Source organism: Rhodococcus sp. T9N (genome assembly GCF_024436645.1).
GTDB classification, from domain to species: domain Bacteria; phylum Actinomycetota; class Actinomycetes; order Mycobacteriales; family Mycobacteriaceae; genus Rhodococcus_F; species Rhodococcus_F qingshengii.
Map to the genome: position 1 here is coordinate 461,374 of NZ_JAMSKS010000001.1, position 230,686 is coordinate 692,059.

General features: G+C 62.3%; 202 protein-coding genes and 2 pseudogenes (2 of these 204 running past the window's edge). 107 read left to right on the forward strand and 97 right to left on the reverse strand.

What is annotated here, in order from left to right; translation table 11 throughout:
* Positions 1-1,458, forward strand: the 3' portion of a protein-coding gene (locus tag M1L53_RS02225; protein ID WP_054188332.1) for an acyl-CoA dehydrogenase. It extends 378 nt beyond the left edge of the window; 1,458 of the gene's 1,836 nt are visible here — the last part of the coding sequence; the start codon falls outside the window, past its left edge; its stop codon occupies positions 1,456-1,458.
* A gap of 55 nt (positions 1,459-1,513) precedes the next feature.
* Here the strand turns inward: M1L53_RS02225 and M1L53_RS02230 are convergent, their stop codons facing one another.
* From M1L53_RS02230 to M1L53_RS02240, 3 genes are read right to left on the reverse strand one after another with little or no spacing between them, the layout of a single operon-like run.
* Positions 1,514-2,209 carry a hypothetical protein gene (locus M1L53_RS02230; RefSeq protein WP_054188333.1) on the reverse strand — a complete coding sequence of 232 codons (696 nt, stop codon included), beginning with the start codon at positions 2,207-2,209 and terminating at the stop codon, positions 1,514-1,516.
* Positions 2,206-3,234, reverse strand: a complete 1,029-nt coding sequence (locus M1L53_RS02235; RefSeq protein WP_054188334.1) for a nitronate monooxygenase family protein — start codon at positions 3,232-3,234, stop codon at positions 2,206-2,208. Before M1L53_RS02235 ends, M1L53_RS02230 begins: the two co-directional genes overlap by 4 nt.
* 45 nt (positions 3,235-3,279) lie before the next feature.
* A complete protein-coding gene (locus M1L53_RS02240; protein WP_042448243.1) occupies positions 3,280-4,482 on the reverse strand; it encodes a YbfB/YjiJ family MFS transporter in 1,203 nt (400 codons plus the stop codon).
* Positions 4,483-4,577: 95 nt separating this feature from the next.
* On the opposite strand from M1L53_RS02240, the gene M1L53_RS02245 reads away from it, so the two are divergent.
* The 3 genes from M1L53_RS02245 to M1L53_RS02255 all read left to right on the forward strand — a co-directional run bounded on the left by M1L53_RS02245 (position 4,578) and on the right by M1L53_RS02255 (position 6,715).
* On the forward strand, positions 4,578-5,498 hold the full coding sequence (locus M1L53_RS02245) for a LysR family transcriptional regulator (RefSeq protein WP_054188335.1): 921 nt from the start codon (positions 4,578-4,580) through the stop codon (positions 5,496-5,498).
* The gene (locus M1L53_RS02250) at positions 5,495-6,181 is read left to right on the forward strand and encodes a hypothetical protein (RefSeq protein WP_054188336.1); all 687 of its coding nucleotides are present in this window, start codon (positions 5,495-5,497) and stop codon (positions 6,179-6,181) included. Before M1L53_RS02245 ends, M1L53_RS02250 begins: the two co-directional genes overlap by 4 nt.
* A 96-nt stretch (positions 6,182-6,277) precedes the next feature.
* On the forward strand, positions 6,278-6,715 hold the full coding sequence (locus tag M1L53_RS02255) for an SRPBCC family protein (RefSeq protein ID WP_054188337.1): 438 nt from the start codon (positions 6,278-6,280) through the stop codon (positions 6,713-6,715).
* Positions 6,716-6,733: 18 nt separating this feature from the next.
* Here M1L53_RS02255 and M1L53_RS02260 read toward each other — a convergent pair whose 3' ends face one another.
* Positions 6,734-7,201 (reverse strand): hypothetical protein, encoded by a 468-nt coding sequence (locus tag M1L53_RS02260; RefSeq protein ID WP_031331426.1) that lies wholly within the window; start codon positions 7,199-7,201, stop codon positions 6,734-6,736.
* A 128-nt stretch (positions 7,202-7,329) separates the two neighbouring features.
* The gene (locus M1L53_RS02265; RefSeq protein ID WP_185744476.1) at positions 7,330-7,956 is read right to left on the reverse strand and encodes a class I SAM-dependent methyltransferase; all 627 of its coding nucleotides are present in this window, start codon (positions 7,954-7,956) and stop codon (positions 7,330-7,332) included.
* A 105-nt stretch (positions 7,957-8,061) separates the two neighbouring features.
* On the opposite strand from M1L53_RS02265, the gene M1L53_RS02270 reads away from it, so the two are divergent.
* Positions 8,062-8,310 carry a DUF3253 domain-containing protein gene (locus M1L53_RS02270; RefSeq protein WP_030537164.1) on the forward strand — a complete coding sequence of 83 codons (249 nt, stop codon included), beginning with the start codon at positions 8,062-8,064 and terminating at the stop codon, positions 8,308-8,310.
* 42 nt (positions 8,311-8,352) lie between these two features.
* Here M1L53_RS02270 and M1L53_RS02275 read toward each other — a convergent pair whose 3' ends face one another.
* The 8 genes from M1L53_RS02275 to M1L53_RS02310 form a co-directional block, all read right to left on the reverse strand.
* Positions 8,353-9,264 carry an NmrA family NAD(P)-binding protein gene (locus tag M1L53_RS02275; RefSeq protein WP_230587623.1) on the reverse strand — a complete coding sequence of 304 codons (912 nt, stop codon included), beginning with the start codon at positions 9,262-9,264 and terminating at the stop codon, positions 8,353-8,355.
* 10 nt (positions 9,265-9,274) lie between these two features.
* Positions 9,275-9,775 (reverse strand): hypothetical protein, encoded by a 501-nt coding sequence (locus tag M1L53_RS02280; RefSeq protein ID WP_054188338.1) that lies wholly within the window; start codon positions 9,773-9,775, stop codon positions 9,275-9,277.
* A gap of 121 nt (positions 9,776-9,896) precedes the next feature.
* The gene (locus M1L53_RS02285) at positions 9,897-10,415 is read right to left on the reverse strand and encodes a MarR family winged helix-turn-helix transcriptional regulator (protein ID WP_003943230.1); all 519 of its coding nucleotides are present in this window, start codon (positions 10,413-10,415) and stop codon (positions 9,897-9,899) included.
* 198 nt (positions 10,416-10,613) lie between these two features.
* On the reverse strand, positions 10,614-12,539 hold the full coding sequence (locus tag M1L53_RS02290) for a hypothetical protein (RefSeq protein ID WP_054188339.1): 1,926 nt from the start codon (positions 12,537-12,539) through the stop codon (positions 10,614-10,616).
* Positions 12,536-13,753 (reverse strand): VWA domain-containing protein, encoded by a 1,218-nt coding sequence (locus M1L53_RS02295; protein ID WP_003943008.1) that lies wholly within the window; start codon positions 13,751-13,753, stop codon positions 12,536-12,538. Before M1L53_RS02295 ends, M1L53_RS02290 begins: the two co-directional genes overlap by 4 nt.
* Positions 13,750-16,002, reverse strand: a complete 2,253-nt coding sequence (locus M1L53_RS02300; RefSeq protein WP_142006267.1) for a DUF5682 family protein — start codon at positions 16,000-16,002, stop codon at positions 13,750-13,752. The genes M1L53_RS02295 and M1L53_RS02300 overlap by 4 nt, the downstream gene beginning before the upstream one ends.
* Positions 15,957-17,045, reverse strand: coding sequence for an AAA family ATPase (locus M1L53_RS02305; RefSeq protein WP_003943024.1), 1,089 nt, complete (start codon positions 17,043-17,045; stop codon positions 15,957-15,959). Before M1L53_RS02305 ends, M1L53_RS02300 begins: the two co-directional genes overlap by 46 nt.
* Positions 17,042-20,380 (reverse strand): DUF4132 domain-containing protein, encoded by a 3,339-nt coding sequence (locus M1L53_RS02310; protein WP_185744477.1) that lies wholly within the window; start codon positions 20,378-20,380, stop codon positions 17,042-17,044. Before M1L53_RS02310 ends, M1L53_RS02305 begins: the two co-directional genes overlap by 4 nt.
* 323 nt (positions 20,381-20,703) lie before the next feature.
* On the opposite strand from M1L53_RS02310, the gene M1L53_RS02315 reads away from it, so the two are divergent.
* Positions 20,704-21,120 (forward strand): VOC family protein, encoded by a 417-nt coding sequence (locus M1L53_RS02315; protein WP_003943122.1) that lies wholly within the window; start codon positions 20,704-20,706, stop codon positions 21,118-21,120.
* Between the two features lies 1 nt (position 21,121).
* Here the strand turns inward: M1L53_RS02315 and M1L53_RS02320 are convergent, their stop codons facing one another.
* Complete coding sequence (locus M1L53_RS02320; RefSeq protein WP_054188342.1) at positions 21,122-22,585, reverse strand: amidase; 1,464 nt, start codon at positions 22,583-22,585, stop codon at positions 21,122-21,124.
* Between the two features lie 38 nt (positions 22,586-22,623).
* Positions 22,624-23,850: an MFS transporter gene (locus tag M1L53_RS02325; protein ID WP_054188343.1), complete on the reverse strand. Its 1,227-nt coding sequence runs from the start codon at positions 23,848-23,850 to the stop codon at positions 22,624-22,626.
* Positions 23,851-23,969: 119 nt separating this feature from the next.
* On the opposite strand from M1L53_RS02325, the gene M1L53_RS02330 reads away from it, so the two are divergent.
* Entirely contained in the window at positions 23,970-24,869 is a 900-nt protein-coding gene (locus M1L53_RS02330; protein WP_054188344.1) for a LysR family transcriptional regulator, read from the forward strand.
* A gap of 67 nt (positions 24,870-24,936) precedes the next feature.
* The gene (locus M1L53_RS02335; protein ID WP_030537159.1) at positions 24,937-25,425 is read left to right on the forward strand and encodes a hypothetical protein; all 489 of its coding nucleotides are present in this window, start codon (positions 24,937-24,939) and stop codon (positions 25,423-25,425) included.
* A gap of 60 nt (positions 25,426-25,485) precedes the next feature.
* Here M1L53_RS02335 and M1L53_RS02340 read toward each other — a convergent pair whose 3' ends face one another.
* The 3 genes from M1L53_RS02340 to M1L53_RS02350 form a co-directional block, all read right to left on the reverse strand.
* Entirely contained in the window at positions 25,486-26,346 is an 861-nt protein-coding gene (locus M1L53_RS02340; RefSeq protein WP_042448096.1) for a chlorophyllase/cutinase-like alpha/beta fold protein, read from the reverse strand.
* Positions 26,347-26,532: 186 nt separating this feature from the next.
* Positions 26,533-27,459: a LysR family transcriptional regulator gene (locus M1L53_RS02345; RefSeq protein WP_054188345.1), complete on the reverse strand. Its 927-nt coding sequence runs from the start codon at positions 27,457-27,459 to the stop codon at positions 26,533-26,535.
* Positions 27,456-28,346, reverse strand: coding sequence for a LysR family transcriptional regulator (locus M1L53_RS02350; protein ID WP_007735587.1), 891 nt, complete (start codon positions 28,344-28,346; stop codon positions 27,456-27,458). Before M1L53_RS02350 ends, M1L53_RS02345 begins: the two co-directional genes overlap by 4 nt.
* 234 nt (positions 28,347-28,580) lie before the next feature.
* Here M1L53_RS02350 and M1L53_RS02355 point away from each other — a divergent pair, with 234 nt between their 5' ends.
* From M1L53_RS02355 to M1L53_RS02390, 8 genes are all read left to right on the forward strand, one after another.
* Positions 28,581-29,453: an ABC transporter permease gene (locus tag M1L53_RS02355; RefSeq protein WP_054188346.1), complete on the forward strand. Its 873-nt coding sequence runs from the start codon at positions 28,581-28,583 to the stop codon at positions 29,451-29,453.
* An 11-nt stretch (positions 29,454-29,464) separates the two neighbouring features.
* Positions 29,465-30,238 carry an ABC transporter ATP-binding protein gene (locus M1L53_RS02360; RefSeq protein ID WP_037126877.1) on the forward strand — a complete coding sequence of 258 codons (774 nt, stop codon included), beginning with the start codon at positions 29,465-29,467 and terminating at the stop codon, positions 30,236-30,238.
* A 90-nt stretch (positions 30,239-30,328) separates the two neighbouring features.
* Positions 30,329-31,285 (forward strand): ABC transporter substrate-binding protein, encoded by a 957-nt coding sequence (locus M1L53_RS02365; RefSeq protein ID WP_054188347.1) that lies wholly within the window; start codon positions 30,329-30,331, stop codon positions 31,283-31,285.
* Positions 31,286-31,336: 51 nt separating this feature from the next.
* Positions 31,337-32,434 carry a hypothetical protein gene (locus tag M1L53_RS02370; protein WP_054188348.1) on the forward strand — a complete coding sequence of 366 codons (1,098 nt, stop codon included), beginning with the start codon at positions 31,337-31,339 and terminating at the stop codon, positions 32,432-32,434.
* Entirely contained in the window at positions 32,431-33,567 is a 1,137-nt protein-coding gene (locus tag M1L53_RS02375; RefSeq protein ID WP_007735579.1) for a CaiB/BaiF CoA-transferase family protein, read from the forward strand. Before M1L53_RS02370 ends, M1L53_RS02375 begins: the two co-directional genes overlap by 4 nt.
* Positions 33,568-33,647: 80 nt before the next feature.
* Complete coding sequence (locus M1L53_RS02380) at positions 33,648-34,631, forward strand: nitronate monooxygenase family protein (protein WP_054188349.1); 984 nt, start codon at positions 33,648-33,650, stop codon at positions 34,629-34,631.
* Between the two features lie 597 nt (positions 34,632-35,228).
* Entirely contained in the window at positions 35,229-36,245 is a 1,017-nt protein-coding gene (locus tag M1L53_RS02385) for a hypothetical protein (RefSeq protein ID WP_042922072.1), read from the forward strand.
* A gap of 997 nt (positions 36,246-37,242) precedes the next feature.
* Positions 37,243-38,412 carry an iron-containing alcohol dehydrogenase gene (locus tag M1L53_RS02390; protein ID WP_024487884.1) on the forward strand — a complete coding sequence of 390 codons (1,170 nt, stop codon included), beginning with the start codon at positions 37,243-37,245 and terminating at the stop codon, positions 38,410-38,412.
* Between the two features lie 79 nt (positions 38,413-38,491).
* Here M1L53_RS02390 and M1L53_RS02395 read toward each other — a convergent pair whose 3' ends face one another.
* Both M1L53_RS02395 and M1L53_RS02400 read right to left on the reverse strand, forming a co-directional pair.
* Positions 38,492-39,172, reverse strand: a complete 681-nt coding sequence (locus M1L53_RS02395) for a TetR/AcrR family transcriptional regulator (RefSeq protein ID WP_007735574.1) — start codon at positions 39,170-39,172, stop codon at positions 38,492-38,494.
* Positions 39,159-40,805, reverse strand: a complete 1,647-nt coding sequence (locus tag M1L53_RS02400; protein WP_231782708.1) for a class I adenylate-forming enzyme family protein — start codon at positions 40,803-40,805, stop codon at positions 39,159-39,161. The genes M1L53_RS02395 and M1L53_RS02400 overlap by 14 nt, the downstream gene beginning before the upstream one ends.
* A 153-nt stretch (positions 40,806-40,958) precedes the next feature.
* Between M1L53_RS02400 and M1L53_RS02405 the strand changes: the two genes are divergently transcribed.
* From M1L53_RS02405 to M1L53_RS02445, 9 genes are all read left to right on the forward strand, one after another.
* A complete protein-coding gene (locus M1L53_RS02405) occupies positions 40,959-42,908 on the forward strand; it encodes an NAD(P)/FAD-dependent oxidoreductase (RefSeq protein ID WP_051649580.1) in 1,950 nt (649 codons plus the stop codon).
* A gap of 2 nt (positions 42,909-42,910) precedes the next feature.
* Positions 42,911-44,101, forward strand: coding sequence for a CaiB/BaiF CoA-transferase family protein (locus M1L53_RS02410; RefSeq protein ID WP_037133871.1), 1,191 nt, complete (start codon positions 42,911-42,913; stop codon positions 44,099-44,101).
* A 40-nt stretch (positions 44,102-44,141) separates the two neighbouring features.
* Complete coding sequence (locus M1L53_RS02415) at positions 44,142-44,795, forward strand: TetR/AcrR family transcriptional regulator (RefSeq protein WP_020971347.1); 654 nt, start codon at positions 44,142-44,144, stop codon at positions 44,793-44,795.
* A gap of 78 nt (positions 44,796-44,873) precedes the next feature.
* Positions 44,874-45,779 (forward strand): metal-dependent hydrolase, encoded by a 906-nt coding sequence (locus M1L53_RS02420; protein ID WP_030537143.1) that lies wholly within the window; start codon positions 44,874-44,876, stop codon positions 45,777-45,779.
* The gene (locus M1L53_RS02425) at positions 45,776-46,912 is read left to right on the forward strand and encodes a PDR/VanB family oxidoreductase (protein WP_054188350.1); all 1,137 of its coding nucleotides are present in this window, start codon (positions 45,776-45,778) and stop codon (positions 46,910-46,912) included. The genes M1L53_RS02420 and M1L53_RS02425 overlap by 4 nt, the downstream gene beginning before the upstream one ends.
* 44 nt (positions 46,913-46,956) lie before the next feature.
* Positions 46,957-47,355: a limonene-1,2-epoxide hydrolase family protein gene (locus M1L53_RS02430; protein WP_251014328.1), complete on the forward strand. Its 399-nt coding sequence runs from the start codon at positions 46,957-46,959 to the stop codon at positions 47,353-47,355.
* Positions 47,356-47,546: 191 nt separating this feature from the next.
* Positions 47,547-47,726 carry a hypothetical protein gene (locus tag M1L53_RS02435; RefSeq protein WP_054188352.1) on the forward strand — a complete coding sequence of 60 codons (180 nt, stop codon included), beginning with the start codon at positions 47,547-47,549 and terminating at the stop codon, positions 47,724-47,726.
* A gap of 380 nt (positions 47,727-48,106) precedes the next feature.
* The gene (locus tag M1L53_RS02440) at positions 48,107-48,634 is read left to right on the forward strand and encodes an AAA family ATPase (protein ID WP_007735561.1); all 528 of its coding nucleotides are present in this window, start codon (positions 48,107-48,109) and stop codon (positions 48,632-48,634) included.
* A gap of 1,333 nt (positions 48,635-49,967) precedes the next feature.
* Positions 49,968-50,240 (forward strand): hypothetical protein, encoded by a 273-nt coding sequence (locus M1L53_RS02445; RefSeq protein ID WP_020971353.1) that lies wholly within the window; start codon positions 49,968-49,970, stop codon positions 50,238-50,240.
* A 328-nt stretch (positions 50,241-50,568) separates the two neighbouring features.
* Here M1L53_RS02445 and M1L53_RS02450 read toward each other — a convergent pair whose 3' ends face one another.
* Entirely contained in the window at positions 50,569-50,865 is a 297-nt protein-coding gene (locus tag M1L53_RS02450) for a putative quinol monooxygenase (protein WP_020971354.1), read from the reverse strand.
* A 350-nt stretch (positions 50,866-51,215) separates the two neighbouring features.
* Between M1L53_RS02450 and M1L53_RS02455 the strand changes: the two genes are divergently transcribed.
* From M1L53_RS02455 to M1L53_RS02520, 14 genes and pseudogenes are all read left to right on the forward strand, one after another.
* Positions 51,216-52,355: a glutathione-independent formaldehyde dehydrogenase gene (locus M1L53_RS02455; RefSeq protein ID WP_024487877.1), complete on the forward strand. Its 1,140-nt coding sequence runs from the start codon at positions 51,216-51,218 to the stop codon at positions 52,353-52,355.
* Between the two features lie 85 nt (positions 52,356-52,440).
* Positions 52,441-52,572: pseudogene (locus tag M1L53_RS02460) on the forward strand (DJ-1/PfpI family protein); the annotation flags it as partial.
* Complete coding sequence (locus tag M1L53_RS02465; RefSeq protein ID WP_054188355.1) at positions 52,569-52,982, forward strand: heme-binding protein; 414 nt, start codon at positions 52,569-52,571, stop codon at positions 52,980-52,982. The pseudogene M1L53_RS02460 and the gene M1L53_RS02465, both read left to right, overlap by 4 nt.
* Before the next feature lie 1,072 nt (positions 52,983-54,054).
* Positions 54,055-55,929: a molecular chaperone DnaK gene (gene dnaK / locus M1L53_RS02470; RefSeq protein ID WP_007735554.1), complete on the forward strand. Its 1,875-nt coding sequence runs from the start codon at positions 54,055-54,057 to the stop codon at positions 55,927-55,929.
* A gap of 8 nt (positions 55,930-55,937) precedes the next feature.
* Positions 55,938-56,462, forward strand: a complete 525-nt coding sequence (locus M1L53_RS02475) for a nucleotide exchange factor GrpE (RefSeq protein WP_007735553.1) — start codon at positions 55,938-55,940, stop codon at positions 56,460-56,462.
* A 6-nt stretch (positions 56,463-56,468) separates the two neighbouring features.
* Positions 56,469-57,374: a DnaJ C-terminal domain-containing protein gene (locus M1L53_RS02480; protein ID WP_007735552.1), complete on the forward strand. Its 906-nt coding sequence runs from the start codon at positions 56,469-56,471 to the stop codon at positions 57,372-57,374.
* Entirely contained in the window at positions 57,371-57,700 is a 330-nt protein-coding gene (locus M1L53_RS02485) for a chaperone modulator CbpM (protein ID WP_054188356.1), read from the forward strand. The genes M1L53_RS02480 and M1L53_RS02485 overlap by 4 nt, the downstream gene beginning before the upstream one ends.
* Positions 57,682-60,315, forward strand: coding sequence for an ATP-dependent chaperone ClpB (gene clpB / locus M1L53_RS02490; RefSeq protein WP_054188357.1), 2,634 nt, complete (start codon positions 57,682-57,684; stop codon positions 60,313-60,315). The genes M1L53_RS02485 and clpB overlap by 19 nt, the downstream gene beginning before the upstream one ends.
* A gap of 16 nt (positions 60,316-60,331) precedes the next feature.
* Positions 60,332-60,784 carry a thioredoxin gene (gene trxA, locus M1L53_RS02495; RefSeq protein ID WP_054188358.1) on the forward strand — a complete coding sequence of 151 codons (453 nt, stop codon included), beginning with the start codon at positions 60,332-60,334 and terminating at the stop codon, positions 60,782-60,784.
* A complete protein-coding gene (locus M1L53_RS02500) occupies positions 60,781-61,047 on the forward strand; it encodes a UBP-type zinc finger domain-containing protein (protein ID WP_007735548.1) in 267 nt (88 codons plus the stop codon). Before trxA ends, M1L53_RS02500 begins: the two co-directional genes overlap by 4 nt.
* The gene (locus M1L53_RS02505) at positions 61,025-62,752 is read left to right on the forward strand and encodes an FAD-dependent oxidoreductase (RefSeq protein ID WP_054188359.1); all 1,728 of its coding nucleotides are present in this window, start codon (positions 61,025-61,027) and stop codon (positions 62,750-62,752) included. Before M1L53_RS02500 ends, M1L53_RS02505 begins: the two co-directional genes overlap by 23 nt.
* Before the next feature lie 13 nt (positions 62,753-62,765).
* Positions 62,766-63,206, forward strand: coding sequence for a DUF1931 family protein (locus tag M1L53_RS02510; RefSeq protein ID WP_024487875.1), 441 nt, complete (start codon positions 62,766-62,768; stop codon positions 63,204-63,206).
* Positions 63,207-64,460: 1,254 nt separating this feature from the next.
* Positions 64,461-64,922 carry an Hsp20/alpha crystallin family protein gene (locus M1L53_RS02515; RefSeq protein ID WP_054188360.1) on the forward strand — a complete coding sequence of 154 codons (462 nt, stop codon included), beginning with the start codon at positions 64,461-64,463 and terminating at the stop codon, positions 64,920-64,922.
* Between the two features lie 163 nt (positions 64,923-65,085).
* Positions 65,086-65,436: a hypothetical protein gene (locus tag M1L53_RS02520; protein ID WP_039973505.1), complete on the forward strand. Its 351-nt coding sequence runs from the start codon at positions 65,086-65,088 to the stop codon at positions 65,434-65,436.
* A gap of 98 nt (positions 65,437-65,534) precedes the next feature.
* Here the strand turns inward: M1L53_RS02520 and dnaB are convergent, their stop codons facing one another.
* The 5 genes from dnaB to rpsF form a co-directional block, all read right to left on the reverse strand.
* A complete protein-coding gene (dnaB, locus tag M1L53_RS02525) occupies positions 65,535-68,192 on the reverse strand; it encodes a replicative DNA helicase (RefSeq protein WP_054188361.1) in 2,658 nt (885 codons plus the stop codon).
* A 508-nt stretch (positions 68,193-68,700) separates the two neighbouring features.
* Positions 68,701-69,156, reverse strand: a complete 456-nt coding sequence (rplI, locus tag M1L53_RS02530; protein WP_007735531.1) for a 50S ribosomal protein L9 — start codon at positions 69,154-69,156, stop codon at positions 68,701-68,703.
* A gap of 18 nt (positions 69,157-69,174) precedes the next feature.
* Complete coding sequence (gene rpsR / locus M1L53_RS02535; protein ID WP_003941245.1) at positions 69,175-69,417, reverse strand: 30S ribosomal protein S18; 243 nt, start codon at positions 69,415-69,417, stop codon at positions 69,175-69,177.
* A 39-nt stretch (positions 69,418-69,456) separates the two neighbouring features.
* Positions 69,457-69,981 carry a single-stranded DNA-binding protein gene (locus M1L53_RS02540; RefSeq protein ID WP_003941248.1) on the reverse strand — a complete coding sequence of 175 codons (525 nt, stop codon included), beginning with the start codon at positions 69,979-69,981 and terminating at the stop codon, positions 69,457-69,459.
* A gap of 64 nt (positions 69,982-70,045) precedes the next feature.
* The gene (gene rpsF, locus M1L53_RS02545) at positions 70,046-70,333 is read right to left on the reverse strand and encodes a 30S ribosomal protein S6 (RefSeq protein ID WP_003941237.1); all 288 of its coding nucleotides are present in this window, start codon (positions 70,331-70,333) and stop codon (positions 70,046-70,048) included.
* A 210-nt stretch (positions 70,334-70,543) separates the two neighbouring features.
* Between rpsF and M1L53_RS02550 the strand changes: the two genes are divergently transcribed.
* The 3 genes from M1L53_RS02550 to M1L53_RS02560 are packed head-to-tail and all read left to right on the forward strand — an operon-like array spanning position 70,544 to position 73,308.
* Positions 70,544-71,899: a glycosyltransferase family 87 protein gene (locus M1L53_RS02550; RefSeq protein ID WP_007735530.1), complete on the forward strand. Its 1,356-nt coding sequence runs from the start codon at positions 70,544-70,546 to the stop codon at positions 71,897-71,899.
* Positions 71,899-72,483 carry a GNAT family N-acetyltransferase gene (locus M1L53_RS02555; RefSeq protein WP_054188362.1) on the forward strand — a complete coding sequence of 195 codons (585 nt, stop codon included), beginning with the start codon at positions 71,899-71,901 and terminating at the stop codon, positions 72,481-72,483. Before M1L53_RS02550 ends, M1L53_RS02555 begins: the two co-directional genes overlap by 1 nt.
* A gap of 45 nt (positions 72,484-72,528) precedes the next feature.
* Positions 72,529-73,308 (forward strand): DUF4190 domain-containing protein, encoded by a 780-nt coding sequence (locus tag M1L53_RS02560; RefSeq protein WP_003941240.1) that lies wholly within the window; start codon positions 72,529-72,531, stop codon positions 73,306-73,308.
* 6 nt (positions 73,309-73,314) lie between these two features.
* Here M1L53_RS02560 and M1L53_RS02565 read toward each other — a convergent pair whose 3' ends face one another.
* Positions 73,315-77,157 carry a helix-turn-helix domain-containing protein gene (locus tag M1L53_RS02565; protein WP_054188363.1) on the reverse strand — a complete coding sequence of 1,281 codons (3,843 nt, stop codon included), beginning with the start codon at positions 77,155-77,157 and terminating at the stop codon, positions 73,315-73,317.
* 186 nt (positions 77,158-77,343) lie between these two features.
* On the opposite strand from M1L53_RS02565, the gene M1L53_RS02570 reads away from it, so the two are divergent.
* On the forward strand, positions 77,344-77,643 hold the full coding sequence (locus tag M1L53_RS02570; protein WP_003941253.1) for a LuxR C-terminal-related transcriptional regulator: 300 nt from the start codon (positions 77,344-77,346) through the stop codon (positions 77,641-77,643).
* Between the two features lie 2 nt (positions 77,644-77,645).
* Here M1L53_RS02570 and M1L53_RS02575 read toward each other — a convergent pair whose 3' ends face one another.
* The 3 genes from M1L53_RS02575 to M1L53_RS02585 form a co-directional block, all read right to left on the reverse strand.
* Complete coding sequence (locus tag M1L53_RS02575) at positions 77,646-79,223, reverse strand: glycosyltransferase family 87 protein (RefSeq protein ID WP_007735525.1); 1,578 nt, start codon at positions 79,221-79,223, stop codon at positions 77,646-77,648.
* Positions 79,224-79,262: 39 nt separating this feature from the next.
* Positions 79,263-81,410 carry a transglycosylase domain-containing protein gene (locus tag M1L53_RS02580; RefSeq protein ID WP_054188364.1) on the reverse strand — a complete coding sequence of 716 codons (2,148 nt, stop codon included), beginning with the start codon at positions 81,408-81,410 and terminating at the stop codon, positions 79,263-79,265.
* Positions 81,411-81,972: 562 nt separating this feature from the next.
* Positions 81,973-82,392, reverse strand: a complete 420-nt coding sequence (locus tag M1L53_RS02585; RefSeq protein ID WP_042448217.1) for a DUF5318 family protein — start codon at positions 82,390-82,392, stop codon at positions 81,973-81,975.
* A gap of 128 nt (positions 82,393-82,520) precedes the next feature.
* Here M1L53_RS02585 and M1L53_RS02590 point away from each other — a divergent pair, with 128 nt between their 5' ends.
* The 6 genes from M1L53_RS02590 (at position 82,521) to M1L53_RS02615 (ending at position 87,949) form a co-directional block, all read left to right on the forward strand.
* On the forward strand, positions 82,521-83,360 hold the full coding sequence (locus tag M1L53_RS02590) for a DUF1707 domain-containing protein (RefSeq protein WP_007735521.1): 840 nt from the start codon (positions 82,521-82,523) through the stop codon (positions 83,358-83,360).
* Positions 83,361-83,369: 9 nt separating this feature from the next.
* Positions 83,370-84,191 (forward strand): DUF1707 domain-containing protein, encoded by an 822-nt coding sequence (locus M1L53_RS02595; RefSeq protein WP_050656990.1) that lies wholly within the window; start codon positions 83,370-83,372, stop codon positions 84,189-84,191.
* Positions 84,192-84,200: 9 nt separating this feature from the next.
* Positions 84,201-84,971 carry a DUF1707 domain-containing protein gene (locus tag M1L53_RS02600; protein WP_054188366.1) on the forward strand — a complete coding sequence of 257 codons (771 nt, stop codon included), beginning with the start codon at positions 84,201-84,203 and terminating at the stop codon, positions 84,969-84,971.
* A 116-nt stretch (positions 84,972-85,087) separates the two neighbouring features.
* A complete protein-coding gene (locus tag M1L53_RS02605; RefSeq protein WP_003946014.1) occupies positions 85,088-85,651 on the forward strand; it encodes a PadR family transcriptional regulator in 564 nt (187 codons plus the stop codon).
* Positions 85,644-86,747 (forward strand): inositol-3-phosphate synthase, encoded by a 1,104-nt coding sequence (locus M1L53_RS02610; RefSeq protein WP_003945979.1) that lies wholly within the window; start codon positions 85,644-85,646, stop codon positions 86,745-86,747. The genes M1L53_RS02605 and M1L53_RS02610 overlap by 8 nt, the downstream gene beginning before the upstream one ends.
* 143 nt (positions 86,748-86,890) lie before the next feature.
* Positions 86,891-87,949 (forward strand): isopenicillin N synthase family oxygenase, encoded by a 1,059-nt coding sequence (locus M1L53_RS02615; protein ID WP_232319087.1) that lies wholly within the window; start codon positions 86,891-86,893, stop codon positions 87,947-87,949.
* Positions 87,950-87,956: 7 nt separating this feature from the next.
* On the opposite strand, the gene M1L53_RS02620 is transcribed toward M1L53_RS02615, so the two are convergent.
* Together M1L53_RS02620 and M1L53_RS02625 are read right to left on the reverse strand one after the other, a co-directional pair.
* The gene (locus tag M1L53_RS02620; RefSeq protein ID WP_030537119.1) at positions 87,957-90,074 is read right to left on the reverse strand and encodes an FAD-dependent oxidoreductase; all 2,118 of its coding nucleotides are present in this window, start codon (positions 90,072-90,074) and stop codon (positions 87,957-87,959) included.
* Positions 90,075-90,133: 59 nt separating this feature from the next.
* Positions 90,134-91,519: a PLP-dependent aminotransferase family protein gene (locus tag M1L53_RS02625; protein WP_050656988.1), complete on the reverse strand. Its 1,386-nt coding sequence runs from the start codon at positions 91,517-91,519 to the stop codon at positions 90,134-90,136.
* Between the two features lie 97 nt (positions 91,520-91,616).
* Here M1L53_RS02625 and M1L53_RS02630 point away from each other — a divergent pair, with 97 nt between their 5' ends.
* Positions 91,617-92,324, forward strand: coding sequence for a pyridoxamine 5'-phosphate oxidase family protein (locus M1L53_RS02630; protein WP_054188367.1), 708 nt, complete (start codon positions 91,617-91,619; stop codon positions 92,322-92,324).
* 65 nt (positions 92,325-92,389) lie between these two features.
* Here M1L53_RS02630 and M1L53_RS02635 read toward each other — a convergent pair whose 3' ends face one another.
* From M1L53_RS02635 to M1L53_RS02650, 4 genes are all read right to left on the reverse strand, one after another.
* Entirely contained in the window at positions 92,390-93,628 is a 1,239-nt protein-coding gene (locus M1L53_RS02635; RefSeq protein ID WP_142006269.1) for an HNH endonuclease signature motif containing protein, read from the reverse strand.
* A 58-nt stretch (positions 93,629-93,686) separates the two neighbouring features.
* A complete protein-coding gene (locus M1L53_RS02640; RefSeq protein ID WP_050656912.1) occupies positions 93,687-94,502 on the reverse strand; it encodes a slipin family protein in 816 nt (271 codons plus the stop codon).
* Positions 94,499-94,969 carry an NfeD family protein gene (locus tag M1L53_RS02645; RefSeq protein WP_007735511.1) on the reverse strand — a complete coding sequence of 157 codons (471 nt, stop codon included), beginning with the start codon at positions 94,967-94,969 and terminating at the stop codon, positions 94,499-94,501. The genes M1L53_RS02640 and M1L53_RS02645 overlap by 4 nt, the downstream gene beginning before the upstream one ends.
* A 118-nt stretch (positions 94,970-95,087) precedes the next feature.
* Positions 95,088-95,837 (reverse strand): IclR family transcriptional regulator, encoded by a 750-nt coding sequence (locus tag M1L53_RS02650; protein ID WP_030537941.1) that lies wholly within the window; start codon positions 95,835-95,837, stop codon positions 95,088-95,090.
* Positions 95,838-96,084: 247 nt separating this feature from the next.
* Here M1L53_RS02650 and M1L53_RS02655 point away from each other — a divergent pair, with 247 nt between their 5' ends.
* The 9 genes from M1L53_RS02655 to M1L53_RS02695 all read left to right on the forward strand — a co-directional run bounded on the left by M1L53_RS02655 (position 96,085) and on the right by M1L53_RS02695 (position 105,297).
* Positions 96,085-97,137, forward strand: coding sequence for an NrtA/SsuA/CpmA family ABC transporter substrate-binding protein (locus tag M1L53_RS02655; protein WP_054187223.1), 1,053 nt, complete (start codon positions 96,085-96,087; stop codon positions 97,135-97,137).
* A gap of 4 nt (positions 97,138-97,141) precedes the next feature.
* Positions 97,142-97,999, forward strand: a complete 858-nt coding sequence (locus M1L53_RS02660; protein WP_003946011.1) for an ABC transporter permease — start codon at positions 97,142-97,144, stop codon at positions 97,997-97,999.
* A complete protein-coding gene (locus M1L53_RS02665) occupies positions 97,996-98,838 on the forward strand; it encodes an ABC transporter ATP-binding protein (RefSeq protein ID WP_007735504.1) in 843 nt (280 codons plus the stop codon). The genes M1L53_RS02660 and M1L53_RS02665 overlap by 4 nt, the downstream gene beginning before the upstream one ends.
* Positions 98,822-99,862: an ABC transporter substrate-binding protein gene (locus M1L53_RS02670; protein WP_007735503.1), complete on the forward strand. Its 1,041-nt coding sequence runs from the start codon at positions 98,822-98,824 to the stop codon at positions 99,860-99,862. The genes M1L53_RS02665 and M1L53_RS02670 overlap by 17 nt, the downstream gene beginning before the upstream one ends.
* Positions 99,859-100,968 (forward strand): LLM class flavin-dependent oxidoreductase, encoded by a 1,110-nt coding sequence (locus M1L53_RS02675; RefSeq protein ID WP_054187224.1) that lies wholly within the window; start codon positions 99,859-99,861, stop codon positions 100,966-100,968. Before M1L53_RS02670 ends, M1L53_RS02675 begins: the two co-directional genes overlap by 4 nt.
* The gene (locus M1L53_RS02680) at positions 100,965-102,119 is read left to right on the forward strand and encodes an LLM class flavin-dependent oxidoreductase (RefSeq protein ID WP_050656906.1); all 1,155 of its coding nucleotides are present in this window, start codon (positions 100,965-100,967) and stop codon (positions 102,117-102,119) included. The genes M1L53_RS02675 and M1L53_RS02680 overlap by 4 nt, the downstream gene beginning before the upstream one ends.
* Positions 102,116-102,823: a class II aldolase/adducin family protein gene (locus M1L53_RS02685; RefSeq protein ID WP_054187225.1), complete on the forward strand. Its 708-nt coding sequence runs from the start codon at positions 102,116-102,118 to the stop codon at positions 102,821-102,823. The genes M1L53_RS02680 and M1L53_RS02685 overlap by 4 nt, the downstream gene beginning before the upstream one ends.
* Positions 102,824-102,864: 41 nt before the next feature.
* Entirely contained in the window at positions 102,865-103,806 is a 942-nt protein-coding gene (locus M1L53_RS02690) for an ABC transporter substrate-binding protein (protein ID WP_054187226.1), read from the forward strand.
* Between the two features lie 240 nt (positions 103,807-104,046).
* Positions 104,047-105,297 (forward strand): reverse transcriptase family protein, encoded by a 1,251-nt coding sequence (locus tag M1L53_RS02695; protein WP_081377614.1) that lies wholly within the window; start codon positions 104,047-104,049, stop codon positions 105,295-105,297.
* A 13-nt stretch (positions 105,298-105,310) separates the two neighbouring features.
* Here M1L53_RS02695 and M1L53_RS02700 read toward each other — a convergent pair whose 3' ends face one another.
* From M1L53_RS02700 to M1L53_RS02710, 3 genes are read right to left on the reverse strand one after another with little or no spacing between them, the layout of a single operon-like run.
* Positions 105,311-105,697, reverse strand: coding sequence for a RidA family protein (locus M1L53_RS02700; RefSeq protein WP_003946047.1), 387 nt, complete (start codon positions 105,695-105,697; stop codon positions 105,311-105,313).
* A gap of 42 nt (positions 105,698-105,739) precedes the next feature.
* The gene (locus M1L53_RS02705; protein WP_007735499.1) at positions 105,740-106,552 is read right to left on the reverse strand and encodes an alpha/beta fold hydrolase; all 813 of its coding nucleotides are present in this window, start codon (positions 106,550-106,552) and stop codon (positions 105,740-105,742) included.
* A 2-nt stretch (positions 106,553-106,554) separates the two neighbouring features.
* Positions 106,555-107,331, reverse strand: a complete 777-nt coding sequence (locus tag M1L53_RS02710) for an IclR family transcriptional regulator (RefSeq protein ID WP_007735498.1) — start codon at positions 107,329-107,331, stop codon at positions 106,555-106,557.
* A 195-nt stretch (positions 107,332-107,526) separates the two neighbouring features.
* On the opposite strand from M1L53_RS02710, the gene M1L53_RS02715 reads away from it, so the two are divergent.
* From M1L53_RS02715 to M1L53_RS02735, 5 genes are read left to right on the forward strand one after another with little or no spacing between them, the layout of a single operon-like run.
* Positions 107,527-108,531 (forward strand): ABC transporter substrate-binding protein, encoded by a 1,005-nt coding sequence (locus tag M1L53_RS02715; protein ID WP_054187227.1) that lies wholly within the window; start codon positions 107,527-107,529, stop codon positions 108,529-108,531.
* Between the two features lie 10 nt (positions 108,532-108,541).
* On the forward strand, positions 108,542-109,324 hold the full coding sequence (locus M1L53_RS02720; protein ID WP_180279665.1) for an ABC transporter permease: 783 nt from the start codon (positions 108,542-108,544) through the stop codon (positions 109,322-109,324).
* 2 nt (positions 109,325-109,326) lie between these two features.
* A complete protein-coding gene (locus M1L53_RS02725; RefSeq protein ID WP_232319008.1) occupies positions 109,327-110,109 on the forward strand; it encodes an ABC transporter permease in 783 nt (260 codons plus the stop codon).
* A complete protein-coding gene (locus M1L53_RS02730) occupies positions 110,109-110,918 on the forward strand; it encodes an ABC transporter ATP-binding protein (protein WP_054187230.1) in 810 nt (269 codons plus the stop codon). The genes M1L53_RS02725 and M1L53_RS02730 overlap by 1 nt, the downstream gene beginning before the upstream one ends.
* 22 nt (positions 110,919-110,940) lie before the next feature.
* The gene (locus M1L53_RS02735) at positions 110,941-111,951 is read left to right on the forward strand and encodes a YdcF family protein (protein ID WP_054187231.1); all 1,011 of its coding nucleotides are present in this window, start codon (positions 110,941-110,943) and stop codon (positions 111,949-111,951) included.
* 6 nt (positions 111,952-111,957) lie between these two features.
* On the opposite strand, the gene M1L53_RS02740 is transcribed toward M1L53_RS02735, so the two are convergent.
* From M1L53_RS02740 to M1L53_RS02785, 10 genes are all read right to left on the reverse strand, one after another.
* Positions 111,958-112,791 (reverse strand): NmrA family NAD(P)-binding protein, encoded by an 834-nt coding sequence (locus M1L53_RS02740; RefSeq protein WP_054187232.1) that lies wholly within the window; start codon positions 112,789-112,791, stop codon positions 111,958-111,960.
* A gap of 14 nt (positions 112,792-112,805) precedes the next feature.
* Positions 112,806-114,749: a hydantoinase B/oxoprolinase family protein gene (locus M1L53_RS02745; RefSeq protein ID WP_007735492.1), complete on the reverse strand. Its 1,944-nt coding sequence runs from the start codon at positions 114,747-114,749 to the stop codon at positions 112,806-112,808.
* Entirely contained in the window at positions 114,749-116,848 is a 2,100-nt protein-coding gene (locus tag M1L53_RS02750) for a hydantoinase/oxoprolinase family protein (RefSeq protein ID WP_007735491.1), read from the reverse strand. Before M1L53_RS02750 ends, M1L53_RS02745 begins: the two co-directional genes overlap by 1 nt.
* A 281-nt stretch (positions 116,849-117,129) precedes the next feature.
* Positions 117,130-117,801: a carbon monoxide dehydrogenase subunit G gene (locus tag M1L53_RS02755; protein ID WP_054187233.1), complete on the reverse strand. Its 672-nt coding sequence runs from the start codon at positions 117,799-117,801 to the stop codon at positions 117,130-117,132.
* On the reverse strand, positions 117,798-120,320 hold the full coding sequence (cutA, locus tag M1L53_RS02760) for an aerobic carbon-monoxide dehydrogenase large subunit (RefSeq protein WP_261949199.1): 2,523 nt from the start codon (positions 120,318-120,320) through the stop codon (positions 117,798-117,800). Before cutA ends, M1L53_RS02755 begins: the two co-directional genes overlap by 4 nt.
* A complete protein-coding gene (locus M1L53_RS02765; protein ID WP_003946048.1) occupies positions 120,317-120,961 on the reverse strand; it encodes a (2Fe-2S)-binding protein in 645 nt (214 codons plus the stop codon). The genes cutA and M1L53_RS02765 overlap by 4 nt, the downstream gene beginning before the upstream one ends.
* 2 nt (positions 120,962-120,963) lie before the next feature.
* Positions 120,964-121,866: a xanthine dehydrogenase family protein subunit M gene (locus M1L53_RS02770; RefSeq protein ID WP_054187235.1), complete on the reverse strand. Its 903-nt coding sequence runs from the start codon at positions 121,864-121,866 to the stop codon at positions 120,964-120,966.
* Positions 121,867-121,955: 89 nt separating this feature from the next.
* Complete coding sequence (locus M1L53_RS02775) at positions 121,956-123,395, reverse strand: uracil-xanthine permease family protein (protein ID WP_003945984.1); 1,440 nt, start codon at positions 123,393-123,395, stop codon at positions 121,956-121,958.
* Positions 123,396-123,687: 292 nt separating this feature from the next.
* A complete protein-coding gene (locus tag M1L53_RS02780; protein WP_054187236.1) occupies positions 123,688-124,911 on the reverse strand; it encodes an aspartate aminotransferase family protein in 1,224 nt (407 codons plus the stop codon).
* A gap of 40 nt (positions 124,912-124,951) precedes the next feature.
* A complete protein-coding gene (locus M1L53_RS02785) occupies positions 124,952-126,430 on the reverse strand; it encodes an amidase (RefSeq protein ID WP_007735205.1) in 1,479 nt (492 codons plus the stop codon).
* On the opposite strand from M1L53_RS02785, the gene M1L53_RS02790 reads away from it, so the two are divergent.
* Entirely contained in the window at positions 126,422-126,562 is a 141-nt protein-coding gene (locus M1L53_RS02790) for a hypothetical protein (RefSeq protein ID WP_155277953.1), read from the forward strand. The two genes, M1L53_RS02785 and M1L53_RS02790, sit on opposite strands and share 9 nt — an antisense overlap.
* On the opposite strand, the gene M1L53_RS02795 is transcribed toward M1L53_RS02790, so the two are convergent.
* A complete protein-coding gene (locus M1L53_RS02795) occupies positions 126,556-127,665 on the reverse strand; it encodes a ring-opening amidohydrolase (protein ID WP_054187237.1) in 1,110 nt (369 codons plus the stop codon). The genes M1L53_RS02790 and M1L53_RS02795 overlap by 7 nt on opposite strands.
* A gap of 223 nt (positions 127,666-127,888) precedes the next feature.
* On the opposite strand from M1L53_RS02795, the gene upp reads away from it, so the two are divergent.
* The 4 genes from upp (at position 127,889) to M1L53_RS02815 (ending at position 133,326) form a co-directional block, all read left to right on the forward strand.
* The gene (upp, locus tag M1L53_RS02800; protein ID WP_007735207.1) at positions 127,889-128,512 is read left to right on the forward strand and encodes a uracil phosphoribosyltransferase; all 624 of its coding nucleotides are present in this window, start codon (positions 127,889-127,891) and stop codon (positions 128,510-128,512) included.
* Between the two features lie 92 nt (positions 128,513-128,604).
* Positions 128,605-130,302 carry a PucR family transcriptional regulator gene (locus tag M1L53_RS02805; RefSeq protein ID WP_039973473.1) on the forward strand — a complete coding sequence of 566 codons (1,698 nt, stop codon included), beginning with the start codon at positions 128,605-128,607 and terminating at the stop codon, positions 130,300-130,302.
* A 289-nt stretch (positions 130,303-130,591) separates the two neighbouring features.
* Entirely contained in the window at positions 130,592-131,818 is a 1,227-nt protein-coding gene (locus M1L53_RS02810) for a CaiB/BaiF CoA-transferase family protein (protein WP_054187238.1), read from the forward strand.
* On the forward strand, positions 131,815-133,326 hold the full coding sequence (locus M1L53_RS02815; protein ID WP_007735211.1) for a carboxyl transferase domain-containing protein: 1,512 nt from the start codon (positions 131,815-131,817) through the stop codon (positions 133,324-133,326). Before M1L53_RS02810 ends, M1L53_RS02815 begins: the two co-directional genes overlap by 4 nt.
* 87 nt (positions 133,327-133,413) lie before the next feature.
* Here the strand turns inward: M1L53_RS02815 and M1L53_RS02820 are convergent, their stop codons facing one another.
* From M1L53_RS02820 to M1L53_RS02830, 3 genes are all read right to left on the reverse strand, one after another.
* Entirely contained in the window at positions 133,414-134,847 is a 1,434-nt protein-coding gene (locus M1L53_RS02820; protein ID WP_054187239.1) for a uracil-xanthine permease family protein, read from the reverse strand.
* Between the two features lie 148 nt (positions 134,848-134,995).
* Positions 134,996-136,639 (reverse strand): PucR family transcriptional regulator, encoded by a 1,644-nt coding sequence (locus M1L53_RS02825; protein ID WP_054187240.1) that lies wholly within the window; start codon positions 136,637-136,639, stop codon positions 134,996-134,998.
* A gap of 102 nt (positions 136,640-136,741) precedes the next feature.
* Complete coding sequence (locus M1L53_RS02830) at positions 136,742-137,857, reverse strand: XdhC family protein (RefSeq protein ID WP_054187262.1); 1,116 nt, start codon at positions 137,855-137,857, stop codon at positions 136,742-136,744.
* Positions 137,858-138,139: 282 nt separating this feature from the next.
* Between M1L53_RS02830 and M1L53_RS02835 the strand changes: the two genes are divergently transcribed.
* The 3 genes from M1L53_RS02835 to M1L53_RS02845 are packed head-to-tail and all read left to right on the forward strand — an operon-like array spanning position 138,140 to position 140,686.
* Positions 138,140-139,327: a CaiB/BaiF CoA-transferase family protein gene (locus M1L53_RS02835; RefSeq protein WP_054187241.1), complete on the forward strand. Its 1,188-nt coding sequence runs from the start codon at positions 138,140-138,142 to the stop codon at positions 139,325-139,327.
* Positions 139,328-139,370: 43 nt separating this feature from the next.
* On the forward strand, positions 139,371-140,030 hold the full coding sequence (locus M1L53_RS02840; RefSeq protein WP_003946066.1) for a TetR/AcrR family transcriptional regulator: 660 nt from the start codon (positions 139,371-139,373) through the stop codon (positions 140,028-140,030).
* Complete coding sequence (locus tag M1L53_RS02845; RefSeq protein WP_050655949.1) at positions 140,027-140,686, forward strand: enoyl-CoA hydratase-related protein; 660 nt, start codon at positions 140,027-140,029, stop codon at positions 140,684-140,686. Before M1L53_RS02840 ends, M1L53_RS02845 begins: the two co-directional genes overlap by 4 nt.
* Here the strand turns inward: M1L53_RS02845 and M1L53_RS02850 are convergent.
* Positions 140,654-141,349 (reverse strand): hypothetical protein, encoded by a 696-nt coding sequence (locus M1L53_RS02850; RefSeq protein ID WP_261949200.1) that lies wholly within the window; start codon positions 141,347-141,349, stop codon positions 140,654-140,656. The two genes, M1L53_RS02845 and M1L53_RS02850, sit on opposite strands and share 33 nt — an antisense overlap.
* Between M1L53_RS02850 and M1L53_RS02855 the strand changes: the two genes are divergently transcribed.
* Positions 141,315-142,046 (forward strand): MBL fold metallo-hydrolase, encoded by a 732-nt coding sequence (locus tag M1L53_RS02855; protein WP_003946042.1) that lies wholly within the window; start codon positions 141,315-141,317, stop codon positions 142,044-142,046. The genes M1L53_RS02850 and M1L53_RS02855 overlap by 35 nt on opposite strands.
* On the opposite strand, the gene M1L53_RS02860 is transcribed toward M1L53_RS02855, so the two are convergent.
* Positions 142,038-143,429: an amidase gene (locus M1L53_RS02860; RefSeq protein WP_054187242.1), complete on the reverse strand. Its 1,392-nt coding sequence runs from the start codon at positions 143,427-143,429 to the stop codon at positions 142,038-142,040. The genes M1L53_RS02855 and M1L53_RS02860 overlap by 9 nt on opposite strands.
* Positions 143,430-143,579: 150 nt before the next feature.
* Positions 143,580-143,891: a helix-turn-helix transcriptional regulator gene (locus M1L53_RS02865; protein ID WP_007735219.1), complete on the reverse strand. Its 312-nt coding sequence runs from the start codon at positions 143,889-143,891 to the stop codon at positions 143,580-143,582.
* 90 nt (positions 143,892-143,981) lie between these two features.
* Here M1L53_RS02865 and M1L53_RS02870 point away from each other — a divergent pair, with 90 nt between their 5' ends.
* Together M1L53_RS02870 and M1L53_RS02875 are read left to right on the forward strand one after the other, a co-directional pair.
* A complete protein-coding gene (locus M1L53_RS02870) occupies positions 143,982-145,040 on the forward strand; it encodes an SDR family oxidoreductase (RefSeq protein WP_042926153.1) in 1,059 nt (352 codons plus the stop codon).
* Between the two features lie 140 nt (positions 145,041-145,180).
* Complete coding sequence (locus M1L53_RS02875) at positions 145,181-146,479, forward strand: T3SS (YopN, CesT) and YbjN peptide-binding chaperone 1 (RefSeq protein ID WP_054187243.1); 1,299 nt, start codon at positions 145,181-145,183, stop codon at positions 146,477-146,479.
* A gap of 24 nt (positions 146,480-146,503) precedes the next feature.
* Here the strand turns inward: M1L53_RS02875 and M1L53_RS02880 are convergent, their stop codons facing one another.
* The 6 genes from M1L53_RS02880 to M1L53_RS02905 all read right to left on the reverse strand — a co-directional run bounded on the left by M1L53_RS02880 (position 146,504) and on the right by M1L53_RS02905 (position 153,600).
* Positions 146,504-148,693 (reverse strand): transglycosylase domain-containing protein, encoded by a 2,190-nt coding sequence (locus tag M1L53_RS02880; RefSeq protein WP_054187244.1) that lies wholly within the window; start codon positions 148,691-148,693, stop codon positions 146,504-146,506.
* Between the two features lie 112 nt (positions 148,694-148,805).
* The gene (locus M1L53_RS02885) at positions 148,806-149,015 is read right to left on the reverse strand and encodes a hypothetical protein (protein WP_019746112.1); all 210 of its coding nucleotides are present in this window, start codon (positions 149,013-149,015) and stop codon (positions 148,806-148,808) included.
* A gap of 22 nt (positions 149,016-149,037) precedes the next feature.
* On the reverse strand, positions 149,038-149,874 hold the full coding sequence (locus M1L53_RS02890) for a carbohydrate ABC transporter permease (protein WP_003946046.1): 837 nt from the start codon (positions 149,872-149,874) through the stop codon (positions 149,038-149,040).
* Positions 149,871-151,046: a carbohydrate ABC transporter permease gene (locus tag M1L53_RS02895; RefSeq protein WP_007735224.1), complete on the reverse strand. Its 1,176-nt coding sequence runs from the start codon at positions 151,044-151,046 to the stop codon at positions 149,871-149,873. Before M1L53_RS02895 ends, M1L53_RS02890 begins: the two co-directional genes overlap by 4 nt.
* Positions 151,047-151,066: 20 nt before the next feature.
* Complete coding sequence (locus M1L53_RS02900; RefSeq protein WP_054187245.1) at positions 151,067-152,356, reverse strand: ABC transporter substrate-binding protein; 1,290 nt, start codon at positions 152,354-152,356, stop codon at positions 151,067-151,069.
* A gap of 170 nt (positions 152,357-152,526) precedes the next feature.
* Complete coding sequence (locus M1L53_RS02905; protein ID WP_003946073.1) at positions 152,527-153,600, reverse strand: ABC transporter ATP-binding protein; 1,074 nt, start codon at positions 153,598-153,600, stop codon at positions 152,527-152,529.
* Positions 153,601-153,714: 114 nt separating this feature from the next.
* On the opposite strand from M1L53_RS02905, the gene M1L53_RS02910 reads away from it, so the two are divergent.
* Both M1L53_RS02910 and M1L53_RS02915 read left to right on the forward strand, forming a co-directional pair.
* Entirely contained in the window at positions 153,715-154,539 is an 825-nt protein-coding gene (locus M1L53_RS02910) for a DUF2786 domain-containing protein (RefSeq protein WP_030537724.1), read from the forward strand.
* A pseudogene (locus tag M1L53_RS02915) lies at positions 154,536-154,682 on the forward strand (TIGR04338 family metallohydrolase); the annotation flags it as partial. The gene M1L53_RS02910 and the pseudogene M1L53_RS02915, both read left to right, overlap by 4 nt.
* A 37-nt stretch (positions 154,683-154,719) precedes the next feature.
* Here the strand turns inward: M1L53_RS02915 and M1L53_RS02920 are convergent.
* Together M1L53_RS02920 and M1L53_RS02925 are read right to left on the reverse strand one after the other, a co-directional pair.
* Positions 154,720-158,238: a DEAD/DEAH box helicase gene (locus M1L53_RS02920; RefSeq protein WP_054187246.1), complete on the reverse strand. Its 3,519-nt coding sequence runs from the start codon at positions 158,236-158,238 to the stop codon at positions 154,720-154,722.
* Complete coding sequence (locus M1L53_RS02925) at positions 158,223-158,912, reverse strand: hypothetical protein (RefSeq protein WP_054187247.1); 690 nt, start codon at positions 158,910-158,912, stop codon at positions 158,223-158,225. Before M1L53_RS02925 ends, M1L53_RS02920 begins: the two co-directional genes overlap by 16 nt.
* Before the next feature lie 834 nt (positions 158,913-159,746).
* On the opposite strand from M1L53_RS02925, the gene M1L53_RS02930 reads away from it, so the two are divergent.
* From M1L53_RS02930 to M1L53_RS02950, 5 genes are all read left to right on the forward strand, one after another.
* Positions 159,747-159,965: a hypothetical protein gene (locus M1L53_RS02930; RefSeq protein WP_142006271.1), complete on the forward strand. Its 219-nt coding sequence runs from the start codon at positions 159,747-159,749 to the stop codon at positions 159,963-159,965.
* The gene (locus M1L53_RS02935) at positions 159,962-161,500 is read left to right on the forward strand and encodes a hypothetical protein (RefSeq protein WP_083471156.1); all 1,539 of its coding nucleotides are present in this window, start codon (positions 159,962-159,964) and stop codon (positions 161,498-161,500) included. The genes M1L53_RS02930 and M1L53_RS02935 overlap by 4 nt, the downstream gene beginning before the upstream one ends.
* On the forward strand, positions 161,497-164,145 hold the full coding sequence (locus tag M1L53_RS02940; protein ID WP_054187249.1) for a hypothetical protein: 2,649 nt from the start codon (positions 161,497-161,499) through the stop codon (positions 164,143-164,145). Before M1L53_RS02935 ends, M1L53_RS02940 begins: the two co-directional genes overlap by 4 nt.
* Entirely contained in the window at positions 164,142-164,639 is a 498-nt protein-coding gene (locus tag M1L53_RS02945) for a TIGR04338 family metallohydrolase (RefSeq protein WP_095971622.1), read from the forward strand. Before M1L53_RS02940 ends, M1L53_RS02945 begins: the two co-directional genes overlap by 4 nt.
* 61 nt (positions 164,640-164,700) lie before the next feature.
* Positions 164,701-165,069 carry a helix-turn-helix domain-containing protein gene (locus M1L53_RS02950; protein WP_054187250.1) on the forward strand — a complete coding sequence of 123 codons (369 nt, stop codon included), beginning with the start codon at positions 164,701-164,703 and terminating at the stop codon, positions 165,067-165,069.
* Here M1L53_RS02950 and M1L53_RS02955 read toward each other — a convergent pair whose 3' ends face one another.
* Both M1L53_RS02955 and M1L53_RS02960 read right to left on the reverse strand, forming a co-directional pair.
* Positions 165,070-165,657, reverse strand: a complete 588-nt coding sequence (locus M1L53_RS02955) for an ATP-dependent Clp protease proteolytic subunit (RefSeq protein ID WP_003945993.1) — start codon at positions 165,655-165,657, stop codon at positions 165,070-165,072.
* 4 nt (positions 165,658-165,661) lie between these two features.
* Positions 165,662-166,270 carry a ClpP family protease gene (locus tag M1L53_RS02960; protein WP_054187251.1) on the reverse strand — a complete coding sequence of 203 codons (609 nt, stop codon included), beginning with the start codon at positions 166,268-166,270 and terminating at the stop codon, positions 165,662-165,664.
* Between the two features lie 277 nt (positions 166,271-166,547).
* Between M1L53_RS02960 and M1L53_RS02965 the strand changes: the two genes are divergently transcribed.
* Complete coding sequence (locus M1L53_RS02965; RefSeq protein WP_054187264.1) at positions 166,548-167,342, forward strand: LLM class F420-dependent oxidoreductase; 795 nt, start codon at positions 166,548-166,550, stop codon at positions 167,340-167,342.
* Here M1L53_RS02965 and M1L53_RS02970 read toward each other — a convergent pair.
* From M1L53_RS02970 to M1L53_RS02980, 3 genes are read right to left on the reverse strand one after another with little or no spacing between them, the layout of a single operon-like run.
* A complete protein-coding gene (locus tag M1L53_RS02970) occupies positions 167,264-168,493 on the reverse strand; it encodes a CaiB/BaiF CoA-transferase family protein (protein WP_054187252.1) in 1,230 nt (409 codons plus the stop codon). The two genes, M1L53_RS02965 and M1L53_RS02970, sit on opposite strands and share 79 nt — an antisense overlap.
* Positions 168,490-170,205, reverse strand: a complete 1,716-nt coding sequence (locus tag M1L53_RS02975; protein WP_054187253.1) for an acyl-CoA dehydrogenase family protein — start codon at positions 170,203-170,205, stop codon at positions 168,490-168,492. The genes M1L53_RS02970 and M1L53_RS02975 overlap by 4 nt, the downstream gene beginning before the upstream one ends.
* Positions 170,205-171,575: an MFS transporter gene (locus tag M1L53_RS02980; RefSeq protein WP_054187254.1), complete on the reverse strand. Its 1,371-nt coding sequence runs from the start codon at positions 171,573-171,575 to the stop codon at positions 170,205-170,207. The genes M1L53_RS02975 and M1L53_RS02980 overlap by 1 nt, the downstream gene beginning before the upstream one ends.
* A gap of 146 nt (positions 171,576-171,721) precedes the next feature.
* Between M1L53_RS02980 and M1L53_RS02985 the strand changes: the two genes are divergently transcribed.
* Complete coding sequence (locus M1L53_RS02985; RefSeq protein WP_030537644.1) at positions 171,722-172,600, forward strand: LysR family transcriptional regulator; 879 nt, start codon at positions 171,722-171,724, stop codon at positions 172,598-172,600.
* Here M1L53_RS02985 and M1L53_RS02990 read toward each other — a convergent pair.
* From M1L53_RS02990 to M1L53_RS03000, 3 genes are read right to left on the reverse strand one after another with little or no spacing between them, the layout of a single operon-like run.
* Entirely contained in the window at positions 172,597-174,288 is a 1,692-nt protein-coding gene (locus tag M1L53_RS02990; protein WP_050655941.1) for an acyl-CoA dehydrogenase family protein, read from the reverse strand. The two genes, M1L53_RS02985 and M1L53_RS02990, sit on opposite strands and share 4 nt — an antisense overlap.
* 10 nt (positions 174,289-174,298) lie before the next feature.
* Positions 174,299-175,804, reverse strand: a complete 1,506-nt coding sequence (locus M1L53_RS02995; protein WP_030537646.1) for a class I adenylate-forming enzyme family protein — start codon at positions 175,802-175,804, stop codon at positions 174,299-174,301.
* Positions 175,805-175,840: 36 nt separating this feature from the next.
* Positions 175,841-176,476, reverse strand: a complete 636-nt coding sequence (locus M1L53_RS03000; protein WP_030537647.1) for a TetR/AcrR family transcriptional regulator C-terminal domain-containing protein — start codon at positions 176,474-176,476, stop codon at positions 175,841-175,843.
* A gap of 176 nt (positions 176,477-176,652) precedes the next feature.
* Between M1L53_RS03000 and M1L53_RS03005 the strand changes: the two genes are divergently transcribed.
* The 11 genes from M1L53_RS03005 to M1L53_RS03055 all read left to right on the forward strand — a co-directional run bounded on the left by M1L53_RS03005 (position 176,653) and on the right by M1L53_RS03055 (position 188,780).
* Entirely contained in the window at positions 176,653-177,633 is a 981-nt protein-coding gene (locus tag M1L53_RS03005; RefSeq protein WP_047270147.1) for a helix-turn-helix domain-containing protein, read from the forward strand.
* Between the two features lie 204 nt (positions 177,634-177,837).
* Complete coding sequence (locus M1L53_RS03010) at positions 177,838-178,899, forward strand: phenylacetaldoxime dehydratase family protein (protein WP_007735242.1); 1,062 nt, start codon at positions 177,838-177,840, stop codon at positions 178,897-178,899.
* A gap of 115 nt (positions 178,900-179,014) precedes the next feature.
* Positions 179,015-179,383 (forward strand): helix-turn-helix transcriptional regulator, encoded by a 369-nt coding sequence (locus tag M1L53_RS03015; protein WP_007735244.1) that lies wholly within the window; start codon positions 179,015-179,017, stop codon positions 179,381-179,383.
* A gap of 44 nt (positions 179,384-179,427) precedes the next feature.
* Positions 179,428-180,834 carry a substrate-binding protein gene (locus M1L53_RS03020; protein ID WP_054187255.1) on the forward strand — a complete coding sequence of 469 codons (1,407 nt, stop codon included), beginning with the start codon at positions 179,428-179,430 and terminating at the stop codon, positions 180,832-180,834.
* Between the two features lie 114 nt (positions 180,835-180,948).
* The gene (locus M1L53_RS03025) at positions 180,949-182,514 is read left to right on the forward strand and encodes an amidase (protein WP_054187256.1); all 1,566 of its coding nucleotides are present in this window, start codon (positions 180,949-180,951) and stop codon (positions 182,512-182,514) included.
* A gap of 73 nt (positions 182,515-182,587) precedes the next feature.
* Positions 182,588-183,211, forward strand: coding sequence for a nitrile hydratase subunit alpha (gene nthA, locus M1L53_RS03030; RefSeq protein WP_042450854.1), 624 nt, complete (start codon positions 182,588-182,590; stop codon positions 183,209-183,211).
* 26 nt (positions 183,212-183,237) lie between these two features.
* The gene (gene nthB / locus M1L53_RS03035; RefSeq protein WP_030537652.1) at positions 183,238-183,876 is read left to right on the forward strand and encodes a nitrile hydratase subunit beta; all 639 of its coding nucleotides are present in this window, start codon (positions 183,238-183,240) and stop codon (positions 183,874-183,876) included.
* A gap of 38 nt (positions 183,877-183,914) precedes the next feature.
* On the forward strand, positions 183,915-185,114 hold the full coding sequence (locus tag M1L53_RS03040; RefSeq protein WP_054187257.1) for a GTP-binding protein: 1,200 nt from the start codon (positions 183,915-183,917) through the stop codon (positions 185,112-185,114).
* 31 nt (positions 185,115-185,145) lie between these two features.
* Complete coding sequence (locus M1L53_RS03045; protein ID WP_054187258.1) at positions 185,146-186,060, forward strand: SMP-30/gluconolactonase/LRE family protein; 915 nt, start codon at positions 185,146-185,148, stop codon at positions 186,058-186,060.
* 151 nt (positions 186,061-186,211) lie between these two features.
* Positions 186,212-188,029: an ABC transporter substrate-binding protein/permease gene (locus M1L53_RS03050; protein WP_003946057.1), complete on the forward strand. Its 1,818-nt coding sequence runs from the start codon at positions 186,212-186,214 to the stop codon at positions 188,027-188,029.
* 4 nt (positions 188,030-188,033) lie between these two features.
* A complete protein-coding gene (locus M1L53_RS03055) occupies positions 188,034-188,780 on the forward strand; it encodes an amino acid ABC transporter ATP-binding protein (RefSeq protein ID WP_003946070.1) in 747 nt (248 codons plus the stop codon).
* On the opposite strand, the gene M1L53_RS03060 is transcribed toward M1L53_RS03055, so the two are convergent.
* From M1L53_RS03060 to M1L53_RS03090, 7 genes are all read right to left on the reverse strand, one after another.
* Entirely contained in the window at positions 188,766-189,950 is a 1,185-nt protein-coding gene (locus M1L53_RS03060; RefSeq protein ID WP_054187259.1) for an RNA polymerase sigma factor, read from the reverse strand. The genes M1L53_RS03055 and M1L53_RS03060 overlap by 15 nt on opposite strands.
* Positions 189,951-189,958: 8 nt before the next feature.
* Positions 189,959-190,366, reverse strand: a complete 408-nt coding sequence (locus M1L53_RS03065) for a YciI family protein (RefSeq protein ID WP_003945999.1) — start codon at positions 190,364-190,366, stop codon at positions 189,959-189,961.
* Between the two features lie 152 nt (positions 190,367-190,518).
* Positions 190,519-191,133 carry a response regulator transcription factor gene (locus tag M1L53_RS03070; protein WP_003946002.1) on the reverse strand — a complete coding sequence of 205 codons (615 nt, stop codon included), beginning with the start codon at positions 191,131-191,133 and terminating at the stop codon, positions 190,519-190,521.
* The gene (locus M1L53_RS03075; protein WP_007735262.1) at positions 191,130-192,272 is read right to left on the reverse strand and encodes a sensor histidine kinase; all 1,143 of its coding nucleotides are present in this window, start codon (positions 192,270-192,272) and stop codon (positions 191,130-191,132) included. The genes M1L53_RS03070 and M1L53_RS03075 overlap by 4 nt, the downstream gene beginning before the upstream one ends.
* A 21-nt stretch (positions 192,273-192,293) precedes the next feature.
* Positions 192,294-193,085 (reverse strand): ABC transporter permease, encoded by a 792-nt coding sequence (locus M1L53_RS03080; RefSeq protein WP_003946064.1) that lies wholly within the window; start codon positions 193,083-193,085, stop codon positions 192,294-192,296.
* Positions 193,082-194,020 carry an ABC transporter ATP-binding protein gene (locus tag M1L53_RS03085; RefSeq protein WP_054187260.1) on the reverse strand — a complete coding sequence of 313 codons (939 nt, stop codon included), beginning with the start codon at positions 194,018-194,020 and terminating at the stop codon, positions 193,082-193,084. The genes M1L53_RS03080 and M1L53_RS03085 overlap by 4 nt, the downstream gene beginning before the upstream one ends.
* Positions 194,017-194,253, reverse strand: a complete 237-nt coding sequence (locus M1L53_RS03090) for a hypothetical protein (RefSeq protein WP_223304396.1) — start codon at positions 194,251-194,253, stop codon at positions 194,017-194,019. Before M1L53_RS03090 ends, M1L53_RS03085 begins: the two co-directional genes overlap by 4 nt.
* Before the next feature lie 234 nt (positions 194,254-194,487).
* Here M1L53_RS03090 and M1L53_RS03095 point away from each other — a divergent pair, with 234 nt between their 5' ends.
* A complete protein-coding gene (locus M1L53_RS03095; RefSeq protein ID WP_050655933.1) occupies positions 194,488-196,569 on the forward strand; it encodes a PhoX family phosphatase in 2,082 nt (693 codons plus the stop codon).
* 79 nt (positions 196,570-196,648) lie between these two features.
* Here M1L53_RS03095 and M1L53_RS03100 read toward each other — a convergent pair whose 3' ends face one another.
* From M1L53_RS03100 to M1L53_RS03110, 3 genes are all read right to left on the reverse strand, one after another.
* Positions 196,649-203,098 carry an isopeptide-forming domain-containing fimbrial protein gene (locus tag M1L53_RS03100; RefSeq protein ID WP_142006274.1) on the reverse strand — a complete coding sequence of 2,150 codons (6,450 nt, stop codon included), beginning with the start codon at positions 203,096-203,098 and terminating at the stop codon, positions 196,649-196,651.
* A 979-nt stretch (positions 203,099-204,077) separates the two neighbouring features.
* Positions 204,078-204,773 carry a glycoside hydrolase family 25 protein gene (locus M1L53_RS03105; protein WP_370334015.1) on the reverse strand — a complete coding sequence of 232 codons (696 nt, stop codon included), beginning with the start codon at positions 204,771-204,773 and terminating at the stop codon, positions 204,078-204,080.
* Between the two features lie 107 nt (positions 204,774-204,880).
* Positions 204,881-206,218, reverse strand: coding sequence for an amylo-alpha-1,6-glucosidase (locus tag M1L53_RS03110; protein WP_042449890.1), 1,338 nt, complete (start codon positions 206,216-206,218; stop codon positions 204,881-204,883).
* Between the two features lie 110 nt (positions 206,219-206,328).
* On the opposite strand from M1L53_RS03110, the gene M1L53_RS03115 reads away from it, so the two are divergent.
* The 3 genes from M1L53_RS03115 to M1L53_RS03125 all read left to right on the forward strand — a co-directional run bounded on the left by M1L53_RS03115 (position 206,329) and on the right by M1L53_RS03125 (position 209,492).
* The gene (locus M1L53_RS03115; protein ID WP_007735269.1) at positions 206,329-207,027 is read left to right on the forward strand and encodes a haloacid dehalogenase type II; all 699 of its coding nucleotides are present in this window, start codon (positions 206,329-206,331) and stop codon (positions 207,025-207,027) included.
* A gap of 72 nt (positions 207,028-207,099) precedes the next feature.
* Positions 207,100-208,011 carry a cation transporter gene (locus M1L53_RS03120; RefSeq protein ID WP_054186474.1) on the forward strand — a complete coding sequence of 304 codons (912 nt, stop codon included), beginning with the start codon at positions 207,100-207,102 and terminating at the stop codon, positions 208,009-208,011.
* Between the two features lie 119 nt (positions 208,012-208,130).
* Complete coding sequence (locus tag M1L53_RS03125; RefSeq protein ID WP_142006275.1) at positions 208,131-209,492, forward strand: HNH endonuclease signature motif containing protein; 1,362 nt, start codon at positions 208,131-208,133, stop codon at positions 209,490-209,492.
* A gap of 9 nt (positions 209,493-209,501) precedes the next feature.
* Here the strand turns inward: M1L53_RS03125 and M1L53_RS03130 are convergent, their stop codons facing one another.
* Together M1L53_RS03130 and M1L53_RS03135 are read right to left on the reverse strand one after the other, a co-directional pair.
* The gene (locus M1L53_RS03130; RefSeq protein ID WP_232318970.1) at positions 209,502-210,350 is read right to left on the reverse strand and encodes a hypothetical protein; all 849 of its coding nucleotides are present in this window, start codon (positions 210,348-210,350) and stop codon (positions 209,502-209,504) included.
* A 116-nt stretch (positions 210,351-210,466) separates the two neighbouring features.
* Complete coding sequence (locus M1L53_RS03135; protein WP_047272636.1) at positions 210,467-211,468, reverse strand: PHP domain-containing protein; 1,002 nt, start codon at positions 211,466-211,468, stop codon at positions 210,467-210,469.
* Positions 211,469-211,528: 60 nt separating this feature from the next.
* Between M1L53_RS03135 and M1L53_RS03140 the strand changes: the two genes are divergently transcribed.
* Together M1L53_RS03140 and M1L53_RS03145 are read left to right on the forward strand one after the other, a co-directional pair.
* The gene (locus M1L53_RS03140) at positions 211,529-211,939 is read left to right on the forward strand and encodes a TIGR03668 family PPOX class F420-dependent oxidoreductase (protein ID WP_030537452.1); all 411 of its coding nucleotides are present in this window, start codon (positions 211,529-211,531) and stop codon (positions 211,937-211,939) included.
* Positions 211,940-212,083: 144 nt separating this feature from the next.
* The gene (locus M1L53_RS03145; RefSeq protein WP_172403480.1) at positions 212,084-212,836 is read left to right on the forward strand and encodes a cyclase family protein; all 753 of its coding nucleotides are present in this window, start codon (positions 212,084-212,086) and stop codon (positions 212,834-212,836) included.
* Here M1L53_RS03145 and M1L53_RS03150 read toward each other — a convergent pair.
* From M1L53_RS03150 to M1L53_RS03165, 4 genes are all read right to left on the reverse strand, one after another.
* Positions 212,825-214,366, reverse strand: coding sequence for a GGDEF domain-containing protein (locus tag M1L53_RS03150; protein WP_050655896.1), 1,542 nt, complete (start codon positions 214,364-214,366; stop codon positions 212,825-212,827). The two genes, M1L53_RS03145 and M1L53_RS03150, sit on opposite strands and share 12 nt — an antisense overlap.
* Positions 214,367-214,501: 135 nt before the next feature.
* The gene (locus M1L53_RS03155; RefSeq protein WP_054186863.1) at positions 214,502-215,392 is read right to left on the reverse strand and encodes a metal ABC transporter permease; all 891 of its coding nucleotides are present in this window, start codon (positions 215,390-215,392) and stop codon (positions 214,502-214,504) included.
* A gap of 3 nt (positions 215,393-215,395) precedes the next feature.
* Positions 215,396-216,127 carry a metal ABC transporter ATP-binding protein gene (locus M1L53_RS03160; protein WP_054186862.1) on the reverse strand — a complete coding sequence of 244 codons (732 nt, stop codon included), beginning with the start codon at positions 216,125-216,127 and terminating at the stop codon, positions 215,396-215,398.
* Entirely contained in the window at positions 216,124-217,050 is a 927-nt protein-coding gene (locus tag M1L53_RS03165; RefSeq protein ID WP_054186861.1) for a metal ABC transporter substrate-binding protein, read from the reverse strand. Before M1L53_RS03165 ends, M1L53_RS03160 begins: the two co-directional genes overlap by 4 nt.
* Before the next feature lie 77 nt (positions 217,051-217,127).
* Between M1L53_RS03165 and M1L53_RS03170 the strand changes: the two genes are divergently transcribed.
* From M1L53_RS03170 to M1L53_RS03180, 3 genes are all read left to right on the forward strand, one after another.
* Positions 217,128-217,805 carry an SDR family oxidoreductase gene (locus M1L53_RS03170; protein WP_007729052.1) on the forward strand — a complete coding sequence of 226 codons (678 nt, stop codon included), beginning with the start codon at positions 217,128-217,130 and terminating at the stop codon, positions 217,803-217,805.
* 138 nt (positions 217,806-217,943) lie between these two features.
* A complete protein-coding gene (locus M1L53_RS03175) occupies positions 217,944-218,852 on the forward strand; it encodes a TIGR04222 domain-containing membrane protein (protein ID WP_054186860.1) in 909 nt (302 codons plus the stop codon).
* Positions 218,849-219,754, forward strand: coding sequence for a TIGR04222 domain-containing membrane protein (locus M1L53_RS03180; RefSeq protein ID WP_054186859.1), 906 nt, complete (start codon positions 218,849-218,851; stop codon positions 219,752-219,754). Before M1L53_RS03175 ends, M1L53_RS03180 begins: the two co-directional genes overlap by 4 nt.
* On the opposite strand, the gene M1L53_RS03185 is transcribed toward M1L53_RS03180, so the two are convergent.
* The 5 genes from M1L53_RS03185 to pdhA are packed head-to-tail and all read right to left on the reverse strand — an operon-like array spanning position 219,686 to position 225,562.
* Positions 219,686-220,789 carry a Glu/Leu/Phe/Val dehydrogenase dimerization domain-containing protein gene (locus M1L53_RS03185; RefSeq protein WP_054186858.1) on the reverse strand — a complete coding sequence of 368 codons (1,104 nt, stop codon included), beginning with the start codon at positions 220,787-220,789 and terminating at the stop codon, positions 219,686-219,688. The genes M1L53_RS03180 and M1L53_RS03185 overlap by 69 nt on opposite strands.
* A 24-nt stretch (positions 220,790-220,813) precedes the next feature.
* Positions 220,814-222,208 carry a dihydrolipoyl dehydrogenase gene (gene lpdA / locus M1L53_RS03190; RefSeq protein ID WP_232318969.1) on the reverse strand — a complete coding sequence of 465 codons (1,395 nt, stop codon included), beginning with the start codon at positions 222,206-222,208 and terminating at the stop codon, positions 220,814-220,816.
* Positions 222,208-223,431, reverse strand: coding sequence for a dihydrolipoamide acetyltransferase family protein (locus tag M1L53_RS03195; RefSeq protein ID WP_054186857.1), 1,224 nt, complete (start codon positions 223,429-223,431; stop codon positions 222,208-222,210). Before M1L53_RS03195 ends, lpdA begins: the two co-directional genes overlap by 1 nt.
* Entirely contained in the window at positions 223,428-224,432 is a 1,005-nt protein-coding gene (locus M1L53_RS03200; RefSeq protein WP_054186856.1) for an alpha-ketoacid dehydrogenase subunit beta, read from the reverse strand. The genes M1L53_RS03195 and M1L53_RS03200 overlap by 4 nt, the downstream gene beginning before the upstream one ends.
* 2 nt (positions 224,433-224,434) lie before the next feature.
* A complete protein-coding gene (gene pdhA / locus M1L53_RS03205; protein ID WP_007729066.1) occupies positions 224,435-225,562 on the reverse strand; it encodes a pyruvate dehydrogenase (acetyl-transferring) E1 component subunit alpha in 1,128 nt (375 codons plus the stop codon).
* 154 nt (positions 225,563-225,716) lie between these two features.
* Here pdhA and M1L53_RS03210 point away from each other — a divergent pair, with 154 nt between their 5' ends.
* From M1L53_RS03210 to M1L53_RS03220, 3 genes are read left to right on the forward strand one after another with little or no spacing between them, the layout of a single operon-like run.
* Positions 225,717-226,187: an Lrp/AsnC family transcriptional regulator gene (locus M1L53_RS03210; protein WP_042447206.1), complete on the forward strand. Its 471-nt coding sequence runs from the start codon at positions 225,717-225,719 to the stop codon at positions 226,185-226,187.
* Positions 226,188-226,233: 46 nt separating this feature from the next.
* Entirely contained in the window at positions 226,234-227,058 is an 825-nt protein-coding gene (locus tag M1L53_RS03215) for a DUF692 domain-containing protein (RefSeq protein WP_042447209.1), read from the forward strand.
* Positions 227,055-227,381: a hypothetical protein gene (locus M1L53_RS03220; protein ID WP_042447211.1), complete on the forward strand. Its 327-nt coding sequence runs from the start codon at positions 227,055-227,057 to the stop codon at positions 227,379-227,381. The genes M1L53_RS03215 and M1L53_RS03220 overlap by 4 nt, the downstream gene beginning before the upstream one ends.
* On the opposite strand, the gene M1L53_RS03225 is transcribed toward M1L53_RS03220, so the two are convergent.
* From M1L53_RS03225 to M1L53_RS03240, 4 genes are all read right to left on the reverse strand, one after another.
* The gene (locus M1L53_RS03225; protein WP_003942478.1) at positions 227,370-228,164 is read right to left on the reverse strand and encodes a family 1 encapsulin nanocompartment shell protein; all 795 of its coding nucleotides are present in this window, start codon (positions 228,162-228,164) and stop codon (positions 227,370-227,372) included. The genes M1L53_RS03220 and M1L53_RS03225 overlap by 12 nt on opposite strands.
* Positions 228,161-229,219: a Dyp-type peroxidase gene (locus tag M1L53_RS03230; RefSeq protein WP_042447536.1), complete on the reverse strand. Its 1,059-nt coding sequence runs from the start codon at positions 229,217-229,219 to the stop codon at positions 228,161-228,163. The genes M1L53_RS03225 and M1L53_RS03230 overlap by 4 nt, the downstream gene beginning before the upstream one ends.
* 68 nt (positions 229,220-229,287) lie before the next feature.
* Positions 229,288-230,244, reverse strand: coding sequence for an SMP-30/gluconolactonase/LRE family protein (locus tag M1L53_RS03235; RefSeq protein ID WP_007729077.1), 957 nt, complete (start codon positions 230,242-230,244; stop codon positions 229,288-229,290).
* A gap of 33 nt (positions 230,245-230,277) precedes the next feature.
* Positions 230,278-230,686 carry the final stretch of an alpha/beta fold hydrolase gene (locus M1L53_RS03240; RefSeq protein WP_054186855.1) on the reverse strand. It continues 548 nt past the right edge of the window, so 409 of the gene's 957 nt are visible here — the last part of the coding sequence; its start codon lies beyond the right edge, outside the window; the stop codon is at positions 230,278-230,280.

The following is a 230,686-nucleotide window of genomic DNA, read 5'->3' on the forward strand; positions in this document are numbered from 1 at the left end:
TTTTTCAACATGGGTCCACTGATGGCGAGCGTGCTCTACACCATCGGAAACGAACAGCAAAAACACTGGGCCAAAGAAGGATTCGAACGCGGATGGGCCGGAACGATGGTGCTCACCGAACCAGACGCCGGATCCGATGTAGGCGCAGGCCGAACAAAGGCAATCGCGCAGGACGACGGCACCTGGCACATCGAGGGCGTCAAGCGGTTCATCTCCGGCGGCGACGTCGGAGACACGGCCGAGAACCTCTTCCACTTGGTGCTTGCCCGGCCCGAGGGCGCCGGTCCAGGAACCAAAGGTTTGAGCCTGTTCTACGTTCCGAAGTCCCACTTCAACTCGGACACACTTGAACTGGGAGAGCGCAACGGTGTCTACGTCACCGGCGTCGAGCACAAGATGGGCCTCAAGTCTTCCCCAACTTGCGAGCTCACCTTCGGAGCGACGGACGTTCCTGCCGTCGGCTGGCTCGTGGGTGATGTCCACAACGGTATCGCCCAGATGTTCCAGGTCATCGAGAATGCTCGAATGATGGTGGGCACCAAGGCTACCGGAACACTGTCCACCGGCTATCTCAACGCCCTCGAGTACGCAAAAGAACGAATTCAAGGTGCAGACCTTACCGAGCTGACAAACAAAACCGCGCCCCGCGTGGCCATTACGCACCACCCCGACGTCCGACGCAGCCTGGCGATGCAGAAGGCCTACGCCGAAGGCCTCCGAGCGGTCTACCTCTACACCGCTGCACACCAGAATGCCGATGTCGCCGAGTTGGTTTCGGGGGCGGATGCCGAACTGGCGGCGCGGGTCAACGATCTGCTGCTGCCGATCGTCAAGGGCGTCGGCTCCGAGAAGGCCTACGAACTGCTCACCGAGAGCCTGCAGACCCTGGGCGGCTCCGGTTATCTTCAGGACTACCCCATCGAGCAGTACATCCGCGATGCCAAGATCGACACCCTGTACGAGGGCACCACGGCAATCCAGGCGCAGGACTTCTTCTTTCGAAAGATCGCACGCGACCGCGGCGTTGCGCTCGCTCACGTAGCCGGTCGCATACGAGAGTTCATCGACAGTGAGGCCGGGAACGGTCGACTCAAGGCCGAGCGAGTCATACTCGAGATCGCCTTGACCGACGTGCAGGAGATGGCCGGGACGCTCACCGGGTATCTGATGGCTTCCCAGGACCAACCCTCCGAGTTGTACAAGATTGGCCTCGGCTCGGTGCGCTTTCTGTACGCGGTAGGCGACCTGCTCATCGGATGGCGCCTCTTGGTGCAAGCGGAAGTCGCGTTGGCAGCCTTGGACCGTGACGCGTCGGCAAAGGACCGGTCGTTCTATCGGGGCAAGGTGGTGATCGCGTCGTACTTCGCCAAGAACATCCTGCCTATCCTCGCGTCGACCAAAGAAATCCTGGGTTCCCTCGACAACGAGATCATGGAACTCGAGGAAGACGCATTCTGACAACGTGCCACGCGCGGTATGGGTGGTGCGCAACTCGGAATGCTTGCTGCGTGATTCAAACGTGGTCGTGAACCGGCGACGGAATCTTGTTGGAACGGTAAGAGTCTGCGCTCCGGTTCGGCCGCCAGAGACGCCAGTGTTTCGCGGACAACCGGAACGGGAGATGGTCTTGTAGGTGACGAGCACCGGACGACAACCGTTCGTCTGCAGGCAGGTTGAGCCACAGGGACAGTGAGGATGCCGCGTTGCCAAGGGTTGCGCGTATGCCTGACTCGCCGAGAATCCGGCCGTATCCGTCGACGGCAAAGCGGCCGAACGCGTCGGGCGTGATGTCGGGATACGGCGCGTGGTTGTCCGGGTCGATCAAGCGTACGTGCGCACTGTAGGTCAGTGCCGCCAAAGAACGTCCGTGGGTTGTGACCGCATCGGAACCAACGAGGGTATCGAGCGCTTCGTTGACAGAACCCGGTGGGACGTTCCATTCGGTATGGGTTTGCGCTTTGTAGCTGGGCCCACCGAGGATCCCGGTGGCAAGCTCTGTCAATTGCGCGGTCGGCGCGGGTTGCCCGCCCTGGCGGATCTCTAATGTCCACGACGGCAACGACACTGGTTCGATGCAGGCTTCCAGAAATGTCTGCAGGCGTTGAAATGCCACGTCGGGGCGCTTGACTCGAAGCGAGTGTGCACCACTGGGCAGCCCGTCGTATGTCACTACCTCGGGCAATGTGATGTCCGGTGTCCGCGCCGTCACAGGTTAGCCAATCGCGAAAGCACTACCCCGGCTGGTTCCTCCGTCGCGTGGCGATAGCCAGTACCGGCCCACAGGTGCATTCGCTCGGGATCTGCCTGCGCAACAGCGGCTTTGCGCATCGGGTTGGTCAGGTGATGGATGGCCGGATACCCGATGGGCGCTTGTGCGTCGTAGCGATCGATGAACTCGTTCCGAAGCGCCCGTGCAGGACGTCCCGTGAAAGCTCTTGTGACGACCGTGTTCCCGCGGGACGTGTCGGCCAGAGCTGCCTTGTGCGGAGCCGAGGCACCACTCTCCTCGGTGCGCAGCAGCACAGTACCGACCACTGCCGCGTCCGCTCCGGCACGTAAGGCAGCAGCGACGTCGGCGGAGGTCGCCAGTCCACCGGCCGCCAATAGCGGAACCGACGTGCGGTGACGGATCTGAGCGATCAATTCGGTGATCGGTGTTTCTGCCGGAACCTGCAGGGGGGTGAGCGTTCCGGAGTGGCCGCCGGCAGCCGACGATTGCACGACAAGCAGATCGGCACCGGCGTCGACGGCAAGGAGCGCCTCTGCCTCCGAAGTCACTGTGAGGACGACAAGTGAACCGGCAGCGCGCAGCGCCTTGATGACGCCGGGTGCGGGAAAGCCGAAGGTGAAGCTGACCACCGGAACCGGGCTGGCCAGGAGCAGATCGATCTTGTCCTCGAAGTAGTCGTCGTCTTCGACCGGCTCACCGTCAGCCAGTGTGATGCCGTAGCGATCCGCCTCGACCTGGATCGCCCTGGCATAGGCACGGTAGGCATCGACATCGACAGGCACCGGGTTGGGCGCAAAGACGTTGACACCGAAGGACACTCCCTCGGCGCGCACGGCGTCGATCTGGTCGGACAGAGCCTGAGGCGTCTTGTACCCGGCGGCGAGGAAGCCGAGACCGCCTGCGCGAGAGGCAGCAGCAACAAGTGCCGGTGTGGAAGCGCCGCCGGCCATGGGGGCTGCGATGACAGGGACCTTCAGGTCGAGATCGGTTGTGAGTGCGCTCATTCGAACATCTCCAGTCCTACGTCGGGTAGTGCTCCGGCGGTTTCGTCATCTGACATCAAAAACTACCTCCTCAGTCGAGGTGGCCGTCCGAGGGTCCGCATCGAGATCGGAAGGGAATCGGAACCGCAAAACCGCGGCGGCCACTGCTGCGCCCAGAACGACGGCCGCACCCAACAGCAGAGCGTCGCGATACCCGTCTCGCAGCAACGGAGTGACAACGAGTGGGCCGAGAATCTGACCGACGCTGTATCCAGCGGTCAGCAACGCCACGGCGCGTGGGAACTGCAGGTGCGCGCCGATTGCCAACACAATTGACCCGATACCAAGGAAGGTGACACCGAACAGAAAAGCTGAAATCAGTGCGGGGCCGACGCCTCCGATCACAGCAGGAAGCGCTATGCCCACCGCCTGAATCAACAGGGCAACGAGAAGCAGAGTCGGCCTCGACCAACGCAGGCTGAGCCAAGCCCACAGGGCGCACGAGGGAAATGCGGCCAGACCGACCACTATCCAAGCGCCGCTGCCCACCCATTCTGGAGCGGCGAGATCGATTGCGGCAACAAGGAACGTGCCCGCGATGATGTAGCCGATGCCTTCCAGGAAATAACTGATGAACAAGGCAGTGAACCCGCGTTGGGGAGTGGGAGTTCCCGGCGCGTCCGGTGTGATGGCCGGACGCGGTTCCGGCGTCAATCCCCAGGCTGCGACCGCACACACCACTGCAAGGGCCGCAGATGCCAGCCAGGCTGTACTCCAGGTACCGATGAAGCGGACGACCAACACGAGGACCCCGGACAGGGCGATACCCAACCCAACTCCGCCGAATCCCCATCCGGCCAGAAATTGGGACTGCCCCCGAAGGTGCGCGTGCAAAGCGCTGACGGCGATCATGAAGACGAGGGCACTGGCAATGCCTGCGACGAGCCGCAGGGCGAACCAGATGGATCCGTCGTGGGTAGTGGGCATGAGCGCCAAAGTCGCGATGAGGACCACCAACGACGTACGCATCACCGCTGCCGAGCGCACCACGCCGGGAATGAGGATTCCCGCGAGCGCGCCGATCAGGTACCCGACGTAGTTGGCCGTCGCCAGGGTGGCGCCGAGCGAGGCGGACAGACCGGACTGCGTGTGCATCAACGGCAGAATCGGTGTGTAGACGAATCGACCGATTCCCATGCTCGCCGCCAGCGCAGCGGCAGCTTGGACAGCGTGCGCTCGCGGGGAGACGCCGTTGTGGATTGTGGTCATGGTCTTATCGTGTGCCCCGGCCGCGCCGAACCGCCACGACCGCTTTGCTCCTGACTGATAGGCACAACCTCCCACCGCACGTAGCATGAAGGATCGTGGAGCTGCGTCAGCTGAGATATTTCGAGGTCGTCGCCGAGGAATTGCACTTCGGCCGAGCCGCGGCGCGGCTACTGATAGCCGGGCCGTCATTGTCGCAGCAGATCATGGCACTCGAGCGCGACCTCGGCGTCAAGCTGTTCGTCCGCGACCGCCGTTCCGTCGCTCTGACGCCAGCCGGCGCGGCCTTGCTCCCTGATGTCCGTGCGCTACTCGAGAGTGCCGAGAATCTGCGACGCCGCGCGGAGCGTCTGTCCGGAGCGGAGCCCGTCCGGATCGGCTACGTCAATTGGCTCCCCACGGATCTGATCGCGCGCACTTCAGGGGTCGCGCAACTGCACGTCGACGCCTGGGTGGTGCCATCACACGCACAGGCCGCGCGGGTGGCAGACGGCAGCCTCGATCTGGCGATCGCCTGGGTACGTAAATACGATGTCGCCCAAAACGGTTTGAACGCCAGACTGCTCGGTGCGGATCGGCTCTACGCCGTCTCCACCGGAGAGGACACCACACCGGTGCGGGCACGCGACGTCGTCGTGCTCGTCGACGACGACACCACCTCCTGGTATTCGTGGAACGTCTTCGCCGAAGAATTCGCTCGCGATACCGGCGCACAGATCATGCGCATCAACGACGGTGGTATCACCGGCCCGGCATTCTTCGATCACGTCCGTGCCGTCGGCCGTCCGGTCGTCAACTCGCCCAAAGGGCAGACCATCACGCTGCCGAGCGATCTCACGGCACGCCCGATGATCGACCCGGCGGCAATCTGGACGTGGTCACTCCTGTGTCGTGAGAACGAAACGCGCCCTGCCGTTCTCGCGGCCGTCGACGCTCTCACCCGCGGCGTCACTGATCTCGGAATCCACGAGGACGGGAGATGGCTACCCATGGACGATCCTTACCGGAGGACTCGATGACACGACGCGCTATTCGAGTTTTCTGGGGACGACGGCCGGAATCGGTGCAGGCCGTGGCCTCCCGGTGGCGTCGGACGTTGGAGCAAGTCGAATTCCTGTTGCCCGAGGTGGTCGGCGGGTCGTGGCAACAGATCCATTCCGCTGGACCTGCTACTGCCGTGACCGTCGACCAGTTGGCACACGTGCTCGAGATCGCGCAGGCCGCCGAAGACTGGTCGGATCGTCTGGGAATCGGGTTGAGGCTCGCATCCGGCGGAGGGCCCGAATGGGGGCTCGAACTCTCAGGGTTGGCCGGCGGCGAACCGGAAATCGTCCTACAGTCGATGATTCTCGCTGTCAGCGCGCCGGACGCCGCCGAAGTTCCTGAGACAGAACTACTTCGGATGCTCGCCGCGGTGTGGGAACCGGACTTCGGGGACGTCACCGACGACAACATCCTCGACGCTCTCGAAGACGAGTCCGACTATCGCGTCGGTGATCCCGTGATCGGCCGAGTCGGCTACCTCTCGTCCGCTCGCGCTGACGCGATCCCGGATGACCTGGCAGCAGGCGTTGCCGCGTTACCGGGCGGCGTGTTGCTACAGATCGGGGCCGTCGATGGGGTCGTTCGGGCGTACGAGCGCCTGCGCGAGACCGGCGCACTCGATCCGCTTCCACGTCCACTGGACCGCGCAGTCTTCTGAAGGTGGTTACCGTTCGTCGAGTTTGGGTAGCCCGGGCGTCGGAACGAAGTCTCGCCTCGGCACTACCGCCGAAAAATGAACCGAAAGGCCCACCGCATGGTTGACGTCACCCGCAAATTCACCGCCGAGGTACCGATCGAGAAGGCTGGGGCGTTTCTCCGCGACTTCGCCAATGCGCCGACGTGGGATCCGGGCACCGAGAGTTGCACGCAGATCTCCGACGGTCCTGTCGGCGTCGGAACCCAATGGCACAACGTGTCGAAGCTGTTCGGCGTCACCACGGAACTGACGTACACGCTGGTGACCGACGAGCTGAATCACGTTGTTCTCGAAGGAAAGAACAAGACTGCCACCAGTACCGACGACATCACCTTGACTTCGGTGGGTCCGAACTCGACCGAGATCGAGTATCACGCGAACGTCGAGTTCAACGGTGCCGCCAAGATTGCGTCGCCTCTCCTGAAGGCGGGATTCGAAGCCAAAGTGGCACCGGAGACGGTGAAGAAGATGACGGAAGCCCTCGAAGCGCTCTGACCGTCCGTCAGGTTCTTGTCACTGTGGGTTGCCGCCGCTCGCGCCACCGTTGCGAGCTTCGATGGCGTCGATGGACTTCGTGAACGACTTTCCCAGCACTTGGGTGCCGACGAGTCCGAGTACCGACGCCAGGAGCTTTCCCTTGAGGTTCTTGCCGTCCCGGACCACGACGGCATCGACATCGGTCAGACCCGTCGGTTGCCGGGTCAGCGTGTAGGTATGGCTCGACGCCCCGCCCCACAGGTTGGAGTCGGTGGTTGTCATCACGACGCGGTGCGGGTCGGTCCAGTCGTAGTGCAGACGCTCCCAGATACCACTGGAGCCCTCGGTGACATCAGCATCGTGGGGTCCTTGTTGGTGCACTTTCAGGTAGCTGTCCGCACTGCGGCCGAAGATTTCCTCACGGCCCGGGCCGAAGTCGGTCAGGCCGGCAAGGACCTGTTCGGGCGTCGCAGTGGTCGTCTTGTGAAGATGGATCGTGGTCATGGCGCCTTCTTTCAACTGTGGATGATCCGGTGCTGAAAAAGCCGGGAAGTGACTCATCCAGCACACCACTCACACGAAATGAATGAAAGAGAATTGCTCGCCTTGTCTCGATCCGCTGTCTCGATCCGCTATTCGACGCCGCGCCGGCTGGCAGTGATTGCGCCGTGCGGCCTGTAGCCGCTCCCCGTCCGGGTATGGGTCTCGATCACGTCGAAACCCGCTGTGACCAGCACCTCGGCAAGTTCGGTCACCGGCCATCGATAACCAGTCGTCGCGGCATGATCAAAAGGCTCTACCGTTGTGCCTTCGAAGAAGCCCACCAGCAACCCACCACCTGGGCGGATCACGCGCGCGAATTCAGCGAGCGGTGCCTCGATATCTTGCGGGTGATGGTGAATGAGCGAGTACCAGGACAGCACGCCGCCCAGTGAATTCGTTTTCGCGTCCAATGCCTCGAAGCCCCCGACCTCGAAGGAAAGATCCGGGTATCGGGTGCGGGCTCGTTCGACGAACTCGGGCACGAGATCGATCCCGCTCACAGCCAGCCCGGCCTGGGCCAGGAAGTCTGTCCACTGCCCCGGCCCGCACCCGGCGTCGAGCACGGGGCCGGTCAAAGTGGCGGCCCAGCTGGTCACCAGGTCCCGATCAGATACGTGCGTCGAATCCATCGAGCCGAAGAGGTCCGTGTACTCCTGGGATCTGGCCGAATACGACTTTCGGACTACGTCGCGGCGCGTTGCACTCGAATTCTCCACGCCGTCAATGATTATCGATGTGCACCATTCCTTCGCCACAACTCGCCGAACCGAAGGTTCATACTCTGTTGAAGGCCTACGGTCACGTCCGGAAACTGAGGTCATATGGTGGAGGAGAAAGAACTGGCGGCGAAGATCCGCGAACTACTCAATGCCCGATCGGCCGAGTCGAGCATCTGCCCCTCCGACGTGGCCCGCGCAGCAGCACCCGACAATTGGCGTCCGCTGATGGAACCCGTCCGAGAGGCTGCCCGCCACATGGTGGCCCACGGCGAAGTGCAGATCACCCAAGGCGGCGAAGTCGTCGACCCGGAATCCGTACGAGGTCCGATCAGGATTCGGTGGGCTCGTTGATCAACCGCGTGACTTCTGGCGGCACTGCTCTCGCAGCGTGAATCAGCGGAAACGGTCCAGATGCTCACGCAGGAACGCATCCAGGCTTCGTGGCTCACGCCCCAGGACACGTGCCACCGTGTCGGTGGGTGACTCCGGGCGCGAGACGGCAAGTTGCTGGATCTCCAGAATGTGCTCGGCCAGCCACGGAGGCATGTGGGCATGATCGACGAGGTTTTGCCGAAGTTCGTGCGGTGGCAGGTCGATGTATTGGACGGGGCGATCGAGCATGCGGGTCAGAGAATCGGCGATGCCGCCGTAGCCGACTGCCTCGCTGCCCGTCAGGACGTAGGTGCCGCCGGCGAGGTCGGCGCGTGTGAGCACGGCCGCGGCGACGTCACCGATGTCTCGGCAGTCGATCCAGTTGCACGGCGCGTCCCGCATCGCGCCCAGAATCACCCCTTGCGCAGCCACCGCCGGAGCCAGGAGCAACAGATTCTGCATGAACGCATAAGGGCGGAGCAGAGTGTGGCGGATCCCGGATGCACGCAGGTGTTCGCCGACGGCATGGTGGCCGCGGGAGAGAGCGATGGGGGAGTCGGCCGCGGCGGCGGGGTCGGAGATCTTGACGATGTGTTCGACGCCGCTCTCGGCGGCTATGTCTATCACACGCGTTTCGAGCTCGACCTGTTCGAGTCCGTTGGCCATGGCGAGGAAAAGCTGTTCGGCCCCTTTGAAAGCCGTCCGTAGCGAAGTTGGGTCTGCGGCATCGGCCGGCACTACTTCGACCAAACCGTCGGCCAAGTCGCCGAGGTGGGCGCTCAGCCTGTCCGGGTCGCGGGACAGCGCTCGGCTCGGCACACCCGAGGATGCGAGACTGTGTAACAACGCGCCGCCTGTGGTTCCGGACGCTCCCATGATGACGATCATCGTGTTCCTTTCGGTCTTCCCCGGGAAGCCGGGGATCGTTGACATGTGTTGTCTGTCAGGGATTCTGACGGCGCCATCGCCAGCTGACGATGACGGCAGCGACAGCGGCAGATATCGGTAGATCGAGTTGCAGGCGAGCAAGCCAAGCAGTGTCGACCACGCTCGTGTGAGCTGGTAGCCAACGGGAGGCGAACCACCCGACGAGACCAGCAATCACAGCGGCTCCGACGGCAAGAATTGCCGCCACCATGACGCGAGGCAGGGCCGTGGTCCACGGTCGTAACCTCCCGCGACGCTGCAGCCAGGAGCCGATCAGCAACGCCACCACTGCCGACGTGCCCGCGATGGACGTAAATGCCGCCGTCGTGAGGCCCGATTGGCCGGATGCGACTCCGCCCGCACCCGCCATCAGCGCAGGGGCAAGGTAGGCGACCAGCACCTCTCTCCACAGGATGAAAGTTCGTGCGCCGCGACGATCGGCAACCGGGTCGAGTCGATTGGAATCGGTTATCTCCCTTTCATTTTCGCGACGGATCGGTGGGGTGAGTCCGGACATGAAGGAGACCAACTTTCCGATTATAATTAGGTGACTAACTATTTGGGTATGAAAAGAGAAGTCTCTGTCGAGAATTGACGACGATTCGAATCGCTACGCGAATACTTGGAATCCCAGCCGACTACTCCGCAGTCAGCGCACCGATACCGCGAACGACCCGCGAGAGCAGATCCAGAAAAACCGCACGCTCGTCGACAGTGAGCTCGTCGACCATTTCCTCGAGACGAGCAAAGTGTTCGGGCGCCATGTCACGTAAACGCTGAGCGCCGCGAGCAGTCAGGACGACCACCGCACCACGCCCGTCCTCCGCGGACGGACGTCGAGCGACCAAACCCTCCTGCTCGAGCCCATCGACCAAGCCGGTGACCGTGGCCCGCGAGACGCCGAGATCAGCCGCCAGACGTGAGGGAGATTTCTCCCCGTCGTGGTCTTCCAGATCCGCAAGCAGTCGGTAACGGCCGGTCGACAGTCCATACCTCGCGAAGTGAACCTCAGTCGCTCGACCGAGCCGCGCGCCCGCCGAGATCAACCGCACCGCAACCAGCACCGCCTGCGGATCGGACCCGAGGCCGTAATGCTCCAACTGCCGCCGCGCCTGATCCAAAGTGGGTGAGTCGTGATCGGTTCCGTCCACTGCCATGCAACTAATATGGCACCTAACTACATTTTGGTCAACCCTCCACCAGAGCTAGTGTCAACGCTGCCGAAGCCGTGCGCGAGTTGCAACAGGTCCAGATCGGCATGACTGCGAGCCAGAACCTGTATACCCATTGGCAGCCCGTCAGAATTGAAGCCTGCAGGCAGGCTGATCACTGGAAGGGTTGCAAAGCCGGGTGTCTCAACGTGATTCGATGGCCGTGACGATCCGGATCACAGCATGAACCCACGCATCTGCCGACGTCTCCAGCTCACCGAACGAAATCGCATCGGCTACGCACTCCAAGGCTCGCGCCGTTGAATCCATACCGACCATGACTACCCCTGCTGCACAACGACGAAGCGCAGAAATAGTAGGCTCAGCCGCATTTCTCAGCCCGCGGTGAGCGATGTCCGCGAGTACGGATAGAGCTCCCTCCAGCGCACTGTCGATGGCGTCCACACCGCCCGTCGTGACTGCGCGAGTCATCGTCGCACTGTCGAGGCCTTCTTCGAGATCGGGAACGATGACGCCGAGGTCGCATGCAACAGCGAATGGTGTCATCCACAACGCACCGGCACGGACAGTCAGCCGACCGCTCACGGCCCTCGGCCGGGCCGACATTGCCCGGACCATCGCGTCGATTGCACCGGGCGCTTGCGCTCGATATACGACGCTCACCTGCGCCAGGTTGCCACGCCCATCTCCGACCCGCATTGTCCATATCTGTTCTGCAGGAGCGTAATCGGTGCTGATTACAGAATCTATTCGCATCACACCGACGCCATCGGTAGTCAGCCGGGCTCGGGCAAACGACGGCGGGCGCTCGATGAACCGGCGATGCATCTCGGCGTAATCGTCCACCACGTCAATCGATTTTTCCCACGCGTCGACACCAAGAGGGAGAATGGAAGTACGCCCGATCCCTTTACGCCCGAGTCGGATTCTGTGGTTGGCACGGCGAACCGCTGATTCTGTGAGCACTGTCGATGAAGCCAAAGCGGCGACCGTCGAACCGGCAATTCGGCGAGTCGAGATCGCATACCCGGAGAGTGCCTCGTCGGATTCACTCGACCAATCGTGACTCATGAGAAAAACTGCATCCGAATCTGGTTCGGCGAAGTAGATATCGGCGGTAGTCGAATCGCCAGTCGCCGTCACCCTCGCGCCGAGACTGATCAAACGTGAACGACGCAGCGGAGTTTCACCGGGAGTCTCGGTCCCCAGTACTGTCCCGGCAAGCGATGAATCGACCGATTCACCGAGTTCGACCCTCGCATGAATCTCGGCGATGATCATCGCCACTCGTGTGCGACTGTGCCCGGCATGCCGCATCGAATAGGCCTCGATCTGGTCAGTCAGTTCTATGCACGCATCGGCCAACCAGATTGCGGAACCTGCCTCAATTGTGCGCGTGTCTCTGACGGCAGTGGCGTGTTGCACCGCCGTTGTGGTGGACAGACCGTCCACGAGGATCGTCCGCGCCAAGGCCCTTGCCAGAGCACTTCGATCAGCATCTCGCACGACTGAACTCCGACCCACGTGCACATGGTCGGTTCCGGATTCGTCCGCCGCCCGAACCGCCCACACGGCAAGTGCTATCGCTTCTGCCGTCGTGTGCGCAGATGCCGAAGAATGGGCGTGACTCAGTTCGTGTGGGACCAAGAACCGGACCGTGCAATGCGGGAGTTCGACTCGCACAACAGGATCTGTACCTCGAGCTCGATGCACTGTTGCCTGGTAGCCCTGCAGCCTGGTCCGATTCGCCCGTGCCAGTACCGCCCCTCCGAGGAATGCCTCCAGCGCCTCGTCATCGAATTCCCCTGGCGTCCAGTCTATGTGATCGAAGCTCGACCCGTGATTCGCCCGATAAACGAGAACGAGACCGACACGGTGCCGGCACACCGAGCTTGCGCCACACGTGCACGACGCTTCCGAGAATGGAATGCCGGCAGGAAGACTGGTTTCGACACCGTCGCCGTACCTGACGAGGATCCGTTCGCTCGTCACCAAGAGTTCAGGCGTTTCCTCGGCGAACATACGCGCGGCTCGCTTGACGAGCCCGCGATTGGCGACCAGCGCAAGCGCATCGTCGGTGAGCGCAGCCAGATCAGGCCGGGACGTCATCGAATACAACCGGCCACGAATTCGGCCAGCCCTCCGGGAGTCATCGCACCGACGTGCACACCCAGTCGCGTCAAGCGACGGGCAATTTCACGGTCGTAATCAGGGTCACCAGCATCGTCGAGCGCAGCAAGCGCCAGGACACGCACACCATTGTCCGTGAGACCGGCAACGCTCCGGACGAACCGATCCGGTGCACTTTCGTACAGATCGGAGATGATGACAACAATCGTTCGTTGCGGCGTATCCACAAGTTGCGCGGCATAATCGACGGCCTTTGCACCGTCATTCCCGCCTCCCAATTGGACGCTCATCAAGAGCTCGACCGGGTCGAGAACCTCGGACGTGAGATCGACGACATTGGTGTCGTATGCAATGAGGTGAGTCCTCAATCCGGGGACATTCCAGAAACATGCAGCGGTGATCGCCGAGTGGATGACAGAGTCGATCATCGATCCGGACTGGTCGACCAACAGAATCAACGTCCACGTATCCGTGTGCCGACGAGTTCGCGAAGTGAACAAAGGCTTTTCGATAGCAATCTTGCGTGTTTGCGGTGACCAATGCTGCAGATTGGCGCGAACCGTTGCCTCGAAGTCGAAATTGCGCGAATTACGAAACGCTGTTCTGTGCCGGCTACGTTTGCCGTGGAAGGTCCTGCGGACGTCCACCGAGAGCCTCTCGATCAACTCGCGTACGACATTGTCGACAGCCTTTTTTGCCATCGCCAGAACTCGGGGATCCATCAGGTGTTTGGTACGCAGCACTGCTCGAAGCAGAGTCACGCTGGGCTCGATACGCTGCAACGCTTCCAAATCTGTCACCACTTCGGTGATTTCGTATTTCTCCACGGCGTCGCGTTCGAGTCGATGAACTGTCTCGCGAGGAAAAAGACGATGGATGTCGTCGAGCCAGTCCACGGCCGTCACCGTCGTTTCGCCGAGCCCATTGGGGCGATACCGCCCATCCTTGCGACTCGGCGGAACCGCACCCGGGGAACCGGGCGTATCTCCGCCACCCGGGTTGTCTCCAGTCGTTACGGAGTCGGTCCCCTGCAGTCGGGAAGTTCCAGCGCGAACGCCCTGCGCGCTGCGAGCCGGGTCACGGCCGTACAGCCACTCCAACGCGTCGTCGCGTTCAGCCGCATCGCCCGTTGGATCACCGAGTACTCCGGCCGACGCATCACCCAGAATCAGCCGCCATCGTTCGATGTTCATCGCATACCGATCTGAGCAAGCGCGTCGTCCACCCGGGCGTCGAGCTGCCTTCCGACATCCAGGGAGTTCACGACTGCAGCCTCTGGTGTCGACGTTGTCAGGCGGCACGCGATGATGTCGCGTTCACGGGGAGGGAAGAATTCGAAGGACTGCCGTAGAGCGGGAAGTGCTGTCAGGAACTCGTGTTCGGACAGTCTGCTCACGATTTCATCGACGGCGGTCAACACTGTGTCGCTGGATTCCGCGTCCAGAAAACGCTCACGTGCTACTCCGAACAGTCCGCACAACCAATCACCGAGGTGTTCTGCAGGAATCGATCGAACGGCGTCGACTGCTGCATCGGGGGGAATTCGATCCCAGGACGTTCCCAGGGCCGATCCCCTGATGTCGACCGCGGCACCATTGTCACGTGCCAGAGCGGTCAGTTCGTCGGCCGGATCAGTCGAGAGGATCTCCGTCGCATACTCCATCGCATCGGATAACGCTGCGAGAGCTGATATCCGGAGGAGATCAGCGCCACCGGTCGTGGCCCGAACTCGGTGCGCCAACGCAACGACCTGCGAGGACGCCGAATCAATTATCGCCCCGAGCAGTGTGGACCCTCGGCTCCCGAAGAGTGAGTCGTGCCGCCACAGGTCCAGAGCGGCTCGAAGCAGCAGGCCTGTGCCCCCGAGATCTCCTACGCCCTTCAATGATTCGGATGCGATCGACTCGGTTCGGTCAGCCACCGAGTCGAGTCCACAAAGAACTGCATCGAACAGAATGTGTGCAAGACGCTCGACATCAGCCGCAGCCGAAGTCAGCGAAGATTCCAGGGTGGCCCCAGCTGCCTCTACCAGAGTATGGCCTTTGGCTGCAGCCTCGACCAGCGCCGGGAGGCGGTCTGCGGAGTCGACAATCATCCACCGTTCTGTCGACACCACTGCAGAACCACTGCCTGGACCTGCAGTTCGCTCGAATCCTGGCACTCCCAGCACACGCAACTGATGTAGTGCACGACTACGCTGACGACTACGCTCGTCGGCCAAGTCGAGTGCAACAGGGCCGGGCAAGAGGTCGAACTCCTCAAGGAGCATATCGACGTGACAAACCAATCCCGGTACCGGTGAATCAGGGTGTAGCGTGCCCCGCCGATCACCTCGCATCGTGCGCATACAGGCCGAGATGACGGGGTCGGGTTCGGGCCCCAGAGGTTCCCCTGCGAGTGTCCAAGGCAGCGGCGACGCCAACGCCTCACCCACCAATGTACTTGCTGCAGCATCTAATACATCTCGTCGCGTCGGCAGCGCGTGACCACGGATAGCGGCGAGTCCGAGGATCTGCGTACGGAATCCGATGAAATCCGTTGTCGAGACGCGTTGATTCCGGGATCGCAAATCACGGACGATCGCCGCGGCTGCAACCTCCCCGGCCGATGTCGTTTTCTGCCAGAGCTTCTCGTACCACCATGGGGATTCCAGGTCGAGACGACTGTAGGAATAGGGGACCAGGTAACTGCCGATGTCGACATCAGGGCCCGCGGTCGGAACGGCGGGCCAGAATCCGTCGGTCGGTCTACCGCGAGCCAGTTCGGACATGATCGCCGGCCGATGACGCCCGCCGCAGACGACAACGACCGCACCGCTTCCGGGGCGCTCTCGAGCGGCCCGTATCCACGATGCCATGTACTGTTCGCGCTCGGATACTGTGGCGTCACCTACCCGGATCGCATCGAAGTAGTCGTCGAGGACGGCAGTCAATTCCTCGACAGTGAGCGTATCGGCGCGCGACTCGACGACGTGATCCCACATCGCGTCGACCGTGTCCAGTCCCAGTCCGGCCGCCAATACTGTTGCAGCCACACTGTACTCGTCCGGCGGCCCGTCGAAAGCGGGGTGCCAGGCGGGAAGATCGATCAACCGAACCTCCGCCGACACCTTGGAGGCCGACCGAAGGGCGATCCATTCTGGAGACCAATCGGTGAAGGCAGCCCATGTCACGCGCGTGTGCGCTCCTCGTCGCACGTGGGAGTACAGCGCGATCGGCAACTTGTGATCGAGTCTCAGTTCATCGATTCGATCGGTGAAGTCTGCGGGTCCCTCGATCAAGACATGCGTCGGCTGCAGGCGTTCAATGGTCTCCGCCACGATCCGAGCACACGCAGGGCTGTGGTGCCGAATCCCGATCACCACGACGTCGCGACCAGCGTCCACCACAGCGACGCTCACGGTCCGGTCAGACGTGCGTGCGCCCGGCGTAGCTCTTGCCATGCCGCACTCGTCCGCTGCGACCCTACTTTCTCGACGTAGCGGCGCAACCGGGCAGCATCCTCACTGTTGTCTTTCGTCGCCGTACCGGCCAGGGACTCGGCGAGGTCGGTGACGGTACCGGCGTCTCCTCGCAAGAACCACCCACGAATACCGGTGGCATGCGCAAGGGACACCGCTTCAGCCGTGCTCATCACCGATGACAGTCGCTCGACCGGCGATCCGTTCGCGGTGAATCCTGTACGTAGGTCACGAAACAGCGTGACCAACAACTCGGACACTGCCGGATCTTGTTCTGCAGCTACACCGGAAGCACGCAGCAAGGCCGCCGATTCTGTTCGCACGAGTTCGACTTCGGTGTCGAAATCGGCGATCGGGTGCACGGTCTCGAAGTTGAAGCGCCGTTTGAGTGCGGCGCTCATCTCGTTGACGCCACGGTCGCGGGTGTTTGCGGTGGCGATCACATTGAAACCCTCACGGGCATAGACCATTGCGTCGTCTCCGGAAAGTTCCGGGACTGCCAGCACCCGTTCGGACAGCAACGACAACAGAGTGTCCTGCACTTCGAGCGGACACCGCGTGACCTCCTCGAACCGCACGACGCGTCCCTCGGCCATTCCACGCATCATCGGCGCTGGAACCATCGATCGAGTCGAGGGGCCTTCCGCGACGAGCAGTGCATAGTTCCACGAATACCGGATCTGATCCTCGGTCGTGGCGGCACCGCCCTGGATCGTGAGGGTCGAATCCCCGCTCACGGCAGCGGCGATGAGCTCTGACAGTAGCGATTTGGCAGTACCAGGTTCTCCGACCAGCATCAATCCACGTGTCGTCGCCAAGGTGACGAGTGAGCGTTCGACGAGCGATGCGTTGCCTACGTATTTCGGCGCTATTCCCAGCTCGACGTCGCCCATGACGAACGTCCGCGCCGACGTGAGGGTCAGACGCCACCCCGGTGGTCGCGGCCCAGTGTCTTCTTCGGCCAAACGCGCAAGTTCCTCGGCAAACCGCTCCTCAGCCGGTGGGCGCTGGACTCGTGAAGTCACGAGGCGAACCCTGCCAAGTCTGCGATGAGTTCGGAGACCGTCGCACGATCGACATCGTTCAAAGTCCCCCCACGGAGTTCCACCGAAACGAGCTTCTGATCGGGGTACCCGTTGTAAGGGTCTCCCGTCCCCATCCCGGGCTCCAACCCCAACAGAACAGACACGTCATCGCTGAGCTGGTACAGCAGGCCTTGTCCCCAGGAAGCTGGGTTCTCCCACACCGGTTCCCATCCTCTGTACGTCAACCGCAGTGCCTGACTGGGGCTGGCGGTTACTCCGGTGAATCGACTCAGTCCACTCCCGTCGACGTCATCGGGTAGCGGATCGTGGACAGCACGACCCAACTGTGGGAAAGGCTGCAAGATTTCGTAGTCGGCGAACACGTCGGACCACGCGCCCACCGTATCGGGTATGTGCGCGGGGTGTACTAGCCCGATACGGCCCTCAGGTAGCTCGACGGTCTGGTCGTCGATGTCGGCCAAGGTACTGTCCTCCGCGACCCGGAACACGACTGTAGGCAGACCGCTGTCATCGAACGATGCCCACAGCAGTCGCCGTGCAACGTGAATCAGCAGCGGATGGCCGAGCACGAAGTCGTCGAATTCTGTCCTAGTCCAGCGGCGCCCGGTAACCATCGAACGGTTCAGGCGTTTGATCTGCTCGGCAGCAACAGCTTTCGTTTCTCGCTTAAGCTCGGTGAATCGCTTCTTCGCACTCTCGGCGAGAACAACGTCGTCATTTCTGGTGGGTTTGGGCAGTCCTGACGTCTTCTTACCTCCTCCGTCGAGCACATAAGGCACGAGAGCCTCCGTGAAACCAACGGTGAACATCCGCGTCCCGTAGTCGAAGTTCATAGTGCCGTCCGGCGTCAGATCGAGATCAGGAACGATCCGGTCGGCCAGCTGTTCTCGATCGAGCCCGAGACTGTCGGCCAACTCTGCGACGCGTTGTGCCGCTCCGTTCTTCAACGACTTGAACTTCATTTTTCGGGAGATGTGATCGAGTTCTGTCAACGCGCGGGCTGACCCATGTGCAGCCAGTGCATCGAGACCGAGTTGTGCTCGTGCTGCACCATTCTCACCTGGCCACCGTCTGACGAGGGGTGCCAATCTTGCCACTGTCGAATCGTCGCCGAGCCAACCCAGCGCAAGAATCACCCAGTTGTCCTTCGACGGAGCGCCGGCACCCCACCATCGTTCGAATAGTTCCCACGCGGCCTCGGCGAGCGACGATCGGTCACAATACGCAGTTACTACATCGAGTCCGGCGTAAGGAGCGTCCGCGGTTCCGATTGCGCACATCGTCAGGATCGTCGACACCGCCGACGTCGGCAGTGCGGCTGATCGATTCTCGTTCAGAATCAGCGGAAGTGAAGAGACATCCACCCAAACCGGAGTTTTCGGTATCCGCTTGGGCAACATCTCGAGCGGGTCGAGATCGACAATGCCGGCGACTACCTGCCCGGCTTCGGGGCCGTACCGGTTCGCTCCGTCGACCACTGTCTCGCGTGAGGTTGTTCTGGCGAGCGCACGCAGGGCGGCGGCAGCATGATCACGTTGAGCACCTGCCGGACCCACTGCGTCTGGAACGAGTAGTGCCACTGCATCTTCAGCGTGTCGAACCAGCCACGCCATCGCAGGTTTGCGGAGATTCTTCCTGGTGGCGAACATCGTCGCATGCACGCGCGCGACATCGATATCGACATATGGCATCAAGTATGGCGCCGCGGCACCTGGATGAGCGCGCGTGAAGCGAAGCATCAGCGGCAGCGCATCGAGTTCGTAGCGAGCGACAACCCGAAGTGGATCCTTGAGCGAGGTTCCGGGCCAGTCCGTCAGGAACGGGCGCGCGATTTCGTCTGGGGCCAGTAGAAAAATCACCCAGGTGTTCCAGTCATGGGTGGAACGCGGTGATACATCCTGCACATACTGTTTGTAATTTTCCCACGTGGTGTAGGAGTAGTCGCTCGGAGTGTTCTTGATTTGTTCGAGTTCACCTGGAAGCCAGACTATTCGGCTGATTTCAGGAGCAACGAGATCACCGATCACCGCGACGTCGAGCGCTTTCTTTCTGTTCGACCACGGCGGCGCGACGAGAATGGGCGGAAGATCCGTGGCCTCGGGCGTCGGCGTCGACAATTCGGCGATCCTTCGCCGTGCAGGCTCGGGAAGTGTAGGCGACAGCTCGGCGGCGATGTCGGGATTCGCCCGCACGTGCCGGTCCAACAGGTCGATATCCCTCTCTGCCAATATCTTCAATGCTCGACGTGGGTAATGTTGCATTGCGTGTAGGACCGCGGGCAACGCACTCTTCATGTGGCGACGTTCAACCAGAGCAGTGAACGCTTCGTCGGTGGGTATCGCCGAGAGCGCCCAGAGGATTCGGAGCAGTGTCGCCTCGTCCCTCATGTGTCCGTACTGGTTTGGTTTGTCGAACGCATCGACCAACAGTCCGGTAAGACCTGCACCTATGCCGTCAACTACTGCGGCAATCATCGCCTCGTCCTCGAGCCAACTGCGCATTGCGTGTGAGTCGGTCACCCGTTCGAGCTGCTGTACCGTGTTCGACGAAACCGTCAGCTGAGTGTTCCAGTGATACCACCGAGCGCGCATTCCCATGATGAGTTCTTCCGACCACCCTTCCTCGGTCGGAAAGATGTACGACGCCGTCAAACGGCGGGTGCTGTTGGTGCGCATCGACGACGCCACCTCTCGGGCTGCGGCGTAGTCCTCGTCAGAGGCTGTCGCCAACAGGCCGCGCATACGGTCGAGCATGTGCTCTCGGACCACTTGCGCATCAGGTTCGTCCGTCCGCCCGAGCTGCTCGCGCAGTACATACTCAGGCATCTTGTATCCCGCAGCTGGCGACTCACCGCCGATGTTCGCCACTACAATTACCGCGTCGGGTCCCAGCTCTGACACAGGCACCGAAACATGAACGAACCGCAGGTCGGCCCATTCCAAGAGTGCTTCGACCGCGAAGACCAACCCGTGCCGTGCCACCAACCCGTCCACGAGAACTGTCGATTGTTGCCGGTCATTATCTGCGTAGCGGCCGAGTATGCAGTACAAAGCAGCTGCACCGACAGCGGAGATCTCACCGGCTTGATACTTCCGGGCGGCGAGGGTGAGCTCGTCAGGATCAGGATCATTGACCAAATACGCCGAACTGAATTCGCGAAACTGGTCGTCGCTGTCGAATTGTCGGTCGAGTTCGGCACCGGCTGCGGGATCGACAGGTGCCACGTCGGCGGCAAAACCGCCGCGCCGGGGGTACTTCATCGGCAACCATGACGCGGGCGGCACGGCAGTAGATTCGGTCGTGGTGTGGTTCACGCGTCTCCTCGAGATCCCGGCCCGGTCGGCGGGCGTAGCCAGAATGATAGCGATCCGAACGATCGGCTTGTTCGACATTCCCGAACGCGGCCCCCGACAGCGGTTGCGGTGACGTCCTCCTGCACATTGGCACAGGGCCCAATACGGGATCGACGCTACAAGCGACTGGTCGAGTATCTGCTGCTGCTGACAATCGAGCAGCCGACGGACCGGTGGACTGCCCACGTCGCACGCGGAAATAGCGGCGAGCAGCTTGGTTCCGAAGAATGCCGCAAGCTTCCTCCCTCCCGGCACTCGATTGCCTTGGGCATTAACATCGACAGATGCTCACTCGCGTCGATCTGACGATGGATTGCACAGACCCTGACCGCTTGGCTACGTTTTGGAAGATAGCCGCTGGATACGTCGATGAGCCACCACCGCAGCCTTTTTCGACTCGCGAGGAGTGGCTTGCCACTTTCGACGACGAAGACGACGGGATGGGCGGAGCTTGGTTGCACCACCCGCTCGGAGTGGCTCCTCGCCTCTGCCTTCTACAGGTTCCTGAATCCAAGGTGGCCAAGAACCGATTACATCTCGATCTCCGGGTATCCGGAGACGGAACCCCGACTCAGAAGTGGGCGACAATCCTTCGCGAGGTCGAACGGCTACTACGCGCGGGCGCATCAGAATTGGAAAGATTCGAGGGTCACCATGTGATCATGGCCGATCCCGAGGGCAACGAATTCTGCGTGGCGTGATTCACCCGCCTGCCCGAAATTCTCGCGAGAAGGCATGACAATCCGGGTGATTGCCGGGATACGGCAGGACCTTCTCGAGGGCGAGCCCAATCGCAAAGGCCGTCTGGTCGTCGTACGGTCGCGTAACTATCTGTGTGCCCGTGGGGATTCCGTTCCGAGCGAAACCTGTGGGGATTGTCAGCACCGGGCAGCTACTCAGGATGTTGAAGGTGATGGCCGGTACAGCCTCGAGGTAGAACTCCAATTCTGTTCCAGCCACATTGATTCCGTGCCCCACGTAGTCGTCGCCGGCAAGAAAGCCCTCCGTCGCCACTGCCGGAGTGATCAACGCGTCATAGGTGTCGAACAGGGATCCGATCGACGAATACAGTTCGGCTTCGATCGCGAGTCCGTCGTGGAAAGTCGCGTCACCACGGGTGCGGCGTGCCCATCGCGCGAATTCCTTCGCGTACTCCGTGACCTTGTCGGGGTGCGCGGACGCTTCGGCAGAGATCGAAGCACCGAACACGTGGTCGTAGTGAATGGCGGCCGCGCGCATGACGGCAGCGCGTGACAGGTCGACTTCGATGATCTCCGCGCGTGCGCCCAGCGCAGTGAGGGTGTCCACCAACTTGGCGGTGTTGGCGGCAACGTCCGGATCAACCGGCCAGTCACCCAACGCGGGAATCACGGCAATACGCATTCCTGTCAACGAATGCGTTGCGAGGCCGGGCAACGGCGATGCCGGCACATGCGAGGCAATGTCAGTGGAGCTCGGTCCCGCGATGACCGACTGCAGTGTGAGGCAATCACTTACGGTGCGAGCCATCGGACCGCAGTGGCAGTAGCGATCGAGATTGAAGGGCGGATCAACGGGGACACGGCCATGCGGTGGCTTGAACCCGACAATTCCGTTGAGAGACGACGGAGTTCGGATCGATCCTGCAACATCGGAACCGGTAGCCAAGTGCGTCATCCCCGTGGCAAGTGCGACTGCCGATCCACCGGAAGACCCGCCGGAGGAGTATTTCGTATTCCACGGATTGCGAGTGACGCCCCACAACTCGGACTGTGTGAACGCGGCCGAGGAGAATTCGGGCGCCGTCGATCGCGCGTGGACGATCGCACCGGCGTCGATGATTCGCTGCACGAAAGTGGAAGTGTGAGTGGCGATCACATCCTCATAGACCTTGGACCCTTGAGTCCAAGGTTGTCCTTGCACCGGTTCATCCTCTTTCACCACAACGGGAACACCGGCGAGCGGAAGGCTGACATCCGAGCCGCGGGCGTAGTGGCGTTCCGCTGACTTCGCTTGTGCTCGTGCAGTAGCGAAGAAAGTGTGTCCCACTGCGTTCAAGGTTGGGTTGAGCGCCTCGATACGTTCGATGGTGGACTCGAGCACTTCCACCGGAGAAAGCGATTTGTCCCGGTAGCGTTCGAGCAACTCGGCCACATCCATGAATGCCGAAGCGGGTGTCTGGTGCATATCTGTTGTCCTGCCTCTATGAAGGTTTGTGTAGGCGATTAGGTTGTCAGTTCGCGCTTTGCCACGACGGGACTGCGGAATGTCGCGAGCAGCATTGCCAGAGTTGCGATTCCCGCGGCTGTCCAGAAGACCGTTTCGGAACCAGAGTGGTCGTGAATGCGTCCGCCCGCGAACGCACCGAGCGCGATGCTTGCATTGAAGACTGCAACCCACAGAGCCGCAGCGGCCTCTCGGTGAACGGGAGCGGCTTGTGCGATCCATGTTTGAGTACTCACCGATACACCACCGTAGAAGAGGCCCCAAGCCGCCATGAGCAGAGCAGCTGTGATCAAGGTGGTAGCCGAGATCGGGAACAGGGCAAGGGTGATCGCTACTCCCGCGCTGAGGATGATGACCACAGTCTTCGGTGACTTGGTAGCAGACGGCCCGGCTATGAAGTTGCCGACAACGCCCAGAGCCCCGTAGATCAAGAGCATCGTGCCGATCTGCGCAGGGTGCAATCCTGCGAAGAACTCCAGCCCCGGACGCACATAGGTGTACGCCGCGAAATGAGCGGTGACGATGAGCGCGGTAATCGCGATTCCGACCCGGACTCCCGGGTTCCGAAAAGCCACCACGAGACTGCCGAGCGACAAAGCTTGATCAGCTGGCATCACGGGTAGGACAGCGAACATGGCGAGCGCGATCAGCGTCGCGGCGCAGCTGAGAGTCCAGAATGCCACGCTCCACCCGGCCGCTGCTCCGATATACGTCCCCGCGGGGACACCGAGAACTGAGGCGACCGCGATTCCGCTGAAGATGATCGTGGTCGCCAACCCGACGGATCTGGTCTCCACCAACCTGGGAGCCAGGCTTGCGGCGAGCGCCAAGACTCCACCCATGCTCACGCCTAGAAGGACGCGAGCCACAGCGAGGACAACGAAGCTCGGAGCAAGGGCCGTGAGGGCGTTCGCCGCTGCGACTAACAGCATCAAGACGATGAGCGTCGACCGACGATCGAAGCGCCGGGTCACGATGGGCACAAACGGGGCAGTGGCCGCTGCCACCAATCCGGTAATGGCCAGTGAGAGCCCGATGGTCCCTTCGCTTTCCACCAGGTCAGCACCGATCGGGGTGAGTAGCCCTACCGGCATCATCTCTGCCGCGACAACGATGAAGGTGGACGCTGCGATCAGGGCGACCGCAGCCCACTGGTTCTCAATGGTGTGTGCGTGGGTTGAGGACGTGGACGCAGGGCTGTTCTGTACAGATGCGGAGTGGGGCATGTAACCAGAGAAGCTCCTGCACGCCGATGGATCAACGGCGAATCGCTCATCCAACCATTAGCTCAATTCATCGATGAGCCATGATGGAGTGGTCGAATGAGTCCAGGGTCGGAGTGAAAATGTCGGAGCCCCCGATGCGTGAGATCGAGTGCTTCCTCGTTCTCGCTGAAGAACTGCACTTCGGTCGCACCGGCGAGCGGCTGTTCATCTCCCAGAGCCGAGTGAGTCAGCTGATCAGCGCGTTGGAGCGTCGTATCGGCACACGCCTGGTAGCGCGGACCAGTCGCCGCGTTCACCTGACTGAATTCGGCGCCGAATTTCTTGCGTCGTTGGCTCCCGCCCATCGGGCGCTCGTCGGAGTAATCGAGGACGCTCAATCGAGAGCACGCAACACGCCGACGCCGTTTCGGGTGGGTTTCCAAGGAGCAATTTACGATTCGATCGCGGCTGCTGTCTCTCGTTTCGAAATACAACATCCGCAAACATGCGTGACCATCAAAGAATTACCCCTGGGTGATCCGTTCAGTGATGTACTCGCCGGGCGAATCGATGCGGCAGTGGCCCTTCTCCCCGTAGATGAGCCGGAACTGACAACCGGGCTCGTCTTTTCTCGACAGCCCCAGACCCTCGCCGTCTCAGTCCATCACCCGTTCAGCGAACTGGGCGTGATCGACGCCGAGCAGTTGGCGCAGATCTGCCTGGTACCCATCACCGGCCCCGCCCCCGACTATTGGCAGCGTGTGAATTCCCCGAGCACGACGCCGGGCGGAGCCACGATTCCCACGCAGGGTGGGGCGAGCACCGTTCAGGAAGGCCTATCGCAGGTCGCATTCAGTCAGGTCGGCCTCATCCTCTGCGCTGCAACCGCTGCATACAGCCAGCGCTCGGACATCACATTCGTACCGATCAACGGATTACCCGAATCTGCTTTGGGTCTCGTGTGGCGTACCGATCTCGAAAGCCCACGACTTCGCGCTTTCGCGAAAGCAATCGAGGAAGCACACACCTGTCCCTCCTGACGTCGATCAGTAAGTCGCGGAAGGAGTCCGGGGCGTTGAGATGCATCGTGTGTGAGATGATCGCGCCATGTCTGCGATCACCGACTACTTCACCGCGCGCACGGATGAACATGCCACCTCTGCCCTCGAGGGACTCGTCGACTTGGAACCAGAGGTGATGGAGGCGAACGCAGCTTCTCGCCCGCGGATCCAGTTGGCTGCGAGTGGGACTCCAGTTCTGCAGGCGAAAGGCGTCGATCCAGTTGTCGCGCTCGGCCGACTGGAAGCAGCCCTCACCGCTCGCCCCTACGACGAAGTTGCAAAAGGTCCACGCTGCGGGAAACTCGTCGCGATGAGCGACGACGGCGACACCCTCGTGCTCACGGTTACCGACGAATTGCGTGATGCACTAGCGGAATTGAACGCAGAAGGCGTCGCGGCCGCTGCGGCCGCCTGGGCGATCGACGAGACCAGTGAACCGTCGGAGGACTCAGTGCCGTTCCTGACCGCCTTCGTCGAACTAGCGACCAGAGCTGTGGCTCAGGGCGAACGAATGTACGGCTACGTCGTCATTTGAGCTTCGCAACTCCGCCGATCTGAACAGACAGGTCGTTCGTCTTCGACTCCCGACTTACCGTCAGCCCGGGATCTGCCGGGCCAGATCGTTGCGGTCGAAGTCGGAGAACTGCTGGGTGTCAGTGCAGTATCCACAGCTCGCTCCGAAGAACTCGGTGCGAGCGTTCGGATCGTCGAGTAGCCAGTACCGCAGCCACGCCGTGCTCGGCCCGCGCATATCGCCGCCGTTGATCGCCGTACCGAAGTGCGTGGCGCCGCGCAGTTCCAGATACTCGGCAGGCACGTGGTCTGCGTCCTCGTACATCGCCCGCACGATCGCCGGCCAAACGATTGCGTCGGCCTGGCCGGCCAGATAGAGAACCGGCTCGTCGATGAGATCGACATCATTGAGCGGGCCTGGTTGGATCGCGACGGCAGTGTCGACGCGGTCGTCGATCGCCGCGTTGATCGCCGCAGACCCGCCCTGCGAGTGCCCCACCGCACCAATGTGTTCCAGGTCGACTTTGCCGTAGAAGACACTCGACGGGCTGGCCGCTTTGTCCGCGATGAGGTCGATTCCCGACCGCATGGTGATGGCGAAGTTGCTTGCCGGTGTATTGGCGGCGACCACGATGAATCCGTGGCTGGCGTAGTGGCGCAGCAAAGAGGTGTACGCACCGGGGAGCACACCGGTCCCGTTCCCCCAGATCACAACAGGGTGCTTCTCGCCGCGCGCGCCGAGCTGGCGCGGGTAGTACAGAGTGTGCACCAGCCCGATCGAGACGTTCGGCGTGTACGGCCCTGCACTCGCCCAATCGTGCCCGACGCTCGGGATGCCGGGCGCATCGGCAGCCGCTGTTCCGGTTGCGCCCGTGAGTCCTAGCGTCGCGCACAACGCAACCGCCGCTGCAGCATTCACGAAATGTTTCAGAGACTTTCGCATGAAAGTCAACCTTTCGAAGTTGATCCGGAGTGACGTGTATTACATATTCACGGGAAGGCAACCCGTCGGCTTTGTTTCAGGAAACGGACTATCCCAGAAGTGTTGTGTCTGTGGACAAAATCATCGTTCTCGGTGGATGCCCGGGCGACGCGAATACCCAGAGCGCAAGGTCGAGATCGCCTCGGCCTACGGCTTCCGCGCGGATTGCTCGGCACACAGCCGTAGGAAATGTTCGACGATCTGCGTGTTCTGGCCGTCCCTTGCCACGGCTGCGATCTTCCGTGGGGGCAGTTCGAATATCTCGCCCACAGTGCACCCGCGTTCGGATGCTCGCTCGGCACTGGAGAGTTCGAGGATGACAGCACCGATCCCTTCGTACGCGAAATCCGCGAAGGCATCGCGGTGCTGTGACCTCATCACGAATGCGTGGTCGATTCGCGGTTCGATCGACCGCAGATGGCGATAGACATCGGAAGTTTCGAACCGTGGTGCGACAACCAAGCCGATGCGCATGAGATCTTCGCCGATGAATACCCCGTCCACCGGTGACGGGGTACCGGGCGGGCAGACGAGCCGCAACTTGTGGTCCGGAAGGCGCACCGTGCGCGTCCCGGGAACACCGGTGGGCGGCGACTCCATTATTGCCACGTCAGCGGTGCCTGCCATGACCGGGTGAATCGCATCGGCCACGGATGACCCAGGCGGATCCGAGATAGTGATCCTCAGGTTCGGCACCTCCGTGCGCAGCGCTCCGAGCAGTACCGCTGCGGGATCGTCCGCAAGGCTCGCTGTCGTGGCAACACTGAGGCGGGGGACTGCTGGCAGTAAGGACTCGCTGTCGACCACTAATCGGTCGAGCGCGGCCAGCGCTTCGCGTGCTGGATCGATGAGATTCCGTCCGCGCGCCGTCAGCGTCGCGCCGGTCCGGCCTCGATTGAAAAGCCGTCCTCCGACGCGTCTTTCGAGCCGCGCAATTGATTGAGAGACGCTCGATGTTCCCGTGAACTGATTTGCCGCTGCCGCCGTGATACTGCCGTGTTCGACGACGGCAAGGAAGTCTTGTAGCTGCCGCGGATCGATTCGCGGGGTGGCGGACTCTCCGAACTTGCTCATCCGGCGTTCCCCATTCCACCTTCGTCACGTAATCGGCTGGTCGTCTCGATAAACGCTTGTGCCGCAGGCGATGGCGTCGAACCGTGGAACATCCAGATATCACGAGTGAGCGGGGGCCGAGTACGACACAGCACCACACCTTCTCCGACTGTATCGGCGACAGATTCGGGAAGGAAAGCGACGCCGACTCCCGCGCGTACAAGTGGGATCATCGAAGCCACAGAGATAGTCTCCGCAACCACCGCCTCGTCCACAGTGCCTTCGCCCAGGCGTTCCGCCAACAGTCGCCGAGTGACATCGTCACGCGGGCTGGTGATCAATCCGATTCGCAACAGATCCGTCAACGCCGCTGCCCCCTCGCCTTCACTTCGTGCGGCGGGCACCAGCGCAACGATTTGTTGCCGGCCGAGAAGGATACGTTCAACGCCCTCGTCGAACACCTCGTCCACCCCGAGGCCGATATCAGCCTGACCCGAGGCGACCACCGTTCCGATTCCGTCGGTGTCGTTGCTGAGCATCGTCACCGCAACGTTCGGAAACTTTCTTTTGAACGCACCCAGGGCCGTGGCCGCTGGATCACGCGCCAATGTTCGCGGACACACGACCGTCAGCCGACCCCGCTGCACGACGTTCAATGGATGCAAAGCGTGATCCAAATCCCGGTATGCCCGAAGTACTTGGGCCGCTGGACCTGTGAGATCGCGTCCAGCGTCGGTCAGGGTGACTCCCCGCGAGCCACGGCGGACGAGCGTCAGGCCGCACTCTTTCTCCATCCTGGCCAGAGCCTCCGAGATCGTCGGCTGGCTGACCCCCAGTCCGCGAGCCGCAGCGGAAATGCTGCCCCGATCAGCAAGGGCGAGAAAGTATTCCAGATGACGCCGGTCCATTCGGGGTTCCCTTCTCCTGGCAGTCCTCGCGCGCGCCCGATTTTGCGCCCGTCAGACATAGGGAAACCCTATGGCATACCTCTCGAATGTGGCGTAGACGGGAAGAAGAATCCCGTGATCTGCTTCACATATGAACGCAGTGAGCAACAACCCGGGGAGCTTCGACCAGAGGCACCCGTCTGCTTTTGTCGAGCACCTATCGCCGCCTGCGAGCACTACGGAGGAGGCGCCGAAATGACCGAAACCATCACCGCAAGTTCGCCATCCGGTGCTACGTCACCCCGTTCCGTGAGGCGGGCGCGCTCTGAGTCGAAGCCCGCTCGACAGCGTCGATCCGGTACGCGACTCACCATCGGGGTACGACTGGCCCAGGTCGCGCTGCTTCTGGTCCTACTCGGAGCGTGGCAGCTCGTCGCATCGCACGGTTGGATCGAGCCGGTTCTGGCCAAAACGCCAGGCGAGGCCTGGGCCTACTTCACCGCAGCGGTGCAGTCGGGCGAGATTTCGTCGAACTTGCGTGCCACGATGACTGCCGTCGTGATCGCGTGGATCCTCGCCAGCGCAGTCGGGGTGGCGGTCGGACTCTCTCTCGGACTGCTTCCGACCCTCGAACGCATCATGAGTCCGTTCCTGGATGCGGCGAATGCCATGCCACGTCTTGCGCTGGCGCCTCTGCTTATCGTCATCTTCGGGATCACGATGACGGCGAAGGTCGCTCTCGCGTTCACACTCGTCTTCTTCATCGTCTGCTCGAGTGCACGAGCCGGTGTGAAGTCGGTGGACGACGAATGGCTCCGACTATCCACTGTCCTGAATGCCAGTAAGACACAGGTGTTCTGGCACATCCTCCTCCCCGTCGCAACACCTGGCATTTTTGCCGGTCTTCGGTTGGGGCTGATCTATTCGCTACTTGGCGTTGTCGGTTCGGAACTGATCTCGTCACGGGACGGGCTGGGCCAGCTTGTGTCGATCTACTCGGCCCAGTTCCGGATGGAAGCGGTCTACGCGATCCTCATACTTCTCGCAATCGTCGCAGTCGTCCTCAACCAGGTCATGAACTTCGCCGAGCGCTACCTCCTTCGGTGGCAGCCGCCGGCTCGACGATGACAGGAATCATCATGGATACCAACGTGATTACACCCGCCGTACAACTCGACGGACTGACGATATCCTTCCCCTCACCCGACGGGTCGACAAAAACTGTGGTCGACAATCTCGACCTCACCATCCCTCGCGGACAGTTCGTGAGCTTGGTCGGCAGGAGCGGTTGCGGAAAGACCACTCTGCTCAACGCGCTCGCTGGATTGGTGGACGCAACAGAAGGGAAGACCGAGGTCCTCGGCACAACACCATTCGACGCTCGTTCTCGGATGGGCTTCATGATGGCCCGAGATGCGCTGTTCCCGTGGCGAACAGCGCAGAAGAACGTGGAGTACGGTCTCGAATTGAGGGGAGTACCCAAGGCGGAGAGACGAACTCAATCAGCGCGCTGGCTTGCGGCCGTTCAAATGTCCGAGGCGTCACGGCTGTGGACTTGGCAACTCTCCCAAGGGATGCGCCAGCGTGTCGCGTTGGCCCGAACGTGGGCACTGGATCCGGACATCTTGTTGATGGACGAACCCTTTGCCGCCCTCGATGCGCAAACCCGAGTCGAAGTACAGCGAGAATTCCTCGAGCTTTGGCAATCCCAGGTAGGCCGGACGGTCATCTTCGTAACCCACGACCTCGGCGAAGCCATCTGTCTCTCCGACCGCGTTCTGCTGCTCGGGGCCGGCCGAGTGATCGACGACGTCAGCATTGACATCGAACGCCCCCGCGAACTCGAAACCCTCACCGCCGAACCTCGATACATCGAAATCTTCAATCGGCTGCGTGGTCAGCTCGACCACTGATGTGCCCAGCCAACTCAGCTTGATTACTGATGTGCCCAGCCAACTCAGCTTGATTTCTGATGCGCCCAGCCATCAAGGAACAGGAATCCCATGAAACTTCGACCTTTTGTCGGCACAGTCATTGCAGCGGCCCTACTGCTTTCCGCGTGTGGAGGGGGAGGGCGTCCGAACGACGGTAGCGTCGCCATCGGGGTCTACCCTGCGAGTGCTTTGTCCCTACCTGTCTACGTCGCCGTCCAACAAGGAATGTTCGACAAGGAAGGCCTCCACGTCGAGCTCATCGACGGAAAGAACGGGCCCGAACTCATCAGCGGTCTCATCGGCGGCACAACCGATCTCGCGGTCGGTGCACCCGGAACCGTCGTGCCGGCCATAGAGCAAGGGCAGAGTCTGCGGCCACTGTCCCCGTACGGGTCGATCGATCTTGCCATCGCCGTGACGAAAGACAGCGGCATCACCACCATCGAGGATTTGCCCGGCAAGCGGATCGCCATACCGTCACGTGGCGGCGCGGCCGAGCAATTCGTCAATCAGCTTCTCGCAGAACGAAACATCGACGCCTCCACGGTGCAATTCATCGCAGCGGCACCCACCGCGAGTCAGATACCACTCGCACGAAAGGGCGACATCGATGCCGCCGTTCTCACCGCTGCCAGCCAGGCCGTATTCGACGCTCAAGGAATACCGATGACGGCGATTACAGAAGTAGACCCGGTGGGCTCTGACGGCGTGAGTTCATACGGCCTGGGCACGGTGCTCGTCACGACAGCCACATTCGCTGAATCCGATGCTGCCACCCCCGTGTGTGCGGCGCTCGAGGCCGCAGCAGGGTGGATAGCCGATCCTGCGAACGAGCTAGCAGGAGCTCAACTTCTCACCGAGCGAATGAATGTTCCTGCTGACAAAGCCAACCAGGTGTGGGCTTCGCAGAAGAGTCTCTGGCCTGTGCAGATTTCGGCCGACCGATGGACCCAGAACGTCGCATGGGTGAACAACCAGACCTCGGGCAAGTCCGACGCAGACGTTCCCTTCGACCCCCTCTGCTGACCAACGCCCCCAAACACAATCCAGTTCGTCTACCACGAAAGAGAAGAAACGATGACACAACTCGCTGACCAGTCAACACAATCCGAGTCCCAGCACGATCGCCGGCAGCTCACCGAGGCTTGGTCTGCAGTCACCGACAGCCTTGCGACATTCGGTTCGACCGCTGCCGCTACCGGATCGCCGCTGGACAGCGCCGAAGGTGTACGGCACGCACTTCGTCTGTTCGGATACCTCGCCGAGATGAACATCGAGCGCCAAGACGTACTCCGGCCTGAACTCTTCACCCTGATGTCACCGATGCGAAAGTTCTGGGGAGACGGCATCGACGTCGACTACTGGACTGCGATGATCGACCCCAACGAGACATATCGCATTCACGGTAACCGTGGCACAGTGCCCTACGTCGCCGTCCTCGCCAATCGTGTGGGCGCGTCTGGGACCGACAGGGTCGCCGACAACATCGTCATCGACGACAAGGTGTGTGACGCGGACGGCAACTTCGAGATCTTCGTCGCACAAGAGCTGGAGGGGCGCAGCGGCATTCGGCTGGATGAGCGCTGCTTCGACGTAGTAGTGCGTGTGTATCACAAGACGCGTAACGCGGAGATCGATCCTGTTCTCCACATCGAGCGCCTCGGTCCGCCGCCTGGTGCACGCCCCGATCTCGACACGGCGTGGCTGACCCAGCGCCTCACGAAACTTGCTCGTGGCATGGACGTGAGCCTTCGACGCAGTCTTCAGCTCATCGAAACACTCAGTCAGTCTCCCAACGAGATTCGCGTGACCTCGGAGCAGCGAGGGTGGGGAGACTTCTACGGCACCAGCTCCAACCAATACGTTGCCGGCTGGTGGTCACTGAAAGACGCTACTGCCGTCGACATTACGTTCACCATCCCCGACTGCACCTACTTCGGAGTGATGCTGTACAACCACTGGTTCGAGTCCTTCGAGTACCGCGACCACACCGTCAACCTCAACGACGCACACTTCGAGCGCAATGACGATGGAACCGTGACGATCCGAATCGGGGGAGTAGAAGGCGACAGAAACCGACTGAACCCCTGCAACCACACCGAAGGCATCTTGTTGGCGCGCTGCCTGGAGCCCGCTGAGGATGTCACTTCGCCTCATGTGGAGATCATTCGATGACCGACGAAGTAGACCTGCCGTTGGCAGGTGTCCGAGTAGTGGAGATCGGTCAACTGATCGCAATACCCAGCGCCGGGCAGCAGTTGTCCGATCTCGGCGCCGAGGTCATCAAGCTCGAGCCTCCAGGTGGTGAACCGGCCCGACAAATCGACGCCGACTACGCGCGCGGCATCTTCTACGGGTACAACCGTGGAAAGCGTTCAATCTGCCTCGACCTCAAAGACTCCGCCGATCTGCAGCGAGCTCGGGATCTGATCGCATCGAGTGACATCTTGCTGCACAATCTTCGCCCGGGAACCCTCGATCGATTGGGATTCTCCTCTACCGAACTCCAACGCCTGCGACCGGAAATCATCGCCGTCTCGGTGAGCGGGTACGGGGCGGAAGGCCCGTCCGCCACCCGCGCGGGGCTCGACATCGCTGCGCAAGCAGAGAGCGGACTGATGTCGGTGACGGGTGAGGCGGATAGCCCGCCACAACGTGTGGGCGCACCGGTCATAGACCATGCAACGAGCTATGTCGTCGCGCAGGCGGCACTGGCAGCGCTACTTCGACGTGAGCGCACCGGCAAAGGATCGTCCGTCCGAGTCTCCCTGCTGGACGTCGCAATCCACTTGCAGACCGCCAACTGGATCGAGTGGCAGGTATCCGGAAAGCCCATGAGTCGCAAAGGGAACGGACAACCAAGCGTCGCACCGGCGGCAGACGTCTTTCGCGCCGCCGACGGCGAGCTGGTGATCAGCGGATACCAACCGCGAGCATGGATCGAACTGTGCAAGGCGATCGACCTACCCGAGTTGGCCGACGACCCGAGGTTCACCACCAACGCGCTGCGCGTGGAAAACCGTGTTGACCTCGTCGCCACGATCGAGAAGCAGCTGTGCTACCGCAGCGCCGCTGAGGCAGTAGAGCATCTCACTGCGGCCGGAGTGGTTGCCGCAGTTGTGCGTGACTACGACCAGGTAATTTGCGCCGACGATGTGATTGCGAACCGTACCTTCATCCCCGGCACCAACGAACATGGCGAACAGTATTTGACGCCTGCCATGCCCTATCGCGCCGAACCTCCGATGGCACGAACTGAACTTTCACAGGTTCCGGCCTTGAACGAGTGGACAACATCGACGCGCTGAATGCGCCGTTCGGGTCGAAATTGACTTTGCACCAACGTAACTGACAAACAGATAGCCATGCACCATCGAGGAGATGTCCAGTGCTGACCACCGCATTTACCGAGACATTCGGAGTTCGCCACCCAATCGTGCAGGGCGGCATGCAATGGGTGGGGAGAGCAGAACTCGTAGCGGCAGTTGCAAACGCCGGCGCGCTCGGCATGCTCACTGCCCTGACACAGCCGACACCTGACGATCTTGCCCGAGAAATATCCCGAACGCGCGAGCTCACCGATCAACCTTTCGGGGTCAACCTCACAATCCTCCCGACGATCACACCTCCGCCGTACGATGAGTATCGCAACGTGATCATCGACTGCGGAGTGAAAGTCGTCGAGACAGCTGGATCGTCTCCCGCGCCCCATCTGCCGCACTTTCACGGCGCAGGCATCAAGGTTCTCCACAAGTGCACCAGCGTCCGCCACGCGGTCAAAGCCCAAGTCCTCGGCGTCGACGGCATCAGCATCGACGGGTTCGAATGTGCCGGGCATCCAGGGGAAGACGACGTACCGGGTCTCGTCCTCATCGCTGCAGCAGCAGAGCGGATCAGCATTCCCATGATCGCGTCCGGTGGATTTGCCGATGGGCGAGGATTAGTGGCGGCCCTCGCGCTCGGCGCCGACGGCATCAACATGGGTACACGGTTCATGTGCACCGAGGAGTCTCCGATTCACCGCAACATCAAAGAGGCGATAGTCGCTGCCTCGGAGGTCGACACGGAACTGATTTTCAGGTCACTACGCAATACCGCACGGGTAGCACGCAACAGCATCAGCCAAGAAGTTGTCGAAATCCTCTCCAGTGGTGGCAAATTCGAAGACGTTCGACATCTTGTGGCCGGTGCGCGGGGCAGAGCGGTGTTCGACAGCGGCGACCAGGAGGCTGGCATCTGGACGGCTGGGACTGTGCAAGGATTGATTCGCGACGTCCCCACTGTGGGTGAATTGGTGGAACGTATTGTCGCAGAGTCCGAAGCACTGATTGCCGGACGGCTTACCGGCCTCCTGGACCCGGTCAGCGCCTGACTACGTCCGAACCCGCTGAGCGCTACAGTCGGCCAGTCCTTCGCGCATGACCCCTGCCGTTGCGCTCGTCGACCCGCATGCCGCCTACACCTCGTCCTCGATGCGTCGTGCGGTGACGGTGAGCTCTTCGCGATCGCCTCGCGGCCTGTCATCGCCGTTCGATCGTTTCGGGTGCATCCGGACGATCATTGACGTCAGGACGAGGAAAGGAGGTGTACTCCGAATTGCTTGCGGTCATCAGAGTAACAACCGCAAGGTTTCGATCGGCACCGAACACGATCTACTCGACGTTGTGGCCATGGGGCTACCAAAACATCACCGTCGGCCCACAGCAGCTCCCCCCCATTACGTCCCCCGACATTTCTTGGCTTCGACTGCATACAGCAAGGACGAGAGCCCGGCGCGCCCGTCCCGACTGTGCGATCGTCGAAGTCGTCTCACAACCCTTTCAAGGCACCTAGTCCCTATGGCGCTACGATCCCCGCAACAATCTTGCGCTTGACCGAATACTGAAGTCCCACGAGCCCGATAGCGTTCGCGATAGAATCCGATATTTCGCTCGCATCGTCCGGGGCACACCGAAGGGGAATCAAGAGCATGCATGCGGTACCGACCCGGAGGGCGAAATTCGTTGCAGCGGGATTGATCATCGCTGTGGCTACTGCTGGTGCTATCGGTGTATCGAAGATCTTCGCTGCACGCCCATCCTCTGCGAATATCGAAGAGACCATCACGAAAGCGGAACGTGGACGGCACAATCCAGCGTGTGAACCCATCCCGTCGAGGCCCGATGCAGCTACGTTGCGTCGCTCTTCTGACGCGTCGGTTCGTTTGACGAACGTGGTACAGACTGCTGCGCAGCTCTTGCGAGTCAACGGAGCGGCTTGGGGGCCCCAAGTCGCTGTCGGTACTGAGCTATCCATTGATGAAGCTTTCGAGAACGCCGGTTCGATTCCCGGAGATGCGATAGTCGCAGAAGCGGAGTGGCTTCGTCAGGCGCAACGAGATGGACTCTACGACGACGCAGATCGTTCGCTCGATTCGCTTGTCCGGCACATCGAGTCGACAACCATCACGGACGTCGACCTCGCCAGCCATCTGGGGCCGAATTGGCCCGCAGTAATCGATGTCGTCGGGACTGTCGCCGTGATCGGGTTCGAGGAGTACGTGAGCAAGGTGCGCGCGTCACCCCCGATGAGAGCAGCTGACGCGCTCGACCTTCGATCCGCGTTGCGGGAGAACACGGTAGCCCTCGGCCTGGAGGCGGAGTGGGACGGCGCTCAGGAGTTGGTCGCTCTCTACTTTCAAGGATGCACTTCGGCCGCGCTGAGCCGGCGAGAAGCGAACCTTTCGGTCGAGGATTACATCCATGATTGGGACCTGGCGGAGGCTCTGGCACGCGACGCCGTAGCTGCTGCTTTCGCAGCAGATCTCACGAGCAACGAGAACCGTGGACGAGTCGAGATCTTGGCACGAGGTCTTCAGATCATCCAGGCGCCAGACGAATTGGGTCCAAACGACCGGTTGACCCGATCCGTGGATCCGAACGAAAACTTGAATCCGGACGAGGTCGCGCTTCTCGAACTGGAAGATCCATTGATCGAGGGCGAGTGACACGACCAGAGCCTCCGGCGAGTGTGGCGCGGCAAGCAGAAGGGTGGTTGCCGATGTGGCACCGCGCTCTCAGAACCGAAGTGACGCAACATCATCGTGCTCTCCTCTTCGGTGCCCCCTTGCTCACGCAGACAACGCAGCACCTCCTTTCGATACGCACGTAATCGAACCCCGAAAATCATGTCCTCTAGCTGACGGTCCATCCAGTCGAAGAAACAGTTCGCGTCGTGCGGCGGCAGCGGATTTACCGTGGGTATGCCCAGTCTCGAAGCCCCAGCAGAAGCCGAGGGTCTCGACTAACTTTGCCGGACCGACTGCAATGGTCAGCTTCGGCGGAGTGAATCTCGGAAGAAGAACCTTCGTCCCCGATATGCAAAGTCTCTTTGCAGCGGGATCGGCCCGCGGCACGCCTCGCGATAATTGTTCACCTCAGTGCCGCTGTTCCGACCAAGGCGAGTTCGAGGCGTTTCTCCACGGCGAAGTCGATGCATGTCGCGCCGTCGACACCATGCACCTGAGTGCAGGGAAGGGTGCGCACTGGATTCGGCGTCCGTCACAAGAGTGCCAGTGATGGCTACAGCCCCAGTACTCAACCCAGGCGTCATCGCGCAGCTGTTCCCGAAATTAGGCAATCGGCTGTTAGGTACTTCGACATTTTGGGGCTCGAATCCACCGTAACCGATTCTCGCCCTCCACTGGAGATGCAACGGCGCGCCGCCGGGAGCCATGAGGATTTCTGAAAAACTGCAGATCAAGTCAGTATTGACGCCCACGGACTAACCTCACCCTCTGGTTCCGCTGGCCAAAAAGACAAACGATTGTGGCGTGCGCCACAAATCTCCTATAGGGTAACCACTGTTAGCCTGCGACGGGGTGCGAGACATTTCCCAGCGCCGGATCCACGCTCTATCCCACTCCTGAACAGACCGAGCGAGAGCTGAGCGCTCTTGACGACGTCGTGGTGGATTGAGGATCAAGAAAGAAAGATGGTATTGCCGTGCAGTCATCACTTGTCTCTCTGCCGTCCATGGAGAGAGTCCGCATTGGCGCTCCGGTCGCGGAGGCCGCGGCCCAGGAAGCAGAGTTGCTCGGGGCGAACCGAGTCTTCGTCGTATGTAGCGGGACGCTCAACTCGCAGACCGACGAGATCGCTCGGGTGATCGAGGCATTGGGTGATCGATTCGTGGGACTGTTCGATGCGGTTCGACCTCATGTACCGCGCGAAGACGTCATTGCTGCCACCCGAGTTGCTGCCGACGCCGATCCGGACATGCTGTTGTGCGTGGGCGGCGGATCGGCGACGGACCTGGCGAAGATCCTTGCAATCACTCTGGAGCACGGAGTTCGCGAAGCATCACAAATGGACGCCTACCACCTGCAGGTCAATCCCGACACATCGGTGACCGCCCCCACCTTCTCCGCCCCGAAGATCCCGGTAGTGGTGGCGCCCACGACCCTGGCGGGAGGTGAGTTCAACGCGTTGGCCGGGTCGACGGATGAGACGAGCAACGTCAAAGAGGGTTACTTGCATCCGGCGATGACCCCGAAGGCTGTCATCCTCGATCCTGCACTCACGCTGCACACTCCGGAGTGGCTGTGGCTGTCGACCGGGGTTCGCGCACTGGACCACGCCTTCGAGACCCTGGGCTCACTCGAATCGAACGGGTACTACGACGGGATGGCGATGAATGCCATACGACTGCTCTCCGAAGGACTCGTCCGAGTGAAGGAGAACACCGACGACGTGGATGCGCGGCTGATGTGCCAGGTCGGTGCGTGGTCGTCAATGGTCGCGATCGTCGCAGGCCTCGACATGGGCGTCAGCCATGCCGTCGGGCATGCACTCGGCGGCTCGTTCAACGTCCCACACGGGTACACCTCCTGCGTCATGGCGCCCTTCGCGCTCGAGTACAACCGCGAAGTCAACGAGCATCGCCAGGCGCTGATCAGTGCGTCCTTGGGTGCGCCGCAAACGCCCGCACACGAGTTGGCGGACTCGCTCATCCGGCGGCTCGGCATGCCGAGATCGCTGGGAGAAGTCGGACTGACCGAAAACGACCTCCCCAGTCTGGCTACGTACACGTTCAAGGACATCTGGTGCGGGACCAACCCGAACCCCATCGCGAATCCGGATGCTTTGGTTCCTTTGTTGCGGCGGGCACTCTGATCGAGCTCGAAAACAAGTGATCCCCCTCCACGTCGGGTGGAGGGGGATCACCTGTTTTCGGGCTGAACGGGCGTAACCGTCAGCTGGGCGTACCGCCGTTACCACTCTGCGTTCCGGGACGGTGACGGAGAATTCCGACGACGATGTAATCCACGTAGGTTGCCACCAGCGCCTCGATATCGTGGTCGTCTCGAAGCCACCAGCTCACGCCATTCATGAGGTCGAGCACCGCAACAGCCGCACGCTGTGGGTCGGCGATCTCGAACTCTCCGGCGCGGACCCCGGCAGCAATCACATCGCGCACACGCCTCTGGTAGTACTTGCGGTACTCGAGCACCCTCATACGGTGTTCGTCGGTAAGCGCCGAGATCTCTCGTAGGCTTACCAGATGCTCGACCCTGTTCATCGCCAAATACCGCAGATGAACATCGATCAGCGAGGTGAGTCGCTCGACCGGAGTTCCAGTCTCGTCGAGGACAAGTAGATGCTCCTCGACCGGGTCCCGGGTCATCTTGAGCGCGATCGCGTAGAGGATCTCCTCTTTCGAGGTGAAGTGGTTGTAGAGGCTCGCGCCCTTGATTCCCACCGAATCTGCGATGCCACGCATGCCTGCCGAGTGGTAGCCCTGATCAGCGAAGTATTCGGCCGCCGCGGCCAGTATGTCGTCACGTCTGCTTGGAAGCCCTTCAAGCCGTGGTCGACCGGATCCGGGTGTCGCGCTGCTGGCAGGATCGATGTTCAGCGTTTCAGTCCTTTGCATACAGGCGGCGTAGTTCTCTCTTGAGCAGCTTCCCCTGAGGGTCCGTGGGCAGCTCATCCACAATCTTGATCGCCTTTGGAACCTTATAGCCTGCGAGCACGGTCTTGCAGTGGTCTCGCAACTCCTGGCCGGTGAGGTCGCTGCCGTCTATGACGATGACGAAGCCTGTGACCGCCTCGGACCAGTATTCGTCCGGAAGTCCCACGACGGCGGCGCGCGACACCTCGGGGTGGGCTTGTAGTACGCGCTCGACCTCCTGCGAGGACACGTTGTAGCCGCCCGTCTTGATCATGTCCTTGCTGCGATCGAGGAAGAACATGTTGCCCTCCGAATCGCGACGTACGATGTCGCCGGTGTGGACCCAACCACCGTCGAGGACAGCGGCGGTCTTCTCGGGATCCTTGTAGTAACCCAGCATCACCGACGGCGTGCGACAGAGGAGTTCACCTCGCTCTGCTTCATTTCCGTCGGCATCGACCACCTTGACCTCGAGATGGCCTACAGGCTTGCCGATCCAGGTCGGATCCTGATCGGGAATGTCCTCGAGTCGCTTGAACCAGCCGACGGAGCCCAACTGCGTCAACTCGGACTGACCCCAGTAGGTGCCCCACACCGATGCGGGCGCCGCGTGGTGCCATGCGTCCACCGTTCGCGGCGAGACCTGACCTCCATAGGTCAGGCAGCGCTGGATGGTCCCGACAGTCTCAGGACCGAAGTCAGGATGATCTGCGAGCGAGATGAAGAACGTCGGGGTTTGAGCCAGGACGGTGATCTGCTCCGCTTTGATCATGTGCAAAGCGTCGGCAGGCGCGAGGCTGGCCGGGAGCACGAGCGTCGCTCCCAATAGCAGGAGCGAGGTCAGGGAGCCGATTCCGGCAATAGTGTGGAATGGCATGACGTAGAGCCAGACGTCATCGTCCAGGCATCGCAGTCCCCATGTGTACGCAGGTGCGGTGGAGACCAGGTAGTTGCGATGCGGCAGCATGACGCCCTTCGGAGCCGCCTCGGTTCCACTGGTGTACACGATCATTGCGAGATCGTGCTCGTCGACATCGCAATCCGGCTCTGTCGGCGACGAGGACGCGAGGAGTTGATCGAAGCAGTGACCGCCGAACTCGTCCGTGCTGTCGAGAACAACGATTTCGGGGCGGGTACCGAGTCCCGCCAGCGCTTCTTCCAGTAATGGCAGGAATTCCGCGGCCACGACCACAACCGCGGGCTCGAGGTGCCCGATCTGTTGAGCCACTTCGTTCGGTCCGAAAAGGACATTGATGCCGGAGTACACCGCCCCTATTTTGAGAGCACCGTAGTAGGCGACGATCGACTCCACGCGATTGCGGGCCATCACGGCGACCCGGTCACCGCGGGAAACACCGAGTCCGAGGAACATATGGGATGCCCGGTTGGCATCCTGATTGAGCGCACCGTAGGTGGTCACGGTGCGTCGACCACCTGGGGCATACGACACGATCGCCGGCTTCGAGTATCGACTCTGCGAGTGGCGGCGTAGCTGGTCGCCCAACGTCGCTCGCCCTAGCGGTGACGACTGGGTCGCTGTGAGGGATCGGACAAGCGGACCTGAACTCCGTCGCACATCAGTGGCATCCGATTCGACACTTGTCGACAGATCCATGGTTCCTCAACTTCCTGAATGCTTACCGCGGTTAGTATGATGTGGCTCATACTGTCATCGGCATCCACGCGGGTCAAGCAGAGTTTCCAAGCAACAATGGGAATATCGAAATCACACTTGGTTGTGTCGCTAACGGCTGTTAGCCTGCATGACATGACTATCGTCACTGACCTGGACCGTGACCACCTGCGTTCGGCGGTGTTACGGGGCAACGTTCCGACCATGCTCGCCGTGTTGCTGGAGCTGACCGCCGATGAGCGGTGGGTGGCACCCCGCTATCAACCCACGCGCAGTCGGGGCATGGATGACAACTCCACGGGAGGACTTCCGGAGGACGTTCAGTCCGAAATCCGGAGCGCGTTGATCGACGCAGTGGAACGCTGGTGGACGCTGGACGAGCCGTCCCGGCGGACGCTGGACAGCTCGGAAGTCGAGCGAATCCTCAACTTCACCTGCAGCGAGACCGTGCCGCCGGACTTCGCGCCGATGATGGCAGAGATAGTCAATGGTCCGCAGATCAAGCCTGCCACCGCCAAGTGCGACGAGCGACTCCACGCCATCGTGATCGGAGCCGGCATCGCGGGGATGCTGGCCTCCGTCGAGCTCACCCGCGCTGGAATCCCTCACGTGATCCTGGAGAAGAACGACGACGTCGGCGGATCATGGTGGGAGAACCGCTATCCGGGCGCCGGAGTTGATACACCGAGCCACCTTTACTCGATCTCGTCGTTCCCTCGTAACTGGTCGACCCATTTCGGCAAGCGCGACGAGGTTCAGGGATATCTCGAGGACTTTGCGGAGGCCAACGACATCCGGCGCAATGTCCGCTTCCGCCATGAGGTGACGCGCGCCGAGTTCGAGGAGTCGAAACAGAGTTGGCGTGTGTCCGTCCAGCGACCAGGTGAGGCGCCGGAGACCCTCGAGGCTCCCATCCTGATCAGCGCGGTCGGTCTGCTCAATCGTCCGAAGATCCCGCATCTACCGGGAATCGAGACCTTCCGTGGTCGCCTCTTCCACTCCGCCGAGTGGCCGAACGAGCTCGACGATCCCGAGTCGCTCCGCGGAAAGCGAGTGGGCATCGTCGGTACCGGAGCCAGTGCTATGCAGATCGGCCCGGCCATCGCGGATCGTGTCGGATCGCTGACGATCTTCCAGCGCTCACCACAGTGGATCGCACCGAACGACGACTACTTCACGACCATCGACGACGGCGTCCACTGGCTGATGGACAACATCCCCGGCTATCGCGAGTGGTACCGGGCGCGTCTGTCGTGGATCTTCAACGACAAGGTGTACTCGTCCCTCCAGGTCGACCCCGACTGGCCAGAGCCGAGCGCCTCGATCAATGCGACCAACCATGGTCATCGCAAGTTCTACGAACGCTATCTCCGCGATCAGCTGGGTGATCGAACAGATCTGATCGAGGCATCTCTTCCGGACTATCCGCCCTTTGGTAAGCGAATGCTGCTGGACAATGGCTGGTTCACGATGCTTCGTAAGCCCGACGTCACACTGGTGCCCCACGGAGTCGACGCCCTGACACCTTCTGGACTCGTCGACACGAACGGCGTCGAGCACCAGCTGGACGTCATTGTCATGGCGACGGGTTTCCACAGTGTGCGCGTTCTTTACCCGATGGACATCGTCGGTCGATCCGGCCGGTCCACCGGAGAAATCTGGGGCGAGCACGACGCGCGCGCCTACCTGGGAATCACAGTTCCTGACTTCCCCAATTTCTTCGTCATGACCGGACCGAACACCGGCCTGGGACATGGGGGGAGCTTCATCACGATCCTGGAATGTCAGGTCCGCTACATCATGGATGCCTTGAAGTTGATGCAATCGGAAAACCTAGGCGCGATGGAGTGCCGGGCCGAGGTCAACGATCGATACAACGAGGCCGTCGACCGACAGCACGCACAGATGGTCTGGACCCATCCGGCAATGGAGAACTGGTACCGAAACCCGGACGGTCGCGTCGTGTCGGTCCTTCCATGGCGGATCAACGACTACTGGGCCATGACCTACCGAGTCGACCCGGCAGATTTTCGTACCGAGCCGGCACGCTCCGAGTCGGTCCCGACTCCGACCGCGCGAGGGTGATCATGCAGGACGAAGCCACCGGCGGAGTGCACGGCGGGCCGCTGTCGGGTATCCGGGTCATTGAAATGGAGGCCATAGGGCCGCTACTGCACGCCGGTCTGATGTTGGCAGATCTTGGCGCCGATGTCGTGCGCATCGTGCGCCCCATCTCGATGGGAGCAGATGACGGAATCGACGATGCGAATGCGGGGATGCTCCGAGGGCGGACCGAACTCACTGCAGATCTGACCAAGACCGAAGATCTCGCCAAGGTGCGCAGGCTGATCGGCCGAGCGGACGTCCTGATGGAGGGCTCTCGGCCCGGCACGATGGAGAAGCTCGGCCTGGGCTCCGAGATCTGCCTGCAGGACAATCCGGGGCTGATCTACGGCCGAATGAGTGGCTGGGGCCAGAAGGGACCGATGGCCCGAGAAGCCGGGCACGACCTGAACTACCTTGCGCTTTCGGGCGCGCTCGAACAGCTCGGACCGGCTTCCGGGCCGCCGTCACCGCCGCTGAACTACGTCGGGAACTTCGGCGGCGGATCGATGTTCCTGCTCGTAGGAGTACTTGCCGCGCTGCACGAAAGAGAACGCACTGGCCGAGGCCAGGTGGTGGATACAGCGATGGTCGACGGCGCCAGTTCGTTGACTGCGCTCGTCCGATCGTGGCAGCATGCCGGCCGCTGGTCAGCCCGTCGTGGAACCAACCTCCTCGACGGATCTGCCCCGTTCTACCGCGCGTACGAGTGCGCAGACCACAGGTACATGGCGGTAGGGGCCCTCGAAGACGTGTACTACGACCGCTTCGTGTTCGGACTCGGATTGGATCCCGCCTCGTTGCCGAATCGCTGGGACCAATCGAACTGGGACGACTTGTCCGAACGCTTCGGCAGAACCTTCGCCACACACGATCGCGACGCCTGGGTCGAGGTCTTCGACGGCCTGAACGCTTGTGTCACACCCGTGCTCACACTCCACGAGGCAACACTCCACGACCATGCAATACAGCGGACGGCCTTCGTCGATGCAGGAGGCTTTTCGATGCCCTCCGCCGCACCACGGCTGGACTCGTCACAGGGAGCAGCCCCACCACGGAGAAACGACGAACTGGACGCAACCGTGTCGCGATGGGAGATTGCCTCAGAGCACCTCGGGGGCAATTCCACTCGACATCGGTCCACTCGCATGGCTGTTGGTCCACAGACGTGGTGAGCGAGAGAACCGATGGCGCCAGGCGGGCTACGATTTCGGTATGCGCAGGCTGGCTGGATCGTTCGATCGTGACCTCCCCGGGTTGCCGCGTGGCCGCGGCCGACTGGCTGTGGACGAGGTCCAAGACGCGCAACGCGATCGCATTCTGCGTGCGGTGATCTCGTCGACGGCGGAGAAGGGGATCGCCTCGACCACGATCGCCGATGTCGTCGGGCGTGCCAGGGTGTCTCGTCAAGCTTTCTACAAGCAGTTCGAGAGCAAAGAAGCGTGCTTGATCGCGGCGATCGACGCCGGCATCGAGGTGATCGTCTCCAACATCACCTCGACACAAAGCTCGACCGCCAATTTATCTCTACACGAACAGCTTTCGGCTGTCATCGAGAAGTATCTCGAGACGTGTTCGTCCGAACCGGAGTTCGTGCGAGCCTGGGTGGTGGACCTACCTGTGGCCGGCCCGGCCGGGGTGGCGAAGCGCAACGAGTACGTGGAACTGCTCGCCGATGCATTGCTCGTCGGCTACTCGTCCAAGTCTTCAGAAGCCCCGGGGCGTGAAGTGTTTCTCGCGGCGATCGGCGGTTGCAACGAGTTGTTCTACCGCCAGGTGGTTGACGGGTCGAATTCGTACATGAATCTTCATGCGCCGATCATGTCCTTCCTTGAACGGGTACTGGATCTCTCGTCCAACCCTTCGTAGTCCGGTGTTGACAAGCCAAGGGTAGATCGCCATGCTCATTCATAAGTACTGCTACGTACTTATGAACGAGGAGTGGTCATGCGAATTACGAGTGGACTGACACAGAGTCCGATCGCACCGCCCGGCCGGGTAGCGATCCGTCCGCGGCGAGTCGATTTCGACTGGGAGAAAGCGCCTTTGGTGTGGTTGCCGAACGAGCCGATCGCCTCATACCTCCTCAGCTCGATGAACCTCGTCATCCCGGAGGGCGAACGGATGATGATCCAGGCCTTCGAGCAGGCCCTCCCGGACGTGCACGACGAGAAGCTTCGCGAGGACATGCTCGGTTTCATGGGTCAAGAACTGCTGCACGCAGAGGCGCATGACGAGGTCATGAATCAGGTGTTCACACGGCACGGGATCGACCCGGCCCCGTTCAACCGCCAGATGCAGTATTTCTTCCGTAGAACTTTGGGCGTCGGTGACGACCCCGATCCGCGGGCCATCCGGCAGCGTCTGATCGAGCGTCTCGGGATTTGCGCGTCTTCGGAGCATATGTTCGCGTTCGTGGGCGACTGGGCGTTGAACGCGGACTTGGAGAAATTCGGCGCGGATCCGCAGATGCTTGACCTCTATCGGTGGCATGGGGCCGAAGAGGTCGAGCATCGTGCCGTGGCACACGAGGTCGCCACGTACTTCGGAGTCGGCTACTTTCGCCGCTGTATCTCCATGATCATCACGTGGCCAATCTTTTTGGGGTGGTTGCTCCGTGCTGCGATGTATCTGAGTCGCAACGACCCCAACACGCCGAACATCGGTTATCCACGATTGCTACTGGAATTCGTCCGCGCCGGACGCCGCGGACTGGTGCCTGGTGTATCGAAATGGTTCTGGAGCGGTGTGTCGACGTTCGTGCCGGGATTTCACCCCGACAGTGTGGGGTCCACCGCCCAGGCCCTCGCCTACGTCGCGCAATCGCCAGCGGCCAAGCGGGTCAACACATGACACCCAACGCGCCCGAACTCACACAGCGGTGGCCGGCCCCCCGCGAGATCCCGGTCGACCTACGTCGCGGCAAGCGCCGCGACTCGATTCTGCGCATTCTGGACGTCCTGGTCTCCACGCAGGTCAAGTTGGCGGTCTTGATTCATCGCGACGAGCCACCGGAAAACCGGATCGACGAGTACAAGACAACGCTCACGGTGTCGGAGCGCACGACGGTGGCCACCGACAACGACGTGGTCAGTATCGAACTGCGAGCACCTGACGGCAGCGACCTCGAACGGTGGTATCCCGGGGCACACCTCGACCTGTACCTGCCCTCGGGACGGATACGTCAGTACTCGCTGTGCGGCGATCCCGCCGATCGACGCTGCTACCGGATCGCGGTACGCCGGATTCCTGATGGTGGCGGCGGATCGAACGAGGTGCACGACGAGTTGCCAGTCGGTACCGTCGTCGGCGTTCGCGGTCCACGCAACGCATTCGGGTTCGTCGAACCCGGGCGAATCGAGCGCGCGAAGCGCGTTCACTTCGTGGCGGGTGGCATCGGCATCACACCGATACTGCCGATGGTCCGCGAGGCGGAGCGCATGGGCCTGGATTGGTCGCTGATGTACGTCGGTCGCGAGCGCCGCACACTACCGTTCCTCGAGGAATTGTCGCCGTTTGGTGATCGGGTCACCATCCGCACCGACGACGAATACGGCCTACCCGCAGCGAATGATCTTCTCCCGCCGAATGTCCGCAGCGGCGACGCGATCTACTGTTGCGGTCCCGTCCCGATGCTGGACCTGATCACAGCTAGTGTGCGCAACGAGCCCGGTGTGGAAGTGCACGCCGAACGCTTCTCCGCCGCACCGGTCGTCGATGGACGACCCTTCCGTATCCAACTGGCTCGCACCGGTCAAGTCATCGATGTCGCCGCCGACCAGACCGCACTGGACGCGGTGCTGCGTGTGAACCCGAAAGCCCCCTATTCATGTCGTCAGGGCTTCTGCGGCACCTGCATGGTCCACGTCAGCGACGGCGACGTCGATCATCGTGACAATTCGTTGAGCCCAGCCGAGCGCGCCGCCGGCAAGATGCTCCTGTGCGTTTCGCGGAGCAACAGTCCCTGCCTGACGGTCACCACATGAATCCACCGATGAGAAAACACAATTCCCGACAACCGGAGTACCTGTTGAACGACGATCAACTGACATCGCGGGTGGTGGACCTGCTGATCGCACTGGAGGAAATGGACGCCGATGCCGTGCGCGCACTCGTCGATCCCGACATCGAATGGCGCAACACCGGCCTGCCCAGCGTGCGTGGAAGCAAACGCGTCGAACGGGCGCTCACGATCGTCTCTCGCCTGATCACCAGGTACGAGGTCGTGGAAGTGCTCACGATGACCACCGACCACAACACCGTGTCCTCCCGGCGACGAGAGATCATCCGCATCGGATGGTTTGCCATGCACCTCGACGTAGACGGCCACTACACATTCGCAAACGGCCTGCTTCGCATTTGGGACGACCGCTTCTCCTACCGCCGACTGCTCCGCGGATTGCGATTCGGCCCAACCACCCGAACCTGAGGTAGCGACGTTTTGTGTCGCATTTTGCCGGGGAGTCCTCACCAGATGCTGAAATCTCCCCCTGCAGCTTCTCGACTGCATCCTCGGTTCAGGAGTTCGGCCGCTGGTGCGGAGAACTCTCGCCGAGCCTACGTTCGCGCATGTGACGAGCTCGTTGTTCCTTTGGACTGCAACGGGATTGGATACCGCTGATGGATGCTCGACAATTGTTCGCTCTCGGTGCACACGACACCGGGATGTTGTCTCTGGCCTTGCAGCTGACCCCGCTGTGTCTCGGCGCAGAGGATGCGGAGCAGTACGTCTTTGTTCGCGCCGCCAATGCCACCGCGGTCCTCAGCCTTGCTCTGCTGTCCGCCGCGTTTGTCTTCTGACCGACGGCTGGATGACTTTCCGGGCGCAACATGTTCACGAATGAAGGAGTTTCGGTGAATCCACCCATAAACCACTACCGCAGGCGATCGGTGGAATCGATCCTCCTCGGCGGAGCCCTTGCAGCAGTGCTGCTCTCAGGATGCACGATAAGTTCAGCAGATCCCACTACCGAGGGCAGGCAGTCGTCGAAGATGCCCACCGACTCCGAGCAGATCACCACGGTGATCCGATCTCACCTCGATACCCTCAGTACGACTCGACCGAGGTGCAACGAGAATTGGTGGCGGGTCGGGGCATCCAGGGGTCGGTATCGAGCCGGCGGTCGACGGGTGCTCAACTGACGGGTAGTTCCGTAACTTTCTTCGAGAGGGCCCCACTAATGCGTATTGGAGTATCCGGCCCGCACGGGACCGGCAAGAGCACGCTGGTCGACGAGTTGTGTGGCCGCCTCGCGGGACACATTCGGGTCGATGAACCGTATTTCGTGCTCGAAGAGGAGGGGCGCGAGTTCGAGTTTCCACCCTCGGCTGATGATTACCGTGCGCAGCTTCGTCGTTCACTGCGCTTGCTGACTACACCTTCTTCTGGTGTTGTATTCGATCGCACGCCGCTCGACTTCCTGGCGTACTTGTCGGCGTGTGGTGTCGATCCGGAGGCAGAAGTCGAGGCGGCGATTGTGAGGTCCGCGCTGTGTACTCTCGACGTGCTGGTTGTGGTGCCGATTACCGTCGAAACAGTGCAGAAGTTGCCTGCGGTGGGGATGCCGGAGCTGCAGCGCGCGGTGAACGACGCGTTGCTGGATTTGGTGTACGCCGATCCGATGCAGGTGTGTGACTCCCTGGTAGTTGTCGAGCTTGACGGCCCACTCCGTGGGCGGGTCGACACGGTTCTCTCGGCTTTGCAGTGACACCGGAATCGTCGAGCTGGGTGCGTTCGAAAGATGCTGGTACTGATCGTTACTCGTGATGATCGACCTGATGAAACTTCGGTTTATGGCTGGCCGGTCTCTAAAATGGCAAGGGATGTACGTCTTCTCGGGTGAGCTGGTGCTGCCGCCCCTTCAGTTTGCCGCCCCGCAGTGCGCTGCTCACCAACGCGCGTTCCCGGGCTCACTCTCTGGCGGAGGGTATCGAAAACAGGCATCTCGTGGCTCAGAGTGAATTCTGAGAGCCGGTTGTCCTGGTAAGTTTCGCGAAACCGAGGAAACGGAGTCCAGCGTGACAGTCGCCGCGTACCCATCCTTTCTGTTGCGATTCTCGCTACGGTCGCACTTGTCGTGGCCGGATGTTCGTCGGGCTCCGAGACTGATTCGACAAACACCGTAACCGCTCGGCAGCCGCCCAACATCGACATAATCGCTGGTGCTCGCCCCGAATCCCACCATGACCGATTCTTGTCCAACCTTCAGGCGATGGCGGCTGTAGATTCCGATCTATTTGTCAGATCAACCTGCGACTTTCGAAAAACTACGCGACAGTTGGCGCTGAAATTCCGGGCAAAGATGGCCTTTTCGACAGCTGAGAACAATCCACCAGCAGTCGGTCAACACTGCCCCTCTCCCTGGACTCGACGGGATGAAACCGTTAGCAACGGAGCTACGAACGAGGCACGGGGTGTCAGGATTCACCAGTGTGTCGAGGACCGGGAGTGACTGCCGACGGAAACTGTTGACTAGGTTCGAACCTTTCCAGCGCCAGGCACCGACCCGACAGGTGACCTATCGCCATGGTTCTGTGGCAACAGGTGTGGCCGCGACTTCCCACGAGCATTCCGAGCGCTCCAAGGGGCACCAACCACCCCTTACATACTTTGCCAGCGGAGATCGTCCATGTCGTTTCCAACATCAGCCATCGTTGATGCCAACAAACACCTACTGGCGCTTTGCAACAACGGCAACATGATATGGTCGGCAACCAACAAAACCGCACACAACGAGATCGCATCAAACGGCGAACAGCTAACGACTGCAACAATATTCAGTCCACGGCAATCCGGGCTCACACCGCTCCGACGCCAACCACACGGGGACGCGGCATCACCGCTTTTCAATCCTGAAACAGCCACCCGAAAACCACCCCCTCACTTAGGGTGTCGGTTTGTCCAACAAGAACACGGACAAACCGCGGCAGGTCGAACTCATCGGTTCGCCGCCGGGATGTTGACGTACTCGATCGACCGGCCGTGTAGTGGGGAGTCTTCACCTTCCCGATCGGAATCGGGCTTGCAGTCAGTACCTATGGATGGCGCTGGGAGGAAAGCGATTCCGGACCGTCGGTATCGCAGCGACTGCAGAAATTTTCGCCGTCAACCGCATCCGGGACCTCAACGAGGGCCAAGACACCGCCGAACTGACCGTCCGTATCAGCGGCCCGGGTTTGGACACGTTCGACGCTGACTGCGAGGCGCCCAAAGGTAACGTGCCACCCCAGGTCGGTGACCGGCGCACGGTGATGGTGAATCCATCCGACCTCACCTTTGCCATCGTCTATGACCATCTTTTCCAACAGGACTAGCACCAATCGTCCTTGCTCGATGATCCGTGGTGCTCCACTAAGCCCTCCTCCAAGAACAAGGAGTCCTACTTCACTCCAGGAAGGTCACCTCAAACTCGAGACACTTTGCAATGAAACGAGTTTGAAATGCTCTTCCTACACGGGTAGCGAGTTGGCTCGACTGAGTCCCTGCTCGTGATCTACCGATACCTGGGTGGAAGCGAGCGACGGACAGTACGCCACAGCCGCGCACGCCGGCAAAGCTACCGTGATTCGGGTATGGCTGTGGCACAACTGTATTCACAACCGAATGTGACCGGCATCGACAAGACATTTTCCAGTCGGTTGTTCAGACTTTTTCAGCGAGAACGTCGAGGTAGCTGATTTCGGGCGGCGCAGCGAAGAGTTCGTCGGCGCGTTCGCCGAGGGCCTTGCCGACCGGACCATTGAGATGTGTCTCGCGGGCAGCTTGGTCCGGGAATGCGTCGATGATGCCGAACGACGAGGGCCCGAACCGCACCGCGAACCAGGGTTTCGTGCCGGGCTCCTGCTCGACGAGCGGCAGTGCCGATCGGAGGAATTCCTCGACCGCTTCTTCCTTGCCGGGCTTCGCTTCAAGTCGGACCAGCAGCGCCTTGGTGGCCATATCGGATCTCCTCTTCGAGGTGGTGAACACTGTCAAGCATCACACCATCCATCGGTTAATGGAAGGTACCCAAACCCACCGTTCGAGGAAACCGATCCCAACCCCCTAGCGATCGTGGAGCCGAAGGAGGAGACTCCATGGTAAGGGAATGCGATGCCTGGATGCAGCCGCAGTTGCGTCGATGGCAGGAAAAATGTTGGTGCGCCGACATTTTGGTGCGGTCTTCACTTCTGCGCGCCGTGGACCTTCCCCGAACAGCACGATTCATTCGGTCGGTCGCTCACGCGTGGACGCCTGCGGCCGACGAGATAAACCGGAAAGCCGCAGCTACAAGACAAGGGAGTGCCGCGATGAAAGCGCTTGTATACGACGGGCCTCGAGAGGTCCACGTCAAGGACGTGCCCGATGCGCGGATCGAGAATCCGACAGATGTGCTGGTGAAGATCACGAGCACCAACATCTGCGGGTCGGATCTACACATGTACGAAGGCCGCACCGATCTGGAGCCCGGAATGGTCCTCGGTCACGAAAACTTGGGCATCGTCGCCGAAGTCGGCAATGCAGTGGTCAAAGTATCGCCAGGGGATCGAGTGTGCTTGCCGTTCAACATCGGCTGCGGCTTCTGCCGAAACTGCGAGGAAGGGTTGACTGCATTCTGCCTGACGGTGCACCCCGATCCGAAGATGGCCGGCGCTGCATTCGGTTTCGCGGGGATGGGCCCGTTCTGGGGCGGACAGGCGGAATATCTGCGAGTGCCGTTCGGCGACTTCAACTGTCTGCGACTGCCCGAGGATGCCCAGGACAAGGAAACCGACTACGTGATGCTGTCGGACATCTTTCCCACCGGATGGCATTGCACCCGCCTGGCCGACATGCAACCCGGCGATTCGATGGTGGTCTACGGCGCTGGCCCAGTCGGTTTGATGGCCGCGTATTCGGCGATGATCCAGGGAGCGAGCAAGGTGATGATCGTCGACCGCCACCCCGACCGGCTACGCCTGGCCGAAGAGATCGGCGTCGTCCCCATCGACGACTCGAAGGGCGACCCCGTCGAGCAGGTCCTCGAGCAAACCAACGGGAAAGGCGCAGACAAGGGGTGCGAGTGCGTCGGCTATCAGGCACACGACCCGCAAGGCCACGAGGACGCCGCCATGACGATGAACCGGCTCGTGGATTCGGTGCGCTTCACCGGCCACATCGGGGTGGTCGGCATCTTCCTTCCCCAGGACCAGAACGGCCCCGACGAACTCGAGCGCAACGGCAAGATCGCCTTCGACATGGGCAAGTTCTGGTTCAAGGGCCAGAAGATCGGCACCGGACAAGCGAACGTCAAACACTACAACCGGCAACTGCGCGACCTCATCCACGAAGACCGGGCAAAGCCCTCCTGGATCATCTCCCACGAACTCCCGCTCGCCGAAGCCGAATCCGGCTACCAGCACTTCGACGCTCGCGACGACGGCTGGACCAAAGTCGTCCTGCATCCCTGACACGGCCAGAACCGAGAGGAGCACAACGATGCCAATGCCACTGCAGGGCAAGAAGATAGCGATATCGACTGCCGACGGGGCCGGAGGAGTAGAAGTCGTAGACGAACAGGTCGCGATCGACGGGAACCTGATCTCGAGCCGCTCGCCCGACGACCTTCCTGCGTTCCGTCAGGCCATCGTCGAGCAGTTCGCGAAGCTCGGGGCAGGTGCGTCATGACCGTGAACCAGACCTCGGTGTCCCTCGACGATGCGCAGCGGATCATCGCCGCAGGACAGGCCAAAGCCACCGAGATCGAGTCGCCGTCGAACATTGCGGTGGTCGATGCCGGCGGCAACCTCGTGGCTCACGTGCGAATGGACGGTGCCTGGATCGCCAGCATCGACATCTCGATCAACAAGGCGTTCACCGCGCGGGCATTAGACGTCTCGACCGAGGACCTCGCGGCCAACGCGGGCCCGGGCGAGCAGTTCTACGGGATACACGCCTCCAACGGCGGACACATCATGATCTTCACAGGCGGTGTGCCTCTGCGGCACAACGGCCAGGTCGTGGGCGCTGTCGGCGTCAGCGGCGGCACCGGGGAGCAGGACAAGACCGTCGCCGAGGCGGCCGTGGCGGCGCTGTGAGCTCTGTTTCATCCGCGCGTCAGGTGAATTGACGCCGGCCAAGCCCGCTCGGCGAAACCGAATCCGGCTACCAGCATTTCGACGCTCACGACGACGGTTGGACCAAAGTCGTACTGCATCCCTGAGGCGGCTCCGAGCCGAGACGAACACAACCACGGCCAGACCTGGCACACCTGCGCCACCACGGGGGCGAGAGCAAACCGACCCCTCGATCGAAATCCTGCCAAAGGATGTAGCACAGGAATAGACGAGAACCACGTAAGTCCCGTAGTGACGGTGGCCGAAACATGTTGAATTGCAATAGCTCCCGCCTGAGCGGTCTGTTGACCAGCCACAGAACGGGACGTTGAACCGTGCAGCACGCGGGTGTTCGCCACCTACTCGCAACCAATTGGAACCGGCCAGTAGTGGCTCATTACCTTTCTGTCACAAGGCGATTCGATAGAACTACAATGAATCTCGTCCGGGTTCAACGGAGCTGCTGTTCACTGACTGTGACGATCTTTCGCAAAGGGAGTTCTCCTTTTGCATGCGCCGCGGTAGTGTGGACGTACCGCAGTAGCGGCCGACACTCGAGTTTTCGTGTCGAAGCCGATACTCGGAGTTTCATGCGATGGCCGCTTCGATCGGGTTCCGGCGGGCATCTTCGATCAAGGGCAGGTGTGGTCGCCACTGCCCCGTTGCGCCCCGCCCATCAGGCGAATGTTGTTGACGCCCTTTAGGTGGACGAAAAGACTCATCATGGCTGGGTGGTTCGTGAGCTCAACCGGTTGACCGGCGGTCGGGCCCTGTCAGTACACACAGGCCCGGCGAACCCCACAACATCAACGCTGAGGGGCGTGATGTCAAAGCACAGTGGCGGAAACCCTTACCCTCGGCCGCTCTCGAGCCTCACGCCCGCCATCCACGGATTGGTGTCGGGCGCCGTTATCGGCGCCCTGCTCGGTCTCCGTGACTTCACCCAATCCACTCGCCAAAACCAGGGAACTACGAAGTCCTTGCCGACATCGAGCGAAGTTGCGGGCGGAATCGCACTTGCTCAACGGCCGGGCCGATCGAAAGGAATTGAGTCATGACAACTGCTGTAGGCATCGACTTGGGCACAACCAACTCGGTCATCGCAAGCTGGCAAGGCGGCGAGCCGGTGGTGATCTCCAATGTGGAGGGAGCACGGACGACGCCTTCGGTGGTGGCGTTCACCGAGAACGGTGAGCGTCTGGTGGGCCAGCTTGCCCGACGGCAGGCGATCTTGAATCCGAAGGGCACGATCTACTCGGCGAAACGCTTCATCGGACGTCACTACGACGAGATCTCCGAGGAAGCCAAAGCGGTCAGCTTCGACGTCGTAGCGGGTGACAACGGTGAGGCCCGCTTCGACGTGCGCGGCAAGAAATACGCACCAGAGGAGATCAGCGCTCTCGTGCTGCGCAAGCTCGTCGACGACGCGAGCAAGTTCCTCGGTGAGAAGGTGAAGGAAGCGGTCATCACTGTTCCTGCCTACTTCAACGACGCGCAACGAAACGCCACCAAGGACGCGGGCCGTATCGCAGGCCTCGAGGTTTTGCGGATTATCAACGAACCGACCGCTGCGGCACTCGCGTACGGCATGGACAAACAGACCCACGAAACCGTACTGGTCTTCGACCTCGGCGGCGGAACCTTCGATGTGAGCCTGCTGGACGTCGGAGAGGGGGTAGTCGAGGTTCGTTCCACGGCCGGCGACTCCCACTTGGGCGGCGACGACTTCGATCGACGCGTGGTGGACTACCTCGCCGACGAATTCCAGCGCGCGGAGAACATCGATCTGCGTAAGGATGCGCAGGCGTTGCAACGACTGTTCGAAGCCGCGGAGAAGGCAAAGGTTGAGCTGTCCTCGGTGACCCAGGCCCAGGTAAACCTGCCTTTCGTCACCGCTGACGCGAATGGTCCCAAACATCTCACCACTACGATCATGCGATCGAAGTTCGATGATTTGACTGCCGATCTGGTGGAACGGTGCCTCGGCCCGGTGAAGCAGGCCATGAGTGACGCCAAGGTCGCCGCCAACGACATCGACGAAGTGATACTGGTCGGCGGTTCGACACGTATCCCGGCTGTACAGGCGCTGGTTCGCCGGCTGACCGGCGGCAAGGACCCCCACATGGGCGTCAACCCGGACGAGGTCGTTGCCCTCGGAGCCGCAGTCCAGGCAGGCGTGCTCAAAGGCGAGGTTTCCGATGTGTTGTTACTCGATGTCACCCCACTGTCCCTCGGCGTCGAGACGCAGGGCGGGGTGATGACGAAGATCATCGAGCGGAACACGACGATCCCGGCACGGCGCAGCGAAGTGTTCTCCACGGCGGAAGACAATCAGTCCGCCGTGGACGTCGTGGTGTTGCAGGGCGAACGCGAACGTGCGGCCGACAACCGGGTGCTGGGCCGGTTCCGGCTGGAAGACATCCGCCCCGCGCCACGTGGCGAGGCCCAGGTGGAAGTCATTTTCGACATCGACGCCAACGGCATCCTGAACGTCACCGCTCGCGACAAGGATACCGGCAAGGAACAGAGCATCACGATCAGTGAACAGGGCAACCTTGATCAGGGTGAGGTCGAGCGCATGTTGGCGGAGGCCGAACGGAACCGGGGTGAGGACGAGGCGCTGCGCAAGGCGGTCGACGCGCGCAACGGGCTCGATTCGGTTGCGTATCAAGTGGAGCGGCGACTCGCCGAACTCGGTGACAGTGCCCCGCCGCATGAGAAGGCGCGGGCCGAGATGCTGGTTGCCGACGCCCGAAAGGCCGTGCAGGACGGCGCTTCACCCGCGGAGGTTCAGCCACTCACCTCGGAGCTGCAACAGCTGCTCTACGGACTTGTGCCGGACCAGTCGGACGACGGGCAAGCAGGCGGCGCTGATGCTGCGTCGTCGGATGACGGCGACGTGATCGACGCCGAATTCGATCGAAGCTGAGGCGCACGATGGAAATGTCTGCAGATCATTCGACGACTGAGCCGACTACCAACAGCGCCGACACGGATCAAAGCAAGACCGAGTCCGATCGCGCCGAGACGGCAGACGAGCTGTCTCAACTCGAGGACCGTTGGCGCAGGGCCGTCGCAGATCTGGACAACCTGCGCAAGCGATACGCCAAAGATCTGGACCGTGAACGCGCCGCGGAAGTAGCGAAGGTTTCGGCGGCGTGGCTGCCGATACTGGACAACTTGGAGCTTGCGCTTGCACACGCAGGCAGCGATCCGCAGGCCGTCGTCGAAGGTGTGAAGGCGATCCGGGACCAGGCGGTACAGGTGCTCTCACGACTCGGCTTCGAGCGCCACGACGAGGCCGGTGTGCCGTTCTCCCCGGAACTCCACGAGGTGGTCAGTGTGGTAACCCGACCCGACCTTCCGTCCGGGACCGTGGTCGAGGTCTTGCGCCCGGGTTATGGAGAGGACGGGCGACAGTTGCGGCCCGCCGCGGTGGTCGTCAGCCGCCCAGAGGGGTGAGCACCGATGGCCCGTGACTACTACGAAGTACTCGGCGTACCGAAGGGCGCCGGCACCGACGAAATTCAGCAGGCGTACCGCAAGCTGGCCCGCAAGTACCACCCCGATGTGAACAAGGATCCCACTGCGGAGGACAGGTTCAAGGAGGTCAACGAGGCCTATCAGGTGTTGTCCGACCCGGACACCCGGAAACGCTATGACCGATTCGGTGACGACTTCCGGCATGTACCCGAGGATTACGACGAACGGGTGCGGGCAAACGCCGCCGGGTACGGCGGTGGCGGGAGACGGGTGCACTTCGGCCACGGTGTCGGTGGTGAGGGTGCCGTCGACTTCGAAGACCTCTTCGGGCAGATGTTCGGCGGAGGCGGTGGGTTCGGACCGATTCCCGGCGCCGATCAGGAGGCCGAACTGGAACTGGCTCTGGAAGAGGCCTATCAGGGCGGAAAACGCACTCTCAGACTGGACGGACGGCAGTATGACGTCGACATTCCAGCCGGCGTCCTGGACGGCCAGCGAATCCGGTTGGCCGGGCAAGGAGGCCGAGGCAACGGTGACGCGCCGCCTGGGGATCTGTACCTCGTGGTGCGGATCAAACCGCATTCACGGTTCCGCGTGCAGGGTCGGGACATCTACGTCGATCTGCCCGTATCGCCATGGGAGGCGGTTCTCGGGTCGACAGTCGTCGTTCCCACACCGGGCGGAGAGGCGAAAGTCAAAGTGGTGCCTGGCTCTTCGACTGGTAGGAAGCTGCGCCTGCGCGGAGAGGGAATGCCGAATCCGCGCGGTGCCAACGGCAACCTCTACGCCGAAATCAAGGTGATGGTTCCGTCGAAACCGACAGCACGTGAACGCGAACTGTTCGAGCAGTTGGGCGCCGAATCGAACTTCAATCCGAGGAAAGAGACATGAGCACCTCAACGCCGATCACTCAGTACGTATTGGTTCGCCGTACCGGATTGTCGCCGGACGCCTTCGCCGAACGTACTGGCCTGCACCCGGACATGGCACGAAAACTCGTGACTCTCGGACTGCTCGACGCCCACCGCTACGCCGGCGGAGAGATGTCGTTCGACCCATCCGAAGTGACCCACGCCGCACGCATCCAACGACTGCGGACGGGTCTGGGTCTCAACTACTCGGCAATCGGGCTCGTGCTCGATCTGCTGGATCGAATCGAAAGACTCGAAACAGCGGCCCGCAGAAGGAGGACATCCTCATGGACACCGGCAGCTTGACCGAAAAGTCACGAGAAGCCTTGCAGGAAGCCCAGAATGTTGCGACCAGAATGGGCCACACCGAAGTCGACGGAGAGCACCTGCTGCTCGCATTGGTCGATCAGCAGGATGGGTTGGTGCCCCGACTGCTCGAACAGGCCGGCGCGAATGTCGAAGCACTTCGATCCGATCTGGATCGTGAACTGTCGCGTAGGCCGAAGGTCAGCGGCCCCGGCGCGACCCCCGGTCAGGTGATGATCACCCAGCGTCTGGCCAAGCTGCTCGATGCCGCAGAGCGGGAGGCGAAGAGACTCAAGGATTCCTACGTGTCGGTGGAGCATCTTGTGATGGCCCTCTCCGAGGAAGGATCGGCCAGCGCGGCCGGGCGGGTCCTCGCCAGTCACGGGGTCACACGGGACGCCTTCCTCACAGCGCTGACGAAGGTGCGCGGCAATCAGCGTGTCACGTCGGCAACCCCGGAGGGGGCGTACGAGGCATTGGAGAAGTACGGGCGCGACCTCGTCTCCGAGGGACGGGCAGGCAAACTCGATCCGGTCATCGGCCGGGATGCCGAGATACGCAGGGTAACTCAGATCTTGAGCCGGAAAACGAAGAACAACCCGGTGCTGATCGGCGACCCCGGTGTAGGTAAGACTGCGATTGTCGAGGGTCTCGCCCAGCGGATCGTCCGCGGCGACGTGCCCGAGGGCCTACGCGACAAGACGATCTTCTCGCTCGACATGGGTTCTCTGGTGGCCGGTGCGAAGTACCGGGGCGAGTTCGAGGAGCGACTGCAGGCCGTGCTGTCCGAGGTGAAGGCTGCCGAGGGGCGCATCCTGTTGTTCGTCGACGAGTTGCATACCGTGGTCGGAGCGGGCTCGGTCGGCGGCGAGGGGTCTCTCGACGCCGGCAACATGCTCAAACCGATGCTCGCACGCGGCGAACTGCACATGATCGGTGCCACCACTCTCGACGAGTATCGCAAGCACATCGAATCCGATGCGGCACTGGAGCGTCGATTCCAGACCGTTCTCGTCGACGAGCCCAGTGCCGAGGATGCGATCTCGATTCTGCGCGGACTTCGAGAACGCCTCGAGGTGTTCCATGGCGTGAAAATTCAAGACGGTGCATTGGTGGCCGCCGTGACCCTCTCGCACCGGTACATCACCGACCGCTTCCTTCCGGACAAGGCGATCGATCTCGTAGACGAGGCATGCGCTCGGCTCCGCACCGAAATCGATTCGATGCCTGCCGAACTCGACGAGCTCACCCGGAAGGTGACCCGTCTGGAGATCGAAGAGGCCGCACTGTCCAAGGAAACGGACGCGGCCAGCAAGGCGCGCCTCGAAGAATTGCGCAAGGAGCTGGCCGACCTGCGGGCCGAGGCAGACGCCCGGCACGCTCAATGGGAGGCGGAGCGGCAGGCGATCCGGCGGGTGCAAGAACTGCGAGGAGATTTGGAACGGTTGCGCGTCGAGGCCGAGGCCGCCGAACGCAACTACGACCTCAATCGGGCAGCCGAGTTGCGATACGGCGAGATCACCGAGCTCGAACGCCGGCTCGAGGCGGCGGAGGAGCAACTGGCCACCAGACAAGGCCGAAATCCGTTGCTGCGTGAAGTGGTCACCGAAGACGAGATCGCAGAGATCGTGGCCGCATGGACGGGTATCCCGGTCGCCCGGCTGCAAGAAGGTGAGCGGGAGAAGTTGTTGAAGCTCGACGAGATCCTGCACGAGCGGGTCGTCGGTCAGGACGAGGCGGTGCAACTGGTCGCGGACGCTGTGATCCGGGCGAGGTCCGGTATCCGTGATCCTCGTCGACCGATCGGTTCGTTCATTTTCCTGGGCCCGACGGGCGTCGGAAAGACCGAGCTTGCAAAGACATTGGCCAGCGCCCTATTCGACAGTGAAGACAACATGGTGCGCCTCGATATGAGCGAGTACCAGGAACGGCACACGGTGAGTCGGCTCATCGGTGCACCTCCCGGATACGTCGGGTACGACGAAGGTGGCCAGCTCACCGAGGCGGTGCGGCGTAAGCCGTACTCCGTGGTGCTCTTCGACGAGATCGAGAAGGCCCACGCCGACGTCTTCAATACCCTGCTGCAGGTGCTCGACGACGGCCGGATCACCGATTCTCAAGGGAGGCAAGTCGATTTCCGGAACACGGTGATCATCATGACCTCCAACATCGGATCCCAGCATCTCCTCGACGGGGTCACAGCCGACGGCGAAATCAAGCCGGACGCCAGGGAACGGGTGATGGCAGAACTGCGCGGGCATTTCCGCCCCGAATTCCTCAACCGGGTCGACGACATCGTGCTGTTCTCCCCACTCACCCTGCCCCAGATCGAGTACATAGTGGAACTGCAACTCACCGACCTTCGAAACAGGTTGTCGGAGAGACAGATACACCTGGAAATCACGCCGGAGGCACGCCGACTGATCGCCGAACACGGGTTCGACCCTGTCTACGGTGCGCGGCCGCTGCGCCGATACATCGCACACGAGGTCGAAACCAAGATCGGCCGTGCACTGTTGCGCGGCGAGATCAAACCGGACGGCACCATCAGCGTCACGGTGGACGGCGGCGAGCTTGCCGTCGCGTATGCCGAACCCGCCTTCGCGGCGGCCTGAGAAGAGGTAACTGGTCATGGGATCCGAAAAGGTGAAGTGCCCGAACTGCGGCAAGACCAACAACATCCCGGCAGCAGGGGAAGGAAAACCTCGCTGCGGCAACTGCCACGAGCCGCTGCCCTGGATCGCCGCGGCGGGAGACGGTGACTTCGCGGAGATCGTCGAAAAATCCTCGGTGCCTGTGCTCGTGGATCTGTGGGCGACGTGGTGCGGCCCGTGTCGCATGGTCAGCCCCGCGCTCGAGCAGCTCGCCAGAGAACACGCCGGCCAGATCAAGCTGGCCAAGGTCGACGTCGATGCTGCACCCCGGACGGCTGAACGATTCACCGTCCGCGCCGTGCCGACTCTGCTGGTGATGGACCGGGGTGAGGTTCTCGCTCGCCAGTCGGGCGCAGCTCCGGTCCCCCAGCTGCGCACGTGGCTCGATCAGGCGCTCTCGGAAAATGCCGGCGAGGAGGCGAAGTCATGAGTCCTGTCCATGCGGACCCACATGTAACCGCGATCCGGGCCGTGGTGCCCCGTACCCCGCAGGGCTGCGAGGAATGTCTTCGCCTCGGCACCCCGTGGGTGCATCTGAGGCTGTGCCTGACGTGCGGACACGTCGGTTGCTGCGACTCTTCGCCGGGCAGGCACGCGAGTGCTCACGCTCACGCCATCGGGCATCCGATCGTCCAGTCGATGGAGCCCGGCGAGGATTGGCGGTGGTGTTATGTCGACCAGAACTTCGTCTGAGGGCGCCTCACCCATCGGGTACAGCCCGCCGGTCGACGACGAGACCCCGGACGAGGAGGGCGCCTTCCCGCGGCTGACGGACGACCAGGTCGCGAAGCTCGAGGTCGGTGGCTCGCGTCGACCGGTTCACGCCGGCGAGGTGCTGATCCGAGAAGGCGCGCCTGACAACGATTTCGTCGTCGTCCTTTCCGGAAAGATCGCAGTCGTCGACGAAGGCGACGCGGACGGCGAGCGCAGGATACTGCGCGTGCACGGTCCTGGGCGTTTCCTGGGCGAGCTCGGACTCCTGGAAGGCCAGGTGGCGTTCTTCACCGCCGAAGCGATCGAGGACGGCGAGATACTCGTCGTCCCGGCCGAGCAGGTACGCGAGCTGATTGCCCACGATCCCGTGCTCAGCGATTTGATCCTGCGCGCCTACCTTGTGCGTCGGCACTTGCTGATCGGGCTCGGCTCCGGATTCCGGATCATCGGCTCCTGCTTCTCCCCGGATACGTTGCGACTTCGTGAGTTCGCGATGCGAAACCGTCTGCCCCACAAGTGGTTCGACTTGGAACAGGACGAACGAGTGGAGCAGCTGCTACGCAGCCTGAACGTCGCACCCGAGGACACACCCGTCGTGATCTGGCACGGCGAGAAGGTGCTGCGCAATCCGACGAATGCGGAACTCGCACGCGTCGTCGGGCTTCCTGTCCCGGCACCCGTCGCGGACGCAGCCAAGGACGTCTACAACCTCGTCGTCGTGGGTGCCGGACCGGCCGGCCTGGCCGCATCGGTGTACGGCGCCTCGGACGGGTTGAACACGGTGACGTTGGAGCGGATCGCTGCGGGCGGCCAAGCCAGTACCTCATCCCGGATCGAGAATTATCTGGGATTCCCCGCCGGGGTCTCCGGCTCCGAATTGGCCGAGCGAGCCGTGCTCCAGGCCGGGAAGTTCGGCGCCCGCATCCTGGTGTCGGCAGAAGTGACCGGATTGGGATCCGAGGCCGGGAACCATGTGCTCCGACTGGCGGACGGCGGGTCGGTGCACGCCCGGGCCGTTGTGCTCGCCGCCGGGGCGCGGTACCGCAAGTTGGCCGTTCAGGGGATCGAGGCGCTGGAAGGAACAAGCGTGTACTACGCCGCAACGCATCAGGAAGCACGGATATGCGGCACCGACCCGATAGCCATCGTCGGTGGCGGCAACTCCGCCGGCCAGGCCGCCGTCTTCCTCGCCGAGCACGTCTCGCAGGTGCACCTGCTCATCCGCGGCGATGACCTCGGGAAGAGCATGTCCCGATACCTGGTCGACCAGATCGAACACCATCCGCGGGTCACCGTGCACCGGCACACCGAGATTCGTGCGGTCCACGGCGAGAAATACCTCGAAGCAATTGCAGTCGAGGAGAATCGCACCGGCGACCAGGACACGATTCGGGTGCGCGCCCTGTTCGTCTTCATCGGGGCGGTACCGCACACCGGGTGGCTTGCCGACGCGATCGCACTCGACGACCACGGCTTCGTCCTCACCGGTGTGGACGCGATCCACGCACGAGCGGACGGCAGCCTGCCAATCAACGGCGGCCTGTCCAGGACGCTCGAAACCAGCCTGCCCGGCCTGTTCGCGGCGGGCGACATCCGCCGCGGTTCGGTGAAACGAGTCGCATCCGCCGTCGGTGAAGGAGCGATGGCCGTACGCCAAATCCATGAATACTTCGAAAGGAGCTGACGACATGCCAGTAATGGGCACCGTGAAATTCCAGCGGTTCTTCAGGGCAGCGGCCGGACTGCAGGTCGACCGGAACGATCTCAAGCGCTATACCGATTTCATCGACGACAAGATCTACGACGTGATCCTGATCGGGAAAGCCTCCGCGAAAGCAAACTTGCGCGACGTGATCGAACCGTGGGACCTGCCGATCACCAAGGGATTACAGGAGAGCATCCACCGGTTCGAAAAACTCGACGAGGAGATCGAACTTCAACCGCTGCTCGATCAGCTCACGGCCCGCCCGCCCTTGGACGTGGCCCTCTCAGAGGAGACAGAGCAACGACTGCCGCTGATCGCAGGAGGGTTGAGCGTAGCGCTGGCGCAAACCTTCGCCACGGTCGAACCGGACCGCAAGAACCCCGGCACAGCCCAATGGACAGTCGCCTTCGACATCTTCCACCTACTTCTGTGATTACCACCCGTCCCGGCTGACAGCGCGTCTGAGTTCGAATATGCTGTCCGGCTGCGAAAATACCGGTGCGATTCAGAACTGCCTGTCAGTTGGCGTCGACGACGGAGGATTTCCGGCGAGAGGTGCGGTTTCCGCGCTCGATTCTCGAGCAGCGAGAACTCCAGTGAGGGACTCGATTACAGCCCTCAGATCTTCTGCCGTGAGCGAGTTCGGCTTACACGCCGAACCTCTGACACCGGTAGTCCGCGTGGCCAGGCGGCGAGCAGAACTTGTCGATCGCCGATCACTCCTTCGGCTCATCTGAGAACCTTTCGTCTTCACTTTCTCGATCCCCGCATCGGGCGGGCCCTGAGCACTTCTGGGCGCGCACAGCTCAAGGCCCGGCAAGGAGACCAGTGAGGGTGGTATGGCCTTGCCTTGACGAACACCCGCCCGATTGTTTGCCCCCTCGAACGGAACGGGTGCCCCCGACCCGACGAAGGTTATTGCGCACTGCTTGTAGACGACAGGGTCGAAAGTCCCAGTTCCATTGTGATGAGCAAGCTTTGACGGTAGCCGAAGTGTTCTCCCTTACAGCCGGTTCGGTGTGTGCACGAACACCGACATCGTTCGCAGCGACTCCGACGAACGAGCACCCGCGATGTTCGATGCCCGATCCACCCGCAAACATCGGGAAAAGACCTATTTTGCAAAAGCATTCGGAACAGACGTCTGCAAACCAAATACCAGGCACGGGCCACCTTTCCAGGCACCGCGGCTACTGCGCCGCTAGCGTGACGACCAAGATGTTCACCTTGCCATGCAAACGGCCATGTCACTTCTTGGCATCGAAGGCGACTGAACATGATTTATACCGATCGCACTGTTTATGGTTGAAGATGTGCGGACGACATGAACGTCGACTTCGCACGGATAGTGGGTCATCGGTGTTGTGTGCTCAATGCCGACGTCGGTCATACGCCCCGACTCGCACACGCAGAGTCGGGGCTCCGGCGGATCCGTTGCCGCACCGCCGCTACTGACGAAGTGCCGTACCGCGCCGCCCGCTTCGAATCGAGGCCGAAGGCGGCCACCGCTTTTGTCGGGACCAGGCAAAGCAGCGATCTTCAGGGACCGGAACACTTCCCCAAAGCTTCTGGCGCTCTCGGTTGCAGAGTGCTAATTCGTGTGGTTATCATGTTCTCGCACAGTAAGTTCGGTCAACCGCCACAGTGGCGGTGACTTTTCTTTTCACGACATGGGAGGTGTGTTGCTGTGCTTCGTTTCGATCCTTTCACCGACATCGACGCGATCACCAAGTCCGTACTCGCCGCGGGAACCGGCAACGGACGCAGTCCACGGTTCATGCCGATGGACCTCTACAAGGTCGAGGACCAGTACGTCCTGCACGCCGATCTTCCCGGCGTCGACCCAGGATCAGTGGACGTCCGCATCGACGGCTCGACCCTGACGTTGACCGCGCACCGCACCGCCCTCTCCGAAGAGGGTGTGAGCTGGCTGGCGAGTGAGCGTTTCGCTGGAACATACAAACGGCAGCTGTCCATCAGCGACGACATCGACGCCGAACAGATCGAGGCCTCGTACGACAACGGCGTGTTGACGGTGACGTTGCCGATCGCAGAGAAGGCGAAACCGCGGAGGATCGAGGTCTCCTCCGGACCACCCTCCCGAACCGATAACGCCCGATCGACAACACAGGTGCAGATCGAAGCCTGATCCGCCTGGCCCGAACACCGCTTGATGGTGGGGTGACTCCCGAGGACACGCGATGGGTTCTCGGGCCTCACCCACCATCGCTTCGATCTCCCACTGCACACCCGTGGCGCACACCGGTACATCCACCACACGAAAGAATCAGCGCGAGAACCCTTTAGCTGCCATGACTGCATCCACTATCCCCCCGCACGAGCAATCCGACAACACCGACAACACCGAATCCCGCGCGCACACTCCACCCGATTGGTGGGATCACCACCGTCCTATCACCAGCGATGAATACAGCGACATGGCGTTGATGCTCGGTGCACTCTCGATACTGACGTTCTGGATGTTCGGCCTCGGCATCCTCCTCGGTGCCGCCGCCATCGGAACCGCCCTGGCAGCGCGCCGACCCGACACCCCCGGACGCGATCTGGGCGACAACACTGCCGGCGTGGTCGGGATCCTCACCGGCATTGCCGGAATCGCCTTCGGCGCCGTCTTCCTCACTGCAGCACTACCCCACCTGTAGAAAAACCGAATTTTGCACTAGTGGAATCGAATTGGTGCTTGTAGCAGGATCTCACAAGATCTGAAATCCGTCCCACCTTCAGGCGATGGCGGCAGCCACTATCCCCGCGCCATATCGACGAATTTCGAGAGGTGAAGTTGGTGCGCCACAGTGATTGTCGCGGTCGGGCCGTTACGGTGCTTACCCAGAATCAGGTCGGCTTCACCGCCACGGGGATCGTCTCGCTCGGTCGCGTCGGGGCGGTACAGCAGAATCACCATGTCGGCGTCCTGCTCGAGCGATCCGGACTCACGAAGGTCGGCGACCTGCGGACGCTTGTCGGTTCGCTGCTCGGGACCACGGTTGAGCTGACAGATCGCGACAACCGGAACTTCGAGCTCCTTCGCCAAAAGCTTTAGGCTACGGGAGAATTCGGAGACTTCCTGCTGACGGGACTCGACCTTTTTACCCGAGCTCATCAGCTGGAGGTAGTCGATGACGATCAGGCGAATATCGTGTTTCTGCTTGAGCCGCCGCGCTTTTGCGCGGATTTCCATCATGGTGAGGTTGGGGGAGTCATCGATGAATAGCGGCGCCTCACTGATCTCACTCATGCGACGCGCGAGCTTGGTCCAGTCGTCGTCGGTCATCTTTCCGGAGCGCATGTCGCCGAGCTTGATCTTTGCCTCTGCGGACAGCAGACGCATGACGATCTCGGTTTTGCTCATTTCCAGGGAGAACATGACGCTGGCCATGCCGTGCGTGATGGAGCAGGAACGCAGGAAATCCATTCCGAGCGTGGAATTGTGCGTCGGGACCATCGAATGACCGGCCAGGTACATGTGGTCGGCGTTGTCGACCTCGACGCAGCGAACCGGAACACTCGCAATTGGTCGAACATCGACAATGTAGCGCGACCCGCTGCGCGCAGTGCTTTTACTCGCTCGACGCTCCTTGTGCAGCATCGCTTTCCGCGTAAGACCGAACACTTCGTCATCAGTCGAGAAGGTCAAGGTGAATGCAGTCGACGAAGCCTCGGTGCGACCGTTGACTCGCTTTGTGCTCATTTGGCAGCGATAGCCAAGACTGACCACTAATTCCTGGGCATCGCGGACGAGGCGCTCGTTGGTTACCGAAAACTGAACGGAGCCACCGGCAGTCACAGTTCCATCAGTGTCGAGAAGCCCCGCAAGAACCGCACGACGCTGCGCCTCGGACCCACGGAGATACTGGACAGGGATGTGCTTGTTGCCCAGAACACCGACCGTACGTAGGCGTCCTTGTACCGTGCCGTACTCGTTGCGGCACTTCTGGCAAAGTCGCAGCCCGATCGAAGGCCCGCCACAGTGTGAACAAGTCGGCGCGGGAACGGGATCCGACAAGAAGCGGGCTTTGCCGCCACATGATTGGCCGCACGTGCGCACCTGACTGGTGAACGGCACGAAACTCTTGCCGCACACAACGCAATCGCGCGGAGCGACGGGATCTTCCGGAGCTAGTTTAAGGCTGTAGCGCAAATGCGCCGACTTGGACGGAACTGCAACCAGGCCTTCGGCCTCGATCAACATGATGATCTCAGGATCAGCAGTGGTGAATTGTGCGCAAGCGGTAGAACCGTCACCCAGCCAAGCGCCGAGTGTGTACGGCGGGACAAGGAGATCCTGCGTCGGAAGGTCGAGCGGCTTGGCATTCACGACCGAATGATTAACGCGACCATCCGCCGTTGCGCATCGCACCGTCGATGCGATCTCCGCCGTGGTTCGGACCTCGGCGAATGTCTTTTGATTCTTATAGCGGTTGTAACCTGTCTTGGCGTTCTGCGCTGAACGGCGCGAAGCACGCGTCTCCGTCAACCACTGATGCTGCTCGTCGGCCACCAACACTGTTCCATCGGAAAACTCGACCTCGTAGCAAGGACGGTCAACCATCACGTCGGTAGCGGCAACAACCCGCGTCGGCTTGCCGTGGTTGTCGATCAACAGATCGCCGACAGCAACGTCACCCATCGTGGTCCAGCCACTGGGCGTCGCGAGGGGAGTATCGAGGGCAAGCGCCTTGCCCACACCAGGTCTAGCCGCGACGATAATCATCTGACCAGCGTGAAGGCCGTTGGTGATCTCGTCGAGATCCTTGAATCCGGTGGGCACACCGAGGGAAATTCCGCCGCGGCTGGCGATGGAGTCGATCTCGTCCATCGTGGGCTGGAGGAGCTCGGTGAGGGGTACGAAGTCCTCGGTGGTTCGACGCTCGGTGACCTCGAAGATCTCGGCCTGCGCGCGGTCGACAACCTCGGCCACGTCCTGGCCCTCGGTGCCGGCGTAGCCGTACTGGACGATGCGAGTACCGGCGTCGACGAGACGACGCAGCACGGACTTCTCGGCCACGATCTCGGCATAAAAGGCGGCGTTGGCGGCTGTGGGCACTGTCTGGGTCAGCGTCACCAGATAGGCAGCACCACCGATACGGCGGAGCTCACCTCGACGGTCGAGCTCGGCGGAGACCGTCACCGGGTCGGCGGGCTCGCCACGGCTGTAGAGGTCCAGGATCACGTCGTAGACGGACTGGTGGGCGGGCCGGTAGAAGTCACCCGGACGCAGTACCTCGAGGACGTCAGCGATGGCGTCCTTGCTCAGCAGCATGCCGCCGAGCACCGACTGCTCGGCAGTCATGTCCTGAGGTGGCTGGCGTCCGAACTCCTGGTCGGGCTCGGCCTCGGGAGGGCCCGGGTAGTCCGGCCCTGAGAAGTCGGAAGGTCCTCGATCATCTACAACAGCCACAAGCGAGACCTTCCCGTAAAACACTCGACGACACTGCCAGAAACCGCAGCGCCCTCATCATTTGTACCTGCCCCCACCGACATCCCCTAGCCGCATTCGGCCGGGCTGTAGATAGACGCCGAGATGACGTTAGGGACTAGTAGGTCCGCATACAAACCGGACTGTGGATAAAGCTGTGGATGCTTTGTGGAAACTCCCGCCCCACGGTGTGCACCGCCTGTGGAGCATTTGGGGACTACTTTGCTTAGTAACTACAAAAGACCAGGTAGATGGCTATCCACAATTTCACAGGCCTGTTGATGAAAATAGTTTTTCCACAGTCGGCGCGTCGGCGTGTCGGGCGTGTTGCCTCGCCCGATTCGTCACTGATCACCAAGTCGAACATCACAGTGTGAGAGTTATCCCCAGGTCCGATTCGGGACGCTGCCAGGCGGCACACCGCACCCCGAAACAAAACGTCGGGCCCCACACACCGAAGTGTGCGGGGCCCGACGAGACGAACAGTCGACTATGCGCCGACGACGTTCAGGTTGAACTTGGCAACCACATCGGGGTGCAGGTTCACGACCACGGCGTGCTTGCCCGTGTTCTTGATGTGAGCCTTCGGCAACACGATGGAGCGCTTGTCGACAACCGGTCCACCGGCAGCCTTGATCGCAGCAGCGACGTCAGCGACGGTAACCGAACCGAAGAGCTTGCCCGAGCCACCGGCGGTCTTGACCGTCAGCGTTACGGACTCGAGGCCCTCGATAGCTGCCTTGAGCTCCTTGGCGTGATCCAGGCCGCGCACAGCGCGCGCTTCCTGTGCACGACGGATGCCCTCGACCTGCTTCTCGGCGCCACGGGTGGCGACGATTGCCAGTCCGCGGGGGAGCAGGTAGTTACGGCCGTAGCCGTCCTTGACCTCCACGGTGTCGCCAGGCGCACCGAGGTTGTCCACGTCAGCGGTGAGGATGAGCTTCATGTTCTTTCCTCCCTTTCCTTAGCGAGCCACGGTGGCGTAAGGCAGCAGTGCTACCTCACGTGAGTTCTTGACGGCAATGGCAACGTCGCGCTGGTGCTGGACGCAATTGCCGGTGACACGGCGAGCACGGATCTTTCCGCGATCGCTGACGTACTTACGAAGCAACGTCGTGTCCTTGTAGTTGATCTGCGTGTTCTTCTCTTTGCAGAAGGTGCAGACCTTCTTCTTCATAACCTTGTCGCGCAAGGGCGGCTTCGGCATGTCTTTGCTCTTTTCTGGATGTTCCTGATCAGGTACGGATCAGAAGGGCGGTTCGTCGCTGCCCGCACCACCGAAGGAGCCCGAAGCCTGAGGCGCACTGCCCCAAGGATCGTCTCCACCCGAAGGTGCAGCGCTCGGACGTCCGCCACCCGATCCGCCGGAGGAACCGCCGAAGTTGCCGCCTCCACCGCCGCCACCACGGTTGGCCTTGTTGACCTTTGCCGTGGCGTACTTCAGTGAAGGACCGATTTCATCGACTTCGAGCTCGACGACAGTTCGCTTTTCGCCCTCGCGAGTTTCGTACGAACGCTGCTTGAGCCGGCCGCTCACGATTACTCGTGAACCACGGGTCAAGCTCTCCGCGACGTTCTCGGCTGCTTCGCGCCAGATGTTGCAACGCATGAACAGCGCATCGCCGTCTTTCCATTCATTGGAATTACGGTCGAAGGTGCGGGGCGTGGAAGCAACCGTGAAGTTTGCAACCGCGGCACCCGCCGGGGTGAAACGAAGTTCAGGATCAGCCGTCAGGTTTCCGATGACGGTGATGATGGTGTCGCCAGCCATGTGGTTCCTCCTGCATTGATGTAAGACCGTTGGGCGCGAGAGTAGAGCTCGCTACCGACAGTAATTACTTGTTGTGGCGCAGAACCTTCGTGCGCAGAACCGACTCGTTCAGACCGAGCTGACGATCGAGCTCAGCGACGGTGGCGGGAGTGGCGTTGATGTCGATCACCGCGTAGATACCTTCAGCATGCTTCAGGATCTCGTAGGCGAGACGACGCTTACCCCAGACATCGACCTTGTCGATCGTGCCGCCGTGCTGGCGCACAACATTGAGGAACGTATCCAGTGAAGGAGCGACAGTGCGCTCGTCCAGGCTGGGGTCAAGGATGACCATCAATTCGTAATGACGCATAAGACCTCATCACCTCCTGTGGACTAAGTGAAAACGGCCACGGACTATCCGTGGCAGGAGGGTCGTTGCGTCAGCAACCCTCGTAGGTTACACGAGGGGCCTTGACCAGGGAAATCGTCCCGGCCCTCCGGGAAGACCGCCAGGTCGATGCGCGACGCGTGGTGCAGACGCATCACCCCGCGAGCCACTGCGCCCCCTAGGGTGAGAATCATGCGAACAGACCGCAAGACCCCGGCGTCGATCCTGGCGTTGGTCGTCGGATTGTGCGGGCTGACGATGGCGCTGGGCTATTTCAACAAGGCCAGATGCGGCGGTGCACCGTTCGCGCCCGACGGACGAAGCCTGAACTTCGACGTCAACAAGAACATCGACGTCTGCTACTCCGACATTCAGTTGCTCTGGCTCGGACGAGGTATCGATCAGCATCTGTTCCCCTTCGTCACCGGAGGGATAACGCCCGAAGGATTCCTGACCGGCGGAACCGTCGAATACCCGGTGCTCAGCGGAATTCTGATGTGGCTGGGCGGTATCGGCTCACACACCGACACCGATTTCCTTCTGCACTCGGCCCTGATCCTGGCTCCTTTCGGACTGCTCACGGCGTGGATGCTCGGCAAGATGAGCGGCGCGTACGCGCTCGTGTGGTCGGCGACTCCGCCCCTGGTTCTGTACGCATTCCACAACTGGGAGCTCCCGGTGGTGGCCACCAGCGTCGGCGCGATCTTCCTGATGACGTTCGAGCGGATCCCGCTGCGAACTCGCGCGGTTCTGGCGGCCGTCATCCTGGCGATCGGTTTCTGTTTGAAGCTGTACCCGGGAATGTTCGTGCTGCCGCTCATGGCCTACGTGCTTCTACGCGGCACCGAAGGCAAGCGCTACGACGTTCGTGGGGCGCTGATGACGGCGGGCGCGGCGATCGTCACCGTCGTCCTCGTCAACCTGCCGTTCGCCCTCATTTCCTACGAAGGCTGGCGCGCGTCGTTCAGCTTCCAGGAGAAGCGAAGCGCGGACATCACCACCAACTCGGTGTGGTTCTGGGGGTTGCGCCCCTTCTACGGTTTCGGAGTTCGCGAACTCAACGCCGACTACGACGCACTGGTGAGCATCCTGTCTCCGGTGATGATCCTGTTGTCGTTCGCGCTCGCGATGTATCTGGGTTGGCGCCGCTACGTCCGCGACGGCTACTTTCCGTGGATTGCAGTCAGTGCCGCGATGCTGTGCGGATTCGTGTTGCTGCACAAGGTCAATTCACCGCAGTACACACTGTGGATCCTGCCTTTCCTCGTACTGTTCAAGATCCGGTGGTTCTGGATCGTCGCCTATCTGATCGCCGACGCAGCGTTGGGTATCGGCATCTTCCGGTACTTCTACCAACTGGACATGAATCTCGATCCGAGCAAGTACGAGGCCGTCGTCCAGGCGAGCGTGTGGGGCCACGTCATCCTGCTCGCCGTGTTCTTCTTCTTGTTCCTGCGAGTCCCGTTGCGGTATCCGCTTGCCGGTGGGACCGATCAGATTGCCAACTCCGACAACAACCTTCCGACTCACTCACGGGAGCACGCCTGATGACTGCATCATGGTTCGAATCACCGACGCTGACCGGTGATCGTGTCCGACTCGAACCCCTGGGCGTCGCGCACACCGACGCTCTGCTCGCTGCTGCCGACGACCCGGCGATCTTTCGTTGGACCGCATCGCCCATCACCGATCGGGAACAGGCACAGAAGTACATCGCTGTAGCAACCGACGACCCGAATCGGATCGCCTTCGCGCAGGTGAACATCGCGACGAACGCCGTGGTCGGCACTACGTCCATGTACCAGATCGACCCGGTAAACCGCAGTCTTGCAATCGGGTACACGTGGTTGTCGCGATCGGTTCAGGGAACCGGGATCAATCCCGAATCGAAGCTGCTCCTGCTTCGTCACGCCTTCGACCAGCTCGAAGCCGTACGCGTCGAGTGGCACACGGACGAGTTCAACGAACAGTCCAGGGCAGCGATCGCAAAGCTCGGCGCTCAGTTCGAGGGCCTGCTGCGCAAGCACCGACGCCGCGCCGATGGCAGTTGGCGTACAACAGCGCTGTTCGCGATGACCGACGACGATTGGCCGACCATCGCACCTCAGCTCGAGACACGTACCCGAAACTAGCGATCACCTGCACTCTTCGGCCAAGTCCATGCCAAGATTCACCTCATGAGCGATCAGGGTGGGTACGGGTACCAGGGCAATCAGAATTGGCAACCGTCTCCGTACGGGCAGCCCGATCCGTACGGCAGGCGCCCGACGAACACACTCGCGGTACTCGCCCTCGTCTTCGCGTTCCTCATCGCGCCGTTGGGGATCGTCTTCGGGCACATCGCTCGCGGCCAGATCAAACGGACCGGCGAAGAAGGCGACGGACTCGCCCTTGCCGGACTGATCATCGGCTACATCTTCACCGCACTCGGCATCCTGGCCGTGATCGTGTGGATCGCGTTCTTCGGGCTGCTCGCCGCCGCTTTCGGCAACGCCGCCAATGAAGCGAGTTCGCGGAGTCTCACCTATACGACGCCGTACTCGTACTCCACGACCACGACTCGGGCGCCGAGTGCACCCACCACAGCGCCGAAAACGACGACGCCCCCACGCGTCACAACCTCGATCGGACCAGCGCCGACCGTCTCGGGCACCAACCGTCAGGGCTTCATCTCCGGCGGCCCCAGTTGCAACTCCACCAATCCTGCCGTCGCCATCGCCGTCACGACCGGATCACGAATCGTCATCTGCGAAACCGGAGTCGGGCGTTACTACTACAAGGGTCAACGGCTGAGCGACGGCGCCACCATCGAACTCGACGATCCGACGCCCACGGGCAACGGATTCACCGTCACCAACAAGGACGTGACGTACAAGCTCACCTCCGCCGGACTGGTGATCACCGGCAGCGGAGGCGAGCTGGGTCGGGAACCGGCGCTCGAGTTCTGGATGAACTGAAGCGCGTCAGCCGGCACACGGATCCTGATAGGGAACACCGGGCAGGTACCGCTCCCATTCGGCTTCCGTGATGGGAGATCCTGCGGTGCGGCACAATCGATCAACGACGCCGTCGGGGTCGATTCCCCACAAGCGAACGGTCTTGTCCGACCCGCTACCCGCGATCATGTCACTCTCGCCGGCGAACTGAGCGTCGTTGACGCGACCCGGGTAGGCGGACAGCGTCGCAAATCGTGTTGCCTGCGAGGGAGTCTCGATGTCCCAGAGCCAGACGGTTCCGTCGCCGACACCGGCAGCGAGCCGATCACCGGCGCGGTTGAACGAGATCGAATAGATTGCGCCCTCGGGGCCGACGAGACGAGCGAGTTCCTCGGGTGCCGACGGTGTGCGTACGTCCCACACGGCGACACCGTGATCCGCACTTCCAGCGGCCAACAGCGTTCCGTCGGCGCTGAAAGACACTGCTAATGCGTAGCTTTCGAATCCACCCACCGTCGCCGCCACCCGGGGCGACGCTGCGTTCGACACGTCCCACAGATCCACTTCGTTCTTGGCGTTCGCGATCGCCAAGATGTCGGTACCTGGCTGAAAGGCCATCATCTGCGGGTAGGAGCCGACATCGGTCGACGACAACAGTTTCGGAGCCGACGGGTCGGAAACGTCGACCAACGCAATACTGTTGTCGTCCTGCGAGGACACCGCCAGCAGATCTCCGGCGGGATTCAGTGCGACAACCGCCACGATGCCCTTCACATATACCGCAGGCTCGCCGTAGATACGTGGCGACGCCGGATCACTCAGGTCCCAAAGATATGCACCGCCGCCGCCGGTGCCGCTCACAGCCAGGTTCCCGTCTGCCGACACCGCCGACGCACCGCTGAAAGTTTCGGCCCCTTGCGGTTTCAACTCCGGCATCACCGCGGGGCGATCGAGATCCTCGGTGTTCCACGCCAACATCGCGCCACCCCTGGCACCGACGCCGGCCACCAGACGCGAGCCGTCCGCGGCAAAGGGACTGGTGAAGATCGTGTCCCGAGCTCCCGCCCAGACCGGACCCGGAAGAGCCCACACGCGAGTCACACCGTTGAGTCCCCCGGTGACCAGATTGCGGCCGTCATCGCTGTAGTCGACGGTGGTCACCGCCCCACTGTCCGGAAGTGTTTCGATCAATGCCCCGGTTCGGGGGTCCCACACGCGCACGGAGTTGTCGGAACTTCCTGCGGCAAGACGTGTTCCGTCTTTGCCGTAGTTCAGTTCGTTGACGTAGCTGGAAAATCCCGTCAGTGCCTGCAGGGGAGAGGGGCGCGCCGGATCGCTCATGTCCCACCGAACCACCTCCCTGCCAGTGGTTCCCGCCGCGAGCTCACGTCCGTCCGGGCTGAAGGCAACGCCGAGGTAGTGGACGGTGGTGCCGTTGGGCTCGGTCGCGAAGATCGGCGCCGATTCCTCACCCCACTTCGCGACGTCCCACACGCGCAGAGTCGCTTGACGCCCGCCCGCCACGAGGAAACGTCCGTCGGGGCTGAACGTCGCGGTGACAATGCCGTCAGCTGGATGCGGAAGAGCAGGCAAAGCAACGGCATTCGTGGAGGTGTCGATGTTCCATCGCAGGACGTCGGGCGTCGAGGTACCGGCGACCAGCTTGGTTCCGTCTGGGCTGAACTCCATGTCCTGCACTACGCGTTCACCGTCGACGGGAAGTGTTCCACGGACCGGATTCTTCGGGTCCGACACATCCCAGAGTGCAGCGCCGCCGGCACCACCGGTCGCAAGGAGCCGTCCGTCCGGGCTGTAGGCGACGGCAAAGAGGGCCGTGCCCTCCGAGACTCCGAGGAACTCTGCCTGCGGAACGGCTGAGGCAACACCGTCCACCATCGGATAAAGCCTGACCTTCCCGTCCGAACCACCCACCGCCACAACAGTTCCAGCTGGGTTGATCCGGGCCTTCATCGCGCCGGGCGGTCCGATGATGCGAGTAGCCGAATGAACGCCCGACGCATCCAGCAATGCCGAGCGGGCTTCGGTTGTTTCGTTGACCGCAAATGCCGCCAGAGCAAGCTGCGACGCCAGCGACGGATCCCGCTCGCGCATCCTGATCGACTCGGTGGCCACCTGACGCGACATCGCCTCGTCTCGCGCGGTATCTGCTTGGACACGTTGACGATTGGCTCCGATACCGGCGACGGTCGCAACCACCGCCAACACCAGAGCGATCACCGACGCGGCTGCCAACGCAGTCACGAGCCGTCGTAGCACGCGTGTACGTCGGCGATCGGCAAATTCCTGCTGATCACGATGCTCGATGCTCGCGGCGAGGTACTCCCGCTCGGTGGCATTGAGGTCGGCGGCGCGGGTCCGACTCGGTTCCAGTGGGAGCCCGAGTTCGCCCGAACGCAGCCATTCTTCCGTCAGATGAAGACGTGCGGGTCCGAGCAGCGCGCCGGGGTCGCGTCCACTGTCTTCCCACACCTGCGCCGCGTAGGTGAACCTGCGATGCACCGCCAGACCGGCGCGGTCCGAGTCGATCCAATCGCGAAGCCGACTCCACGCGGACAGCAAGACCTCGTGCGAAACCTCGACGGTCTCCTCGTCGACGGTGAGAAGGCGGCGTAAGGCGAACCGGTCGATGACGGTATTCACGTCGTCGACGTCGTCACCGAGGAAGAGTTCGGTGCGCGGTGCCCGCCGACGCGTCTGCGTCACTTCGTCGACGTTGACCAACCGGAGGAAGATCCTGCGCGCCAACTGCTGCTGCCGCTCTGTGAGCTCGCCGTACACTTCCTCCGCGCTTTGCTGGACGGCTCCGGCAATCCCGTCGGTGGCGTAGTAATCCGAGACGGTCAGCGTCTTACGCGTCGACCGTTGCCAGGTCCCCAGCAGTGCGTGCGACAACAATGGCAAAGCTCCGGGGTCGCTGGCCGTGCGCGAGCCGCGTGGTGTCAGCTCGGAGACCAGAACCTGAACCAACTCGCTCTGCACGGTCATCCCGGCCTTGACCGCCGGCTCGACGATCACTTCGCGCAACTGCTCTTCGGTCAGCGGCCCGACCACCATCGGCGAGTCGTCGAGCAGTGGCACCAAAAGCGGTTCCTTCGCCGCGAGCCCGTAGAAGTCGGCACGCATGCCGATGACGACAATGGTGTTCTCACCGAGTTCCGCGAGAGTCTGCAGTATTTCCTCGCGACGATCACCGTCGCACTGCGTCCACAGTTCCTCGAACTGATCGAGCATCAAGACTGTTGGTTCGTCGGAAATCGACGACGGGATTCCTCCCGTACCCGGCTGCCGGATTTCCACCCGCCAGCCGTCGAACCGTGGATCGTCTCCAGCGATCTTGGGGGCGAGCCCGGCCCGCAGCAACGACGACTTACCCGAGCCGGAAGCACCGATCACCATGAACTGACGGCGACGTTCACCCTGTATCGCCGACGCCACCCGTTCCGCCAAATTGGCAGTGAGTTCGTCTCGACCGAAGAACCACTCGGCGTCCTCCTGCCGGAACGACTCGAGACCTCGATACGGAACGGTGGCGTCGCCGCGTCGTCTGGCCGTCAGCTGTCTCACTCGTTGCACCGCACTGATCCAGCGCTCCCGCTCATCCTCGGAATCGACGCCGCAGGCCTCGAGGAGCGCGAAAAACATCGGGGTACTCGCCGGCGTCGGCAGGTGTTGGCCGGCAAACCATCCGCTGACGGTTCCGTGCAAACCACCCGAACGCTCGACGGCTTCGCGGACCGTCAGTCCGGCTGCGTTCCGCAGTGCAGTGAGCGTCTCAGCAAACTGCCCACGCGACTCGATCCGGGCGGGATCGACCTGATTGTGCGTACCGGCTTCCGCCTTCGAGTTCATAGCGACGCACTCTATCGGAGCAGGTAGGGGATTTGTCCGTTGTATGGACTCTGTATCGAGAGAGTTGCACCCGTTCCACTGAGACACCTCGATCGAAATACTCGTCTCAGTCGCACCCCGAGCCAGCAGCCCTTCTGCAAATACGGCAGTCGACGCCCATCCCCTCCGTCGAAAGGCGCTACTCGCATGTCTTCAATCGGCATTTCTCCGAAGATCGAGGCAAACGTGTCCCGAGTCGGCAACCCCAAGCACGGCAAGCACAAGCCGAAGCTGAGCGTCCGCGAGATCGAAGTACTTCTTGCCTGGCTACGTTCGGATTCCAAGTCCGAGGTCGCCGAGACGCTCGGCCTACGCGTCTGCACCGTCAACACACACATCACTCGGATCCGCACGAAGTACAGCGACGTCGGGCGGCCGGCTCCCACGAAGGCAGCATTGTTTGCCCGCGCGGTCCAGGACGGGTACACCACCCTCGACGAGTGGTGACCTCAGACCGTGACGGGTTCCGGTTCCTTCGCCTTGGACGGCTTCAGCCAACCGGGTAGCCAGGCAGGTTGTTTGTCCGGTGCTTGATCGAGAACACCGCCCGCCGGATCGTCGATGAACCCGTACCGCACGAGATCCTCCGACGGCCGGTAGATCTGCCGGAGCACCAGCGCGCACAGAACGAGTACCGCGATGTCCCGGATCACGACTGTTCCGGTGAACCACTGCTCGGGCAGCCCCTTGTTGGACACACCGAGGTAATACATCATTCGTGGAACCCAGACCAGGGCGTCGATGGTCATCCACGCGAGCAGGAGTCTGCGGTGCGGCAAGGCCAACACGGCCAGCGGCACCAGCCACAGAGAATACTGCGGGCTCCACACCTTGTTCGTGAGCAGGAAGCCCGCCACCAACAGGAAGCACAGCTGCGCAACTCGCGGACGACGCTGCGCCGTCAGGGCGACGTATCCGACACCGATGCAGACGGCCACGAACAAAAGCAGAGAGACGGCGTTGAGATTCGACGGCGACTCACCCTGTGCGAGAGGACCGTCGAGGCCCTTCCACGACGTGAACGACGCGATCACGTTGTAGAGCGAATCCGGATCGGCCCCGCGTTCGGAGTTGAGCCGGAAGAACTCGTACCAACCATGGGGGTACAGCGCGGCAATGGGCAGGTTCACCGCAAGCCATGCCGCGACCGCGCTGAGAGCGGTCACCAGCCAGTCCCTCGTCTTGCCCGCGCGCAGACACAGGACCAAGAGCGGTCCCAGTAGGAGCAGCGGGTAGAGCTTCGCGGCGCCGCCCAGGCCGAGCAGGATTCCCGCGAGCACGGGCCGCTTGCGTGCCCATGCCAACAACCCACCCGCCGCGAACGCCGTCGCCAGAGGATCGAAGTTCGTGAACACGTGCACGATCACCAACGGGGAACACGCGATGAGAGCGCCGTCCCACACTCGTCGTCCGGCCAGCAGGGTGCTCGCCCACACGGTGACCAGCCACGCCAACGCCAACCCGAACGCCACGACGTTGAAATAGAGTGCCACCTGAATAGCGCCCGGCAGCCAGGTGATCGAATCCCACGCCTTCGCGACTTTCATTGCGCCGTACTGGTAGAGCCCCGAGATGACCGGATACTCCATGTACCGCATCTGGATCGAACCGTCGCCGCGTACTTCTTCCCACGACGTCTTGTACGGGAATGCTCCCTGATCGAGGCGCTCGGCTCCGTACAGCGGAACGGTATCGGAGTAACACATCGCCACGTACTGACGGCTGCCACTCCAGTCGAGGCCGACCTGCCCGCTCTCGCCGACCGGCGCCTGCTGAATACAGCCCGCCTTGGTGAACCAGCCGAAAGCCAAGAACACCACGGCGAGCAGAAGGATCACTCGCATCGGTGTGAAGAAGCGAGTGCGCCCGATCAGTGCGTGACGACCTACCGGACCGCCGACGGTTCCCGACAGCGCAGACACGATCGCGTCGTTGCGACTGGGAACGTCCCGCCAATCCGCCGAACGAAGATCTTCGGCCAGCGGAGCGGGGGAGGTCGGTTCGGCATCATCAGCATTCGCGGCCACTCCGCGAGGTTACCGTCTTTCGAACCGACCACCCTCCAACTACTGGCCGGGGCTCACACCTGCCGGTTCTTCCTCGGTGGTCTCGCCTGCCCCTGGTACCTGTGGCGTGGTTGTCGTCGGCCGGGACATGCCCGGAATCGGGATCGTGATGCCCGGCAGAACCTCGACCTGCGTCGTCGTCACCACGGGCGGCGGAGTGGTTTCCGTCGTCGTCGGTGCGGTGGTCGGCGGCGCCGACGTCTTGGGCGGTGCGGGAGCCGTGTACTCCGGAACACCACCGGCTTGACCGTTGATCTTGCCCGGCGTCGGGAACTTCTCGTTGTCGGTGCCCTCGAGGGCGCCGTCCATCGTGTCCTTCCAGATGTCCGAAGGCAGACCTGAGCCGTAGATCATCGCGCCACCGGAATTGGTGATCGCTTCACCGTCGGGAGTTCCGACCCAGACCGCGGTCGAAAGCGACGGCGTGTAGCCGACCATCCACGCGTCCTTGTTGGCTCCGGTGTCACCGAGCTGCGCGGTACCTGTCTTCGACGCCGACAGACGTCCGCCGGCCAGGTTGTGACCGCGCGAGTACGCCGCGATCGGCTGCATCGCAGCCGTCACGTTGTCCGCCACGGCAGCGTCGATGCGGTCTTCACCGGCGGGCGCGCCGCGGTCCAGCAGCACGGTGCCGTCGGCCGCGACGACCTTCTGCACGAAGTGCGGTGCGTGATACGTACCGGACGCGGCGAGTGTCGCGTACGACGACGCCATGTCGAGCACGCGGGCCTGGTACTGGCCGAGCACGATGCCGTTGTTGGGGCCGGAACCGTCGGCCTCGGTGAGCGACGGGCCGACACCCGGGATGTCCTTCGGGATGCCTGCCTTGTGAGCGATGTCCGCGATTTCCTGCGGGCCGTTGCCGTCGAGGCTGAGCATCTGACGGTAGAAGCTGGTGTTCAGCGAACGCTTGAGCGCCTCTGCGATGGTGCAGGTGCCGCAGCTTTCACCTTCGACGTTGCCGATGGAGATGCCGTTGACGGTCAGCGGTGAGCTGTCGTACATCTGCGAGAGCGGGATTCCCTGATCCAGGGCGGCTGCGAGGCCGAACACCTTGAACGAGGAACCAGTCTGAAGTCCGGCATTCGCGAAGTCGTATCCCGCGCCGTCCTCACCGCCGTAGTACGCCTTGACGGCTCCGGTCTTCGGATCGACCGAGACAACTGCGGTACGCAGATTCTCCGGCTCACCCTCCATGTTGGAACGGGCTGCCTCGACCGCTGCGGCCTGAGCCTGCGGGTCGATGGTCGTGGTGATCTGCAAGCCCTCGGTGTTGAGCAACTGCTCGCTGATTCCAGCGTCGCCGATCTCCTTGAGCACCTGACGCTTGATCAGGCCTTCGGGTCCGGTCGAGCCCTGGCTGCTGTTGTCGACCTGGGCGAGCGGGATGTAGGCGGGGTACTGCATCGGCGTGCGCGCGGCCTGATCCAGCGTGCCGGCGGACACCATGCCGTCGAGCACGTAATCCCAACGGGACTTCGCGCCGGTCGGGTTGGTCTCGGGATCGAGGAGCGACGGAAGCTGGATCGACGACGCCAGGACGGCGCCTTCTTCGATGGACAGCTGGTCGACGGGCTTACCGAAGTAAGCCTTGGATGCTGCGCCGATGCCGTATGCGCCGCGACCGAAGTAAATGGTGTTCAGATACGCGGCGAGGATGTCGTCCTTGGACCACTCGTTGGCCATCTTCGAGGAGATGACGAGTTCCTTCATCTTTCGCGTCAGCGAACGCTCCGAGCCGACAAGCGCCTTCTTGACGTACTGCTGCGTGATGGTCGAGCCACCACCGGCGCTGTCGCGACCGAGGACGTTGTCTCGGGCCGCGCGTGCGAAACCGGAGATCGAGAAGCCCGGGTTCGAGTAGAAATCGCGGTCCTCTGCGGCCAGAACAGCGTTGCGAACGTGCGGCGGTACCTGATCGAGCGAGACCTCGACGCGGTTGCCATCTGGCGGGACGACAGTGCTGATCACCGTGGTGCCGTCGGCGGCAAAGACCGTCGCCACCTGATTGGTCTTGAGGTCACCGGGCTTGGGGACGTCCTGCACGATGTACGCCGCCATGAAGGCAAGGACGGGCAGAACAAGACCGAGCGCCACCAAGACGTAGGCCGAGCGGCGAACTGTGCGCCACTTGGACTTCTTCTTCACGGTGCTCTTTCTTCCCTTCGGGGGTTGTCCGTCGTTGCCACCGCCACCGGAGCCACCTGTCGGTGGCTTCGTCGGTGGAGGTCCGACCGGCGGGCGGGTGCCCGCGTTGCTACGGGTGGTCGCTGCTGCTGCCGCGACGCGCTGGGTCGGTTCGTTCGCCTGAGCGCCTACGGCGCGATCTCGAGGCGGCGGGCCGGCAGGTCGGCCTTGCGGCGGACGACCCTGAGGAGGGGGACCGGCGGGGCGGCCCTGAGGAGGCGGGCCCGAAGGTCGGGCTTGCGGCGGACGACCCTGGGGCGGGGGTCCCATCGGACGACCCTGAGGGGGCGGACCCTGAGGGGGCGGACCCATCGGAGGGCGTCCCTGCGGTGGTGGGCCCATGGGACGTCCCTGCGGCGGACGACCCTGAGGAGGTCCGGCGGGACGGTTGGGACCGACGGGACGGCCACCCGGGTTGTTGCCGCCCGGGTTGTTGTTGCTGGGGGAACTCACGAATCAAATCTCCAGTGGTCACGGACCGATCACGTGCAGACTTCGATCGGGCCCTTCTTCGGGTGTGGCGTTACTCGCTGGCGGTGCGCCGGCTTGGTGGGCGTGCTCGCCGCGGTCGCGGCGGCGCAGGTACTGCGCCGAGCACATAGGACTGCACCAAGTGGTTCCAACTGCAGGTACGGCACACCTCTACAACGTGCACCGTGAACTCCTCTGCTGTTTCCGCAAGCCGAGCGAGCTCGTCCGAGGTTCGGGCCGATCCCGAAACCTGACCGAGCTTGTCGCCGAACACCCAGGACACGAGCGTCAACTGTTCCTTGCGGCAAATGGGGCAGACGACGTCGCTGCCCCGGCCGTGGAACTTCGCGGCTCTGAGTAGGTACGGATCGGCGTCACACACCTGCTTGACGTCGGTCCGACCCGCAGACACTTCGGCCAGCACAGACCGACGCGCGAGCGCGTAGTCCACAACTTGCCGCTGTATCCGCACCTGACCAGCGTACGTGCGTCCGTGCCGCGACGGACGGTTCGGGAGGGTCACGATGAACACATTTCGGGGGCTGGGGGCATGGCGACCAGCCATTACGATCACTTCCTGTGAAGTCTTCTCGTTCTCCGATGACGCGCGCTCGTGATCTTGATCGCGTCGAAACGTGCAATGTGTTGGACGCCGCGTACGCCGAAGGGCAGTTGAGCGCGGAGGACTACTTCGACCGGACCGAGAAGGCGAAGTCCGCGAAGACCCTGCTCGCACTCGCACGCCTGGTCAACGATCTGCAGGTGCCGAAGATCGAGACCAAAACGGTGCCTCGGACGTCGACGGCACGAAAGGCCGTGTTCGTCGGTGCTGCTGCTCTGATCGTCGTCGGCGCGATCGCAGCAGTGGCGTGGAGTCGGTCACCGTTGACGCCCTCGGAAGACATCACAGCCAGTTATGCCAGCACTACTTCCCTCGCTCCGCCGTTGCCGACCACCACCCCGGTGCCGGAGCCGACCGTCGAACCGATCCTGATCGCACACATCGACACGTTGACGCCGGAAGGAATCGGCGCATTCATCGAGAGGTATCGAGAAGAGTTCGGTGACATGTTCGTAGACGACGCCAGCTTCCACGGCGACTACTCCTCAGTGAGCCGGGCGGTCCCCGATGCTCCCGCTCTCACCGAGTCCATCAGTTTTCGCGACGGCTTCGAGAGGGAAGTGACGTCCATTCCGCGGCGAACGGGCCAGCCGACCTTCGACCTCGGTTCCATCCAGATCGACAAGCTCGCGCCGTACATGGTGAACATCGGCGACTATGTCAATGTTTCGGACGCCGCGATCACCCACTTGATCGTGGACGCGAACTACGGCGTCCCGGAGATCGCGATCTATGCAGAGAACGGACTCGGCCACCAAGGACGCATCGAGGTCACGCCGTGGGGCGAGATCTCTCGTTCCTACCCGTACGGGAGCTAGGGTGAGCCGGTGAGTGGGTCCCCGACTACTACCTCTACGCGCACCCGTGCGCGCGACGTCGACCGTTCCGATACCTGCGCCGTTCTCGATACGGCTCTGTCCGACGGCCAGATCACGGTCGACGAGCACGCGAACCGGACGGCTGCGGCCATGACCGCGACCACGCTCGGACAGCTCGATCTGCTGGTCCGCGATCTGCAGAAAGCAACGCTGCGCAACGCCGTCGCCAAAGTTCGCCGTATCGACAAGATCTGGTACCTCGCAGCCGCATCGACTATCTTCGCCGGCCTGATCGGGTACCTCACCTTGTCCGCCGACCCTTCACCCCCACCGCCTCCACCGGCGGCAGCCGAAAACGTCGAACCGCTTGCCCCCATTGTGAGTTCGACGTTGAACACGGTCACCGCAAGCGGGATCGGGGAATTCATCACCAGATACAGCGCCAAGTACGGCACGACGATAATCGATTCCGCCAACTTCTACGACGGCTATGCAAGCGTCACTCGCGCCGCCGCTGTCTCGCCGAACCTGGAGGAAGACATCGACTTTCGAGGCGGTTTCACACCACGCGACAGCACGTCGACTCGAGCAGCCAGCACCGTCACCTTCGACCTCGCTGCCGTCGACATCGACAAACTCGCCGGATATCTGGCAGGAGTGTCCGCAAATCTCAACGTCCCCGACGCCGAGATCACACACATCAGCATGAGTTCGTCGAGCGACGATCCACGCGTCTCCATCTACGCCAGCAACAACCTCGGCGCGAGCGGCTCAATGGATTTGACCCCGGATGGCCGCCCGATCCGCTTGTCTCCCTTCACTCCTCGATAGGCCCCGGACATGCCGAACGATCTGACCAGGACCACCCGCGCTCGCAATGCCGATCGCGAGGCTACCTGCGCAGTGCTGGACTCCGCCTTCGCCGACGGACAACTCACGGCGACCGAGCACGACGAATTGACCGAACTCGCCGCGGTGGCAGTCACTCTCGGCGATCTCGAAGATTTGACGTCCGATCTGCAGACCGAAGCGTCTCTGCCTGTTCTCCGGAAAGAACCTTCGCTCGACACGCGTTTGATCGCCCTTGTGATCATCGCTCTGTCACTGGTCTCGGCTGTCGGTTTCGGAATCAAATACGCCGCGTCCGACGTCACGATCTTCTCGAGCCCCGAGCCACAGTTACACACCGTCGACGGCCTGGGGGCGATGTTCCATGCCATCGAAACGGAGTACGGCAGCGGACTGGTCGACGAGATGACCATCTATCCCACTTATGCACGCGTAACGCGCGCCGATCCTGCCGCGCCGCGCAAGAGCCTGGACAGCTACTACCGAGGCGACCTCGAGGACACGACTTCAGGAGGATCACGCGAACCCGACGTGACACAGATCGACGTCAGACAGCTCGATCCTCGCATCGTGATCGCCCTGCTCGACGGCGCCGGAACCACCACCTCCGTGCAAAATCCGACCACTCGGTACGTCTCTGTCGACAGCACCGAAAATGTTCCGACCATCCAGATTCACGTCGGCAACGACCTCGACGAGAGCGGGTACCTGACCGCTGCCCTCGATGGCGAAATCATGTCGATCTACCCGTTCACCCCCTGATCTAGCCGTGACACCTTGGTACACGTATCGGGCCGCAGTGTGGTTTTATATATCGGCGCGATATAGTTGGTTATCGCATCAAGCGGTTAGGTTCAACGACTCGGGAGGTTTGTCAGTTGCTCGAACTCGCAATCCTCGGGCTGCTCCTCGAGTCACCGATGCACGGATACGAGCTGCGTAAGCGGCTCACTGGTCTGCTCGGCGCATTCCGCGCGTTCTCGTACGGATCGCTGTACCCGGCACTGCGGCGCATGCAAGCCGACGGATTGATCTCAGAAGACGTCGACACTGCCACCGGCACGCTCAAGCGTCGGGCGCGTCGCGTCTACCAGCTCACTCCGGAAGGTCGGCAACGGTTCACCGAACTGGTCGCCGACACCGGGCCGCAGAACTACACCGACGACGGTTTCGGCGTTCACCTCGCCTTCTTCAGCCGCACCCCCGCAGAAGCGCGGATGCGGATCCTCGAAGGCAGGCGACGCCAGGTCGAGGAGCGCCGTGAGGGGCTCCGCGAGGCCGTCGGTCGGGCCAGCGGATCGCTGGACCGCTATACCCGTCAGCTCCATCAGCTCGGACTCGAATCGAGTGAACGCGAAGTGCGTTGGCTCAACGAATTGATCGCAGCCGAGCAATCGACAACAGGAACATCCCGGAAAGAAGGAGAACCCGACCATGGGTGAGAACAGCACCGCGGTGCGCGTAGCCATTGTGGGCGTGGGTAACTGCGCCTCGTCCCTGGTTCAGGGCGTCCACTACTACAAGGATGCCGACGAGACCCAGACGGTCCCCGGCCTCATGCACGTCAAGTTCGGTAAGTACCACGTCCGCGACGTGCAGTTCGTCGCTGCGTTCGACGTCGACGCCAAGAAGGTCGGCTTCGACCTCTCCGAGGCGATCCTCGCGAGCGAGAACAACACCATCAAGATCGCCGACGTCCCGCCCCTGGACGTTCCCGTTCAGCGTGGCCCGACCCTCGACGGCATCGGCAAGTACTACGCCGAGACCATCGAGCTGTCCGACGCCGAGCCCGTCGACGTCGTCAAGGCACTCAAGGACGCTCAGGTCGACGTCCTCGTCTCCTACCTGCCCGTCGGTTCCGACGACGCTGACAAGTTCTACGCACAGTGCGCGATCGACGCAGGCGTTGCATTCGTCAACGCTCTGCCCGTCTTCATCGCTTCCGACCCGGAGTGGGCTGCCAAGTTCAAGGACGCCGGCGTCCCGATCGTCGGCGACGACATCAAGAGCCAGGTCGGCGCCACCATCACACACCGCGTGATGGCGAAGCTGTTCGAAGACCGCGGCGTCGTGCTGGACCGCACCTACCAGCTCAACGTCGGTGGAAACATGGACTTCAAGAACATGCTCGAGCGTGATCGCCTGGAGTCCAAGAAGGTTTCCAAGACCCAGGCCGTGACGTCCAACCTGACCGGCGCACTTGCCGGCAAGGTTCACGACCGCAACGTCCACATCGGTCCCTCGGACTACGTGGAGTGGCTCGACGACCGCAAGTGGGCATACGTCCGCCTCGAAGGCCGCGCCTTCGGTGACGCTCCCCTGAACCTGGAGTACAAGCTCGAGGTCTGGGATTCGCCCAACTCTGCCGGCATCATCATCGACGCCGTCCGCGCAGCCAAGATCGCCAAGGACCGCGGCATCGGTGGACCGGTTTACCCGGCTTCCGCTTACCTGATGAAGTCCCCGCCGGTCCAGATGGCCGACGACAAGGCTCGCATCGAGCTCGAAGCGTTCATCATCGGCGCTGACGAAGCTTAATTCGACTCACACTGATTCGGGGTCTTGCGCCAATGGCGCAAGGCCCCGATTCTGTTATCCGCAGGGTGTTTCCGCATCCGCGCGGGTAATCACGCCTGCGGCTGCCGAATTGCCGTGCGGGTCCGGGTGCCGCTCAGCGTGGAATGATGGACATCAGAACCATCACACGGATCGAGGACCCCATGTCGATTACGTCGCTGCCAGTGCTCGATCTATCGCTTGCGCAGAACCCCGACACCGCCGAGCAGTTCCGCACTCAGCTCCGCGAGGCCACCCACGAGGTCGGATTCTTCTACCTGGTCGGCCACGGAATTCCCGACGAACTGCAGCGCCGCCTCCTCGCCGTCGCCCGCGAGTTCTTCGCGCTGCCGACTGCCGAGAAGCTCGCGATCGAGAACGTCCGCAGCCCGCACTTCCGTGGGTACACCCGGCTCGGCGGCGAACTGACCGAAGGCAAGCAGGACTGGCGCGAGCAGATCGACATCGGCGCCGAACAGCCCGCGGCCGAGCGCACCGACACCTCACCGGCCTGGGAGATTCTGCAGGGCCCCAACCAGTGGCCAGACGCCCTTCCCGAACTTCGCGACGTCATCACCGAGTGGAACGACACACTCACCTCGATCGCATTGAGCCTCTTACGCGAATGGGCGGTAGCCCTGGGCCAGGATGCGAACATCTTCGACGACGCGTTCGCTCACGATCCGTCGATCCTCATCAAGGTGGTGCGTTACCCGGGCCGCCCGAAAGGTGCCGGCTCCCAGGGCGTCGGCGGACACAAGGACGCGGGTGTGCTGACTCTGCTCTATGTCGAACCGGGCAAAGGCGGTCTGCAGGTCGAGCACGACGGCGACTGGATCGACGCGCCGCCGATCGACGGGGCGCTGGTGGTCAACATCGGCGAACTGCTCGAGGTCGCTACCGGCGGCTACTTGAAAGCGACTGTGCACCGGGTAGTTTCACCCGAGGGCGACGGTGAACGTATCTCGGTGCCGTTCTTCTTCAACCCGAACTACGCAGCGCAGATCCCGGAGTTCGACCTACCTCCCGAGCTGGCGGCGCGCGCCACCGGCGTCACCGTGAACGCGAACAACCCGATCCACGATTCCTACGGGGCGAATGCCCTCAAGAGTCGACTACGTGCGCACCCCGATGTCGCGGCCCGCTGGTGGCCGGACATCGTTGCGGCACAAAGCGCTACCTGATGCTGAACTACAGATCCATCGCGACTTTCCACGCCGTGTGCATCGCGCCCTCGATGTAGTCGACGTTCACCGCGTCACCGACCACATGTACGTCGGACACGACACCGATCAGAGAATCGGCCAGTGGCGCCTGCGCCGACACTCCCGACGCGACGACAACCATGTCGGCTGGAGCGGTCCGTGTCTTGTCACCGGAACGGAATTCGACGTGCTCCTTGGTGATTCGCTGCACCGTTGAATTGCGGTGAATGTCCACACCGACATGCTTGGCGTGGCGCACCGCCGTCCAGCGGCGCGGCATCGCCATCGGAATACCCAACTGCTGGCCTTCTTCGATCAGCGTCACATTGCGACCTCGCTCGGCCAGGAACTCCGCAAGCTCGAGTCCGACAAGCGAACCACCGATCACGACAACGTCTTTACCCATGGGCAGGAACTTGCGGGTCACAGCTCGGATCGCCGCGGGGCTCTTGGTGATACCGGACAGCTTGCCCAACTTGGCCATCGTCCGCAGGAACGGCGGTACCTGTGAGACGTCTCCCGCTCCGGTCATCAACGCGCGCAACGAATCACCGGTGTGCACGTGCGGCAAGTCGCCGCCCGGAACGCTAGGCCGCTCACGGACTGCACCGGTGGCCACGACTACGGCGTCGGGGTTCAGTGCCCGGATCGAAGCAACCGAGGCTTCGGTCTTCAGTCGAACATCGACACCGAGACGCTCGATTTCCACTTTCAACCAGCTGAGCAGACGCCCGTTGTCCGGGGTAGTGAGGCTCGAGAACCACAGGGTGCCACCGAGGCGATCGGACTTGTCCAACACCGTGACTCGGTGCCCACGTTCAGCGGCCACGCGGGCCGTCTCGAGACCACCGGGGCCCGCTCCGACCACAACAACGTGTTTCGGAGTGCTGGTCCGAACGAAGGGGAGAAGCGCTTCGTTGCCGAGCGCGGGATTGACAGCGCACAGCGGGGTCTCGTCCCAGAAGTTCTCCTGCACGCAGACGTAGCAATTGATGCAAGGCCGAACCCGCTCGGGTACACCGTCTTTGAGTTTGTTCACCAACTGTGGATCGGCCAGGAGCTGGCGGCCCATTGCGGCGAAGTCCGTGCGACCTTCCGCGATCATCTTCTCGCCGACCTCGGGGAGCATACGTCCGACGGTGATCACGGGGATCGATATCGCCTGCTTGATTCGCGTTGCATTGTCGGTGTAGTAGCCGACCTTGTCGGGCAGTGGTCCGTCGGTGAAGTTGGCAAAAGCATTCAGCGCGGTACCGGTGACATGAATGGCGTCAGCTCCGGCCTCTTCGAACATCTTCGCGGCCGCAGCAGCCTCGTCGACCGTCAGCCCGTCGGTTTCGCCGTACTCTTGACCGGCCAGACGCACGATGACGGCAAGCGCACCACCGACCTCCTCCTTGACCGCCCGAATGACCTCACAAGCGAGGCGAGCACGGTTCTCCATGGAACCTCCGTACTCGTCGCTGCGCTGATTCGTGTACCGACTCAGGAACGCTCCGAGGACGTAGTTGTGGGCACAGTGAATCTCGACGGCGTCGCCGCCCGCCGCCTTCACCCGTCCGGCAGCCTCGGCGAACATGCGAACCAGCCAATCAAGATCTTCCTTGGTTGCCTCGTGGTACGTAGCCCTCTTGCCCTCGTTGATGGCAGCCATCTTGCCCAGTTCTTCTGGCGTGCAATCGGCCATCGCGCTCATGTCACCCGGCGGCTTCGGCGTGGACGGGACCAACTGCGGTCGGCCGTCGAGGGTATCGATGCGCGCCACCTTGCCGTGGTGTGTCATCTGCACACAGAGCTTGCTGCCTGCGTCGTGGACTGCGTCGGCCAACGCCTTGAGACCGGGGATGAACCGGTCTTCCGAAAGCCCCGGTTCCTTGCGGCTGGTGCAGCCCAGCGGATACGCAACAGCGCAGCAACCGGTGATGATCAGACCCGTTCCACCAGCTGCACGCGCCACGAAGTGGTCGATGTCGCCCTTTTCGATTTCCCCGTCTTCACACAGGTTCATGTCCATCGCAGGGAGAACCACGCGATTGGGCACGGTCATCGGGCCGATGGTGCCTGGTGCGAGCAGGTGCGGAAAGGTCTGGCTTCGGATCGTCACGAGCAGACGCTAGAACTGGACCACGCCCATCCGTTGCCGCACTCCCGATCAACGAGACTTCACGCGCTGTGACGTGCGAGGCACTCGGCTATCACCTCGAGCGCATATTCGAGGTCCGCGGATTCCACTCGCCCGTAGCCGATGACCAATCCGCCGGGGTCTCCGTGCGTTCGGGTGGACTCGACCAGGGTGGGCACTTCGACGCCGTGCAGGAGCGCCTCGCGAGCGACGGTCGCTGCCAGATCCGCGTCGAGCATGAGCGTCGTGTGCATGCCGGCGCCGAGACCCCGCAGTTCACCGAACGATGACAGCGCTTCCTCGACCGCCCGATCACGCTCCCGGTATCTGCGCCGGGCGGTACGCACCGCTCGATCCCATTCGCCGTCACGGAGCAGGGACAGGAGTGCTTGCTGCAGCGGAACCGACGGGAAGTCGCCGATTCGCTTGCGGTGTACTGCTATGCGGTCGACCAGGTCGAGGGGAGCTACCAACCAGCCCAATCGAATTCCGGCGCCGAGCGTCTTGGCAACCGTTCCGAGATACACCACCCGATCAGGAGCCAGCTGGGCAAGCGCAGGCAAAGGCGCTACGTCGTAACGGAATTCGGAGTCGTAATCGTCCTCGAACAGGACGACGTCGCGGGCGCGTGCGAACTCGATCAACTGGTTGCGCCGACCTACCGGAAGCAGCCCTCCTGTCGGATACTGATGGGACGGTGTCACATACACACCGCGGACGCTCTCCGACGCCGTTTCGAGTTGGTCGACACAGAGACCATGAGCGTCGACGGGCACGTCGAGCAGCGACCATCCACAGGCTGTAGCGGCCGAGGACGCATACCGGTATCCGGGATCTTCCATCGCCAGAACAGCACCACGGGTACGCAGAGCCGACAGGGCGAGGCCGAGACCATGCGTGGCACCTGAGGTGATCAGGATTCTCTCGGGTTCAACCGACATTCCACGGGCTCTTGCCAGTAATTCCGATAGTGCCGAACGCAATTCGTAGTCACCCGCAGGATCGGGATCCTCGAAAGGTGGCGGTTTGGACCCGACGTCACGCCACGCCCGCCGCCACGCTGCCGATGCACGCGGTGGCGTCCACGGCACGCCCGGCCGGAGCTGCACCCTGGGTGACATCTTGTCGGCGGCCTTCTTCGGTGTAGTCGTGGGAGTGACCATGGGGGAGGGCGCCTCGGCAACGAAGGTGCCTGAGCCGTGCACAGCGACAAGCCAACCCTCGGCGATCAACTGCTCATACGCCCGTTCCACGACGCCCCGCGCCACCTCGAGCTCCGCCGCCAGCTTCCGGGAACTGGGTAACCTCAGACCCACTGCCGCCTTACCACTGCGGATATCAGCTCTGAGGTGGTCGGCAATCTGGACCGGGAGCGCCCGCCGATCTGTCCGGTCGAGGACGACGGCTACCGCCGAAGGCAGAAACATTCAGAACCCTCCCGGAAGTGGCAAATCGAAGTGGCCTATCGAAGTCTCCACTGATTGGACCATGACTTGAAGCCACTTTGCCACCAGCATTGTCTGCATGACAGATTCCGTTGTCTTTGCTGCCCCTGCTCCTGCCCCCACTGCACCTATTCCGCTGTCCCCGACAGCACGTACGACGCACAAGCGCGCCCGCCACCACGGCGTCGCAGAACGCGCGGCACTCGTCGACGTCTTGCAGTCCGCGAAGCTGTGCCACATGGGTGTGACCGTCGGCGGAGTTCCCATGGTGTTTCCCACCGCCTACGGGTTCGACCTCGACGGCCCCGACCGCGGCGGATCTATTTATGTTCACGGTTCAGTCGCTTCACGGAGTTTGGCTCCCGACAGCGAAATCTGCATCACCATCACGATCCTCGACGGGCTCGTGTTGGCTCGGTCGGGCTTCCACCACTCGATGAACTACCGCAGCGGCGTCATCATCGGATCACCTCGAGTCGTGACCGACGGCGACGAGCGCGTGAAGGCTTTGAATCTGATCATCGACCAGGTGGTTCCCGGACGTTCCCAACACCTTCGGGATCACACGCGCAAGGAAATGGCGGCAACCATCGTTCTTGCACTGCCGTTGTACGAGGCTTCCGTCAAGGCCCGCACCGGCGGCCCCGGCGACGATGCCGCCGACATTGGTGTCGAAACCGTTTGGGCTGGAGTAGTTCCCGCAGCTACGCACTTCGGTGAACCGATCCCGTCCGAGGATCTCGACTCAGGTGTCGCGCTGCCGGACCATATCTCGACGATGCTCTGACCGCACACGCCGTACACACCGGGGCATGGCTATGCCCCGGTGTGTACGTATTCAGTTGCGCCCGTTCAGGCTGCTGTAGGTGGGCTGTTCCCGCCGATCGGCTGTTGATACGGATCGATCGACATCGGTGGGTAGAACACCGATTTGCGATCCGGGCCGATCTCCACCCGCCACTCCGTGTGGTGCAGCGTCCGGTGGTGATGACCGCACAACAAGATCAGGTTGTCGAGATCCGTTGGGCCACCATCGTTCCAGTGAACAATATGATGGGCATCGCACCACCCCGATGGTGTCCCGCATCCCGGAAACGCACACCCACCATCACGAACCGCCAACGCCCGCCGCTGGGGTACCGTCGCGGTCCTTGCTTCTTTGCCGCAGTCGAGCGGAACACCGTTCTCGTCCAGGAGGATCCGGGTGACGGTGCAGTCGCACGCCAGCATCCGCGCGGTATCGATACTGATCGGGCCCACCCAATCCGCCCACGCGAAACCCAGTTCCTCGGTGGACGGCAAGAGGTCTTTCAACGCCTTGAGGTCTGTCATGTCTTTTGCGCTGGCGGTGACCGTGATGTGCGGTTTCACTCCGCCTTCGATCGGACCCAACCCCGCCCGCTCGTACCGCCGCAGTAGTTCGCAGAACCCGTCCGCGCGCCGCAGCGCCGGCGTACGGATGTCCTTGACGCCGTCCTTCTCCGGCGTCGGCGCAGACAGACTCGACAACAACGTGATCAGACGGGCCCCGTTCACAGCATCCAGATCACCCTTCACCGACACCCGCCCGTACAAACCCTTCGACGCGTAGAACTCGTTACGCTCCGAATCCTCACCCACCGGAACCCCGTCCTCACGCTTGCCGTACTGCTTCTCGATCCGCCGGATCGCCGCCCGCACCGCATCACAATCCGCGATGTTCTTCGACGCCAACCCCAACAGAATCCCGCGAGCCTTGTCCACATCCGCCAGGGTCATGTTCTTGGGCGGATGCTGACAAAACGACGCCACCTGACGGGCTTTCAACGCATCCACGTCACCACGATGAAACGCATCGCCCACAACGGGTTCGAGCATCAACAACCGCGCCAACCCGACCAGCAGACTGCACTCACCGATCTCCAGATTCGTCGAACCATGCAACCACTGCGCGATCGCCCGAAAACCCTTCCCACCGAGAACCTCCCGGGAAAACATCTCCACGATCAGCAACACCATCCGCGACTGCAACTCGTGCCGGACACGCACCAGATCCAGAACCTCACCCTTGAGGTCCTCGCCATCCAGTTGCCACGCATCCCGACCGCCCATGCTCAAAGTTTAATCGAACAAAGTTTCGAACACAAGGGATGGTAACCGAAACTAGATGCTAATCAACAACTTTCGCATTCCAGACGAAACGGGCAGGTTCTTGGGTCGCGGGAGTTGCCGCAACTCCGCCACCGATAAAGGGCCGGACAAGATCCAGCGGCAAGGGGAAGACAACGGTGGAGTTGTTCTCACTACCGATCTCGTGAAGCGTCTGTAGATAACGCAACTGCAGGGTGGTCGGATTGCGGCTGATCACCTCGGCCGCCTCGGCGAGCTTGGCCGAAGCCTGAAACTCGGCGTCGGCGTTGATGATCTTGGCTCGCCGCTCTCGTTCGGCCTCTGCTTGCCTGGCGATGGCGCGCTGCATGTTGGCCGGAATCTCGACGTCCTTGATCTCGACGGTCGTGACCTTGACTCCCCACGGCTCGGTCTGCTGATCGATTACCTTCTGCAAGTCCTCGTTGAGCCGTTCACGTTCGGAGAGCAGCGAGTCCAACTCAGCTTTACCGAGAATGGAGCGCAGTGTGGTCTGGGCGATCTGTGAGGTGGCGGCCAGAAAATCCTCGACCTCGACTATCGAACGGTCAGCGTCGACGACCCGAAAGTACGTGACGGCGGTGACCTTCACGGGGACGTTGTCGCGAGTGATCACTTCTTGGACCGGTATCTTCAGCGTAACGGTTCGCAGACTGACCCGCTCCATACGATCGATCGCCGGCACCAGAATCACCAGACCAGGACCCTTCAAGGTGATCAGTCGACCGAGGCGGAACACCACCGCGCGCTCGTACTCGCGCAGAACTCTCACCGACATGCCCACAAGGACTGCAATCAGCACGACAAACACGGACAACACGACAAGCACGGTGGTCATAGCGGCAGCTCCCACGGTTCACGACGGCGCACTTTCAGAGTCAGGCCTCGAACCTGCTCTACGACGACGGATTCGCCCACGGCGGGCACAGAATCGTCGTACCCGAATTCCATTCGAGCACGCCATAATCCGCCGTCGAGCTCGACCTGACCCTGCGCACCGGTCCAACTGCGAACGGTCGCGTCCGAGCCGACAAGAGATTCCGTCCCCGTACGCACGGGAGCGCGGCGCGCGGTAAGCGCTTTTCGACTCGCTACCGCCACCACGCCCAGGCCGACTACCGCGACCCCCGCCGTCACCGGGATCGCGATCAATTGCCCGATACCGTCGGACGTGAAGAGCATCCACACGCCGGCACCGATCATGAGTGCTCCAAGCGCACCGAGCACCCCCGCGGTTGGGGCATGCGCCTCGACCACGATCAACAGGACGCCCAGCAACAGGGCAACGACACCGATCGTCGTCATCACTCGTCTCCACGCTCGCGAGGACGCGGTCACGTCGCGTAGCCATTGTGCGATCGCGCCCTCGACTTCAACGGTAATCACGTTCGGCCGGATCTGCCACAAGCGCTTTCACATCACGTCAGAGAAGGACCTCACCGATCTGTCGTGCAGTCACCTTGGCAAGATCCGCGAGGAACGGAATCCGTTCGTCGATCATCAGCTCGACCGGACCACGAAGCCCGAGAGCGTAACGCACAGTGCCAGATCCATCGATTATCGGAATTCCGATCGTTCGGAAATCCGGGGTCAACTCCTCGTCGTTGAATCCGTATCCTCGCTCACGAGTCAGTTCCAGTTCCCGGCGGATACCGGCGACATCGGTGATCGCACGCTGAGTGGTCGCTTCACGTGGCAGCGCAGCCAGCTCGGAATCGTCGACATCGGACCAAGCCAGAAAGGCTTTCCCCAGTGCGCTCGCATGCAAGGGAAGGCGGACACCCTGCAGCACGTGCCCGTCGGCCTCGCGCCACCGACTGAATCCGAGCAACACCACCTCACTTCCGCTTCGCACTGCCAGGGAAGCGGATGCTCCTGTCGTCGCGGCCAATTGCTCCAAATAGGGCTCGGACAGATAGATCCGATGCTGCCGGTAGGAGACCTGTCCGTAAGCCGCCAGCGCCGCGCCGATGCGATACCGACTGGTTGCGTCGTCCTTCTCGAGAAATCCCGCGTCGACGAGCGACTGCAGCAATCGATGCGTGGTGCTGACCGCAAGCTCTTGTCGCCGCGCAACTTCCGAGACTCCCAGTTCTTCGCCACTGCGAAAACATGTGAGCATGGTCAGGGCACGGGTTACCGTCTGAACTCCCGCGCCGCGTGCGTCCGTCACGAACGATCCTTTCGCTGTGGCCTGATCGACCTGAGAATCGGACGCTAACACGGACCCAGCAGTCCGGCCATCCTTTCCATCAGATGGAAAGGAACCGAACGTGGAGCTACAAAAGCCCAGATGAACAGACTTCCGATGTTGTCAAGGTTTCCAATCTCCAGAAAACAAACGGGGGTAAAACGGACAGGCACCCAATAGCGTCATCGTCGTCAGTTCTGACGATTCAACGCCTGAAGGAGCCACATACATGTCCCGCTTCCGCCGACTGCCACGAGCTGCCGCTGCGCTCGCCATGATCCCGCTGGCCGGGTTGGCGGTGGCGTGTGGGTCTTCCGATTCCGACAGCGCCGCAGGCAATTCCAGCGCAGACTTCACGCTCAAGGTCTTCGATCCCGGAAACTCCGGTGCCATCGCCGTCGGCAAGCGTGACGGAACCTACGACGAGGCGCTGGCACCGCTGGGCGCAAAGATCGAATGGGTCAAGACCACACCGGGATTCAGCTCCAACCTCAAACTCTTCAACAGCGGTGAACTCGACATCCAAACCGGCGCATACAGTCCCGTCGTCGGCGCACTGTCCAAGGACGTGGGTGTCCGCATCTTCGCCACGTCCGACCCGTACAACAAGGACCAGGCCGGCATCATCGCCACTCCGGAGTCCGGCATCAAGACCGTCACAGATCTGGCCGGCAAGCGCATTGCCGTCAACCCTGCAGGCAAGGGCGAGTACATCACGCTCAAGGCCCTGACGCAGGCCGGAGTGCCGATCGATTCCGTCGAACGTGTTCCGCTGCAACAGGCTGACGCGGCGTCGGCGTTCTCCACCGGGCAGGTCGACGCCTGGGCATCGTTCCTGATTCCGTATCAGGAGGCCAAGGCCAAGGGCGCGGTCGAGATCGCAACCGAGGCGAGCATCGACTCAGTGGACAGCACCATCATTGCCGGCCGCACCGTAGTACTCGAAGAGCATCCCGAAGTGGTCCAGAAGTTCCTCGAGGTCACCCAGGAACTCACCGCGAAGCAGCAGGCCGACCCGGCAGCATTCGAGAACGTCTTCGAACAGACCGGTCCGCGCGCACTCTCCGGACAGCGACTCGACGACGCGATCACCCTGGGCGGCCAGATCACCAACTTCCGCTACCCGACTGCAGCCGACGCTACCGACCTCGAATCGATCTCCACGTTGTTCGCCGACAACAAGGTGATCCAGCAGCCGATCAAAGGCAGTGACGTGATCTTCGACCTCCAGGGTGCTGTGGCAGGTTCGGCAGCGGCAGCACCCACCACTGAGGGGAAGTGACCCGATGGTGACGCTGACCCGGCCCGCACGAACTGCGTCGCCGTCAGTGGAGCATCCGCAACTCGAAACGCCCCGCTACCGCCGCAATCGCAGCAGGCCCAAGTGGGTCTCGATCCCACTCCGCTTCCTCGTGCCCGCGCTGCTGGTTGCCGGATGGTGGATCGGATCCGCTACCGGACTGATCCGCGAAGAGATCCTGGCCGGACCTCCGGCGGTATGGACGGCATTCGCCGAGCTGTACCAGTCGGGTCAGTTGGTCGACTTCGGTCTCGCGTCGCTTCAACGTGCCGCACTCGGTGTTTCGGTCGGTGTGATCGTCGGATTGGTGCTCGGGGTTCTGTCCGGTCTCTCCTCGCTCGGCGAAGAACTGATCGACTCGACCATGCAGATCAACCGCGCGGTTCCGTTCCTCGCGCTCGTTCCGTTGTTCATCGCCTGGTTCGGTATCGACGAAACCTTCAAGGTAGTCCTGATCGCCGTCGCGACCGTCGCCCCCATGTACGCGTACACCTACCTGGGAGTGCGCGGAGTCGATCGCAAGATGGTGGAAGCGGCACAAGGTTTCGGCCTGACGGGTTGGCGACTGGTGTTCGGAGCAATTCTTCCGACCGCCCTCCCCGGTGTTCTGATGGGGCTTCGAATCTGCCTGTCGCTCAGCATCACCGGATTGATCGCCGCCGAGCAGGTCGGCACACGTGAGGGCATCGGATATCTGGTCACCCTGGCGCAGGAATACAACCGCACCGACTACATGGTTCTGTGCATCGTCATGTACGCGGCACTGGGACTCATCTTCGACGCAATCGTCAGACTGATCGAGCGGTACTCCATGCCGTGGCGGAGATTGTCGGTGGCGCGATGACGAATACAACCATCGGTTCGCTGCCATCCACCGAAGCACCTCTGCCGCCGTTGGCAGCCCGTGAGCGGACCGGCACCACCGCGGCCGAGCGACGTGCCGGATCACCGGTAGCGGTCTCGCTCACCGGAGTGCGTAAGTCGTTCGGTGACAAGACTGTTCTAGGTGGTATCGACCTCGAGATCACGCGCGGCGAGTTCGTCGTTCTCCTCGGCCCCAGCGGCACCGGCAAGACGACCCTGTTGCGAGTGCTCTCCGGTTTGGAAGCACCGGACAGCGGCGAGGTGCTGGTTCCGCGCGACCGCACGGTTGTCTACCAGGAACCGCGATTGATCCCGTCGAAGCGAGTTCTGGCCAATGTCACAGTCGGACAGAAACGGTCACGTCAGGTGACCGACAATGCACGCAACGCACTCGCCGAGGTCAACCTCGCGGACAAGCACCGCGCCTGGCCGGCCACCCTCTCCGGCGGCGAGGCCCAACGCGTCGCATTGGCTCGTGCTCTGGTTCGCGAACCTGAACTATTACTGCTCGACGAACCGTTCGCAGCCCTCGACGCTTTGACCAGGCTCCAAATGCAAGACTTGGTAGGCGATCTGGTCGCCCGCCACCGTCCGGCAGTACTGCTCGTCACGCACGACGTCGACGAAGCCGTACGACTTGCCGACCGTGTGCTCATCCTCGACAAGGGCGGGTTTGCCGTGGATGTCGACATCGACCTGCCACGCCCCCGCGATCGGAACGATCCCGAATCTCTGCGCTACCGAGCGAGTTTCCTGAAGGAACTCGGCGTCGGTCGCACCTTCCCCGACGGACAGGACAGTCATGACATTGATCGCTGATTCCGCAATCGACACACTCTGGTACACCCGCTGCCCCGTTCCCACCGCCAGCGGCCTCGCCAACAGTCTCGGTTGGCTCGACCGGACGGCAAACGAATCCGGAGTGCGTTTCGGCGTACTGCAAGATGCCGGACCGGAATTGGCAGTGCGCCATTTCGATCACCACCTCTCCGGACTCATTCGCGAAGGCGGCAACGTCCCCGCACTGGCCGCGCGTGCCAGTGGTTCTCCGACGAGGCTCATCGGGCTCACCTGGATCGACGAGGCCCAGGCAATCCTGGTGCGCGGAGACTCCGACATCCGAGAAGCCGGTCTTCTGGCAGGCGCTCGGATCGGCATCCCGGCCTGGGCGGCAGATCAGGCCAGGAGCTTCCCCCGTGCCATGGCCCTGCACGGCTTCGCCTCCGCACTTCGACTCGGCGAGTTGAGTTTTGCCGACGTCACTCTCGTCGAGGTTGCGACGACGGCGGCCCCCGAGGTCCGCACCGCCTCGTCCACCCGCAACACGACGTGGGGCGTCGAATCCCTGCTACGCGGCGACGTCGACGCAATCTACGTCAAGGGTGCCCGCGCCCAGGAAGTTGCCCGCGAACATGGCCTCGCCGTTGCCGTCGATCTCGATTCCACTGCATCGCTACGTGATCGCGTCAACAACGGCACCCCACGACCGATCACGGTTCACGCCGACCTACTCGAACAACGCCCGGACATCGTCGTGGGTTTCCTCGCCGAGAGCCTGAGAGCGGCGGACTGGGCCGCAGCCAACATCGACGAGGTCCGAGCCGTTCTGCAGACCGAAACACAGTCGGGGCCCGAAGGTGTGGTGGCAGCGTACGGCGAGAACTTCCACACCGGACTGCATCTGAGCCTGTCTGACGAGCGTGTGGACCTGCTCGGGGTGCAGAAGCAATTCCTGTATGCGCACGGCTTCCTTGCCGCCGACTTCGACCTGCAGTCCTGGGTGGCGCACGAACCACTGGAACAGGCACGCAACCTTGTTGCGCAGAAGGGCACAGCAGAATGACGGACGTCTACTGGGAGCTGCCCTCTCGCGGTGACGGACGCCGGGCGGTGGCCGCACTGAACAGTCGCGGTGGCTTCGGGCCGCAGCGACCGACTACCGTTGCGACCGATGTTCGTCCCGGAAACTTCGGGCCCTTCGACGAATTGGCACAGATCGTTCTCGCAGCCGAACTATCGGGCGTCGACGGCGTTGTCGCACCGTACGATCCGAATGGCGAAGAATCCTGGATCGTTGCTGCCGCCGCCCTACGTCAGACGCGTCATTCGCGAGTGGTCGTGGAGTTTCACCCCACTTTCGGCACCCCCGTCTACGCCGCCAAAATGTCGGCGACACTTCAGCGCCTGTCGGCAGGTCGTCTCGAATGGCGAGTGAAGGTAGAGACGGACCCCGAAGACGCCGCTGCTCGCGGCGACGTGGTTCGAGGAGCCGACCGCTACGCGCGCGCCGCGGAGTTCCTGACCGTCGCCCGCGGTGTGTGGAACGAGGAACAGATTCTCCCCGGCGGATTCGGCGGCACGGGTTACGACTTCGACGGCGAATACTACGACGTACTCGGCGGCGGATTCCGAGGCATCTTGTCGGGACTCCGTTTTCCCCGAGTACATCTGACCGGGGACTCACCGGAAGCTCTGGAACTCTCGGCCCACCATGCCGGTGTCCATCAGTTCACCCTTGCCGGCGACGAGTTGTCGACACGGATCACCACCCTCGACGACCGAGCATCCGAACTCGGCAGGACCGTCGAGAAGGTCCTGCGCATCCCGATCATCGCGAGGGAAACAGCGGACGAAGCCTGGGCTCGCGTCGAACGGCAACTGAGAGAAGCCGATTCCGCTGCACTCGAGATCGATCGGGGCGGCATCCTGTGGTCCGGATTCGACCGCATCGGCTACGAGCACAGTATCGGCCTCGTCGGAAGCTACGAGGAGGTGGCCCAACGATTGTCGTCGTATCGCGATATCGGCGTCGACGGTTTCGTCCTGTCCGGTCGGCCACACATCGAAGAGCTGCACCGGGCGGGCGAGCATCTCCTGCACCTGGTCGATCCCGAGGGTCGGATCCGCAAGGAAGAGAAGGCCACCACAGAAGAGAAGGCCACCGCATGAGCATCGATTTCTATTGGCGGATCGGGATGGAAGGCGACCACGCGTCGCTGCGTACTCCGCGTCGCTACAACCGCGGCGATGCCGGTGGATACGGGCCGGGCAACATTGCTCCCGCGATCCGCGGCGGCGAATTGGACGGATACAGCTACATCGACCACATGGCCGCGGTGGCAAAGGCTTCCGAGTCCGCAGGGTTCCTCGGTGGACTTCTGCCGTCTTTCCCGATGACCGAGGATCCGTGGGCGACCGCAGCAGCGTTGGCCGCCGAGACCACCACCTACCGTTTCATGGTCGCGTTCCAACCGGGGTTCCTTCACCCGGTACAGGCAGCGCGGATGTCGGCCAGTCTGCAGCGAGCAACCGGCGGACGTCTGGTTTACAACATCATCAGTGGTGGAGGTGGAGCGCCTCAGCTGTGGTGGGGCGACAAAGTCGACCACGACGATCGCTACACCAGGACGTCCGAGTTCCTCGATGTCCTCAAAGGTGTGTGGGCCGGTGAACCTTTCGACTTCGACGGTCGCTTCTTCCAAACCCACGGCGCTGCACTGCCACCCGGACTTGCCGGCCAACCGTTTCCCGAGGTGTACTTCTCCGGATCTTCGGCCGCAGCCGTCGCCGCCGCCGGACTGCACTCCGATTACTACCTTTCCTGGCTGGAACCGTACGCCGATCTGAGAGCCAAGATCGACGGCGTGCGGGAGAACTCGGCCAAGCTGGGACGCACCCCGAAGTTCGCCGTACGCATCGACGTCGTTGCCCGGCACACCGAGGAAGCCGCGTGGGCCGAGATCGAGAAAGGCTGGGCCTTCGTCGACAAGGGGGCCGCCGACCGTGCAGCCCAGGGCGATTCGGTGGGCGCCGCCCGCATCAAAGGCTGGGTACCCGAACACATCACCGGCTACCGAGATCTGGAAGTGCAACCCAACGTGTGGTGCGGCTTCAGCCTCATCCGCGGCGGACCGGCGTTCGGGCTGGTCGGCAGCTACGAGCAGGTCGCCGAAAGACTCGACGAGCTGCGCGAACTGGGCGTCGACGCCTTCATCCTCGCCGGTAACCCGCATCTCGAAGAGGCATACCGCGTCGGCGAAGAAGTTCTTCCCCTCCTGCAGCGCACCCCGATCACACCTTCTGGACTGGAGACTCGATGACCACCACCGAAACTCGACTCGACACCGAAACCGCAGCATTCGTCGAAGAAGCTCGCAAAGCAGCAGACAAGGCATTCGACGTCTTCCGCAAGACCGGAACGGTTGCAGCCAACGGGACCGTCAACTTCGTCGAACGAGTACCCGGCACCGAAATCGCGGTCGCCCTGAACGATCCGGGACCGTGGGCGAACGATCCGTCGGTGTCACCGGTTGTCGCCACCTTCGATGGAGAGGTGCTGTCCGGCAACGGATCGGCCGGATTTGTCACCGGCTACGCATCGGTCTTCCGTCAGCATCCGGAAATCACCAGCGTTGTCCACATCCACACACCGTGGCTCGGCGGTTGGGCACAGACACATCGGACGCTACCCATCCGCTATGCGGCTTCGCAGAGGCTGACGCTCTCCCGAGAGATTCCGCCGCACATCGATCGGTCCCGTTCTGCAGGCGATTTCATTCTCGAGCGTCTCGAACACGATCCCGATCTGGTGGCGATCTTCGAAGCCAACGGCGGGGTCAACGTCATCGGCCGCAGCGGGTTGCTCGACCTCGCGAAGTTCGTCGTCCTCCTCGAGGAAGGCGCCCAGTTCCAGGCGATCGCCGAATCCCTCGGCGGTTCGGTTGAATTCGATCCATCCAACCTCGTCGTGCAGTGGGGCCGTAGCGGACTCGCCGACGAGGCGCGTCGACGCGGCCTCATCTAGCCACCCCCATCACTGATTCAGAACAGGAAACCGTAGATCTCATGACCGTTCGCGTCGGATACTTCCCACACAACAATTCGCTGTTCGTACTGCGCCACACCGGATTCCTCGAACGCCGTCTCCCCGATGTCGAGTGGGTGGACCTGCGTGAGCTTCCCGCCAAGCCTGCAGTGAACCCGGAAAACGCCTTGCCGACCCTGCACTCGGACTGGCTGTTCGAGGAGGGCGGATACGACGTGATCGGAACCGGATTCACGCCGCCCGTCACCGGATTGGCCCAGGGCCGCGATCTCGTCTACATCGGAATCTCCGGCCCACGTGTGGAGAACGGGCGCCTGGTAGTCAAGGCGGAGTCCGAGATCAACACGGTTGAGGACCTGCGCGGCAAGCGCGTCGGCATCGCGCACGGATCGTGGCAGACCACACTTTTGTTGTTCGCCTTGGATCAGGCGGGGCTGACCTGGTCCGACATCGTCCCCGTCGACACCGACGTACGCGGTGGTGGAGCGGACCTCGTCGACGGCACCATCGATGCCTGGGTTGGCGCGTACCCGGGGCTGACGGACATCGAAGCGAACCACGAACTGCGCACGCTGATCGCCACCGACGGACTCTTCAGCCACCCCTCACTGTGGTTCACCCGGCGCGATTTCGCGGATACCAACCCGGAGGCCCTCCAGGCGATCATCGAGGCCCTGCAGGAATCCGACGCCTGGATCGAAGCCAACCCCCGCGAAGCCGCCCAGGTCTTCGTCGACGACGTCGAGAAGCGTGGCGGGTCCGCGAGCCTCGATGCCTGGGAAGCTGCACTGCGCGGACGCCCTTTCGGTGTCAACCCTGTCACCGACGAGTTCCTGGACGAGCAGCAGCGCGCGGCCGATCTCCTGCTGAGCAACGGACTACTGCCGAAAGCGGTCACCGTCCGCGAAGCAGTCGTGCCGTGGATCAGCGAGTTCGTCGGTTCGGATCGTTCGTCGATCTGAGGACCCACTCCTGACAGATCCGCTTCACACGTGACAGATACCGAACGGTCTGCCATTGTGAAGGAATGCGGCGGCGCGTGGGTGAGAGTTGGTCCACGCGACCAGTCTCAGGGGTAACCCCTGGGTCGGCCAGAAGAATTGGATACTGCGTCCACCGGCGTTCGGCACGCTCCGCGTGCTTGCCGCCGCACCGGACAAAGGATTTGGTCACCCCGCCCCGTCGCATCCCGGAGTCGTATCATGCGTGACTTCGAGCTCGATCCCGAGTTGGCGCGTCGTCTGGCCGTTGCGGCCGCTGACGCTCCGTGGACCCTCAGCGGCCTCGAGGAGGCATTCGGAACCGTCTTCGGCGTTTCCCCGACGCTCCTGGCCGTGCGCGTTCTCGACCTCATGCCCGCTCCACCGTTCGAACCGCAGACTCTGTATCGATTGCTTCGCGAACTACCTCGCCTGCGGCCTGTTCCTCTCTCACTGGACACCAATGAAACCTCGGTGTGGCGGTTCGACGTTCCCCGCTACAACACCAGTGTGGACCTGGCTCGTTCACTGGATCTGACGATCTCCGAACTCGAGTGGTTCGCCGACCGAGGGGAATGGCTCCGCACGAAACCCCGACCGCTACGCCACTACCGGCCGATGCAGATCAGCAAGAAGGCCGGCGCTCGCCTCCTCGAGGTACCGAAACCCCGATTGCGCGAAATTCAGCGGAAGATCCTGCGCCGCATCCTCGACCTGGTGCCCCCGCACGACGCGGCACACGGATTTGTCCGTGGTCGAAGCCCTCTGACTTTTGCAGCGCCGCACGCACAGTCGGAAATCGTGATCGGCGCGGACCTCGCGCAGTTCTTCCCTTCGATCAGCGGCAGCCGCGTTCATGCCGTCTTCGCCGCCCTCGGCTATCCACCCGCAGTGGCAGGCGTTCTCACCGGATTGTGCACTGTTGCAACACCTGCCGATACCCTGCGCGGCCTACCGTATGCACAGGCATCACAGCTACGCACCGCGCATCTTCCGCAAGGCGCACCCACTTCTCCTGCACTGGCGAATCTCGTCGCACGCAAACTCGACATCCGCTTGAGTGGACTCGCACAAGCGAACTGGCTCACCTACACCCGATACGCCGACGACCTCGCGTTCTCCGGAATCGAAGTAGCCGACGTCGGCACCCTCCTCTGGACGGTCGAGCAGATCGCCGGGGACGAAGGGTTTGCCATCCATCCACGAAAGACCAAGGTAATGCGCCCTCATCGACGCCAACACCTCACCGGGTTGGTGATCAACGACCAACCCTCGTATCCGCGCGACGACTACGATCGCTTGCGTGCCCTGCTGCACAACGCCGCCAGTACTTCTGCGCAGGAACAGAATCGGGATGGCGTGGAGAACTTCCGCGCCCACATCTACGGCCGGATCGCGCACATCGGCGAAACCAGCACTACACGCCGACGCACATTGCTGCGCCTGGCTGAACGTGTGGATTGGGACGGTTAGTGCCCGCGAGCAGTCAGACCCGCGGGGTGTAGGCCATGCATTCGACTTCCATGTGCGCACCCAGCGCCAGTCCGTCTGTTCCGAACGCACTGCGGGCCGGCAGTCTCGACGCCGGGAAGTACTCGAGGTAGACCTTGTTGAACTCCTGCCAACGTGACATGTCGTCAAGCATGACAGTGCATTTGAAGATCGCTTCGACACCGGAACCGTAGGCGATCAGCGAAGCCACGATATTCTCCATCGTCTGGCGAGCCTGCGCTTCGAAGCCGTCTGCCAAGGTCCCGTCGGGAAGCATGCCGATCTGACCCGACAGATACAGAACGTCTCCGACGCGCACTCCGGTGGAGAACGGCGTATCGAAAGCGGGTGGGATGAACTCGACGGTCTGAGATGAATCCATTAGATCTCCTCGGAGTTGGAATATGCGTGACGAGTTGGCGTTTCAGTGCACTGGGCGCGCACGAACATCGGCCAGGAAGTGCGCCACCAACTCGTTCCACGCGTGTGGGTCCTCGAAGTAGGGGGAGTGGCCGCGGTCGGCAAGCTCGACCACTTCGGCGTGAGGCAGGAACTCGGCGGCGCCGCGAATCCGCTCGGGTGTCATCAAATCGTCCAGCTCACCTGCGATCAGGAGAACCGGCGCAGCCACCGCCGCGAGTTCGGCCACCGAATAGTTGTGGGCCTTGAGAATTCGGAAGAACTCGGTGTCAGGTGGGCGATGGCCGAAGGTGCCGAGAGCTTGGTACAGGTATGCCCTCGCCATGTCCAAGCTCGGCAACCGTCCGCCCACAGCGGGATGCTCCCCCAGGGGCCGCGCGGTGACGGGTGCTGCGGTGAGGGGAGGTGCGCTGTCCGGACCGAATCCGACGGGAATGCCGCCGGTCGTGCAGGCCAGGACTACCGACTCCACCCGGTCCGGAACAGCGATCGCGGTCCCCAATGCGGCCCAACCGCCCATCGACTGGCCGACCACGTGCGCTCGATCAACCGCCAACAGGTCCATGATTTCGATCAGATCAGAGACTGCCGCTACCGGGCCGTGGTTGCCGTTCTCGTTGGTAGAGCGGCCGAATCCTCGCTGATCCCAGCTGATCACCCGATAGTGCTGAGCGAAGTAGGGCACCTGCTGGTACCAGACGGCCGCATTTCCGCCGAGACCGTGCGTGAGAATCAGATCCGGGCCCTCGCCGGCAGTCTCGTACCAGACCCGTTCGCCGTCTGCGACGGTGATGAAGCCCTCGGTCCGTGAAATCATCCTTATTCTCCTGTGTCGGACGGGCGCTTGCCCGAAGTGTGGTCAGTGAGGAGTTGCTGCACTTCATCGGTGGCCCGCAGCAGGTGTTCTTCGACCATTCGCGTCGTTTTCGCATCGAAGTCGGTATCGAAACCGATCACCGTCAACGCACAGAGCGGAGACCCCTTGCGGGAAGACACTGCACGCGAGACCGAACCGATGATGTCCTGAGATCGTTTGTGGACAACGGCGAATCCGGTTTTCTGCGTCTCGGCGATGTCGGCGAGAAAGCCGGTGGGTCCTTCCAGTGGATAGCCACTCTTCTCCACCATCGCCAGGTAGGGCGCCCGGGTGTTGTCCTCGAGTGCCGCCACCAACGCGAGCGGACCCGCGAACCGGTGCGGCGGAAGCAGATCCCCGAGCATACGAGTGATCATCTTGAGTCGCTCGGGACGCAGCGCCGCGATGATCCGCGTCCCGCCGCTCTCGAGAACCTGCAGATTCACCATCATGTCCGTGCTCTCGGACAGCACCCGCATGGTCGGATCGCACAAGGCCGCCAACGAATGCGCTGCCGCTTCGTGGGAAACCTGCAGTGCAGCCGGGCCGGGGAGATAGCGACCGTCGTAGCGGAAGACCCAACCACGGTTCGCGAGTTCTCCAAGCACTCGGTGCGCAGTCGGGCGGAGCATCCCGACTTCTTCTGCCAGTTCGCTGAGCTTCATCGGCGTGGTCGAGCGCGCGATGGCCTCGAGTAGATCCAGCGCTTTGTCGACGGCGGACGCAGAACCCTTCGTCATCCGATCCCCTCCCGGTGCCGTGGATGTACCCGGCGATCCGAAATCTCGTGTTCTTGGAAAACCCTTGGCATTCGCCTAGGAAATTACTATAGTCACAACAATCGTTCCGGCATACGGAATTCTTTGAGCGTCTTCACCTTCCCACCGGATTACCGGCAAGGAAGTCATATCTTTCCCAGCGAGAGGTTTTCGGACATGACGGTTGGACTTACCCTTCGGTCGGCACCACGGTTCAGAGTTGTTGCCCTAGCCGCGGTCGCGACCGCGGCATTGGCACTGACAGGCTGTTCGAGCGACGCCACGGCCTCCGACGACGGGGGCACCCAGACCACCACGATTCGAATCGCACCTCAGCCGATCGCGGACTTCGCACCGATTTGGCTCGGCATGGAGCAGGGGTACTTCACCGATGAGGGACTCGACATCCAACTCGTGGAGGGCGGCGCTAGTTCCTCGGCTCAAATTCCGTTGCTGCTCAGCGGAAATGCAGATATGGCAGCCACGACTGCCGCTGCCGCAATTCAAGCACGGAGCCAGAACATGCCCGTCACCATTGTCGGCGGGCTCACGAATTTTGCCGCAAATGACAGCGTCGACCAGTCCGGTCTCGTGGTCGCCAAGGACAGTTCCATCAGCGGCTTCCGTGACCTCGAAGGCAAGACCGTCGCGATCAGCGGTTTGAAGTCCGTCAGCGAAGCAGTCATCTCTGCCGCGGTGGAGAAATCCGGCGGAGCAGCGAACAAGGTCTCGTTCATTCAGGCGCCCATGCCCAACCTCGGCGACCTGGTTTCCACCGGCGGGGCCGACGCGGCATTCCTCATCGATCCGTTCCTGAGTAAAGCAACCGACTCGGGGCTGAAGATCCTCGGCCACCCCTTCCCCTTGGCCGCACCCGGTGTGCCAGGGACCTCGCTGGTCGCTTCGGAATCGTTTGTCAATGCGAACCCTGACTCACTCGCGAAATTCCGTACCGCGCTTGCCAAATCAGTTGACTACGCCAATCAGAATCCGGGCGCGGTCAAGGCTGCACTCTCGACGCAAGCCAAGATTCCGCTCGAAATGCTGGCCAACAGCAAGAATCCTCAGTTCGTCGCAGTAGTGGAACCGGGTGCTCTCGGCACGGAGATCGAACTGCTGGTCAAGTACGGGGTACTGACGGATTCGGTCGAGGCCGAATCCCTGCTGACCCCGGCCAACTGAGTTGTCCGCCTTGACAACCCTGCAGACTCGCCGCAGGCAGGTTCTGCTCGGTCGGCTGCTGACGCTCTTCGCGTTGGCAGCCGTCTGGCAGATCTTCGGAATGCTCGGCGACGAGGACGTCAAAGGTATTCCGAAGTTCAGCGACGTGGCAGTGGCCTTTGTGAACGAACTCGGCACGTCCTCGTTGTGGACATCACTGGGACAAACGGTGACCACCACGGCGATCGGATTGGCGCTGTGCCTGGTGATCGGAATCCCGGCAGGGCTGCTGCTCGCCGCGCACCCGTTCCTGACGGTCTCCTCCCGCTTCGTCATCGACTTCTGCCGAACCGTTCCGCCGCTCGCAATCATTCCGCTCTTTCTGCTGATCATGGGCCCGACGCAACGGATGGCGGTGGCACTGATCGTGGCAGTAAGTGTGTGGCCGATTCTGCTCCAGACGATTCACGGTGTGCGCAACGTCGACCCGGAACTGCTGGCCACCGCACGATCCTTCCGACTTCCACTGTGGCGCAGGCTCGCTCTCGTCGTCGCACCGGCGTCGATGCCCTACATCTTCACCGGGATTCGCATCTCGGCAACACTGAGCTTGCTGCTGACCATCGGTGCAGAATTGATCGCCGGCGTGCCGGGACTCGGTAAGGAGATCCTGCTGAGCCAATCCGTCCCCGATCGAATGTTCGCACTGATCATCGTCGCCGGACTACTCGGAATGCTGCTCGCCTTCGCCGTGATGGCGATCGAGAATCGTTTACTTGCCTGGCATTACATCCCGAGGAGGATGACGACGTGAAGATGATGTCAGGACTTCGACTCCTCGCGTGGGAGTTGTGGCTGCCGATCTTGATCGTCGTCGTATGGTACTTCGGTTCGGAGTCGAGCAAGTCGCCTTACTTCCCGCCGCTGTCGCGTATCTGGAAAGCGTTTGTGGACAACTGGTTCGGTCCGGGATTCGCCCACGATGTCGTACCGAGCTTGACCAACCTTGCCTTCGGTCTCGCCGTGGCACTGGTGGTCGGCGTCGGCGCCGGTCTCCTGCTGGCACTGTTCCCGCTGACTGCCGACATTGCCGATCCGTTTCTCCAGTTCTTCCGCGCTATTCCGGCGCTGGCCGTATTACCCGCTCTTTTCATCGTTTTCGGAACCGGTTCGACGGGTAACGTTGCCGCCATCGCCTTCGGCGCGGTCTGGCCGATACTCCTCAACACCCTCGACGGCATTCGCTCCATCGACCCGAGTATCCGATTGGTGGCGCGCAGCTACCGGATCCGTACACCCCTCCTGGTGACGCAGGTACTCCTCCCCGGAGCGATGCCGCAGATAACAGTCGGTATCCGCACCAGTCTCGCGATCGGTGTCGTCATCATGGTCGGAAGCGAAATGTACGTCTCCACTGCAGGAATCGGTCACTTCGTGATCGTCGCGCAACAGACCTTCGCGATCGCCGACATGTGGTCCGGAATTCTCCTGCTGGGAATCTTCGGATACGTACTCAACCTCGGATACGGCGTGATCGAACGATGGTTGCTCAGATGGCAGCCGCGGACCCACGACGCTCTCGCAGTGAAAGGAAACTGATGTCATCCACAGAATCTGCGGCATCGATACCCGCAGTCGAACTGAGCGGCCTCGGGGTGACCTACGGCGGTCCCACCGGCCGCGAAGTGCTCCGCGGCATCGATCTGTCCGTTGCACCCGGAGAAATCGTCTGCATCGTCGGCCATTCCGGCATCGGCAAGAGCACGCTGATTCGTTGCATCGCCGGTCTGCAGAAGCCGACCACCGGTGAGGTCCGCATCGCCGGGATCGCGATCGATGCACCGCCGGCCACGCTGGCTCTCGTGTCACAGGACTACGGACGCACACTGATGCCGTGGCTTCGAGTGGGCGAGAACGTTCGCCTGCCGCTACGGGGCAACGGTCTGGCGCGGAAGGTTCAGAACGAGAGGGTTAGCGATGCACTTGCCGTTGTCGGTCTAGGCGGTGCTGCGCGTTCCTACCCCTGGCAGTTGTCCGGCGGAATGCAGCAGAGAGTGGCGATAGCTCGCGCTCTCGCCTATCGGCCGCAGGTACTCCTCATGGACGAACCCTTCGCGTCGGTCGATGCGCAGACCCGCGCGGAACTCGAAGACCTGCTGCTGACGCTTCAGCGTGATCTTGGCATCACCGTCCTCCTCGTCACCCACGACGTCGACGAATCGGTGTACCTGTCCGATCGAGTGGTCGTCCTCGGCGGAACTCCGGCATTGATGCAGGACATCGTCGACGTCCCGTTGACCGGAGCTCGAGATCAACTGACCACCAAGGCAGACCCACTGTTCATCGAGTGCCGTACCAGGGTCCTGTCCGCGATCCAGCAGTCGAAGGTGGTGGCGCCCGTGTCGTAAGCGCCTCGCCTAGGCTGGCTCCGTGATCCTTCTCCTCATCGGCCTCGCGCTGCTCGGATTCTGCGGCTACCGGTTCAGGCAGGATCGACGGAGGCTGAGCAACGGCGTCTATCTACTTCTCGGACTGATCTTCACCGGTCTGTGGATGTTGCAGTCGGGTGCGCCAGGCACCGAGGTCCCGTCGTTCGTCATCGCGACGATCGCTCTGCTCTCGCCGTTGCTGGTGCTCCTGCTTGCAGGATTCCTGATCGTCAACGGAATCACGATGCTGCGGCGCGAGGGATTCAGCGTCGCGAATCTGCTCTCACTCGTCGCCGGAGTCGGCCTGCTCGTTCCCTACGTGTTGCTCGCATCAGCGCTGCTGACGCAGAGATATTGGCTCGCAGTCGTTCTCGGTTCGTTCAGCCTGGTCGCGTCGTACCTGGGGTTTCTGTTCACGAGCTTTCTGCTCTACTCCTACGTCTACGGACGCCAGAAGTACCAGCCCGGGATGGACGCGATAGTGGTTCACGGCGCCGGGCTTTCGGGCGCCGACGTGACGCCCCTGCTTGCCAGCCGTCTGGACAAGGCGGCCGACGTCTTTCGCGCCGAGGTCCGCGAAGGACGTTCACCACTGTTGGTCGTGAGCGGCGGGAAGGGTTCGGACGAGGTGGTCAGCGAGGCGGACGCAATGTGCGTCTACCTCGTCGATCACGGGATACCGCGCGAGAGCGTGATTCTCGAGGACCGCTCGACCACCACGCTCGAGAACCTCGAGTACACCAGGGACCTTCTCCGTGCCAACACCACGAAGCCTCGAATGGTGCTGGTCACCAGCAACTTCCACATCCTCCGAACTGCGACGTTTGCCCGAAGCCTCGATCTGGATGCGGAAGTCATCGGTTCCCACACCGCCCGGTACTACCTGCCGAGCGCCATTCTGCGCGAGTTCGCCGCCGTCACGGTGGAGCACAAGTGGCTCAACGGAACGGTCTGCCTGATCCTGGCCGCCCTGCCCCCACTGGTGGTCTGGGCGGCAGGAGGCATTTCGTAGCCGGATTCAGCGAATCAGGCTCTCGACGGCCATCGGTCGGCGACCCAGAAGCAGTTCGACGGCCGCGCTGCCGGCAAGAAAATCGTGGTGGTTGTAGAACTCGAACATCGCCGCCAGACGCGAGCTGGCGTTGACGTCAAGGCTGCTGCCGATCTGTTCGCGCCATTGATCCACGCTGATCTGATCTATCGCGACGGTCCGTGACGTCTGCTTTTTCACCATCTGTGCCACCTCCATGACGCTCAGAGCTTGCGGGCCGCCCACCTCGTACGTCGCTCCGTGATGTTCACCCGAGCCCTCGCTCAGTACGACCGCGGCAACAGCCGCCACGTCCGCCAGACTCACGAACGAGAACTTCGTTTCCGCGCTGTACGGCAGGACGATGGTGTCAGATCGGCCCGTGAGTACCGCCTCGAAATTCTGCGCGTACGCACACGGTTGCAGCACAGTCCATTTCAAGGGTGAACGATGCAGTTCGTCCTCACACCTGGCTTTGTCCAGGTGATGCGGCATGGACGGGCTGAACGGCCACGCGACGGAGTGATAGACAAAGTGCTCCACTCCCGCCGATGCCGCTGCCGTCAGCGCATTGCGAAGCAGTGCGGGCTCGTCGGGATGGACGTTCGGGGCAATGAAGTACACGCCTCGGCACCCGGCGAGCGCCTTGCGCAGTCCGCTTCCGGTTTCCAGTTCTACCTCGAAGTCCCCGTCGACACGCGCCTTTCGCACCAGTCGCCGAACTGTCACGCTCGGCGGCAGTGCTGCGACGACGGCCTCACCGGTCTTACCCGCGGCGCCGATCACCGCGATGTCGGCGCCGCGAGCAATTCCGTTCTCCATGAGAGTTTTCCGTCCTAGACGTAGTCGTAGACCGCTGAGGTGGCGCCACCCGAAAGCTGCGCGTAGCCCGGACCCCGATCGAAGAAGGGTTCGTTCTCACCGCGTTCCGAGCGCAACTGATCCCGTAGCTCCGTGGTAGCAGCCTCGTCGACGGTCGGCTCGTCACCCTCGATCACGACGACAACGCCGTAGTCGTCGCGTGCACCCTCGACGGAAACCTTGCGCCACTGAATGTCTCGCAAGACCTCTTCGGTCGGGCGCTCCAGGGGATCTCCCCAACCACCACCACCGGTGGTGCGAATCCGTACGACCTCGCCGGCCTTGATCGGCTCGGCATCGGTCAGCGCGTCGAACTCACGCTCGTTCGGTCCACCCGGATCCAGGACGACGGAGAACGGCCGACCGGCCTTGCCGCCCTTGACTCCCCAGCAGGCGAGAATCGAACGGTCCGCGATGGACATGAAGTGAGCATCCTTGAGCATGCGGATGTGCTTCTCGTATCCCAGACCGCCGCGGTAGCGTCCGGCTCCGCCGGAATCCATGGCCAGACCGAGCTTCTCGACGATGAAGGGGAAACGGCTCTCGGTGAATTCGGTCGGCAGGTTCCGTGAATCGGGAACGACGTGAATCGTGTCCTCACCGTCGGCGTAGTAGCGTCCGCCCGAACCGCCGCCGAGCACCTCACGCATGAGGTACGAGTGACCCTCGAAGTCCTCACCGTAAACACCGGTGTACCTGATGGTCTCCTGATCGGCGGGCATGTTGCCGTCCACAGCCTTGGCCACGACGCCGGCCAGCACTCCGAGCAGACGGAGGATGACAAACGTGCGAGCGTTGGTGGGAGCGGGGAAGATCGGGGTGATCAGTGTTCCCTTCTCGGGGAACTTCATCTCGATCAGCGGTACGACGCCCTCGTTGACATCCAGTTCGGCCATGCGCTCCGGGGTGTCCGCGAGGTTACGCAGAATCGGGGCCAACCACTTGATGAGGAAGTTTCCGTCCGCGTAGTCACCGCAGTGGTTGATCGGGCCCTTTGCCTGCGGTCCGGTTCCGTTGAAGTCCAGGATGAGTCGCTCGCCGCCCTCGTCCTCCGGCCGCGTCTTCGTGAGCGTGATGCGCTGGATGTGGAGCATCGGTTCGTCGACGCCGTCGTGCTCGGCGTAGTCCTCCCACGTGTACTCACCGACCGGGATCTTGCTGAGGATCTCGCGGCGGTACGTCTCGGTGGTCGCGTCCATCATCGCGTCGAAGCACGACTCGACGGTGTCGACGCCGTAGCGCTCGAACAATTCGGTAAGTCGACGCGCACCCATCAGGCACGCCGAGCACTCGGCGTCGAGGTCAGCTGCGAGGGCGTCCGGCATGCGGGAGTTACGCGTCATGATGCGCAGCGCCGCCTCGTTGGGAACTCCCTGGTCCCACAGTTTGATCGGCGGAACCATCAGTCCCTCTTCGTACACCGTGGTGGCGCCGGACGGCATGGAGCCGGGGCAGCAACCGCCGATGTCGTCGTGGTGACCGAATGCCTGAACGAACGCAACAACCTTCGGCTCGGCATCGGGAGTGACGCGGGCGAAGACAGGCACCGTGACGCAGAGGTCGGGGAGATGGCCGATGCCACCTTCGGACAGGTAGACGTCGTTGTGGAAGTACACGTCTCCCGGCTTCATCGTCTCGAGCGGGAAGTCCCGGGCGATCGGATGAACCAGTGCGGAATACGAACGGCCCGTGAGCTTGCGGAGGTTCCGGTCGTGAATACCCGCGCGGAAGTCGTGAGCGTCACGGATCATCGGCGAACGCGAGGTGCGCGAAATGGAGGTCTCGACTTCCATTTCCACGCTGGCGAGGTAACCGGCGACGATCTCGACCAGAATCGGATCAGGTGACGCGCCGTCGGTAGCGGTGAGTCGGTACGGCTTGGCCGCGGTGGCAGCAGCAGCATCGAGAATGGCGGTCATCACTTCACTCCGTTCGAGTCGGAAGACTTCGAGATACGAATGTTCCCGAAGGTGTCGATACGTGCCGAGAATCCGGGATGGATCGGGACAGTCGAGCTGAACTCCTCGATCACGGCCGGTCCTTCGATGACGTCACCCGCACCGAGCAGTGTGCGATCGTAGGTGGCCGTTTCGACCCAGCTGTCGAAATACGATTGACGCGAACCGGTTCGAGCGGTGTCGGCGCCGGTGCCGGCCGGGATCTCCTTGAGCGTCGGACGCTTGATCGGGCCGATGCCACTCACGCGCAGGTTGACCCATTCCACGTGCTGCGACGGGTCTCCCCGGAAGTCGTAGCCGTACAGCTCGCGGTGCGCCTGGTGGAACGCCTCGGCCGCGTCGTCCATGATCTGCGTCGTGACGGTACCTTCCGCCACCGGGACGCGTACCTCGAAGGCCTGACCGAGGTAACGCAGATCCGCAGTGCGAGAGTACTTGCGCTGCGTCTCGTCGAAACCCTCTTCGGCAAGCGCGATCTCGGCTTCGCCGGCCAGCGCGTCGAACTGGCTCTGCAGGTCTTCAGCCTTCAACCGGTCGTGACGACTGACGTGCGTCTGGACGTAGTCGTTGCGGACATCGACCGTCAGCAGACCGAACGCGGAGACGTTACCCGGATTGAGCGGGACGAGAACGTCTTTCAGACCCAGGATGTCGACGAGACGGCAGGCGAGCAGGGAGCCGGAACCGCCGAACGTCACGAGGGTGAAGTCGCGAACGTCGAGGCCACGCTTGACGGTGATCTGACGCAGGGCGTTGGCCTGGTTCCATGCCGAGACCTCGAGGACGCCGACCGCGCACTCTTCGAAGCCCAGACTGAGCTGTGTTGCAAGCTCTTCGAGGCCCTTGCGTGCCAATTCCGTGTCGAGAGGAATCTCGCCACCGAGCAGGTGGGGTGGGATGCGACCGAGCAGGACGTGCGCGTCGGTGATGGTCGGTTCGCTGCCGCCCTTGCCGTAGCACAACGGTCCGGGATCGGCGCCGGCCGACTGAGGGCCGACTCGGAGGGTGTGTTCCGGCGTCATCCACGCGATCGACCCACCACCGGCGCCGACGGTCACGACGTCGATCATCGGGATCTTCGACGGGTAGTTGCCCACTCGCCCTTCGGTGGTCAGCGCGGGCTCGCCGCGAACCACGACGGTGACATCCGTCGACGTTCCGCCGCCGTCACAGGTCAACACCTGCTCGACGCCGGCGGCGTCGGCGATCAGCGCAGCACCGAGGGCTCCGGCGGCCGGTCCCGACAGGACTGTCGTAATAGGCTGGTGAACAACCTCTTTGGCCGACAGGACACCGCCGTTGGACTTCATGACGTAGAACGGGATGTCGCGGGGTTCACCGTCGGTGGTCGAGAACTCACGCAGACGATTGGCGATGTTGTTCACGTAGTTGCGGATGTTCGGCTTGACCGCGGCGTCCACGAGTGTGGTGATGGACCGCTCGTATTCGCGGTACTCACGCAGCACCTGGCTCGAGATGCTCACCGTCGCATCGGGGAAAACTTCGAAGAGGATGTCGCGTACGCGCTCCTCGTGCGTCGGATCGGCGTACGAGTGCATGAGGCAGACGCCGATGGTCCGGATCCCGCGGTCCTTGAAGAACTGCGCTGCGCTGCGAACGCTCTCTTCGTCGAGCGGACGAATCTCGCTGCCGTCGAAGGAAAGGCGTCCACCGACGGTGCGTACACGATCGGCGGGGACGATGCGTTCGGGCTTGACCCAGAAGTACGAGTTGCCGTAACCGTCCGGCACCGACTGACGAGCGATCTCGAGAACGTGCTCGTAGCCCTCGGTGGTGATGAAGCCGAGGTTCTCGACCTTGCCTTCGAGCAGCTTGTTCGTCGCTACGGTCGTGCCGTGGCTGACCGCACCGATGGAGTCGCCACTCTCACCGAGCTTGGCGAGTACCTTCTCGATACCGGCGAGAAAGCCCTCGGCGGGGTCCGCCGGGGTGGACGGGGTCTTGGTGGTGACGATGGCGCCGGTTTCGTCGTCCACTGCCACGATGTCGGTGAACGTTCCGCCGGTATCGATACCGACCCGAATCTTCCTGGGTTCCACGCTTCCTCCTGAGATCTTTGGCTCGTCTCGTCTGGTACCGATCGACGGTTGCGGCCTAGCCGGTAAGTGGCTCGTACCTGACGTGTAGAGCTATTCCACAGGTTCGGAAGAGCGGATTCTTTGTCACAATTCGCCGAATCGGGGGACCAAGGTTCGGCGCACGATCACGAGCGGATCTTCGCCGGCGCCCCCGCGGGTTACGCGGACGTGAAAAACGCCCCGAACCTGGTCGATTCGGCGCGTTTCCCTCATCGTGAATCAGCTGTTGACACCTGAGTGAACTACTTGCGACAACCAGAACGCGCCAGGAATCCGCCTATAGCAACACCTGACAAAGCAATGGCTGCGCCGACGACGGCGCTGACCATCACCGTGCGAGCATCTGTGCTGCCCGCTGTCGGTGCAGCGGCCGGAAGAACCGCCGGTGCCGCGACAGCTCCGGAAACTACCGGCGCGCCTTCGACCGCCACTGCCGGTACCGCCGCCGCCACGGCGGCAGTGACCTTCTCGGGGATGCCGTTGGCAATGACGCCGTCGATGCTCTTGAAGAACACCCCGGCCATCTTCTTGGCTACACCGGTGATCATGCGCTGCCCGACGCCGCCGACCATCCCGCCGACCACGGCGTCGGCGTCATACGAAAGCAGCGTGCCACCCTCGTTCTCCGTCAAGGTGACCGTGACGTCCGCCTTCACCGTGCCGGGAGCACCCGCCCCCGAAGCCGTCATGACAAACGAATTAGGCCGATTCTGTTGCGACAGAACAACCTCGCCGTCGTAGACGCCCTTGATCGACGCGACCCCCGCCATGATGGAGAGCTTGTAGTGATTGTCCGTGAGCTGCTCGAGCGACTGCACACCGGGAATGGTCGCGGCCAGTACACGACCGTCCTGGAGCTTGTCGTAGACCTCTTCGCGAGGTGCCGTCAGCTGCGCGGTGCCGGCGATTCTCATGCATTCTCCTCTGATGACGAACCCGCGTGTGCGAGTCGAAGTTCGAACAGTTCGGACGGTGAAATGGGCATGGACGTGATCGAGATTCCTTCGGCGTCCTCGATGGCAGCCGCGATGACGGCGCTGGTGGGGATCACACCCGCCTCACCGGCACCCTTCATTCCGAGTGGGTTGAGTCCCGACGGCGTGACGGTGTGATCCATCTCGAGCGAATCCGGCATCTCGGTGACGAACGGCATCAAGAAGTCCATGTACGACGCGTTGAGCATCTGCCCGTGCTCGTCGTAGACGATCCGCTCGTAGAGTGCGCCGCCGATACCTTGCGCGACGGCGCCCATGACCTGACCTTCGACGATGCGGGGGTTGATCACGTTTCCGCAGTCTTGGATGACAACGTAACGACGGACCGTGATCTCGGCTGTCACGGGATCGGTTTCGACGATCGCCGCGTGCACTCCCGAAGCGAAGGTGGAACTGGGCGGCGAGTAGTAGCCGGTTGCTTCCAGACCGGGCTGCTCACCCTCGGGAATCGGCGGCTTCGACATGTCCGTGTCGGTCTTGGCGAAACCGGTGGCCAGCTTCGACTCACGGTCGAACGCATATCGTAGCGGGTTCGACAGCACGGCAACAACACTCAGCGGTACGGACGTACCCTCCACTCCGGCTTCGGTGCCGATCTTGCACACGTGCCCTTCCCGGAGTTCCAGTTCGGTTTCCGGCAGATCCAGGATTCCGGACGCGATCTTCTTCGCCTTCTCCGCGACCATCTGCGCTGCGACGTGGAAGGCCGAACCTGACATGACCGCACCACGCGAGGCGAAAGTGCCGACGGCATAACCGAACCGGCGGGTGTCACCCGTGACGATCTCGACGTCGGAGACCTTGACTCCGAGGTCGTCCGCAACGATCTGGGCGAACGCGGTCTGGTGGCCCTGCCCCTGCGTCGTCAAGCCTGTTGCGGCCTTGACCTTTCCGGACGTCTCGACCACGACGTGCGCACCCTCGTACGGTCCGGGTCCGGTTCCCTCGACGTACGCACCGATACCGATTCCGACCGACCGACCTTCGGCGCGAGCCTTCCTCTGGTACTCGGGAAATCCGTCCCAGTCGATGAGCTTCTTGAGCTTTTCGATGCCTGCCTGATAGTCGCCCGTGTCGTAGATCAACGGGCGTCCGTCCTGGAACATCAGGCCGAAGTCGTACGGCATGTCCTCGGGGCGAATGAAGTTCGCCTCCCGCACCGCGATCTTGTCCTTGTTCAGGTACTTGGCGATGGCGTCCATGGATCGCTCCATCGCGAACACGGCCTGCGGACGTCCGGCGCCGCGGTACGGGGTCACGATCACGGTGTTGGTGTAAAGCGAATAGGCGTTGACCCGGAACGACTTCGGCTTGTACGGCCCGAGAACCTGCGTCGCGGTGTTGATCATGACGATGATCCCGTACGGCAGGTAAGCGCCGTTGTCATGCCAGAACGTGAAGTCGAACGCCAACAGACGACCATCGTCGTCGAATCCGATGTCGACCTTCTGGATCTGCCCGCGCTCGTGTGCGCTCGAGATGAAGTGCTCACGGCGATCCTCGACCCACTTCACCTCGCAGGAGATACCGGCCTGGCCGAGGCGTCGAGCGGCCCACGTGATCATGACTTCTTCGGGCCACGGGTGAACGATCTTGACGCCGAATCCGCCGCCGACGTCAGGAGCGATGCAGTGAACCTTGTTCAGCGCCATCCCCAATCGCGCGGCGATTGCGGCGCGGGCGGACGTGGACGTCTGGGTGGAGGTCCAGAACGTGAGGGTGTTCTCGTCACCGTCCCAACGTGCGTAGACGCCCTTGCCCTCCATCGGCATGGAAGCCGAACGCTCGATTTCGAGATCCAGCGTCAGTCGGTGCGGCGCGGCGGCCAGTTCGTCATCCAGATCTCCGAACCCGTGCTGCAGGTGAGCGGCGACGTTGTCCGGAACGTCTGCGTGGACGGCGTTCGCGGCGGTGCGAGCGACGTCGATCCCCACTACAGGCTTCAGCGCCTCGTAGGTGACGTCGATCTTCGCGCAAGCGTCCTCGGCGATGTACCGGTTGTCGGCGACCACCATGGCGATGGCTTCGCCGACATGCTTCACCTCGTCCTTCGCGAGGGGATACCCGTTGCGCGGAGCGATGATTCCCGGATGCGGAATGAGCAGTGGCAGGTTCTCCGCCATTTCCGGCGTGTCGGCCAGGAGATCTTCGTAGGTGTAGATGGCATGCACACCAGGCACTTCCAGCGCCTGGTCGATGTCGATGTCGATGATTCGCGCATGAGCGTGCGGCGACCTGACGAATGCCGCGATCAGCGCGTTGTGGCCCAGATCGTCGAGGTATCGCCCCTGACCGCTGAGCAGACGCGTATCTTCCTCGCGCGGAATCGGTTTACCGAAGAACTTGCCGTCGTCGGCAACCGAATGATCGGCCGTCGAATGATCGGAAGCGGGGTGCTTCGCCCCGTTGCGCTTTGCTGGTTTGACCGGAGTACTCATGCCTTACCCGCCCGTCCTCCGACAGGATTCGTTGTTCCCCGCACCTTGCGATCCAACGCCTCCCGAGTGGACGCGTCGTCGATTCCGAGCGGGAACTGCCCGGCCCGTTCACGCTTGATCTCGGCTGCGCGCAGAACCGACGCCCTGATGTTCTGGTACCCCGTACAACGGCAGAGGTTTCCCGCTATCGCGTCGGTAGCTTCCTCCCGCGTGGGGTTGGGGTTCTCCTCGAGAAATGCCGCGATGGTCGTCACGAATCCCGGAGTGCAGAATCCGCACTGCAGACCGTGACAATCCTTGAACGCCTGCTGAACCGGATGCAAAGTGCCGTCCGGCTCGACGAGGCCTTCGACGGTGGTGATCGATCGACCTTCGAGGCTGGCCGCGAGGACGAGGCAGGATCGAACAGGCTTTCCGTCGAGCAGCACGGTGCACGCACCACACACGCCGTGTTCACAACCCACGTGCGTGCCCGTCTTACGGAGGTGGTGACGAATGGCATCCGAAGCCAGAGTGCGGGAGGGAAGAACGACGGTGTTCGTCACCTCGTTGAGCGTGAACGTGACAGCTACATGGTGCTCACCGGTATCTGCTGCCAGCTCGGCAAGTTGATCATCGATGGAGCGATCGTTTTTGGACATTGTCACCACTTTCCTGCCAGTACTGCGTTCTCACTGAGAGCATCCGTTGCCGCCACGAAGCCGACCCGCGCCGTGAGCGCGGACACCAACTGCGAGCGGTACGCCGCCGTCCCGTGAATGTCTGCCTCGGTATCTATCTGCGCGCGGGCGCATTCCCCGAGGGTGCGCCACCGCGGGTCTCGCTGATCCGTCGCGGACGCCCCCGCCAGCACGTTCGTGTAGTCCACGACCTGCCCCAGCTCTCCGGCGGACACGTACGTCATGTGCGCTTCGGTCACCAGACCGTCGACCACGCGAATCCGGGCGACGACGCCGACCAGTGCATAGTCACCGTGACGACGCGCGATCTCGTCGATGGCGGTTCCCACGCCGGGTTCGGCGGCGGGCACCGACACCGACACCGCGATCTCGTCTGATTCCAGGCTCGACTCGAGAGGGCCGGCGAAGAGATCCGTCGACGCGATCTCGCGGGTGCCACGCACCGACTGGACGGTCACGCTGCCCCCGAGCAGCGTCAGGACTGCCGGCATCTCCGCCGACGGATCGGCATGGACGATGGAGCCGACGCTCGTCCCGCGGTTACGGATCGTGGGGTGCGCTACCAACTGCAGAGCACGGTTCAGCAGAGGCTGGACTCGACGAGCACCTTCGTCGGCCGCCAGCACCGAGTGCGTGGCCAGGGCCTGGAACCGCACTCCTTCGTCTTCGGACGAGGTCACCGAAGCGAGGTTCGGGATCGATCCGATGTCGACGATGTGGGCGGGCGCGGCGAGGCGCATGGACAGCAGCGGCACAAGCGATTGCCCACCGGCGAGCACCTTCCCCTCGTGAGAGACCTCGGAGAGGATTCGGCACGCGTCCTCGACCGAGGACGGTCGGTGATAAGTCAGCGGCGACGGTTTCATTACTCAATCCTGCCTCTATGAGTCACTTCACGTTTTGTGCAGATGTGACAACGGTCACGGGTCATACCTGGCATACATTCAACTTGGCATCACGTGAGCTGCGCCACGGGCTCTTCGCGTTCGTCATCTGACGCATTCGCCCCCGGCGTTGCGCCCGGCCGCCTGCCGGACTTCGGCCTGTTCAGTTCAGGGTTCCAGGACCCTACGAGCCGGCAGAGGTGGTACATCACGATCAAGACGATGGTGCCGAGCGCGATACCTCCGAGCGAGAACGTGTCACTGAACTTCAGCGCCGTGTCGCCGATACCGATGATCAGACCGGCGGCAATCGGCATCAGATTCAGCGGGTTCCCGAAGTCGACGCCGTTCTCTTTCCAGATCTTGGCGCCGAGCAGACCGATCATGCCGAACAGAACCACAAGAATTCCGCCCAGGACGCCGCCGGGCGTCGCCGCCATGACTGCTCCGAACTTAGGCGAGAAGCCGAGCAGGATCGCGATGAAACCCGCAATCACGTACGCGGCGGTCGAGTACACCCGCGTGGCAGCCATGACACCGATGTTCTCGGCATGAGTCGTCGTAGGGGAGCCGCCTACTGCGCTGGCGATGGCGGTGGCAAAACCGTCACCGGCAATGGCGCGTCCGATGTACGGGTCGAGATCGTCGCCCGTGATTTCGGCGACCGCCTTGACGTGTCCGGCGTTTTCCGCGACCAGTGCGATGACACCGGGAAGCACCAGAACGATGAATGTGAGGCTGAACGAGGGAGCATGAATACCGACGATCCCGTTGGCTTCGTCCGAGAACGGCGGCAACCCGAACCAGGACGCCGAGTGCACCGAATCCCAGTTGACACGAAAGTGCTCGGTGGGTGCGCCGCTACCACTGGCGGACGTGATCGGACCGGAGAGCCGGTCGAGGACCCACGAGAAGATGTAGCCGAAAACCAGCGCGACGAGAATGGCGATACGTCCCAGGAAGCCGCGTAGCGCAACGCTCATCACGATCAGTGCAACCATCACGATCAGTGCCACCCACTGATCCTGCGGCCAGTACAACCCCGCGACAACGGGCGCCAGGTTGAAGCCGATCAACATCACCACAGCGCCGGTGACCACCGGCGGTAGCGCTTTACTGATGACGCCACCGCCGAGAAAGTGGATGGCGATGCCGACGAATCCCAGAACCAACCCCGACACCAGAATCGCACCGGTCACTTCGGCCGTCGTTCCACCTTGGGCACGAATGGCGGCAACGCCACCGACAAAAGCTGCGGATGTTCCGAGGTAGCTGGGGACGTGCCCCTTGACCACCAGCAGGAAGAAGAGCGTACAAAAGCCTGACATCATCACGGCAAGTTGAGGATTGAGGCCCATGATGATCGGGAAGACGAACGTCGCGCCGAACATCGACACGACATGCTGGCCGCCCAACCCGATGGTTCTCGCCCAACTGAGTCGCTCGCCGGGAGCGACCACTTCACCGGCTCCGATGTTCTTTCCGTCTCCGTGCAACGTCCAGATCGGCATGACGAGACCTTTCGCAAAGGAGGAAGGTGTTCGAAATGCTTTGTGCCCCAGCTCACAAACACCGTGTCTGGAGTGAAACGCTAATGCAGGACCGAGATTTGGACGTGATGACAATCTGCCAGAACCCACTCACCGAGATTGGCAACAATGGTGGCAGATGATGCGGGCAGGGGTCATCGTCAGTGTTGGAGGCAGTTTCGACCGAAATGAGGACCACGCCACGAAGGGCCCAAACATTTTCTTCGGCTTAATGATTCCGTAACACGATGTCTGTCAACGGAAAACGACAGTCCTAGCCGAGGGCTGCGAGGATTCCCGCTGCCATCTCCGCGACCTGATCGTCGCTCATGACAAACGTCGGCGAAATCTGCATCGCACCCTGACCCGCAGCGCGACCCGAAATACCGTGCTCACGAAGCGTCTTCACAAACGGCAACGCCTCCGCCGGATCAGCCAACTGCACCGCAGCAACCGCACCGAGCCCACTACGAACCTCCGCCACCCGCGGATGCTCCGCCAACGGCTGCAGATGCGTATGCAACGACGCCTCCAAACGCTTCGACTCCGCGAGCAGATTCTCACGCTCGAGAATGTCCAGGTTCGCCATCGCCGCCGCAGCAGCACCGGCATGCCCGCCGTAGGTGTACCCATGACGCCACCACGAACCGGCATAGAACGGCTCCGTCACCCGCGGCGCGATGAACACCGCACCCATCGGAACATAACCCGACGTCAAACCCTTTGCCGTGGTCATCATGTCCGGCTGCAAATCGAAACGAGTGGACGCGAACCACTCACCACCGATCCGGCCGAAACCGGTCACCACCTCGTCGACGACAAACAGAATGTCGTGCTCGCGGCAGATGTCACGCACCTCCGCCAGATACCCCTCCGGCGGAAGATACACCCCACCCGCACCGATGATCGGCTCCGCGAAGAACGCCGCGATCTTGTTCGCACCGATCTTCTCGATCAACTCGAGCAGACTCTTCGCATCATCCCAGCCGACGGTCGCCGCATCCGCCATCAGCTCGCCGTACCCCTCACGGTTCACCGGAATACCCGCCAGAGCTGTTCCCGCAACGTGCATTCCGTGATACGCCTTCTGGCGTCCGACGATGATCGTCTTCTCCGGCTGCCCCACCTCGTGCCAGTACCGGCGAGCCAGCTTCGCCGCAGTGTCCACCGAATCCGAACCACCCGAGGTGAAGAAGATCTTGCTCCCGGCAACCGGCGCGATGGCCGCCAGACGCTCGGCCAACACCTGCGTGGTCTCGGGAACAAAATCACCGAAGTTGGAGAAATGAGCGATCTTCGACAACTGAGCCGCCACCGCATCCGCGATCTCGGTGCGCCCGTGCCCGACATTGGTGAACCACAGGCCCGCCGTCGCATCCAGATACCGAGTGCCCTCGCGGTCCCAGATGTACGCGCCCTCACCGCGAGAGACGACAAACGCGCCGTTCTTCTCCACAGCGCCCATGTCCGCGAACCCGTGCCACAATGCCGAAGCCATCGTCTTTCTCTCCCAACTGGATACGTTCGAAATAGATCGGTCAGTTCACGCGGAGTGCGGGCGGAAGAACCCGCTCGACCCACTGGGTTGCCTGCTCGAATGCGTAGGCGAGTTGGAGTACGTCCAAGTCGGCTCCGTGCCGACCGATGATCTGGATACCCATGGGAAGCGAACGATCGTCGAAGCCGACCGGCATCCCCGCAACCGGAACCCCGGCCATCGTCCAGGGAACAACCGTCTCCATCCACCGGTGATACGTGTCCATCGATCGGCCGTCGACGGTCTCGGGCCAGTGAGTGTTCTTGTCGAAAGGAAACACCTGGGCACTGGGCGCAAGAATGTAGTCGTAGGTTTCGAACATCTTGGTAATGGCCGACAGCCAGCCGTTGCGGGCCTCCGCGGCCTTGGTCACGTCGAGAGCCGACAGTGTGACCGCGTGCTCGAGTTCCCACAACAGTTCGGGCTTCATCAACTCGCGCAAGCTCGGATCGTTGTACTGATCGATCAAGCCGAGCTGTGCCCACCAACGCCACCGCAAGAACAGTTGCCAGATGTCCTCGGGTTTGAAGTCGGGAAGCGCCGCCTCGACGCGGCACCCCAACTGTTCGAAGACCTCGAACGAGGATTCGCACAACTCGAGAACTCCAGGTTCGGTTGCCAGGTAACCGTTCCAGTCACCGACCCATGCGATCCGAGAGCCCTTCAGATCACGTGCGAGGCTTTCGGTGAATACCGCGGGATCCTCACGAATCCCCAACGGTGCATAAGCATCCGGCCCCGCCATCGTGGAAAGCAGGTGAGCCACGTCGGTGACGGTTCGGCCCATCGGGCCCACAACGGCGCCCTGAGCGATGAATCCCGTCTCCGGTATCCGACCCCAGGATGGTCGAAACCCAACAACGTTGTTGAATGCCGACGGGTTTCGGAGCGAACCCATGTAATCGCTTCCATCAGCCACCGGCAACATGCGGAGCGCCAACGACGCTGCGGCGCCACCGCTGCTACCGCCGGCAGTGCGCGAATTGTCGTACGGCGACACCGTCGTACCCCACACCGGGTTGTACGTCTGGGATCCGAGTCCGAACTCCGGTGTGTTCGTCTTGCCGATCACAATGGCACCGGCAGACCTGATCCGCTTGACGAACAGTTCGTCATCTTCGGCGATTCGATCCGCGAACATCGGCGACCCGGACGTGAACGGCAGACCCTTGGCTGCCGAAAGATCCTTCACCGCATGCGGAAACCCGTGCATCCAACCGAGATACTCCCCACTCGCCAACTGCGAATCACGCTCGCGCGCCTCCGCCGTCAACGCTTCCCGATCCCGCAATGCGACGATCGCGTTCACCGCCGGGTTATGTAATTCGATCTGATCGAGGAAGCTGTCCATCACCTCGACACACGACACTTCACGCCTGCGTATCAGACCACTGAGCGTGACCGCATCGGCCATGACGAGTTCGCGATTCTCGGGCGCACCGGAAACGCTCTCGTCGACAGGGTCAGCAGCATGAACCATCGTGAATCCTTTCAAGCAGTGAAGTGGGGTACGCCGCGGCGGACTCGCCGCCACCGGCAACTGATTCGAGGACGAATTGCCGGTGGCGGCGCGACTGTCGAGGTTTCCAGCGAGGTTCTTGCCTACTACTGACCGAGATCGACGATGGCAGCGACTGGGCCGCCGCCCTCGGGACCCTGGTGCGCTGCCGATACCGAGACGAACACTGCCGGATCGCCGGTGACAGCTGCCGTGACTCCGCCGACACACGACTTGATCTGGCGGTGCCAGTGCACGTCGGAGTCGTCGAGCATCGCATTACGACGGCCACGGACCGTTCCGTCCTGACTGGCCTCGCACTTCAAGAACACGTTGACGAGTTGACCGTCCAGGTCGCTCGGGTGCGGCCGCTCCGGAAGTTCGAGTCCGGCGTCACGGATCGCCGCCCAGATGCCGTCCTGGTCGAGCGGATCCTTCATCACGCTGTGGCCGATCCGGTAGCGTCCGCCGACGCCACGTGCGTTACCGACGACGACGATCTGCGCGCGGTCCAACTCGACGCCGGACGAGCAGGATGCGACAGAGGAGAAGAGTTCGCGGCTGTGCATGACATCCTCGTCGGTCGGCATGTCGATTTCGCCGAGCGCAACCGCGATCCCCAGAGCCGTTCCGCCGTTGGACAGGTCCATCGACTCATGAGTCTGTTCGGTCCACACAGTCTTGCCGCGGCTCTTGGCGTCACGGATGGTGTGAATTGTCAGCAACGGAGTCTTGGTCTGTACGTAGTGCACGTCGGCGGGATCGGTGATGCCGGCATTGGCCATCGCGTCTTTCACTGCCGCAGCAACTTTGGTGATCATGGCCGTACGGCCGATGTCCTCGGGCAGCAGTTGCTCACTCATGGCGACACCCACGGTCAGTCGCGGCTCGTCGGTCTTGGTGACCTTGTCTGCCGGCACGGTCGCGAAGATCGTCGCGTGCGGGCTGATCACGCCGTCCGTGCCGCCGGACCAGACGATCGGCACCTCCGCCACTTCTTCGGGACTGCGATTACCCTTGGCGGAGAGAACCTCTCGGAACGCTCGGTCCGCGATGATGCGTGTGTAGTCGTTGACGCCGCCGTTACCCTCGGTTTTGCCGATGACTGCAATGACGCGGTCGGCCTCGAGGACACCGTCGTCGATCAGCTTGGCGAGCTCACTGGCGTCGGAGACGCTGTGTAGCGGAACCTTACGGACCTCGATTGCTTCGGGCATTGGCATCTCCTTGTATAGGGAATCGTGGAGGCAAAATTGGGCCTTGACAGCTCCGGGCGCTCAGTCCAGCCGAGCGGTTCGGAACTGCCGTGTCGACCACGCTATGACGACTCGAACCCATCGGCATCGTCAATACTTGCCCAAACGAAAACCGCGATTGGTTATTTCGACTCCGATTCACCGGTTGTGCGCCGCCACATCGGTTCTCACTTACGATTCGACCATGGACACCACTGTTGTCGACCATCCGCTGGCGGCATCGCTGCTCACGACCATGCGCGACGCTCGCAGCGACAACGCAACGTTCCGGTCCGCCTTGCGCAGACTGACCCATATGTTGGTCTACGAGGCCATGCGCGGCGCAGAACTGGAACAGTTCGACATCGAGACGCCAGTTGCTCCGACGCTGGGGGTGCGGCTGGCGAATCCACCGCTCCTGGTCCCGGTCTTGCGAGCGGGCCTCGGCATGGTCGAACAGGCGAGTGCCCTTATTCCGCAGGCAGGCGTCGGTTTCGTGGGAATGGCACGAGACGAGAAGACACACCAGCCGGTTCCGTATCTGGAGTCCCTGCCAGCTGATCTGTCGAGCACCCCCGTCTACGTCCTCGATCCGATGTTGGCGACCGGTGGATCCATCGTCCGCACAATCGATCTGCTCATTGCACGCGGAGCCACCGATGTGACTGCAATATGTGTCGTCGTGGCTCCGGAAGGGATCGAAGCACTGAAGAACTCCGGACATCCGGTCCGGCTCCTCACAGCGAGCATCGACGACGGCCTGAACGAAAATGCTTTCCTGATACCTGGACTCGGAGACGCGGGCGATCGCCAATTCGGGCCGCGGTAGTTGGCAGACATACGGAGAACCGCTCATTCCGAGAGGCTATTTTCGTCAACTGTTGACAATGTTCGTCGCGTGATCGAGCGTAGTCTCGCGACATGGATAGATCTGCCAAATATTCGAGCGAAGAGCTTCAACATTTGCCAGAAGGTGGCGACTACAGACTCACAGTTCGGGATGTCCTCGAGCTGCCCAGTCTGCGTGGAGCCGAAGTCCTTGCCGGGCACGGGGGCTTGCGCCACCTCGTTCAATCGGTGAACGTGATGGAAGTACCGGACATCCTCGCTTGGGTGAAGCCGAACGAGTTGTTGGTGACAACCGGGTTCCCGCTGCGCTACGGGCGAACCGGCGAGCTTCTCGACGACACAGATCTCAGTGACCTCGTCGACGGTCTTGCACGTCGAGGAGTCGCGGCACTTGCCGTGAAAACGGGCCGTTATCTCGACGAGCTGCCCGAGGCGATGCTGCACATGGCAGAGCAGCGAGGGCTTCCGCTGTTGGTTCTTCCCGTCACCGCGGGATTCGACGAGGTGATCTCGGAGGTCTTCACCAAGTTGGTGGCGAAGCAGTCCGCGGCACTCGACATTGCCGATCGACTTCACCGCTCGTTGACGTCGATCGTCTTGGAAGGTGGCGATCTACCTCAGATTGCCGCAGAATTCGCCGCGCTTTTCGACGTCAGCGTTCTCATCTGCTCGCCGGACGGAAGAGTGTTGACGGAGGCCGGAGATTCAGCCGCGCTGAACGCGCTTCCGTTGTTCGAAAGCACCGGTCGGTTCCTGACCGAACGGGTCGCTGTCGGTTTACAGAACGCGCCCAAAGGATTTCCTGGTCAGTTGGCGCTCACCCGGGTGGTGGCCGGCGGCACCGACCACGGCCGAATGGTGGCGTACGCCGGCACCCACGAACTCGGCGCAGTTGTCGTTCAAGCGCTGGAGCGAGCGGCCACCGTTGCCGCGCTGGCCGTCACCAAACAGCTGGCAGTTGCGGCAGTGGAATCCAAGTTCCGCGGCGACTTCCTCCGCGACGCACTGATAGGCGAAGCCGGCTCGCCGGCGGAAGTGAGCGCGCACTTCACCCAGTTGGGGTGGGATGTCACTCGTCCACTTACCGTTGTGGTTGCAGAACTCGACGTCGATCACCCGGAATCCCAGCACGCGAATTCCACTCGCACGGACCAAGATCGACTCAGCGACGGCTGGCAACAAGTGGTACGAACACACGAGCGGACAGCGCCGTCCGTCGGGTTTCGACACGAGGTGGTCACGCTTTTCCCGACCAGCACCGACCGTGCGGTTCGGGACATCGAAGGGTTGGTGCGCAAGGTTGCCGGCGATCGCACCAGCGGCCGCCGATCCTTCAGCACGGGAGTGAGCCGGGTGATCTACTCCCTGGCCGATCTACCCGCGGCCTACGACCAAGCCTGTACAGCCGTGGTCGTCGGCCGACGTATCAACGGGCCGGGGCAGATCGCACACTTCGACGAACTCGGTGTACACCGACTCCTCTCGCTCCAGACGGACAAGAGCGAACTGCGTTCGTTCACCGATGACGTTCTGAAGTCCTTGTCGGCGGACAACGCCGAAGCCGCTGACCTGCGTCTGACACTCCAGACCCTGCTCGACTGCAATTGCAATGTCGCCGAGGCCTCCCGGGCGCTGCACATGCACTACAACACTTTGCGTTACAGAATCGGAAAGCTGGAGAGCGTCGTCGGATCGTTCACCGACGACCCCGTCCTTCGATTGAACGTCTCACTCGCCCTGCAGGTCATGAAGATGCACGAAATGTCATGACTTCGCACGATATGAGCTGACAGAACGTCCCGATAACGGTTCGATACAACCGCAATCGCGCCGCCCGGTGAGCGTTCGTCACTTCTTACCCACCACTGACACCCGTCGTCGGCAAGGTTACCCATGTGCCGTTCACCGGTGCCCGCTTACGGTTCGAAAGACGGGCCGCACATACCTCCTTCAGTGGCCCTGGCCGGTTTCTCGGTCCAGCGGACCGGAGTCGACCGAACTACGGAGGCCTCAACCACCAACTGGCTCAGCCAATTACACCAGAACACGGCGGTGCGACATGAACTCGACTTCGAAGCCTCACAACACAAGTGCTCGTAGTGGTCCGTTACACGACGTGATAGTCGTCGACCTCACGCGCGCACTCGCGGGTCCTCACGCGGCAATGATGCTCGGCGATCTGGGTGCCGACGTGATCAAGGTCGAATCACCTCACGGCGGCGACGACACCCGTGGGTGGGGGCCGCCTTTTGTGGAGCCCACGTTGGAACCACCGAACACGCAACGGGAATCGACGTATTTTCTGTCCACGAACCGGAACAAGAAGTCGATCACGCTCGATCTGAAATCCGACAGTGGGCGCGCGACCCTCGAAGATCTCGTCTGCCGCGCCGATGTTCTCATGGAGAACTTCCGCACCGGAGTTCTCGATCGACTCGGATTCTCCACCGAGCGGCTGGCCGAACTCAATCCTCGACTGATCGTCCTGTCCATCAGCGGTTTCGGCCACGACGGCCCGGAAGGCGGTCGCGCCGGCTACGACCAGATCGCCCAGGGGGAAGCCGGACTCATGTCGCTGACCGGCTCGAATCCGGACGACGTTCAACGAGTCGGAGTTCCGATCGCCGATCTTCTCGCCGGAATGTACGGGGCGTTCGGCGTCGTCGCGGCTTTGAAGGAACGCGAACAGACGGGGAAAGGCCGCGTTGTCCGAACGTCGCTCTTGGCCAGCGTGGTCGGTGTTCACGCGTTTCAAGGAACGAAGTGGACCGTCGCCGGTGAGGTAGGCACAGCGCAGGGCAACCACCATCCCTCCATCGCACCGTACGGGCTCTTTCGTACCGGCGATGGCGCAGTACAGATCTCGGTCGGCAGCGAAAGCCTGTGGAGAAGATTCTGCGAAGGATTCGACCTCGACCCTGACACCCCGGGTATGGCAACAAACGCCGAACGCGTCGAAAATCATTTCCAGGTCGTCGAATTGATCGAACGTACCTTCAAGCCGTACTCGCGTGACGAGCTTCTGACCGAACTCGACCGCATCGGAGTACCGGCAGGACGGGTTCGGACGATCTCCGAAGTGTACGAATGGGAGCAGACCCGATCACAGGGATTGCTCGTCGACGTCGACCACAGCACGCTCGGAAACATCACACTGCCCGGTCCACCGTTACGATTTTTCGATCCGGACGGAACCGAAGTGACGGAGACCCGCCACACTGCACCTCCGGTTCTCGGTGAAGACACTGACGAAATCATGTCATGGCTACAAGGATTCACCCGATGAACCGCCTGACGGCTCGCGACTTGCTCGACCTGGTGATCGATGCCGGCACCTGGGAGTCGTGGGATACCCCTCCGATTCCCGTCGCGACCGACTCCGACTACGCCGAAGCACTTCTGCGAGCCCAGGAGAAGACCGGGCTCGACGAGTCCGTCCTGACCGGAAGCGCCTCCGTCCGAGGCCGCCGTGTGGCAATCATCGTCTGCGAGTTCGGTTTTCTCGGTGGTTCGATCGGCGTGGCGGCGGGAGAACGCCTCGTCGTCGCCATCCGTCGAGCCACCCAAGAGCAGCTGCCCCTTCTTGCGCTTCCCACGTCCGGGGGAACGCGTATGCAGGAGGGGACGACGGCGTTTTTGCAGATGGTCAAGATCACCGCGGCGCTCATCAAGCACAAAGAAGCGCACCTGCCCTACATCGTCTATCTCCGAAACCCCACCACCGGAGGCGTATTCGCGTCCTGGGGATCACTCGGTCACGTGACGATCGCGGAACCGGGGGCCCTCGTCGGATTCCTCGGCCCTCGAGTGTTCGAGGCCTTGTACAACTCACCTTTCCCCGCCGGTGTCCAGACAGCGGAGAACCTTCACGAGCACGGACTCATCGATGCAGTGAGGCCGCCAGACCAGCTCGCCGAAATCGTCGAACGCGCATTGCGCATCATCACCGGGGCGCATCGTGGGTACTTATTGCCCAGTGACCCGTGCTCGTACGATTGCCCACCCGATACGTCAGCCTGGGAATCCGTCGTCGCATCCCGACGCGAAGACCGACCGGGGATACGGGAAGTGTTGCTCAATTCCGCCTCGGACATGCTCCCGCTCAACGGAACCGGCCAGGGCGAGAACGATCCCGGCATCATGCTCGCGCTCGTTCGCTTCGGCGACATGCCCTGCGTCCTTCTCGGACAGGACCGGCGCGGACAGACTGCTCACTCCCCACTCGGCCCCGGCGCTCTGCGGGAGGCTCGGCGAGGTATGCGGCTGGCCGCAGAACTCGACCTGCCGCTGGTGACGATCATCGACACAGCGGGCGCGGCACTGTCGAAGGAGGCCGAAGAAGGCGGACTGGCGGGCGAGATCGCTCGGTGCATAGCCGACATGATTTCACTCGAGGTCCCCACCATTTCCCTCCTGCTCGGGCAGGGCACGGGCGGCGGCGCCCTGGCACTGATTCCGGCCGATCGAGTGCTGGCGGCCCGCCACGGTTGGCTCTCGCCCTTACCTCCCGAAGGTGCGAGCGCGATCATGTTCCACGACGTCACGCACGCGCCGGACATGGCAGCCAGTCAAGGGATCAGGTCCTTCGATCTGCTCGCGGGCGGCATCGTCGATCGGGTCATCCCCGAATTTCCCGATGCCGCGGACGAATCCGCCGCCTTCTGCACTCGAGTCGGAGCGGTACTGCACTACGAGCTGAGCGTGCTCAGTGCTACCGATGCGACTGAACGGCTCAACACCCGCACCGAACGCATCGACCGTATCGGCCTGGTCGAAGCCAGTACCTCCGTCTGATCGATCAGTACCCAGAACACCGGAAAGGCCGGACATCCTCCGCGGAGGATGTCCGGCCTTCGTCGATCGAGCACACTCAGCCAAGCGTCACGTGAGTTGCTTGGCGGGTTCCTCCCGCTCGCCGCCGGGAGTCTTCGAATCCGGCTTGTTCGGTTCCGGATTCTTCGCATTCAGTTCCGGGTTCTTCGAACCGATGAACTGGCACAGGTGGTACATCCCGATCACGACGATGGTGCCGAGCGCGATGCCGCTGAGCGAGAACGTGTCACTGAACTTCAGGGCCGTGTCGCCGATACCGATGATGAGGCCGGCCGCGATCGGCATGAGGTTGAGCGGATTCCCGAAGTCGACGCCGTTCTCCTTCCAGATCTTGGCGCCGAGCAGACCGATCATGCCGTAGAGCACCACAGTGATTCCGCCGAGAACACCGCCGGGCGTCGCCGAGATGACGGCACCGAACTTGGGGGAGAAGCCGAGCATCATGGCGACGATGCCGGCAACCGCGTAGGCGGCGGTGGAGTACACACGGGTCGCTGCCATGACACCGATGTTCTCGGCGTACGTCGTGGTGGGCGAACCGCCGACGCTGCTGGCGATAGCGGTGGCGAAACCGTCACCGGCGAGCGCACGTCCCATGTACGGGTCGAGGTCGTCCCCGGTCATCTCGGCCACGGCCTTGACGTGGCCCGCGTTCTCCGCGATCAACGCGATGACACCCGGAAGGACCAGGATGATGAACGTGAGGCTGAACGACGGAGCGTGGATGCCGACGATTCCGTTGGCCTCGTCCGAGAACGGAGGAAGCCCGAACCACGACGCCGACTGCACCGAATCCCAGTTGACGCGGAAGTGCTCGGTGATCTGACCGGTGCCTGCGTCGTAGGAGGTGATCGTCCCCGAGACCCGGTCGAGGACCCAGGAGAGGACGTAGCCGAAGATCAGCGCCAGGAAGATGGCGATGCGCGCCATGAAGCCGCGTAGCGCGATACTCATGACGATCAGGGCCACCATGACGATAAGAGCCACCCACTGGTCCTGTGGCCAGTACAGCCCCGCGACGACGGGTGCCAGGTTGAATCCGATCAGCATCACCACTGCGCCGGTCACCACCGGGGGAAGAACCTTGAATACGACCCGGCCACCGAGGAAGTGGATCGCGATACCGATGGCTGCCAGGACCAGTCCGGACACCAGGATCGCGCCGGTCACCTCTGCGGATGTTCCGCCTTGGGCACGAATGGCGGCGATACCACCGACAAAGGCCGCCGACGTACCGAGGTAGCTGGGGATGCGTCCCTTGACCACCAGCAGGAAGAAGAGCGTACAGAAACCCGACATCATCACGGCAAGTTGAGGATTGAGCCCCATGATGATCGGGAAGACGAACGTCGCGCCGAACATCGACACCACGTGCTGGCTGCCCAGCCCGATGGTTCTTCCCCAGCTGAGCCGCTCGCCGGGAGCGACCACTTCACCCGGTTTGATGTTCTTTCCATCTCCGTGCAACGTCCAAATCGGCATGATGGGACCTTTCGTGCAGAGGAAGGTGTCCGAACGCTGAGTGTGCTCCAGCTCACAAAACACCGTGACTGGAGTGAAACGCTATTACAGCGCAGGGGTATCGACGTGATGACAATCTGCCAGAACCCACGGACTCGGATTGGCAATATTAGTGATTGATGCCGCGCATCGCGGTTATCTTCAGTGCTAGAGACAGATCCAGCCGTAGCTCGGGTTGCGCCGTGAAGGGTCCCAGCATTTTCTCCAGCTTAACGACCCTGTAACGCAGTGTGTTGTAATGGAAGTGGAGCTTGCGCGCTGTCTCGGCGATGTTGATGTTGGTCGCGAGCAAGACTTCCAATGTCTTGCGCATGTCCTGCGCTTCGGCAGTTTCCTCCGTCAGTTCCCGCAGTGTCTCCCGCGCGAACGTCTCCAGCTCGTTTTCGTCCTCGACCAGACTGAGCAGTCTGTACACACCGAGATCGTCGAACTGAGTCACCGTCCACGGACCGGAGATCCGTCGCCCGACGGTCAGTGCGGTGCGCGCCTGACTGTAGAGCGCGGGGACTGCGTCGATCGCCGCTGTCGGCCGGGACACCCCGACACTGAACGGCCTTCTCCCGCCGCCACCTTCACCGCGAACGACCGTGACGAGGTCCCGCACCAATGCCATCGTGTCAGTGCCGACGCCCATGACGATCACCGTCTCGCCCGTCAGCGCGGTCACCGCCGCACCGGGATCGCGGTGGGCGATCGCCCCGGAGAACGCCATCGCCTGGCGATCGACAACAGGCAGCCGAGCGGGCGCCACCGAGGCCGGTTCGTCGACCGGGTCCGGCTCGATCGAGACGATCACCAGCGGGCGGTCGAAGTCCCAACCGAATGTCTTGGCATGGGAGACAACGTGATCGTGGTCCCCGGCCCGACCGAGGAGCAGGTCGTGAACGAAGTTGGCGCGATGGCGTTCCTCCACCGACGCCACGGCTTGTTCGCGGGTGATGACCAACGCACACACCGACGCGGCCCGCTCGACCAGGTACTGGTCGTAACTCGTCATCACGCGCTCACCGGTGAACAACGCGAGACGCCCGTGGTCGATGTGATTGGCGGAAATCGCGGACACCGCGATGAATTGACCGTCGAACTCGTGCAGACCCAATCCGCCCTCGACGGTGTCGGTCCGCAGACGACCGGTGGAATCGACGGCGGGACAGGCAGACAGATGCTTGCGCTCCGCGGCGTCCCCGGCGCGGCAGATCTCGCGTCCGTCCGAGGTGGTGATCAGGGCGGCGCCCTTCATCTCCCGTGCGATGACTTCGGTCAATTGCGGGAGGCCGCCGCCGCCCATCACGACGTCGACCAGCAGCCGTCGCAAGCGCTCGGCCCCGAACATGGCGTCGATCTGGGCCGACTCCGTCTGCTCACGGTCTCTCGCCGCAGGGTGATCACACGCACCGTGAAAAACCAGGAGCGGGAAGCCGGCGCTTTCGGCCGCGTCGACCAGCTCCGGCGCGAGAGTGTCCCCGTCTGCGCCGAATTGGACGGCAAGTGCCGCAACACCTCGCGTCGACAACCGTCCGACAAATGCTTTGAAGGTTTCGGTGACCCTGGCGAGGGTTTCCGGCGTGGTGATCAGCAACTGTCCGTGCCGCAGCCACGGTCCGATGTCCGGAACCGCCATGAATCCCACCCGGGCTACCGTCGGGTCTTCGCAGCCGCCGGCGACCTTTCGAACACCAGGAAGGAGCTGGGTTCGAAAAAGTTCGGAGAGAACAGCATTCACCTCGGATGCCGGTACGGCCGGGTTTGCCACTTGGCAGGCACCTCGATTTCATTCGGATCACGGAAGATGGTTCACGAAAGAAACGATCCTATCCCCACCGAACACAAGATGTCCGAATTCAGCGCAGTCGACTCAGGCCGTTCGATGCAGGGCGGTCGGATTCTCCTGAGGTGGCGGGTGGATCGGCCCCTGCAGATCCCGCAGTTCCAAACCGGAGGCATTGCGCAGGGTCTTGGTCATCTCGGCGAGGATCGACACTGCAGTCTCCTCCGGTGTCCTCGCGCCGAGATCCAACCCGATCGGTGAGTGCAGACGCCCCAACTCGACGTCGGTGACGCCTCGCTCCTTCAACAGCGCAACCCGACGCTCATGCGTCGCACGACTTCCCATCGCGCCGACGTACGCAGCCGGCGAACGCAGCGCGATCTCGAGCAGGGGGATGTCGAACTTCTCGTCGTGCGTGAGCACGGCCAGGACGGTTTTGTTGTCGATCGGTGCGGTTTCGAGGAACTTGTGTGGCCACATGACGACCAGATCGTGGGCGTCGGGAAAGCGCGCCCGTGTCGCGAAGACCGGCCGTGCGTCCACGACGGTCACGCGATAACCCGCAAAGGCGCCCAACGTACACATCGAGGCCGCGAAGTCGATGGCCCCGAACACGTACATCCGCGGTAGTGGCGCGAAGATCTCGACCAGCAGGTCGTGCTGCGAATCGATGAGAGTTCCCGCCGGCGCGACAAAAGCGACGGACTCACCGGTGTCCATCGTGCGCAGCAGGATGGACACCTCGTCCTCCGTGGCATCCAGATCTCCGCTGCGTCGGCCGTGCTCGACGACGAGGTGCCGTGCCGGTGCTCCCGGACGCACTTCGGTGACCACGACGACGGGCGTATCGGCCTCGATCCGTTCACAAACCTGACCGAACTCGACGAAATCGGCTCCGACGGCCTGGACGAACACTTCGATGGTTCCGCCGCAGGTCAGCCCTACTCCGATGGCGTCGTCGTCGGAGACGCTGAAGACCTCGACACGACTGGTGCCGTCGGCGAGAACCTCCTGGGCGATCTCGTACAGTGCACTCTCGATACACCCGCCCGAAACGCTGCCGACCACCTCGCCGGAGCGTGAGACGGCCATCGAAGCACCGGGCATGCGCGGTGAGGATCGCCAGGTACGGACAACCGTCGCCAGTGCAAAATCCTCGCCGCGGGCGTGCCACTGCGCCAGCTGAGTGGAAATGTCGCGCATCGCCTCGCCTCCCGCTTGCATCGCCGTCCGTAGAGAGTTCACGGTATCGGCCCACCGCAATCCTGCCTGTCACACAATGCGCCTAAATCCGGGCCCTGCAGTTGTGCAATGTCGCCGTCGCATCACCTTGCGCTCTCGACCAGTGTTGTCACCGAGCCCAGCCGAAAGCAGGCCTGACCTTCATTCTTCCCCTCTCCGACGATCACTGCAGCGGCAATTCACGCAGATGGTGCGACGGATCGAGTGGGCGACGTTGCACACCACAGAACCGAGGTTTCCCCCATGGACCAATTGCTCAGCGGTATCAAAGTTCTCGACCTCACCCGTGCTCTCGCGGGCCCTCTGTGCACGTCGCTGCTCTCGGACTTCGGCGCCGACGTGGTCAAGGTCGAAACCCGTGGCTCCGGCGACAGTTCACGTCAGTGGCCGCCGTTCGACGGCGATCGAAGCCTCTACTTCGCTTCCGTGAACCGCGGCAAACGGTCGATCGCCATCGACATGCGCAGTGACCGCGGGCGGAAACTGCTTCGCAGCCTGGCCCTCGACGCAGATGTGCTGGTCGAGAACTTCCGTCCGGGAGTACTGGCCGACATGGGGCTCGATCCCGACTCGCTCGAGCAGGAGAATCCCGGGCTCGTCGTGATGAGCATCAGTGGTTTCGGCCCGGTGGGCCCGGACCAGTTCGCGCCCGGACTCGATCAGGTGGCCCAGGGTATGTCCGGGCTGATGTCGGTCACCGGTGCCGGGGAACAGACCCCGATGCGGGTCGGTATCCCCATCATCGACACGGTCTCGGGCATCTACGCAGCGCTGGGCATCACGGCGGCGCTTGCCTCTCGCGGTCGCGACGGTCGTGGGCACCGCGTGCAGACCTCGTTGCTGGAATCCGCGATCTCGATCATGACCTTCCAGGCGCAGGACTACCTGAGCACCGGGCGGGTTTCGACGCCGAACGGCAATACGCACCCGACGATCACGCCGTACGGCGCTTTCGACACTGCCGACTTCCCGATCAACATTGCCACCGGCTCGGACAAGCACTGGATCGCACTGTGCTCGGTACTCGGCGACCCCGAGCTCGCCTTCCGTGCCGAATATGCCACGGGTAAAGAACGTTTGGCGCACCGAGACCAACTGACCAAAGAACTCGAGGACCTACTGACCACGAAGGGCGCGGCGCAATGGATCTCCGAGATCCGCGGTGCCGGAATCCCCTGCGGCCCGATCCATTCGATCGATCAGGTGTTCTCCGACCCGCAGGTCGAGGCATTGCAGATGGTCGAGCAGACCCAGAGCGCCGACGGAACGTCGATTCCCGTTGTCCGCGGACCGTTCTGGGTGGACGGCAAGACCCTTCCCGTCAGGAATGGGCCACCCATGACTCTCGGCGGTGACGCCGACGACGTACTCACCGACTTCGGCCTGCGCCCGGAGGAGATCGAGGATCTTCGCGCAAATTCGGTGATCTGACCGCACACTAGTAACAGAGCAGACGCTCTGTTACTGTGCGTTCATGCCTCGGCCACGCGTCCACGACCTCGACACCCTGCTCGACGCTGCCGAAAAACTAGCCGCCACCGCCGGGCCGAGCGCTGTCACGGTCCGGGCAGTCTCCGACGCCACCGGTGTATCCAACGGGGCGATCTATCACGCATTCGGCTCTCGCAGTGGACTGGTCGGTAGCGCGTGGCTGCGTGCTGCGCGACGATTTCTCGCGCTTCAACAATCGAGAGTGGACGACGCTCTCGCGGACCCGTCGCCGACTTCGGCGGTTTCCGCCGTCGTCGCGGCCGCCGAAGTTCCGGCTGTCTTCGCGCTCGACTACCCACAATCCGCGTTGCTGCTGTTGACGATCCAGCGCGACGAACTGCTCGGCACCGACGTCCCTGCCGACATCGCCGAGCAACTCACACAACTCGACCGGTCTCTGGTCGAGTTGTTCATCCGGTTGTCGACCGCGCTCTGGGGCCGCAAGGACGGCCGAGCCGTCGAGGCAATCGAGGCCTGTGTTGTCGGCCTGCCTACCGGATTACTCATTCATCCCGCCAAACGCGCCGACGGTTGGCGAGTCCCCGACGCCGCAGCACGCGCGCGGTTGGATGCCGCCGTTCGAGCGGTTCTGCATCTCGACCCACCACTGCCCAAGCCACGCAACAGGAAAGGCCAATCATGACCGCAACTCTGCGCTTCGAAGACAAGATCGCCGTTCTCGATCTCGGCGAGGACGAGAATCGATTCTCGCCGGATTGGCTCGGTTCCGTCGACAAGCTGCTCGACCAGGCTTTGAGCGAAGGCGCACATGCCCTGGTCACCACGGCGACGGGCAAGTTCTACTCCAACGGACTCGACCTCGACTGGCTGGGCGCGAACGGCGACAAGGCGAAGTGGTATGTGCAGCAGGTGCAGTCGCTGTTCGCTCGGATGCTGACGTTCCCGATGCCCACCGTCGCGGCGATCAACGGCCACGCCTTCGGAGCCGGCGCCATGCTCGGCATCGCGCACGATTACCGCGTCATGCGCGATGATCGCGGCTACTACTGCTTCCCGGAGGTGGACATCAACATCCCCTTCACTGAAGGAATGGCAGCTCTCATCCAGGCCAAACTCAGCCCGGCGTCGGCAATCGTCGCCATGACCACGGGGCGGCGATACGGCGGAAGTGACGCATTCGCAGCCGGTTTGGTGGACTTCACCGCATCCGTCGACGCTTTGACCGCCAAGGCCATCGAAATGGTTGCACCAATCGGCCCGAAGAATGCGGGCACACTGGGGGCAATCAAGTCGACGATGTTCGCTTCAGTGGTCACCGCTCTGAACACCGACGGCTAGAAGCGACGGACTGTGTTCTCGCAGAGCCGCTTCCAGATCGTCGGCAACACTTTCGGGATCGCGGCCTTCGGTGCTCAGAACCACGTCGACTCCACTGAGCGTCGGCATCGAACCGGCCAGCAGTTGTGACGCCTCCACCAACTCGTCCAACCCGGCCCAGCCGGCCGGTTCACGTTCGATGATTCTGGTACGCAACGTATCCGGATCGGCCTCGAGGCGCGCCAGCAGGTGCCCCTCGGCGCCGGTCGCGGCCAGCAGGGCGCGCCCGTAGTCGTCGTCTTCGACGGTCGCCGTGAGAAACAGGAGTCCGTACCCCGCTTCCCGGTACGACGCGGACAGCATCCCGACGTGTGAGATTGCCCGTTCGGCCCCCAGCGGCGGATAGCACCGCTCGAGTTCGTCCACCTCGATCATCGCGTTGCTCACCCCGGCCTCGCCGAGTCGATCGTGAAGCGCGGTCAGCACGGAACTCTTCCCCGCGCCCGGCGGGCCTGTCAGCAGCAGTACGAACACGTCCTCCACTATTGCAGAGCCGTAAGCACGTCCAGAACCTTGTGCAGGCGCGGGGCGGCGAGAAGGCTGGAGAAGACAGCTCGACATGTACAACAGCCCTGATCGGAGCACAGCGATGACCACCACGATCACCGAAATCGCGCCGGACATCTACCGACTGTCGACCTTCGTGGACGAAGCGAACCTCACGATGAACCAGTTTCTCGTCGACGGCGAGGAACCCTTGCTCTTCCACACCGGGCAGCGAGCGTTGTTCACCTCGGCTTCCGACGCACTCTCCACGCTGATCGACATCGACCGTCTGAAATGGATCACGTTCGGTCACGTCGAGGCCGACGAATGCGGGTCCATGAACTCCTGGCTTGCGGCGGCCCCCGAAGCGCAAGTTGCACACGGTGCGATGGGGTGCTTCGTCCAGGTCAACGATCTGGCCGATCGGGCGCCACTTCCCTTGCAGGACGGCGACGTACTCGAAACCGGCAGCCGCCGAGTCCGGCACATCGACACCCCACACGTCCCACACGGTTGGGACGCGGGTCTGATGTTCGAGGAGACGACGTCGACGCTGTTCTGCGGAGATCTCTTCACTGCGTTCGGGCACCACCCCGCGACCACCGAGCACGAAATCGTCGGTCCCGCTTTGGAAGCCGAGGACTTGGGCCACGCCACCTGCCTCACCCCGGATCTCGAACCCACGATCCGCGCCCTGGCCGACCTCGAGCCGCGGATTCTGGCTACCATGCATGCACCGACGTACTACGGCGACTGCGTCACCACGCTTCACGACCTTGCCGACTCGTACGCAACACGTTTCGCAGCCGAAACCGAAAGATGGAAGTCAGACTAGAGCTTGCGCATTCGACGTGATTCGCGCCGCCACGGACAGCGCAACGTGCTCGTGGAACGGCCGGGCCACCACTTGCACTCCGACCGGTAAACCGTTGCGGGAGAGTCCTACCGGAACCACGACCGACGGAAGGCCGAGCACACTGATCGCCCGGCAACTCGCGAGCGCGTCCATCCACGTGAGTTTGCGACCGCCCACCTCGAAGCTCTCCACACCGAGCGGCGGAGCGAGCACCGACGCAACCGGCAGAATCAGGACGTCGCCCATCTCGTCGAGGAAGTCGGCGATCAACATCGCACGATCCGCCCACAGCGCTTCCACCTCGGCGGAACTGCGATCACGGCCTGCCGCAAGCATGGCGGTGATGTCCGCGTCGAAAGAGTGCGCTGAACCTGCGGCGAGAGAGTGGATGTCCGCGTGGGTCTCGACCGATCGCAACGCGCCGAAAAGCGCGTTGGCCCGCGGCAGAGCCAGACCGTCGTACTCGCTCGCGTCCAGGCTGATCGCCACCGTCCGAACCGCTGACCGGATTTCTTCGTCGACGGGAATCGTTCCCTCGCCGGTGGCCCAGCGGATGTCGAGGTCGTCGACGTCGACCGAATCAGGCTCGCTCCACGAGAAATGCGGCTTCGACAGGACGCGCAACGCAAGCGCCGCATCACCGAGGTTGCGGGCCAGTGGGCCGATGGTCTGGATCGTGCCGTGCATCGTCGCAGGATTGGCGAGTACCCGTCCATCCGAAAGCACGCCGGGGTATTGCCCTTCAGGGTCGATACGGCCGAGCGTCGGGCGAACCGAAGTGAGGCCGGTGCAGTGGGCGGGCCAACGCACCGAGCCACCAAAATCCGTACCGAGTCCGAGCACGCTCATTCCGGCAGCAACCGACGCGGACTCGCCGCCACTCGATCCGCCGGGGGACCGGACGACGCCGTCCGGTCGCACCGGACTGGCCGTGGTTCCGAACAGTTCGTTTCGAGTCAGGCCGCACGCGCCGAATTCCGGGGTGTTGGTCTTGCCGATCAGAATCGCACCGGCAGCCTTGAATGCCGCGACGGCCGGGGCGTCGACGGCCGGGACGTTGTCCGCCAGAGTGCGAGAACCGGCAGTGGTGCGCACGCCGGCAGTGGCGATCAGGTCCTTGACCGTGAACGGAACCCCGGCAAGGGGGCCGAGTGTCTCACCGAGAAGGCGTCGCTCGTCCAGGGCATCCGCGGCCGTGCGAGCCTCCTCGGCGCACACGGTGACCAGTGCGTTGAGTTCGACATTGCATTCGTCGACCCGTGCGAGATGTTCTTCGACGACGGTCCGCGCCGACACCTGACCCGACCGCACGGCCTCGGCGATGGATCGGGCATCACGGCCCACCCAGCTCTCACGACTCATCGCACGCCTCTCCTTGCCAGTACCCTCTGCCGAGCGTAAGGACAACGAGCAACCCGAGAAACGACCACAATGCACATACCGACGGCGCCGGCGATGTGAGGTTTTGCCACAACGTTGGCGGCCCCGGAGGGATCGGTCAGGTGCTGGTACCTACAAACCCTGCCTGATGAATGCAGCAAGCTTCTCGATCTGTTGCTCGTTTCGTTTGTAATGCCGCCACTGACCGATTCGTGTGGTGGTCACCAGATCCGCGGCCTGGAGTGCGGCCATGTACTGAGACGCCGTCGATTGCGACACCTTCGCCCTCGCTTGAATGTGCTTGAGGCACACTCCGACCTCCTCAGCAGGCTCGAGCTGAGGGGGAAAGCTCCCGGGGTCTTTCAACCACTGCAGGATTTGCACACGCATCGGGTTGGCCAGCGCCTTGAACGCCGTTTCCCACTCGGTTGTTGCGTCTTCCATGTTCGTGAGCATACCGCTAGATCGCGAAATGCCGATATGTGTGGTTCACTCTCTATATCGCAACATCGCGATATACCAATGGGGGCTGAAATGGTGCAGCACGACAAAGTGGCACTCGTGGTCGGAGCCCGAGGCGTGATCGGTGGGAACTTGATCGATCACCTCGAGTCGACCGGAGAATGGAAGATCATCGGACTCTCGCGGCGAGGCGGTACGGACACCGACCGGGTCGAACACATCGCAGTCGACCTGCTCGATCCTTACCGGACTGCAGCGGCACTGAGCGGACTGGGCGACGTCACTCACGTCTTCTACGCCGCCTATCAAGACCGCCCGACATGGGCCGAGCTGGTTCCGCCCAACTTGGCGATGCTGGTCAACACTCTCGACGCCATCGAGCCCGTTGCGGGCGGACTCGAGCACGTCAGCCTGATGCAGGGCTACAAGGTTTACGGGGCACACCTCGGACCGTTCAAAACTCCGGCCCGCGAGAGCGATCCACCGCACATGCCACCCGAGTTCAACGTCGACCAACAGCAGTTCCTCGAACGCAGGCAGCTCGGCAAGTCGTGGACATGGTCGGCGATCAGACCCTCGGTCGTCTCCGGATTCGCACTGGGTAACCCGATGAACCTCGCGATGGTCATCGCCGTCTACGCGACCATCTCGAAGAAACTGGGTGTCCCACTCCGATTCCCCGGCAAGCCCGGCGCGTACACCAGCTTGATCGAGATGACCGACGCCGGACTCCTGGCCGAAGCGACGGTCTGGGCCGCGACCAACCCCGAGTGCGCAAATCAGGCGTTCAACATCAACAACGGCGACCTGTTCCGCTGGCAGGAGATGTGGCCGAAGATCGCAGCCTTCTTCGACATGGACGTCGCACCTCCGCTCCCGATGTCCCTCGATGTCGCAATGGCGGACAAGGAGTCGGTGTGGGATGAACTCGTCGAGGAACACCAACTTGCTCGGACCCCGTATTCCGATGTCTCGTCCTGGGGGTTCGGTGACTTCGTATTCGGATGGGACTACGACTTTTTCGCTGACGGATCGAAAGCTCGGCGGTTCGGATTTCACCGCCACGTCGACACCGAAGCGATGTTCCTCGACATCTTCGCCAATCTGCAGGCTCGGAAGATAATCCCCTGACTGAAACACGGTCGCTTCGGATCCTACGAACACTGTCACTGTCGGACCCCACGACTAACGTCGTAGGCGGGGTTTGAAAAGCAGGGGTTTCGGCGAGTCGTCGGTAGGGCCCCATGCGCCCCCGGACCAGAGGAGCGACGATGTCGGACAATACTTTCGATCTGGAAATCCTGAGTGCCTGGACTACTTTCGAGACTCATCTCGCTCGCTACATCTCCGTGATGGAGGACGACGACACCCTCGTGGTGGAGTCGCATTACGACAGCATGGACGAACTGGCCGACGCACCCGCGTGCATCCAGTTCTTCGCGTGGAACCAGACCTCCGTGCGCTGTGAAGTTCCTTCCAACAGGTTTCTGCATCCACTGCGCATGCTCGAACCGGAAGACCATTCAGCGCTGCTCGACATGGGGTTCAACGCTCCCGATCTGTGCGAGCACGAACCCGAGGGCAATGGGTCCATGTCCTTCTACATCGACGTCGACCGCGCTCGTCCCGAGGAACTGGTGACAAAGGTGTTGCGCGTATTCCGCGAAATGTGGAGCATTGCGCACCCGTCGTTCCTGCGTGCCAGCACTAGTGGGCGCGAGTCGACGCCGGCGTTCGCCACGACGCCGTCTCACGCTCCCTCGGGTTCGGGCGACATGCTGCGGATCCTGGTCGACGGGGCCGTCGAGCGCCTTCTCGGTCATCCGCCCAAGCGTGACGACGACGGCGATATCCCGCTGGTCCGCGGTGAGCAGATCACCTATGTTCGTGTTCTCGAGGACGACGAGTACGTAGAGGTGTTCTCGCGGGTCGTGCATTCGGTGGAGAACCTCGAGAACGCTGCTGTAATTCTTGCTCAGCTCAATCGGCAATGGCCGACCATCAAGCTCATTCTCGTCGAGCAGAGTGTGCTGGGCGTGGTCCGCGTGGACGGCGCACCCTTCGTCGCCGAGCACCTGCTGCGGGCTCTGCGCTCGTTCGCCGAACTGGCCGAAGCATCCGACGAACTCGCCGAAGAACTGGGCGGGCAACCCATCCGCGCAACCGGAGACACCGCCTTCAACGACGGCATGGCCTCCGAGCACGAAGATCCCGGTGCCGAATACGAGTCACACGAGTGCCACGAATTTCCGCCGGCTCTCATGGCGCTCCTCGAACTCGACGCAGACGGAACGGGCGAGCTCAGCGCCGAAGAGGTTGCCGTGATCTGTGAGCACGACCGCGACACCATTCTCGACTACCTGCGGATCAGCCAGGAGCAGGAGACTGCCTGGCACGAGGCGTTGACCGAGTCCATCCGCCGCAAGGACGACGACACCGACCTGTGTGCGGGCGAGAAGCGCGCGTGGACGCACGCGATCCGCAACCTCAGGCGCGGACTGCGCGTCGTCGTACTGCCCGCCAAGGATGCAGCGCCCACCCAACTCGGTCTCTTCGACGATCAGGCCTGAGAACCGGAAATCGAGCGCTGCTTGTCAGCCCGGTAGTGGGATGACGATGCCCGGCAGGATCTCGATCTGACGCGGCAACTGGGGGAGCGGCGGCACTTCGATCGGCGGTAGGCCGGGCACCTCGATGGGCGCCGGGGGAGCGACCGCGCCCGTCGTGGGCGTGCCCGTCCCGTCCCCCGAGGTCACGCCGGAGTTCGCGGGAACGCCGGCCTGCCCGCCGATGGGGTCCGGCCACGGGAAGCTCTCCCAGTCGGATCCCTTCAGCGCGCCGTCCATCGTGCTCTTCCAGATGTCCGCAGGCACTCCGGAGCCGTAGATCAAACCACCGTAGGAGTTGGTGATGGCCTGAGCGTCGGAAGTTCCGATCCACACCGCGGTGGACAGCGACGGCGTGTAACCGACCATCCACGCATCCTTGTTCTGCCCCGTGTCACCCAACTGCGCGGTGCCGGTCTTGGCAGCAGACGGGCGTCCACCGGCAAGCGCGTGACCGTTCGAGTACGACGCGATCGGGAGCATTGCCTGCGTGACGTTGTCGGCAACGGCAGCATCGAGACGACGCTCACCGGGAGAGACCGGGCGATCGAGCAGGACTTCACCTTCGGCCGTCACGACCTTCCGGATGAAGTGCGGCTGCTGGTACACACCGGAATTGGCGAGCGTCGCGTAAGCGGACGCCATGTCGATAACGCGAGACTGATATTGGCCGAGCACGATTCCGTTCTCCGGCGGACCACCCTCCTGTGTGAGCGTCGGGTAGTCGAGTCCGGGAATGTGCTCGGGGATGCCGGCCAGGTGGGCGGCGTCGGCGATCTTCTGGGGACCGTTCTCCATCGAGAGCATCAACCGGTAGAAGCTGGTGTTCAGCGAACGCTTGAGTGCCTCGGCGATGGTGCATCGACCACAGGATTCACCGCCGACGTTTCCGATGGTCACGCCGTTGATCGTGAGCGGTGAACTGTCGAACCGTGCGGACAGCGGAATGTCTTCCATCAATGCTGCGACCAGACCGAAGACCTTGAACGCTGAACCGGTCTGCAGCGGCGCCTGGGCGTAGTCGAAGCCGGCTCCGTCGTCACCGCCGTAATAGGCGTCGACGCCACCGGTCTTGGGGTCGATGGACACTACTGCGGTCCGCAGGTCTTCCGGCTCGCCCTCGAGATTCCGCCTGACGGCGTTCAGCGCAGCTTCCTGCGCAACCGGGTCGATGGTCGTCGTGATCTGCAGACCAGCGGTGTTCAGCGTCTGATCGCTGATACCGGCCTCGGCCAGTTCCTTGAGTACCTGGGTCTTGATGTGGCCTTCGGGTCCTGGCGCCTGGTTCAGATCGGTCGGCCGATTGGCGGGGGCGACGGCCGGGAACTGCATCGCGTCGCGATCCGTCTTGGTCAGGCTGCCCAGTTCCACCATGCCGTTGAGAACGTAGTCCCAGCGCGCTTGCAGCGCGGACAGATTGGTCTCGGGGTCCAGGAACGACGGGCTCTGGATGACGGACGCGAGAACTGCGCCTTCCTCGACGCTCAGCTCACTGACCGGCTTGTCGAAGTACGCGTTCGACGCGGCGGCGATGCCGTACGCACCGCGACCGAAGTAGATGGTGTTGAGATACGCGGCAAGAATGTCGTCCTTGGACCATTCGCGCGCCATCTTGGCGGAGATGACGAGCTCACGCAGCTTCCTGTCGATACTGCGCTTGTCACCGACCAAGACGTTCTTCACGTATTGCTGAGTGATCGTCGAGCCACCGCCGGCACTTTCCTTGCCCATCACGTTGTCGCGGGCAGCGCGAGCAAATCCGGAGATCGAGAACCCGGGGTTGGTGTAGAAGTTACGATCCTCCGCCGAGAGCACCGAATCGCGGACGTGAATCGGGATGGCCGACAACGCGACCTCGGTCCGGTTTCCCTCCGGCGGCACTACCTTGCCGAGCACGGTCGTGCCGTCGGCCATGTAGATGGTGGACACCTGATTGGTCTGCATGTCAGAGGGGCGCGGGACGTCGGTCCGGCTGTACGCGACAGCAAAAACCGACGCGGGCACGATGACCATCAGGAGCACGAGCACGTAGATGGTCCGCCGGACGTACCGCCACTTCGAGCGCTGCTTTTTCGCGGGCTTGGCCGACTTGTTCGACCGGGGCGAATTAGCCGACTTGCCCGATCGAGCCGACGACTGATCGCCACCCGTCGCACTCGATCTGTTCGATGGACTCACTCAACACTCCCGGTCGTGGATCCGGACTTACCGGCACCATTCCACCAGGGTGATATCTCGATCAGATAACTCCCGGCAACTGCGATACCGAAATGTCACCCTACCGGGCTGGCTACTCGCGACGTTCTGCTCGGACCGCGTTCCGATATCCGCGGAACGCGAGCCCGAGAGCGACGACGCAACCGAGCAGCACCAAAGACGGCATCACGCCGGGGTCTCCCTTGACGATCGCGACCACAGCGCCGATCAACGCCATGAGGGCGAAGACCGAGATGAAGCCGGCAATCAGCTCCATACGCTGGGCGCGCGAAGCCCGCCTCATCGAAACCGTGCGCAAGCGCGCATCACGACTTGACGCCGCCTGCGGTCAGACCGGCGATGATGCGTCGCTGGAAGATGAGAACCATGATGACCAGCGGGACCATCACGAGGGTTCCGCCGGCCATGATCGAGGTGTACGGCGTGACGAATGGGTCCGTTCCGGAGAACTTGGCCATCGCCACGGTGACGGGTGCGGTCTTGTCACTCGAGAGTTGGAGCGAGAGCAGGTACTCGTTGACCGTTGCGATGAAGGCGAGGATCGCGGTGGTGAACAGTGCCGGCGCGGCGAGCGGAAGCATGATCAGACGGAAGGCCTGGCCACGGGTGGCGCCGTCAATACGCGCCGCCTCTTCGAGCTCCCACGGAAGCTCGGAGAAGAACGACGTCAGCGTATAGACCGTCAGCGGCAGCACGAACGAGATGTTCGGGATGATCAGCGCTTTGTAGCTGCCGATCCAGCCGATGTCGGTGAACAACTGGAACAGCGGGGTCACGAGGGCGACGACCGGAAACATGGACGCGCCGAGGATGATTCCGGTGACGAAGTATTTGCCACGGAAATCGAAACGCGAGAGCGCGTACGCCGTGAACACGCCGATGACCAAGGCGATCAGCGTGGTCGCGCCCGCGATGATGAGGCTGTTCATCAGTGCACGGGTGAAGTTCACCTTGGCATCGGGATCGAGCGCCGCGGTGAAGTTGGACAGAGTGAGATTGGTGGGCCACAGCGACGTCGAGAACGTGTCCGCGGGGTCGCGCAGCGCCGTCACGATCATCCAGTAGCAGGGAGCGAGTCCCCACACGATGATCAGTACGACGCCGATGTAGGTGCCGATCTTGCCGCGTAGTGCCTTGTTCATACCGGCTCCCCCTTCCGCTGCTTTTCCTGCGTGCTGACCGCATTGGCTCCGAGGAATCGGACCAGGATGAAGGCCACAGCGAAGATGATGAGGAACGTGATGGTGGACAGTGCCGACGCCGAATTGGCGCCGACGCGCATCTGATCGACCACCAGAACCGAGATGGTGGAGGTGGCGGGATTGGATCCCATCATGATCGCGGGCAGGTCGTACATGCGCAGCGCGTCCATCGTGCGGAAGAGCACCGCCACCATGAGTGCGGGCTTGACCAGCGGAAGCGTGATCATGCGGAACCGCTGCCACGCCGTCGCACCGTCGACCTTGGCGGCCTCGTAGACGTCGGCGGGAATCATCTGAAGACCCGCGAGGATCAGCAACGCCATGAACGGCGCGGTCTTCCAGACGTCGGCGACGACGATCGCGAATCGCGCCGGCCAGGGGTCCGCCGTCCACAGGATGTTGGTGCCGAGGATCTTGTTGGCAATGCCGTCGTTGGCGAAGATGAAGAACCAGAGCTTCGCGGTGACGGCGGTGGGGATGGCCCAGGGAATCAGCACGGAAGCGCGGAGCAAACCGCGTCCGCGGAACGTCTTGGCCATGATCAACGCCATCGACAGACCGATCACCGTCTCGAGCAGGACGGTGACGACGGTGAAGCCGAACGTATTTCCGATCGACTGCCAGAACTGCGATCCGAGTGTGCCGGGCGGGCAGGGAATCGAGCCGTTGGCGGTGTTGCAGGACTGGGTGATCCAGTTCTTGTAGTTGTCGAACCACGTGAACTGACCGGTGACGAACATGCCGGTCTCGGGATCGAGCTTCTTGCCGTCGCTGTGCATCGACATCCAGATCGCTCGTCCGAGCGGATACAGAATGATGACGGCGAGAACGATCAGCGACGGTGCGACGAACGCCCACACCGGAACTCGTCGACGCTTCTTCGGCTTGTCCGCCGACGCAGGCGGGGGCGAGGTCGGCGGGGGTGGAGTAGCTGCAAGGTCAGGCAGAACCTTGGTCAGGGATGTCCCTGCTGCCTCGGATGCCGACGGCTCTTCTAGCGGTTCCGGTGCACGGTGTCTCCCACCAACGCCCGAACGGTCGGGACCGGTTGAACCGGCCCCGACCGTGGGGTTGGTAGGCACAGCCGCGGAAGGATCCTGCGGTTCTGCCATTGCTTATTGCTCCTGGTAGATCAGTTACCGGCGGTTTCGATGCCGGCCTTGGTGTCCGCCAAAGCCTGCTCGACGGTCTTCTCGCCGCGAATAGCAGCGTAGGTGTTGTCGGAGATCGACTTCGACACCTGCGTGTAGTACGGCGTGACGGGGCGCGGCTGAGCGGTGGCGAGTGCTTCCTTCAGGGTCGCGAAGTACGGGAACTGAGCGAGCACTGCCGGATCGTCGTAGACAGCCGAGAGGACGGGTGCGCCGCCGACCTCGGTGAAGTACGTCTGCGACTTCTTGGTCTGCATGAACTCGAGGAAGTCACGAGCCGTGGCGGGTGCGTCCGAGTACGCGCTGATGCCGACGTTGTAGCCGCCGACGGTCGAAGCGCCCGGTCCGTCGACACCCGGAAGAACGGTGTAGCCGTACTTGCCGGCAACCGAGGTCTTCTCACCGTCGACCGAGAAGCCGGACCACGTGCGCATGAAGAGTGCCTTGCCGTCGCCGAACGCGGTCTGCGACTCGCCCTCGGAGTAGGTCAGCGCTTCCTGCGGGATCGTGTTGTCGGCGAAGTTGTCGACGATCGACTGAACGCCTGCCTTTGTCTTGTCGTCGATGGCCGGGGTGAGTCCGTCCGGGCCGACCCACGGGCCGTCGAAGGCGTTGGTGATCTCGGTGGTGTTGACCGTCAGGCCCTCGTAGTTCTTGAACTGACCGATGTAGCAGGAGATGCCGGCTTCGACAGCCTTCGGGCAGTTTTCCTTGAGCTCGGCCCACGTGGTGGGGGCCTTCTCGACGAGGTCCTTGCGGTAGTACAGGAACGCTGCGTTGGTGTTCTTCGGCGCTGCGTAGAGTTTGCCGTTGTAGGTACCCGAAGCGACGGTCGACGGCAGGAGGCCGGACTCGTCGATCGCGAGGTCACCCTCGAGCGGCAGCAGCCAACCGTTTGCAGCGAACTGGGCGGTGTTGACGACGTCGACGCCGATGAGGTCGTACTCGTCGCTCTTGGCCTGCATGCGCTGGGTGATGTCGTCGACCTGCGCGTTGGCTTCCTTCGCCAGCGGCTTGAGCGTGACCTTCTCGTCCGGATGCTCGGCATTCCAGTCGGAGATGATGTTTTCGAGCGCCTCGTTCAGGGCATCCTGCCCCTCGACGATCGTGATGGGTCCGCGGCCTTCGCTCGAGGACGATCCCCCGGATGCGGCCGTGGTGCTGGTTCCGCTGTCCTTGTCCGAATCGGACGAACAGCCTGCCAGTACCAGCATGGACGCTGCCGTGGCTGCAATTACAGCGCGGCGCATCGCCTTCGAGTTCAGAACCATGGATTCGCTCCCCGTATGTGTATGACAAATAGACGGTCACCGAGAGCCTGCTCACGGCATGCGCCATGAGTGCCGGCTCCCGGCATCGGCCCCTACTGTGGCACGAGACACCCGTACTTGTGGGTATTACGCCGAACCTGAATCGGTCATGTGTCGTTTGACAGGTCGACCTAACCCAGGCGACGCCCGTCGGTGGTGGCAAAAATGTGCACCTTCTCGGGGTCGACGCGCAGGTTGACGCGCTCGCCCTTCTGCGGCGGATTGCGCCAGTCACCACGCGAGACGATCTGCTGCAACCGTCCGCCGATCGTGGTCCGGCCGTAGACGTAGGCGTCCGAGCCCAGTTCCTCGACGACGTCGACCTCCATCGGCAGGCCTTCGGCGGCGATCTCGAGGTGCTCGGGGCGAATACCCAGAACAACCTCGGTTTCGACGACGCCGTTCATCGTCTCGCGCGGAACCGGAACGATCCCGTCACCGAATGCGACGCCGCCGTCGACGACGGGGAGGGTGAAGAGGTTCATCGCGGGCGAACCCATGAAGCCGGCGACGAAGACGTTCTTCGGCTTGTTGTACAGCTCGCGCGGCGAGGCGCACTGCTGCAGGATTCCCTTTTCGAGGACGGCGACGCGGTCACCCATCGTCATGGCCTCGACCTGGTCGTGGGTCACGTAAACCATCGTCGTCGCGAGGCGTCGTTGCAGCTGAGCGATCTGCGTACGTGTCTGCACACGGAGTTTCGCGTCGAGGTTCGAGAGCGGCTCGTCCATCAGGAAGACCTGCGGCTGGCGAACGATGGCGCGGCCCATCGCCACTCGCTGACGCTGGCCACCGGACAGCGCCTTGGGCTTGCGATCGAGGTACGGCTCGAGATCGAGCATCTTCGCGACCTCTTCGACGCGGGCGCGGATCTCCGTCTTGTTGGTTCCGGCGAGCTTGAGCGCAAAACCCATGTTCTCGGCCACCGACATGTGCGGGTACAGCGCGTAGTTCTGGAAGACCATCGCGATGTCGCGCTCTTTCGGCTCCTGACCGGTGACGTCGCGGTCGCCGATGAGGATGCGTCCGCTGTGGACGTCTTCGAGCCCGGCGAGCATGCGCAGGGTGGTCGACTTTCCGCAGCCGGAGGGTCCGACGAGGACGAGGAACTCGCCGTCCTCGATCTCGAGGTCGAGCTTGTCCACTGCCGGAGTGTTCGATCCGGGGAACAGGCAGGTGGTGCTCTCGAAAGTCACTGAAGCCATGACGGGGTTGATCCCTTCTACCGGCAGGAACGTGCCGGACGATCCAAGTCGAGGGTGAGCGTGTGCGCTAGCAGCATAAACGTCCGTGTCGGCGCCCGAGCGTAGTCTTTCACGGTGAGTTCGGAGAAGATGCTGACCCGCATCGGTGCGCTGCTTCGCCAAGCGGAGTCCACCGACAATCCACACGAAGGTGAAGCCTTCATGGCTGCCGCTCAGCGGTTGGCCACCAGTTCCGCGATCGACCTGGCGGTCGCGCGTGCGCATACCGCGTCTTCGGAAAAGCGTGCGACGCCCACTCAACGGCTCATCACCATCGGCGAACCGGGCAAGCGCGGACTGCGAACGTACGCCCAGTTGTTCATCGCGATCGCCGCTGCCAACGACGTGCAATGCGACATCGCGCAGACGTCGGCCGTAATTTATGCCTACGGCTTCGCCGGCGACATCGACGTGTGCGAGGCCCTGTATTCGAGCCTGCTCTTCCAGATGGTGCGTGACTCCGATGCGTACGTGCGTTCCGGGGCGTACCGCGGCGAAACGTCCGTGCGGACCGTCGTCGAAACTCGTGGACGACGACGCGTCAGCACGCAGGTCCGCAAGCCGGTGGCCGGAGTGACGGCGCGCTTGAACTTCCAGATGGCGTACGCGTCCCGCATCGGCGCTCGGTTGGCCGAGACGAAGCAGGAGACGGAGAAGACCGCGATCGCAGAATCTGCCACGTCGTCTTCCGAAACCGCACTCGTGCTGCGTAACAAGGAAATCGAGCTGAAGGACTACTACTCGTCCAACTCCAAAGCGCGTGGGACGTGGCGGGGCGGCGGCCGCGCAAGCGCCGGGCATTCCTCACATGCTCGACGAGCGGGTGATCGGGCTGCGCGCTCCGCACGTCTGGGGAACCTTCCGGAGATCGGCGGGGTGCGCGGGCAGCTCGACTCGTGAGGGATAAGCAGCGGAGCGCCGTTTACGAGGCAGAGACGTTGGTACGCACCATGTTCGATCGCGCCGACGAGCGCGGGCTTCGGAGCGTCGAAGTCATGGGTTCCACCATCACCCTGCCGGTCGAGCGCAAATTCGGTTCCGTGTAGGCGTCTTGCGCACGCGTCACAGACCCTCGACTAGCTAGGAGAAAAGGAGTTGACCTGTCGCTGCGCGCTTCATAGTCACCGTTGCGTTCTCAAGGCTGAAGTCGAGCAGCAGGCCGCTGTCGAGAACTGCCGCGACGCCCGCATGATCGCGCGCGACGATGACACCAAGAAACGCACGATCCTCAGTCAAGACCTGAATCTCGTCGTCGTCTGTCGAGGCAACGACCATCACGGGAACGGCCTCAGCGTCCGACCCCCCAACAGGGCCGCTACTTGCGAGACGAACTTCCGCAGTGGAGGACCCAGTCGCCATCATCTCGCCAAGCTTGTGCCGGCCTCTGCCTTGTACGTACTGCAGCAGGTCGAGTATGTCCGTTGGCGTCGCCCGGAGGTCATCGCGCCAACCGCGAATATGCTGTTCGCTCAGATGAGCACGCAAGCCCTCCTCATCCAAGTCGCGTTCTTGTGCGATCTTGCCTATGTTGCGGGCCAGGCTCCGGGACTTGACGTCCCGTATTAGTAGATCTATTGCGGTGGGGGTGTCGACGCCATATCGAAGGTGGGCTGCGGTACCCGTGCACAGCTGAGCCAAGCTTAAACGTGATAGCAGGATGTCGTTCGCTTGAGCGATGACAAGACCGACAGTCCACGACAGATAGTGCTGCATCCCCTCGCTAATTGCGTCGACCATTTGTTCAAGTCGGAACGCTGGGTCCGCTACCTCGGCCAGGTGGGTGTCGGCGAGGTCAGTGAGTTCACCACCGGCGATCCAGTCACGAACGACTGCGTCGGTGGCAACCTCTGTAAGAGTCCCTTTTGGCGAAACTCGAAACCTCCAGCAATTCCCCCGCTCCGGCAATTGCAGCAGCTTGGTGTACACGTCTTGCTTAGTAAGGATGTCGAGAGTCTGTTCGAGCGTCAGTTCGTCGAAGCCATCGAGGAGTTGCACTTGGTCGGCGAGAGCCGAAGCGATGGCCTCGATCGCCTCTGCTGATCCCAGGCTCGTCCCCGCCTGCGCCCATCGGCGGCGGGAAGCTGGGGGTGTCTGTGCGTAACGGTCGGCGACTACATCGGCGATTCTTAACCACCGTGCCTTCAGGTCGTCGGGTAACTGGGTGAACGCGAACAGTCGCGTGACGACATCTCGCCACGTGCGGGTATTGCTGAGGGCGGGGACGTGATCCAGTGCGTGAAGAATGAACCAGACGTAGTTGACGAACCCTCCGCTCGCACGGTCCGGAGGGAGTTGCAGAATCGCGTCTTGCGTCTGAGCCATCAATTCTTCTGCCTCGGCGAGTGCAGTAAGGGCAGTGTCGTGGGTCAGGCTCGAACGCACTTCTAGGTCGCTCGGTGCGGGCGTCAATCGGTCGAAGTCGGCGCCTTCCAGTGCCTTTTGCAGTGCGAGCACAATCCAGCCCTCGGACTCTTTGCCCGCGCGACCGGCGCGTCCGACGGCATTGAGTAGCTGCGCGGCGGACATGCGTTGACCGGGGTCTTGTCCGTCGTACTCGGTTGTCGCGATCACGACTGTTCGGACCGGAAGATTGACACCGTCGGTGAGAGTGCTCGTCGCAACTACGGCCTTGATCGTTTCGCTGCGGATCGCGTCTTCGACGGCTTCCTGCACTTCCACGGGCAGCCCGGCGTGGTGGTAGGCGACGCCTTTGCGGACACAGTCGATCAGAGGGTGGTTGAAACCGAGCCGCGCGGCCAGAGAATCAGCCAGGCCCTGCGAGCGTGGGTCGTCTTCCAACTCAGCTGCCATGACCTTGGCAGCGTTGCGTGCGATGGGGCGTTGAGAGACCACCATTAGTAGGCTGCCTGCCCGAAGCAGCAGCGTGGCCATCCTGGCCGTCGTCTCGTACGCGAGCGATGTATTGCCCTTCCCAGCTTTGCGCTTGTTGTCTGCACCGATGACGAGATGACCGATTGGAGTGTCATTGCTGGTGACCAGGTGCTGCTCAGTTGCGCGTGTCGGGCGGACCGCGAGGTGAGCACGCAGGTCGTATCGTGTTTTGTCTTGCGCGCCACGACTACCTGCGACGACTGTTCTGCTCTCCTCAATCTTGTCTGTGGTAGCGAGGATGTGTAGCCGCCGTGGCGCGCGCCATTCATGAGTGAACAGCACCTCTCCCTGTCCAGCCGAAGTCCATGCAGCAAGGGAAGCGGCGTTGCCCATGACACCGGAGAGCAACATCAGACGTGCGCCGCTGGCGTCCAGTAGGGTCAACAGCCCTTCGAGGAGCAGTCCGCGACCCCCTGATTGAGCGATCAGGTGCGCTTCGTCGATGATGAATAGGCTGAACCGGCTCAGGGTCTCCTGCGGCGACTGCCGCAGCGCGTTCATGAGTCGCTCGGGCGTCATCACTTCGACGTGAGGCAGTTGGCCGGAGACCCCGTTTGCGTCCTCTTGGTCGGTGCCGTCGGAATGCTGGGTACCGAAGCCGTCTGGAAGGTCTGCGCCGAGTTGCCGGTCCAGGTAGCTCAGTCGGGACTTGAGCGTCTGGCGCATCTCCCGGCCAAGGCTGCGGAGCGGCGTCACGTAACAGACACCCCGGTCGTCTTGCGCCGTGTGCGCACAGATGATCATCTGCGCGAGAAGTGTCTTTCCAGCGCTGGTCGGGACCGATACGAGAAGTCTTGATGTCATCTGGTTCAGCGGGCTCATGGTCGGGTGGGCGATGAGGGCGCCCTGCGGCGGCCAGAGCGTCAGGACCGGCTGCCGACTTAGCGTGAACGCCTGCTTTACGGCTGGGGGAACGTCTAGGGGAAGCACGGCCCAGATGCTGCTCTCGCTGATGCCGTCTGCCAACGCTAGTAGGTGTCCAGCAACCCAGCGGGTATCCACGTCGCTGAGACCAACCTCGTTGCGGACAACGCGCAGCAAGTGGACGCGAGCAGCTTCGAGCGCATCGGCATCGCCTTCACGTAAGTATCTGGCTAAATCCGCGATACCGCGTAGTAGCCGGTGCGTCGGACCGAACATGGTCCCGTCAAGGTTGTCGAGTTGAGCGCCGCGGGTTAACGCAGCGGCGGCATTCGCCCAAGTGCGTAGCTGCCGGTTCAGCGCTGTCATGTCGAGGCCGAGAAAGAGAATCCCAGCGTGTAAGGCGACGTCCGCGCCGTCCGTGAACTCGACTGGCTGGTTCAGGGCATCCCGGATCTTGCGATGGATAGCACCAGCGTTCGGACTCTCTTCTGCGCGGTGGTATCCGACCTGCGCAGCGAAGGCTGTAGCCCGGTGGACTTGGCTCGTCTCTGTGGGGTCCTCCATGAGGAGGTCAAGGACGTGAGCACTGACGGCAAAGGCACGGCGACGTTGTTCGACTGGGTACCGCGAGATGTCGGCCGTCGATGCGATCCCATGTAGATACCAAGCGGAACGTCGCAACGGTGAGACGTTCGCGCGGAATCCTGTCTCGGTGAGTCCTCGGACAAGTTCGATCTCAAGTTCGGCGAGGAGGGCGGTCAACTCGTCGACGGTGGGGAGCTCGCTGAGGTGTAGTTCACCGAACGCGCCCGCGATGTGGTCTGCGGCTAGAGCGCGGTCCACGCGTATCTCCTCACCAAGGTCGCGATCTCGATATAGGAATCAATGCTGGTGGCAAGGCCGCGGAGTTGGCCCGGCTTGCTGAGCAAAGGTAGCTTCACCGCCATTTTCTTAAATGGCATCGTGGGTAACGGCTTGTGCGTCGAGATCGTTACACCAGCGCCGACGAGTTCGTCACCTTGAAGCCATGCCGCGGGGAGGCTCGTGACCAGAGCCATTACTTCATCGGAGGTGTCGCTCGAGGCCTGTCCGTACGTGCCGACAATCTTGCCGACGTATCGCTGGCCGCTCACGGCAAGCTGCTCATACGCTTTGTTCAGACTCGTGGACAGCGACGCAGTACCCGTGTTCTTCTTGCTCTCCCAGAGCCGAAACCGAAGGTCGCCAGTGCTCGTTTCGTAAATCGAAAAACCGTCTGCTCCTGCGTCAGTAACATCGCCCTTCGGGTCAAGTTGCACTCGTACGGCGGAGTTGTCTTTCGTCAACAGGTGCCAGAGCCACTCGCCAACATGGCCGTGTAGGTGGTCCTCGTTTCTTTGTGCCTGGGGTAATCCGAAGACCGGCTCGATGAACGACGCGATGATGGGATTCGACAGTGGTGGGATCTTGGTGCCAGCCAATGTGTGCTGGCGCCATGTGTCGTGTAGTTGAGTGGCGGGACCAAAGCGGGCCTTCATAATCGTGTCAATCAGTATCCACGCGAGAGCGCCACCCTCCTCCGGGGCGAGGTTTACCGCGACGTGCGAACTCCACTCACATTTAGCCGCAACTGCGGACCCGTCGTGAAATGTTCTTGGAAGGTAGTCATGGACTGCTAGACGTTTGTTGGTGCGAGCGAACTCCTCTGATTGTGCAGCTGTAGGCCCTACTGGGACGGGGCCAGTCGGCGGTCCTCCAGGCCCGGAGGATGCCTTCACGAGAGATCGCTCCTTGTTTTCGTCAGGGATTGCCGCACTGGATCGACAACGAGCGAACGTCCCTGTGCGTGATGCAAGTTTCGGGGAGTCGTGGTCACTGTCCGATTATCACGTATGAAAGTGTCGGTGCCAGCAAAGGCGCTCCTCAATACATTCAGCACGCCGCTGTAGCCGTGCGCGTCCTCGGCCAATGGAGCCTGCCTATAGATATCCTTCTTAGCCACGCTTAATCACGCAGAAGAGATGGATTCGATTCATTGATTCGCCCGTATTGGTCACAAACTGCAGTTCGCGCCTAGCGAAGCGTCACTGCTAGTGCGAGCTGAAGTAGCGATGCAGGCGCTCGTGACTCAGTACAGGCTTCCGACCGGAGCGCGTTGCCTCAGCAACCCATTTATGAAGACAACGGAATAGAGCGACTTCAAGTTCAGCTGGCGCTGCTAGTGCCCTCAAGTTGACCTGATCACGCAAACACCGTTTGATCATTTGCCATTCCACGGTGTTGTCATTGGCCACGGATAGTGTGAGACCACATTCCGAACTCGAAGGGCCTGTATCTATGGCAACACCCACGCCAATCTCATCTGGAGCATTGTGAACCTGAGGGCCCCGATCAGAGCGATCGAGTCCTCCGCAGGCTTGTCATCACCGATCCTCAAGTCGCCGGATCCCGTGCAGAAACTCAGCGGAAAGTTGTTTTCGATGGCGTACTGCCAAGTCGGCACTGATAGCGGCGGCGAGACCGTCGAGTTGGAAGGCTCCGGCGCCGAGATTGATGGTGGCGTCCAGTCGACGACGGAGTTCAAGTCTTGAGCGAGAGGGACGCGGTGTCGGCAGTGGTGGAGGGGCCGGAATGGTGCGCCCCCGGGTTGGATTACCGCGGCGGCCGATACCCGCTCGGCGTCGAGGCCTTCGTGCTGAACATGGTGGACACGCTGGTGCCTGGGCTGTCCACGCTGACCGAGAAGGCCCGATACTTCTCGCTGTATTGGGCCCTCGCGGCATACGCCGAGGAATGTGAGTGGGATCGGACGCAATGTCGAACGGCGCTACGCCGCGCCGAGGTGGCTGTGGCCTGGGCCTCACTGTCCTCTGCTGCAGACGAGGACTCCGCAGCCGGGCGCACGTCACACGGCGCTGACCGCGTCGCCAAGATCGTCGCAGCCGGAGACGTCGCGAGACTCACCGAACTCGGCGACTACTCGTATTCGCCACGGGCATGGGGCTTTTGGTCGCAGTATCGGGGCCCCGCCGTGGTTCTCGGTATCGTCTCGACAGACCGGGATGCCTTGCGGTCGGGATCACGGTCGTGCCCTCCGGCAATTCGAGCGATGTTTCGCCCGCTGCTCGACATCGTGGGGGAGAGACCGGTCACGGAGGCTGATCTCGCCGAGGTGGAGCCTCTAACCCGGATATCCCTCGACGATCCAGACCTGGCCCCGCTGCGTGATGTGCTCACCGCGACGGCGGGTGGCACCCATGATCCCGACGCTTGGGCACCCAATGACGGCACGCGCCGCTCGACGCTCCGCATCATGGGGCGCGCTGTCCAGCGCCGCGGTGACGAGACTTCGTGGCAGCGAATGCTCACGGACGCCGTCGTCTACGGTGGGGATCTCACAGCAGATCCCGTCTTCTCCCAGGAGATCGAGCGGGCCGAGGCCTGGCGGGGCGCCATTCTGCGGCACTATTCGGTAGGCGCCTGGCGCAGTCTGTGGTCCGCGCTGGTCGAGGCGGTCAGCACGGCGGGGGAACCAGTCTCGCGGGATGAACTGCATGACTGGATGCGGGCGGGGATCAGCGGCGAGTCCGTGCGGGAGTTCCTGACCAGCTGCCCGGACGTCCTCGACCGCCATGGCTCTCCCGCTCCGGCGGAACAGGAGGTCTGGGACTTGCTGGATCGAATTGAACGGAACCTGGCGATACTGCTGTTCGGCTCGCTACGCGTCGAGCAGCTGTCGGGGCTCACGCTAAGTGCCTTTGTCGGGAACAGGGCATCCTCGCGTGGTCAGATTCTGGACCCCTCGTGGGTGGCCAGACGGCGGGGAGAATTCTACGACCGGCCGCTGGCGGATTTTGCATGCGCCCTGGTTGACGACATGCTCGCGCAAGCCCACCGGGTCTCGCTACGGAAGCTGTCCGCCAGCGGAGGCCGGATGGTGCTTCGCACCAAGCTGCACGAGATGAACGGCCGGTACTTCGCGACGGGCTCCGAGGGCTCTGGAAATGTGGGCCTGCGTGCCGCCCAGTTGGGCATCGTCGCCTCACAGATCGGCCTATTCGACCTGGACGACGAGTCCATCCGGACTACCGATCTCAGCCACGCCCTCTTGAATCTGCCGCGATGACGGGGGCCAGGATCGAGTTCCACTCACCGCTGACGCTGCTGACGCGGTGGATGGAGGAAGGCAATGCGCGATTGCGGGAGGTGCTGATCACCGGATTCACCCTGGACCTGGCGTTTCTCGAAAGGCACTTCATCGGCCCGGCTCGCGCACTGGGCGCGCGCATCACTGTGCTGTCCGATCCCCACCACTCCGTCCATGACGCTATCGAGATCCGCCACGCGGGACGGACCTACCAGCACGGTAATGCCAGTTGCAGCGGTGCCTTCCACCCCAAACTCGTACTGATGGTAGGGGAGGAGGAGGTGTGGGCCGCCATCGGATCCGGCAACCCGACCACCTCCGGATGGGGACACAACGACGAGTTGTGGCTGGTGCTCCGATCCGGACTCAAGCAGGGGCCGCCCGCGCTGCTCGAGCTGTCCGACTGGTTGAGCGGTCTACCCGCCGCGGTGAGCATGCCCTCGTGGATCGCTGAGACTGTCCTCGAGGTGGCAGCGATGATCGTGCCCGAGGATTTGGACGGATCACTGCCGGATCTGCGCATCCTCGGCAATCTCGACCGGCCGCTCATCTCGCAACTCCCGCTGGGGCCCACCGACGTATTGCGCATGTATGCCCCGTTCTTCGACCCCGCCTCCGCCGCCGTCAATTCATTGATCGACAAGCTCCGGCCGCAGCGGGCGGTGGTGGCGGTGCAGCCGCGGTGGTCGCAATTCCACGGCGAGGGCCTGGTCGAGGCGATCTCGGAACTGCCGACTGCAGAGTTCCGCCTGCTCGACGAGAATCGTCTGCGCCACGGGAAGCTCGTGGAGTGGACCTCGGACGGCCGAGTGACCGCGTTGGTCGGCAGCGCCAACATCACAAGAGCCGCGATGCTCAAGGCCACGCAGGCCGGCGGCAACTGCGAGCTCGCGGCCATGTACCCCGCCCCGCACACCCTGATGCCGGATGGTGCCCCCATCTCCCCGGCAAACCTGCGCGTCCTCTCGACGATTCCCGCCGCCGAGCAGCGACCGAAGCCCGCCGTTCCCGTGACCATCCTCGGTGCCCGCCGCCAGCAAGATCTGATCGGGGTGGAGCTGCTTTCCACCGGGGTCGCGCCCATTTCCATCGAGGCCAGTGCCACCGGCGCACCCGGGGACTGGCGGGTGTTCCACATCCACCAACCAGAGCGCCCAGGCCCAGTCCATGTCTCGTTCAGCGCGCCGCCGACATTCGGCGAGGCCATCCGCGCAGTTGTCGAATCCGCGGACGGACGGCACGTCACCCCAGTTGTGTTCCTGACCGACAGCACCCGCTGCCTATCGCGCAGCACCGAACCGGCGGGCCCACGGCTCGTCCGCGAATACACCTACGAGGAACTGTTCTCTGATGCTGAACTTGCCCGGATCTTCGATCGCGACCTGAACAGGCTGCTCCGGGTGCTGGCCGATCAGCGCAGTCCCGGGGGCCGGACTCAGGCGACCGGCCCGCGTCTCTCAACCGCGAACCAGGATGACAGATGGGGCAACTGGCTCACGAGCACAGAGCGGAGGCTCGGCCCCTCATTGACCGGATTGGTCTTGCCTGGCGTGCTCAAGCGCGAGACCGCCGAGCCCACCCGGTGGTCAGTGGACCTTGAAGATCCGGGTCTCGACATCATTGAGGACGAGGATGCCGAGGAGTTCGAACCGGAAGAGGACCGTCCCGAGTCGGGCTACGCACCGCACATCGATCCTGCCCTGCACCAACTTTGGCGTCAGAACGCCCGCCGCATGCGGCTCGCAGTCTCCGCGGAGCCAGCGCCCCCGCTGGAACTCCGCATGCTGGTGGCGGTCATGCACTACAACCTGCTGGCCGCCGGCGTGTGGGGGGAAGATCCGTCGTGGCGCGCCGGGTTGGCTGAGGTCCTACTCGCCCTGGTCAAGCCTGACCAACATGTGGAGAGCGTCGACAAGGCCGAACAGTATGTCGCCTCCTTGATTGCCATCGGCCTGGCTCTGCTTGCGCAGAATACGGATTTGTGGGGAGGCACACAGGACGACATTCTGTTGCAAACCGTTTGGGCCGAAGTTGGGATCTTCGCCGCGGTAGCCGAAATGGAATTCGTCGAGGACTATCTACGGTCCTCCGAAGAGATCTATGCACAGGTGGTCGGCCCATCCGACGTCGAGTCTGTGATCGTCCTGGCCCAATTATCAGTGGACGATCCCCTCGCAAAAGTGCATGCCGCGTTGGACGCGGCGGGCTTTTCCGTCGAGCGCGTCAAGGGTGTCTGGCGCGCGTCGACGGACCGGGAGGCAACGGTTCGAGTCGCCGCGCAAATCGCCACCATCATCGACGGATCGTGCGCAGTTCTGGTCGACGGCTCGGAGTCAACATGCGCATTCCTCCGCGAAGGTGCTGTTATCGCCGTCGCCCAGAGCACACAGCCACAGTGGCGGTTGTTCAGATTGTCGATCGTTGGCACCCCATCGTCCGCGCTGGGGGGCGGCGATGGGCAGCGGCCGTGGCACAGATGCTCTCGAAGCGAGCCGTCTCCAGAACTACAGGCCCTGGCGAAAGGAATCGGAGTCGATCTCAGCAAAATCGAGCTCTATTTGCACACAGTTCGTCTAGGGAACCCTCCGGAGATCGGCGGGGTGCGCGGGCAGCTCGACTCGTGAGGGATAAGCAGCGGAGCGCCGTTTACGAGGCAGAGACGTTGGTACGCACCATGTTCGATCGCGCCGACGAGCGCGGGCTTCGGAGCGTCGAGGTCATGGGTTCCACCATCACCCTGCCGGTCGAGCGCAAATTCGGTTCCGTGGAGTCGGTCCAGGCGTACTGCGATCAGCTACTCGGACTGAACTGGGTTCGGGAGACCTGGCCTCGCGCAGCCGTTTCGGTGTCCGTACGGTCCCGCGCCGGTAATGCCGCCGCCCACTATTCGAACGACGTCATCGCCGTTCCAGACGACCGTGACGGCCGGTGGGCACTGCGAGAATTCGTCGTCCTGCACGAACTCGCGCACCACCTGGGCGACCCAGCCTCCGACGAGGCTTCCCACGGGCCCGAGTTCGTCGACCGCTACACGAGCCTTGTCGGCGAGATCGTCGGGCCCGAGGCGGCCTTCGTTCTTCGAGCGATGTTCCTTGCCGGCGGTGTCCAGACAAGTTGAGGGTTATCAGCCCTCGGTGAACCGGGTGGTGCGCGAACCGGTCGGCTGGAATACTCGGCCTATGGAGGCATCGCGGAGATTAGTCCTGGTCAAGGGTGAGTCGGAACTCCCCGATCCGGCTGTCGCCGTCCGCAAACCCCCTCTGATTCGTGAGGCCTACGGACGAGTGTTGCGGGAGGTCCGACGCGATCAGGACCGAACTCTCGACGACGTCGCCGCGAAGGTCGGGATGTCGAAGCAGTACCTCTCCGAGATCGAACGAGGCAAGAAGGAACCGTCGTCGGAAATTCTGCGCGCCATCTGCGAAGCGCTCGGGATGCCGCTCGAGCACCTGCTGTTCCGAGCGGGCAACAGGATCGTTGCGCTCAACTCCCTCACCTTCGGGCATTCTCCCGCACCGATCTCGGGTCCCGTCCTGATGGCGGCGTAGTCAGTTCCCTTCGATGAGGGTGTCGGCCAGTCCGTAGGAGATAGCGTCGTCGGCAGTGAAGATCCTGTCGCGATCGGTGTCCTTACGGAGCCGCTCGACGCTCTGACCGGTGTGCTTACTCAGAATCGCCTCGGTCTGCTCCCGGATTCTCAGGATCTCGGCTGCTTGAAGCGCGAGGTCCGAGATGGTGCCGCTACCTTGCGTCGACGGTTGATGCAGCAGCACCCGCGAATGGGCAAGAACATGCCGATGGCCCGGAGTGCCGGCGGCGAGAAGCACTGCAGCAGCCGAAGCCGCTTGACCCATGCAGTACGTCGAAATCGTCGGTTTCAAGAACTGCATGGTGTCGTAGATCGCGAGCATCGCCGTGGTGGAACCGCCGGGAGAGTTGATGTACAAACCGATTTCGCGATCCGGGTTGTCGGCTTGCAGATGCAGCATCTGAGCCATCACGACGTTGGCGACGCCGTCATCGATCTCTGTGCCGAGAAAGACGATGCGTTCGTTGAGCAGCCTGCTGAAGATGTCGAAAGACCGCTCACCCGTTGGCGTTCGCTCGATGACACTGGGAATCGTGTACTGGGACATGACGTCACAATCCGATCTTGGGGAAGGTGGCTTGCGGTGCGATCTCGGCGAAGGACGTCACGACGCGGTCGACGATCCCGTACTCGCGCGCCTGTTCGGCGGTGAACCAACGATCCCGATCACTGTCGGTCTCGATCTCCTCGACGGTCCGGCCCGTTTCGGTGGCGAGGATTTCCTGCGATTGACGCTTCATCAGCTCGAGGCTCTCGGCCTGGATCGCAATGTCCACCGCAGTGCCACCGATACCTGCCGAAGGTTGGTGCATCATGATGCGGCTGTGCGCCAGGCTGATTCGCTTGCCGTGGGTACCGGAGCAGAGAAGCACCTGGCCCATGCTGGCGGCGAAGCCCATCGCGACCGTCACGACGTCGTTGGGGATGAGCTTCATCGTGTCGTAGATGGCCAGACCGGCAAACACCGATCCGCCGGGTGAATTGATGTAGAGCACGATGTCGCGCTTGGGGTCGGTGGTGGCGAGTAGTACCAGTTCCGAACACACACGTTCGGCCATGGCGTCGTTGACCTCGCCGGTGAGCAGAATGGTTCGCTGTCGGAAGAGCCTGTCTGTCAACAGGTCACGGTAGCCGGTATCTGTGGGCGCTTCGGTAGTCATGAATCCATTCCTACCGGCGCAGCGATGCCGGGGCCCCGCCTGTCTGCTGTGGGCAGATCGCCCCTGTTTTGCCCGCCGCCTTTGCCTGCCCCCTTTCTGCCTGCCCCCTTTTTGAGCGAACGGCACGTTCAGTCGATCTAAGGCGCCGAACGTGCCGTTCGCTCGAAAAGGGGTGGGTATGAGAAGCGGGCATACCCGTCACCGACCGCGGTAGCGGTACCGCGCACACCCGGCCATGATGGGAGAAGACAACCATTCCTCTCGTCAGGAGCGTGGCATGACTCGTCCGGTACGCATCGGTGTTCAACTCCAACCTCAGCACGCACCCGATTACGGGTTGATTCGCGACGCCGTCTTGCGGTCCGAGGACGCCGGGGTGGACATCGTCTTCAACTGGGACCACTTCTACCCGTTGACCGGCGATCCCGACGGCGCCCACTTCGAATGCTGGACCATGCTCGGCGCCTGGGCCGAGCAGACCGAACGCGTCGAGATCGGCGCCCTGGTCACCGGCGGCGGTTACCGCAATCCGGATCTGCTGGCCGACATGGCGCGAACCGTCGACCACATCAGCGACGGACGCCTGATCCTCGGCATCGGTGCCGGCTGGTTCGAGAAGGACTACGACCAGTTCGGATACGACTTCGGCACTCCCGGTTCACGGCTGAAACTGCTGGGCGAATACCTCCCCCGCATCACGGGCCGCCTGGCCAAGGGCAACCCGCCGCCGACGCGCAATATCCCGGTCCTCATCGGGGGTGGCGGCGAGAAGAAGACCTTGCGACTGGTCGCCGAGTACGCCGACGTCTGGCACAGCTTCGGTGACCGCGAGACACACCTGCGCAAGTCGGACATCCTCTCCGACCATTGCGCCGACGTGGGCCGGAACCCGACCGAAGTGGAGCACTCGGTTCCGTGGCCTGGGCTCGAGAATGCAGCCGACCTGGTCGCCGACGGTGTCTCGCTCTTCACCGTCGGCGTCAGCGGACCCGACTACGACCTGACGACGCTCGTCGAGGCCATCGGCTGGCGGGATGACAACACGGCACCGGCATTGAGCGGACTCGCCTGAGTGGTTCCCAACACCTCGTCGTTGTCGGCGCCGAGAACGGGCGGCGCCGACGTCAGACGTGGCCTCCGGCCTGAGAAGTTGACCGGAAAGGCCACTTGCTTGAGCGGACCGAGCGTCGGATGGTCGACGGTCCCCACCATGCCGAGTGCGGCGGTGTGGGGATCGGAGTAGATCTCGTCGAGGTGGCGGATCGGTGAAACCGGGACCGCTCGTTCGGCGAGAAGAGTGCACCAGTGTTCGACGGTGTCCGACGCGAAGGCGATGGTGAGTTCCCGTTCCAGACTCTCGCGGTTCTCCACCCGCTCACGGTTGTGGACGAAACGAGGATCGGTGGCCAGTTCGTCTCGACCGATGGCCTCGCACAGCGACGCCCACATCGCGTCGTTGCCGACGGCGATGACGAAGTACCCGTTGCTGGCAGGAAATGCTTGGTAGGGGGCAAGATTCGGGTGACCGGAGCCCAGCGCCGTCGGACGCTCACCGGTGGCGAAGTAGCTGGTCGCCCAGTTCACGTGCATGGCGAGTTGGCACTCGTACAGCGACGTGGTCACGTACTGTCCGCGTCCGGTGCGACCTCGCTCGACCAATGCGGCCAGCACCCCGACCAGTCCGAACAACGCTGCGCCCAAATCTCCCAACGCAAACCCGGACTTCATCGGAGCGCCGCCGGGTTCACCGGTGAGCGACATGAGCCCTCCAGCGGCTTGCGCGATCATGTCGTAACCCGGCTCGTCGCGCAGTGGGCCTTCTTCACCGAACGCCGAGATGTGCAGGGTGATCAGGTGGGGATACCGCTCGGACAGTGCCTGGTAGTCGAAGATCTCCTGTAATCCGCTGCCCGGCTTGAAGTTCTCCACCACCACATCGGCCTCTTCGAGCATGCGGTGGATGATCTCCTGCCCTTCGGTGGACTTGAGGTCGATCGTCACCGACTTCTTACCGCGGTTGATCGCGAGGTAGTAGGCGGCATCTACCCCGACAAAGGGAGGTCCCCATGAACGCGTGGGGTCACCGCCCTCGGGGTGTTCGATCTTGGTGACGTCGGCTCCGAGATCGGCAAGTGACATGGTTGCGTACGGCCCGGCAAGGATCTTCGACAGATCGAGGACGCGGACACCGGCCAGGGGTGCGGGGCCTGTTGGAGTATTCACCGGTGACCTCCTGCTACAGAAAGGAACTCGGCTAAGACGTCACGTGCATCATCCAGCTCGACGTCGCCGCCGTCGGTTATCACGTCGAGTTTGCCGAGCGCGGCCGACGGCACCTTCCCGGCTAGACCGGCCAGGTAGGAGTTCGCCACCAGCAGTGACCGGTACCCGCGACCTTCTCGGATGCCGTGATACGCAAGGTCGAAGAGCAGGGTCGCCATGACGGTACGAGCCAACTCGTCGGAGTACCTTGCACTCGCAGCCTGCGCGGCATCGTCGGTTCCGGCGATCAGACGATCTCCTTCATCGACCAGTTCCTCCCAGCGCCGCAACAGAACTCCGGCCCCGGCTTCGCAGTCCGGTCCGACGGCGGACAGGATGTCCGTCATCGCTCCCGCGACCGTGCGGTGCGAATCGAACTTGCGTAGGCACCGAAGTACGTCCAGCGCAATGACATTGCTCGAGCCCTCCCAGATGGAGCCGAGGTGAGCGTCCCGCACGAGTCGCGGATCGACCCATTCCTCGATGTACCCGTTTCCGCCGCGCACCTCCATTGCCTCACCGGTGACCACACGCGCACGTTTGCACACGAAGTGTTTGGCGATCGGCGTCAGCACCCTGATCAGTGCTCGCGCTTGATCGTCACCACCGTCTGCAGCCTGAAGACACTGCGCGCTGTACGCCACCAGCGCGAGCGAAGCCTCGGCATCGAGCGCGAGGGGAAGAAGAGTCGCCCGCATCAGCGGCTGATCGAAGAGCCTCTTACCGAACACGACTCGGCTCTTCGAATGTTCGACGGCTTCGCGGACCGCTCGGCGCATGAGAGCGCTCGAACGCATCGCGTTGGACAGCCGCGACGTGTTGACCATCTCCGCCATCTGCCGGAAACCTCGTTCGAGTTCGCCGACCTGGAGTGCGTGTGCGCGGTCCAGCGTCACCTCGCCACTCGGCATGGAACGTGTACCCAGCTTGTCCTTGAGCCGATCGATCGTGAGGTTGTTGCGCTCGCCGGAATCCAAAGTCTTGGGCACCATGAACATTCCGACTCCACGCGTCGAACCATCCTGTCCGCCCGGAAATCTTGCAAGGGTGATGATCACGTCGGCATCGGGGTTGGAGGCGAACCACTTCTTGCCCGTCAGGACCCATCCGTCACCGTCGCGCTCGGCACGCGTTTCAGTGCAGGCGATGTCGGTACCTGCCTGAATCTCGGTCATGAACATCGCGCCCGTCTTCGCATGCTCGGGATCGGTCGACGTCAACGCGTCGATCCAGGGCGAGAACACGGCCGGATCACCGAACATACGCAGCGTCCGCGCAGCAGCATCGGTCATCGACACCGGGCAGGCCAGCCCGAACTCTGCCTGAACGAAGACGTACGACGCGAGGTACTTCGCGAGTGGCGGAGGTACGGAGCCCCATCCGTGCAACCCTTTTCGGTGCGACATGGCGGACAGGCCGTACTCGTTGTACGCCGCCCGGCACAGTTCCAGGTAGGCCGGGTGATAGGAAATCCGGTCGACGCGATCACCAGCCTTGTCGAACTGCTGCAACACCGGTGGATTCCTGTCGGCGATGTCGGCAAGCTCGGACAAACGGCCGGCTGCATCTCGGCCCAGCCGGTCGAGCAATCCGTTCAACGTCTCTCGGTCCGCCCCGGCGGTCCATCTGTCCACTACCGCTGTCAGAGCGGGGTCGGTGTGTGCAAAGTTCATCAGTGGTCAACGCCTTTCAGGGTGGAAACATCGGTCATGGTCGAGGAGCTCGTCGATTCCAGCCCTTGCGCGTGCAGCGCACTCCTGCGCAACAAAGCAGTCATACAGACAAGGGAGAGAACGACATACACGAGCCCGAGAGCTACGACCGGCCAGATCGAGTTGGTTCGCGTCAGCAGATACTGGCTGACCATCGGGGCCGTTCCGGCAAAAACGGCGGTCGACAATTGGTACGACAGAGAGATGCCGGTATACCGAACATTGGTGGGGAAAACCTGCGCCAGGATGCCGGCCAACGCGGCGTAATACATTGCGTGAGGCGCCGTCGCGAGGACCATACCCAGAATCGCCAAGGGCACGGAACCCGTCTGAACCAGCACGAACATCAGTGGTAGGAGCACGATCTCCGGAAGCAGCATCCAACGGACCGCTTTCGACGGATCGATCCGCGTGGCCAGCACAGCGCCGAAAGGCTGTACGAGCGCCTGGGCTACCAGTGCGACGGTGATCACGAGGAGGAAGTCACTGCGCTCGAAGCCGAGATCCGTTGTCGCCCATGAGAGCGCAAAGGTTGTCTTGACGTACGTGATGGCAACACCGGCAACCACAGCGCCGACGCCGAGAGCAAGTTCGACGGGATGCGAACGCAACACTTCGACCAGCGGCATCCGTGTACGTTTTTGTGCCGCAACAGCCTTCTTCATCTCAGGTGTCTCGGAGATGTGCAACCTGATGTAGAGAGCGACGATCACCAAAGCTGCGGATCCGAGGAACGGCAGACGCCAACCCCACGACTCGAACACGGAATCCGACATCAACGTCAGGCCGAGGAAGGCCAGCGTCGCGAGCAGGTTGCCGACCGGTGAACCCTGCTGCGCAAACGCACCGTAGAGCACCTTTTTCTTCGGGGGAGCGAACTCGGTGGCGATCAATACGGCGCCACCCCATTCGCCGCCCATGGCAATGCCCTGGAGAACACGCAGTGCCACAAGCAGTATCGGTGCCCAGATCCCGATCTGGGAGTACGTAGGGAGGAGGCCGACACCGACGGTTCCCAACCCCATGAGCGCGAGGGTGATGATCACGGCGTTCTTGCGACCGAACTTGTCTCCGAAATGACCGAACACCACTCCGCCGACCGGACGCGCCACGAATCCCACGGCAAAAGTCGCGAAGGCTGCGAGTGTTCCCACCGCCGGCGACGCATCCGGGAAGAACAGCGGGCCGAGCACCAAGGCGGATGCGGTTCCGTAGATGTAGAAGTCGAACCACTCGATAGTCGTTCCGACAAACGCCGTGATTCCGGCCTTGCGTGCCTGTTTGGTGTTGTATTCAGGCGGATTGGTGTCTTGACCTGGGTGTTGATCCACGGTTCTCCCTGATTCTCGCGTCGGGCATCACCAAGGGATGCAATGTGAGGCGTGAATCACTATCGTCCGAAATCCATGTAGAGTCCAAGACTTAGTTCGACTTATTTATGTGGGAGAACCACATAATGAAACCCGGGAGGAGCGACGTGGAACTGCGTCAACTGCGCGCGTTTCTCGCAGTCGCCGACGAACTTCATTTCGGCCGGGCCGCCGAGCGACTCCACATCGGCCAGTCCCCGCTCAGCCAGACCATTCGGGCGCTCGAGCGTGAACTGGGCACCGACCTGTTCGTCCGGACCACCAGATCAGTGCAACTGACAGCCGCCGGCGAAGCCTTGGTCACGCCCGCACGGATCATCGAAGCGCAGATCGCCGTGGTACGAGAAATCGCATCGGCCGCGTCGACTGGCGAGACGGGCCGTGTCACAGTGGGTTTCGGCGGAACAGGCGGCTACACCGTCCTGTCGGCCCTCACACGGTCCTTGGCCGACTCCCATCCGGGAATCGAACTGGAACTACGGCCGCAGATGTACTCGGGTGAGGTGCTCGACGCTCTCCGACGCGGAGCACTGGACATGGGCATAGTCGGCCTGCCCATTCCGCGCGGATTCGAGACTCACACTGTGCGGGAGGAAACCTTGATGGTCGCGGTTCCTGCCAGGCATCACCTCGGTACGCATGACTCGGTGTCACCGGAAGACCTGGCAACCGAGCGATTCGTGATGTATCCCGCCGAGCACGGCTCGGTGGTGCGCGATGCAACGTTGTCCGTTTGCGCCACAGCAGGTTTCACGCCCACCATCGCACACGAAGCCCCCGATCCGTACAGCCTGTTGGCCATGGTCGGAGCGGGGGTCGGGATCGCCGTCGTCGTGGAGTCGACGGCGCATCTGTCCATGGACGGGGTCGTGTACCTGCCGATCGCCGGGGCCACGCCCACGCTGAAAATCGCGATGGCATGGCGACCCAACAATCCGACGCCGGCAGTACACACCGTCACCAGGGTACTGAGGGAGCAGCCTTAGGCTCTCGCGAGAACTCCGGCGAAATCTGTTCCCACAGGCAGAGTTCCGTACTCGTGACCACGGTCGGCGCCGAGGCGAGCGGCAATGAACGCATCGGACGAGGCGGCCGGGGAGTGGCGCACCATGAGCGAAGCCTGCAGTGCCAACGCCATAGCCTCGACGACGGTCCGAGCGCGGAGTTGAGCGTCGGCAGGTGCCATCGTGGCGAGCTCACCGAGTTGGCGTCGTACTCGATCGAGGTGCTGATCGAGGACCGGGTTGTTGCCGCGGGCGAGGTTGATCTCGTGGTCGAAGGCGGCAACGGAGTCGGGTTCACGGGTCATCGCGCGCAGGACGTCGAGCGCAATGACGTTGCCCGACCCCTCCCACACGGCCATGACGGGCTGCTCACGGTAGCGACGGGCAAGCGGGAAGTCCTCGGTGTAACCGTTGCCGCCCAGGCACTCGAGGGCTTCGTAGGAGTGGTGCGGGCCGCGCTTGCAGATCCAGTACTTCGCAACAGCCGTCGCGAGTCGGCGGAACGCCTTTTCCTGCTCATTCGCGTCCTCGTCCTGCGCACGAGCCAATCGCAGTGCGGTGATGGTCGCGGCTTCGGATTCGAGAGCCAGATCGGCAAGCACCGAGGTCATCGCCGGCTGATCTGCCAGGACGGCACCGAAAGCGCTGCGGTGCCGTGCATGCCACACCGCTTCGGCCACCGACTGACGCATACCCGCCGTGCTGCCGAGAATGCAGTCGAGTCGCGTCTGGGACACCATTTCGATGATGGTCCGCACACCGCGTCCCGGTTCGCCGATCATGGTGCCGACGGTGCCGTCGAGCTCGATCTCGGACGACGCGTTGGACTTGTTGCCCAGCTTGTTCTTCAGACGCTGGATGCGGAAGACGTTGCGTGTGCCGTCGGGCAGGATGCGGGGGAGAAGGAAGCAGGAAAGTCCCTCGCCGGCAGCACCTTCGGCCTGAGCGAGAACCAGGAAGGCGTCGGACATCGGCGCGGAGCAGAACCACTTGTGTCCGGTGAGGAGGTAGTCCGCACCCGGGCCGCCACGTCCGGCCGGCTTGGCGATGGTCGTGTTGGCTCGCACGTCGGAGCCACCCTGCTTTTCCGTCATCGACATTCCGAAGATCGCGGATGCCTTTCCGGGAGCATCCAACTCGGGGGTGTAACTCCGAGAAAGGGCACGCGGGGTCCAGATGGCGGCTACATCGGGTTGCAGCTCGAGCGAGGGGATCACAGCGTGCGTCATGGAGATCGGGCACGCGTGGCCCGGTTCGACCTGGGAGAACAGCATGAATGCCGCGGCCCGAGCCACGTTGGCACCCGGCTTGGGGTCAGCCCAGGCAGAGGTGTGAGCACCGTGCGCAACGGCAGCAGAGATGATCCGGTGATACGACGGATGGTATTCGACCTCGTCGATGCGGTTTCCCCAGCGATCGAAGGTCTTCAATTCGGGGATCACCGTGTTGGCCAGCTCGGCGTCGTGCTGGAACCCGGCACTGCCGACCAGTTCACCGATATCGGTGAGTTCACTGGTGGCCCAATCGGCGTCGTGACGCGCGACGCCTTCGGCCAGGACCGTATCGAGCAGGAACTCGTTGACGTCCGTGCGCGGTACCGACTGGTTGAGCACTGCATGGGTGCGATGCGGAGCCGGGTGGGTGACGGTCTTCTCGGAAATATCAGTCATGACAGGCCTTTCAGCTCGCTGCGCGGATGAGGTGCTTCTGGATCTTGCCGGTCGGTGTACGCGGAAGAATCGTCGCGAACACCACTTCACGCGGAATCTTGTAGCGCGCCAACTTGTCCGAGAGGTAGTCCTTGATGTCGTCGGCGCTGATGACATCCGGTTCACGCCAGACGACGTGCGCGACGACGGTCTCGCCCCATTCTTCGTTGGGTTTTCCGACAACGGCGACGTCGACGACGTCCGGGTGGCCGGAGATCACGTCCTCGACCTCCTTGGAGTAGACGTTCTCGCCGCCCGTGATGATCATGTCCTTCGCGCGGTCGACGATGAAGAGGTAACCGTCCGCATCCTTGCGCGCCAGATCGCCGGTGCGATACCAACCGCCGTCGGCAAAAGCAGCCTTCGTGGCAGCGGGGTCGTCGAGGTACCCCTGCATGACGGTGTCGGCGCGCAGCCAGATCTCACCGATCTGATCGGGCTCCGCGTCGGTGCCGTCATCGGCAACCAGGCGCAGGTCGACGCCGGCCAGCGCGACGCGGCCGATCGAGCCCGCCTTGCTCAACTGCTCTTCGGGGTACAGCACGGTGCCCACTGGCCCGGTCTCGGTCATGCCGTAGACCTGCCGGAATTCGGTGGTGCCGTACGACTCCACCAGTCGCCGAGCGACATCCGCGCCGATCGGTCCCCCGCCGTACAACCACGCACGAACGCTTCCGAGGTTGTAGTCGGCAAAGTTCGGCACGAGGTTGAGTGCGGTGGTATAGATGACCGGCGGTCCGAAGCAGAGGGTAATGCGTTGTTCCTGAACTGTTTCCAGAAATTTGACGGGATGGTACTCGCGCAGCAGCACGACGGTTCCGCCCATGTAGAGCGTGGACATGAACCAGTTGTTGAGCGGGGAAGCGTGCCAGATCGGGACGGCCATGAGCAGTCGCTCGTCCCGAGTCGTCGACACGGCGAGGGCCGCGGTGACGGCAACACCGACGACGTTGCGGTGGCTGTGGACGCAGCCCTTGGGCGAGCCGGTAGTCCCCGAGGTGTAGAGGATTTCGGCCGGATCGTTCTCGTCGATGTCGATACCGTCAACGCCGTCCTGGCGGGTGATGGCGTCGTCGAAGAAGTCGAAACCGTCTGCGACAGAGTCCGTGCTGATCAGCTTGGCCGTTGTCTCCAGTCGACCGACAACCGGCGCCAACTCACCGTCGAAGACGCACACAGACACCTTCGCGTGTCCCAGCACGTAGGCAACTTCCGGAGTCTGCATCTTGTGGTTGATGGGGACCACGACGGCGCCCAAGCGCCAGGCACCGAGCATCGCGTACACGAATCCCGGAGTGTTGTAACACATCAGCGCGACGCGGTCGCCCGGCTGCACGCCCAGCGACTGCAAATAGCCTGCGGCGCGTCGACTTCCGTCCTGAACCTGGGAGTACGTGTGATCGTGACCGTCGAATATCAGGAAGGGTTTGTCCGGGGTCTTGGTGACGTTGCTGTCGAATACGCGAACGATATTCATCGAAGTCCTTGTCGGAGAATCACGCTCGAAGAGAGTTCATTCCATCGAGCTGTTGAGTACGGCGTCGGGTATCTGGAGGGTGGCGAAGATGACGGCAACCGCCTCCTCGAGGGAGTAGCCGAAGCTCTCGCCGGTGGCAGTCTTCTGGATGACGAGGCCGAAGATCGCAGACCAGAAGGCCTTGGACTCGACGTCGATGCCCGCGCGCAGCTGCCAGCCGGTGCGGATCAAGGTACGGAGGAGGGCGGTTTCGCCCGAGGAGTGCAGAGTGCGAAGCGTTTCGGAGATCAGGTCGCGGAGTTCACCACGACGACCCGTCATCATCATCGCTTCCACGAAGAGTTCGACGCTGGGAGCGCCCGAGCCCAGGAGGGATCCGACCAGCTTCTCGGTGTAATCGCCGACCGTGTCGGCGTCGGCGGCATCGACCTCGGCACGCTTGCCTGCGCGCAGAACGGCCGCGCACGCCACCTCGACGAAGAGCTTTTCTTTGGAGCCGTAGTAGTAGGTCACCTGGTTGGGATGGGCGCCGGCGGCCGTGCAGATCTGCGCGATGGAGACGCTGTCGCCGTGCTCGAGGAACAGCTCGGTTGCGGCGTTGAACAGCGCCATGCGCGTCTGCTTGCCCGACTCACGCGTCGCGCGCGCTGCGGGAACTGCCTCGGTGGCCATCACGAACTCCTACTTGTTTGTACGACAAACAATAACTCGGCGTTGTTTGTATGGCAAACAATTTCTTCCCGACGCGATGACATGTCGACTTCTATCGACATGTCTGATGTGCGGGATTACTCTCTGAACATCGAGCACCCGAGAACTTCGGCTTTTCTGCGAGGAGGCGCCCTGCAATGCTCGCGCGATCCGGCTTCTCCCTGCCCACACGCACGACTCTCACGGGCGACTGGGCAGATTTGTTGCGCGAGCATTTTGTCGCGCTCGACGTATCCGATATCGGAGACGGCGATCGATTCAGCGGGGCCGTCCACTCGGCCCAACTCGCACACGTTCGGGTATCCGCAGTTCAATCGATGGAACAACGAATAGTCCGTAGCAACAGCCTCATCAAAAGCGACGGCGCGGACTATCTGCAGATCGGGATGATCCGCCGCGGTAGCGCGGTAGTGCGCCAAGACGACCGCGAATGCGTCCTGCGACGTGGCGACTACGTCCTGTACGACACCACGCGCCCCTTCGATTGGCAGATCGAGGGACACGCACACGACGGCATCTGGGGACTCGAGGTGTTCACCTGGCCACGGTCGTACCTGTCGCTCAGCGACGCGGAGGTCACGAGCCTGACCGCCATCGCCTTCGACGGACACGCGGGCCTGAGTGGCCTGCTCGGTCGCTTTCTTCACGATCTTGCCTCCGTCCGCATGACGTCCGACGCAAGCGGAGACGAAGAGGAAGTCGTCAACGAGATCGGCAACCTGGTCAAGTCCGTTCTTCACACAACTGCGCGACCGATCACCTCACGGCGAACCAGCCTCTACGAATCCGCCCTGTCGGTCATAGACGCCCGCATCGCAGACCCGGCCCTGTCTCCGGTGGACATCGCGGGATCAGTCAAAGTCTCCATTCGCCAGTTGCACCGAGCCTTCGCCGAACACGGCACAACCGTGTCGCGTTCGATTCGCAGCCGTCGACTCGACGGTTGCCGTCGTGAGATCGTGCAACGCCACGGAGTAGAGCGGTCGCTGACCCAGATTTCTCACCGCTGGGGATTCACCGACCTGGCCGCCTTCAGTCGAGCCTTCAAGGCGGAATTCGGGATCAGCCCGCGGCGGTACCGGTCGCAAGCAGCGGCCCCCACAAGTACTACCCGCTGATCTGTAACATCTTCGGACACTTACCCATTGAACATGGTGTTCAAAATTTTCTGTCGCCGAAACGTATCCACAATTCTTGGCACGGTAGGCCAAGCATCGGGCGCTGACGGCCAAGTTTGCTCGGCTGAGCGGGCGTAGATTTTCGGCACGGCGTTGCCAAGTGCCAGGCACCCGATTCGACCACCTACATCACAGGGAGCACTCATGGAATCTGCAATCGGCGAACACCTTCAATGCCCGCGCACTCTGACCAGGCGGGTCCCGGATACCTATACGCCACCGTTTCCCATGTGGGTCGGGCGCGCAGACGACACATTGCACCAGGTCGTGATGGGCTATCTCGGCGTGCAGTTCCGCGGCGAGGATCAGCGCCCGGCAGCACTGCGGGCGATGCGGGATATCGTCGCCGGCTTCGACTTGCCGGACGGACCGGCACACCACGATCTCACCCATCACATCGACAACCAGGGCTACGAGAACCTGATCGTGGTCGGTTACTGGAAAGATGTTTCTTCCCAACATCGTTGGAGCACATCACCTCCAGTGTCCTCCTGGTGGGAGTCCGAAGACCGCCTGTCGGACGGATTGGGGTTCTTCCGCGAGATCGTGGCACCGAGAGCCGAACAATTCGAAACGCTCTACGCGTTCCAAGACGACCTCCCCGGGGTGGGAGCTGTCATGGACGGTGTCAGCGGCGAAATCAACGAGCACGGCTACTGGGGTTCGATGCGCGAGCGGTTTCCGATCTCCCAAACCGACTGGATGCAGGCCTCGGGCGAACTGCGGGTCGTCGCCGGTGACCCCGCCGTAGGTGGACGCGTAGTAGTGCGGGGACACGACAACATCGCACTGATCAGGTCCGGGCAGGACTGGGCCGACGCGGAAGCAGACGAGCGCAGCCTCTACCTGGACGAAATCCTGCCCACTCTTCAATCGGGCATGGACTTCCTCCGCGACAACGGCCCGGCCGTCGGGTGCTACAGCAACCGATTCGTACGCAATATCGACATCGACGGAAACTTCCTCGACTTGAGCTACAACATCGGCCACTGGGCCTCCCTCGACCAACTCGAACGGTGGTCGGAATCCCACCCGACCCATCTACGGATCTTCACGACGTTCTTCCGGGTGGCCGAGGGCCTGTCGAAATTGCGTCTCTACCATGAGGTCTCGGTATTCGATGCCGCCGATCAGCTCTACGAGTACATCAATTGCCATCCCGGGACCGGAATGCTGCGCGACGCGGTGATCACCGCCGAGCACTGACCGAAGTCGCCGGCAATCTTCGGCCACATTCTTTCCCTCGGAGGCAACTCGAGATATGTTGACGGGTGTCGACATATCTCAGTAGAGACCATCGAGGAAGCGCGGACAGCAGACAGTGACTACTCAACGAAACGAAGAGTTGGCGTTTGCTGTGCTGGCCGACCAAGTGCGTCGACAGATTCTCGACACGCTGGCTACCCACGGCGAGTGCAACGCGGGCTTCATCAGCGATCAAATTTCGACGGTCGGTCGCACCACGGTATCCACACATCTCAAGGCGCTGCGGTTGTCCGGCGTGATCGTCGAACGGCGTCAAGGACGTCATCGCCTGTTCTCGATAGATCCATCGGGGCCCGCCAACGATGCACTCCAGTTCCTGCGCGACGTCCTCGGGCGAGCGCTGGAAGCAGGTTCGAACGCCTCCGAGTTGCCGGCCACTGCGACTGAGGATTCAGACGTCGCATCGGTGCGTCGCCGAGCGTGAGGCCCTGTTGAGCCCCAGCACCTATTTCAGGCAGGAAGTAGAACGTGCCAGGTCTCTCCGTAACGGCACAGATCGTGACGACCGACCCACCAGGGTCAGCCTTCGAGCGCCTCGAAACGGGGCAACTGCTCGAACTCGAATGTGAGCAACTGACGGTCGGGGCCGCTGCCGCCATCTCCCTTCCCGTCGGCGACGGCGCACGCGCAGATCCAGTCGGAATGCCGATCACGCTGTTGGGATACGTCGCCGGCGTGAAGCGGGGCCGATCGGTCGTGATCGTGCACCACCAACCGTGGCGCGGCCGCCTGACGATCCGGTTCTTTCCCGACGGCGCCGGGACCCGGATCGTTCTCGAGTCCAGCCTCGATCAGGACGGCATTTCCTGGCTTGCCAACAAGCGCGGATTCGCTCCACCCGAACCTCCGCGTTCCGACCGACATCGGATCGGGCTGCTGGTCAGCAAATCCGGCCCGGCAGCTGTATTCGCCCAGGCGACAGAAACACTCGCAGCACTGGCCGTGGAAGAAATCAACGCCGACGGCGGCATCGGCGGCGTTCTCGTCGACTTGGTGATCGGCGATGACGCTTCCGACTCGGCGGCCGGAGCGGCGACCGCACTGCGATTGGTGAAAAGCGGATGTCGCGCCGTTTTCGCGTGCGTGACATCGTCGACCTTCAATGCCGCTGCATCTGCATTGCAGAACACCGGTGTGCTGTTGGTGCACACAGTTCTCAACGAGGGAGGTCGATCGCGTCCGGGAGTCCTTCGATTGGGTGAGCGCCCACTCGACCAGACGCGAGCGGGTATACCCGCAATGATGTCCGAGACCGGTTCTCGCACTTGGTTCCTGGTCGGCCAGCAGTATTCGTGGTCGTTCGGTGCGCATTGGGCGGCCCGGCGTGTGATCGCCGAATCCACAGGTTCGGTGGCCGGCGAAGTCTACGTACCGTTGGGGACAACCGACTTCTCACGCATCATCGAGTCGATAGCCGACTCCGGGGCCGAACTGATTCTTTCCACCCTGGTGGGCCATGACGAGGTCTTCTTCGAACGACAATGCGCCCAGCACGGACTGCGGGCCACCACGCGGACGTTTGCATTGGTCCTCGACGAGGCCACTCAGCAGCTCATCGGCAATTCCGATGCCGACGGAGTCTGGGCGGCATTCGGCTACTTTCAATCCGCAGCCGGCGATCACGACCTCGAAAAGCGATACAGCGCGAGCTCGAACGAACTCCTGCCTCCGCTCAGTTCCCTGTCGGAGACAACGTACGAAGCGATCGTCGCTTACGCACGCGCCGTCGAACGAACGTCGGCAGGCGATCCGGAAACAGTACTTCGGCAGCTTGTCACGACATCGAAAAGCTCTACGAACAACGGTGTTCCACTGCATCGACCGATTCTGCTCGCTGAATCACGCCGTGGGCGCCTGTACCCCCGCTCTCTCTGAGCGCGCGTAACCCGAACTTAACGAGTCAATATGTCGATACCTATTGACGCAATTATGGATCCGGCCCTAGTCTGAAAGACAAGTGAAGCCGATCACATCAGGAGCACACTTCTCATGGCGACAATCCGACCTGACGACAATGCAATAGACACCGCCGCAAGGCATTACGGCATCACTCTCGACCAATCAGCCCGGCTCGAGTGGCCGGCACTGATCGACGGAGCACTGGGCTCCTACGACGTCGTCGACCAGTTGTACGCCGACGAGGCAACCCCGCCGACCACGTCACGTGAGCACACGGTGCCAACAGCGAGCGAAAATCCTTTGAGCGCTTGGTATGTGACCACAAGCATCCCGCCGACGTCGGACGGCGTCCTGACCGGCCGACGCGTGGCGATCAAGGACAACGTGACCGTGGCCGGAGTTCCGATGATGAACGGGTCTCGGACAGTAGAGGGGTTCACTCCGTCTCGCGACGCGACTGTGGTCACTCGACTACTGGCGGCCGGTGCAACCGTCGCGGGCAAAGCTGTGTGTGAGGACCTGTGTTTCTCCGGTTCGAGCTTCACACCGGCAAGCGGACCGGTCCGCAATCCATGGGACCCACAGCGTGAAGCAGGTGGATCATCCGGTGGCAGTGCAGCTCTCGTCGCAAACGGTGACGTCGATTTTGCCATCGGCGGGGATCAGGGTGGATCGATCCGGATCCCGGCGGCATTCTGCGGCGTCGTCGGACACAAGCCGACGTTCGGGCTCGTCCCGTATACCGGTGCATTTCCCATCGAGCGAACAATCGACCATCTCGGCCCGATCACACGCACGGTCCACGATGCCGCACTGATGCTCTCGGTCATCGCCGGTCGCGACGGTAACGACCCACGCCAAGCCGACAGCGTCGAAGCAGGTGACTATCTGTCCACCCTCGACTCCGATGTGGATGGTCTGCGAATCGGGATCGTTCGAGAAGGTTTCGGGCACGCGGTCTCACAGCCCGAGGTCGACGACGCAGTCCGCGCAGCGGCACACAGTCTGGCCGAAATCGGTTGCACGGTAGAGGAAGTAAACATCCCGTGGCACCTACATGCTTTCCACATCTGGAACGTGATCGCCACGGACGGTGGTGCCTACCAGATGTTGGACGGCAACGGATACGGCATGAACGCCGAAGGTTTGTACGATCCGGAACTGATGGCACACTTTGCTTCTCGACGCCTTCAGCACGCCGACGCTCTGTCCGAAACCGTCAAACTGGTGGCTCTGACCGGCCACCACGGCATCACCACCCTCGGCGGCGCGAGCTACGGCAAAGCCCGGAACCTCGTACCGCTCGCCCGCGCCGCCTACGACACTGCCTTGAGACAATTCGACGTCCTGGTGATGCCCACACTGCCCTACGTCGCATCCGAATTGCCGGCGAACGACGTGGATCGTGCAACCTTCATCACGAAGGCTCTCGGGATGATCGCCAACACAGCACCGTTCGACGTGACCGGACATCCGTCCCTGTCCGTTCCCGCCGGCCTGGTGAACGGGCTTCCGGTCGGAATGATGATCACCGGCAAGACCTTCGCCGATGCGACGGTCCTCCGGGTCGGGCGCGCATTCGAAAAGCTTCGCGGCGCGTTTCCGACGCCTGCCGACCACATCTCCGACTCTGCACCACAACTCAGCCTCACCTAGTTCTGTATCCGCACTTGCACAACAAATTCCACCGATTCACACATGATCAGCCCGCATAGAAAAGGTGAACCAGATGTCAGTAACGATCGACCACACAACGGAGAACGCCGCACCGGCCCAGGCGCCGGTCTCCGACCGGGCGTGGGCCCTGTTCCGCGCACTCGACGGTAAGGGATTGGTACCCGACGGTTACGTCGAGGGATGGAAGAAGACCTTCGAGGAGGACTTCAGTCCAAGGCGCGGAGCGGAATTGGTCGCGCGGGCGTGGACCGACCCCGAGTTCCGGCAGTTGCTTCTCACCGACGGTACCGCCGCGGTTGCCCAGTACGGATATCTGGGCCCCCAGGGCGAGTACATCGTGGCAGTCGAAGACACCCCGACCCTCAAGAACGTGATCGTGTGCTCGTTGTGTTCATGCACCGCGTGGCCCATTCTCGGCCTGCCCCCTACCTGGTACAAGAGTTTCGAATACCGTGCGCGAGTGGTGCGTGAGCCACGGAAGGTTCTCTCCGAGATGGGAACCGAGATCGCGTCGGACGTCGAGATCCGCGTCTACGACACCACCGCCGAAACTCGCTACATGGTTCTCCCGCAACGTCCCGCAGGCACCGAAGGCTGGAGCCAGGAACAGCTTCAAGAGATCGTCACCAAGGACTGCCTGATCGGCGTCGCAGTCCCGCAGGTCCCCACCGTCTGATCACCCCGACAAGAAAGAAGCACACCATGGATGGAGTACACGATCTTGCCGGAGTTCAAGGCTTCGGCAAAGTCCCGCATACCGTCAACGCCGACATCGGCCCCACCTTCCACGCCGAGTGGGAACACCTGCCGTACAGCCTGATGTTCGCCGGTGTCGCCGAACTCGGGGCATTCAGCGTCGACGAAGTTCGATACGTCGTCGAGCGGATGGAACCACGCCACTACATGATGACCCCGTACTACGAGAGGTACGTCATCGGCGTCGCGACACTGATGGTCGAAAAGGGAATCCTGACGCAGGAAGAACTCGAAAGCCTTGCAGGGGGACCGTTCCCACTGTCGCGGCCAAGCGAATCCGAAGGGCGTCCGGCACCCGTCGAGACGACCACCTTCGAAGTCGGTCAGCGAGTACGCGTGCGCGACGAGTACGTTCCGGGGCATATTCGAATGCCTGCGTACTGCCGCGGACGAGTGGGAACCATCTCTCATCGGACTACCGAGAAGTGGCCGTTTCCCGACGCAATCGGCCACGGGCGCAACGACGCCGGCGAAGAACCGACGTACCACGTGAAGTTCGACGCCGAGGAATTGTTCGGTAGCGACACCGACGGCGGCAGCGTCGTAGTCGACCTTTTCGAGGGTTACCTCGAGCCTGCGGCCTGATCACAGCAATTCTCTCATTCGGAAGGACACTGGAAATCATGGTCGACACACGACTTCCGGTCACGGTGCTGTCAGGTTTCCTGGGCGCCGGGAAGACGACACTACTCAACGAGATCCTGCGAAATCGAGAGGGTCGGCGGGTCGCGGTGATCGTCAACGACATGAGCGAAATCAACATCGACAGTGCAGGAGTCGAGCGTGAGATCTCGCTCAGTCGCTCCGAAGAGAAACTGGTCGAGATGACCAACGGCTGCATCTGCTGCACCCTGCGAGAGGATCTTCTCTCCGAGATCAGTGCCTTGGCCGCCGATGGCCGATTCGACTACCTACTCATCGAATCTTCGGGCATCTCCGAACCGCTGCCCGTCGCAGAGACGTTCACATTCATCGATACCGACGGCCACGCCCTCGCCGACGTCGCCCGACTCGACACCATGGTCACCGTCGTCGACGGCCACAGTTTTCTGCGCGACTACACGGCTGGGGGCCGCGTCGAAGCCGATGCCCCGGAAGACGAACGAGACATCGCGGATCTGCTTGTCGATCAGATCGAATTTGCCGACGTCATCCTGGTGAGCAAGGCCGATCTCGTCTCGCACCAGCACCTGGTCGAATTGACCGCAGTCCTGCGCTCTTTGAACGCATCCGCTGCGATAGTTCCGATGACGCTCGGTCGCATCCCACTCGACACGATTCTCGACACCGGTTTGTTCTCGCTCGAAAAGGCTGCACAGGCCCCCGGATGGTTACAAGAACTCCAAGGTGAACACATCCCCGAAACCGAAGAGTACGGAATCGGTTCGGTGGTGTACCGCGAGCGCGCACCCTTCCACCCCCAACGGCTGCATGATTTCCTCAGCAGCGAGTGGACCAACGGAAAGTTACTTCGGGCCAAGGGCTACTACTGGAATGCCGGCCGGTTCACCGAGATCGGGAGTATTTCTCAGGCCGGTCATCTCATTCGCCACGGATACGTCGGCCGTTGGTGGAAGTTTCTACCCCGTGACGAGTGGCCGGCCGACGATTACCGTCGTGACGGAATCCTCGACAAGTGGGAAGAACCCGTCGGAGACTGCCGACAAGAACTCGTCTTCATCGGCCAAGCCATCGACCCGTCTCGACTGCACCGAGAACTCGACGCGTGTCTACTCACCACAGCCGAGATCGAACTCGGGCCAGACGTGTGGACCACCTGGAGCGACCCCCTGGGCGTCGGCTATACCGACCAGACCGTTTGATATTGGTCCGGTTTGCCGTAAGTTGTGCGCAATGGGGGTATCACGCAACCGAACTCGGGCGTTGTTGATCGTCGCGGCGATCGCAGCCGGGACCGTGGCCGCAGCTACGCCGGCGGGGGCCACCTGGACAGTCGCGCCGATGTGCGGCGAGTGGCGGGTCGAAACCGTAGCGCAAGGGTTGGAACAGCTCGAAAACCTCGAGCCCGATGACAACGGCGGGTTCTACCTCTCCGGCGAGTCGAAGATCTATCACGTCGACGCCGCAGGACAGGTACGAACTGTCCTCGACGACATGGCTGCCCCTGGCAGTTTGCAACTCGACGGTTCGAGGCTGTCCTTCCTCACCCGACAGGACGGCAAGCTGTGGCACCTGGACACCTCGACGGATCAGCTGTCCGCACCCGTCGACTTCGCGGGCAACGGCCTGCTCCGGCTTCCCGACGGCGATCTGCTGACCACGTGGGTCGGAACAGAAGGAGGTCCGCCAAAGGGCGTCTCGCGCTATCTGCACGACTCCGGAGCCGTCGTGCCCAATTGGTCGACAGTGCCGCGTTCGGAGGGACTCGCGCTCAGTCCGGATCATCGAGCCGTGTACACCGATGACCTGTTCACCGGTCAGATCATTCGAGTGCCCTTGGATACCCCTGACGCGTGGACAGTTGTAGCGACGGTCCCGAGCCTGATACCCGGCCTCGACGATCTGACCATGTCGCAGGATGGAATGCTCTACGCCGCTGCTCACGTCGAAGGCTCGATCTATCGCGTACACCCTGAAACCGGCACTTCCTGCGTCGTCGCTTCGGGTCTGTCGAATGGTTGGAACGGGCCGAGTTCAGTACGTATAGGACAGGACGGCGACGGCTGGGCGCTCTACGTCACCGGCTTCGACGGAACGCTGCGTCGCCTGGTACCTCCGTCGGGCGTCGAACTCGCACCCGTCCGCTGATGCCGATCTCTTCGGCACGAGATTCCCCGACCTGGCGATACTTAAAATCACGCTGATTTGAAGGCATGCCCGCAGCGCAACGGCCCCTTGTCCGAAAACTGTCAACAGTTCTACACGGAGAAATGGCTACCCTTAGGTTTACGCTGCACGCATGTTTTCTTCCGTCGCAGCGAAGATCCGCCTGGTGGTGGCACTGCTCCTCACTGCCCTCCTGGCGCTGACTCTGTCATCGTGCTCGAGTGGCTCGGATTCGTCGGCAGCCCCCACAGACCTGTGTGCACCTCCAGGAGTGGGAGCTGCAACCGCGGCGCCCACCAATCTGGACGCGGCAGCGGGTGCGGGCGCCGAAGACCGCTACACCACGGCCACCGTCACCCCGGTCGATCAGATCGACACCTCGAAGCTGAATCTGATCAAACCCGGGGTCATCACGGTCGGCACGCTCGGTGACGCGCCCCCGAGCATCTGCGTCAACTCCGAGAATCAGTACACCGGATACGACAACGAGCTGCTGAAGGCCGTCGCGGACAAGCTGGGCCTGAAGGTCGAGTTCGTCGGCACCGAGTTCGCCGGGCTTCTCGCCCAGGTTGCCGGTCGACGCTTCGACGTCGGCTCGTCGTCCATCACCACCACGGACGACCGTCGCAACACCGTCGGCTTCACCAACGGTTACGACTTCGGATACTTCTCCCTCGTCGTGCCTAACGGCAGCCCGATCACCGGCTTCGGAGACCTGGACGCATCAAAGCGCATCGGCGTCGTACAGGGAACCGTGCAGGACGACTACGTCGTGAACACGCTCAAGCTCGATCCCGTGAAGTTTCCCGACTACGCCACGGCGTACGCGAACCTCAAGTCCGGACAGATCGACGCCTGGGTAGCTCCGTCTCAGCAGGCCGAAGGTGCAATCGCTCCCGGTGATCCGACCTCGATCATCCAGAACACCTTCTCGGTCAACAACTTCGTCGGCTGGGCGGTGAACAAGGAAAACCAGCCGCTGATCGACGCCCTCAACTCCGGCCTCGACGCAGTCATCGACGACGGAACCTGGTCTCAGCTGTACGCCGACTGGGTACCGCGCCAACTCCCTGAAGGCTGGAAGCCCGGATCCAAGGCCGCGGCCACTCCGGAACTGCCCGACTTCGCAGCCATTGCCGCGGAAAACGCAGCAAACGGCGACGGTGGCGATACCGCGTCGTACCAACCGAAGTCGACGCTCGAACAGCTCAAGGACACGTTCTTCGACTGGGATCTGTACAAGAAGGCATTCCCCGATCTCCTCAAGACCGGTCTTCCCAACACCCTGATCCTTGCGCTCGCGTCCGGCATCATCGGCACGATCCTCGGCATGCTGCTCGCTGTCGCCGGTATCTCGCGCACCCGTTGGCTGCGCTGGCCGGCCCGCGTCTACACCGATATCTTCCGTGGCCTGCCCGCAGTCGTCATCATCTTGATCATCGGGCTCGGCGTCGGACCGATCGTCAAGGGAATCACCGGTAGCAATCCGTACTGGCTCGGTGTCGCGGCGCTGTCACTGCTCGCGTCGGCATACATCGGTGAGATCTTCAGATCCGGAATCCAGAGCGTCGAGTCCGGACAGCTCGAGGCTTCACGTGCCCTCGGTTTCAGCTACCGAAAGTCCATGTCGCTGGTCGTCATCCCGCAGGGTGTACGACGCGTTCTGCCGGCGTTGATGAACCAGTTCATCTCGCTGATCAAGGACTCGTCGCTGATCTACTTCCTCGGTCTCCTCGTCACCCAGCGGGAACTCTTTGCCGTCGGACGTGATCTCAACGCCCAGACCGGCAGCCTGTCCCCGCTCGTTGCGGCAGGCTTGTTCTACCTTGCTCTGACCATCCCGCTGACGCACCTCGTCAACTACATCGACAACCGACTCCGGACCGGACGCGCCGACACTTCAGGCACGTTGGATCCGCTCGAGCAGGCCATCGTCGTGGAAAGGGGCTGAGGACATGACCACCAGCTCTGAACTGAAGTCCGTATCGCTCACCGGCAAGGACCTGCATCTGTCCTTCGGCACCAACAAGGTGCTTCGCGGCGTCAACCTGCACGTCGACGCCGGAAACACCGTCACCGTCATCGGGCCCTCCGGTTCGGGCAAGTCGACGCTCCTGCGCGTGCTGAACCGTCTGCACGAGCCCGAGCAGGGTGACGTGCTGCTCGACGGGAAGTCCGTCCTGAAGGACAACCCCGACGAGCTTCGCCAGCGGATCGGCATGGTGTTCCAGCACTTCAACCTGTTCCCGCACAAGACCGTCGCGGAGAACATCGCACTCGGGCCGAACAAGCTCAAGGGTTTGTCGAAGGAACAAGCTCGGGCGCTCGCGCTCGAGCAGCTGGATCTGGTGGGGCTCAGGGAGAAGGCCGACTCGCGGCCCGGCAACCTTTCGGGAGGTCAGCAGCAGCGCGTCGCCATTGCCCGCGCCCTGGCGATGAAGCCCGAGGTCATGTTCTTCGACGAGGCGACGTCAGCTCTCGACCCCGAACTGGTCAAGGGTGTTCTGGCATTGATGGCCGATCTCGCGAAGTCCGGCATGACCATGGTCGTCGTGACGCACGAAATGGGTTTCGCGCGTTCCGTTTCCGACAAGGTGCTGTTCATGGATCGCGGCGCCGTTGTCGAAACCGGTACTCCGGAACAGCTTTTCGACGATCCCGAAACAGATCGACTGCAGGCGTTCCTCTCACAGGTTCTCTGACTCAGGGGCGCTTGCAGGGGATCGACGGGCGTTGATCCTCGACGCCTGAAGCATCAGATGGTCGCGTTCGGCGAGGTTGGATGCCTTGTGCGCTGCATCGGCATACAACCTCGCCGCCGACTCCAGGTCTCCGTCGCGTTCACGCAGATAGGCCTCGACTGCGGCATGGCGTGGAAGTGAATCGTCCAGCGCTGCAAGAGCTGCCAATCCGGCGCGTGGTCCGTCTGCCTCGCCGACGGCCACCGCTCGGTTGAGCCGGACAATCGGGCTGTCGGTCAAGGCTGCGAGTTCGTCGTACCACTCCACGATCTGCACCCAGTCGGTCTCGTCTGCTGTGAAAGCGTCGGCATGGAGTGCGGCAATGGCGGCCTGGGCCTGGAACTCACCGAGCCGGTCGCGGGCGAGAGCTGACTGGAGGATTGCGACTCCTTCGGCAATCGAATCGGTGTCCCACCGGCTGCGATCCTGCTCGGCTAGCGGAACCAGACTGCCGTCCGCGGCAGTTCGCGCGGCTCGACGAGCGTGATGGAGCAGCATCAGTGCGAGCAACCCTGCGACTTCGGGGTGATCGATCGCGGCCGCCAACTGCCGGGTGAGCCGGATGGCCTCGGCAGCGAGGTCGACGTCGCCGGAGTACCCCTCGTTGAAGACCAGATAGAGGACACGCAGGACGGTGGCGACATCGCCGGGTTGCTCGAACCGGACGCCGGAGACCGTGCGCTTGGCTCGGCTGATGCGCTGAGCCATAGTCGCCTCGGGCACCAGGTAGGCCTGCGCAATCTGGCGGGTGGTCAGCCCGCCGACAGCGCGCAGCGTGAGTGCGACGGCGGACGACGGCGTCAACGACGGGTGCGCGCACAAAAAGTAGAGCTGGAGTGTGTCGTCCACGCCCGGCACCGACCCGCTGACCGGCCGCTCGCCTGGCTGCTCGTCCGCCAGAAACTCCCGCTTGCGACGAGCCGCATCCGAACGGATCCCGTCGAGGAACCGCCGCCAGGCCACCGTGACCAGCCAGCCCTTCGGGTCCCGCGGCGGGTTGTCCGGCCAGACCCTGACCGCCTCGAGCAGAGCGTCCTGCACGGCGTCCTCGGCCGACGCGAAATCTGCTCCGCGGCGGACGAGGATGCCGAGCACGCTCGGAGTCAGACTCCGAAGCAGGGCGTCGTCCATGACAGGTTTCAGTCCGTGATGGTCGGCGGCTCGGTCAGGAACGGGCGCAGTTCGAGCCATTCGTGAATCGGCTTCCCGCCTGCGCCGGGCGCGGCCGAGAGCTCGCCGGCCAATTGGACGGCACGGTCGTAGTTGTCGACGTCGATCACCATCCAGCCGGCGATGAGGTCCTTGGTTTCCGCGAACGGACCGTCGGTGACCGGCGGGCGACCCTCACCGTCGTACCGGACAAAGGTGCCCTCAGGAGCGAGAGCCTGACCGTCGACGAACTCGCCCGCCTTCTCCAGCCGATCCGCGAAGTCCTGCATGTACTTCACGTGGGCAGTGATCTCGTCCGGCGTCCACTGGTCCATCGGCACGTCGTTGACTGCAGCCGGAGCGCCGCGGTAGTGCTTGAGCAGCAAGTACTTGGCCATCGTGAATCTCCTCTGTGTCGGTGCCACCCATTCTGGTCGCACTTCACTACAGGGACGAAGCAAGTCGGGGATTCTCGACATCGCGGGGCCTTCGGCCCTGTGCGCCTTTTTGGTAGTGCCCGCAACCAGAAAGGCGCACGGGGCCGAAGGCCCTAAATCCACCCCTGCCGGCGGGCGATCACTGCGGCTTCGTGCCGATTGGCTGCACCGAGTTTGGTGACAGCTGACGACAGATAGTTTCGGGTGGTACCCGCAGACAGGTGTGCCCGGGAAGCGATCTGCTCGATGGATGCTCCGTCGGCCGCGTACTCGAGTACGTCCGCTTCGCGCGGAGTAAGCGGTGAGTCGCCGGCGCCGATTGCCTCGGCAGCCAACGACGGATCGACGTACCGCCCGCCCGCGTGGACGCTGCGGACCACCTCGGCGAGCGTCGCCGCAGGCGTCGTCTTCGGCAGAAATCCTCGGACGCCTGCTGACAGTGCCTTCTTCAGATACCCGGGACGCCCGTGGCTCGTCACGATGATCGAGACGCACCCCGAGACCGTCTGCGCAATCTGTTGCGCCGTCTCGATGCCGTCGATACCTGCCATTTGAAGGTCGAGCACGGCTACGTCAGGTTGATGTTTTGCAGCAGCGACCACGGCATCCTCGCCGGATTCGGCTTCCGCGACGACAACGATGTCGTCCTCGAGCGACAACATCATGGCCAGAGCCGAGCGGATCAGGTTCTCGTCGTCGGCCAGCAGTACCTTGATCGGCTCGGTCACCGAGACTCCTTCGTTCGGGACGGAAAGTGGGCGGTGAGGGTGAAGCGATCTTCGTCCTGCACGGTTTCGACAATTCCTCCGACGGCGCCGACGCGCTCGCGCAATCCGTTCAGGCCGGTTCCGTTGTTCGGCTCTGCGATCCGTGCGCCGTCGTTGGCGATCACGACGCCGTCCGCGAACACTTCGATGCTGCAATTCTCGGCACTGGAGTGCCGGAGAATGTTGGTGACGCCTTCACGGACGACCCAGGCGGCAGCTTCGGCCAGTTCCACCGGCAGCTGATCTGCCGATCCACGTATCGCAGTGGAGATTCCGGCGGCCTCGAGCAGAGACTGCGCACCGGCCAGCTCGGACGCCAAGGCGATGGACCGGTATCCCCGAACCAACTCGCGCGCTTCGTCGAGTGAATCTTGCGCAAGTTCGCGTACTTCGTCCATCTGCGCGGCGGCACGATCGTCGCCACGTCGTGAAAGAGTAGCTGCAAGTTCACTTTTCACCGCAATTGCAGACAGTGCCCGCCCGACGACGTCATGGAGGTCGCGTGAAAATCGCAACCGTTCCTCGGCGACGGACAGAGCGGCAGCGGCTCCGCGTGCCTCGTCCAATTCGGTGACCATCCGCAGCAGCCACACCGACATGTAGACGGTCAGCCCCATGAAGGCGGCGACGATTCCGACGGACACGCCGCTTTCCGGACCCGCAAGCAGTCCCAGTACAACCCCGGCGGCCACCGAGCCCACGATCAGCCAGCGCAACGACGTCAACCCCGCAAGTGGCACGACAAGGATTGCCGCCAGCCAGAAGTACGGGCCGTTCTCGCCATTGCTTCCCAAGGCAATTCCCGCCGAGCAGAACGCCGACAACGTCATCACGGCAAGAGGAATCTGGACGGGCTTGGCCACGACTCCGCCCAGATCAGGCATCCGAGACACGGCGATGACGCACGCAACGGCACTGATTCCGAGGAAGACACCCGACAGGTACCGATCCGCAACTATCTCGGTGACCGCACCGAAGCCACCGAAAACCACTGCGACCATGATGAACGATTGCCGCGTGTAGAGGCGAACCTTGTCGACGTTCGACGCGGTTCGCCACGTCCGTCTCGGATTCCAGCGTCCGAAGTTCTGCGCGATCATGCCCACTACCTTCTCAGAGTTCTACGAACGCGGTTCCCAGCGGAAGTGGACGTTCGCGATCAGAACCGAACCGACGATCCACGCCAGCATGACCAACAGCGGTTGCGCAGCCGAACCGAAGGTGTCGACAAATCCGGCTGCCGCACCGGGCGCATCGCCCAGATCAGCCAGTTCGCCAGTGGTCCGCCCCAGCCATCCGAGATTGAGAAGGTCCACTACTGCGGCCAGCGGAGTGAAATCGAGAATGCGAGCAACGTTGTCCGGCACGACATTCCTGATCGAGGACATACCTGCCGTCGCCAGAATCAGAATCGGCATGCAGGTGATCTGCGCCGCCTCTGCATTTCGCGTGACAGCCGAAGTGATCAACGCCAGCGCCGTGAAGAGCGCGGCGCCGCCGATCACCGCGACCAGCACCAGGACCGGATTGACCGGAGCACTACCGCCCAGAACCATCACGGCGATTCCGATCACCACCGTCAACAGGCCGGTGAGAACCCACGACGGCACTGCCGGGCCCGCGAGGATCTCGGCGTCGCTGCATTCCCCTGTCCGTAGTCGCTTGAGAACCAACTCGTCACGACGCGTCGCGTACACCGACAGGAGGTTGTAGAAGACCACGAACACGAGCAGGAAGAGTGCAAACACCTCGAGGCCTGCCGACACCGACTTGTCGGACAACCCGCCATCGCGCGACAGGTACAGCATCCCCACGGGAAAGATCAACGGGAGGACGATTGCGTTGAAGAGCAACAGTCGATTTCGTCCCAGGAGCGTGAACTCCGAACGAGACAGGGTTGCTATGCGGTTCATGCCGACGCTCCTTCGAGAGTTGCGTGATGATCGAATTGGTCTGCAATGGAGAGGAATACGGTCTCCAGGGATGCCGCGCGGGCATCCAGGCCGGTCAGCAGGATGTTGTTGTGCTGTGCCCACAGCAGCAGTTCCGTCAGCGTCTCCTGCACTGTGCGAGTGGTGATCACCACCAGATCGTTTTCGACGCGTACCTCGGCGCCGGCCAGGGCCGGGAGCGGAAGACCGGGACGGTGCAGTTTGATCTGGGCAGGATGATCCGCGACGACGTCCGCCACGGTTCCGCTGCGCACCACCGATCCTCGGTGCATGATCGCCAACTGGTCGCACAGGGACTCGGCTTCGTCCAGGTAATGCGTCGTCAACATGATGGTGACGCCCGACGCTTTCAAGTCAGCGATCAATTGCCAAGTGTTACGTCGACTTTCGGGATCCAAACCAGTAGTCGGCTCGTCGAGAAACAGGACGAGTGGCCGGCCGATGATCGCGCACGCCAGATCCAGTCGCCGCGCCTCACCTCCCGAGAGGAACTTCACGCGGGTATCACGACGGTCACGCATGTCCACGCGCTCGAGCACCTCGTCCACGGGCAGCGGATTCGAGCAGGTTCCGGCCCACATCGCCAAACTCTCACGAGCAGTCAGGTCTTGGGGCAAGCCACCCTTCTGGAGCATGATGCCAAGCGACGGGCGAATCTGCTTGCGGTTGCGCACCGGATCCATGCCCAGAACGCGCACCGTTCCGGCACTGGCTCGTGAAAGACCCTGAATCACTTCGAGGGTGGATGTCTTGCCGGCACCATTGGTTCCGAGGAGGCCGAACAGCTCGCCTTCCTGAACACTCAGATCCAGATTGCGAACAGCATCGAACGCCTCCCTACCGGAGCCGTAACGCCGCGACATTCCGACTACGTCGATCACGGGATCGCCCTTCATCGCTGCGCCTCCGCTCGGTTCCAGCCGCGCAGTCCGATCGCGAATCGAATACCCGCATAGACAGCGAGAGCGGCAACAAGGATCCAGAACACCGGATTGGAGCCGATGATCGCGAACACCACTCCGACGATCGCGATGTTCACCACGATCACTACAAGTTCGCGGCCCATCGTGGGTGCGGGTCCGATGTCCATCAGGTCCGTCAGGAGGCTTCCCTCATGTGGTTCTCTCATGCATCCAAGCTTCGCGGGAAGTCAGAGCCGAAAACAGTGCACAGCGTCATCACCTGCGGTGACACCGTCACGGATCAGCGATGACAAATGTCATGCGACGTCCCCGCGGGGACGCGTCGTAAACCGCGGGTAAGGGTCACCTCGTTGTTTTGCCGTTCATTTTTACGTTCCTTTACCCTTGCTTCGAGCTTCTACGGTTCCCGAAGTCCGTACATCGAATCTCGGGAGTTCACGGTGGCTATCAAGCCTTTGGCCTTGTTCGTCAAACACGACGGCGTGTCTGCACGCGCGTCGATCACCTGCCAGTACAAGTGCGGAAACGCGTGCTCTCACGAGGTCCCCAACACCTCGGGCGGCGAGTACTTCCGCGACATCGCACGCACAGCGCTGAGTCGTCGCGGCTTGCTCCGGGGCAGCGGCATGGCAGTGCTCGCGGTGGGAGCGGGCAGCGCCCTCGTTGCCTGTTCGGACGAATCCGCAAGTGCCGAACCGGGAACCGGATCGACGAGCGGCAGCAGCAGCGGATCAACACCAGCGGGGACGAACTTCGGCGCCGTCGCGCCCAACAAGGAAGACAAGGTCACCGTCCCTGACGGATACGATCAAGCCGTCGTGATTCGCTGGGGTGACGCCGTTCTCGCCGGCGCCCCGGCTTTCGACTTCGACAAGCAGACTGCGGCGGCGCAGGAACTGCAGTTCGGATTCAACAACGACTTCGCCGGATTGCTCCCGGTCGACGGGCAGCCCAACACCTACCTACTCGTGGTCAATCACGAATACTCCACCGAGCCGGCGATGTTCCGCGGCTACGATGCGGAGAACCCGACCGAGGAGCAGTTCAAGATCGGCCTCGCCAGCCACGGACTGTCGGTCGTCCAGGTCAAGGGCGAATCCGACAACGGCAAGCTCGTACCGGAGATCGGATCGAACAACCGCCGCATCACCGGAACCACGGAATTTGTCGTGACCGGCCCCGCTGCAGGCAGCGACTTCCTCAAGACGAGTGCCGATCCCACGGGAACCAAAGTGCTCGGCACCCTCAACAATTGCGCCGGCGGCGTCACACCTTGGGGCACAGTGCTTTCCGGCGAAGAGAACTTCAACCAGTACTTCGCGAACGCCGAGGGTGTCACCGATCCCACGGTGGCAGCACGGCTGAAGCGCTACGGTCTTGCCGGTGCCGCTTCCGAGCGCAAGTGGGAACGCTTCGACAAGCGGTTCGATCTGGTCGCAGAACCCAACGAGGTCAACCGATTCGGATACGTCGTCGAGATCGATCCCTGGGATCCGTCGTCGACTCCGATCAAGCACACAGCGCTCGGACGTTTCAAGCACGAAGCCGCCACCATTTACATCACGTCGGACGGCACCGTCGTCGCCTACAGCGGCGACGACGAGCGCTTCGACTACATGTACAAGTTCGTCTCCAGCCGAAAGATGCAGGACGGCAAGAGTCAAGCAGCCATGCGCCACAACATGACTCTGCTCGACGCCGGAACACTGTACGTCGCAAAGCTCAGCGGAAACTCCGCCGGCGAGATCGACGGCAGCGGCAAACTTCCGTCGGACGGCAAGTTCGACGGAACCGGCGAGTGGGTAGCCATCCTGCGCACCGGCGAAGACGGCAAGGGCGAATCGCTGGTCGACGGCATGAGCGCCGAAGAGGTAGCCGTCTTCACCCGCCAGGCCGGCGACAAGGTGGGGGCAACGAAGATGGACCGCCCCGAGGACTTCGAGGCAAACCCGAAGAGCGGCAAGGTTTACGTCGCGCTGACCAACAACACCAAGCGCGGAGTCGACGGCGGCGCCGCGGCCGACGAAGCGAATCCGCGCAACAACAACAAGAACGGCCAGGTCCTCGAAATCACCGACGACCACGCCGGCACCACCTTCGGCTGGAATCTCCTTCTCGTCTGCGGAGATCCAGCCACAGCCGATACCTACTTCGGCGGTTTCGACAAGAACAAGGTCAGTCCCATCTCGTGCCCGGACAACCTTGCCTTCGACCCGCACGGAAACCTGTGGATCTCCACCGACGGCAACGCACTCAAGTCCAACGACGGGCTGTTCAGCGTTGTCCTCGAAGGCGAAAACCGCGGTGAGACAAAGCAGTTCCTCACCGTTCCCGTCGGCGCCGAAACCTGCGGCCCCATCGTGGACGAGAAGCGCGTCATCGTCTGCGTCCAGCACCCCGGCGAGACCGACGACGCCAGCATCGAAAGCCCCGCATCCCATTGGCCAGACGGTGGTTCTTCCCAGCCTCGCCCGTCGGTAGTTGCAGCCTGGAAGAAGGACGGATCTCGGCTCGGCTCGTAACACACACGAAAACGACTGTGGGGCAGATCGCATACTCTGCGATCTGCCCCACGTCGTTTACCTCAGATTCTCAAGAGAATCAGTTGTCACCGTCCTCGCGACGCTTACGCGTCAGGAGAACAACACCCGTTCCCAGCGCCAGCAGCAGAACCAATCCACCTGCTGCGAGCAACCCGGTGTTCACGCCACTCTCACCAGCGCCACCACCCGAGTTGATCGTCCCGCCCTGAGGAGCAGACGGCTTCGGCTGACCCGGCTGACCCGGGTTTGCTGTCGGCGGCTTCGGCTGTCCCGGAACCGTGCTCGGAACCGGCTGACCCGGAACCGTCGGCGGTACGACGATCGGAGGCACAACGACGATCGGGGGAATGATGATCGTCGGTGTAACCGGCACCGTCGTGTTCGGAACCGTCGTGGTCGGCGGAACTGTCGTGACCGGCGGCGTTGTCGTCGGCGGCGTCGTTGTCGTCACGCCACACGGATCCACAATCTCTTCCGCGACAACTTCTTCTGTCGTGGTCTCCGCTGTGGTGGTCTCCTCCGTTGTGGTGGATTCTTCCGTACCGGTCACATCAGCGTCACCGGCAGTGATCGCGCTAGCCGTCGTCGTCGCAGCTGTTGTGGTCGGAACCATCCGCGTGGTCGTTGTCGGAGGCACACAGGGCTCCGTCGTGACCGGCGGCGTCGTGGTGATCGTCGGCGGCACCGTAGTGGTGGTCTCCGGCGGGTCTATCGGGTGTTCGGTGCAGAGAGCGTCGCCCGGGACACAGTCCACTGGCGGGTTCTCGCCACCAACCACCAGGTAGTTGTTCAGGACACCCGGAGTGAATCCGGGACCTGACAACGTTCCGATCTCAGGATTGACCTTGACGGTGTACGTCACTGTCGCGGTCTCGCCCTTGGCCAGCTTTCCGGTGACCGTGAAGACGTTGTCGACGACACCCGAAACAACCAGCGTGGAAGTGGTAGCCGGATCCTTCGTCATTACTGCATCGTCGAGAACGTCGGTGAGATCGTCGTAGAAGCTGACCTCACCATCCGCGGTGCCCACATTCTTGAACGTGAGCGTGTACGTGATCTCCTGGCCGCCAACCACACGGTTCGTGGTGGACGGAACAGAGGACTTCAGTACCTCGATCGCGGGTGTGCCATCCACCGGATGCTCGGTCGTCACCGGCGGAGGAGTGATCTCCGGACCGGTCGGCGGCTTCGCAGTACCGGTGACCTTGTTGTTGATCAACGTGCCACCGGCGACACCATCGTTGATCTTCACCTGGTAGGTCAGGACAACCGACTTACCGGCTTCCAATCCACCGGTCCAGGTGAGCGTCGTACCCGACAGGGTCGGAGCAGTCGCGTCGACACCGTCGACCGTTGCCTTGAGCGAACCGTCCACCAACACCGCGTTGTCGAGAACCTTCGACAGATCATCGGTCAACACCACCGGATCAAGAGTCGTGTTACCCGTATTCGCACCCGTCACCGTATACGTGATCGTCTGACCCGCAGCAACATTGGTACCCGACGCAGGATCGGCAGCCTTCGCGACCGTGAACCCCGGAACCTTCACCGGGTGTTCGGTCGTCACCGGCGGAGGAGTGATCTCCGGACCCGTCGGCGGCTTCGCAGTACCAGTGACCTTGTTGTTGATCAGAACCCCGCCGGCAACACCATCGTTGATCTTCACCTGATAGGTCAGAACAACCGACTTACCGGCTTCCAATGCACCGGTCCAGGTGAGCGTGGTGCCCGACAGGGTCGGAGCAGCACCGTCGACACCGTCAACAGTCGCCTTCAGCGAACCGTCCACCAACGTCGCGTTGTCGAGAACCTTCGACAGATCATCGGTCAACACCACCGGATCAAGAGTCGTGTTACCCGTATTCGCACCCGTCACCGTATACGTGATCGTCTGACCCGCAGCAACATTGGTACCCGACACCGGATCCGCAGCCTTCGCAACCGTGAACCCCGGAACCTTCACCGGATGCGTCGTGCACAGCTGCGTCGCCGGATCACACACCTCCGGAGGATCAACCGGAGGAGTCGTCCCCGGAACAACGAAGTTGAGCACCGTGTTGTCGGCATTCGCCGCAACGCGATCGGCATCAGCCTTGACCGTGACGGTGTACGTCACCGTCTTGCTCTCACCGGCCGCAAGGGATCCCGTCACCGAGAAACCATCCGTGCCGACCATCGCAGCAGTCAACGGAGCATCAGCACTCAAGCTGCCCGCAACCAGATCAGCATCATCGAGCAGACCACGCAGATCATCGAAGTGCGCGACCTCACCCGCACCGTTACCGGTGTTCGAGAACGTAAGCGTGTACTTGATGTCCTGACCGGCAACAACATTCGAACCCGACACCGGATCAGAAGACTTCACCACAGCGATCTTCGGAGACACCACCGGGTGTTCGGTCGTCACGGGCGGAGGAGTGATCTCCGGACCCGTCGGCGGCTTCGCAGTACCGGTGACCTTGTTGTTGATCAACGTGCCACCGGCGACACCATCGTTGATCTTCACCTGATAGGTCAGAACAACCGACTTACCGGCCTCGAGCACACCAGTCCACGAGAGCGTCGTCCCCGACAGGGTCGGGGCAGCGGCAGCAGCACCGTCGACAGTTGCTTTCAGCGAACCGTCCACCAACGTCGCGTTGTCGAGAACCTTCGACAGATCATCGGTCAACACCACCGGATCAAGAGTCGTGTTACCCGTGTTCGTACCGGTCACGGTGTACGTGATCGTCTGACCCGCAGCGACATTGGTACCCGACGCAGGATCGGCAGCCTTCGCAACCGTGAACCCCGGAACCTTCACCGGATGCGTCGTGCACAGCTGCGTCGCCGGATCACACACCTCCGGAGGATCAACCGGCGGAGTCGTCCCCGGAACAACGAAGTTGTTCACGAACACCCCACCGACCACATCGGCATTGACCTTCACCGAATACGTCACCGACTTGCTCTCACCGGCCGCCAAGGTTCCCGTCACCGAGAAACCATCCGTGCCGACCATCGTCGCAACCAACGGAGCATCAGCAGCCAGACCACTCAATGCACCCTTGTCCACAACCTGACGCAAATCATCGAAGTACGCGACCTCACCCGCACCGTTACCGGTGTTCGAGAACGTGAGCGTGTACTTGATGTCCTGACCGGCAACAACATTCGAACCCGACACCGGATCAGAAGACTTCACCACAGCAATCTTCGGAGACACCACCGGATGCGTCGTGCACAGCTGCGTCGCCGGATCACACACCTCCGGAGGATCAACCGGCGGAGTCGTACCCGGAACAACGAAGTTGTTCACGAACACCCCACCGACCACATCGGCATTGACCTTCACCGAATACGTCACCGTCTTCGTTTCGCCGGCCGCCAGGGTTCCCGTCACCGAGAAACCATCACTGCCGACCATCGTCGCAACCAACGGAGCATCAGCAGTCAAACCACTCAATGCACCCTTGTCCACAACCTGACGCAAATCATCGAAGTACGCCACCTCACCCACACCGTTACCGGTGTTCGAGAACGAAAGCGTGTACTTGATGTCCTGACCGGCAACAACATTCGAACCCGACACCGGATCAGAAGACTTCACCACAGCAATCTTCGGAGACAGAACCGGATGCTCCGTCGTCACCGGCGGAGGAGTGATCTCCGGACCCGTCGGCGGCTTCGCAGTACCGGTGACCTTGTTGTTGATCAGAACCCCGCCGGCAACACCATCGTTGATCTTCACCTGGTAGGTCAGAACAACCGACTTACCGGCTTCCAATCCACCGGTCCAACTCAACGTCGTACCCGACAGGGTCGGAGCAGTCGCAGCAGCACCGTCGACAGTTGCCTTGAGCGAACCGTCCACCAACGTCGCGTTGTCGAGAACCTTCGACAGATCATCGGTCAACACCACCGGATCAAGAGTCGTGTTACCCGTGTTCGTACCGGTCACCGTGTACATGATCGTCTGACCCGCATTGACGCCGGTACCCGATGCCGGATCGGCAGTCTTCGCGACAGTGAAACCGGGAACCGAGTGATTCGTCTCAACCGGCGGCGGAGTGATGTCCGGACCGGTCGGCGGCTTCGCAGTACCCGTGACCTTGTTGTTCAGGACCGTACCCGCAGCGACACCGTCGTTGACCTTCACCTCGTAGGTCAGGACAACCGACTTGCCGGCTTCGAGAACGCCAGTCCACGAGAGCGTCGTACCCGACAAAGTCGGAACAGCCACGGAAGCTCCGTCAATGGTCGCCTTCAGCGAACCAGGAACGACAGCAGCATTATTGAGAACCGCACCCAGATCGTCATTGATCTGTACCGGATCAAGCTTCGTCTTGCCGGTGTTGGTGCCGGTGACGGTGTACTTGATCGACTCGCCGGCCTGAACCGTCGAACCGGAAATCGGATCGGCAGTCTTCGCCAGCGTAAAACCTGGAACCGAGTGATTCGTCTCCACCGTAGGAGGAGTGATGTCCGGACCGGTGGGTGGCTTCGCAGTACCGGTGACCTTGTTGTTCAGAACCGTGCCCGCGGCAACGCCGGCATTGACCTTCACCTGGTAGGTCAGAACAACAGACTTACCAGCCTGGAGATTGGCGGACCACGACAAAATGCTGCCCGACAGGGTCGGAGCAGCGACAGCAGCACCGTCGACGGTCGCCTTCAGCGAGCCCGGTACGACAGCAGCATTGTTGAGAACCGCACTCAGATCGTCTTTGATCGTCGCGGGAGTCAGGGCCGTCTTGCCGGTGTTGGCACCGGTGACGGTGTACGTAATGGTGTCGCCGGCCTGAACCGTCGAACCGGAAACCGGATCAGCCGTCTTGGTCAGCGTGAAACCAGGCATGGGATGCGTCGTGCAGAGATTGGTTGCAGGATCACATGTTGTGGGGGGAGTTGTAGTCCCCGGAACCAGATAGTTGTTCAGAACTTTGTTGCCGCCGTCTTTGACAGTGACGGTGTATGTGACTGTCCCCTTGCCGCCGGCCGGCAACGTGCCGCCGACCTTGATCTTGTCGGCGCCGTTCAATGCGGCGGTGAGTCCGCCGGTTGCAGCACCGACCGCAACTGTTCCGTCATCAATGACGTCGGCGAGGTAGTCCGTGTAGTCGATCGTTGCCGGCGCAGTGCCCGGATTCTCGAAATTCAGAGTGTAGGTGATTGATTGGCCGATATTGACCGTCTCACCGGTAGGTGGTGACGACGACTTCTTCACGAGAACCGGGGTGTTCTTGACCTTGCAATACACGTTGTCACCCGGTGTAAGTGCTGCCTGCGCAACGTCACCGACCCTGAGGGCCTGGGTCACGCCGTTTACCTGGCAATCCCACGATGTCGCATAGTTCGCGGTCTTGGTCGCCGAGGTAGTTGGCTTCTCCCAGAACGTGACAGGGGTGGGCGTGGTATCTGCGAGGAGCGTCCGCCAGCCAGTCGATGCCGTCGTATCAGTCGCACCGGTCGTGGTGCTCTTGATCTCGGTTGCTGCAGCGGCGCCTGCATCAGCGTGGTGTCCGGTGCTCATGCCGATAGTGAAATCGTCACCGGGGGTGACGCGCGTGAGGTCCTTGTCGATCTTGACCTTCGACAGCAAAACACCGAACGCCAGACCCTGACGAGAGGTGTCCAGAACAGTATTTCCGAACGTCGCCGCGAAGTTGGTCGGAGCGGTCGATGCCACAACCAAAGTGCCTGGCGAATACTCCTTGTTGTTGACCAGGTTCCACGAATCGCATCGGACGGTGGTGGCGGGCATAGCCGTCAGCCCACCGTCACAAGCCCGAATTCCGGGGTAGCCGGGCGCATCCGCACCAACCGTGCGTGCGATCTGGCGGAGAGGCTTGTCAGAATTGAAGGTCAGGAACTCTTTGTCGGTCGACGTGTTGGCGTCAGTCGACTCGGCGTCAGCAGCGACGAGGCCGTAGTTGTAAATCGGGCCGTTCGGCCCGGTCATCACGATGTTCTTCAGCGACACCGTTCCGCCGGATTGACCATTGTCAGCGGACTTCTGATAGATCGCAGGCTTGATCGTCGACGGCACACCCGTGTACGCAGACGAGCCAAGAGCTGCGTAGTGCAGGGTGGGAAGTTCCCTGGTTTCGATCCCCTGGTGTGTCTTTCCCGCTACCGAGTCGGTGAGGAAAGCCTTGAAGTTGATCTTGTAACCGTCGGTGAGCTGGATTTCCATCGACTGCCCTGCCGCAGAAGCAGCCGTTGCCGCATCGAGCGTCGACATATCGATCCAGCAGATGTTCTGCGAGAACGGACCGGTGCCGGGGGCGCTGAATGCGCAGCCTTTTGCAGGCTGTTCATCCGGAAGAACAGCGGCGCGAGCCGGCGCCTGAGCCTGAACGGGGCCGCCGAGCGTCGCGGCCGGCTGCGCTGACGCAACCACTGCCGTCGCGCCGGAGATACCGAGAATCATCGCGATGGCGGTCCATACCACCGTCCACGCTCGCACCCAGGGCGGGAGCCCTGCGGTGAATATGGCCGACCTTGTCGGCGGTATGTCGTTAGGCATTTCTTACTCCCCAGGATGTGCCTGATCGATGTTCGATGGACGGAGATGCGAGAGCGCTGGCGCGAACTCCCGGTTGATCGGTTGGTTCGGGTCGATGCGCCTGTTTTCGGCTGATCGACCTCACACCGGACGCTGTTGCCGGTCCTGTCATTCGAGCTCCTCTTCGGAAACACCTGCGTGTTGGAAGAGCCGCCCTGAACAGGACCTTGGCCCTCGAAATCCGCGCAAATCGAGAGCAACCTTCCAGTTATCAGGAACAAGATAACAGATAACCGGGAGCTTGCCCATCGCAAGTCGGACAAAGCAGACCGATCGACGTTTTTGTTCGTAGATCGGACAAGCTTCGAGGAGCAGCGTTGTCCGAGCGGACAATTCAGCCCTCGGAGTGCGGCACCGCGGCGAACGCGATGACATTCAACGTTTCCGCTGACCAGATCGGGTGACGACCAACCTCGAGGAAGATATGGAATCTGGACAAATGCCCAATATGGATAAGGCCTGTTGGATGCGCCACAGACCCTCGAACGACGTTCGGAAACCCCGTCCTGCATGGAGTCCGATCACGCGTGCGAGCCCGTCGGAATTGATCGAATTGATCCAGACCACACTCAGCGACGGCTGCCGGTAACGAAGCATCCCGAGGCTCCGATAATTGGATTGCGAGGCACCAACTTCGCCCGAAACCGGGCGGCCGCCTTCGATTCAAACCCAACTTCAAGTCCGTTTTGTAGCTTTTCAGGCAGAGCAGTTCTGCTCATTTTCTGCCATAGCTATTTTCTGATCCTGCTCAGCTAGTCGAAAGTTCAGCGATCGTGGCTACCGCCCGGCAGAATTCTCGTAACTGACGAGCAACAACCGGACTAACCAGCCAAGCGTCACAAGAGTGCCAAAAAGGGCCCTTCCGCGTGCCTCGAGGCAAATGCATCGAGGGCGAAAGGGCCCGAACCGGGCACCACGGAGCCAAGGGCCCCGCCGCAAACTAGCTGCTGCCGAACCCCACACTGTTGGCGTAGCGATCGAAATCGCCCTGGGCTCCGCTGTAGACGTTGATATCAGTATTTCCGGTGATTCCGGGGATTCGTCCGGTGCTGGTGTACTGCCAGAAAGTCCAGTTGGACCAACCGCCGGGTAGCGGCCCCGGTGCGTTCTGCCCGTTGTAATCGGCGATCCACAGCGGGTAGTGGTTGAACTCGGTGGTGTTGGCCATCTGAGTACGCCAGAAGTTGGGATACGTGTAAATGATGGGCTGCCGCCCGGTAAGTGCCTGGACTGTATTCAAGTAGCGATGAGTCCAGTCGATGACCTGCCCGGCGGGCAGTCCCTTCGCGTCCTCGAGATCCAGAACGGGCGGGAGGTCACCAGGTCCGTTGATACCCAGGACGATCGCCGAATAGAAGGCGGCCTGGGCTTCGGGGGACTGGCGAACGTCTGCGTAGTGGTAGGCCCCGCGCGAGACGCCGGCAGCACGCATGACCAGGCAATCCTGGATGAAGTACGGATTGACGTAGTTGAGCGACTCGGTGGCCTTGACCATCGCGAACTCGTGCCCTGACGCCTTGACCTGGAACCAGTCGATTCCGGTTCCGTCCACGTGCTGCCACGAAGAGACGTCCGGGCCGCGGGGAGCGTCGGCAGCGGCGAGGCCAGGTGCCGTGATCGCGATGGCAGCTGCCATCGCGATCGGGGTGAGCTTGCCCAATGTCCTGACGATCCGTCGCTCGACCATTTCCCGAGACTAAGGTCGACTAGTCCGTTTTGTCCCCTAATTCAGGGAATGTTCACTCAACCGAGCCAATCGAGAACAGCCGCAGCGGTCCACGACTGTTGCATACTGCCCAGCGGCTCACCGGTGAAAGGCTCGTAGTATTCGGCAAAACTGCCATCGCTGGCCTGCCGCAACCCCTCCGAACGCAAGACGTGCGATCTCTCGGCCCACCCCCGACGCGCGAACGCCCACGAGAACAACCACGTGATCACCGGCCACACCGGGCCACGCCAATACTCCCGAGGACGGAAATCGCCGGAAACCGGAGACGTCGACGGTGGGACAGCAAACCGCATGTCCGGGTGACCACAGAATTTGGGCCCCTCGAAAGTGCGCAACAGAGCGCGCTCGGCATCGCGGCTCAGGCCGCCGCACAGCAACGGCGCAAACATCGCGATGGTCTCGGTATGAACCCATCGCCCGGTGCGAAGATCGAAATCCTTTGCTGCACCTGATCGTTCATCGGTGGTGGCAATCACGCCCTGCCGGAATCGATCTGCCCAACCGCGCAGATCACGGACGTCGGAGTTCGGCCGCGAATGCTCCTCACCGATAGTTGCCAAGACGTCGCATGCCATCGAGAAAACCGCACTGACAAACACGTCCTCGACGGCAAAACTCATGGCAGTGGCGAGTTGAGAATCCTCGTACCGCACGGCCTTCATCTCTTCGAGAAGCCAAAGGTAGCGGTCGTATTCGTTATCCGTGGGCCGCTGAGACAGGTCCGTCACCACAGCGAGATCAGCACGCTGATACGCAGGAACTTGTCCCGCAACAACATTCGCGTACGCCAGATCCCACCGCGGAGAGTTGTCCATCCCAGATTCCCACCCGTGATAGAGCGCGATACGGCCGTTGCCGTCGAGATCGCGGGCCTCCGCCAACCACCGGTGCCACCGAACCAGATCGCTCCAGCGCCGGTCGAGGAACTCTTCCGCGACCGCACGCGTCGTACGTCCGTGCCGACGCGAATGATCGAGAATCCGCTGCACCGCGATCGCGTGAACGGGGGGTTGGGTGATTCCCGATGTAGCGGTACCCAAAGGAGCATGCGCTGCCAACGCATTGACATCCCACCGCGTCGGGCCGGGGAAGTAGCCGTCGACACCGTTCGCGAACACGATGTGCGGAATCATTCCGTTCTTCCACTGAGCCGAGAGCAAGGTATCGAGCTCTACTACCGCCCGTTCGACGCTGAGCGGCGCCAGACCTACCGCCACGAACGCGGCGTCCCAGCTCCACATGTGGGGATACAGCTTCGGGGCAGCGCTGGTCATCGTGCCCAGGTCGTTTCCGCGCAGCAAGTAGGCAGCTCGGGCGGCGAGCTGAGTCGGGGTAAATCCGCGGTCTGCCATAGATGTCTATTTTGCGACGCGTCGAGCCTTTGCGCTCACCGAGCACGAATCCGGCGCTGCAGCCGCAATAATGAAGGAAGTCCGTCGGGTGATCTCGGAGTGGAGGCCTAGTGCGCGAGAAGATCAAAGCACTGCTGTTCGACGTCCAGGGCACAGCGACCGATTTTCACAGCACACTGTGCCGAGAGGCCCGTCGAATCACCGACGCCGACGTGGACTGGCCAAGATTCGTCAATCTCTGGCGCGCTGAGTACTTCGCGAACACCTCCGAGGCCGACGACTCCACAGGCGAATGGGTGACAGTACATTCGGTGTACCGCGAGGCTCTGCGCAAGCTGTTGGCCCGCGAGAGCATCGAACTTTCCGATGCCGAACAGGAAGAACTCACCACCGCCTGGAAATTCCTGGACCCGTGGCCCGACACTGTCGCCGGCCTGACAACCCTGCGCCAGCAGTACACAATCGCTGCCTTGTCCAACGCCGACGTGAATGCCGCAGTCAGCATCTCCCGGCACGGAAATCTGCCATGGCATGCCGTCTTCACTGCCGAAATGGCCGGCGTCTTCAAACCAGATCCGAAGATCTACCACCTGGCTGCTCGATATCTCGGGTACGACCCGGCCGAGATCATGATGGTTGCCAGTCACAAATACGACATCCGGGCGGCCAAAGCTCTCGGATTCCGCACAGCCTTCATAGCTCGCCCACTCGAATTCGGAGCCAGGGGCAATCCCGATGTGTCCTTCTCCGACGAGTTCGACATCAACGCCGAGGACTTTCTCGATCTGGCAGCGCAATTGGTCCACTGATCCCGTGCCTGCGCGTCGTTGCTGGTATTCCTACGTGAAGGAATATCGAAACGGACAGGCGGTTTGGAATTCATGGGCACCAAGGAAGACAGCGCTACCCGCGAACGCAAGGCCCTGCGGTACTCGCTCGTGGTCGCAACGGCGTTGGCTGTGCTCGCCGCATTCTGGGGCTGGATCTCGCAGTCCCAGGTGATCCTGCTCGACGGTGTGTACGCCCTCATCGGAATGGTGTTGACGGCGCTCTCACTGCGGGTCTCGCGGATAGCCGACTCGGGCCCCACCGCACGCTTCCCGTTCGGTAAGGAGGCATTGATCCCGGTCGTCATCGCTGTCCAGGGCATGGCACTACTGGCGACGCTCGCCTACGCCGCAGTCGAGGCAGTTCGTGTCATCCTCGCGGGCGGAGTCGACGTCACCGCGGGGTCTCTGGTGGCATACGGCGCTGTCAGCGCAGTGGTGTCGATCATCATCTGGCGCTACGTCGGACAAGTCGACCGCACATCTGATCTGCTCGTCGCCGAAGCCAGGCAATGGGGAGCGTCGGCTGCCTTCAGCGCGCTGGTCGCAGTCGGTGCTGTCGTCGCAATGATCCTGGGCCGCACCGATTTCTCCGACGCCGACCGATATGTCGACTCCGTCTTGGTCCTCCTCGGCTGCGCGATGCTGGTCCCGCAACCGTACGCACTTCTGCGAACCGCACTGATCGAACTCCTCGAAGGTGCTCCCGGCGAAAACGTTCAGGCCCGCGTGCACGATGCCATCGCCGTCGTCCGCGACGAATTCGGTTTGGACGAACCGACTCTCACCATGAGCAAGGTGGGTCGCAAGCTGTATGTCGAAGCGACGTTCATGGTCGCGCCACACAGCTGGGACATCGACGGTGAAGACGCAGTACGACGCTCGTTCGCCACCAGCCTCGCCGATCTCCCCTACGAACCGTGGCTGAACATCGAACTGACTACAGATCCGGCGCTGATGCTCTAGCGACGGAATCTGCTCTCGAACAACAGAATCACGACGGCCGGGCCCACCTCACCTTCTCGAAAAAGCCCTTGACTCGAAAGTATGTTCGAGTATGATGGAAGGCGGAACGGGGGGTTCTCATGACGATCAACATCACCGACGATGCCGTCACCGACGTGGTCAACAACTCCGCCGTGGGTGTGCGCGGACGATTGTGGCGGCTTCACCCCAGCGACGTCCGCGAGATCGCCATCACCGCGTCAGCGGAAATCCTTCGCCTGGAAGCCATTCGAGTCGCCGCTGTCGACACCCTGACGTTGAACCCGGACGAACAAGTACTCTGCTACCGCGGCACCGGACAATGGCTCGCGAACCACACCATGCTGCAGATCTCCGCCGGCAGAAGAATCGCAGCCCTGGGAAAAGCGCTACGGTCGTTTCCCGAGATCGAAGACCAATTCGATGCCGGTGACCTCACTTTCGAGCACGCAGCACTGATCGTGGCGTTCTGCGAATCCCCACCCAAGGCAATGCCCGACGCCGCACTACCGTACTGCCGCGACACACTCCTCGCCGCAGCATCGGGAACCGAAGCAACCACCGTCAAACTGCGCTACGCCATCAGCGTCCTCGAGCACATGTTCGAATCCGACGACCCACCACCAAGCGAAGACACCGACCGCAACGAACTGCGCATCTCCCCCACCCTCAACGGAAGAGTCGCCGTCCGAGGCGATTTCGACGGAGTGACCGGCGAAATGCTTCTCTCCGCCCTCTCCAACCTCTCCATGCCCACCCCCGCCGAAGACGGCACACCCGACAAACGACCCGCCGCCACACGCAACGCAGACGCCATGGCAGAACTCATCCGACGCTACCTCGACAACGCTGCCACCGGCATCGACGGCGGCCAACGCCCACACCTGAACGTGCACATCAACGCCAAAGACCTGGCCTACCACCGTGAATGCGCCACAACGAGTGATGGCTCAACACCTGTCCCCTCCGAGGACGACGATCCCGGCATGCTCGATCTCGACTTTCACGATCTCGACAAACAAGATCTCGATGTCGGCCACATGCCCTGGATGGGACCACTGAGCGTCGGCCGCACCCGCATGATCGCCTGCGACTGCATGCTCTCCAGCGTCCTCCTCGACGGAAACGGTGCCCCACTCGACGTCACCCCACTCAAAAGGCTTGTCACCGCAGCACAACGAACCGCACTGATCGCCCGAGACAAAGGATGCGCCTTCCCCGGCTGCGACTGCGTCCCCGCCTGGACCGACGCCCACCACATCAAACACTGGGCCAAAGGAGGACCAACCGTCATGGACAACCTGGTCCTACTCTGCCGAACCCACCACACCCTGATGCACCGAAAACCCGGATTCACCGGCAAATGGGAAATCCGAATGGGCACCGATCACCTGCCCTGGTTCATCCCACCACCGGGCATCGACCCCGACCGGAAACCCCTCCGCTCCACCACACGACTCTGAACCCGGAGGTCACCGAGCAAACGCCTCGGTGACCCATTCCGGCGTGCTTCGATAGCCGGAAAGGGCGGCGCGGCGACATCCATCCAACTCCACGCTCACAGGAGTACCACCCGAACCGTCAACCCGTAGGAGGGTTGATGATGCTGTCGCTGTCGCGATCTGATCACAAGGCGGAGCTATAGGAGCATCGGCTATGGCGGCAACCACGTCTCGACTCTCCGCTTCGGACAGGCGAATAACGTCCACGTCTGTCTGAGATTCATGCCGGCACACGGATAGTCCTGCAGCATCAGCGACAGGCGTAGCCAGCTCATTGTCTAGCGGGTCATAGCCTTCGCCTCTCTCGAACTGCTCGCGCGCCTTGTCAACTTCTCTGGCATCTGTCCGGTCGAATTGAACGGCAGACGAGCGATCGCAATTCGCCATCGTCGGAGAAAGACTCAACGAAGTTCGGACACGTTCGACTTCATGCAGAGATCGAAGCGAATCGAGAGGCCCGACTTGAAAGCCGCACGGACTCGACGGCCAGGCCGGAAACATCACTTGTCCGGCGCTGTTGGCCATCCACAGTTTGACGGGAACCAGTTCGCTTGTGACACAACTCGCAACGACATTGTCGGGAAAGCGTTTGGAGTCGACACGATATGCATCCTTGACGGCGGCTACGTCACCTTCGAGTCGAACCATGTCGACGGTTAGCGCTCCGGAGGCATCTTCGCCGACTTCGCAACGAAATACTGCCACTGGATCGAAATCAGATGGAAGATACCCTGTTTCGTGTTTCGGACGCGAATACAGATCGACACCGAACAGGCCCCATGCGACTTCAATTCCGAGACAGTCGGCAGTCTCGAACACCCGAGCCTCAGGAGGTGTGAAGTACACCGAATCTCGCCAGAACGGAGCCGAACAAGCGGTGACCAGGCAAAGCGACGCCACCAACGGCACCGACAGCAGCGCGCGTGCCGAGACCGTCAATTGCCCGCCCACTCCAGAAGGTTGTCGGCGGTCCAGGTATTGATCACCCGATCGGCTTCGACACCGCACTTTTCGGCCCGGTCACAGCCGTAGCCCTGCCAAGCCAGCTGACCGGGGGCATGGGCGTCAGTGTCGATGGAGAAAAGACAATCGAGATCGCGGGCCAACTCGATCAAACGCGAAGGCGGGTCACGACGCTCCGGTCGGGAATTGATCTCAACGGCTGTGCCTGATTCGCGGCAGGCCTCGAACACTTTCTCCGCGTCGAACTGCGACTCGGGCCGGGTTCCGCGAGCACCCTCGACAAGACGCCCGGTGCAGTGTCCGAGAATATCGACACGCGGGTTTCTCACTGCAGCAAGCATTCTGCGGGTCATCGCCTCACGTTCGGACCGCAGCTTGGAGTGGACGCTCGCCACCACGATGTCGAGTTCGTCGAGCAGATCGGGATCCTGGTCGAGTGAACCGTCCTCGAGGATGTCCACCTCGATTCCCGTGAGGATGCGGAAGGGAGCCAGTTCGGCATTCAACCCGGCTATCACGTCGAGTTGAGACCGTAGGCGCTCCGCGGACAGCCCGTTGGCAACTGTGAGGCGAGGCGAATGGTCGGTGAGGGCGCAGTAGTCATGGCCGAGTGCTGCTGCGCGTCGCATCATTTCTTCGATGGGGCTTCCACCATCGGACCAGTCGGAGTGGGTGTGGAGGTCGCCGCGGAGGGCTTGGCGCAATGGGCTGTCGCCGATGGGCTCAGCCTGCCCCCGCAGTTCCTCGAGATACTCGGGGATGCCGTCGTACGACTGAGCGATAATCGTGGCAGTCTTCGGCCCGATGCCGGTGAGGGCCTTCCAACTGTCGGCTTTCCGGCGAGACTCCTTCTGCTCGTCGGACAATCCTGAAAAGACCTCCGCAGCTCGGCGATAGGCCTTGACGCGGTGCGTTTCAGCGCGTGATCGTTCGAGCCAGTAGGCGATCTCCCGAAGCGCTTCATCCGGTTCCATGAGACCACTGTTCCGTCAGCAGCGGCTCGCGGCAACCCTTGATCCCCTTACGCTGTGAATATGGACGACCCGAGAGCACGATTTGAAGCCGCGCGGGTGGCTCACCTGGCAACGGCAGATGCGGCCGGCGTTCCGCACATCGTGCCGCTGGTATTCGTCTTGGTCGGCGGCACCGTCTATTCCTGTGTCGACCACAAACCGAAAACCACGACCGCTCTTCGCAGGCTCCGGAACATCACCGAGACGGGGCGCGCAAGCCTGCTGGTCGATCATTACGACGACGACTGGTCCGCGCTCTGGTGGGTCCGCGTCGACGGACATGCGGAGGTTCTCGACCCCGGCACCAAGGAGTCCGAGAGCGCGATCGATGCTTTGGCCGCAAAGTATCCGCAGTACGTAGATCACCGACCGCACGGACAGGTCATAGCTGTCCGCGATGTGGAGTGGTCGTCGTGGTCCGCAGCAGCCTAAGGTTCTGTCCTAGTGTTCAAGGAGCGAAAGTGATTGCAACACTCTCAATTCGGACAAATTGGCGGGGGATCGGTGAAACGACGGCAGTTACTTCAGCGCGCAGCCACAGGTCTGGCGCTGGTAGCGGGACCTCAGGTGATCGACATGGGTAGCAGTTCCGGAAGCAGTCAAGACGCAACAAGCCCGTTGAACGAACAGTTGTCGGTTGTTTCGCTCTCACACGTGAACGACCCGGCGACGACACCGGTTTTTCCAGGCGACCCCGAGTTCACTCTCGACACAGCGGCCACCATCGCAAACGACGGCTACTACCTCCAGTACGTCAAGGAAGGTGAGCACACGGGCACGCATTGGGGCGCACCCGCACACTTCCAGGAAGGCGGCCTCACAGCCGACCAACTCGATCCGGCGGACCTCTTCCTCCCCGCAGTGAAGATCGACATCCGGGACAAGGCTGCCGCCGATTCGGACTATGCGCTCACGGTCGCAGACCTGCAGGAATGGGAAACGCGCAACGGCAAGATCCCCGATGGAGCGGCCGTAGTTCTCTGGACCGGGTGGGAATCGCGCTGGGGTAGCGAAGAATATGCCAACTCCGATGCCGAGGGCGTCACCCACCAGCCCGGCTTCTCGGTGGACGCGGCGCGGTGGCTGATAGACACCGGCCGTTTGGGCACCCGCGGAGCATTGGGAACCGACACGTTCGGTCCCGACCTCGGAAACGACGAAACCTACCCCGTCTCGACAATCCTGTACGACAAGCATCGAATCAGCCTGGAGAACTTGAACAATCTTGCCGCCCTGCCAACCACCGGGGCTAGCATCCTTGTCGGTGGTGCGATCAACAAGGCCGGATCGGGTTCACCGGCAACGATTTTCGCACTACTACGGCGATAACCATTTGCGGCGGTCGCCGTAGACAACGACAGCGCCCTTCCCACTTCTCTTCGCCTCGTACATCGCTGCATCGGCTCGGCGGAGAAGAGCGTGTGCACTCAGCGGCTCGTCGGCTAACTCGAACTGCGCGACACCAACGCTCGCACCCACCGACACCGATGTGTCTGCAGTCTGATCGGACCTGAGCGCGTCGACGATCCGGCGAGCCACGACGACGGCGTCGTCGATCGTGCCCTGCAGGAGCACTGTGAACTCGTCGCCACCGAATCGAGCGACAAACGCACCCTCGGGAACCGCTTCGCGCAGACGTGCTGTGAGAGCAACCAGTAACCGGTCGCCGGCCGGGTGCCCGTATCGATCGTTGATCTGTTTGAAGTCGTCCAGATCGACAAGCATCAGCACCCAATCGGAGTTCGTCTGGCGATAGTCGTCGATGGCGCTCGCAAAGTGTTCGTCGAACGCGGCCCGGTTTGCAAGCTCGGTGAGTGGGTCGTGATGTGCTCGGTACCTCAGCTCGTCCTGGGCAGCGGAGATCTGTTGGAGGAGCGCGTCGTTCTCGAGGAGCGTGAGTATTTGGCGCACCAGCGCGAGAACCAACACGCCGACGCCGAGTATCACGACCACGGCATCGAGGTTGCCGACGATCAGCGCCTGAACAGTCACGATCGTCGCGATCACCGCGATCAACAGATACGGCAGCAGCAACTGAGTCCGATCGCTTCGCCACTGCTGCGGCGCGTTGCGGTTCCGAGGCTCGGTTCGCTTCGTCAGCGCCGCCAAGGCGATCAACGGCGGCCCCGCGATGAACCCGGCATCGGCGATCGTCGGCATACTCTCGGCGCCGATCGCCACCAAGTACGCGTACAGGCTGTCCGATAGGGAGAGCATCACCAACCCGCACCCGAGGAACGTCAGCGGTTCACGGATCTCTGCTACGGCCTTCGGTCCGATGACCATCAGCAAGACCATGGCGATCAGAACGAAGTCGGTGATCGGATACATCACCGCGACAAGAAACCCGAGAGATCCCGTCGGACCGGTATGAACGACGGCGCCCAGGGCCGTCGTCCACGTGAGGATGAACAATCCACCGACAACGACAAGACCGTCGAGCGTCAGCACGAGCCAGAGATGGATCGGACCGATCGCCTCACGCCGGGGCGACTGACGCACCAACGACAGAAGCGCCGGCACGGCGAACACCGGGAACATGAAGAAACCGATATCCGCGATCGACGGCGACGGAAGTGGAACGTGGAGAACCGAGCGGTAGAACGCCCAGAAGAACATCCCGAGAGTCCAGCCGGCCATACCCAGAGCCATCAGAGTTCGCCAACGACGCTCGACGCCGTGATAGCGCCGCGATGTCCACCAACAGACCGCAGTTGCGGTGGCTCCGCCGACGAGCTGGGCGATATCGTCCACCAGAACCGAAGTTCGTGGGCTGAGCAGCCCGGATCCGGCGAGAGCGATGACCGCGACAACGACGCCGAGAACCAGCCACGTGCGTCGCGCTCGGAACTGCGTCATCGAAGAACCCATCGGTGTTCAAGGCGTCACCACCGATCGTCTTGCAGCCGGCATCGTTGCGGCCGGAATGTTGTGGTGACGAATGCCCGTACGAACCTACCCGATTTGGTAGCGGATTGTTAACTGGACGAACGATCAGGAAGGCTCGTACGCCGCGGCGTTGTATTCCGCTCGGGTCCTACGCCGCTGCGAAGTCCATTTCGCGATCACCCCTTGCGAGGGGCTGAACAGGTACACCAGAGCGAACACGATGCCCTGCGTCATGACGACCATGCCACCGGAAGCCGTGTCGAGGTAGTAGCTGACGTAGATACCGGTAATCGCGCAGACTGCGGAAACGACAGGAGCTATCACCAGCATCCGCGAAAACTTGTCGGTGAGGAGGTAGGCCGTCGCGCCGGGGATGATCAGCATCGCCACCACCAGCACGACGCCGACGGCTTGCAACGCCACAACGGACGTGAGTGCGAGGACGCCGAGTAGCAGCGCACCCAGGCGCTTGGGCGAAAGACCTATCGCGTTCGCATGGATCGGGTCGAAGGCGAACAACGTCAGATCACGACGCTTGATCAACAGAATGCTCAACGCCAACGCGCCGAGTATCGCGACCTGCAGAAGATCGGACGAGCTCACCCCCAGCAGGTTGCCGAAAATGATGTGGTTGAGATCGGTCTGGCTGGGGGTCACCGAGATGAGAACCAAACCGAACGCAAAGAGAGTCGTGAAGACGATACCGATCGCGGCGTCTTCCTTGACGCGACTGGTGTTACGGATCAGTCCGATCAGCGCTACGGCGATCAACCCGAAGATCAAGGCCCCGATAGCAAATGGTGCGCCGACGACGTAAGCGAGGACAACACCCGGCAGCACGGCGTGCGAGACGGCGTCGCCCATCAACGACCACCCGATGAGCACCAACCAACAACTGAGCACCGCGCAGACAACCGCTGCCACAACCGCAACGGCCAACGCGCGCACCATGAATCCGTACTGGAGAGGATCAAGTAGCAGTTCTACGAGGTTCATCGATCAGGTCCTGTCCATCACGTCGAGACCGAAAGCCAGGGCGAGGTTTTCCGGTTGCAGCACGGTGTCCGGGTCGGAATGCACCAGGACCTTGCGCATGAGCAGTACCGCCTCGTCGCAGAGTTTCGGCACAGCGTGGAGATCGTGGGTCGAGACCAAGATCGACCGGCCGTCGGAAGCCAACTCTCGTAGCAGCATCGAAATCGTTGCCTCGGAACGCTTGTCGACGCCCGCAAACGGCTCGTCCAGCAACAGTATCGACGCGTCCTGAGCGATGCCGCGTGCGACGAACGCGCGCTTCTTCTGACCACCCGAGAGCTGACCGATCTGACGATCCGCAAATTCGGTGAGTTCCACCCGCTCGAGGGCCTCTGCCACCGCCTCGCGATCTGCACGTCGCGGACGTCGCAAGAATCCGAGGTGGCCGTACCTGCCCATCATCACGACGTCACGGACGCTGATCGGGAAGGTCCAGTCGACGTCTTCACTCTGCGGCACGTATCCGACGCGGCCGCTCTTGCGCGCAGTGGCTGCGTCGAGACCGGCGATTCTGACAGAACCGTTGTCCGGCTTGATCATCCCCATGATCACTTTGAACAGAGTCGACTTTCCCGAACCGTTCATACCGATCAGTCCGCAGACGCTACCCGAGTTCAACGTCAGATCGACGTGGTCCAGTGCGTGGACCTCGCCGTAGTGAACGCTGACGTTTTCGACGCGAATGGCTTCGTTCATGATTTACCGCCGGTCAGACCGCCGAGGATGACGTCGGTGTCGTGGCGAATCATGTCCAGGTAGGTGGGCACGGGACCGTCGGCTTCGGACAGCGAATCGACGTACAGCGTTCCGCCGAACTTCGCGCCGGTCGCCCCGACAACCTGCTGCATGGGGGCATCCGAGACCGTCGACTCGCAGAAGACGGCAGGAACAGAATTGGCTCGGACGAAGTCGATCGCGGCGATGATCTGCTGCGGCGTCGCCTGCTGCTCGGCATTGACCGGCCAGATATACGCCTCGCTGAGTCCCGCGTCCCTGGCCAGATAGGAGAACGCACCCTCGCAACTGACAAGTGCGCGCTGACCTGCGGGCAATGCCGCCAGGCCGCTGACCAGGCCGTCCTGCACTGCTTGCAGTTCCGCCTTGTACTTCGCGCCGTTCTCCGCAAATGCCGAGGCGTTGTCCGGGTCGAGGTCGCCGAAAGCAGTCACCATGTTGTCGACGTAGATCTGCGTATTCAACGGAGACATCCATGCATGCGGATTGGGCTTGCCCGCATACGCGTCGCCGGCGATCGGAATGCCTTCGACGCCGTCGCTGACCACGACGTGTGGCACGTCCAGTCCGTTGACGAATTTCGCGAACCACGCCTCGAGGTTCATGCCGTTGTCGAGGATCAGATCGGCTTCGCTCGCCCGCCGAATGTCTCCGGGCGTCGGCTCGTAGCCGTGAATTTCGGCCCCCGCCTTGGTGATCGACTCGACGCGAAGATGATCGCCGGCAACGTTCTGGGCGATGTCCGACAGCACGGTGAACGTGGTGAGCACCACCGGGCGGTCGTCGTCGGAGCCAGAACTCACCGCAGAACAGCTGGACAGAAGCAGGGCGGCGAGGGCGGCAATTCCCAGGCGGCGGAAGTTCTTCGCGTCGCGTGTCGTCATGGTCGAACTCTAATATGTGGGTAAACAAATACACAAGTTCGTATGGCCGAACAATCCTCACTCGATAGGCTCGCACCATGCGTCCTACTGCTTTGATCACCGGTTCCAGTCGCGGCCTCGGAGCTGCCATCGCACGCGAACTGGCGCCGACACACGACCTGCTGCTCGGTGCACGATCCGCACAGGCCCTCGAGCCGATCTGCGCCGAACTGCCCGGATCGACGCCCCTACCCCTCGACCTCACGGACTACGACGCCGTCGCCGCCGCCGCCTCGTCCATCACGACGCTCGACGTGCTGGTACACAACGCCGGCGTGGCCGACATCGGAACCATCGAGGAATCCTCGGTCGATCAGTGGCGACGCACCCTCGAGGCAAACGTCATCGCCGTCGCCGAACTCACGCGGGTTCTCCTGCCCGCGCTTCGTGCGGCTGGAGGTCACGTCGTGCTGATCAATTCGGGTGCTGGACTGCGCGCCAACGCCGGTTGGGGCTCGTATGCGGCCAGCAAGTTCGCCCTGCGCGCTTTCGGAGATGCGTTGCGCCTGGAAGAGCCGGCACTTCGGGTCACCTCCATTCACCCCGGACGGATCGACACCGACATGCAGCGCGACATCGTCGCGGGTGAGGGCGACGAGTACGACCCGGAGCGCTTCCTGAAAGCCTCCACTGTGGCGCGTGCCGTACTCACTGCCGTCGAAACACCGTCCGACGCACACCCCACGGAGATCGTGCTTCGACCTACCGGCCGGTAAATCCCCAGTTCGGCGGTAACGGAATGGTGACGATGGCCATCCGGATATCGCTTTTCCGGGCACTGGCCCGATACTGACATCAGTTGTCGGACAAAGAGACTGGACTTGTCTCAGGAGTTCATCGAGAGGTGGTGTGCGATGCATGATCATACGGATACATGGGGGATCCCCAGCCAGACTTTCCTTCAGTGGTACCTGGTGGCGGCTGCCGTCGCGATCGGACTCTCGCTGTACAGCCGAATGACTGCGCGCCGGTCACCGGTGGTCGTCGACGCTGTCCGTCGGCCGCTCACTCCTCCCGAGATCGGTGCCTTGACCAGTGACTACCAAGCGGTGCTGGCGTCGATGGCTATTCTGCGCAGCGCCGAGCTGATCAGCACCGAAGGCAAGACCAAGCTGGCACTCACTGCGGAGGACAAGAATCGTCTCGACTGGTTCACCCGTACGGTGCACAAGCGGCTCGGCAACGGAAAGGTCCCGCTGCGGCAGGTGCGTCTGATGGGACGGCTGAACATCGCACTCGCACAACTACGTACGACGTTGATCGACGAGGGATATTTGCAACGCCAGCAGGACGGTCTGACCGCTGCCCTTCGGACCGTTCCGATCGTGGCGGTAATTGCTCTCGGCTTGGTCCGTCTCGTCGCCGGAATCGCCGGCGGTAAGCCGGTCGGGTTCCTGCTCCTCACCATCATCGTTCTCGCTCTGATGATTCCACTTCTTCGCATCAAGCGTCGTCGGACAGCTTTGGGAGACAGCGAGCTTCGACGACTCAAGCACGAAAACTCGTACCTCTCACCGAAACTGCGGCCCGCGTACACGAGCTACGGTCCCTCGCTCGCCGGGCTCTCGGCGGCGCTCTTCGGTGCGGGCGCTCTGGTTCTGATCGATCCGGCGCTGGCGGGAGCGGTAGCTGCGGGCGCCGCGTACAGCCCGGGTGGCGGAAGTTCGAGCTACTACAGTTGTGGCTCCTCATCCGGATCATCCGGTTCGGACGGCGGTGGCGGCAGTGGGAGCAGTTGCGGCGGCGGGGGGTGTGGGGGATGAGCACGCATGCAGCCGACACTTGGGGGATCCCCAGCGAGGATTTCCTCTACGGCTACATAGCCGTTTCGGCCACGCTCATGGTTCTCACTCTGGGGTGGCGTCTGATGATCCGGGCACCCCGGCACGGGTACTCAACCGAGCACGGGTATTCCGCCGAGCAACTGACGCCTCCGGAAGTCGGAATGCTCACCGGCGAGTCACGCGCCATCGCAGCATCATTGGCAATCCTGCGTAGCGCTGACCTGATCACCACCGACGGCGCTGTCCTGCGCCCGTTGGGCCCTGGCGACGAGACCCTGGACTGGTACACCCTCACCGTGTACCAGCGCCTGGCCCAGCAGGCTCTACCCCATCGTCGGCGCCAACTCGCCGAGCGTATGACGGTGGAAACAGCTCGCCTACGAAACTCTTTGGCGGACCGGGGATACCTGACCTCCGACAGCGCCAGGCGTTCAATCTTTCTCTCCACAGTTCCGCTGAAGATCCTGGTGGCCGTGGGTATCGTCCGCATTACTTTCGGACTGCACAACGACAAGCCCGTCGAGTTTCTGATTCTCGCCGTACTCGTCACCGGGTTCAGCATCCCGCTGCTCGGGCTCAACTTCGATCGAACCACCTCTGGCAAGGCGGCACGTTCGGAACTGACCACGGCACACGCCTACCTGTCCCCGCGCAACAAGCCTGCCTTCTCCGCCTACGGACCACGTTTGGCGGGAACGTCCGCCGCTCTCTTCGCCGGTTCGGCGATGCTGATGATCAATCCCGCCTTGGCCTCCGCCGCCGGAATCGGTGCCGACGGCAGCGGAAGTAGCGGGGGTTCGGACGGTGGCGGTTCAGGCGGGGGAGGCAGCAGCTGCAGCGGGGGCGGCGGATGTGGCGGCGGCGGTGGATGCGGGGGATAGCCGCGCCCGGGCGAGCATAAGCGCTGCGGCCTCGGTAGTGATGCCACGTTCCTCGCTCAACGAGTACACCTCGTCCAAGGTTCGACCGATCCCGCGGGTTCGTTCGACGACGTAGTCTTCGTTCCACCCCAGGACTTCTCGCCCCACGAGGTGAAAGGCTCCGCCTGCGTTCGCGACGAAATCAGGGGCACAGAGAACCCCGCGGTCTCGCAGAACCTCACCGGCAGCGGCATCGGTCAAGATGTTGTTTGCTGCGCCCGCCACGGCCAGAGTCGGAATCGACGCAGCCGCAGCGAAATCGATGATGCCTCCCATCGCGCAGGGGGCAAAGAGGTCACACGGTGTTCGGAGGACCTCGCCGGCAGGAACGACCGTGTGCCCCGCGAGAGAAGCCGCCTCGAGGCGCTGCGGGTCCGTATCGGCAACCAGCAGACGTGCGCCAGCCTGCGCTGCGAGACGGACGACGTCGCCGCCGACGGCGCCGAGCCCCTGTACCAGTACCGTTCGGCCGTCGAGTGTTCCGAGTCCTCGGCGACGCGCCGTGGCCTTCATCGCTTCGAACACACCCAGAGCGGTGGCGTGCGCGCTGGAACCGGCGCCACCGTTGCCGACCGAACGCCCGAAGACGTATTTGGTGGTGCGGCTGAGCTGATCCATGTCGGAAGAGTTGGTGTTGACGTCGGGACCGGTCCAGTAGTTTCCTTCGAGCTTGTCGATGTTCTCGGCGTGGATGCCGAGGATACGAGACCAGGTTGCGGCGTCGATCTGATTGCGCGGTGCTGGCAGTGCGATCACCGACTTCCCGCCACCCATCGGCAGGTCGGAGACAGCCATCTTCAAAGTCATTGCACCGGCGAGCTTCCCGGCGTCCGCCAGAGCGTGGCCGATCGAGGGATAGTGAGCGGCCCGCGTGCCACCCGACGCCGGTCCCAGACGGGTGGAGTCGATTCGAATCACGAAAGTCGTGCCGGTCTCCCGATCATGGCGAGTGACGGTCAGTTCACCGTCCCAGCGCAGTTCGTCGTCGATACTCATTGAATCTCCTTTTCTGTCTCCGGGTCAGTTGTGGGCGTGCAGTGGTGTTCCCGCGAGTGCGAGCATGGCCTCGCCCAACGCTTCGTTCTGACTGGGGTGCGCGTGGATGAAACGCCCCACTTCATCGGGAAGTGCTTCCCAGGCAACGGCCAACTGCGCCTCACCGATCAGTTCGCCGACGCGGTCTCCCACCAGGTGAACTCCGACAACAGGGCCTTTCGTTCCGCTTCGAATCACTTTGATTCCGCCGGTAGTTCGCAGGATCTGACTCTTGCCGTTACCTGCCAGGTCGTAGATGACGGTGGAGACGTCGGCGTACTGCGTGCGCGCCACCTCTTCGCCGAGCCCGACCGATGCAACTTCGGGATGTGAGTACGTCACGCGAGGAATCAGGTGTTCGGCGACCGGTATCGGATCCTTGCCGGCAATCTGTTCGGCCACAAAGATTCCTTGTTGGAAACCTCGGTGCGCCAACGCAAGACCGGGCACGATGTCGCCGACCGCGTACACACCGTCCACGGACGTACGGAGGCGTTCGTCGGTGACGACAAATCCCTTGTCGAGGCTGATTCCGTTTTCTTCGAAACCGTTACCGTCCGTGCGAGGTCCGCGGCCGACGGCGACCAACAGTAGGTCGGTGTCGAGTTTCGTTCCGTCGCTAAGTTCGATGCGGACGGAATCGGCTGCTTCTTTCGCGGAATTGACCTTTGTGTCTGTCTTACAGACGATTCCACGTTTCCGGTATGCCCGCTCCAGCTGCTTCGACGACCACGGATCCTCGGCGGCGATCAGTCGGGGGAGTGCCTCGACGATCGTTACTTCGGCGCCGAACGAGCGCCAGAGGCTTGCGAACTCGATGCCGATGCCACCGCCACCGAGTACCGTTGCGCTGGTGGGCACCCGGTCGAGTTCGAGTGCCTGGTCGCTGGTGACGATCCGTCGGCCGAGTTCGATGCCGGGGAGTTCCCGCGGATACGAGCCGGTGGCCAGAACGAGTGATGTTCCGGTGTAGAGGGTTCCGTCGACGTCGATGCTTCGCCCACCGACGTACGTCCCGTATCCGTTGACGATGGTGATCTTGTGTTGCGCCAACAAGCCTTGCAGACCGCTGTACAGCCGCTCGACTGTCCCGTTCTTGTAGTCGTGCACCTGCGCGACGTCGATGCCGGCAAAAGATGCCCGGACTCCGAATTGCTCGCTGGTGCGTGCCGAGTCGGCCACCTCGGCGGAATGCAGCAGCGCCTTGGTCGGGATGCATCCGCGGTGCAGGCACGTTCCGCCGACCTTGTCCGCTTCGATCAGCGTGACCGACAATCCGAGTTGGGCGGCGCGGATGGCGCAGGCATAGCCGCCCGATCCTCCACCGAGGATCACGACGTCGCTGTGGGGTTCTGCAGTTGTCATCGGAGCCTTGGTCATCAGAGCCTTCCCAGGACGCGGATCGGGTTCTCGATGTAGTCACCGAACAGCCTCAGGAATCCGCCGGCCTCGCCCCCGTCACAGACGCGGTGGTCGAAGCTCAACGAGATCTGAGTGACCTTACGAACGGTCAACTCGCCGTTCACGACCCACGGCTTGTCGATGATGCGTCCGATCCCCAGAATTGCCGCCTCGGGGTGATTGATAATCGGAGTCGATCCGTCGACCCCGAATACCCCGTAGTTGTTGAGCGTGAACGTGCCGCCGGTCAGGCGGGCGGGTTCGAGCTTGCCGTCGCGGGCAAGGTCGGTGGTCACCCGAAGTGCCTGTGCGAGTTCGGCAGTGCTCAGCGAATCGGCATTACGAATGACCGGTACCATCAATCCTTTCGGTGTCTGCGCGGCGATGCCCAAGTGGGTGCGGGCGTGTCGGACGATCTCACCTCGAGCCGTGTCGACCGACGAGTTCAGTTCGGGGTACTGCGCCAACGCGGCGGTGGTCAGCCGAGCCAGGAGCGCCATCAGGCTGATCTTGTCGGAATCGGGCAGTGACTTGTTGATCTCGGCTCGCGCCGCCAACAGTTCGGTGGCGTCGACGTCGACCCAGGTTGTCGCGTCAGGGATCTCGCGGCGGCTGGTGGACAGCTTGTCGGCAACTACCTTGCGTAGCCCCTTGATCGGAATTCTTTGGTCGGTCACGTGTGACGTTTCCGTTTCCGGGCCGAAGTTTGCCCCGGCCTCGACGTCGGCGCGCGTGATGACTCCGCCAGCGCCCGATCCGGAAATCGTGGCTAGGTCGATACTGTTGTCAGAGGCCAGTTTACGAACAATCGGCGAGATCACACGTACCGACGGAGCAGCTCTGCGGCGGCGCAGAGGAGCATCCTCGCTGGTGCCGTAGCCGATCAGGACGTTGCCCGAACCGGCGCGTTCCTCTTCGCGGTAGCGCTCGTGGTTGGCCGAAACGACCGCGTCGACACTCTCGCCACCACTCACAGTGATCAACGGAGTGCCCACCTTCAGGGTGTCTCCGCCCTTGCCGTGCAGTTCGATCACGGTCCCGGCGAACGGGATGGGCACATCCACAGCAGCTTTCGCAGTTTCCACCTCGACGACGATCTGATCGATGGTGACCACGTCGCCGACCTTGACGTGCCACTCCGCGATGTCGGCCTCCGCCAGACCTTCACCCAGATCGGGGAGCATGAAAACCTGATTGCTCATGCCGTCACCGCCCAACGGGTGTCGGGAGTGTCGTTCCACTGCAGACGGTCGACGGCGTCCAGGACACGGTCGACGCTGGGCAGGTGGTGACGCTCGAGCTTGGGAGCGGGGTAGGGGATGTCGAAGCCGCTGACCCGGAGCACCGGGGCATGGAGATGGTGGAAACACCGTTCCTGCACGCGGGCAGCAATTTCTGCACCCACACCGGCAAAACCCTGCGCTTCCTGGATGACGATGCAGCGTCCGGTCTTTCGCACCGATGCGGTGACCGTCTCGTCGTCGAACGGCACTATCGAGCGGATGTCGATCACCTCGATGTCCCGGCCCTCGGCTGCAGCGGCCTCGGCGGACCTCAGTGCAACATCCACGGACGGACCGTAGGCGATGAGCGTCGCGTCACGACCGGGGCGACGGACGACGGCGCGACCGATCGGCTCACGTGCGGTCAGTTCGACATCTGCTCGCGCGAAGTACAGCTTCTTGGGCTCGAGGAAGATCACGGGGTCGGGGTCCTCGATTGCCGAACGTAGCAGCGAGTACGCATCTTCCACCGTGGACGGCGCCACAACCTTCAGTCCGGGTGTGTGCGCGTAGTAGCCCTCACTGGAATCACAGTGATGCTCCACCCCGCCGATACCGCCGGCAAAAGGAACACGAATGACTATCGGAATCGACAGCGCGCCCTTGGTGCGGTTGCGGATCTTCGCCACATGGGAGGCGATCTGCTCGAACGCCGGATAGGCAAACGCGTCGAACTGCATTTCCACGACCGGACGAAAACCGGCCATGGCCATGCCGATTGCGAATCCGATGATGCCGGACTCGGCGAGGGGAGTGTCGAAGCATCGGTCGTCGCCGAAGTCGCGGGTGAGGCCGTCGGTGACGCGGAAAACGCCGCCCAGGGTGCCGACGTCCTCACCGAAGACGACAACGTTGTCGTCCGCAGCCAGAGAGTCGCGTAGCGCGGTGTTGAGGGCCTGAGCCATCGTGAGCATGGGCATGGTCAGTGTCCCCCTGTGTCAGCGGCTTCGGCAGCAAGTTCGGTCTCGAGTTGCGCTTGTTGCTCACGCAACTGCGGTGTCTGCTCGGCGAAGACGTACCGGAACAGATCGAGCGGATCGTGCGGGCGGTCGACATTCATGCCGGCGCGCAGTGTGGCGGCCTCTGCCTCGGCCTCCGCGGTCAGTGATTCCACGAATGCGTCGTCGATCAGATCGTGTGCGCGCAGATACTTTTCGAGACGCGGCAACGGATCTCGCCCGAGCCAGGCTTCCACCTCGGCGCTGTCGCGGTAGCGGGTGGCGTCGTCGGCATTGGTATGTGCGTCGATGCGATAAGTGTGTGCCTCGACGATCACCGGTCCGTTTCCGCTGCGAACGAAGCGCGCTGCCTCGTCCATGACGGCCATCATCGCGACGGGATCGTTGCCGTCTACCTGCTCGCTGCCAATCCCGTAGCCGACGCCCTTGTGCGCCAACGTCGGTGCTGCGCTTTGGCGCGACAGTGGCACGCTGATCGCAAATCCGTTGTTCTGCACCAGAAAGATCACCGGCGCTTTGAAGACGGCGGCGAAGTTCAGCGCCTCGTGGAAATCGCCCTCACTGGTGGCGCCGTCACCACAGAGCGCCAAGGCGACGGTGTTCAAGCCCCGTCGAGACTCCCCGTAGGCCACCCCCGCTGCATGCAGCAATTGCGTTGCCAGCGGGGTGCACTGCGGCGCACTGCGCAGCGCGACCGGGTCGTATCCGCAGTGCCAGTCGCCGGCGAGCATGCTCAGAATCTGCACCGGATCGACACCCCTGGCGGCCAACGCCATCGAATCCCGGTAGGTGGGGAAGAGCCAGTCACTCGGCTCCAGACTCATCGCTGCCGCGATCTGACATGCCTCCTGCCCTCGCGAGGACGGATACACGGCCAGGCGCCCCTGTTTGGTCAGTGCCGTAGCCTGCTGGTCGAAACGCCTGCCCAGGAACATCTTTCGATACATCGCGATCAGGCGATCGTCGCTCGGTTTTGCGTAGCGGGCCTCGCTGCGCGTCAGTTCTCCGGCAGGGTCGAGGTACTGCACCGCAGAATCGGCCGGCAGGAACTTCTGATACCGCAGTTCCCCCAAGGGCTCGACAAGTGTCACTTCTACCTCCAGAAGACGTTGTGTCCATCAGTATTCGCACTTCGGCGACGTAATGGCAGCAAGCGTCGAGGATTCAAGACAAACGGCCTATCATGAGGATTCGGGCAGCAATATGTCCATCAACCGACTCGACTACCGAACCAGGAATGGACAGATGGCCACCGAACCGCACGCTCTCGATGCGATCGACCGCCGCATCATCGCCGAACTGGTCGCAGACAGTCGCATCTCCATGCGTGCACTGGCTGAAAAGGCGCACATATCCCGCGCTCACGCCTACGTCCGCATCGAAAGGCTCGAGGACGCCGGAATCATCACCGGATTCACGACGCGGATCGCCCATGAGAAGGCCGGACTCGGCTCCTCGGCGTACGTGGCACTCTCGATCCGGCAGCACTCGTGGCGAGGTCTGGCGGCGTCCTTGAAGGCCCTGCCGTTTGTCGAGCACTTCTCCCTCCTCGGCGGCGACTTCGACGTTCTGGTGCTGGTCCGTGCCCCGGACAACCAGGAACTACGCCACACCGTTCTCGAAGAACTCCAGGGACTCGACGGGGTTCTCTCGACCAAAACGTGGCTGATCTTCGAAGAAGGCAACGGTCCGGGACCCAACTGGCTGCCCGCCTGATCCGTCTATAGTCGCCGTTAGCAGTTGCACACGGGAGGTGATTCGAATGACCCTGTACGGCCTGGGAATCGGTTGGCGCCCCGAGGTCTCCGGAATCATCGCGCAGCTCGACGGCCTGGCATTCTGCGAAGTCATTGCCGAATCCGTCGGAAACGAGATACCGCCGCACCTCGGCTCGCTCGGAGTTCCGGTGATCCCGCACGGAATCTCGCTCTCACTTGGCGGGGCCGAGGCGGTAGATCAGGCACGGATCGATCACCTTGCGCATGCAGCTCAGCTACTGGGCGCTCCCTTGGCGAGCGAGCACATCGCATTCGTGCGGGCGGGCGGCATAGAGGCCGGGCACCTGCTCCCACTGCCACGCACCCACGAAGCGATCGATGTCTTGGTACGCAACATCACCCGCACTCAGGACGGTCTACCGGTGCCGTTCGCCGTCGAAAACGTTGCCGCCCTGTTCGACTGGCCCGACGACGAGTTGACCGAAGGGGAGTTTCTCGCGGAGATCGTCGAGCGCACCGGAGCCCTGCTGGTTCTCGACATCGCGAACGTCTATGCCAATGCCCTCAACCGAGGGCGTGATCCCTGGGCCGAGCTGAGCCGGCTACCACTCGAGCGAATCGCATACTGCCACATCGCCGGTGGCAGCATCAGCGACGGCAAATACCACGACACGCACACCGATCCGGTACCCGAAGCCGTGCTGGAACTACTCGCGCAATTCACCGCGGCCGGTCACCATCCCGCGATCATGCTCGAGCGAGACGGCAACTATCCGCCGGCACTGGAATTGCTCGACGAGCTCGATGCCATCGCCGACGCAGCTGGTCTGGATCGCATCACCGCGGGCACCGACTGGTCACGCACATGAGCACGCTCGGTGAGCGTCAAGAGGCGCTTATTCGCGCACTGGTGGCGGGTGGCGAACTACCCGAAGGCTTCGACAAAGACGAAGCCGCCGTTGTCTCGGCGGCGCTGCTCCGAAAGCGCGCCGGAGAAGTGGCGCACCACCTTCCGGTCGCGCGCCACACTCTCGGCGATCGTTATCTTCAGTTGTTCACAGCGTGGGCGGGTGGACGGCCGAAGACGTCTTCGCGTTCGGATGCCCAGGCCTTTGTCGCCCATCTCCAGGACATCGGCGAACTGCCTCGCCCGCCCTGGTATCAGAGGTTTCGAAAGCTCTCACGCAAGTGAGACAACAGCTTCGCTGGTGTACATGAGGAACGTCATCGATTCCTGGAAGTACAGCTCGACGGAGTTCGCATCGTGCGAGAGATAGCCGATGGACAGGTCCTGGCCGAGGTGCAATTCGTAGTCACCGCCACGCGTCGACAGCAGGAAAGCACCGTCGATGGCCGGGGCCCAGATGATCTCGCCGTCGAGGACGCGTCGCAGGTGCTCGCGGATGGGGTAGCCGTGATCGGAGGTCTCGTTGATCGCGGTGAACGCATCTGCATTCAAGAGCAGTGAGTACGGTCCGTTGACACCGGCCAAGCGCAGCGACGTGATCGCCTGGCTGATGGCTTCCGGGTAGTCCTTGGCGTCGATGGGTAGCTTCAGTTCCGGGTTGGAACCGCTGGCCCGCACGCCGGTGATGCTGGCTGCGGGGTATCCCTCGAAGATGGCGCGGTCCTCGGCGAACGCGATCTGCTTGGCCGCGTCCTTGACGGGCTGCCAGTCGGAGTCCTTGGCGCCGCGTTCGACGTCGTCGATGGCCTGACGGCTGACGGTGAAAGGGACCCGCAGTTCGATGATCGGCTGGGACTGACGAGCATGTGCGATGACGCCGTCGGCCAAGGGATTGATCGGCACCTGATGCCCGAGTGGGATGGCCGCGAGATCGTCACCCGACGGTCCCTCCACATCCACGACACGACGACCGGCGACGTGACGCTTGAAGGTACGGCTCGCCTCTTCTTCGATCTCGGCCCAGGCTGCTGCCGAAATGGGTGCTAGGTCGCGGTGCAGGTTTGTCATTGCTGGGCACTCCTTTTGAGGCTGCCGATTCCGAGAGAACCGTCAGAGATGGGCGCTGTGAACGTCGCTTCGGGAACGAGCCTGGTCGGCAAGTCCGGGGGATCGTCGAGAAAGTCCGCCGTCGGAACGAAGAAATTGATTCCGGTGACGGCGGTGGAGAAATCGAGAATGCGGTCGTAATTGCCGACGGGATTCCCGATGAACATGTTGGTGAGCATCTGCTCGGTGACCGTAGGCGACGCCGAGTAACCGATGAAATAGGTACCCATCTCAGCGGAACCGACGTGGCCGAACGGCATGTTGTCCCGCAGAATCTGGATCTGCTCACCGGATTCGTCTTCGATGACGGTGAGTGCGGTGTGGGAGTTGGCCGGCTTGGTGTCGTCGTCCATCTCGAGATCTTCGAGCTTGGAGCGTCCGATGACGTTCTCCTGCTCCTCGACGGGCAGGGAGTTCCACTCCGACATGTCGTGGAGGTACTTCTGGACGATGACGTAACTGCTGCCTGCGAAATCCGGATCCTCGTCACCGACGGTGACCGCGACGTAAGCGGCCTGCCCGGACGGGTTCTCGGTACCGTCGACAAAACCCATGAGGTCGCGTTGCTCGAAATACTTGAACCCGTGGACCTCGTCGATCACCGACGCGGCCCCGGCCAACCTGTTGGTCACGACCGTGGCGAACTCGAAGCACAGGTCCATCTGACGGGCCCGGATGTGAAACAACAGATCGCCCGGCGTGCGCGGGGCGTGGTGTTTGTCACCGGTCAACTCGACGAACGGATGCAATTCCGCCGGCCGTGGACCGTCGAAAAGTCGGTCCCACGCATCCGAACCGATGCCGACGACGGCAGCCAAGCCACCGGCGGGAACCCGGAATCCGATCGAGCGCTGCAGCCCGGAAATATCCGCCAGAACGTCGTGAACTGCCTGCTCACCACCCTCGTCGATGGTGAAAACCAGGAAGATCGCAGCTTCCGTGAGCGGGGTCAGCAACGGCTGCGGTATCGCGGGAAGGGCCACTTCGGCCTCGTCGATCTCACTCGTTTCCGCCATGCAGACCAGTATGGACGATTCCGGCAGTCCCGGCATCAGTAGTGGGTAAGTCGCGTCAGGGTGTCGCGTCAGGGGGTTGCGGCCTGGGCGCCCGCGTCGAAGCCGGCCGGAATCTCGAAGATCTTTCCGTCGAACCCGGCGCGGTAGAGATGCCCGGCCGCGAAACCGGAATTGCCACGCCCGTAGGTCAACACACTCGACGCTTGCAGTCCGCTGGTGAGCGAGCAGTACTGGCCGGGTCCGTCGATCCGCCACACCTCACCACTGATGTCCGTGGGAACAATTGCGCGATCTCGCGAGTCCAAGGTCAAACCATCTGGAGCAGAGAAGGTTTCGAAGCCACCGAGGTCGACCAACGACTCCGAATATCCCGGATTGTCGACGGAGATGCGGCTGACACCCGGGTTTGCGAACGTGCGCGAGACGTAGAGCCAGCGATTATCGGCACTCAGGGCAGCGCCATTTGCACTCGGGAAGGTTGCCCACGCCGGGTCGACGGAACCATTCGGGCTGACCTTTCCGATCAGCGAACCGAAATCGTTGGTGGCGTAGATCGTTCCGTCGTGCGCGACGGCAAGGCCGTTTGCAGCGCTCAGACCACCGGCTATCGGCGTCACGGCGCCCGAGTTCACGTCCACCCGCGCGACCGACGCAGCACGCGTCAGATCGCCGATCAGCACGCCGGCGTTTGCTCCGGTACCCACCAGCAGTGAACCGTCCGGGCTCCACGCGAGTGCGCCCGCACCGCCGGGAACCGTCGCGATCGGAACTGCGGCCTGACCAGGCCCGTCGACGCGGAAGATCCGCCCACTCACCAGGTCGGTCGTATACAGGCGCCCTTGCCCGTCCACCGTGACACCCTCGAGGGCCGCACCCGGAATCTGGGCGCTGAGTATGGCGGGTGACGATCCAGGGCAAGGCGGAGCGGCGGCGGCACCGGACACGCCCAGAGCCAGAAGCGAACCGGCAACAAGAGCACCGGTGATACCTACCCGAATACCGCGATCGAAGATCCTGGTGCGCATCTGCGCAACGCTAGACCTTCGGCCCGATTTCGCCTAGAGCGACCGAAGGAAAGAGATCAAAAGTTCATTGACCTCGGCAGCGTGTTCTTGTTGTACGAAGTGCCCCGCACCGCCGAGGAGATGTACACCCCGCAGGTCGGGGACAGTGTCCTTCATTCGGTCCAGTGCCTTGGGACCGCTCATCGCGATGACCGGGTCTTCCGCGCCCGCAACGAAGAGCGTCGGGACCTCGACGTGCGCGCCGTCCAGATCCGCGCTGCGTTCCCAATTGGCGTCATACGCTCGGTACCAGGTCAAGCCACCGGTGAAACCTGTTGCAGTAAAGGCCTTTACATAGACATCCAAATCATCCTCGGTGAGCCACGACCACGGCAACGCCGGCGCCTCGGGAAGTACGTCGAGATAGCCGTTTCCTTCGGAGGGGTTCTTCCACACATCGAGG

Excerpts from the sequence above, each read along its gene's own strand:
- M1L53_RS02235 (WP_054188334.1), bottom strand. The coding sequence starts at position 3,234 with ATGAGCGCACTCACAACCGATCTCGACCTGAAGGTCCCTGTCATCGCA.
- M1L53_RS02240 (WP_042448243.1), bottom strand. The coding sequence starts at position 4,482 with ATGACCACAATCCACAACGGCGTCTCCCCGCGAGCGCACGCTGTCCAA.
- M1L53_RS02250 (WP_054188336.1), top strand. The coding sequence starts at position 5,495 with ATGACACGACGCGCTATTCGAGTTTTCTGGGGACGACGGCCGGAATCG.
- M1L53_RS02255 (WP_054188337.1), top strand. The coding sequence starts at position 6,278 with ATGGTTGACGTCACCCGCAAATTCACCGCCGAGGTACCGATCGAGAAG.
- M1L53_RS02260 (WP_031331426.1), bottom strand. The coding sequence starts at position 7,201 with ATGACCACGATCCATCTTCACAAGACGACCACTGCGACGCCCGAACAG.
- M1L53_RS02270 (WP_030537164.1), top strand. The coding sequence starts at position 8,062 with ATGGTGGAGGAGAAAGAACTGGCGGCGAAGATCCGCGAACTACTCAAT.
- M1L53_RS02275 (WP_230587623.1), bottom strand. The coding sequence starts at position 9,264 with ATGTCAACGATCCCCGGCTTCCCGGGGAAGACCGAAAGGAACACGATG.
- M1L53_RS02280 (WP_054188338.1), bottom strand. The coding sequence starts at position 9,775 with ATGTCCGGACTCACCCCACCGATCCGTCGCGAAAATGAAAGGGAGATA.
- M1L53_RS02285 (WP_003943230.1), bottom strand. The coding sequence starts at position 10,415 with ATGGCAGTGGACGGAACCGATCACGACTCACCCACTTTGGATCAGGCG.
- M1L53_RS02290 (WP_054188339.1), bottom strand. The coding sequence starts at position 12,539 with ATGACGTCCCGGCCTGATCTGGCTGCGCTCACCGACGATGCGCTTGCG.
- M1L53_RS02295 (WP_003943008.1), bottom strand. The coding sequence starts at position 13,753 with ATGAACATCGAACGATGGCGGCTGATTCTGGGTGATGCGTCGGCCGGA.
- M1L53_RS02300 (WP_142006267.1), bottom strand. The coding sequence starts at position 16,002 with ATGGCAAGAGCTACGCCGGGCGCACGCACGTCTGACCGGACCGTGAGC.
- M1L53_RS02315 (WP_003943122.1), top strand. The coding sequence starts at position 20,704 with ATGCTCACTCGCGTCGATCTGACGATGGATTGCACAGACCCTGACCGC.
- M1L53_RS02320 (WP_054188342.1), bottom strand. The coding sequence starts at position 22,585 with ATGCACCAGACACCCGCTTCGGCATTCATGGATGTGGCCGAGTTGCTC.
- M1L53_RS02325 (WP_054188343.1), bottom strand. The coding sequence starts at position 23,850 with ATGCCCCACTCCGCATCTGTACAGAACAGCCCTGCGTCCACGTCCTCA.
- M1L53_RS02330 (WP_054188344.1), top strand. The coding sequence starts at position 23,970 with ATGTCGGAGCCCCCGATGCGTGAGATCGAGTGCTTCCTCGTTCTCGCT.
- M1L53_RS02335 (WP_030537159.1), top strand. The coding sequence starts at position 24,937 with ATGTCTGCGATCACCGACTACTTCACCGCGCGCACGGATGAACATGCC.
- M1L53_RS02340 (WP_042448096.1), bottom strand. The coding sequence starts at position 26,346 with ATGCGAAAGTCTCTGAAACATTTCGTGAATGCTGCAGCGGCGGTTGCG.
- M1L53_RS02345 (WP_054188345.1), bottom strand. The coding sequence starts at position 27,459 with ATGAGCAAGTTCGGAGAGTCCGCCACCCCGCGAATCGATCCGCGGCAG.
- M1L53_RS02350 (WP_007735587.1), bottom strand. The coding sequence starts at position 28,346 with ATGGACCGGCGTCATCTGGAATACTTTCTCGCCCTTGCTGATCGGGGC.
- M1L53_RS02355 (WP_054188346.1), top strand. The coding sequence starts at position 28,581 with ATGACCGAAACCATCACCGCAAGTTCGCCATCCGGTGCTACGTCACCC.
- M1L53_RS02360 (WP_037126877.1), top strand. The coding sequence starts at position 29,465 with ATGGATACCAACGTGATTACACCCGCCGTACAACTCGACGGACTGACG.
- M1L53_RS02365 (WP_054188347.1), top strand. The coding sequence starts at position 30,329 with ATGAAACTTCGACCTTTTGTCGGCACAGTCATTGCAGCGGCCCTACTG.
- M1L53_RS02370 (WP_054188348.1), top strand. The coding sequence starts at position 31,337 with ATGACACAACTCGCTGACCAGTCAACACAATCCGAGTCCCAGCACGAT.
- M1L53_RS02375 (WP_007735579.1), top strand. The coding sequence starts at position 32,431 with ATGACCGACGAAGTAGACCTGCCGTTGGCAGGTGTCCGAGTAGTGGAG.
- M1L53_RS02385 (WP_042922072.1), top strand. The coding sequence starts at position 35,229 with ATGCATGCGGTACCGACCCGGAGGGCGAAATTCGTTGCAGCGGGATTG.
- M1L53_RS02395 (WP_007735574.1), bottom strand. The coding sequence starts at position 39,172 with ATGCAAAGGACTGAAACGCTGAACATCGATCCTGCCAGCAGCGCGACA.
- M1L53_RS02400 (WP_231782708.1), bottom strand. The coding sequence starts at position 40,805 with ATGGATCTGTCGACAAGTGTCGAATCGGATGCCACTGATGTGCGACGG.
- M1L53_RS02405 (WP_051649580.1), top strand. The coding sequence starts at position 40,959 with ATGACTATCGTCACTGACCTGGACCGTGACCACCTGCGTTCGGCGGTG.
- M1L53_RS02410 (WP_037133871.1), top strand. The coding sequence starts at position 42,911 with ATGCAGGACGAAGCCACCGGCGGAGTGCACGGCGGGCCGCTGTCGGGT.
- M1L53_RS02415 (WP_020971347.1), top strand. The coding sequence starts at position 44,142 with ATGCGCAGGCTGGCTGGATCGTTCGATCGTGACCTCCCCGGGTTGCCG.
- M1L53_RS02420 (WP_030537143.1), top strand. The coding sequence starts at position 44,874 with ATGCGAATTACGAGTGGACTGACACAGAGTCCGATCGCACCGCCCGGC.
- M1L53_RS02425 (WP_054188350.1), top strand. The coding sequence starts at position 45,776 with ATGACACCCAACGCGCCCGAACTCACACAGCGGTGGCCGGCCCCCCGC.
- M1L53_RS02435 (WP_054188352.1), top strand. The coding sequence starts at position 47,547 with ATGGATGCTCGACAATTGTTCGCTCTCGGTGCACACGACACCGGGATG.
- M1L53_RS02440 (WP_007735561.1), top strand. The coding sequence starts at position 48,107 with ATGCGTATTGGAGTATCCGGCCCGCACGGGACCGGCAAGAGCACGCTG.
- M1L53_RS02445 (WP_020971353.1), top strand. The coding sequence starts at position 49,968 with ATGGCGCTGGGAGGAAAGCGATTCCGGACCGTCGGTATCGCAGCGACT.
- M1L53_RS02450 (WP_020971354.1), bottom strand. The coding sequence starts at position 50,865 with ATGGCCACCAAGGCGCTGCTGGTCCGACTTGAAGCGAAGCCCGGCAAG.
- M1L53_RS02455 (WP_024487877.1), top strand. The coding sequence starts at position 51,216 with ATGAAAGCGCTTGTATACGACGGGCCTCGAGAGGTCCACGTCAAGGAC.
- M1L53_RS02465 (WP_054188355.1), top strand. The coding sequence starts at position 52,569 with ATGACCGTGAACCAGACCTCGGTGTCCCTCGACGATGCGCAGCGGATC.
- dnaK (WP_007735554.1), top strand. The coding sequence starts at position 54,055 with ATGACAACTGCTGTAGGCATCGACTTGGGCACAACCAACTCGGTCATC.
- M1L53_RS02475 (WP_007735553.1), top strand. The coding sequence starts at position 55,938 with ATGGAAATGTCTGCAGATCATTCGACGACTGAGCCGACTACCAACAGC.
- M1L53_RS02480 (WP_007735552.1), top strand. The coding sequence starts at position 56,469 with ATGGCCCGTGACTACTACGAAGTACTCGGCGTACCGAAGGGCGCCGGC.
- M1L53_RS02485 (WP_054188356.1), top strand. The coding sequence starts at position 57,371 with ATGAGCACCTCAACGCCGATCACTCAGTACGTATTGGTTCGCCGTACC.
- clpB (WP_054188357.1), top strand. The coding sequence starts at position 57,682 with ATGGACACCGGCAGCTTGACCGAAAAGTCACGAGAAGCCTTGCAGGAA.
- trxA (WP_054188358.1), top strand. The coding sequence starts at position 60,332 with ATGGGATCCGAAAAGGTGAAGTGCCCGAACTGCGGCAAGACCAACAAC.
- M1L53_RS02500 (WP_007735548.1), top strand. The coding sequence starts at position 60,781 with ATGAGTCCTGTCCATGCGGACCCACATGTAACCGCGATCCGGGCCGTG.
- M1L53_RS02505 (WP_054188359.1), top strand. The coding sequence starts at position 61,025 with ATGTCGACCAGAACTTCGTCTGAGGGCGCCTCACCCATCGGGTACAGC.
- M1L53_RS02510 (WP_024487875.1), top strand. The coding sequence starts at position 62,766 with ATGGGCACCGTGAAATTCCAGCGGTTCTTCAGGGCAGCGGCCGGACTG.
- M1L53_RS02520 (WP_039973505.1), top strand. The coding sequence starts at position 65,086 with ATGACTGCATCCACTATCCCCCCGCACGAGCAATCCGACAACACCGAC.
- rplI (WP_007735531.1), bottom strand. The coding sequence starts at position 69,156 with ATGAAGCTCATCCTCACCGCTGACGTGGACAACCTCGGTGCGCCTGGC.
- rpsR (WP_003941245.1), bottom strand. The coding sequence starts at position 69,417 with ATGCCGAAGCCGCCCTTGCGCGACAAGGTTATGAAGAAGAAGGTCTGC.
- M1L53_RS02540 (WP_003941248.1), bottom strand. The coding sequence starts at position 69,981 with ATGGCTGGCGACACCATCATCACCGTCATCGGAAACCTGACGGCTGAT.
- rpsF (WP_003941237.1), bottom strand. The coding sequence starts at position 70,333 with ATGCGTCATTACGAATTGATGGTCATCCTTGACCCCAGCCTGGACGAG.
- M1L53_RS02550 (WP_007735530.1), top strand. The coding sequence starts at position 70,544 with ATGCGAACAGACCGCAAGACCCCGGCGTCGATCCTGGCGTTGGTCGTC.
- M1L53_RS02555 (WP_054188362.1), top strand. The coding sequence starts at position 71,899 with ATGACTGCATCATGGTTCGAATCACCGACGCTGACCGGTGATCGTGTC.
- M1L53_RS02560 (WP_003941240.1), top strand. The coding sequence starts at position 72,529 with ATGAGCGATCAGGGTGGGTACGGGTACCAGGGCAATCAGAATTGGCAA.
- M1L53_RS02565 (WP_054188363.1), bottom strand. The coding sequence starts at position 77,157 with ATGAACTCGAAGGCGGAAGCCGGTACGCACAATCAGGTCGATCCCGCC.
- M1L53_RS02570 (WP_003941253.1), top strand. The coding sequence starts at position 77,344 with ATGTCTTCAATCGGCATTTCTCCGAAGATCGAGGCAAACGTGTCCCGA.
- M1L53_RS02590 (WP_007735521.1), top strand. The coding sequence starts at position 82,521 with ATGACGCGCGCTCGTGATCTTGATCGCGTCGAAACGTGCAATGTGTTG.
- M1L53_RS02600 (WP_054188366.1), top strand. The coding sequence starts at position 84,201 with ATGCCGAACGATCTGACCAGGACCACCCGCGCTCGCAATGCCGATCGC.
- M1L53_RS02610 (WP_003945979.1), top strand. The coding sequence starts at position 85,644 with ATGGGTGAGAACAGCACCGCGGTGCGCGTAGCCATTGTGGGCGTGGGT.
- M1L53_RS02615 (WP_232319087.1), top strand. The coding sequence starts at position 86,891 with ATGATGGACATCAGAACCATCACACGGATCGAGGACCCCATGTCGATT.
- M1L53_RS02625 (WP_050656988.1), bottom strand. The coding sequence starts at position 91,519 with ATGTTTCTGCCTTCGGCGGTAGCCGTCGTCCTCGACCGGACAGATCGG.
- M1L53_RS02630 (WP_054188367.1), top strand. The coding sequence starts at position 91,617 with ATGACAGATTCCGTTGTCTTTGCTGCCCCTGCTCCTGCCCCCACTGCA.
- M1L53_RS02635 (WP_142006269.1), bottom strand. The coding sequence starts at position 93,628 with ATGGGCGGTCGGGATGCGTGGCAACTGGATGGCGAGGACCTCAAGGGT.
- M1L53_RS02640 (WP_050656912.1), bottom strand. The coding sequence starts at position 94,502 with ATGACCACCGTGCTTGTCGTGTTGTCCGTGTTTGTCGTGCTGATTGCA.
- M1L53_RS02645 (WP_007735511.1), bottom strand. The coding sequence starts at position 94,969 with ATGACGACGATCGGTGTCGTTGCCCTGTTGCTGGGCGTCCTGTTGATC.
- M1L53_RS02655 (WP_054187223.1), top strand. The coding sequence starts at position 96,085 with ATGTCCCGCTTCCGCCGACTGCCACGAGCTGCCGCTGCGCTCGCCATG.
- M1L53_RS02660 (WP_003946011.1), top strand. The coding sequence starts at position 97,142 with ATGGTGACGCTGACCCGGCCCGCACGAACTGCGTCGCCGTCAGTGGAG.
- M1L53_RS02665 (WP_007735504.1), top strand. The coding sequence starts at position 97,996 with ATGACGAATACAACCATCGGTTCGCTGCCATCCACCGAAGCACCTCTG.
- M1L53_RS02670 (WP_007735503.1), top strand. The coding sequence starts at position 98,822 with ATGACATTGATCGCTGATTCCGCAATCGACACACTCTGGTACACCCGC.
- M1L53_RS02675 (WP_054187224.1), top strand. The coding sequence starts at position 99,859 with ATGACGGACGTCTACTGGGAGCTGCCCTCTCGCGGTGACGGACGCCGG.
- M1L53_RS02680 (WP_050656906.1), top strand. The coding sequence starts at position 100,965 with ATGAGCATCGATTTCTATTGGCGGATCGGGATGGAAGGCGACCACGCG.
- M1L53_RS02685 (WP_054187225.1), top strand. The coding sequence starts at position 102,116 with ATGACCACCACCGAAACTCGACTCGACACCGAAACCGCAGCATTCGTC.
- M1L53_RS02690 (WP_054187226.1), top strand. The coding sequence starts at position 102,865 with ATGACCGTTCGCGTCGGATACTTCCCACACAACAATTCGCTGTTCGTA.
- M1L53_RS02695 (WP_081377614.1), top strand. The coding sequence starts at position 104,047 with ATGCGTGACTTCGAGCTCGATCCCGAGTTGGCGCGTCGTCTGGCCGTT.
- M1L53_RS02700 (WP_003946047.1), bottom strand. The coding sequence starts at position 105,697 with ATGGATTCATCTCAGACCGTCGAGTTCATCCCACCCGCTTTCGATACG.
- M1L53_RS02705 (WP_007735499.1), bottom strand. The coding sequence starts at position 106,552 with ATGATTTCACGGACCGAGGGCTTCATCACCGTCGCAGACGGCGAACGG.
- M1L53_RS02710 (WP_007735498.1), bottom strand. The coding sequence starts at position 107,331 with ATGACGAAGGGTTCTGCGTCCGCCGTCGACAAAGCGCTGGATCTACTC.
- M1L53_RS02715 (WP_054187227.1), top strand. The coding sequence starts at position 107,527 with ATGACGGTTGGACTTACCCTTCGGTCGGCACCACGGTTCAGAGTTGTT.
- M1L53_RS02725 (WP_232319008.1), top strand. The coding sequence starts at position 109,327 with ATGATGTCAGGACTTCGACTCCTCGCGTGGGAGTTGTGGCTGCCGATC.
- M1L53_RS02730 (WP_054187230.1), top strand. The coding sequence starts at position 110,109 with ATGTCATCCACAGAATCTGCGGCATCGATACCCGCAGTCGAACTGAGC.
- M1L53_RS02740 (WP_054187232.1), bottom strand. The coding sequence starts at position 112,791 with ATGGAGAACGGAATTGCTCGCGGCGCCGACATCGCGGTGATCGGCGCC.
- M1L53_RS02745 (WP_007735492.1), bottom strand. The coding sequence starts at position 114,749 with ATGACCGCCATTCTCGATGCTGCTGCTGCCACCGCGGCCAAGCCGTAC.
- M1L53_RS02755 (WP_054187233.1), bottom strand. The coding sequence starts at position 117,801 with ATGAGAATCGCCGGCACCGCGCAGCTGACGGCACCTCGCGAAGAGGTC.
- cutA (WP_261949199.1), bottom strand. The coding sequence starts at position 120,320 with ATGAGTACTCCGGTCAAACCAGCAAAGCGCAACGGGGCGAAGCACCCC.
- M1L53_RS02765 (WP_003946048.1), bottom strand. The coding sequence starts at position 120,961 with ATGTCCAAAAACGATCGCTCCATCGATGATCAACTTGCCGAGCTGGCA.
- M1L53_RS02770 (WP_054187235.1), bottom strand. The coding sequence starts at position 121,866 with ATGAAACCGTCGCCGCTGACTTATCACCGACCGTCCTCGGTCGAGGAC.
- M1L53_RS02775 (WP_003945984.1), bottom strand. The coding sequence starts at position 123,395 with ATGCCGATCTGGACGTTGCACGGAGACGGAAAGAACATCGGAGCCGGT.
- M1L53_RS02780 (WP_054187236.1), bottom strand. The coding sequence starts at position 124,911 with ATGGCTTCGGCATTGTGGCACGGGTTCGCGGACATGGGCGCTGTGGAG.
- M1L53_RS02790 (WP_155277953.1), top strand. The coding sequence starts at position 126,422 with ATGAACCATCGTGAATCCTTTCAAGCAGTGAAGTGGGGTACGCCGCGG.
- M1L53_RS02785 (WP_007735205.1), bottom strand. The coding sequence starts at position 126,430 with ATGGTTCATGCTGCTGACCCTGTCGACGAGAGCGTTTCCGGTGCGCCC.
- M1L53_RS02795 (WP_054187237.1), bottom strand. The coding sequence starts at position 127,665 with ATGCCCGAAGCAATCGAGGTCCGTAAGGTTCCGCTACACAGCGTCTCC.
- upp (WP_007735207.1), top strand. The coding sequence starts at position 127,889 with ATGGACACCACTGTTGTCGACCATCCGCTGGCGGCATCGCTGCTCACG.
- M1L53_RS02805 (WP_039973473.1), top strand. The coding sequence starts at position 128,605 with ATGGATAGATCTGCCAAATATTCGAGCGAAGAGCTTCAACATTTGCCA.
- M1L53_RS02810 (WP_054187238.1), top strand. The coding sequence starts at position 130,592 with ATGAACTCGACTTCGAAGCCTCACAACACAAGTGCTCGTAGTGGTCCG.
- M1L53_RS02815 (WP_007735211.1), top strand. The coding sequence starts at position 131,815 with ATGAACCGCCTGACGGCTCGCGACTTGCTCGACCTGGTGATCGATGCC.
- M1L53_RS02820 (WP_054187239.1), bottom strand. The coding sequence starts at position 134,847 with ATGCCGATTTGGACGTTGCACGGAGATGGAAAGAACATCAAACCGGGT.
- M1L53_RS02830 (WP_054187262.1), bottom strand. The coding sequence starts at position 137,857 with ATGCGCGACATTTCCACTCAGCTGGCGCAGTGGCACGCCCGCGGCGAG.
- M1L53_RS02835 (WP_054187241.1), top strand. The coding sequence starts at position 138,140 with ATGGACCAATTGCTCAGCGGTATCAAAGTTCTCGACCTCACCCGTGCT.
- M1L53_RS02840 (WP_003946066.1), top strand. The coding sequence starts at position 139,371 with ATGCCTCGGCCACGCGTCCACGACCTCGACACCCTGCTCGACGCTGCC.
- M1L53_RS02845 (WP_050655949.1), top strand. The coding sequence starts at position 140,027 with ATGACCGCAACTCTGCGCTTCGAAGACAAGATCGCCGTTCTCGATCTC.
- M1L53_RS02855 (WP_003946042.1), top strand. The coding sequence starts at position 141,315 with ATGACCACCACGATCACCGAAATCGCGCCGGACATCTACCGACTGTCG.
- M1L53_RS02850 (WP_261949200.1), bottom strand. The coding sequence starts at position 141,349 with ATGTCCGGCGCGATTTCGGTGATCGTGGTGGTCATCGCTGTGCTCCGA.
- M1L53_RS02860 (WP_054187242.1), bottom strand. The coding sequence starts at position 143,429 with ATGAGTCGTGAGAGCTGGGTGGGCCGTGATGCCCGATCCATCGCCGAG.
- M1L53_RS02865 (WP_007735219.1), bottom strand. The coding sequence starts at position 143,891 with ATGGAAGACGCAACAACCGAGTGGGAAACGGCGTTCAAGGCGCTGGCC.
- M1L53_RS02870 (WP_042926153.1), top strand. The coding sequence starts at position 143,982 with ATGGTGCAGCACGACAAAGTGGCACTCGTGGTCGGAGCCCGAGGCGTG.
- M1L53_RS02875 (WP_054187243.1), top strand. The coding sequence starts at position 145,181 with ATGTCGGACAATACTTTCGATCTGGAAATCCTGAGTGCCTGGACTACT.
- M1L53_RS02885 (WP_019746112.1), bottom strand. The coding sequence starts at position 149,015 with ATGAGGCGGGCTTCGCGCGCCCAGCGTATGGAGCTGATTGCCGGCTTC.
- M1L53_RS02890 (WP_003946046.1), bottom strand. The coding sequence starts at position 149,874 with ATGAACAAGGCACTACGCGGCAAGATCGGCACCTACATCGGCGTCGTA.
- M1L53_RS02895 (WP_007735224.1), bottom strand. The coding sequence starts at position 151,046 with ATGGCAGAACCGCAGGATCCTTCCGCGGCTGTGCCTACCAACCCCACG.
- M1L53_RS02900 (WP_054187245.1), bottom strand. The coding sequence starts at position 152,356 with ATGGTTCTGAACTCGAAGGCGATGCGCCGCGCTGTAATTGCAGCCACG.
- M1L53_RS02905 (WP_003946073.1), bottom strand. The coding sequence starts at position 153,600 with ATGGCTTCAGTGACTTTCGAGAGCACCACCTGCCTGTTCCCCGGATCG.
- M1L53_RS02925 (WP_054187247.1), bottom strand. The coding sequence starts at position 158,912 with ATGAAGGCCCGCTTTGGTCCCGCCACTCAACTACACGACACATGGCGC.
- M1L53_RS02940 (WP_054187249.1), top strand. The coding sequence starts at position 161,497 with ATGACGGGGGCCAGGATCGAGTTCCACTCACCGCTGACGCTGCTGACG.
- M1L53_RS02950 (WP_054187250.1), top strand. The coding sequence starts at position 164,701 with ATGGAGGCATCGCGGAGATTAGTCCTGGTCAAGGGTGAGTCGGAACTC.
- M1L53_RS02955 (WP_003945993.1), bottom strand. The coding sequence starts at position 165,657 with ATGTCCCAGTACACGATTCCCAGTGTCATCGAGCGAACGCCAACGGGT.
- M1L53_RS02960 (WP_054187251.1), bottom strand. The coding sequence starts at position 166,270 with ATGACTACCGAAGCGCCCACAGATACCGGCTACCGTGACCTGTTGACA.
- M1L53_RS02965 (WP_054187264.1), top strand. The coding sequence starts at position 166,548 with ATGACTCGTCCGGTACGCATCGGTGTTCAACTCCAACCTCAGCACGCA.
- M1L53_RS02975 (WP_054187253.1), bottom strand. The coding sequence starts at position 170,205 with ATGAACTTTGCACACACCGACCCCGCTCTGACAGCGGTAGTGGACAGA.
- M1L53_RS02990 (WP_050655941.1), bottom strand. The coding sequence starts at position 174,288 with ATGACTGATATTTCCGAGAAGACCGTCACCCACCCGGCTCCGCATCGC.
- M1L53_RS02995 (WP_030537646.1), bottom strand. The coding sequence starts at position 175,804 with ATGAATATCGTTCGCGTATTCGACAGCAACGTCACCAAGACCCCGGAC.
- M1L53_RS03000 (WP_030537647.1), bottom strand. The coding sequence starts at position 176,476 with ATGGCCACCGAGGCAGTTCCCGCAGCGCGCGCGACGCGTGAGTCGGGC.
- M1L53_RS03005 (WP_047270147.1), top strand. The coding sequence starts at position 176,653 with ATGCTCGCGCGATCCGGCTTCTCCCTGCCCACACGCACGACTCTCACG.
- M1L53_RS03010 (WP_007735242.1), top strand. The coding sequence starts at position 177,838 with ATGGAATCTGCAATCGGCGAACACCTTCAATGCCCGCGCACTCTGACC.
- M1L53_RS03025 (WP_054187256.1), top strand. The coding sequence starts at position 180,949 with ATGGCGACAATCCGACCTGACGACAATGCAATAGACACCGCCGCAAGG.
- nthA (WP_042450854.1), top strand. The coding sequence starts at position 182,588 with ATGTCAGTAACGATCGACCACACAACGGAGAACGCCGCACCGGCCCAG.
- nthB (WP_030537652.1), top strand. The coding sequence starts at position 183,238 with ATGGATGGAGTACACGATCTTGCCGGAGTTCAAGGCTTCGGCAAAGTC.
- M1L53_RS03040 (WP_054187257.1), top strand. The coding sequence starts at position 183,915 with ATGGTCGACACACGACTTCCGGTCACGGTGCTGTCAGGTTTCCTGGGC.
- M1L53_RS03045 (WP_054187258.1), top strand. The coding sequence starts at position 185,146 with ATGGGGGTATCACGCAACCGAACTCGGGCGTTGTTGATCGTCGCGGCG.
- M1L53_RS03050 (WP_003946057.1), top strand. The coding sequence starts at position 186,212 with ATGTTTTCTTCCGTCGCAGCGAAGATCCGCCTGGTGGTGGCACTGCTC.
- M1L53_RS03055 (WP_003946070.1), top strand. The coding sequence starts at position 188,034 with ATGACCACCAGCTCTGAACTGAAGTCCGTATCGCTCACCGGCAAGGAC.
- M1L53_RS03060 (WP_054187259.1), bottom strand. The coding sequence starts at position 189,950 with ATGGACGACGCCCTGCTTCGGAGTCTGACTCCGAGCGTGCTCGGCATC.
- M1L53_RS03065 (WP_003945999.1), bottom strand. The coding sequence starts at position 190,366 with ATGGCCAAGTACTTGCTGCTCAAGCACTACCGCGGCGCTCCGGCTGCA.
- M1L53_RS03075 (WP_007735262.1), bottom strand. The coding sequence starts at position 192,272 with ATGATCGCGCAGAACTTCGGACGCTGGAATCCGAGACGGACGTGGCGA.
- M1L53_RS03080 (WP_003946064.1), bottom strand. The coding sequence starts at position 193,085 with ATGAACCGCATAGCAACCCTGTCTCGTTCGGAGTTCACGCTCCTGGGA.
- M1L53_RS03085 (WP_054187260.1), bottom strand. The coding sequence starts at position 194,020 with ATGAAGGGCGATCCCGTGATCGACGTAGTCGGAATGTCGCGGCGTTAC.
- M1L53_RS03090 (WP_223304396.1), bottom strand. The coding sequence starts at position 194,253 with ATGAGAGAACCACATGAGGGAAGCCTCCTGACGGACCTGATGGACATC.
- M1L53_RS03100 (WP_142006274.1), bottom strand. The coding sequence starts at position 203,098 with ATGCCTAACGACATACCGCCGACAAGGTCGGCCATATTCACCGCAGGG.
- M1L53_RS03105 (WP_370334015.1), bottom strand. The coding sequence starts at position 204,773 with ATGGCAGCTGCCATCGCGATCACGGCACCTGGCCTCGCCGCTGCCGAC.
- M1L53_RS03110 (WP_042449890.1), bottom strand. The coding sequence starts at position 206,218 with ATGGCAGACCGCGGATTTACCCCGACTCAGCTCGCCGCCCGAGCTGCC.
- M1L53_RS03120 (WP_054186474.1), top strand. The coding sequence starts at position 207,100 with ATGGGCACCAAGGAAGACAGCGCTACCCGCGAACGCAAGGCCCTGCGG.
- M1L53_RS03125 (WP_142006275.1), top strand. The coding sequence starts at position 208,131 with ATGACGATCAACATCACCGACGATGCCGTCACCGACGTGGTCAACAAC.
- M1L53_RS03135 (WP_047272636.1), bottom strand. The coding sequence starts at position 211,468 with ATGGAACCGGATGAAGCGCTTCGGGAGATCGCCTACTGGCTCGAACGA.
- M1L53_RS03140 (WP_030537452.1), top strand. The coding sequence starts at position 211,529 with ATGGACGACCCGAGAGCACGATTTGAAGCCGCGCGGGTGGCTCACCTG.
- M1L53_RS03145 (WP_172403480.1), top strand. The coding sequence starts at position 212,084 with ATGGGTAGCAGTTCCGGAAGCAGTCAAGACGCAACAAGCCCGTTGAAC.
- M1L53_RS03150 (WP_050655896.1), bottom strand. The coding sequence starts at position 214,366 with ATGACGCAGTTCCGAGCGCGACGCACGTGGCTGGTTCTCGGCGTCGTT.
- M1L53_RS03155 (WP_054186863.1), bottom strand. The coding sequence starts at position 215,392 with ATGAACCTCGTAGAACTGCTACTTGATCCTCTCCAGTACGGATTCATG.
- M1L53_RS03160 (WP_054186862.1), bottom strand. The coding sequence starts at position 216,127 with ATGAACGAAGCCATTCGCGTCGAAAACGTCAGCGTTCACTACGGCGAG.
- M1L53_RS03165 (WP_054186861.1), bottom strand. The coding sequence starts at position 217,050 with ATGACGACACGCGACGCGAAGAACTTCCGCCGCCTGGGAATTGCCGCC.
- M1L53_RS03170 (WP_007729052.1), top strand. The coding sequence starts at position 217,128 with ATGCGTCCTACTGCTTTGATCACCGGTTCCAGTCGCGGCCTCGGAGCT.
- M1L53_RS03175 (WP_054186860.1), top strand. The coding sequence starts at position 217,944 with ATGCATGATCATACGGATACATGGGGGATCCCCAGCCAGACTTTCCTT.
- M1L53_RS03180 (WP_054186859.1), top strand. The coding sequence starts at position 218,849 with ATGAGCACGCATGCAGCCGACACTTGGGGGATCCCCAGCGAGGATTTC.
- M1L53_RS03185 (WP_054186858.1), bottom strand. The coding sequence starts at position 220,789 with ATGAGTATCGACGACGAACTGCGCTGGGACGGTGAACTGACCGTCACT.
- lpdA (WP_232318969.1), bottom strand. The coding sequence starts at position 222,208 with ATGACCAAGGCTCCGATGACAACTGCAGAACCCCACAGCGACGTCGTG.
- M1L53_RS03195 (WP_054186857.1), bottom strand. The coding sequence starts at position 223,431 with ATGAGCAATCAGGTTTTCATGCTCCCCGATCTGGGTGAAGGTCTGGCG.
- M1L53_RS03200 (WP_054186856.1), bottom strand. The coding sequence starts at position 224,432 with ATGCCCATGCTCACGATGGCTCAGGCCCTCAACACCGCGCTACGCGAC.
- M1L53_RS03210 (WP_042447206.1), top strand. The coding sequence starts at position 225,717 with ATGGCCACCGAACCGCACGCTCTCGATGCGATCGACCGCCGCATCATC.
- M1L53_RS03215 (WP_042447209.1), top strand. The coding sequence starts at position 226,234 with ATGACCCTGTACGGCCTGGGAATCGGTTGGCGCCCCGAGGTCTCCGGA.
- M1L53_RS03220 (WP_042447211.1), top strand. The coding sequence starts at position 227,055 with ATGAGCACGCTCGGTGAGCGTCAAGAGGCGCTTATTCGCGCACTGGTG.
- M1L53_RS03225 (WP_003942478.1), bottom strand. The coding sequence starts at position 228,164 with ATGACAAACCTGCACCGCGACCTAGCACCCATTTCGGCAGCAGCCTGG.
- M1L53_RS03230 (WP_042447536.1), bottom strand. The coding sequence starts at position 229,219 with ATGGCGGAAACGAGTGAGATCGACGAGGCCGAAGTGGCCCTTCCCGCG.
- M1L53_RS03235 (WP_007729077.1), bottom strand. The coding sequence starts at position 230,244 with ATGCGCACCAGGATCTTCGATCGCGGTATTCGGGTAGGTATCACCGGT.